Origin of the sequence: Fundidesulfovibrio magnetotacticus, assembly GCF_013019105.1 — a bacterium.
Classification (GTDB): domain Bacteria; phylum Desulfobacterota; class Desulfovibrionia; order Desulfovibrionales; family Desulfovibrionaceae; genus Fundidesulfovibrio; species Fundidesulfovibrio magnetotacticus.
In genome coordinates, this window is sequence record NZ_BLTE01000005.1 from 1 (window position 1) to 209,317 (window position 209,317).

At 68.0% G+C, this 209,317-nt stretch carries 180 protein-coding genes and 1 tRNA gene; 81 read left to right on the forward strand and 100 right to left on the reverse strand.

The features are described from left to right. Window positions 1-222: 222 nt before the first annotated feature. Window positions 223-540 carry a lipid A-modifier LpxR family protein gene (locus NNJEOMEG_RS06690; protein WP_235956870.1) on the forward strand — a complete coding sequence of 106 codons (318 nt, stop codon included), beginning with the start codon at window positions 223-225 and terminating at the stop codon, window positions 538-540. A 186-nt stretch (window positions 541-726) separates the two neighbouring features. Here the strand turns inward: NNJEOMEG_RS06690 and NNJEOMEG_RS06695 are convergent, their stop codons facing one another. The 7 genes from NNJEOMEG_RS06695 to NNJEOMEG_RS06725 form a co-directional block, all read right to left on the reverse strand. After that, the gene (locus tag NNJEOMEG_RS06695) at window positions 727-9,351 is read right to left on the reverse strand and encodes a glycoside hydrolase family 94 protein (protein WP_217270491.1); all 8,625 of its coding nucleotides are present in this window, start codon (window positions 9,349-9,351) and stop codon (window positions 727-729) included. Between the two features lie 254 nt (window positions 9,352-9,605). Next, entirely contained in the window at window positions 9,606-10,664 is a 1,059-nt protein-coding gene (locus tag NNJEOMEG_RS06700; protein ID WP_173082617.1) for an OmpA family protein, read from the reverse strand. 68 nt (window positions 10,665-10,732) lie between these two features. After that, window positions 10,733-11,818 carry a sigma-54-dependent transcriptional regulator gene (locus tag NNJEOMEG_RS06705; RefSeq protein WP_173082620.1) on the reverse strand — a complete coding sequence of 362 codons (1,086 nt, stop codon included), beginning with the start codon at window positions 11,816-11,818 and terminating at the stop codon, window positions 10,733-10,735. A 145-nt stretch (window positions 11,819-11,963) separates the two neighbouring features. After that, window positions 11,964-13,199 (reverse strand): PAS domain-containing sensor histidine kinase, encoded by a 1,236-nt coding sequence (locus tag NNJEOMEG_RS06710; RefSeq protein WP_173082622.1) that lies wholly within the window; start codon window positions 13,197-13,199, stop codon window positions 11,964-11,966. Between the two features lie 120 nt (window positions 13,200-13,319). Further along, window positions 13,320-15,080 carry a PAS domain-containing sensor histidine kinase gene (locus NNJEOMEG_RS06715; protein WP_173082624.1) on the reverse strand — a complete coding sequence of 587 codons (1,761 nt, stop codon included), beginning with the start codon at window positions 15,078-15,080 and terminating at the stop codon, window positions 13,320-13,322. Then, window positions 15,077-18,115, reverse strand: a complete 3,039-nt coding sequence (locus NNJEOMEG_RS06720) for a chemotaxis protein CheB (RefSeq protein WP_173082626.1) — start codon at window positions 18,113-18,115, stop codon at window positions 15,077-15,079. Before NNJEOMEG_RS06720 ends, NNJEOMEG_RS06715 begins: the two co-directional genes overlap by 4 nt. 284 nt (window positions 18,116-18,399) lie before the next feature. Next, window positions 18,400-18,476: transfer RNA gene (locus tag NNJEOMEG_RS06725), tRNA-Arg, on the reverse strand. Between the two features lie 135 nt (window positions 18,477-18,611). Between NNJEOMEG_RS06725 and NNJEOMEG_RS06730 the strand changes: the two genes are divergently transcribed. From NNJEOMEG_RS06730 to NNJEOMEG_RS06765, 9 genes are all read left to right on the forward strand, one after another. Then, complete coding sequence (locus tag NNJEOMEG_RS06730; protein WP_173082628.1) at window positions 18,612-19,394, forward strand: 3',5'-cyclic-nucleotide phosphodiesterase; 783 nt, start codon at window positions 18,612-18,614, stop codon at window positions 19,392-19,394. A gap of 102 nt (window positions 19,395-19,496) precedes the next feature. Then, a complete protein-coding gene (locus tag NNJEOMEG_RS06735; RefSeq protein WP_173082630.1) occupies window positions 19,497-20,714 on the forward strand; it encodes a bifunctional folylpolyglutamate synthase/dihydrofolate synthase in 1,218 nt (405 codons plus the stop codon). Window positions 20,715-20,757: 43 nt separating this feature from the next. Next, entirely contained in the window at window positions 20,758-22,170 is a 1,413-nt protein-coding gene (gene selA / locus NNJEOMEG_RS06740) for an L-seryl-tRNA(Sec) selenium transferase (RefSeq protein WP_173082632.1), read from the forward strand. 9 nt (window positions 22,171-22,179) lie between these two features. Further along, a complete protein-coding gene (locus NNJEOMEG_RS06745; RefSeq protein ID WP_173082634.1) occupies window positions 22,180-23,571 on the forward strand; it encodes an aminopeptidase in 1,392 nt (463 codons plus the stop codon). A 289-nt stretch (window positions 23,572-23,860) separates the two neighbouring features. Further along, window positions 23,861-23,986: a hypothetical protein gene (locus NNJEOMEG_RS20930; RefSeq protein ID WP_268885681.1), complete on the forward strand. Its 126-nt coding sequence runs from the start codon at window positions 23,861-23,863 to the stop codon at window positions 23,984-23,986. Continuing rightward, on the forward strand, window positions 23,983-24,360 hold the full coding sequence (locus NNJEOMEG_RS06750; protein WP_173082636.1) for a hypothetical protein: 378 nt from the start codon (window positions 23,983-23,985) through the stop codon (window positions 24,358-24,360). Before NNJEOMEG_RS20930 ends, NNJEOMEG_RS06750 begins: the two co-directional genes overlap by 4 nt. Before the next feature lie 46 nt (window positions 24,361-24,406). Then, window positions 24,407-26,314: a selenocysteine-specific translation elongation factor gene (selB, locus tag NNJEOMEG_RS06755; RefSeq protein WP_173082637.1), complete on the forward strand. Its 1,908-nt coding sequence runs from the start codon at window positions 24,407-24,409 to the stop codon at window positions 26,312-26,314. Window positions 26,315-26,409: 95 nt separating this feature from the next. Further along, entirely contained in the window at window positions 26,410-26,916 is a 507-nt protein-coding gene (locus tag NNJEOMEG_RS06760) for a hypothetical protein (protein ID WP_173082638.1), read from the forward strand. 228 nt (window positions 26,917-27,144) lie between these two features. After that, window positions 27,145-27,663, forward strand: a complete 519-nt coding sequence (locus NNJEOMEG_RS06765; protein ID WP_173082639.1) for a hypothetical protein — start codon at window positions 27,145-27,147, stop codon at window positions 27,661-27,663. A gap of 452 nt (window positions 27,664-28,115) precedes the next feature. Here NNJEOMEG_RS06765 and NNJEOMEG_RS06770 read toward each other — a convergent pair whose 3' ends face one another. Further along, entirely contained in the window at window positions 28,116-28,436 is a 321-nt protein-coding gene (locus NNJEOMEG_RS06770) for a hypothetical protein (protein WP_173082640.1), read from the reverse strand. Window positions 28,437-28,735: 299 nt separating this feature from the next. Between NNJEOMEG_RS06770 and NNJEOMEG_RS06775 the strand changes: the two genes are divergently transcribed. From NNJEOMEG_RS06775 to NNJEOMEG_RS06785, 3 genes are all read left to right on the forward strand, one after another. Then, window positions 28,736-29,065: a hypothetical protein gene (locus tag NNJEOMEG_RS06775; protein ID WP_173082641.1), complete on the forward strand. Its 330-nt coding sequence runs from the start codon at window positions 28,736-28,738 to the stop codon at window positions 29,063-29,065. Between the two features lie 139 nt (window positions 29,066-29,204). After that, window positions 29,205-29,684: a cytochrome c3 family protein gene (locus tag NNJEOMEG_RS06780; RefSeq protein WP_173082642.1), complete on the forward strand. Its 480-nt coding sequence runs from the start codon at window positions 29,205-29,207 to the stop codon at window positions 29,682-29,684. Beyond that, complete coding sequence (locus NNJEOMEG_RS06785; protein ID WP_173082644.1) at window positions 29,677-31,269, forward strand: ammonia-forming cytochrome c nitrite reductase subunit c552; 1,593 nt, start codon at window positions 29,677-29,679, stop codon at window positions 31,267-31,269. Before NNJEOMEG_RS06780 ends, NNJEOMEG_RS06785 begins: the two co-directional genes overlap by 8 nt. Window positions 31,270-31,733: 464 nt before the next feature. Here the strand turns inward: NNJEOMEG_RS06785 and NNJEOMEG_RS06790 are convergent, their stop codons facing one another. Further along, window positions 31,734-31,874, reverse strand: coding sequence for a hypothetical protein (locus NNJEOMEG_RS06790; RefSeq protein ID WP_173082646.1), 141 nt, complete (start codon window positions 31,872-31,874; stop codon window positions 31,734-31,736). 117 nt (window positions 31,875-31,991) lie between these two features. Here NNJEOMEG_RS06790 and cbiR point away from each other — a divergent pair, with 117 nt between their 5' ends. From cbiR to NNJEOMEG_RS06810, 4 genes are read left to right on the forward strand one after another with little or no spacing between them, the layout of a single operon-like run. After that, on the forward strand, window positions 31,992-32,729 hold the full coding sequence (gene cbiR / locus NNJEOMEG_RS06795; protein WP_173082648.1) for a cobamide remodeling phosphodiesterase CbiR: 738 nt from the start codon (window positions 31,992-31,994) through the stop codon (window positions 32,727-32,729). Then, the gene (locus NNJEOMEG_RS06800) at window positions 32,726-33,232 is read left to right on the forward strand and encodes a bifunctional adenosylcobinamide kinase/adenosylcobinamide-phosphate guanylyltransferase (RefSeq protein ID WP_173082650.1); all 507 of its coding nucleotides are present in this window, start codon (window positions 32,726-32,728) and stop codon (window positions 33,230-33,232) included. The genes cbiR and NNJEOMEG_RS06800 overlap by 4 nt, the downstream gene beginning before the upstream one ends. Before the next feature lie 10 nt (window positions 33,233-33,242). Further along, window positions 33,243-34,292 (forward strand): DHH family phosphoesterase, encoded by a 1,050-nt coding sequence (locus NNJEOMEG_RS06805; protein WP_173082652.1) that lies wholly within the window; start codon window positions 33,243-33,245, stop codon window positions 34,290-34,292. Beyond that, window positions 34,289-35,302 (forward strand): HD-GYP domain-containing protein, encoded by a 1,014-nt coding sequence (locus NNJEOMEG_RS06810; protein ID WP_173082654.1) that lies wholly within the window; start codon window positions 34,289-34,291, stop codon window positions 35,300-35,302. Before NNJEOMEG_RS06805 ends, NNJEOMEG_RS06810 begins: the two co-directional genes overlap by 4 nt. Before the next feature lie 414 nt (window positions 35,303-35,716). Here the strand turns inward: NNJEOMEG_RS06810 and NNJEOMEG_RS06815 are convergent, their stop codons facing one another. The 5 genes from NNJEOMEG_RS06815 to NNJEOMEG_RS06835 form a co-directional block, all read right to left on the reverse strand. Further along, window positions 35,717-37,072: a protein kinase domain-containing protein gene (locus NNJEOMEG_RS06815; RefSeq protein ID WP_173082657.1), complete on the reverse strand. Its 1,356-nt coding sequence runs from the start codon at window positions 37,070-37,072 to the stop codon at window positions 35,717-35,719. Between the two features lie 3 nt (window positions 37,073-37,075). Beyond that, window positions 37,076-37,816, reverse strand: coding sequence for a metallophosphoesterase family protein (locus NNJEOMEG_RS06820; RefSeq protein WP_173082659.1), 741 nt, complete (start codon window positions 37,814-37,816; stop codon window positions 37,076-37,078). 24 nt (window positions 37,817-37,840) lie between these two features. Further along, window positions 37,841-38,233, reverse strand: a complete 393-nt coding sequence (locus NNJEOMEG_RS06825) for a response regulator (protein WP_173082661.1) — start codon at window positions 38,231-38,233, stop codon at window positions 37,841-37,843. Between the two features lie 247 nt (window positions 38,234-38,480). Beyond that, window positions 38,481-38,825 (reverse strand): DVU0772 family protein, encoded by a 345-nt coding sequence (locus tag NNJEOMEG_RS06830; protein WP_173082663.1) that lies wholly within the window; start codon window positions 38,823-38,825, stop codon window positions 38,481-38,483. Between the two features lie 67 nt (window positions 38,826-38,892). Continuing rightward, the gene (locus tag NNJEOMEG_RS06835) at window positions 38,893-39,600 is read right to left on the reverse strand and encodes a DVU0298 family protein (protein WP_173082665.1); all 708 of its coding nucleotides are present in this window, start codon (window positions 39,598-39,600) and stop codon (window positions 38,893-38,895) included. Between the two features lie 225 nt (window positions 39,601-39,825). Between NNJEOMEG_RS06835 and NNJEOMEG_RS06840 the strand changes: the two genes are divergently transcribed. From NNJEOMEG_RS06840 to NNJEOMEG_RS06855, 4 genes are read left to right on the forward strand one after another with little or no spacing between them, the layout of a single operon-like run. Continuing rightward, window positions 39,826-40,311: a lytic transglycosylase domain-containing protein gene (locus NNJEOMEG_RS06840; RefSeq protein WP_173082667.1), complete on the forward strand. Its 486-nt coding sequence runs from the start codon at window positions 39,826-39,828 to the stop codon at window positions 40,309-40,311. Next, complete coding sequence (locus tag NNJEOMEG_RS06845; protein WP_173082669.1) at window positions 40,308-40,775, forward strand: thermonuclease family protein; 468 nt, start codon at window positions 40,308-40,310, stop codon at window positions 40,773-40,775. The genes NNJEOMEG_RS06840 and NNJEOMEG_RS06845 overlap by 4 nt, the downstream gene beginning before the upstream one ends. A gap of 58 nt (window positions 40,776-40,833) precedes the next feature. Next, on the forward strand, window positions 40,834-41,088 hold the full coding sequence (locus NNJEOMEG_RS06850; protein ID WP_173082671.1) for a hypothetical protein: 255 nt from the start codon (window positions 40,834-40,836) through the stop codon (window positions 41,086-41,088). A 5-nt stretch (window positions 41,089-41,093) separates the two neighbouring features. Beyond that, window positions 41,094-41,345 carry a hypothetical protein gene (locus tag NNJEOMEG_RS06855; RefSeq protein WP_173082673.1) on the forward strand — a complete coding sequence of 84 codons (252 nt, stop codon included), beginning with the start codon at window positions 41,094-41,096 and terminating at the stop codon, window positions 41,343-41,345. A 63-nt stretch (window positions 41,346-41,408) separates the two neighbouring features. On the opposite strand, the gene NNJEOMEG_RS06860 is transcribed toward NNJEOMEG_RS06855, so the two are convergent. Next, window positions 41,409-41,696 (reverse strand): hypothetical protein, encoded by a 288-nt coding sequence (locus NNJEOMEG_RS06860; RefSeq protein WP_173082675.1) that lies wholly within the window; start codon window positions 41,694-41,696, stop codon window positions 41,409-41,411. A 344-nt stretch (window positions 41,697-42,040) separates the two neighbouring features. Here NNJEOMEG_RS06860 and NNJEOMEG_RS06865 point away from each other — a divergent pair, with 344 nt between their 5' ends. Continuing rightward, on the forward strand, window positions 42,041-42,922 hold the full coding sequence (locus NNJEOMEG_RS06865; protein ID WP_173082677.1) for a GGDEF domain-containing protein: 882 nt from the start codon (window positions 42,041-42,043) through the stop codon (window positions 42,920-42,922). Here the strand turns inward: NNJEOMEG_RS06865 and NNJEOMEG_RS06870 are convergent. From NNJEOMEG_RS06870 to mraZ, 16 genes are read right to left on the reverse strand one after another with little or no spacing between them, the layout of a single operon-like run. Further along, window positions 42,909-44,582, reverse strand: coding sequence for a radical SAM protein (locus NNJEOMEG_RS06870; RefSeq protein WP_173082679.1), 1,674 nt, complete (start codon window positions 44,580-44,582; stop codon window positions 42,909-42,911). The two genes, NNJEOMEG_RS06865 and NNJEOMEG_RS06870, sit on opposite strands and share 14 nt — an antisense overlap. A gap of 37 nt (window positions 44,583-44,619) precedes the next feature. Then, a complete protein-coding gene (gene ftsZ / locus NNJEOMEG_RS06875) occupies window positions 44,620-45,975 on the reverse strand; it encodes a cell division protein FtsZ (RefSeq protein WP_173082681.1) in 1,356 nt (451 codons plus the stop codon). Between the two features lie 60 nt (window positions 45,976-46,035). Beyond that, window positions 46,036-47,268, reverse strand: coding sequence for a cell division protein FtsA (gene ftsA / locus NNJEOMEG_RS06880; protein ID WP_173082684.1), 1,233 nt, complete (start codon window positions 47,266-47,268; stop codon window positions 46,036-46,038). Window positions 47,269-47,291: 23 nt separating this feature from the next. Next, entirely contained in the window at window positions 47,292-48,236 is a 945-nt protein-coding gene (locus NNJEOMEG_RS06885) for a cell division protein FtsQ/DivIB (RefSeq protein WP_173082686.1), read from the reverse strand. Then, a complete protein-coding gene (gene murB / locus NNJEOMEG_RS06890; RefSeq protein ID WP_173082688.1) occupies window positions 48,233-49,123 on the reverse strand; it encodes a UDP-N-acetylmuramate dehydrogenase in 891 nt (296 codons plus the stop codon). The genes NNJEOMEG_RS06885 and murB overlap by 4 nt, the downstream gene beginning before the upstream one ends. After that, on the reverse strand, window positions 49,113-50,492 hold the full coding sequence (gene murC / locus NNJEOMEG_RS06895) for a UDP-N-acetylmuramate--L-alanine ligase (RefSeq protein ID WP_173082968.1): 1,380 nt from the start codon (window positions 50,490-50,492) through the stop codon (window positions 49,113-49,115). Before murC ends, murB begins: the two co-directional genes overlap by 11 nt. 50 nt (window positions 50,493-50,542) lie before the next feature. After that, window positions 50,543-51,607, reverse strand: a complete 1,065-nt coding sequence (gene murG, locus NNJEOMEG_RS06900) for an undecaprenyldiphospho-muramoylpentapeptide beta-N-acetylglucosaminyltransferase (RefSeq protein ID WP_173082690.1) — start codon at window positions 51,605-51,607, stop codon at window positions 50,543-50,545. Then, window positions 51,604-52,743 carry a putative lipid II flippase FtsW gene (ftsW, locus tag NNJEOMEG_RS06905; protein ID WP_173082693.1) on the reverse strand — a complete coding sequence of 380 codons (1,140 nt, stop codon included), beginning with the start codon at window positions 52,741-52,743 and terminating at the stop codon, window positions 51,604-51,606. The genes murG and ftsW overlap by 4 nt, the downstream gene beginning before the upstream one ends. After that, window positions 52,740-54,056, reverse strand: coding sequence for a UDP-N-acetylmuramoyl-L-alanine--D-glutamate ligase (murD, locus tag NNJEOMEG_RS06910; RefSeq protein WP_173082695.1), 1,317 nt, complete (start codon window positions 54,054-54,056; stop codon window positions 52,740-52,742). Before murD ends, ftsW begins: the two co-directional genes overlap by 4 nt. A 5-nt stretch (window positions 54,057-54,061) precedes the next feature. Beyond that, complete coding sequence (gene mraY / locus NNJEOMEG_RS06915) at window positions 54,062-55,138, reverse strand: phospho-N-acetylmuramoyl-pentapeptide-transferase (protein ID WP_173082697.1); 1,077 nt, start codon at window positions 55,136-55,138, stop codon at window positions 54,062-54,064. Beyond that, window positions 55,135-56,532: a UDP-N-acetylmuramoyl-tripeptide--D-alanyl-D-alanine ligase gene (locus tag NNJEOMEG_RS06920; protein WP_173082699.1), complete on the reverse strand. Its 1,398-nt coding sequence runs from the start codon at window positions 56,530-56,532 to the stop codon at window positions 55,135-55,137. The genes mraY and NNJEOMEG_RS06920 overlap by 4 nt, the downstream gene beginning before the upstream one ends. Beyond that, entirely contained in the window at window positions 56,529-57,971 is a 1,443-nt protein-coding gene (locus NNJEOMEG_RS06925; RefSeq protein ID WP_173082700.1) for a UDP-N-acetylmuramoyl-L-alanyl-D-glutamate--2,6-diaminopimelate ligase, read from the reverse strand. The genes NNJEOMEG_RS06920 and NNJEOMEG_RS06925 overlap by 4 nt, the downstream gene beginning before the upstream one ends. 14 nt (window positions 57,972-57,985) lie before the next feature. After that, a complete protein-coding gene (locus NNJEOMEG_RS06930) occupies window positions 57,986-59,968 on the reverse strand; it encodes a penicillin-binding transpeptidase domain-containing protein (RefSeq protein WP_173082702.1) in 1,983 nt (660 codons plus the stop codon). Continuing rightward, the gene (locus tag NNJEOMEG_RS20550; RefSeq protein WP_173082705.1) at window positions 59,965-60,417 is read right to left on the reverse strand and encodes a hypothetical protein; all 453 of its coding nucleotides are present in this window, start codon (window positions 60,415-60,417) and stop codon (window positions 59,965-59,967) included. Before NNJEOMEG_RS20550 ends, NNJEOMEG_RS06930 begins: the two co-directional genes overlap by 4 nt. Then, window positions 60,414-61,421, reverse strand: a complete 1,008-nt coding sequence (gene rsmH / locus NNJEOMEG_RS06940) for a 16S rRNA (cytosine(1402)-N(4))-methyltransferase RsmH (RefSeq protein WP_173082707.1) — start codon at window positions 61,419-61,421, stop codon at window positions 60,414-60,416. Before rsmH ends, NNJEOMEG_RS20550 begins: the two co-directional genes overlap by 4 nt. A 9-nt stretch (window positions 61,422-61,430) precedes the next feature. Next, the gene (gene mraZ / locus NNJEOMEG_RS06945; protein WP_173082709.1) at window positions 61,431-61,886 is read right to left on the reverse strand and encodes a division/cell wall cluster transcriptional repressor MraZ; all 456 of its coding nucleotides are present in this window, start codon (window positions 61,884-61,886) and stop codon (window positions 61,431-61,433) included. Between the two features lie 314 nt (window positions 61,887-62,200). Here mraZ and NNJEOMEG_RS06950 point away from each other — a divergent pair, with 314 nt between their 5' ends. Beyond that, the gene (locus NNJEOMEG_RS06950) at window positions 62,201-63,217 is read left to right on the forward strand and encodes an HD-GYP domain-containing protein (RefSeq protein ID WP_173082711.1); all 1,017 of its coding nucleotides are present in this window, start codon (window positions 62,201-62,203) and stop codon (window positions 63,215-63,217) included. A 308-nt stretch (window positions 63,218-63,525) separates the two neighbouring features. Here the strand turns inward: NNJEOMEG_RS06950 and NNJEOMEG_RS06955 are convergent, their stop codons facing one another. Continuing rightward, on the reverse strand, window positions 63,526-64,002 hold the full coding sequence (locus tag NNJEOMEG_RS06955; RefSeq protein ID WP_173082720.1) for a CBS domain-containing protein: 477 nt from the start codon (window positions 64,000-64,002) through the stop codon (window positions 63,526-63,528). A 95-nt stretch (window positions 64,003-64,097) separates the two neighbouring features. Here NNJEOMEG_RS06955 and NNJEOMEG_RS06960 point away from each other — a divergent pair, with 95 nt between their 5' ends. Both NNJEOMEG_RS06960 and NNJEOMEG_RS06965 read left to right on the forward strand, forming a co-directional pair. Then, window positions 64,098-64,571, forward strand: a complete 474-nt coding sequence (locus NNJEOMEG_RS06960) for a chemotaxis protein CheD (RefSeq protein ID WP_235956862.1) — start codon at window positions 64,098-64,100, stop codon at window positions 64,569-64,571. Next, on the forward strand, window positions 64,568-65,416 hold the full coding sequence (locus tag NNJEOMEG_RS06965) for an HDOD domain-containing protein (protein WP_173082722.1): 849 nt from the start codon (window positions 64,568-64,570) through the stop codon (window positions 65,414-65,416). The genes NNJEOMEG_RS06960 and NNJEOMEG_RS06965 overlap by 4 nt, the downstream gene beginning before the upstream one ends. Before the next feature lie 72 nt (window positions 65,417-65,488). Here the strand turns inward: NNJEOMEG_RS06965 and NNJEOMEG_RS06970 are convergent, their stop codons facing one another. Beyond that, window positions 65,489-66,745 (reverse strand): HD domain-containing protein, encoded by a 1,257-nt coding sequence (locus NNJEOMEG_RS06970; protein WP_173082724.1) that lies wholly within the window; start codon window positions 66,743-66,745, stop codon window positions 65,489-65,491. A gap of 185 nt (window positions 66,746-66,930) precedes the next feature. Here NNJEOMEG_RS06970 and rplM point away from each other — a divergent pair, with 185 nt between their 5' ends. After that, entirely contained in the window at window positions 66,931-67,356 is a 426-nt protein-coding gene (gene rplM, locus NNJEOMEG_RS06975) for a 50S ribosomal protein L13 (protein WP_173082726.1), read from the forward strand. A gap of 15 nt (window positions 67,357-67,371) precedes the next feature. Continuing rightward, the gene (gene rpsI, locus NNJEOMEG_RS06980) at window positions 67,372-67,764 is read left to right on the forward strand and encodes a 30S ribosomal protein S9 (RefSeq protein WP_173082728.1); all 393 of its coding nucleotides are present in this window, start codon (window positions 67,372-67,374) and stop codon (window positions 67,762-67,764) included. A gap of 184 nt (window positions 67,765-67,948) precedes the next feature. Here rpsI and NNJEOMEG_RS06985 read toward each other — a convergent pair whose 3' ends face one another. Beyond that, window positions 67,949-68,656: a substrate-binding periplasmic protein gene (locus NNJEOMEG_RS06985; RefSeq protein ID WP_173082730.1), complete on the reverse strand. Its 708-nt coding sequence runs from the start codon at window positions 68,654-68,656 to the stop codon at window positions 67,949-67,951. A 97-nt stretch (window positions 68,657-68,753) separates the two neighbouring features. After that, window positions 68,754-69,473, reverse strand: a complete 720-nt coding sequence (locus tag NNJEOMEG_RS06990) for a substrate-binding periplasmic protein (RefSeq protein WP_173082732.1) — start codon at window positions 69,471-69,473, stop codon at window positions 68,754-68,756. Window positions 69,474-69,647: 174 nt separating this feature from the next. On the opposite strand from NNJEOMEG_RS06990, the gene NNJEOMEG_RS06995 reads away from it, so the two are divergent. Then, window positions 69,648-70,871: an ABC transporter permease gene (locus NNJEOMEG_RS06995; protein ID WP_173082734.1), complete on the forward strand. Its 1,224-nt coding sequence runs from the start codon at window positions 69,648-69,650 to the stop codon at window positions 70,869-70,871. A gap of 54 nt (window positions 70,872-70,925) precedes the next feature. Here the strand turns inward: NNJEOMEG_RS06995 and NNJEOMEG_RS07000 are convergent, their stop codons facing one another. The 5 genes from NNJEOMEG_RS07000 to NNJEOMEG_RS07020 form a co-directional block, all read right to left on the reverse strand. Next, window positions 70,926-71,615, reverse strand: a complete 690-nt coding sequence (locus NNJEOMEG_RS07000) for a hypothetical protein (RefSeq protein WP_173082736.1) — start codon at window positions 71,613-71,615, stop codon at window positions 70,926-70,928. 20 nt (window positions 71,616-71,635) lie between these two features. Beyond that, on the reverse strand, window positions 71,636-72,862 hold the full coding sequence (locus tag NNJEOMEG_RS07005) for an HD-GYP domain-containing protein (protein WP_173082738.1): 1,227 nt from the start codon (window positions 72,860-72,862) through the stop codon (window positions 71,636-71,638). 363 nt (window positions 72,863-73,225) lie between these two features. Beyond that, window positions 73,226-73,630 carry a 3D domain-containing protein gene (locus NNJEOMEG_RS07010; RefSeq protein ID WP_217270492.1) on the reverse strand — a complete coding sequence of 135 codons (405 nt, stop codon included), beginning with the start codon at window positions 73,628-73,630 and terminating at the stop codon, window positions 73,226-73,228. Between the two features lie 239 nt (window positions 73,631-73,869). Further along, window positions 73,870-74,883: an AmmeMemoRadiSam system radical SAM enzyme gene (gene amrS / locus NNJEOMEG_RS07015; protein WP_173082740.1), complete on the reverse strand. Its 1,014-nt coding sequence runs from the start codon at window positions 74,881-74,883 to the stop codon at window positions 73,870-73,872. A gap of 61 nt (window positions 74,884-74,944) precedes the next feature. Beyond that, window positions 74,945-75,280 (reverse strand): hypothetical protein, encoded by a 336-nt coding sequence (locus NNJEOMEG_RS07020; RefSeq protein WP_173082742.1) that lies wholly within the window; start codon window positions 75,278-75,280, stop codon window positions 74,945-74,947. A gap of 71 nt (window positions 75,281-75,351) precedes the next feature. Between NNJEOMEG_RS07020 and purM the strand changes: the two genes are divergently transcribed. Continuing rightward, the gene (gene purM, locus NNJEOMEG_RS07025; protein WP_173082744.1) at window positions 75,352-76,407 is read left to right on the forward strand and encodes a phosphoribosylformylglycinamidine cyclo-ligase; all 1,056 of its coding nucleotides are present in this window, start codon (window positions 75,352-75,354) and stop codon (window positions 76,405-76,407) included. Window positions 76,408-76,571: 164 nt separating this feature from the next. Here the strand turns inward: purM and NNJEOMEG_RS07030 are convergent, their stop codons facing one another. After that, the gene (locus NNJEOMEG_RS07030) at window positions 76,572-77,852 is read right to left on the reverse strand and encodes a radical SAM family protein (RefSeq protein ID WP_173082747.1); all 1,281 of its coding nucleotides are present in this window, start codon (window positions 77,850-77,852) and stop codon (window positions 76,572-76,574) included. A gap of 189 nt (window positions 77,853-78,041) precedes the next feature. On the opposite strand from NNJEOMEG_RS07030, the gene NNJEOMEG_RS07035 reads away from it, so the two are divergent. Beyond that, complete coding sequence (locus NNJEOMEG_RS07035; protein ID WP_173082756.1) at window positions 78,042-79,793, forward strand: diguanylate cyclase; 1,752 nt, start codon at window positions 78,042-78,044, stop codon at window positions 79,791-79,793. A gap of 68 nt (window positions 79,794-79,861) precedes the next feature. Beyond that, a complete protein-coding gene (locus NNJEOMEG_RS07040) occupies window positions 79,862-80,317 on the forward strand; it encodes a hypothetical protein (RefSeq protein WP_173082758.1) in 456 nt (151 codons plus the stop codon). 389 nt (window positions 80,318-80,706) lie between these two features. On the opposite strand, the gene NNJEOMEG_RS07045 is transcribed toward NNJEOMEG_RS07040, so the two are convergent. After that, window positions 80,707-80,883 (reverse strand): hypothetical protein, encoded by a 177-nt coding sequence (locus tag NNJEOMEG_RS07045; protein WP_173082760.1) that lies wholly within the window; start codon window positions 80,881-80,883, stop codon window positions 80,707-80,709. A 502-nt stretch (window positions 80,884-81,385) separates the two neighbouring features. Here NNJEOMEG_RS07045 and NNJEOMEG_RS07050 point away from each other — a divergent pair. Continuing rightward, window positions 81,386-81,769, forward strand: a complete 384-nt coding sequence (locus NNJEOMEG_RS07050) for a DUF423 domain-containing protein (protein WP_173082762.1) — start codon at window positions 81,386-81,388, stop codon at window positions 81,767-81,769. A gap of 190 nt (window positions 81,770-81,959) precedes the next feature. Here the strand turns inward: NNJEOMEG_RS07050 and htpG are convergent, their stop codons facing one another. The 4 genes from htpG to NNJEOMEG_RS07070 all read right to left on the reverse strand — a co-directional run bounded on the left by htpG (window position 81,960) and on the right by NNJEOMEG_RS07070 (window position 84,930). After that, the gene (gene htpG, locus NNJEOMEG_RS07055; protein WP_173082763.1) at window positions 81,960-83,876 is read right to left on the reverse strand and encodes a molecular chaperone HtpG; all 1,917 of its coding nucleotides are present in this window, start codon (window positions 83,874-83,876) and stop codon (window positions 81,960-81,962) included. A gap of 75 nt (window positions 83,877-83,951) precedes the next feature. Further along, a complete protein-coding gene (locus tag NNJEOMEG_RS07060; RefSeq protein ID WP_173082764.1) occupies window positions 83,952-84,185 on the reverse strand; it encodes an FmdB family zinc ribbon protein in 234 nt (77 codons plus the stop codon). Beyond that, on the reverse strand, window positions 84,172-84,528 hold the full coding sequence (locus NNJEOMEG_RS07065; RefSeq protein WP_173082765.1) for a hypothetical protein: 357 nt from the start codon (window positions 84,526-84,528) through the stop codon (window positions 84,172-84,174). The genes NNJEOMEG_RS07060 and NNJEOMEG_RS07065 overlap by 14 nt, the downstream gene beginning before the upstream one ends. Before the next feature lie 9 nt (window positions 84,529-84,537). Continuing rightward, the gene (locus tag NNJEOMEG_RS07070; protein WP_173082766.1) at window positions 84,538-84,930 is read right to left on the reverse strand and encodes a hypothetical protein; all 393 of its coding nucleotides are present in this window, start codon (window positions 84,928-84,930) and stop codon (window positions 84,538-84,540) included. Window positions 84,931-85,166: 236 nt separating this feature from the next. Between NNJEOMEG_RS07070 and NNJEOMEG_RS07075 the strand changes: the two genes are divergently transcribed. The 4 genes from NNJEOMEG_RS07075 to NNJEOMEG_RS07090 all read left to right on the forward strand — a co-directional run bounded on the left by NNJEOMEG_RS07075 (window position 85,167) and on the right by NNJEOMEG_RS07090 (window position 87,731). Beyond that, entirely contained in the window at window positions 85,167-85,583 is a 417-nt protein-coding gene (locus NNJEOMEG_RS07075; RefSeq protein WP_173082767.1) for an Hsp20/alpha crystallin family protein, read from the forward strand. A gap of 15 nt (window positions 85,584-85,598) precedes the next feature. Further along, complete coding sequence (locus NNJEOMEG_RS07080; protein ID WP_173082768.1) at window positions 85,599-85,967, forward strand: Hsp20/alpha crystallin family protein; 369 nt, start codon at window positions 85,599-85,601, stop codon at window positions 85,965-85,967. 351 nt (window positions 85,968-86,318) lie between these two features. Further along, window positions 86,319-87,167: a bifunctional methylenetetrahydrofolate dehydrogenase/methenyltetrahydrofolate cyclohydrolase FolD gene (folD, locus tag NNJEOMEG_RS07085; RefSeq protein ID WP_173082769.1), complete on the forward strand. Its 849-nt coding sequence runs from the start codon at window positions 86,319-86,321 to the stop codon at window positions 87,165-87,167. Window positions 87,168-87,197: 30 nt separating this feature from the next. Continuing rightward, the gene (locus NNJEOMEG_RS07090; protein ID WP_173082770.1) at window positions 87,198-87,731 is read left to right on the forward strand and encodes a YbhB/YbcL family Raf kinase inhibitor-like protein; all 534 of its coding nucleotides are present in this window, start codon (window positions 87,198-87,200) and stop codon (window positions 87,729-87,731) included. Window positions 87,732-87,983: 252 nt separating this feature from the next. On the opposite strand, the gene NNJEOMEG_RS07095 is transcribed toward NNJEOMEG_RS07090, so the two are convergent. The 4 genes from NNJEOMEG_RS07095 to NNJEOMEG_RS07110 all read right to left on the reverse strand — a co-directional run bounded on the left by NNJEOMEG_RS07095 (window position 87,984) and on the right by NNJEOMEG_RS07110 (window position 93,638). After that, complete coding sequence (locus NNJEOMEG_RS07095; protein ID WP_173082772.1) at window positions 87,984-88,697, reverse strand: cytochrome b5 domain-containing protein; 714 nt, start codon at window positions 88,695-88,697, stop codon at window positions 87,984-87,986. A gap of 203 nt (window positions 88,698-88,900) precedes the next feature. Then, window positions 88,901-90,856 (reverse strand): hypothetical protein, encoded by a 1,956-nt coding sequence (locus tag NNJEOMEG_RS07100; protein WP_173082774.1) that lies wholly within the window; start codon window positions 90,854-90,856, stop codon window positions 88,901-88,903. A 265-nt stretch (window positions 90,857-91,121) separates the two neighbouring features. After that, a complete protein-coding gene (locus tag NNJEOMEG_RS07105; RefSeq protein WP_173082775.1) occupies window positions 91,122-91,631 on the reverse strand; it encodes a chemotaxis protein CheW in 510 nt (169 codons plus the stop codon). Between the two features lie 21 nt (window positions 91,632-91,652). After that, window positions 91,653-93,638, reverse strand: a complete 1,986-nt coding sequence (locus tag NNJEOMEG_RS07110; protein ID WP_235956863.1) for a HAMP domain-containing methyl-accepting chemotaxis protein — start codon at window positions 93,636-93,638, stop codon at window positions 91,653-91,655. A 295-nt stretch (window positions 93,639-93,933) separates the two neighbouring features. On the opposite strand from NNJEOMEG_RS07110, the gene NNJEOMEG_RS07120 reads away from it, so the two are divergent. The 4 genes from NNJEOMEG_RS07120 to NNJEOMEG_RS07135 all read left to right on the forward strand — a co-directional run bounded on the left by NNJEOMEG_RS07120 (window position 93,934) and on the right by NNJEOMEG_RS07135 (window position 99,559). Continuing rightward, complete coding sequence (locus tag NNJEOMEG_RS07120; RefSeq protein ID WP_173082778.1) at window positions 93,934-95,223, forward strand: hemolysin family protein; 1,290 nt, start codon at window positions 93,934-93,936, stop codon at window positions 95,221-95,223. A 105-nt stretch (window positions 95,224-95,328) separates the two neighbouring features. Further along, window positions 95,329-97,053 (forward strand): 30S ribosomal protein S1, encoded by a 1,725-nt coding sequence (locus NNJEOMEG_RS07125; RefSeq protein ID WP_173082780.1) that lies wholly within the window; start codon window positions 95,329-95,331, stop codon window positions 97,051-97,053. Further along, a complete protein-coding gene (gene sppA, locus NNJEOMEG_RS07130; protein WP_173082782.1) occupies window positions 97,040-97,969 on the forward strand; it encodes a signal peptide peptidase SppA in 930 nt (309 codons plus the stop codon). The genes NNJEOMEG_RS07125 and sppA overlap by 14 nt, the downstream gene beginning before the upstream one ends. Before the next feature lie 282 nt (window positions 97,970-98,251). After that, on the forward strand, window positions 98,252-99,559 hold the full coding sequence (locus NNJEOMEG_RS07135) for a diguanylate cyclase (protein WP_173082789.1): 1,308 nt from the start codon (window positions 98,252-98,254) through the stop codon (window positions 99,557-99,559). A 63-nt stretch (window positions 99,560-99,622) separates the two neighbouring features. On the opposite strand, the gene NNJEOMEG_RS07140 is transcribed toward NNJEOMEG_RS07135, so the two are convergent. The 10 genes from NNJEOMEG_RS07140 to NNJEOMEG_RS07185 form a co-directional block, all read right to left on the reverse strand. After that, window positions 99,623-100,561 carry a UbiA family prenyltransferase gene (locus tag NNJEOMEG_RS07140; RefSeq protein ID WP_173082791.1) on the reverse strand — a complete coding sequence of 313 codons (939 nt, stop codon included), beginning with the start codon at window positions 100,559-100,561 and terminating at the stop codon, window positions 99,623-99,625. A gap of 16 nt (window positions 100,562-100,577) precedes the next feature. Further along, window positions 100,578-101,534 carry a cytochrome d ubiquinol oxidase subunit II gene (locus NNJEOMEG_RS07145; protein ID WP_173082793.1) on the reverse strand — a complete coding sequence of 319 codons (957 nt, stop codon included), beginning with the start codon at window positions 101,532-101,534 and terminating at the stop codon, window positions 100,578-100,580. Between the two features lie 2 nt (window positions 101,535-101,536). Continuing rightward, window positions 101,537-102,916 carry a cytochrome ubiquinol oxidase subunit I gene (locus NNJEOMEG_RS07150; protein WP_173082795.1) on the reverse strand — a complete coding sequence of 460 codons (1,380 nt, stop codon included), beginning with the start codon at window positions 102,914-102,916 and terminating at the stop codon, window positions 101,537-101,539. Then, entirely contained in the window at window positions 102,913-103,506 is a 594-nt protein-coding gene (locus NNJEOMEG_RS07155; protein WP_173082797.1) for a class I SAM-dependent methyltransferase, read from the reverse strand. Before NNJEOMEG_RS07155 ends, NNJEOMEG_RS07150 begins: the two co-directional genes overlap by 4 nt. 94 nt (window positions 103,507-103,600) lie before the next feature. Then, on the reverse strand, window positions 103,601-103,918 hold the full coding sequence (locus NNJEOMEG_RS07160) for a sensor histidine kinase (protein WP_173082799.1): 318 nt from the start codon (window positions 103,916-103,918) through the stop codon (window positions 103,601-103,603). Beyond that, window positions 103,864-105,801, reverse strand: a complete 1,938-nt coding sequence (locus tag NNJEOMEG_RS07165; RefSeq protein WP_173082801.1) for a PAS domain S-box protein — start codon at window positions 105,799-105,801, stop codon at window positions 103,864-103,866. Before NNJEOMEG_RS07165 ends, NNJEOMEG_RS07160 begins: the two co-directional genes overlap by 55 nt. A gap of 369 nt (window positions 105,802-106,170) precedes the next feature. Continuing rightward, window positions 106,171-106,869 carry a bifunctional demethylmenaquinone methyltransferase/2-methoxy-6-polyprenyl-1,4-benzoquinol methylase UbiE gene (ubiE, locus tag NNJEOMEG_RS07170; protein WP_173082803.1) on the reverse strand — a complete coding sequence of 233 codons (699 nt, stop codon included), beginning with the start codon at window positions 106,867-106,869 and terminating at the stop codon, window positions 106,171-106,173. 244 nt (window positions 106,870-107,113) lie between these two features. After that, the gene (rimO, locus tag NNJEOMEG_RS07175) at window positions 107,114-108,415 is read right to left on the reverse strand and encodes a 30S ribosomal protein S12 methylthiotransferase RimO (protein WP_173082805.1); all 1,302 of its coding nucleotides are present in this window, start codon (window positions 108,413-108,415) and stop codon (window positions 107,114-107,116) included. After that, window positions 108,412-110,502, reverse strand: coding sequence for a hypothetical protein (locus NNJEOMEG_RS20935; protein WP_173082807.1), 2,091 nt, complete (start codon window positions 110,500-110,502; stop codon window positions 108,412-108,414). Before NNJEOMEG_RS20935 ends, rimO begins: the two co-directional genes overlap by 4 nt. A gap of 82 nt (window positions 110,503-110,584) precedes the next feature. After that, window positions 110,585-110,977 (reverse strand): hypothetical protein, encoded by a 393-nt coding sequence (locus NNJEOMEG_RS07185; RefSeq protein WP_173082809.1) that lies wholly within the window; start codon window positions 110,975-110,977, stop codon window positions 110,585-110,587. A 336-nt stretch (window positions 110,978-111,313) separates the two neighbouring features. Between NNJEOMEG_RS07185 and NNJEOMEG_RS07190 the strand changes: the two genes are divergently transcribed. From NNJEOMEG_RS07190 to NNJEOMEG_RS07225, 8 genes are all read left to right on the forward strand, one after another. Next, on the forward strand, window positions 111,314-112,252 hold the full coding sequence (locus NNJEOMEG_RS07190) for a M23 family metallopeptidase (RefSeq protein ID WP_173082811.1): 939 nt from the start codon (window positions 111,314-111,316) through the stop codon (window positions 112,250-112,252). A 1-nt stretch (window position 112,253) separates the two neighbouring features. Further along, complete coding sequence (locus NNJEOMEG_RS07195) at window positions 112,254-112,688, forward strand: hypothetical protein (RefSeq protein WP_173082813.1); 435 nt, start codon at window positions 112,254-112,256, stop codon at window positions 112,686-112,688. Between the two features lie 208 nt (window positions 112,689-112,896). Further along, window positions 112,897-113,340 (forward strand): hypothetical protein, encoded by a 444-nt coding sequence (locus NNJEOMEG_RS07200; protein WP_173082815.1) that lies wholly within the window; start codon window positions 112,897-112,899, stop codon window positions 113,338-113,340. A 117-nt stretch (window positions 113,341-113,457) separates the two neighbouring features. After that, on the forward strand, window positions 113,458-115,830 hold the full coding sequence (locus NNJEOMEG_RS07205) for a mechanosensitive ion channel family protein (protein ID WP_173082817.1): 2,373 nt from the start codon (window positions 113,458-113,460) through the stop codon (window positions 115,828-115,830). A gap of 70 nt (window positions 115,831-115,900) precedes the next feature. Next, window positions 115,901-117,094: a two-component system sensor histidine kinase NtrB gene (locus NNJEOMEG_RS07210; protein ID WP_173082819.1), complete on the forward strand. Its 1,194-nt coding sequence runs from the start codon at window positions 115,901-115,903 to the stop codon at window positions 117,092-117,094. Further along, window positions 117,095-118,207, forward strand: coding sequence for an XTP/dITP diphosphatase (locus tag NNJEOMEG_RS21095; protein ID WP_173082821.1), 1,113 nt, complete (start codon window positions 117,095-117,097; stop codon window positions 118,205-118,207). Between the two features lie 86 nt (window positions 118,208-118,293). Next, window positions 118,294-120,117, forward strand: a complete 1,824-nt coding sequence (gene glmS, locus NNJEOMEG_RS07220) for a glutamine--fructose-6-phosphate transaminase (isomerizing) (RefSeq protein ID WP_173082823.1) — start codon at window positions 118,294-118,296, stop codon at window positions 120,115-120,117. A 2-nt stretch (window positions 120,118-120,119) separates the two neighbouring features. After that, entirely contained in the window at window positions 120,120-121,601 is a 1,482-nt protein-coding gene (locus NNJEOMEG_RS07225; RefSeq protein ID WP_173082825.1) for an N-acetylmuramoyl-L-alanine amidase, read from the forward strand. Window positions 121,602-121,617: 16 nt separating this feature from the next. Here NNJEOMEG_RS07225 and NNJEOMEG_RS07230 read toward each other — a convergent pair whose 3' ends face one another. After that, window positions 121,618-122,853, reverse strand: coding sequence for an MFS transporter (locus NNJEOMEG_RS07230; RefSeq protein ID WP_173082827.1), 1,236 nt, complete (start codon window positions 122,851-122,853; stop codon window positions 121,618-121,620). Between the two features lie 4 nt (window positions 122,854-122,857). Continuing rightward, window positions 122,858-123,232, reverse strand: coding sequence for a winged helix-turn-helix transcriptional regulator (locus tag NNJEOMEG_RS07235; protein WP_173082829.1), 375 nt, complete (start codon window positions 123,230-123,232; stop codon window positions 122,858-122,860). 139 nt (window positions 123,233-123,371) lie between these two features. On the opposite strand from NNJEOMEG_RS07235, the gene NNJEOMEG_RS07240 reads away from it, so the two are divergent. Further along, window positions 123,372-124,157, forward strand: coding sequence for a nitroreductase family protein (locus tag NNJEOMEG_RS07240; RefSeq protein ID WP_173082831.1), 786 nt, complete (start codon window positions 123,372-123,374; stop codon window positions 124,155-124,157). 158 nt (window positions 124,158-124,315) lie between these two features. Here NNJEOMEG_RS07240 and NNJEOMEG_RS07245 read toward each other — a convergent pair whose 3' ends face one another. Beyond that, window positions 124,316-125,521 (reverse strand): serine hydrolase domain-containing protein, encoded by a 1,206-nt coding sequence (locus tag NNJEOMEG_RS07245; RefSeq protein WP_173082833.1) that lies wholly within the window; start codon window positions 125,519-125,521, stop codon window positions 124,316-124,318. Window positions 125,522-125,788: 267 nt separating this feature from the next. Beyond that, window positions 125,789-126,394 (reverse strand): MerR family transcriptional regulator, encoded by a 606-nt coding sequence (locus tag NNJEOMEG_RS07250; RefSeq protein WP_173082836.1) that lies wholly within the window; start codon window positions 126,392-126,394, stop codon window positions 125,789-125,791. A gap of 165 nt (window positions 126,395-126,559) precedes the next feature. Between NNJEOMEG_RS07250 and NNJEOMEG_RS07255 the strand changes: the two genes are divergently transcribed. Together NNJEOMEG_RS07255 and NNJEOMEG_RS07260 are read left to right on the forward strand one after the other, a co-directional pair. Beyond that, window positions 126,560-128,383: a bifunctional lysophospholipid acyltransferase family protein/GNAT family N-acetyltransferase gene (locus NNJEOMEG_RS07255; RefSeq protein ID WP_173082838.1), complete on the forward strand. Its 1,824-nt coding sequence runs from the start codon at window positions 126,560-126,562 to the stop codon at window positions 128,381-128,383. 295 nt (window positions 128,384-128,678) lie between these two features. Further along, complete coding sequence (locus tag NNJEOMEG_RS07260; RefSeq protein WP_173082840.1) at window positions 128,679-130,235, forward strand: sigma 54-interacting transcriptional regulator; 1,557 nt, start codon at window positions 128,679-128,681, stop codon at window positions 130,233-130,235. Window positions 130,236-130,346: 111 nt separating this feature from the next. On the opposite strand, the gene NNJEOMEG_RS07265 is transcribed toward NNJEOMEG_RS07260, so the two are convergent. The 3 genes from NNJEOMEG_RS07265 to NNJEOMEG_RS07275 form a co-directional block, all read right to left on the reverse strand. Next, window positions 130,347-130,793, reverse strand: coding sequence for a DMT family transporter (locus NNJEOMEG_RS07265; RefSeq protein ID WP_235956866.1), 447 nt, complete (start codon window positions 130,791-130,793; stop codon window positions 130,347-130,349). Between the two features lie 319 nt (window positions 130,794-131,112). Continuing rightward, window positions 131,113-131,604, reverse strand: coding sequence for an amphi-Trp domain-containing protein (locus NNJEOMEG_RS07270; protein WP_268885682.1), 492 nt, complete (start codon window positions 131,602-131,604; stop codon window positions 131,113-131,115). A gap of 52 nt (window positions 131,605-131,656) precedes the next feature. Beyond that, entirely contained in the window at window positions 131,657-131,959 is a 303-nt protein-coding gene (locus NNJEOMEG_RS07275; protein ID WP_173082846.1) for a hypothetical protein, read from the reverse strand. Window positions 131,960-132,084: 125 nt separating this feature from the next. On the opposite strand from NNJEOMEG_RS07275, the gene NNJEOMEG_RS07280 reads away from it, so the two are divergent. Continuing rightward, window positions 132,085-132,315, forward strand: a complete 231-nt coding sequence (locus tag NNJEOMEG_RS07280; RefSeq protein ID WP_173082848.1) for a hypothetical protein — start codon at window positions 132,085-132,087, stop codon at window positions 132,313-132,315. Between the two features lie 213 nt (window positions 132,316-132,528). Here the strand turns inward: NNJEOMEG_RS07280 and NNJEOMEG_RS07285 are convergent, their stop codons facing one another. After that, a complete protein-coding gene (locus NNJEOMEG_RS07285) occupies window positions 132,529-135,441 on the reverse strand; it encodes an insulinase family protein (protein ID WP_173082850.1) in 2,913 nt (970 codons plus the stop codon). Between the two features lie 304 nt (window positions 135,442-135,745). Here NNJEOMEG_RS07285 and NNJEOMEG_RS07290 point away from each other — a divergent pair, with 304 nt between their 5' ends. The 5 genes from NNJEOMEG_RS07290 to NNJEOMEG_RS07310 all read left to right on the forward strand — a co-directional run bounded on the left by NNJEOMEG_RS07290 (window position 135,746) and on the right by NNJEOMEG_RS07310 (window position 140,239). Next, a complete protein-coding gene (locus NNJEOMEG_RS07290) occupies window positions 135,746-136,777 on the forward strand; it encodes an OmpA family protein (RefSeq protein WP_173082852.1) in 1,032 nt (343 codons plus the stop codon). Between the two features lie 237 nt (window positions 136,778-137,014). Beyond that, window positions 137,015-137,818 carry a LysM peptidoglycan-binding domain-containing protein gene (locus NNJEOMEG_RS07295; protein WP_173082855.1) on the forward strand — a complete coding sequence of 268 codons (804 nt, stop codon included), beginning with the start codon at window positions 137,015-137,017 and terminating at the stop codon, window positions 137,816-137,818. A 373-nt stretch (window positions 137,819-138,191) separates the two neighbouring features. Then, on the forward strand, window positions 138,192-138,836 hold the full coding sequence (locus NNJEOMEG_RS07300; RefSeq protein ID WP_173082857.1) for a peroxiredoxin: 645 nt from the start codon (window positions 138,192-138,194) through the stop codon (window positions 138,834-138,836). 250 nt (window positions 138,837-139,086) lie between these two features. After that, window positions 139,087-139,665 carry a TetR/AcrR family transcriptional regulator gene (locus tag NNJEOMEG_RS07305; RefSeq protein WP_173082859.1) on the forward strand — a complete coding sequence of 193 codons (579 nt, stop codon included), beginning with the start codon at window positions 139,087-139,089 and terminating at the stop codon, window positions 139,663-139,665. Between the two features lie 58 nt (window positions 139,666-139,723). Continuing rightward, window positions 139,724-140,239: a carboxymuconolactone decarboxylase family protein gene (locus NNJEOMEG_RS07310; protein WP_173082861.1), complete on the forward strand. Its 516-nt coding sequence runs from the start codon at window positions 139,724-139,726 to the stop codon at window positions 140,237-140,239. A gap of 84 nt (window positions 140,240-140,323) precedes the next feature. Here NNJEOMEG_RS07310 and NNJEOMEG_RS07315 read toward each other — a convergent pair whose 3' ends face one another. Next, window positions 140,324-141,505: an NAD(P)/FAD-dependent oxidoreductase gene (locus tag NNJEOMEG_RS07315; RefSeq protein WP_173082863.1), complete on the reverse strand. Its 1,182-nt coding sequence runs from the start codon at window positions 141,503-141,505 to the stop codon at window positions 140,324-140,326. Between the two features lie 87 nt (window positions 141,506-141,592). On the opposite strand from NNJEOMEG_RS07315, the gene NNJEOMEG_RS07320 reads away from it, so the two are divergent. Both NNJEOMEG_RS07320 and NNJEOMEG_RS07325 read left to right on the forward strand, forming a co-directional pair. Then, a complete protein-coding gene (locus NNJEOMEG_RS07320) occupies window positions 141,593-142,261 on the forward strand; it encodes an HAD family hydrolase (protein ID WP_173082865.1) in 669 nt (222 codons plus the stop codon). 94 nt (window positions 142,262-142,355) lie between these two features. Next, entirely contained in the window at window positions 142,356-144,896 is a 2,541-nt protein-coding gene (locus tag NNJEOMEG_RS07325) for an ATP-binding protein (RefSeq protein ID WP_173082867.1), read from the forward strand. 113 nt (window positions 144,897-145,009) lie between these two features. Here the strand turns inward: NNJEOMEG_RS07325 and NNJEOMEG_RS07330 are convergent, their stop codons facing one another. Continuing rightward, entirely contained in the window at window positions 145,010-147,391 is a 2,382-nt protein-coding gene (locus NNJEOMEG_RS07330) for a methyl-accepting chemotaxis protein (RefSeq protein WP_173082869.1), read from the reverse strand. 111 nt (window positions 147,392-147,502) lie between these two features. Between NNJEOMEG_RS07330 and NNJEOMEG_RS07335 the strand changes: the two genes are divergently transcribed. Beyond that, the gene (locus NNJEOMEG_RS07335; RefSeq protein ID WP_173082871.1) at window positions 147,503-148,243 is read left to right on the forward strand and encodes a M48 family metallopeptidase; all 741 of its coding nucleotides are present in this window, start codon (window positions 147,503-147,505) and stop codon (window positions 148,241-148,243) included. Window positions 148,244-148,312: 69 nt separating this feature from the next. Then, a complete protein-coding gene (gene glgB / locus NNJEOMEG_RS07340) occupies window positions 148,313-150,226 on the forward strand; it encodes a 1,4-alpha-glucan branching protein GlgB (protein WP_173082873.1) in 1,914 nt (637 codons plus the stop codon). A gap of 425 nt (window positions 150,227-150,651) precedes the next feature. On the opposite strand, the gene NNJEOMEG_RS07345 is transcribed toward glgB, so the two are convergent. The 3 genes from NNJEOMEG_RS07345 to NNJEOMEG_RS07355 form a co-directional block, all read right to left on the reverse strand. Next, window positions 150,652-151,119, reverse strand: coding sequence for an RT0821/Lpp0805 family surface protein (locus NNJEOMEG_RS07345; protein ID WP_173082875.1), 468 nt, complete (start codon window positions 151,117-151,119; stop codon window positions 150,652-150,654). A 158-nt stretch (window positions 151,120-151,277) separates the two neighbouring features. Further along, window positions 151,278-152,156, reverse strand: coding sequence for a DUF2156 domain-containing protein (locus NNJEOMEG_RS07350; protein ID WP_173082877.1), 879 nt, complete (start codon window positions 152,154-152,156; stop codon window positions 151,278-151,280). Further along, on the reverse strand, window positions 152,140-153,519 hold the full coding sequence (locus tag NNJEOMEG_RS07355) for an MATE family efflux transporter (protein ID WP_235956867.1): 1,380 nt from the start codon (window positions 153,517-153,519) through the stop codon (window positions 152,140-152,142). Before NNJEOMEG_RS07355 ends, NNJEOMEG_RS07350 begins: the two co-directional genes overlap by 17 nt. A 114-nt stretch (window positions 153,520-153,633) precedes the next feature. On the opposite strand from NNJEOMEG_RS07355, the gene NNJEOMEG_RS07360 reads away from it, so the two are divergent. From NNJEOMEG_RS07360 to NNJEOMEG_RS07440, 17 genes are all read left to right on the forward strand, one after another. Further along, window positions 153,634-154,011, forward strand: coding sequence for a winged helix-turn-helix domain-containing protein (locus NNJEOMEG_RS07360; RefSeq protein ID WP_173082879.1), 378 nt, complete (start codon window positions 153,634-153,636; stop codon window positions 154,009-154,011). Then, window positions 153,998-155,623: an FmdE family protein gene (locus NNJEOMEG_RS07365; RefSeq protein WP_371865483.1), complete on the forward strand. Its 1,626-nt coding sequence runs from the start codon at window positions 153,998-154,000 to the stop codon at window positions 155,621-155,623. The genes NNJEOMEG_RS07360 and NNJEOMEG_RS07365 overlap by 14 nt, the downstream gene beginning before the upstream one ends. A gap of 266 nt (window positions 155,624-155,889) precedes the next feature. Next, complete coding sequence (locus NNJEOMEG_RS07370; RefSeq protein ID WP_173082881.1) at window positions 155,890-157,347, forward strand: PP2C family protein-serine/threonine phosphatase; 1,458 nt, start codon at window positions 155,890-155,892, stop codon at window positions 157,345-157,347. Between the two features lie 21 nt (window positions 157,348-157,368). Further along, window positions 157,369-158,451: an acyltransferase family protein gene (locus tag NNJEOMEG_RS07375; RefSeq protein WP_173082883.1), complete on the forward strand. Its 1,083-nt coding sequence runs from the start codon at window positions 157,369-157,371 to the stop codon at window positions 158,449-158,451. A gap of 9 nt (window positions 158,452-158,460) precedes the next feature. Continuing rightward, entirely contained in the window at window positions 158,461-159,864 is a 1,404-nt protein-coding gene (locus NNJEOMEG_RS07380) for an L-serine ammonia-lyase (RefSeq protein ID WP_235956868.1), read from the forward strand. Window positions 159,865-159,995: 131 nt separating this feature from the next. Further along, entirely contained in the window at window positions 159,996-160,907 is a 912-nt protein-coding gene (locus NNJEOMEG_RS07385; RefSeq protein WP_173082885.1) for a DUF429 domain-containing protein, read from the forward strand. Between the two features lie 94 nt (window positions 160,908-161,001). Continuing rightward, on the forward strand, window positions 161,002-162,042 hold the full coding sequence (locus NNJEOMEG_RS07390) for an ABC transporter substrate-binding protein (protein WP_173082887.1): 1,041 nt from the start codon (window positions 161,002-161,004) through the stop codon (window positions 162,040-162,042). Beyond that, on the forward strand, window positions 162,039-164,177 hold the full coding sequence (locus NNJEOMEG_RS07395) for an ATP-binding protein (RefSeq protein ID WP_173082889.1): 2,139 nt from the start codon (window positions 162,039-162,041) through the stop codon (window positions 164,175-164,177). The genes NNJEOMEG_RS07390 and NNJEOMEG_RS07395 overlap by 4 nt, the downstream gene beginning before the upstream one ends. A gap of 104 nt (window positions 164,178-164,281) precedes the next feature. Beyond that, a complete protein-coding gene (locus NNJEOMEG_RS07400; protein WP_173082891.1) occupies window positions 164,282-165,211 on the forward strand; it encodes a YkgJ family cysteine cluster protein in 930 nt (309 codons plus the stop codon). An 18-nt stretch (window positions 165,212-165,229) separates the two neighbouring features. After that, window positions 165,230-166,753, forward strand: coding sequence for a 4-alpha-glucanotransferase (malQ, locus tag NNJEOMEG_RS07405; protein ID WP_173082893.1), 1,524 nt, complete (start codon window positions 165,230-165,232; stop codon window positions 166,751-166,753). 6 nt (window positions 166,754-166,759) lie between these two features. Then, window positions 166,760-168,322: an AlbA family DNA-binding domain-containing protein gene (locus NNJEOMEG_RS07410; protein ID WP_173082895.1), complete on the forward strand. Its 1,563-nt coding sequence runs from the start codon at window positions 166,760-166,762 to the stop codon at window positions 168,320-168,322. Between the two features lie 117 nt (window positions 168,323-168,439). Continuing rightward, window positions 168,440-169,705 (forward strand): EAL and HDOD domain-containing protein, encoded by a 1,266-nt coding sequence (locus NNJEOMEG_RS07415; RefSeq protein WP_173082897.1) that lies wholly within the window; start codon window positions 168,440-168,442, stop codon window positions 169,703-169,705. 15 nt (window positions 169,706-169,720) lie between these two features. Further along, entirely contained in the window at window positions 169,721-170,071 is a 351-nt protein-coding gene (locus tag NNJEOMEG_RS07420; RefSeq protein WP_173082900.1) for a hypothetical protein, read from the forward strand. Between the two features lie 9 nt (window positions 170,072-170,080). Further along, the gene (locus tag NNJEOMEG_RS07425) at window positions 170,081-170,410 is read left to right on the forward strand and encodes a hypothetical protein (RefSeq protein ID WP_173082902.1); all 330 of its coding nucleotides are present in this window, start codon (window positions 170,081-170,083) and stop codon (window positions 170,408-170,410) included. Between the two features lie 68 nt (window positions 170,411-170,478). After that, window positions 170,479-171,654 carry a GNAT family N-acetyltransferase gene (locus NNJEOMEG_RS07430; protein WP_173082904.1) on the forward strand — a complete coding sequence of 392 codons (1,176 nt, stop codon included), beginning with the start codon at window positions 170,479-170,481 and terminating at the stop codon, window positions 171,652-171,654. Then, on the forward strand, window positions 171,651-172,541 hold the full coding sequence (locus NNJEOMEG_RS07435) for a tetratricopeptide repeat protein (RefSeq protein ID WP_173082906.1): 891 nt from the start codon (window positions 171,651-171,653) through the stop codon (window positions 172,539-172,541). Before NNJEOMEG_RS07430 ends, NNJEOMEG_RS07435 begins: the two co-directional genes overlap by 4 nt. 194 nt (window positions 172,542-172,735) lie before the next feature. Beyond that, window positions 172,736-174,517 (forward strand): HAMP domain-containing methyl-accepting chemotaxis protein, encoded by a 1,782-nt coding sequence (locus tag NNJEOMEG_RS07440; RefSeq protein ID WP_173082908.1) that lies wholly within the window; start codon window positions 172,736-172,738, stop codon window positions 174,515-174,517. A gap of 177 nt (window positions 174,518-174,694) precedes the next feature. Here the strand turns inward: NNJEOMEG_RS07440 and NNJEOMEG_RS07445 are convergent, their stop codons facing one another. From NNJEOMEG_RS07445 to NNJEOMEG_RS07475, 7 genes are all read right to left on the reverse strand, one after another. Further along, the gene (locus NNJEOMEG_RS07445; protein WP_173082910.1) at window positions 174,695-176,809 is read right to left on the reverse strand and encodes a methyl-accepting chemotaxis protein; all 2,115 of its coding nucleotides are present in this window, start codon (window positions 176,807-176,809) and stop codon (window positions 174,695-174,697) included. Window positions 176,810-177,322: 513 nt separating this feature from the next. Continuing rightward, the gene (locus tag NNJEOMEG_RS07450) at window positions 177,323-177,697 is read right to left on the reverse strand and encodes a 4Fe-4S dicluster domain-containing protein (RefSeq protein ID WP_173082912.1); all 375 of its coding nucleotides are present in this window, start codon (window positions 177,695-177,697) and stop codon (window positions 177,323-177,325) included. A gap of 15 nt (window positions 177,698-177,712) precedes the next feature. Further along, window positions 177,713-178,786: a hydrogenase large subunit gene (locus NNJEOMEG_RS07455; protein WP_173082914.1), complete on the reverse strand. Its 1,074-nt coding sequence runs from the start codon at window positions 178,784-178,786 to the stop codon at window positions 177,713-177,715. Window positions 178,787-178,789: 3 nt separating this feature from the next. Continuing rightward, window positions 178,790-179,176 (reverse strand): NADH-quinone oxidoreductase subunit C, encoded by a 387-nt coding sequence (locus NNJEOMEG_RS07460; RefSeq protein ID WP_173082916.1) that lies wholly within the window; start codon window positions 179,174-179,176, stop codon window positions 178,790-178,792. 22 nt (window positions 179,177-179,198) lie between these two features. Further along, window positions 179,199-179,642 carry an NADH-quinone oxidoreductase subunit B family protein gene (locus NNJEOMEG_RS07465; RefSeq protein WP_173082982.1) on the reverse strand — a complete coding sequence of 148 codons (444 nt, stop codon included), beginning with the start codon at window positions 179,640-179,642 and terminating at the stop codon, window positions 179,199-179,201. Between the two features lie 21 nt (window positions 179,643-179,663). Further along, window positions 179,664-180,512, reverse strand: coding sequence for a respiratory chain complex I subunit 1 family protein (locus tag NNJEOMEG_RS07470; protein ID WP_173082918.1), 849 nt, complete (start codon window positions 180,510-180,512; stop codon window positions 179,664-179,666). Then, on the reverse strand, window positions 180,512-182,458 hold the full coding sequence (locus tag NNJEOMEG_RS07475; RefSeq protein WP_173082920.1) for an NADH-quinone oxidoreductase subunit 5 family protein: 1,947 nt from the start codon (window positions 182,456-182,458) through the stop codon (window positions 180,512-180,514). Before NNJEOMEG_RS07475 ends, NNJEOMEG_RS07470 begins: the two co-directional genes overlap by 1 nt. Before the next feature lie 456 nt (window positions 182,459-182,914). Between NNJEOMEG_RS07475 and NNJEOMEG_RS07480 the strand changes: the two genes are divergently transcribed. Then, window positions 182,915-183,502: a hypothetical protein gene (locus tag NNJEOMEG_RS07480; protein ID WP_173082922.1), complete on the forward strand. Its 588-nt coding sequence runs from the start codon at window positions 182,915-182,917 to the stop codon at window positions 183,500-183,502. 80 nt (window positions 183,503-183,582) lie between these two features. Here the strand turns inward: NNJEOMEG_RS07480 and motA are convergent, their stop codons facing one another. Then, the gene (gene motA / locus NNJEOMEG_RS07485; RefSeq protein ID WP_173082924.1) at window positions 183,583-184,434 is read right to left on the reverse strand and encodes a flagellar motor stator protein MotA; all 852 of its coding nucleotides are present in this window, start codon (window positions 184,432-184,434) and stop codon (window positions 183,583-183,585) included. 393 nt (window positions 184,435-184,827) lie between these two features. On the opposite strand from motA, the gene groES reads away from it, so the two are divergent. Then, window positions 184,828-185,118 (forward strand): co-chaperone GroES, encoded by a 291-nt coding sequence (gene groES, locus NNJEOMEG_RS07490; RefSeq protein ID WP_173082926.1) that lies wholly within the window; start codon window positions 184,828-184,830, stop codon window positions 185,116-185,118. Window positions 185,119-185,161: 43 nt separating this feature from the next. After that, the gene (groL, locus tag NNJEOMEG_RS07495) at window positions 185,162-186,802 is read left to right on the forward strand and encodes a chaperonin GroEL (protein ID WP_173082928.1); all 1,641 of its coding nucleotides are present in this window, start codon (window positions 185,162-185,164) and stop codon (window positions 186,800-186,802) included. A gap of 325 nt (window positions 186,803-187,127) precedes the next feature. On the opposite strand, the gene NNJEOMEG_RS07500 is transcribed toward groL, so the two are convergent. From NNJEOMEG_RS07500 to NNJEOMEG_RS07590, 19 genes are all read right to left on the reverse strand, one after another. After that, window positions 187,128-187,427 (reverse strand): hypothetical protein, encoded by a 300-nt coding sequence (locus NNJEOMEG_RS07500; RefSeq protein ID WP_173082930.1) that lies wholly within the window; start codon window positions 187,425-187,427, stop codon window positions 187,128-187,130. A 364-nt stretch (window positions 187,428-187,791) separates the two neighbouring features. Next, the gene (locus NNJEOMEG_RS07505; protein WP_173082932.1) at window positions 187,792-188,256 is read right to left on the reverse strand and encodes a DUF3795 domain-containing protein; all 465 of its coding nucleotides are present in this window, start codon (window positions 188,254-188,256) and stop codon (window positions 187,792-187,794) included. 106 nt (window positions 188,257-188,362) lie between these two features. Further along, entirely contained in the window at window positions 188,363-189,085 is a 723-nt protein-coding gene (locus NNJEOMEG_RS07510; RefSeq protein WP_173082934.1) for an OmpA/MotB family protein, read from the reverse strand. 125 nt (window positions 189,086-189,210) lie between these two features. Further along, a complete protein-coding gene (locus NNJEOMEG_RS07515) occupies window positions 189,211-189,855 on the reverse strand; it encodes a potassium channel family protein (protein ID WP_173082936.1) in 645 nt (214 codons plus the stop codon). Between the two features lie 19 nt (window positions 189,856-189,874). After that, complete coding sequence (locus tag NNJEOMEG_RS07520) at window positions 189,875-191,668, reverse strand: LIC_10190 family membrane protein (protein ID WP_173082938.1); 1,794 nt, start codon at window positions 191,666-191,668, stop codon at window positions 189,875-189,877. A 3-nt stretch (window positions 191,669-191,671) separates the two neighbouring features. Further along, window positions 191,672-193,057 (reverse strand): hypothetical protein, encoded by a 1,386-nt coding sequence (locus NNJEOMEG_RS07525; protein ID WP_173082940.1) that lies wholly within the window; start codon window positions 193,055-193,057, stop codon window positions 191,672-191,674. A gap of 25 nt (window positions 193,058-193,082) precedes the next feature. Then, the gene (locus NNJEOMEG_RS07530) at window positions 193,083-194,126 is read right to left on the reverse strand and encodes an efflux RND transporter periplasmic adaptor subunit (protein ID WP_173082942.1); all 1,044 of its coding nucleotides are present in this window, start codon (window positions 194,124-194,126) and stop codon (window positions 193,083-193,085) included. A 146-nt stretch (window positions 194,127-194,272) separates the two neighbouring features. Then, a complete protein-coding gene (locus tag NNJEOMEG_RS07535; RefSeq protein ID WP_173082944.1) occupies window positions 194,273-196,426 on the reverse strand; it encodes an ATP-binding response regulator in 2,154 nt (717 codons plus the stop codon). Then, window positions 196,416-198,215 (reverse strand): HAMP domain-containing protein, encoded by a 1,800-nt coding sequence (locus NNJEOMEG_RS07540; protein WP_173082946.1) that lies wholly within the window; start codon window positions 198,213-198,215, stop codon window positions 196,416-196,418. The genes NNJEOMEG_RS07535 and NNJEOMEG_RS07540 overlap by 11 nt, the downstream gene beginning before the upstream one ends. Before the next feature lie 21 nt (window positions 198,216-198,236). Continuing rightward, a complete protein-coding gene (locus NNJEOMEG_RS07545) occupies window positions 198,237-199,835 on the reverse strand; it encodes a tetratricopeptide repeat protein (protein WP_173082948.1) in 1,599 nt (532 codons plus the stop codon). A 17-nt stretch (window positions 199,836-199,852) separates the two neighbouring features. Continuing rightward, complete coding sequence (locus NNJEOMEG_RS07550; RefSeq protein ID WP_173082950.1) at window positions 199,853-200,806, reverse strand: type II secretion system F family protein; 954 nt, start codon at window positions 200,804-200,806, stop codon at window positions 199,853-199,855. A 3-nt stretch (window positions 200,807-200,809) separates the two neighbouring features. Next, window positions 200,810-201,778 carry a type II secretion system F family protein gene (locus tag NNJEOMEG_RS07555; protein ID WP_173082952.1) on the reverse strand — a complete coding sequence of 323 codons (969 nt, stop codon included), beginning with the start codon at window positions 201,776-201,778 and terminating at the stop codon, window positions 200,810-200,812. Between the two features lie 4 nt (window positions 201,779-201,782). Further along, window positions 201,783-203,153, reverse strand: coding sequence for a TadA family conjugal transfer-associated ATPase (locus NNJEOMEG_RS07560; protein WP_173082954.1), 1,371 nt, complete (start codon window positions 203,151-203,153; stop codon window positions 201,783-201,785). Window positions 203,154-203,159: 6 nt separating this feature from the next. Next, window positions 203,160-204,320 (reverse strand): CpaE/TadZ family protein, encoded by a 1,161-nt coding sequence (locus NNJEOMEG_RS07565; RefSeq protein ID WP_173082956.1) that lies wholly within the window; start codon window positions 204,318-204,320, stop codon window positions 203,160-203,162. Between the two features lie 3 nt (window positions 204,321-204,323). Beyond that, a complete protein-coding gene (locus NNJEOMEG_RS07570; protein ID WP_173082958.1) occupies window positions 204,324-205,484 on the reverse strand; it encodes a CpaE/TadZ family protein in 1,161 nt (386 codons plus the stop codon). A 34-nt stretch (window positions 205,485-205,518) separates the two neighbouring features. Beyond that, window positions 205,519-205,824, reverse strand: a complete 306-nt coding sequence (locus tag NNJEOMEG_RS07575; RefSeq protein WP_173082960.1) for a hypothetical protein — start codon at window positions 205,822-205,824, stop codon at window positions 205,519-205,521. 22 nt (window positions 205,825-205,846) lie between these two features. After that, complete coding sequence (locus tag NNJEOMEG_RS07580; RefSeq protein WP_173082962.1) at window positions 205,847-207,400, reverse strand: type II and III secretion system protein family protein; 1,554 nt, start codon at window positions 207,398-207,400, stop codon at window positions 205,847-205,849. Further along, window positions 207,397-208,269, reverse strand: coding sequence for a Flp pilus assembly protein CpaB (gene cpaB / locus NNJEOMEG_RS07585; RefSeq protein ID WP_173082964.1), 873 nt, complete (start codon window positions 208,267-208,269; stop codon window positions 207,397-207,399). The genes NNJEOMEG_RS07580 and cpaB overlap by 4 nt, the downstream gene beginning before the upstream one ends. 279 nt (window positions 208,270-208,548) lie before the next feature. Beyond that, window positions 208,549-209,055, reverse strand: coding sequence for an A24 family peptidase (locus NNJEOMEG_RS07590; protein ID WP_235956869.1), 507 nt, complete (start codon window positions 209,053-209,055; stop codon window positions 208,549-208,551). Window positions 209,056-209,317 lie beyond the last annotated feature (262 nt).

Here is a 209,317-nt window from a genome sequence, read left to right on the forward strand (position 1 = left end):
TTGTCTTGGTTGCAGAGGAGCAATGCCGCGCAATCATGCCCATCGCAGTCGTCTGTGAGGGGTAATAGCCGAAAACGACCTTTTGCAACGGGCTGTTAAACCTCTGAATCTTACTGCGCAACTGACCATTCGACCAGCTTGTGTCCATCTTGGCTTCAATAAACAAAAGTCGGACACGTCCGCTTCGGGTACCGGCTGCCCTGGGATTTCGGGACCTCGCTCATACAGCCCGGCGGCGGCGTGAGCGCGCCCGCAAGCCCGTCCGATCCGCGCCTGCGACAGGGCATCGACTTCGGCGTGCATGTTTTCGTTGGCGCCGAGGGCAAGGCGGTGGCCAGGAACATATTCCTGGACGGCAACACCTGGCAGAGCAGCCCGAGCGTGACGAAAAAGCCTTTCGTGGCCGATCTCATGGCGGGGGTGGGGCTGGTGCTGGGCCGGGCCAAGCTGACCTACACACACGTGTACAGGACGCAGGAGTTCGAGAAACAGCCCGGGCCGCAAATGCTCGGATCTGTGAGCCTGGCCGTTACGTTCTAGTCTGACGCTTCTAGGCTCGGCAGGAACTTCAGTACCAGATTAGACTGTTTTGAGGCGGACTGGCTCGCGTGGCTGTGCGGACGGCCCCGAAAGCCCCGCTCAAGACCAGGGTGCGCGCGCGGGCCGCTCCCTGCCAAATGATGGCCGCAGCGGCACACTGGAGTGTTGCTGCGGCCGTCATTCACTTCAGGCCATCTCCACTTCGACGTGGTGGTCCTGATGGTCGTCGACAAGGGGAATCCGACCGGACATCTGCTCCATGCGTGCAGGCCCGGAATCCTCTGTCACTGCGCCGTCAACAGTGACGCGAATCACGCGGGCCGCTTTTCCGCCCACACGCCGTACCGTGATATGGTAGAATGTCTCACGGAAACGGTAGTGCATTTTGTACGAATCCCAATGGTCCGGCATGCACGGCGCTATGCGCAGGGTGTCCACTTCCAGATGCAGCCCGAGCAGCGTCTCCACGCTCAGGCGGTACATCCAGCCCGAGGCCCCGGTGTACCATGTCCAGCCGCCCCGGCTGGTGTGCGGGGCAGCGCCGTAAATATCCGCGCACATGACGTACGGCTCAACCTTATAGCGCTCGATGTCCTCCGCAGTGCTGCCGTGATTGACGGGGCTCAGCATGTCGAACAGCTCCCAGGCCCGCTTCTTGTCGCCCATCATGGCGAAGGCGGTGGTCGCCCAGATGGCGGCGTGGGTGTACTGGCCGCCGTTCTCGCGCACGCCAGGCACGTAACCCTTGATGTAGCCGGGTTCGATGTCGGATTTGTCGAAGGGCGGCGCGAGCAACTGAATGAGTTTCGCGTCGTGCCGCACCAGTCGTTCATCCACTGCGTCCATGGCTTGGCGGGCGCGCTGGGGATCGCCTCCACCTGAAATGACCGCCCAGCTCTGGCTGATCGAATCTATCTGGCACTCTTCGTTCTCAGCAGAGCCCAGTGGCGTGCCGTCGTCGAAGTAGGCCCGGCGGTACCAGTTTCCATCCCAGGCGTTTGCCTCGATGTTGGTGCGCAGGAGGGATGCATGCCTGCTGAATGTTTCGGCAAATATCTCGTCGCCCCTGTCGCGGGCCAGTCCTGTGAACAGTTGAAGATTCTCGTAGAGGAACCAGGCCAGCCAGACACTCTCGCCCTTGCCCTCGTGACCAACGAGGTTCATGCCGTCGTTCCAGTCGCCGCAGCCCATCAGGGGCAGATGGTGGTCGCCGAAGCGCAATCCGTGCCGAAGCGCCCGCACGCAGTGTTCATAGAGGCTTGCCGCCTCTGTCGAGCGTTGCGGTTGGTCGAAGTAGGCTTCTTCCTTGGGGTCGAGCTCGCGGCCTTCCAGGAAGTGCACCTGTTCGTCGAGCACCCCCGTGTCGCCGGTGGCCAGCACGTAGCGGCAGGTTACGTAGGCGAGCCACAGATAGTCGTCGGAGAAATGCGTCCGAACGCCCTGGCCGCCTGGCGGGTGCCACCAGTGCTGCACGTCTCCCTGGAGGAACTGGCGCTCCGCGCATCGGATCAGCTGCTCCCGGGCGAGCCACGGCGTGGCGTGGACAAGCGCCATGGTGTCCTGCAACTGGTCCCGGAAGCCGTAGGCCCCGCCGGACTGGTAGTAGCCGCTGCGTCCCCAGAGCCTGCACGAGAGCGTCTGGTAGACCAGCCAGCCGTTGGCCATCACGTTCAGCGCCGCATCTGGCGTCTCCACGTGCACCGCCCCCAGCGTACGGTTCCAGTGGCTCCAGACGTCCTCCAGGGCCTGGCGCGCGCCGGCAGGTCCGGAGAAGCGCTGGATGAAGTGCTGGGCCTCGTCCGTGTGGCGCGCCGCTCCGAAGATGAACACGATCTCGCGCTCCTGGCCTTCGGCCAACTCGATGCGGGCCTGAATGGCGGCGCAGGGGTCGAGGCTTGCGCCGGTCTTTCCCGACAGCCGCCTGCGGTTCATGGCCGCCGGGTTGTTCAGCGACCCGTTGCGGCCTATGAATTCGGTCCTGCTTCCGGTCATGGAGCGCGAGAGCTCGCTGACATGGGCGAAGACGACCCGGTGGGCGCATTCACGGCCATAGGCGTTGCGGGCGAACATGGCCCCGCTGTGCGGGTCTGTTTCGGTGACCACGTGCATCATGTTGGCGTGTCGCCATTCGCCGAGGACCAGTTCCCAGTATCCGGTCAGCGACAACCGGCGAGAACGCTTGGAGTGGTTGCGCACCTTGACCACCACGAACTTCACCGGAGCGTCCATGGCCACGTATGTATGCATCTCAGAGGAGATGCCGGATTCGTAATGTTCGAAGACGCTGTAGCCGAACCCGTGCCTGCACACGTAGCCGGACCGGCCACGGGCTGGCAGGGGGCTTGGCGACCAGAACGCGCCGGTAGTTTCGTCGCGGATGTAGAACGCTTCAGCGCTCGTGTCGGAGAGCGGATCGTTGTGCCAGGTGGTCAGGCGGAACTCGTGGGCGTTTTCCACCCAGGTGTATGCGCTCCCGCTTTCGCTGACCACCGTGCCGATGTGCGGGCTGGCGATGACGTTGGCCCATGGAGCGGGCGTCGTCTGGCCGGGCTCCATGGTGATGACGTACTCGCGTCCGTCCGGCGTGAAGCCGCCCAGGCCGTTGCAGAAGATGCGCTCGCGCGCGTGCAGCGGGTGGACGGGGTCGAGGGGCCGTCGGAGCGTGGGATCAAGCCTCTTCGGCACCCGATCTGCCAGGACGCGGCGTTCCACCTGTTCGGACAGGGATTCCGTGGAATCTGTCAGCACGACGCGGGCCACGGTCTGGAACAGGACGCGGTCCTCTTCCGAGAGCTCCTCCGCCCGGCGCACGAAGACCCCGCCCGGTTTGTCGACAACCTGCGCCTCCGGTCCCGCATTGATGAACCCCATGATCTGGTCCTGCAGAACAGCGCGGTAACTTGTGAAATCCTCGTTCAGGATGATCAGGTCCGAACTCAGGCCTTTCATTCGCCAATAGGCGTGGGCTTGAAGCACTTCCTTGACCAGCCCGATGCGGTTCAGGTCGCTTATGCGCAGAAGGACGATGGGCAGGTCGCCGGAGATGGCGAAGCGCCACAACCCGGCTTGGCCGAGCTGGTTTCGCGCGATGACGCTCGGGGCGGCGCGGCGTGTGGCGCTGCCGTATATGACGGAAGTCGCCAGGCGGCCAAAGATCTGCGCGTCGGCCTCGGTCGCGCCCAGGTGACGCAGCACCTCCTGACTCTGAAACCAGGCCATTTCAAACGCGCGCTCCACGAAGTGCCGGTCGGCATACTTTTCGAGCACCGTCAGGGCCGCGTCGCGCGTGTCGGCCACGCCGGAAATGATCTGCACGCTGGCCGATTCGTCGGGAGCCAGGGTGATGATGCGCCGGATCGCCACGATAGGATCAAGCACGGACCCGCCGGTGTTGGAGAGCATTACCGGTGAGCCGTCATCCAGCGCCGCCGGATTGGCGGCGCTGCGGCCCCGCCCGATGAACCTGGCGCGGTCGGTCTCGAAGGACGGCTCCCCTGCGGTCGCGCCGGGCGCCGCCAACAGGTGGAACATGAGCGGCAGGTGCTCTCCCGGCGTGCGGGGACGCCGGGTGCAGAGGATCGCCTGGCGGTCGGGCAGGATCTCGGTCTGTACGAACAGGTTGCTGAAGGCGCGATGGGACAGGTCCGCATTGAGCGGAGCCAGCACGACCTCGGCGTAGCTGGTCACCTCGATGCTGCGGGTGCGCGAGGACATGTTCGTGAGCGTGACGCGGCGGATTTCCACATCATCTTCCGGCGAAACGCTGATCTCGGTGTGCGTTTCGATGGCCTGGTCGCGCCTGCGGTATTCGGCCCGCCCCTGCACGAAGGTCGCCTCGTAGTGATCGGCCTTGCGCAGCGTCGGCTGATGCGCGGTGGACCAGTAGCGGCCCGTGTCGATATCGCGAAGGTAGATGAAAGCGCCCCAGCAATCTGAGGTGGCGTCCTCGCGCCAGCGGGTGACGGCCAGATCGTGCCAGCGGCTGTAGCCTCCGCCTGCGCTGGTTGTCATCACGTGGTATCTGCCGTTGGACAGCAGGTGCACTTCGGGCATCGGCGTGTTGGGGTCTGTGAAAACGCGCATGATCGCGTCCGCTTCCGTTGCGGTCGGGCGCGCGGCGGCGCTCACTTCCGCTGCGTGCGGGTGAAGCGTCGCCCCCTTCTTGGGCACGCGCTCCTGCAACAGCAAATCCGTGGCCCGCACCTGGGGGGAGGCCATGAAGCGTCGTTGCATGGGTTGGCCCAGCAGGACATGCTCGAAGGCCAGGAGGCTCATGCCCTGATGGTGCGCCATGAACGCGCGCACCACTGCGTGGCTCTTGCCGCGCAGCACGCGCGACGGCGTGTAGTCCACGGCCTCGTAGAAGCCATACGCGCCCTGGAATTCGCTGGTCGCCAGCGTTTGAAGGTTGCGGCAGGCCTCTCTCGGCAGGACCATGAGGGCCAGTGCGCTGGCGTAGGGTGCGATCACCAGATCGTCACCCAGGCCGCGCTTGAAGCCAAGCCCGGGGACGCCGAAGGCCCGGTACTGATAGACGTGGAGCACGTCCGTGGCGTTGTAGCAGGATTCGGAAATTCCCCAGGGCACGCCGCGCTGGCGGCCATATTCGATCTGGCGGGACACGGCGGCCTTACAGGTCTGCTCCAGCAGGGTGTTCTCGTAACTGGGCATGACGAGCTGCGGCATGAGGTACTCGAACATGGAGCCGCTCCAGGAGATAAGGCTCACGTCGCGGCCATGGCTGGTGAGAAGTCTCCCCAGCGAGAACCAGTGTTTCTGCGGGATCTGCCCCTGCGCGATGAGCAGGAAGCTGGTCAGGCGCGCCTCCGAGGCGAGCAGGTCGTAGCAGGAGGGGTCGCGGCGGCGTTCGCCCACGTCGTAGCCGATGGTCAGCAGGTCGCGCGACGTGTCGTAGAGAAATTCGAAATCCATGGCGGACAGTTCCCGGCAACGCTCCATCAGGTCGTCGATGATCGCCAGGCGCTCCAGCGCGGCTGCACGCTGTGATGCAAGCCCGGCTGGCCGCGTGGGGTCGATCACACCCAGGGCCAGCTCCGCCAGTCCTGGAATGTCGCCCGCCGTCTGCGGATCAGCAATCAGCGTCCTGATGTCGTCCTCAATCGTGTGGGCCTGTTGGACGAACGCGTTCGCCCAGTAGTGCAGTTCGTCATCGAGTGCGGTGGGTGGCAGCGATGAAGCAAGCCCCTCGCCATGGCGGCGAATTTCGGCCAGGGCGATGTAGGCAGCGGCCAGCGTTCGCGGCAGGCCGTCGCGCGTGAGTGCTTGCAGGGTGTCCTGAAGCAGCCTGATCTTCTTCGCGAGCTCGGGGATGCGTGAGGAAGGCGCGTATTCGGACAGCACTTGTACGGTATCCTGAAGTCCGTGGAACGCGCGCGGGGAGAGCACAGGGTGGTCTTTCAGTCCGGCAAGACCCGCTTGCAACGTAAGCAGGCTGCCCGCCAGGTTGCCGCTGTCCACCGAGGAGACATACTGCGGACGAAGCGGCGTCAGCGTGCGGGTGTCGTACCAGTTGTAGAAATGGCCGCGATAGCGCTCCAGCTGCTCCATGGTGGACATGGTGTTGCCCGCCAGCCGCAACAATTCTCCGGCGGGGATATAGCCGAAATCGTAGGCGGCCAGAGCAGACAGCAGGGACATGCCCATGTTCGTGGGCGAGGTGCGCGAGGCGATGACCGCAGAGGGATACTCCTGGAAGTTGTCGGGCGGGAGCCAGTTGTCCTGCGGCCCCACGAACTCGGCGAAGAAACGCCACGTTCTCCTGGCGGACGCCCGCAGGAATGTCCTCTGTTCCTCGTTCAGTTCCTGCGCAGGCGGCAGGAGAGGGGTGCTGATCCACCAGCCCACGGCGGGAGAGAGCAGCCACAGCAGCAGCACCGGCGCGCAGAAGATCAAGCCTGCAGGGTGGATGGTCCATACCGCGAAGCCCAACGCCGATGCCAGAACCGGTCCGGCCCACATCTCAACACAGAACGCAGCCAGGGTCCGGCGCGCGTTGCGCCGGGCATAGCTGGGCATGTGCCACAGCAGCAAACCCCGCCGGGTGAACAGCATGCGCAGACCCGAGCGCAGGATCGCGTCCACGCAGATGAGCGCGTCGTACGGCAGGAAGGCGAGCGTCAGCAGGGCGAGCGTCAAGGGACGACCGGCCGCTCTTCCTGAGAGCGCCGTGTGCACCAGCCAGTTGCGGTCGTCCGGCTTGCGGACGAGTACGATACCGGCCCGCAACAGGTCAGGCAGGAACACCACGCCCGCCACCAGCAGGGTCCAGAACCACGGCGATCCCGGCACGAGCAGCCAGCCGCCCGCCAGCATGGCCAACAGCGACGGCGGCACAAGGCTGCGCCGGATGTTGTCGAAAATTTTCCAGACCGACAAGGCGGTGAGCGGATTGGGCTGCCGTCTTGATTTTGTTCCATCCGGCCCCGGCGGACCCAGCACGCTCGGGAGCAGCCATCCGGTGAGCTGCCAGTCGCCACGAATCCACCTGTGGCGTCGGCTCGTCTCGATGGCGTAACTGGCGGGATGCTCCTCGATGAGGTCCACATCGGTCACCAGGGCGGAGCGGGCATAGCCGCTTTCCAGCAGGTCGTGGCTGAGGATGAGGTTCTCGGGAAAGCGGCCATCAACGGCCTGGCGGAAGGCGTCCACATCATAGATGCCCTTGCCGATGAACGATCCTTCCCCGAAGAGGTCCTGATAGACGTCGGACACTTCGCGCGAATAGGGGTCGATGCCGGACTCGCCCGCGAACAACTTTGTGAACAGCGAATGCCCAGCGCTGGTCAGGCTGATGGAAGCGCGGGGTTGCAGGATGGCGTACCCGTCGACGATGCGCCCCTTCGCGGCGTCGTACACCGGCCTGTTGAGAGGATGGGCGATGTTGCCGATGAGCGTGCGCGCCGTGTCGCGCGGCAGTTGCGTGTCGGTGTCCAGGGTGATGACGTATTTGATCGAGCCAAGCACGCCCAAGTCTCCAACGATCTCGGAAAATGCGGCGACGTCGCCGCCGCGCAGCACGGAGTTGAACTGCTCCAGCTTGCCGCGCTTGCGCTCAAAGCCCATCCAGATCTGTTCGTACGGATTCCAGACCCGTGGCCGGTGGAACAGGTAAAAGACGCAGGGGCGGTCGTCCCGGTAGGTCTCGTTGAGCGCCTGCACTGCCGCGCGGGCGTGCGCCAGCAGCTCTTCATCCCCGGGGAGGGTGCGCTCGGGGGCGTCTCGGTAATCCGACAGCAAGGCGAAGAACAGGTTGCGGTCGCGGTTGCCGAGGTAGCGGATCTCCAGGGCTTCGAGGAGCTCATCGATTTCCTGGGGCGTGCTGAGCAGGGTGGGTACTATCACCATGGTGCGGTGCGCAGATGGGATGCCCTTTGAAAAGTCCATGCGCGGCAATCCGCGCGGGGGCAGGAAGAGCGTGACTAGCAGGTTCACCAGGGAGACGGCCAATGTGGAGACGCCGAACACGCTGGCCACCGCCAGCAGCCAGTATCTCCAGTCAGCCGGGCCGAGTACGGACACGGAGAGGAACAAGGTGGAGGCAGCCAAAGCCATGAGCACCAGGATGGAGCCGAGGTAGACGGCAAGCCGGAGCTGTTGGCCCGTCGCGCGAAGGCGCGATTTCAAGGTGGGCCGGAAGCCGACCGCGCTTTCCAGCACGTGGTGGCCCTTGTCGATCAGGTAGTACCCGACGTGCGCGGTTCGATCCCCGGTTCCAAACGCCTGGGCAGCGGCCTTGGCGAGACCGATCGTTTCGCGCGCCACCTCCGGTTCGCTCCTGGTGCTGCCCTTGGCCACTTCCTCAATCACGTGGCGGTACCGGTCGCGGGTGGAAAAATCCTGGAGGGCGTGCATCCCTGCCGGATCCTCGCGCAGCATCCGCTCGACCACGCTTTGCGCCTCGACGTAATCGCGCCAGTCCATCGCGCCGATGAAGCGCAGGCTGCCGATGCTGTTGGCGATGGCGATCTGGTTGGCCGCAGCCGTCCGTCCGGCGGCTTCCGACAACTGGGTCGCCGTGACTCCCTGTTCTCGCAGCTTCTGCTCGACCCAGGTCTGCACGAAGGCCATGGCGGAGCCCTGGGCCTGAAGCCGGGCATAGAACTCTTCCACGAACGGAGCGGTCAGGGGGACATCTGCATTGGCGAACTTGGCCAGCTGCTGGATAAGCTGTTTCGGTTCCAACTCGGCGGTGGCGAGCATGCGGTCCGCCCAGAGGATGGCCGCGTCGCGCTCTTCACGCCTGCGAGCAATGCGAACGCCGACTCGCCGGATATTTTCCAGCAACGCAAGTTGCAGCATGATGGGGAACGCCCAGAGTTCATCCAGCTTGAGCGGCTCCACGGTCTGATAGGCCGCGATGAACTGGTGGGCGTTGTCGCTATCGACGCGGCCATCCATGTGCGAAATAAGCTCCAGGGCCAGGGCGTAGATGCGCGGGAAGCCAGACGATGCGCCTTCGGCCAGCTGCGGCAGCTGCCTGCTGTATCCGCGTGGGAGATGGCGGCGGGCCATGACGATCTGCTGTTCAATGAGATAGAAGTTGTCCAGCAGCCAGGCTTCCGCAGGGACGAGTCGTTGCCCCTGCGTCGTGGACGCCGTAACAACGTCATAGGCCGCCAGCAGGACGTGGGCGTTGTCCGACAGCCGTGGCAGCAGCTTGTCGGGCCCAGGCTTCTGGGCGATTCGATGCTGGACGGCTAGCATGACGGCGTGGCGCTCCAGTTGCTTTATACTGAACAATTCCGAGCGCAGCAGCTCAGTATCCTGGTCGCCCCGTAGCGCGGTACGCATGCGTGCCGTGAGTGCAAACGCGTTGATTACTATGGCAGTATCCTCGCAATAATGAGCAAAACATAATGTTCTTCAATAAATGACATCCTCTGCCTGTCTCGTGGAAAGTTGTACCTGGCAACAAAGAAAATTGTCACAATGGCATATTGCACCGGGCTCATCGGTTCATGCTTGAAAGTTTCGAGATTCATATCCCCAAAACTCCAGGCAGGGATGGTTGGTCCCTGCCAGGCTGGAATCAGAGTTGTTGCGGGTTATTGAACGGGCTTGAACTTGATCTCCACACGGCGGTTCAGCTTGCGGCCTTCAGCTGTGGCGTTGTCGGCGCGCGGCTGTGCCTCACCGTATCCGATGGCCGTGATGCGGCCCGCATCGACGCCCTTCTTCACGAAGTAGGACTTCACCGAGTTGGCGCGGCGGTTGGACAAGGCCTGGTTGTAGCTGTCCGAGCCGACGGAGTCGGTGTGTCCTTCCAGGACGACGCCCATGTTGGACTTGGACATGCTCATGGCGACGCCTTCGTCGAGAACCGGGATGAATTCCGGCTTGATGTTGTACTTGTCGAAGTCGAAGTAGATGGAGCGGAAGACCACTGTCTCGCTGCCCATGTCGGACTGCTCCTGGTACAGGCCGCATTTCATGAAGGTCAGGCGCGCGGCCTGGTTGCGAAGGAACTCTTCGCCATTCACGAAGCACGAGCACCTGGACAGGGCCGCGATTTGCTTCAGGACGCTCTCACCGTGCTTGCTGTCGGCGAAGCTGACCACCATAAAGCACAGCCTGTCGCCGTATTTGGCCTGAAGGCGCTTGGCTTCGACAACGGCATCGATGCCCAGGTTTTCGTCGCCGTCCGAGAACAGGACGACTGCGGTCCTGCCGGGCAGGTTGCCGAGCACCTTGTCGAGTTCCTGCAGGCCGGGGCCCATGGGGGTGACGCGGCCATAGGTCTCGTAATCGATGCTGATGGGGTCAATGGCGTTGGCCACGGCTGTCCGGCTATACGGGGACATGCCTGCGTACTTCCTGAACGGGGCGAAGGTGTACACGCCGCTTTTGTAGCCCAGGTCCGGGACGAGATTGTTGAACTCCACCATGGCGGACTTGGCCAGGACAATCTTGGACTGTCCGCCAAGATCGACGATGCGCACGCCTTTGTAGAAGAACTTCATCGAGCTGGAGTGGTCCAGGAAGAGGATGAAGTTGTCGACTGACGGCACAAGCTTTGCGGCAGCGGCAGGAATCGCCGAGATCAGCAAGGCAATGGCCAGCAGCGCAGGAATGATGCGCATTTTTATTGTGTTGGTATTGGTCATATAGTCCCCTTGGCTCACGGGTGATGCGTTGTGAGAAGCACTGCTGACGCTGTAGTCGTTGACTAAAACTACACGGTTAAAACACGTTGGCGTTGCACACCCATCCCTTCTCTCCGGTCTGCACGACCTCGACATAGGACCAGCCACCGCCTGTGTCGTTGAACAGGACCCTCAATTCCTGGCCCAATGCGAGCTTCTTCAGTTCGGCACAGTATGTGCCCTGGCAATTGCGCAGGGGGAGGCCGGTAAATCCGGCGGTTACCGTGCTGGAGTTGGACCGCGCCATCGCCGGAACGAAGTACAGGCCCGACCATGGCCTCAAGGTCCCTGTTGCTGGCGCACACGAAGCGGAAATCGCTGTGCACCTCGTGGTGTTCGCCGAGGGGGCGATACCTGTGGGTTTCCAGGACGCGCAGCAGGAGTTTCTGCGTTTCGAGGTCGAGTTCGCTTATCTCATCCAGGAAGAGGGTGCCGCCGTGCGCCTGCTGGATAAGTCCCTGGTTTGCGGACACCGCGCTGGTGAACGACCCCTTCTTGTGCCCGAAGAGTTCGCTTCCGGCGATGGTGGGCTGGAGAGACGCGCAGTCCACGATCACGAACGGTCCGTTCGATACGGAACAGTTCTCGTGCAAAGCCCTGACGAAGAGGTCCTTGCCGACGCCCGTTTCTCCGTAGAACAGCACGCGCACGTTGCTTCGAGCCGCCCTGGACATCTCCTGGATGCATTGCAGCAGTTGGGGGCTCGACCCCACAATCCGGCTGCGCTTTACGGGCAGGGTGTCGCCCTTTTTCTCGCGGAACGCCACGGCTTGGCGGATGGAGAGCTGAAGATCCTTTGGTGAGAACGGCTTCTCGACGTAGTCCCAGGCTCCGTTGCGAATGGCCAGTTCCGCTCCGTTGGGATTGCCCGCGTTGGTGATGATGATCACCAAGGGGTTTGAGGGCAGTTGCGTGAACCGTACAAGATACTCCAGGCCGTTGCCGTCGGGGAGGAAGACGTCCAGAAATACGAGGTCGATGGGGATTGATTCGGCTATCTTGACTCCCCGGGCCAGGGAGGGCTCGGCGTACACCGTGTGTCCTTCCGCGCCAATGATGTCTGAAAGCACCATGCGGGTAATCTCGTCATCGTCAACGATAAGAATCCTGGCCATGCAGCGTCCTTGTCTTAAACCGGGCGGGGATCTGAAATCCCTTGCAGCCATTGAGTCGTCTTGAGGCGAGTGGGCCTCGCCGTGCTTGTCGGGTCATGGATCCTTTCCCGGCGCGCTCTCCGGAGCGGCAGTGCCGTCACACAGCTTATTGGATGCCTGCGGAGCTCGCGCACGAGGGGAGATGGATCGTGAGGACCGTCTCGCCTGATTCCTCCGAAGTGCGCATTGTGAGCGTGCCGCCCTGCGCCTCGATCATCATTTTCGCCGAGTAGGTGCCGAGCCCCGTCCCGTAGGGCTTGCCCGCCGTGCTGTACTTGTCGAAGAACCGATCCCGTATGGACGCGGGAACCACGCCCTGATTGCGTATCTCGATGTGGCGGTCCTTGTCCGATGCCAGGTTCACGGTCACCATGCTCCCCTTGGGAGAAGCCTCCACCGCATTTTTCATAAGGTTGAACAGGGAGGCGCGTAAGAGTTCCTCCTGTCCGAAGCATGCGAATCGCACATTCTCAGGAGGCGGAGCGCCGTTCAGAAGCACCTGCATGGAGGTGTTCCGGTGCTGCTTCATGTTGCGCAGGTTCTGGATAATCTCAAGAATCACAGGGAGGCAATTGAAGGTCTTCGGATTGGCCTTGTACTGTCCTGTTTCGATCCTGTGCATGTCCAGCGAACGGTCCAGTGTGTCCAGCATCTGTAGGCCAGCGTTGTTCAGCAGTAACAGAAGCTGGCGTTGCTGGTCGTTCAACCCGTCACCCTCAAGCAACAGCATGGCGACGTTCACGGCGTTGCACGCGGGCGAGCGCAGGTCGTGCTGGATGATGCCCTCGATGTCCGCCTGGAGCTGTTCGGCATGTTTGCGGGCGGAGATGTCGCTTATGACGGTACGGTACACCGTGGCTTTGCCTTCCTCGGTGGCCGGGACGGCATCTATCTTTGCCCAGAAGTGCGTCGCATCCGCCTTCATCATGCGCAGTTCGCATCCCTGGGGCATGCCGGTGGAGGCGAGCAGCTTGTGGTGCTTGTAGTAGATGTCCTGGTCCTCTTTGTGGATGAACCGGCTGAGGGGCTGGTTGGCGAGCGTTCCCCGCGGCACGCCCAGCATGGTCGCGAAGGTGACGTTGGTTTCAAGGAGCATCCCTTTGCCGCTTAGCGTCACGTATCCGATGGGCGCCAGATCGTAGAGATCGAAATATTTAGCGCGCAGGGTTTCAAGTTCCATCTGCGTCCGCCGAAGTTCCTCGTTCTGCATCTCCAGTTCGATCTGGTGCACGCGCAATTCGTGCATCATCTGGAGCATTTCCTCTGGAGTCATCGCCTCGTCGGTTTTAATTTTGCGTGTGTTAAGCTGCATCTCCGCACGCTTGCGCAGGTTGTCTGTCATCGTACGTCTCCTGGTGCAGCCAATTCATGTTGCACTGTAAAAGTCTACTGCGGGATGCCTTGGTTCCATGAAGGAGGCTTGCAGTGCCAAGATCTGCCGGGAAGGCCCGGCGGGGAGTGATTATGATTCTGCATGCGTTTCTGCCGCCGCCGTCCAGGCATCCGTCTGATCCGGCGAAAACGGGATGCGCATGATGAAGCGTGTTCCAATTCCGGGTTGCGACTGCACATCGAAGCTGCCGCCGTGCTTGGTGACGATGATGAAATACGAAACCGCGAGCCCCAGTCCGGTGCCTTCCCCGACACCCTTGGTGGTGAAGAAGGGCTCGAAGGCCCTTTTGCGCACGGCGTCGGTCATGCCGATGCCGTTGTCTTCTACCTCGATGCGCAGGAGGCCGCCGTCGAGGGCGGTCCGCAGCGTGATGGTCGGCTTGCTCGTGATCGCGTCCTGATTCACGAGGGCCTGAGCCGCGTTCTTGAGCAGGTTCAGGGCGACTTGCTCTATCTCGGCGCAGGTGCAGTACACCTCCGGGAGGTCCTGAGCGTATTCGCGAACGATGGTGATGGTTTTGAAGTCGTATTTTTTCTTCAGGTCATAGTCGAAGCGTGACAACTCCACGGCCTTGTCCAGCAAGGCGTTTATGTCCGCAGCCTGCTGCGGTACGTCGCCCTTGCGGCAGAACTCCAGCATGTTGGAGACGATCTGGGCGGCTCTCGCGCCAGACTGGTTGATGGCCTCCATGAACTCGGGAATCTGTCGTTTATTCAAGTAGGCCTGGATGCTGTCCATGGAGCATCCGCTCGCTTCGGCAGCGATCCTGTTGGCCGGGACATCCGGCTGGAGGTGGGAGATAACCACCTGCGCGCTCTGGAGAATGCCGCTCAGGGGGTTGTTGATCTCATGGGCCATGCCTGCGGCGAGGCCGCCCACGGACATCATCTTCTCGGACTGCACCATCATCTCATCGATTTGAACCCGCCGGGTTACGTCGTCCACTCGGACCACCGCCCCCACAATGTCCTCAGTGACCAGGGGGTAGATCATCACGTCCTGGTAACTCCTGACGCCGTTGCGGATGAACACCTCGCGTTTCGTGTTCTGGGGGGTCCTGTCCCGCAATGCGGCCCTGATGGTGTCCATCTGGGGGAGCAGCCTGGGGAACGCGTCCTCCAGAGGGCGGCCAAGGGCCAACCGTGCGGGTGTGCCGGTTGCTTCTTCCGCAGCCCTGTTCCAGTGCGTCACCACGCACTGGAGATCGATCCCGATCATGGCTGATGGCATGGAATTCAGGATGTTGGCGAGGTATTCCTGCGCCTTGACCGTCTCCTGCTCCGCCTGTTTGCGCGCGGAGATGTCGCTCACCATGGTAAGGTGCACGAATTCCCCGTCTGCCTCCTGGGCGGATTTCGTTTCGATCTGCGCCCAGAATGAAATCCCTTCCTGGTTCACCAGCCGCAGTTCGCATCCGCGCTGGGTGCACGAGTGCGGCTCGCCTGATGCGACGAGATGCTTGCGGTGCCTGTAATAATGATCCTGGTCTTCTTTGAAGATGAACCGGCTGATCGGCTGGTTGACAAGCAGGCTGCGGTGCACCCCCAGCATGGAGGCGACGGTGGTGTTGGCTTCGAGGATCAGGCCCTGTTCGTTGAGCGTGACATAGCCGATGGGGGCCATGTCGTAGAGGTCGAAATAGCGGGCGCGCACGGCTTCCAGGTCTTCCTGGGACTGGCGCAACGCTTCGTTCTGCATTTCAAGTTCTATCTGATGCACGAGAAGCTCATGGAGCTTCTCCTGCATCTCTTCGGGAGACAGCTTCGGTCCCCTCGGGGCTTTGCCCGCCCGGGCAAGCTCTTCGGCTCGTTGGCGCAGTGAGGCGTTCATGGGTCACCTCGTACAAGGCCGGCCCGCTCGGTGGTCGCAATGGCGTAGATTCGCCCGGCATTGTCGAGCATTGCCGTAGCGGTCAGCCATACGTCGATAAACTGTCCGTCCTTGTTCTTTCGTTTGGTGGCGTAGGGAGCCTGGGCTTCGTTCTTGACTACCTTCAGGAGATTGTCCAACTCCTGGTCGCGCAACTCGGGGGGGAGCATGTCACGGATGTTCATGGAAAGTGCCTCGGCCTCGCTCCAGCCGAAGAGCTTCTGCGCCGAAACATTCCAGGCCTTGATGCGCCCGTCCAAGTCGATCATGAGGATGGCGTCCTGGGCATCGCGGACAACGATGGCCAGCCGGAGCTGCTCGTTGGCCATTTTCAGCATCTCCTGCGCCTGTTTCGTTTCAGTGATGTCGAAAAAAGTGATCACCGCCCCCTCGATCACGTTGTCCAGAGTGCGATAGGGACGGATGCGCATGGTGTACCACTTGCCTTCCGTCGTCTCCACTTCGATCGCTCTCGGGGTCAGGGTGTCCAGAACCGCCTGAGCGTCTGCGGCCAGGCTGTCGTAGCCGATCAGGTTGGACACGATGTGGCGCACGGGCCGCCCCACGTCCGAGAGGATCATGTTTATGATCTGGGTGGCCGCAGGGGTGAACCGGAGGATGCGCAACTGATGATCCACGAAGACGGTGGCGATGCCCGTGCCTGCCAGCAGGTTGTTCATGTCATTGTTGGCCTGCGACAGATCCGCAACTTTTGTCTGCAATTCCGCGTTGACCGTTGCGAGCTCCTCGTTGACTGATTGCAGCTCTTCTTTGGATGTCTCCAGCTCCTCGTTGGATGATTGCAGCTCCTCGTTGATGGACTGCATCTCTTCGTTGGAGGACTTGAGCTCCTCGTTGGATGTCTCCAGCTCCTCATTGGTGGTCTGGAGATACTCCTCCTTGGCCCGGAGTTCCTGCTTGAGTGCCGTAATGCGCGCATCGACGTTCGCATCCGTGCCGCCTTCAACCCAGACAGGTTCCAGGATGGCTCCCGGCGCACCTGTGGTGTCCGCACCTGGGATTTCCTCCAGGATGACCAGGAACAAGGTGTCCTCGGGGGCCGAGGCGAGCTGCGTCGGTACCGGGCTGACGACGAGGTTGGCCAAGGTGTAGTGGCCGTTGGTTTTGATTCGCAGACCCTCGCAGCGGACGGCCGCCTTGGTCACCGAGGCTTTGTGCAGGGCCGTGGTCAGGTCGCGCCGCAAGCCTTCCCTGGCCATCTTCAGGATGTTGTTGACGCCTGCTTCGCCTGGAGCAGGCTCCAGGTACATGCCTGTGCGGCCGTGAAGATACAATATGGCTCCCTGTGCGTTCACCAGTACGCCTACCAGCGGGACATGGGTGAGGAGCGCCTGTTCGGTCAGTTCGCGCAGCGGCAGCTTCCCTGCTGCGGGCGTCTTGCCGACAGCTTGATTGGCTTTGCCCTCCAACGACGGGAACGGAAGATAGTAGCCCGGAACCGTCCGTCGAGCGCCGTGGATGTCGTCCTTGCGCTGGTACAGCTTCAGCTTGCGCTCCAACGTGGAGAACAAGTCCCCGAATTCCCCCACGGTCTCCGAAGTGCCCAGGAAGATGAAACCACCCGGGTTCAGCGCGTAATGGAAGATGGGGATGAGCCTCTTCTGCAGCTCCCCTCCCATGTAGATCATGAGGTTGCGGCAGCTGATGAGGTCGAGCTTGGAGAAGGGCGGGTCGCGGATCAGATCGTGCTCGGAAAACACAAGCATGTCCCGGATGCCTTTGTGGATACGGTACATTCTGCCGTCGGACTCGGCCACGAAAAAGCGCCCAAGCCGCTCTGGCGAGATGTCGGCGGCGATGCTGGCCGGATACAGCCCGGTGCGGGCCGTGGCGATGGCCATGCTGTCGATGTCCGTGGCGAAAATCTGTACGTTGAAGCTCTGCTTCAGCATCTCCAGGCGCTCCTGCAGGAGGATGGCCAGGGAATAGGCTTCCTCCCCGGTGGAGCATCCCGTCGACCAGATGCGGATGCTGGCCCCGGTCTGTTTGCCTGCGAAAAGCTTGGGGATGATGTGCTCCTCAAGGGCCTTGAAGGCCTCCGGGTCGCGGAAGAAACTGGTCACTCCGATGAGCAGATCCTTGAAGAGCGCTTCCACTTCAAGTGGATTATGCTGGAGGTATTTGACGTAATCGTTCAGCGTTTCAATCTGGTGGACAGCCATGCGCCGATCAATGCGGCGATGGATGGTGCTTGGCTTGTACATGGAAAAGTCGTGGCCTGTCTGGACCCGCAACAGAACGAAGATCTTCTTGATCGCGCTCTCTGCCTTGTGGAGCGGGGCGGCTCCGGGCCGTGGTGGCTTGCCGAAGGCATGGGCCACATAGGAAATTATCTGGGCGGGCATCTCGGCTGGCGGCAGTTCGAAATCCACCAAGCCCGTGGCGATGGCGTTGCGCGGCATGCCGTCGTATTCCGTGGACTCCGGATTCTGGGCCATGACCATTCCGCCCTCACCCTTGATGGCGCGCACCCCCTGTGTGCCGTCGCTGCCCGTGCCGGAGAGCACCACGCCGATGGCCCGTTCGTGCTGGTCCTGGGCCAGGGAGCGGAAGAAGAAGTCGATGGGCAGACGCTGCCCGCGAGGGGCTGCGGGAGCCAGCAACTGGAGCGTTCCGTTCAGGAAGGCCATGTCGTGATTGGGCGGGATGATGTAGGTGCAGTTGGGCCTGACCTCCATCCCGTCCTCGACCTCGAAGACCTGCATGCGTGTGTAACGCCGGACGAGGTCCGTGAGGATGCTGTTGTGGTCCGGGGCCAGGTGCTGCACCAGGACGAAGGCCATGCCGGGGTCGGCGTCTGCGGGCATGCCGGAAAAAAACGCCTCGAAGGCTGCCAGCCCCCCGGCGGAGGCTCCGATGCCGACTATCGGGAATGATGACTTGGGTTTGGCCACCAACGCAGTATCATGCGAATCTGCGAGAACGACATTTTCTTTGCTTGTAGTTTGAATTTTCTGATCCCGTCTCTTACTCATGAATATATCTCCAAATCAGATTCATGTATTGATGATTGCACACGAAGTCGGCGTGCTGCCTAGGAATTGTAATTATTTTATATTCTCACGCCTGTCGGGGTTTTACAACATAAAAATTGCGAGATGTCGCGAGCACAGAGGTAGCCCCTGACCTGCTCCGCGCGTCTGCCAAATGTTATCCAGAATTTCCTCGTATTTTCGGATGGTTGGCCACAATGTTATCCAGCCCGGTTATCCAACAAGAAAAAGGGGCCAGGCCCACAGACCTAACCCCTTGAATTTACTGGCGCGCCAGGGAGGACTCGAACCCCCGGCCGGCTGCTTAGAAGGCAGCTGCTCTATCCACCTGAGCTACTGGCGCGCGACCCGACTTTCTAATCCCATGGCACGCCCGCGGTCAAGCCGCACGGCCAGCGCGGACGCTTCGGCGCGGACGCCCTTGACAGACGCCCCGCCTAACGGCCAGAGGAAGCAAGGCGATCAACCAGGAGGGATCATGAAGCTGTGCGTGCTCGGCTGCTCAGGCTCGGACCTGCCAGGACACCACCTCACGTCCTTTCTCGTCGACGGACGCATCCTTCTGGACGCGGGCTCCGTCACCTCCAGCCTGTCCCTGGACGAACAGGCCGCCATCACCGACATCTTCGTCAGCCACGCCCATCTGGACCACATCAAGGACATCCTCTTCCTGGCCGACAACCTCATCGAATTCTTCGGCCACCACACAAGGCCGCCCGTGAACATCCGGGGGCTCCCCGAGGTGCTCGACGCCATCGCCACGCACCTGCTCAACGACACCATCTGGCCGGACTTCACCGTCATCCCGGCCAACTCCCCGGTGCTCACCTACCAGCCCATGCCCGCGGCCTCCCACGTGAGCGTGGGCGGGCTCACCATCGCCAACCACCCCGTGAACCACGCCAAGCACGCCAGCGGCTTCGTGCTCTGGGGGCCGGGCGAGAAGGAAATCCTGGCCTACACCGGCGACACCGGACCCTGCGACGCCTGGTGGCACTGGCTCTCCAACTTCCACCGCCCCGTGCGCAACGTCATCACCGAGGCCAGCTTCCCCAACCACCTGGAAGAGCTGGCCAACATCTCCAAGCACCTCACCCCGAGGCTCCTGCGCCGCGAGTTGGAAAAGCTTCCCTACAAGCCAAGGGTCTACATCTACCACATGAAGTCCCCCTTCTCGGAGCAGATCCAGGCCGAACTGCTCGAATCCCTGGACGGCTTCTCCTACCACCTCATGCGCGAGGAAGAGACCTTCGAATTCTAGACCGCCGCCCGCCGCGCGGCACGGAGCCCGCCCCTGACCTCCCCACGCTTCCGCGACTTCCAGGGCTTCCAGGACCACCTGGACGCACTGGGCCTCTTCCACATGGACATGGGCCTGCACCGCGTACGCGCCGCCCTGGACGCGCTGGGACTGCTCAACCCGCCCTGCGCCGCCGCCAAGGTGCTGGGCACCAACGGCAAGGGCTCCACCTCCACCTTCCTGGCCGCGAGCCTCACGGCCTCGGGCGCACGCACGGGGCTCTACACCTCGCCCCACTTCCTCTCGCCCCGCGAGCGCATCCTGGTCGACGCCGCCCCCCTGCCGGACCAGGCCTGGATCGACGCCGCCCACGCCGTGCTGGAGGTCTCCGCCGACAGGGGCGACGCCTTCCGGCTCACCTACTTCGAACTGCTCACGGTGATGGCCGCCTGGCTCTTCCGCGAGGCCGGGTGCCGCGCCGCCGTCTTCGAGGCGGGCCTGGGGGGCGCCCACGACGCCACCACCGCCCTCCCCGCGCACCTGAGCGTCTACACCCCCATTGGCATGGATCACGCCGCCGTGCTGGGCCCCTCCGTGGAGTCCATCGCCTCGGACAAGGCCGGGGCCATGCGCCCGGGAGTCCCCGTGGTCTGCGGCATCCAGCCCCCCGAGGCCCTGGCCGTGCTCGCCTCGGCCGCCGCCCGCGCGGGCGCGCCGTTCCACCACGCGGCCCATGTCGCCGCCCTTCACGGCGCGAGCTGGCCCTCGCGACCGGCCATGCCCGGCCCCCACCAGCAGGACAACTGGCTCCTCGCCCTGGCCGCCCGGCAACTCCTGGCCGAGGCCGCGCCGGGTCTGGTCCCCGTTGCCGACCCCGAGGCACTGGAGCAGGCCGCGCGCCAGGCCTTCATCCCCGGACGCTTCCAGCGCGTCCCGGCCGAGCCGCCCCTGCCCGCGCTCATCCTGGACGGCGCGCACAACGCCCCGGGCCTGGAGTGCCTGGCCCGCGCCCTGGCCTACGCGGGCGTGGTCCCCTCCGCCATGGTCTTCTCCTGCCTGGCCGACAAGGACCTGGAGACCATGCTCCCCCTGGCCCGGGCGCTCACGCCCGGGGCGATCCTCGTGCCCGGTTTCGAGGCCTGCGGACGCGCCCCGGACCCGGAAGCCCTGGCCCGCGTCCTGGGACCGCGCGCCCGCCCCGTGCGCGACGCCGCCCAGGCCCTGGAGCTGCTGCACGGCCAGGAGGGGACCGTGCTCGTGTGCGGCTCGCTCTACCTGCTGGCCGAGGTCTTCCGCTGCCAACCCGCGTGGATGGCCGCTCCGCATTGCCTTCGGCCGTGATGTGGGCTAGTTCCGGGCATCCCGACGCAAGGAAGAAGCCAGCGTGAGCGCACTCTACCGTCTTCTGCCCTCCATGGACCGGGTGCTCGCGCACCTGGAGGCCCTGCCCGAGCCCCTCGACGCCCCCCGCGCCCTGGTGCGCGAGGCCGTCCAGGCCTTCCTGGACGCCACGCGCGAGGAAATCCGCCAGGGCCTGATCGAACGCGAGGACGCCCTCGCCTGGGAGACGCTCTCCCGGCGCATCGAGTGCTTCGCGCGCTCTTTCGTGCGCCCGCGCTTCCGCCGGGTGCTCAACGCCACGGGCGTGGTGGTGCACACCAACCTGGGGCGTTCCGTGCTGGCCGACGCCGCCACCGGGGCCGTGGCCCTGGCCTGCCGCCACTACTCCAACCTGGAGTTCGACCTCTCCACCGGCGGGCGCGGCAGCCGCCACAGCCTGGTGGAAGGCCTGCTCACGCGGCTCACCGGAGCCGAGTCGGCCATGGTGGTGAACAACAACGCCGCCGCCGTGCTCCTGGTGCTGGAGAGCCTCTGCAAGGGCCGGGAGGTGGTGGTTTCGCGCGGGCAGCTGGTGGAGATCGGGGGCTCGTTCCGTGTGCCGGAGGTCATGGCCAAGTCCGGAGCCGTGCTGCGCGAGGTGGGGGCCACCAACCGCACCCACCTGCGCGACTACGAAGCCGCCATCACGCCGGAGACCGCGGCGCTCCTGCGCGTGCACACCTCCAATTTCCGCATCATCGGCTTCACCAAGGAGGTCTCCCTGGAGGAGCTGGCCGCCCTGGGCGCGCGCCACGGCCTGCCCGTCATCGAGGACCTGGGCAGCGGCACCCTGGACGACTTCGGATCGGCGGGCCTGCACGGCGAGCCCACCGTGGCCCAGGTGGTGGCCGCCGGTGCCGACGTGGTCACCTTCTCGGGCGACAAGGTGCTCGGCGGCCCCCAGGCCGGGATCATCGTGGGCCGCAAGCGGTATCTGGACGTGCTGCGCCGCAACCAGCTTGGCCGGGCGCTGCGCATCGACAAGATGACCCTGGCCGCCCTGGAGGCCACCCTGCGCCTCTACCTGGACCCCGAACGCGCCCGCCGCGAAATACCCACCCTGGCCATGATCCGCGCCACGCCCCAGGAGCTCAAGGCCAAGGCCCAGGCCCTGGCCCGGGCCGTGCGCCGCCGCGCCGGGGGGCACTTCGAGGCCTGCGTGCGCCCCGGGGCCTCGCGCGTGGGCGGCGGGGCCTTCCCGGAGCGCGACTTGCCTACTTTTCTGGTCTGCTTATCTCCCAAGAACCCGGGCCTCGCCCCGGACACCCTGCGCGCCGCGCTCCTCGACACCGACCCGCCCCTGACGGGCCGCGTGGAGGACGGCGCCTTTTGCATGGACCCGCGCACCCTGCGCCCCGACGAATTCGACCTGGCGGCCCGCGCCCTGGCCCTGGCCGCCGTGCAAGCATCTCTTTAAGGAGCCGTCATGAATCCCCTGGAGCACGAATCCAAGAACTGCTGGGAGGTCTATTCCTCCGAGTCCGACCGCGCCGCCATGGACGCCCTGGCCGGGCGCTACGTGCGCTTCCTCACCGAGTGCAAGACCGAACGCGAGACCATCGCCTACGTGCGCCGCCGCCTCCTGGAGGCCGGGTTCATCGAAAGCCCGGACGGCAGCTTCTCCGGCGAGGCCTGCTTCAAGGTCTCCCACGGCAAGACGGCCTTCATCGCCCGCAAGGGCCGCCGCCCCCTCTCCGAGGGCTTCCGCCTGCTGGGCGCCCACGCCGACACCCCCCGCCTGGACCTCAAGCAGCACCCCCTCTACGAGGACTGCAACGTCTCCCAGGCCAAGACCCATTACTACGGCGGCATCCGCAAATACCAGTGGCTGGCCCGCCCCCTGGCCCTGCACGGCGTGGTGGCCAAGACCGACGGCAGCGTGGTGGAGGTGACCATCGGCGAGAACCCCGAGGACCCGGTGTTCACCATCCCCGACCTCCTGCCGCACCTGGCCTACAAGCAGGTGGAGCAGAAGGTCTCCGACGCCTTCGAGGCCGAGAAGCTGAACATCATCATGGGCCACGCCCCCGCGCCCAAGGACGACGACGCCAAGGAGAACGGGGCCAAGGCCTCGGTGAAGAAGAAGGTGCTGGCCCTGCTCCACGAACGCTACGCCATCACCGAGAGCGACCTCTACTCGGCCGAACTCCAGGCCGTGCCCGCCGGTCCGGCGCGTTTCGTGGGCCTGGACGGCTCGCTCATCGGCGGCTTCGGCCACGACGACCGCCTCTGCGTGTTCGCGGGCCTGGAGGCGCTGCTGGCGGCCGAGGCCCCGGAGCACGCCCAGATCGTGCTCTTCTGGGACAAGGAGGAGATCGGCTCCGAGGGCTCCACCAGCGCGGGCTCCATGTTCTTCGAGTACGCCCTGGAAGACCTCATCGCCGCCTGGGAGCCGGGCGCGCGCCTCTCGCGCGTGATGGAGGCCGGCAAGGCCGTGTCCGCCGACGTGAACGCCGCCCTGGACCCGGACTACCAGGAGGTGCACGAAAAACTCAACGCCTGCCTGCTGGGCCACGGCCCCACGTTCAACAAGTTCACGGGCCATCGCGGCAAGGTGGGGGCATCCGACGCCCACCCCGAGTACGTGGCCTGGATCCGGGGCGTCATGGACGCGGCCGGCGTGCCCTGGCAGATGGCCGAACTGGGCAAGGTGGACCTGGGCGGCGGCGGCACGGTGGCCAAGTTCCTGGCCGCCTACTGCATGGACATCATCGACTTCGGCCCGCCCGTGCTCTCCATGCACAGCCCCTTCGAGCTGTGTTCCAAGGCCGACCTGCACGCCACCATGCTGGCCTACAAGGCGTTCCTGGCGAGTTGAACCCCGGCGGGGTATGCTGTATGATCGAAGCCAGAGAACTCCTCAGGATCGCCAAGGCCCGCATGAAAGACGCCCAGGTGCTTTTGGACGGCGGGCGTTACTCGGGCGCTGCCTACATCTGCGGCTACGCCCTGGAACTGACGCTCAAGCACCGCATCTGCATGACCCTGAAATGGAAAGGCTACCCGGACTCGAACAAGGAGTTCGACCAGTACAAGAGCTTCCGGACTACGATCTTGACGTGCTGCTCCATCTCTCTGGAAAGGAAGAATCCGTCCGGGACGCGTATATGCGCGAATGGTCCCTGGCCAAAAACTGGAGCCCGGATACTCGCTACAGGATCGTCGGGAGCATCAACCGGTCGGATGCCACGGAACGCGTGGCGGCCATCAAGACCCTCATGGAGGTGCTATGAACCTCTTCGCCCAAAAAATCGGCAAGGTCGTCTCGGAGATTCCCAAGGAAAGACACTACGACATGGTCGCCCTGCTGTTGCGCGCGGAATCCGCCGGGCTCTGGGACCTTCTGGTCTACGCGCCGTGGGCAAGCAAGAACATCGTGGGCGGAATAGATCACATGATTGCGAGCCTCTCCAAGCACCTTACCAAGGAAGAGATGCGTAAAATCTCCGGAATCGTTGTCCTGGACAAGAACGACCCCGCCATGAAGAGCCTGCGCGATTGCTCCCGGCCGGACCTGCCGGTGGTGGAACTGCGCGGCTGCGACGTGGCCGGAAACGAAATCCGAGAGGGCTACGTCTTCCACCCCCTCCTGGACGCGGACAGATGACCTTCGCCCCCCCGGCCTCCGGCCGTCGCGCCTCGGGAGCGCTCCCATGGCCCTGATCCTCGGAACCGCCGGGCACATCGACCACGGCAAGACCACCCTGGTCAAAGCCCTCACGGGCACGGACTGCGACCGCCTGGCCGAAGAGAAGAAGCGCGGCATCACCATCGAGCTGGGCTTCGCCTTCCTGGAGCTGCCCGGGGTGCGCCTGGGCGTGGTGGACGTGCCCGGCCACGAGCGCTTCGTCAAAAACATGGTGGCCGGGGCAGCGGGCATCGACTTCGTGGTGCTGGTGATCGCCGCCGACGAGGGCGTCATGCCCCAGACCCGCGAGCACCTGGAAATCTGCACGCTCCTGGGCATCCGCCACGGCGTGGTGGCCCTCACCAAGGTGGACATGGTGGACGAGGACTGGCTGGGCCTCGTCACCGAGGACGTGCGCGCCTTCCTCGCCGGCAGCTTCCTGGCCGAGGCCCCCATGGTGCCCGTGTCTGCCCACACCGGGCAGGGCCTGGACGAACTGCGCGCAGAGCTCGCACGCCTGGCCGCCGAGTTCCCCGGCAAGCGCCGCTCCGACCTGGCCCGCCTGCCCATCGACCGCGTGTTCACCATGAAGGGCCACGGCACGGTGGTCACGGGCACGCTCATCTCCGGCAGGCTCAGGACCGGCGACGACGTGCTGCTTTACCCCTCCATGCGCCCCACCAAGGTGCGCTCGCTCCAGGTGCACGGCCTGCCCGCCGAGGAGGGCCAGGCCGGACAACGCACCGCCGTGAACGTCATGGGCCTGGAGGTGGACGACGTGGAACGCGGCGAGGTGCTGGCCCACCCTGGCACACTCTTCCCCTCCCTGGCCTGGAACCTGGAGGTCACCTGCCTGGCCTCGTCTCCCAGGGCGCTCAAGCACAGGGGCGAGGTGCACTTCCACCACGGCACGCGCGAGGTGATGGCCCGCCTCTATTTCCTGGACCGCGACAAGCTCGAGCCCGGACAGACCGCCCTGTGCCAGGCGCGCTTCGAGTCGCCCCTGGCGGGCGTGAGCGGCGACCGCTGCGTCATGCGCTCGTTCTCTCCGCTGCGCACCGTGGCGGGCGCCACCATCCTCTCGCCCCTGGGCGGGCGCATCAAGCGAAACGGCCCCGAACTGGCCGACCTTGCCGCCCTGCCCGAGGCCTCCGCCGAGGAACTCACGCGGCTTCACCTGAAGCTGCGCGGCCGCGAAGGCGCGAGCTTCCCAGCGCTCATGACCCTCACCGGCCTGGAGAGCCGCGAGTTGGAGCGCGTGCTCCAGGCCTTCTCCGGCAAGGGCCAGGCCTGCCTCTACGACCGCGAGGCCCGCATGTGGCTCTCCGGCGAGGTGCTGGAGTCTTTGGCCGCCGGGCTTCTGGAGCACGTGGCCGCCTACCACCGCCGCGAGCCCCTCAAGCAGGGCGTCTCGCGCGGCGAGCTGGCTTCGGCCTGGGGGCGCGAGCTGCCCCCCAAGCTGGTGCACTTCCTGGTGGAGCGCCTGCTCAAGGCGGGCAAGCTCAGCCAGGACCAGGAGTCCCTGCGCCTGCCCGGCCACTCCGTGAGCCTGGGCGCGGGCCAGGCCGATCTGCGCGAGCGCCTGCTGGCCCTCTACGAGGCCGGAGGCATCACCCCGCCCAACTACAAGGACGTGCTGGAGACCCTGGGCGCGTCGGCCAAGGAGGCCCTGCCCGTCTACAAGCTCCTGAGCGAGCAGAACCTCGTGCGCCGCATCAACGAGGACCTCTACTTCGCCGTGAGCGCCCTGGACGGCCTCAAGGCCAAGGTGGCCGAGTACTTCGCCACCCACGCCGATCTTGGCCCCCAGGACTTCCGGGAACTCACGGGGCTCACGCGCAAGTTCGCCATTCCGCTGCTCGAATTCCTGGACAAGGAGAAGGTTACCGTGCGCGTGGGCGACAAGCGCCTGCCGCGCGTGCGCCAGGGGTGAGCCCGACGCGACCCCGCCGGGGCTTGCTTTTTTCCCCCAGGCGGCTACACCCTCACAGGCCCCGACGGGGCAACACCAGAGAAGGAGTCCACACGATGGCCCGCAAAGCCGCGCTCACCGCGCTCACCCTGATCCTTGCCCTCGCCCTGGCCGTTCCGGCCCTCGCCCAGAAAAAGGACAAGACCCCCGCCCCCCTGGACGGCGCTCCCTCGGCCAAGGCCGCCGGGGCGAACCTCAAGGTCACGGACTTCGGCGCGCGCTGGACCGCCATGACCGACCGCGAACGCAACCACTTCATCGAGGGCATGGTCACCTCCATCCGCTTCCTGTGCACCAACACGATCTACGGCGCCGACCCCAAGCAGATGGACATGAAGGACGCCGAGAAGCGCGTGGTCGAATGCATCGCCTCGAACTTCCCCTACATGCCCCACGACATCAAGGCCGCCATGACGGCCATCTACCAGGACAAGGCGAACAACTCCCTGCCCTACGACATCGTCTACGGCTTCGCCCTCTTCAAGGTGAAGGGCGACTCCTACGAAGAAAATCTGGCCAAGGTCCGCCAGCTCTATGACAAGCGCGCCAAGGGCGGCAACTAGACTGCCCGGCGCGGGCCTTTCCAAGGCCGCCCCCCCTGGCGGGGGGCGGCCTTCTCGCGTGCGCGCTCCCGGCAGCGGGGCCGGGGAGCGCGACGCCCAGCCCGGCGCGACCTCGTGCACTCCGGCGCGGCGGCCCCTGGTCCAGAAGCGGGACGGCGCGCGGCGCGGCGTCCCCGGGCGGGCCGTTTGGCGCGGAATCGCCTTGTCCGCCTGCGCGCGGAGGGTCTTGTGAGCGCGCTCAGCCTGCGCGTGGGGCAGTCCCTGGGCATCCGCCCGGAGGTGGAAGGCCCCGCCCCGGTGCTGGCCGGCGGGACCTTCGAGGTGTTCTTCTTCTACGCCGACCTCACCGAAGAAGAGGTCCGGGCCTTCACCTCGGCCCCCCTGGCCTGCGGGGTGTACGTGGAGGACGCCATACCCGTGCTCGTGCTGGACATCGAAGGTTTCGGCGGTCTGGAAGTGGCCTTCAACCTCTTCGCCGAGCCCGAGGAAAAACGCAGAGCCTTCCTGGAAACCGTCCCGGCGCGCCACGAGGCGATCATCGTGCTCTGCGACCACCCCGACCCCGTGGTGCGGGCCGTGCGCCAGGTGCGCGCAGGTCCGATGGCCATCACGGAGATCAAGCGCGCCCTCTTCGACCAGCTGAGCCTCTACCGCGACATGACCCACTGCTTCCAGGCCATGTCGCGCCTCTTCGCCTCGGTGGACCCCGAGGAGATCCGCGGCCGCACCCTCATGCGCCCGGCCTGAGCCAGCGTCCATCCCCCCGCCCGATCCCTCCCGGCCGACCCGCGCGTCCGGCGATCCGCCGTCCTCTTGAGTCTCCGCGAAACGGCTCGCGCCCTTGAGAAGCGCCGCGCAGCCACACGGAAGGGCACCTCCCGGCGACCCGCGCCCGGAGCCCGCCCGCGCCACGGGCCAAGCGCGCCGCAGCCTCATGGAGCGGACGCTTCGCGTGATCAACTAGCCAGGGGAGGATATGACGGACCGGCCCCGGAAGTGAGCCGCCGCACGGAACGACGAGGGCGTCCGGCAGTAAACGCCGACCGCCCGGGGGAATAAAAGGGCCGGGGCGATCCCCCGGCCCCTATGCGGACGAATGCCGCGCCCTCACGAACCGCCCATGCGGTTCGTCACTGCGGACAGCCAGGACCATTCGTTTTGGCGTGGAAAAACAGCGTTTGCCTTCCCACCTCGCGACTCTAGTTGCCGCTGCCGTAGGCCCGCTGCTGCTCGGCCAGGGCCTCGCGCATGGAATCGAGCTCCACCTTGCGCTCCACGGCCTCGTTCAACAGGGCCTCGTGCTTGGCCTTGTACTCGGACGAGGCCTTGTCCATGGGGCCGTTCTCCAGTTCGCGCAGCTTTTTCATCACGCTGGCGTACGCCTGACGCTCCAGGCGGATGATCTTCTCGATCTGTTCCGGAGGCATGGTGGTGTATTCGTGCTTGTCCGCCAGGGCGGGGGCGCTGGACAGGAGGATCGCGGCAAGGGTCGCCGCCAGGAGATATGCTTTGCTGCGCATGGTCGCCTCGCTTCGTTGTGATGGCCCGGAGGTAACAGAAAACCCGCCGCCGGGCCAACCGCTTTTCTCGGCGTTGTGCCAAGGGTATTCACGAAATGCCGTGAAACCGCAAACCGTTGTGGGACGACTCAACCGACAGGGCAGGCCGGGCGCGGGGATCTCCCAGGCACAAGCTTTGCTTTCCGCCAGAAAACATGAGCGATACCCTCCTTTTCGTCCCTCAGTATTGCCACGCCCCCCTCTGGTGGGTATTGTGCAGAAACCATTCACTCGGCCTTGCCGCGCGACATGGAGGAACCATGACCAAGTTTTTGTGTTGCATACTGACCGCCCTGGCGCTGACCGGGGCCTGCCTTGCGCCCGCGTCCGCGCAAGGCAGGCTCACCAGCGCGCAACTGGAGGAGTTGCGCGCCAAGGTGGAATTCCAGCGCGACAGCTACCACCGCTACGATACGGCGGAGCAGGAAGCCATGGCCCAGGGCTCGCCCGAACGGGCCGCGGTGTTCCACCAGGCCAAGCAGAAGGCTTACGACGCTTACGTCGGCCTGAACGCCGAATACCAGAAGGCCCAGATGGAAAGGCGCGAGCAGCAACGCCGCGATGCCGCCCAGAAGCCCCCTGAACGCTGATTCGCTTCGCCATCGCACGGCGCGCCTTCCGGCTTTTTTTTGATCTGGATCACATTTTTCCTCGCGCTTTCTGCTAAATTAGGCATTCACTAGCCACCAACTCCCGGTCGTCCGGGATATGAACGCAGGAGGGATGCCCATGAGCAATGCGCCGCCGAATCGAACGTCTCCCACCAACTGGTTCGCCGTGGCCTCGGTCCTGGCCGTGCTCCTCGTGGCGGGAGCGGCAGGGGCCTGGAGCATGCAGGCCACCGACCAGGCCGCGTTCTGCGCCAGTTGCCACACCATGGACACCTCCTTCTGGACCTTCGGCAAGTCCGGCCACGCCAAGCTGGCCTGCAACGACTGCCACGCCCCCCAGAACCTCGCCGCCAAGATCCCCTTCAAGGCGCAGGCCGGTTCCGCGGACGTCTGGGCCACGGTGAGCAAGAACATCCCGGACGTGATCCACGCCAGCAAGATGCACAAGGACGTGATCCAGGCCAACTGCGTGCGCTGCCACGCCCCCACCATCCAGACCGTGGCCATGGACGCCAAGCCCTACTGCGTGGACTGCCACCGCAGCGTCCCGCACAAGTCCCGCACCCCCATCTCCACAAGGAAGGTCGCCGATGGCTAGGAACAAACTCTTCTTCACCCTGCTCGCGGCCGTGGGCCTCTGCATGTTCCTGGCCGCCTGCGGCCAGCAGACCGAAGGCCCCGTGGCCCCCGTCTACAAAACAGGCCTCAAAAGCGACGAAACCAGCAACAAGGCCTTCGAGAAACAGTTCCCCGCCCAGTGGCTCACCTACCAGCGCAACAACCTGGACAACCTCCAGCAGATGACCGACTACGGCGGCCCCGTGCCCTGGAACAAGAACGACAACGTCAACCCGCCGCCGAAGGGCAACCCCAAGGCCGCGCAGCCCTACCTGAAGAACCTCTGGCTGGGCTACCCCTTCAGCTTCGAATACAAGAAGGCCCGCGGCCACACCTACGCCATCCAGGACATCCTCGACACCGACCGTCTCAACCGCTACTCCGACAAGGCGGGCCTGCCCGCCACCTGCTGGAACTGCAAGACCACAAAGATGTCCACCTGGCACCGCGAATACGGCGACAAGGTGTGGTCCATGGAATTCCACGACTTCCGCACCAAGCAGGACGAGAAGGACAACAGTATCGGCTGCTCTTATTGTCACGACCCCGCCGACATGAAGCTGCGCATCGACTCCGTGCCCCTCAAGGAAGCCCTCCAGAAGGTCGGCTTCGACCTGGCCAAGGCCTCGCGCAACGACATGCGTTCCCTGGTCTGCGCCCAGTGCCACGTGGAATACTACTTCCAGGCCCCCAAGTACGGCCCCGCCGCCAAGCCCGTGTTCCCCTGGACCAACGGCGCCACCCCCGACAAGCCCTTCGGCGGCGTGGACCCTGAAAGCATCTACCAGTACTACAAGGACCACGGCGTCGTGGAGATGAAGACCATGGAAGGCTGGTTCGCCGACTGGGTCCACCCCGTCTCCAAGACCCCCATGCTCAAGGCCCAGCACCCCGAGTTCGAGCACTTCATCAACGGCCCCCACGGCGCCGCCGGTGTGGCCTGCGCCGACTGCCACATGGCCTACACCCGCTCCGTGGACCCGGACAAGAAAAAGACCTCGAACCACCAGTGGACCTCGCCGCTTCTGAACATCGAGGGCACCTGCAAGCAGTGCCACCAGGACAAGACCCCCGAATACCTCAAGGAGCGCGTGCTCTTCACCCAGCGCAAGGTCTACGACCAGCTCCTCAAGGCCCAGGACCTCTCCGTGCGCGCCCACGAGGCCGTTCGCCTGGCCGACGCCTGGAAGGGCGAGAAGAACCCCGACTACGACGCCCTCATGCTCCAGGCCCGCGAGAACGTGCGCCACGGCCAGTGGATGTGGGACTACGTCTCCGCCGAAAACTCCGTGGGCTTCCACAACCCCGTGAAGACCATGGACACCCTGGCCCGCTCCCAGGAGTACAGCGCCGGCGCCGCCCTGCTGGCCATGCAGGCCACCAACTACGGCATCGGCAAGAACCTGGAAGGCGACATCCGCAAGCTCGTGCCCCCCATCCTGGAGTGGAGCCGCGAAATGCAGATGGACCCCGAGAACCTCAAGAAGTACGTCTGGACCACCTACCTGACCCCGCTGCCCAAGTCCGGCAAGGTGTGGGACGGCAACAAGAAGCTGACCCAGTAGGGACTGCGGCCTGAACGCGAACCGGCCCCCCCGCGCGCCGCGCGGGGGGGCCGTCTTCTTTGGCGTGCTCGGAGCCCTATCCGGAATGGAGCCGGTAAACTGGGCGCGGCGAGGCCACGCCTGGACACCCGGACGGCTTCCTGCCATGTTGCCAATCCGTCTGCCGGGTTGCCGGGCCTCGGGATCGTGCGGCCCTGGGAACGCCCCATGAGGAGGCGCGGCCGGGTCCTAAGGCGTCTTGACCTTGGGTTACGCCGGATTGGCCCCCTCCCGGCAAAGGCCCCACCGGCTCCGGGCCGCCGCGAGAGCGGCCCCCGCGCCATCTCGCGCCACGGGCTCAAGGCTGCCCCTGGCGTCGAATCCAGGGTAGAGAGTCAAGAAAAATACCGGCGCGACGGCCGGGCGCGAAGAGTCGGGGGTAAGTCTCCGGCCGGTCCCGGACGGGACGGCCGGAATCGGCTTGGCTAGGGCAGCAGTCGGAAGAAGCGTTCGTAGGCCCGGCACATCTTGTGGGCCACGGGGGCGGAGACGCCGAAGTCCTTGAGGCGGCAGTAGACGTGCAAGGGATTGAAGACGTGCTGGAAAGCGTTTCTGATGCGGGTCACGTTCAGACCTCCGAAAAGACTGACTCGGAATGGACGCGAAACGGTCGCCAATCTGCCATGCAGCGAACGTGGAAGCTCTAGCAGGCACTCCCTGGAAAGGCAAGTGAAGGAAAGCACATGACCCCCTCCCAGCGCCCCCTGGCGGCCACCAGCTGGCTGGCCCCCACCACGCTGCGCCGCAACCTGGAGCGTATCGCCGCCTGGGACCTGCCCATCCACCAGGCCGCCCTGCTCTTCTACCAGCACGCCCCCAGCCTGGCCTACGCCCCCTCGGAGTTCCATGTGCGGGGTCTGGAAACCCATGTCCACCTGCCCACGGACCTCCCCTGGGAACAAGGCCCCGGACCCTGCTGGGATCTCTGCGCGCGCCTCATGGACCTGGCCGCGCCCCTGGCCCCCTGGGCCGGGGTGCTCCACCCGCCGGGCGATCCGGCGCTCCTGGAAGACTTCGCCGCCCGCTGGCGCAAGGCCTCCCCGGGCTGGCGGCTCCTGGTGGAGAACATCCCCTCCGACGGCCTGGAGGCGCACTGGCCCGTCATCGAGGCCCTGGACCTCTCCCTGTGCCTGGACAACGGGCACCTCATGGCCTTCGGGCAGCACCACCTGCTCCAGCGCCCGGGGCTGGCCCGCCGAGTGGAGCTGCTGCACTGCTACGCGCCCGGCCCCGAGGCAGGGCGTCACCGCCATCTGGGCCTGCAACTGCTCACCCCGGAGCAGCGCGCCCTTCTCGGGGAAATCCTGGACCTGCTTGATCCCAACACGACGATTCTCTTCGAGGTTTTCACCGAGGAGGACTTGCGCGCGAGCCTCGAAACGTTCTACGCTCTGGATGCGGAGCGGAGGCCGCGCGGATGATCCTCTTGGTGCTGGGCGGCGAGAAATCGGGCAAATCCGGCCTGGCCTACGAAAGGTTCCGGGAGGCCCCCGGCCCAGGAACCGTGCTGGCAATGGGCCTGGCCCGCGACGAGGCCTTCCGCCGCCAGATCCTGGCTCACCGCCTGGAGCGCGACCCGGCCTTCCCCGTGACCGAACCCGGGGCGGAGTTGCCCTCCGCGCTGGAGGCCCAACGCACCGGGGGACGCAAAGTGCTGGTGGACAGCCTGGACTTCTGGCTCTTCACCTGCATGGAGGACGGGCGCATCCGCACGGGGGAACTCCTGGAGGCCCTGGAAGGCTACCGCGCCCCCGACGCCCCGCTCTGCGCGCTCGTGAGTTGCGAGGTGGGCCTGGGGCCCATCGCGCCCTCCTCCCTGGCCAGGCGTTTCGCCAGGGAACAGGGCGCGCTCAACCAGGCCCTTGCGGCCCTGGCCCAGGAAGCCCTTCTGGTGGTTGCCGGGTTGCCCCTGCGCCTCAAGTAGCGAGGAGAACATGGCCTTTTTCCGGGTGCTCGGCGAAAAGCTCGCCGCCCTCACGAGCCTCATCCATCCCGGCGAACGCTGGCTGATCCTCATCAGCGCCGACCCCGACGCCCTGGGCTGCGCCATGGCCCTGCGCAAGATCATCGCGCGCCACGGCGGACAGGCCGACATCGGACACACCAACGAGATCTCCCGCCCGGACAACCTGGCCATGGTGCGCACCCTGCGCATCCCCCTGATCCGCCTCGCGCCGGACACCATCGCCCGCTACCAGCGCTTCGCCATGGTGGACTCCCAGCCCCACCACAGCACCGACTTCCCCCCCGTGGACCTGGACATCCTCCTGGACCACCACCCCGTGGACCCCGCGCGCCCGCCCCGCGCCCGTTACGTGGAAATCCCCACCGGCTACGGGGCCTGCTCCAGCCTGCTCACCGAATACCTCTACAACCTGGGCGTGAAACCCGGCAAACTCCTGGCCACCGCCCTGCTCTACGGCATCAAGACCGACACCGGCTCCTTCGAGCGCGCCTTCTCCGACGTGGACGTGAAAGCCTTCAGCTGGCTCTCCAAATTCTCCGACAAGCTCCTCCTGCGCCGCATCGTCCATGCCGAGTTCCACCGGAGCTGGCTGGCCTACTTCTCGCGAGCCTTCGAGCGCATGCGCCCCGTGGGCAAGGACGGGCTCCACGCCTATGTGGGCCCCGTGGAAAACCCCGACGTGCTCGTGGTGCTGGCCGACTTCTTCCTGCGCGTGCACGGCCTCTCCTGGATCGCCATCGCCGGGGCCTACGCCTCGCGCCTGGTGGTGGTGATGCGCTCCGACGGCCTGCGCCGCGACATCGGGGCCAAAGCCCGGACCTGGTTCGGAGACTACGGCTGCGCCGGCGGACACATGATGGCCGCCCGCGCCGAAATCGAACTGGACCGACTGGCCGGATTCGACCCCGAAGCCTTCCTCTGGAGCCGGCTCACCGGACGCCCCCTGGAACCGGACCTCCCCCCCGCCGAAGGACAGGCCTGCCCCGTCAACCCGGCCCACCGGCCAGGAAAGCCGTGACCGTCCACCACCCGCCCCAACAGACGACCGCACAAGCAGGCAAGGTCTCCCAGCGCAAGGAAGACTACTTCCCAATCCACCCCAGGACCATCCTGCCGGGCACAGCCGGCCCCTTCGACCTCTACCTCAAACGCGGCGACTGGTTCGTGCTCTACGCCAAAGCGGGCGAACGCTTCACCGTGGAGCCCAAGCTCAAGGAACTCCTGGAAGTCACCGAATTCTTCATACGCGTGGACCAGCGCTTCAGCTACGAATCCTACCTGGCCAAGAACCTGGGCAACATGCTCCTCAACGAGAACCTGCCCCTGGAAGAACGCTCCAAACTTTTCTACCAGATCTCCGCCGGGATGCTCAAACAGAGCTTCCAGAGCAAACTCCCCAGGGGCCTCGACGAAAAAACCTACGCCGCCATGCAGACCCTCGTGAAACGAGGCATCGCCCTGCTCTCCAAAGAAGAATCCCTGCGCAGCCTCTCGGAATTCCTCTCCCACAAATACCACACCTACAGCCACTCGCTGAACACCATGGTGCTCACCATCGCCCTGCTCCAGTCCCTGCCCGGCATGGAACAGAACGTCCTCTTCGAAGCCGGACTCGGCGCGGCACTCCACGACATCGGCAAGACCCAAATCCCCGACGAAGTGATCAACAAGCACGGCCCGCTCAATCAGGCCGAATGGGAACTCATGAAGACACACCCCGTGCGCGCCCTGGGCATCTGCGCCGCCATGCCCATCAGCCACGTGGCCACCAACGCCATCCTCTTCCACCACGAACGCTTCGACGGCGGCGGCTACCCCGGCGGCATCGCGGGCGAATCCATCCCCATCTACGCCCGGGTCCTGGCCCTCTGCGACGTCTACGACGCCCTCACCTCCGAACGCCCCTACGCCAAAGCCCTCACCCCCTACAAAGCCCTGGCTATCATGCAGGATGACATGGTCGGCGCCTTCGACCCCGCACTGTTCAAAAGACTGGTCTACGTGCTGGGCAACGCCCGCATCGTCTAGACGGCGAGTGGGCCAGCAGACGAAAGAATAAAACGGAGGGGACGACTTGGCCGAGGGCAAGAAGCCTCCAGCGGCCAGGGCTTCACCCCGGCACACCAGAGAGGGCGCTGCCCTAAGACCCGCCAAAGAGGACGCCGCTCTCCCTGGTCTCACCCACCAGGGCTCCGCCCCGGACCCCGGCGATTGCTTCGCGTCGGCGGGAGGGGCGGCAGGGCCGGGCGTCCGGGGTCTGTCCGCCCCCTCTCACACAGGCCTGCCCGGTGAAACCCGCGAAGCAACTTGGGATTCCAAAGGGCGTAGCCCTTTGGCCGCCGGAGGCTCTTCCTCCGACCGACTTACCCCCCACGAACCCTTCACCTCCCGACGTCCCGACGTCCCGACGCACCGTGCGTCTCACGGAGACCCCCTGCCCGCCTACCGGCTCTGCGCCATGCGAACGGCGCGCACGTGTCGGGGGCAGGTGGTGTCGGCCCAGGAGAGCGCGCCCAGTTCCAAGTCGGCGAACCAAGCCTGCGTGAAGGTGCGTCGGTCCGCGCTCCAGAGCAGGCGCTGGGCCGGGTCGAAGGGGGGCGTTTCGCAGTGTTCGGCGAAGCGGGCGGGCGGCGTGAGCAGGGAGGCCAGTTCCTGGGCGGTGGGCAGTCGCCAGCCGTCGCGTCCGGCGTAGCTGGTCTGGTGCAGATGCCGGGCGTAGGCATGGGCTTCGTGCCAGTCCTGGGCGTAGGGGCTGCCGCCGGTCTGCCAGTCCAGGCCGGTGGCGGCGTCGTGGACCACGCCGCCTTGGCGCTCCAGTTGCGGGACGGGGGCGGGTTCTGGCCGCCAGAGATGGTCAAGGCCAAGAAGTTCCCGGGCGTGGCGGCCCGAAATCCTGAGGGGAGCGCGCGTTTGCGGCGCGGTCGCGCCGGGTGCGTGGCGCGGAGGCGGAACAGCGTGTGCGGCCATGCGGCAGGCGCGTTCCAGCCTGCGCCGCCAGGCCTGGACGAGCACGCGCAGTTCTGCGGCTGCGGCTGCGGCGTCGCGGTGCCGTTCGGCCGGGTCGGGCGCGAGGATGCGCAGGAAGAAGTCGTCCCAGGCGTGGTCCAGGTCGGGCGAGAATTCGGAGGGCTTCGGCCCCTGGCTGTCCGGGAGCAGGCCCGTGAGCATGCGGTGCAGGGTGACGCCCAGTGAGTAGAGGTCGGCGCGGGGACCGGCGGAATCCGGATCATCCTCCTGTTCCGGCGCTGCGTAGTAGGGGGACCCCACCTTGAGACCGGGCAGGGCGCTGAAGGGCGCGCCGCGCGTGCGCGAGAGGCCGAAGTCGGTGATCTTGACCTGATCCTCGCCGGAGATGAGCAGGTTGAAGGGCTTGATGTCGCGGTGCACGAGCCCGGCGTGGTGGAGCCGGGCCAGTCCTTCGAGGGTCTGGAGGGCGTAGCCGGTGGCGCGGGGCAGCGGGAGGGCGCGGGTGGGCTCTTCCACGCGGTCGGACTCTCCGAGGACCTGGCCCAGGTCTCGGCAGAAGTAGTCCATGAGGAAGTAGGGCCTGCCCTTGCTGCGTCCGAAACCACGCACGGCGGCGATGTTGGGGTGGTCGAGCCCGGCCAGGGCCACGGCTTCGGCCACGAAGCGGCGTTCGATCTCGCGGCGTCCCCAGAGGCTTTCGAGGAAGGGCCTGGGCGCAAGGAGTTTCAGGGCATGGATGCGCCCCGTGACGGGCTCCTCCACCTTGTAGACCGCGCCCATGCCGCCCCGGCCGAGCAGCCCGCGGATGCGGTAGCGCCCGATGCGGCGCACGGTTCAGTCCGGGTCGGCCAGGAACAGGGCGAATGCCCGTGGCTGGCCGGAATCGAGGATTTTGCGGGCCGCGCGGGCGGCGTCGTACTCCACGCTGTGCACGGTGAGGGTGCTCGCTTCGGTGTCGAAGAGGCAGTATTTGGCGCGGGGATCGCCGTCGCGGGGCTGTCCCACGGACCCGGCGTTGACCAGATGACGCCAGGAGGGATCGAGCGGATAGGAACCCTGCGCGATGCGCTGGTTGCGCAGGCCGTCCGGGGCCAGGCTCACCAGGCGCAGCTGATGGGTATGGCCGATGAAACAGACGGTTTCGGGCAGTTGGGCCATCACCTCGCCCACGTGGGCTGAGGAGGCCTGGAAGAGATAGGTGTCCACCTCGTCGGGGGGCAGGCCGTGCACGAAGCGGCAGCCCTCCAGGCTCAGATGGATCGGCAGGGAGGCAACCCAACGGAGATTGTCCGGGGAAAGGCGCGCCCCGGCCCAGCGCACGGCGTCCCAGGCGAGGGGGTTGAAGCGCCGACGGGTTTTGGGGTCGGCCACGCCCATTTCGTGGTTGCCCCGCACGGCCAGGGCCTGCCGGGCGCGCACCAGGGAGACCACGGCGTCGGGATCGGCCCCGTAGCCCACCAGATCGCCCAGGCAGATCACCGGGGAGTCTGGCGGGGCCAGCCTCCCGGCGTCCTCCAGCACGGCTTCCAGGGCTTCGAGGTTGGCGTGGATGTCGGAAAGTACGATGAGGACCATGGGCGTACGGCGTATCGAGCGGCGTTATTTCTCCGTTGAGGCCAGGGCGCACTCCGCGAGAGACTCGCGGATTTTGGCGTCGAGGTCGGCAGGGTCCACCGGTTTGGAGACGAACCGGCGGCAGTTGATGGCCCGGGCGCGTTCCAGGGTGGGCTGGTCGTTGCAGGCCGAGACGAAGACCACGGGCACCTGTCGCCCCAGGCGGATGCGCCGTGCCGCCTCGATGCCGTCGAAGCTGCCATCGAGCATGATGTCCATGAGCACGAGGTCCGGGGCCAGTTCCTCCGCCATGCGCACTGCATCGGGACCCGAGTGGGCCACTCCCAGCAGCGTATATCCCAGGCGTTTCACTTTGTTGGAGAGGTCGAGGGCGATGATGCGCTCGTCCTCGACGATGAGAATCCCACTGCCGCCCATCCAGCACCTCCGGAGCGATGCGGTCCTGGTATACGGCGGGACCGTTGTGATTCCATAACATCCCGCGGGCGGCGTCAGCAACGAAAAAGGCCGACAGAGTCGGCCCAAGGCTGTATTATGCCCCCTCGGAGGGGATTATCGGTGGTCTCCCGCGCTCAGAAGGGCCTTCCGGGCCGCGCCTACGCCCCCAGGGCTTACGGCGCGCCCAAGGCCGGATCACCGGCCCTGGGCACGTAGCATGCGTGTCTCAATTGCTCATCTGAGCCCTGAGCCAATCCTTGATCTCCGGCGTGGGGGCGTAAACCCCCTTGTTGAAACCCACCTCGTCCATGAAGCCCTTCTTGAGCTCATCGGGAAGGGAGAGCACTGCCAGCTCCCGCGCCTCGTCGCACGTCCTGCGGATGAGCGAGAGCGTGGGCTCGGGTTCCCAGGTGTTGACCACGAAATACGTGGTGGAGTCGCTGCGGTGGCGCACGGGCTTGAAGTCGTTCAGCCAGCAGTTGTTGCCCCACTCCAGGTAGAGGGTCACGGCCGCTTCGGGGGTCATTTCCCAGTCCACGTCGTATTCCTTGAATTCCTTGAGCTGGCCCATCTGATTCTCCTTCAGGAGGTGGTTTTCGTTGGTCGACCCTTTTCTAATAATCATTCGGAGAATGTGGTCAAGGATTTTTCAGGCATTCCCGCGCAACTTGCCCCACCGTGGTTTCCCGGAGAGTTCCGCCCCAAACCAGGGAGACGCTTGCGGCGTCCCTCGCGGCGGAATCCAGGGCCTGGGTGATGCGTGGGGCGTCTTGTCCGGCATCCGGGAGCAGGCGTCCCAGGGCCAGGGCGGCCCAGGCCCGGCTCGGGGCGTCCTCCTCGGCCAGGCCCCGCAGCAGGCCCTCCAGCCCGGCCATGGCCAGTTCCGGGCGCGCCTTGGCCAGGATGGCCAGCCCGGCGTAGACGCCCCGGCGCAGGGGGGCGTGGTCGATGTAGGTGTCGCCGGTCTTGCGATCGCTCTCTATGAGATAGGAGGCCAGCACGCGGTGGAATTCCCTGGCCAGGTCGGGCTGTGCGGCCAGAATCTCCCCGAACGTTTCGGGGATGCCCCAGGCGATGTTGCCCGACTCCTCGTTGAGCCGCCACATGAGCTGACGCATGAGCTGGCGGGCGTCCTCGGGTCGCTGGTCGAAGAGACGCGCGGCGGTGCGTCCGAAGGCCGTCGCGGCGCGCGCCGCGAGCACCGGGTCAGGGTCCAGGAGGAATGCGTAGAGCGGCCCCACGAGGCTCTTGGGCGGATGCGTTTCGAGGTTCGCCAGCCCCGAGGGCCAGGGCTCAGCGGCCAGCGCTTCACGAACGGTCTGGCGCAGTGCGCGCAGTTTTCCCACGATGATGCTCCTTGCGTGACGGCCCGGGGTGTCTTCCCGGGCCGTTTTCGGGCGATTCAGGCGGTTACGGCGGTTCAGCCGCCGTTCGTCCACATGCCCCTATACCCCCATGTACCCTTTTCAAAAAGCTTTTTCCACGTATCATGCGTCTCGTCGTCTTCGCGGCAGACCCTGGAAGAACGCACGATCCGCGAAGCGTGACGCAACCTGGAAGAGGAGCACCTCATGGATCATGCCCGGCGCATCGCCGAAACCGCCCGTAAACACGGGCTGCCCGAAACCCTCGTGGAAGCCGTGGTCAATGTCGAATCCGGCGGGGACACCTGGGCCATCCGCTACGAACCGCGCTTTTTCGAACGCTACCTGCGCGACAACCCAGGCGTTCGGGCCAAGGCCCCCTGCTCCCTGGAGACCGAGCGCCGCGCCCAGGCAACGTCCTGGGGACTGATGCAGGTGATGGGGGCCACGGCGCGCGCCATGGGGTTCGACGGCCCGTTCCTCTCGGCCCTCGGCGACCCGGACCAGGGACTGGAGGTCGGCTGCGCCTGCCTGGCCCGCCAGCGGGACCGCCACCTTGCAGCCCACGGCTGGCAAGGCGTGGCCGCCGCCTACAACGCGGGCGGCGTGCGGCGCGAACCCGACGGACGCTTCGCCAACCAGGACTACGTGGACAAGATCGCCCGTCGACTCGGCGGGAGGTGGCCTTCATGAAGACGCGCCTGGCGGCTGTCTTCCTGTTGTCAGTGGTCGCGGCCCAGGCATGGGCCTTTTCCGGACGCGTCTCCAACGTGCACGACGGCGACACCATCACCGTGGACGGCACGCGCGTGCGCCTCTACGGCATCGACGCCCCCGAACTCGCCCAGCCCGGCGGTCACGCCTCGCGGGACTTCCTGGCCTCGCTGGTCGAGGGGCGCTCCGTGGAGGTGAAGGTGGTGGACACCGACGCTTACGGAAGGAAGGTGGGGCTCGTTCGCGCACCCGGCGCCGACGACGTGAACGCCGCCATGGTCAAGGCCGGACATGCCTGGGTCTACCGGAAGTATTGCCAGAACTGCTACGCCATGCTGCTTGCCGAAAAGCTCGCCCGCTACCGCTCCCTGGGCCTGTGGGACGAGCCCGGCAAACCCGTGCCGCCGTGGGTCTGGCGCAAACGACACGGGAGAACCCGATGACTCATACGATCGACGACAGGCGCACTCGCGCCAACAGACCCTCCCGGGTGGAAAGGCCGTGAGCGAGCGCCTCAAACCCCTCATCAAGGAGGCCCTGCGCGAGGCCCAGGAGGAAGGACTCCTGCGCCCTGGCTGCTGTTCCTCCTGCGATCTGGCCCCGGGCGAACACGCCCGGCATCACATGCACCTGCGGGACGCCTTTTCCCTGCGCAGCCGGGTGATCAACACCCTGGCGACCACTCTGGCGGGCGGCGGGCTGGCGTGGCTGGGGCTGGCCGTCTGGGAGAAGCTGGCGCGCCAGCTGCCCCGGTAGCATCCATGCCTCCCGCGAGGAAGCCGCCCCGCAAGGGCGTTCCCGGATGCAGGCGCGCGGTGAAACTCCTGGACGAGAAGGTGATGGATGTCCTGGAGAGCCTGCTGGACGCCGACGACGACAAGGTGCGGCTTGCGGCCGCCAAGGAGATCAAGGAAATCGCCCGCCAGGTTCCCGACGAGGAGCCGGACGCGCAGGCCCGTCAGCCCGGACGGGTGTTCCTGGTCACCGGCATCGACCGCAAGCCCGGAGAGTAAAACAGGCCGGGGGGCGAAAGCCCCCCGTTTTCCTTATGTCCCGACGATGCCGCCCGTTTTCGGCTACCAGCCCCTGTAATAGCCTCTGTGGTGGCGGTGGTAATACCTGGGAGGAGGAGGCGGCGGGGGCGTGTAGGCCTGCCAGCTCCCGTTGGCGTAACCCCGGGCGTAGCCCTGGGCGTACCCCGCCCCGTAACCGTAGGCGGGCGGCGGAGGCGGCGGCGGGGCCGGGACGTAGCTGGACGGCCCGCCCAGTGAAAGGGTGACTCCCCACGAAGGACCGTACGAGTAGGCGCACGCCTGGCTGGAAAAGACCAGCACCACTGCGGCGGCAAGCATCAGGTGTCTCATGGCGAAACCTCCTGGCCGGCTATTTCAGAGATCATGCCACACGAAAATTAAATTATATCAGCATTCTATCAAAACGACACCTTTTTCCGGTTACGTTTCCTGCACTCCATGAACGTTTTTTGCGCTCGGCTGCCGACAACGCCACCGCGTACGCCATCGACGTACAGACCCATAGCCTGCCATAAACGGGCGCGCTCCACTTCCCTTATTAGGCTTCCCTTCGTTCCACGCGCGGTCCCTGCCCTGCTGTGCCAGTCTGACGACAAGCCGCCTCGCTTGACAGGTCAGGGTCCAGACAGTACTCGTCATCCTGATTTCGATTTTCATTATCAAATAGGTGTAGCATGTCTCCCCAGCTGAAGCTCTTCCTGCTGCTGGCCCCGGTTTCGGTGTTGCCATCCCTGGCAGCCATGGCCTTGCTGGAGTCGGGCCGTGAGCGTCAGGCTCTTGCCGTGTTGGCGGTTCATGCCGCCCTTGGGTTGGGCCTGCTGCCCTTTTTCGCGCGCTTTGCCCTTCACGTCAGCGTATTCAAGGAGTTGGCCAAGGTCTGCGACTTCGCGGCAAGCCTGCGCAGAGGAATCTTTCCCGAACCTTTCGTCCTGCCCGTGGAACAGGAGGACGAAAACCTGCTCTTGCGTCTGAAGCGCTCCCTCAACTGGATGCTCCATTCCCTGGACAGCCGGGAGAAGTCCCTCCTCGGGCGTCTGGCCGAGACCGACCAGGCCCGCCGGGACATGGAAGACGCCAGCCGCAAGGACCCCCTTACGGGCCTTGGCAACCGCCGTCACTTCGAGCAGGTGCTGGCCGGGCTCCCCCCCGTGAACGGCTGCAACGGGGCATCGCACCGCCTGTTGCTCCTGGACTGCGACAAGTTCAAGAGCGTCAACGACACCTACGGGCATCTGGCGGGGGACGAGGTTCTGCGTGCGCTGGCCGACATCATGCAGGAATGCCTGCGCTCCGACCGCGACTGGGCCTTCCGGCTGGGCGGGGACGAATTCGCCGCCATCCTCGCATGTTCCGGCGAGCAGGCGCGCCTTGTGGCAGAACGCATCCGCGAGCGCTTCAAGATGGCCAACGGAAGGGGGTGCACCCTCTCCATGGGAATCACATCCTGCCTGCCCGCACCGGGACGCCCGGCCAACTGGAACACCGTGATCTCCCGGGCCGACGCGGCCGTCTACGAAGCCAAGGGGACCGGGGGCGACGCCGTCAGGGAACGTTGAGGGACTCGTCGTCCGGCGTCCGCTCCGGCTCGCCGCACGCGCCGCAACGTGCGCAGGGGCCTTCCGGACAGCGAGGCGACGGCCGCCCCGTGACGTAGCGCTCCCACTCGGCGCGCAGCACGGCGCGTTCCACGCCCACGTCCACGCACTCCCAGGGGAACGCCTCGTCGGGGGCGCGCTCCCGGTCCAGCACCGACGAAACGTCGCCGCCCCAGGCGTCCAGGGCCTTTCGCCAGCCGCGTTCCCCGGCCATGATGGAAAGTTCCGCCAAATCCTCCCCTCCACGGGCCAACAGCCCCTGGAGCCGGGCCCAGAACGGCCGCTCGCCCTCCAGGCGGACCCCTTTCAGGGGCTTCACCACGGACTCCATCCAGGTCCAGCGTTCCTCCAGCGCGGCCTCGCCGGCCATGGGCGCCCACTGCATGGGCGTGAAGGGCTTGGGCACCAGGGGGTTCACGCCCAGGGTCATATGGCCGATGCCCTTTTTGCCGGAACCCACGCGACCCGCGCGGCAGACCTCGGCCAGGAAGCGCGACAGCTCCTCGTAATCGGCGTCCTCCTCGCCCGGCCAGCCCATGATCAGGTAGCTCTTCAGGTGGTTCACGCCCCGCGCGGCGGCCAGGGACACGGCGCGCAGGAAGGCCTCCTCGTCCAGGTGCTTGTTGGCCTTGCGCCGGATGCGCGCGCTGGGGCCTTCCAGGGCCAGGGTCAGGGTGCGCAGGCCCGCATTGCGCAGGATGTCCAGGAGCTCTTCCGTAACGCCCGAAGCGCGCACCGAGGAGAGCGTGAACTTGATTTTCACGGAAGCCAGCCAGCGCAGGAACTCCCGGAGGTCCGGCCAGTCCGTGAGGGCCGTGCCCACAAGGCCGACCTTCCTGGGCCTGGCCTCGGCCACGGCGGCGCGAAGGTCCTCGACGCGGGCGTGCCTGGGGGGGCGGTAGACGAACCCTGCGGCGCAGAAGCGGCAGGCGTGGGGGCAGCCCCTGTTCACCTCCAGGAGCATGGCGTCCTTGAACTCCGCCTCGTTGGAGACGAACACCGAGCAGGCGGGGTCTTCCAGAACGCGCCCGGAGGCGGGCCAGACGCGGCGTACAGGGGTGGCGCTGCGTCCGGTAACGTAGACGCCCGGGCGCGTGGCCATCCATTCCAGCGTCTCGGCCTTGGAGGCCCCGTCCAGGACAAGCCTGGCCGCGCCTTCCAGCAGGTCCTGAAGGCCCGCCTCGGCCTCGCCGACGAACCAGGCGTCCAGAATCGGAGCCAGGGGTGCAGGATTCAAAAAGGCCAGCGGCCCGCCTCCCAGGAGGATGGGGAAGTCGGGCCGCCGGCTCGCGAGGAGAGGGACGCCGCAGGAGTCGAGCGCCTGCGCCAGAACCGCGCCGTCGAGCTCGAAGGCCAGGGAGAAGGCCGCCAGCGGGAACGCGTCCAGGGGGAGGGACGTGTCCTGCGACCTTGGAACCTCTTTCTTCGCGGAAAGAAAGAAGCGTTCCACCCGTAGCCACGGGCTTCGCGAAGCCAGCCGGTAGACCGCCTGCCAGCCCAGGGCGGCGTAAGCCGCCCGCGAAGGGCCGGGATAGGCCAGGGCCACCGGGAGCCGCCCGCCGGGATCAGGCAGGACGGGCTTTTGGCTGCCGAAGTAGACGGTGCGCGACGTGGCGATCATTCCTTCACGGCGTCACTGCACGGGGACAAACAGCCTCCTAGTCCGCCTGCATGCGGATGAAGGCCGGGACCTCGAACTCGTCCTCGTCGAAGACGAAGTCCTCGCTCCCGGGCTGATGGGTCTTGTATTGGGCGATGCCGGCCGGATCGGGCGAACCCTTACGGCCCCGGCGCAGGTAGGCCGGTATGGTCAGGTCGTTGTGGTGGGTGGCCATGATGCGCTCGGTGCGCGGGCTGGCCACGTGGGCCTTGGGGGCCTCGCGCAGGGGCTCCTGGATGGGCTCCAGTTCGCGCACGGCGTCGCGAAGGACCTCGCGCGCGGACTCGCGCTGCACCTCCGCGGCGCGCAAAGGCTCGGTGTGCGCCGCAGCCGCCTGGGAGACGGCCGGGTGCACGCTCACCTTGGCCGACTGGGACTTGAGCCTGCTCAGCTCCTCGGCGCTCTCGATGCCCGTGGCGATGACCGTGATGCGGATCTCGTCGCCTGCGTTCTCGTCGAACACGGTGCCGAAGAACACCTTGGCCTCGTCGCTCACGGCCTCGGTGATGGTGGAGGCGGCCTCGTCCACTTCCTCGATGGTCAGGTCGGGCGAGCAGGTGATGTTCATGAGCACGCCCTTGGCCCCGTCGATGGTCACGTCCTCCAGCAGCGGGCTGGTGATGGCCTTCTGGGCGGCTTCCTTGGCGCGGTTTTCGCCCCGGGCGACGCCGAAGCCCATCATGGCCATGCCCATCTCGCTCATCACGGCCTTCACGTCGGCGAAGTCCAGGTTGATCAGGCCGGGCACCATGATCAGGTCGGAGATGCCCTTCACGGCGTAGAAGAGGATCTCGTCGGCCTTCTTGAGCATCTCCATGAAGGTGGCCTTCTTGGAGGCGAGGGTGAGCAGCCTGTCGTTGGGAATGGTGATGATGGAGTCCACCTGCTCGCGCAGCGCGGCGATGCCCTTCTCGGCGGCCAGCAGGCGCTTGCGGCCCTCGAAGTAGAAGGGCTTGGTGACCACGCCTACGGTGAGGGCCCCGGCCTCCTTGGCCGCCTGGGCGATCACCGGGGCCGCGCCCGTGCCCGTTCCGCCGCCCATGCCGGCGGTGACGAACACCATGTCGGCGTCCGAGATGGTCTTGCGGATCTGGTCGATGGACTCCAGCGCCGCGTCGCGCCCGCAGTCCGGGTTGGCGCCCGCGCCCAGGCCCTTGGTGAGCTTGTCGCCCAGCTGGATCTTGAACTCGGCCTTGGACTTGTGCAAGGCCTGGATGTCCGTGTTGGCGGTGATGAACGTCACGCCGCGCAACGCCGAACAAATCATGTTGTTCACCGCGTTGCCGCCGCCTCCTCCGACGCCGACAACCTTGATGCGTGCATTCGATTCCATGTCGATGTCATAGATTTCCATGTCCCCTCCTCCTTGAGACGCAAAAAGTTCCCCCTGAATGAACGTCGCCACGTTCGCCCCCTACTTCACATCCACGAACCACTTCCGCATGCGGCCCAGGATGCGGTTGAACACTTTCTCGTCGGAGCGGATGCGGAAGCGCTTGTCCGTGCCTTCCTTTTCCGCGCCGTACATCAGAAGCCCCACGGCCGTGGCGTACATCGGGCTGTTCACCACGTCCTTGAGCCCGCCCACGCGCATGGGATAGCCCACGCGGGTCGGCAGGTTGAAAATCTGCTCCCCGAGTTCCTGGATGCCCTCTATGAGGGCCGTCCCGCCCGTGAGAACCACGCCCGCCGCGATGGAATTCTTGAGCCCGCTCTTGATGAGCTCCTGGTCCACGAGGCCCAGCATCTCCTCGATGCGGGGCTCGCAGATCTCCGAGAGCACCTGACGCGACAGACGCCTGGGCTCGCGGCCGCCCACGCTGATCACCTCGATCACCTCGTCCTTGCGCACGAGGTCCGAGAGGGCGCAGCCGTACTTGATCTTGATCTTTTCCGCGCTGGCCATGGGCGTGCGCAGGCCGAAGGCGATGTCGTTGGTGAGGTTGTTGCCCCCCAGCGCCAGCACCGAGGTGTGCTTGATGGAATCGTTGGAGAACACGGCCAGGTCCGTGGTGCCGCCGCCCAGGTCCACCAGGGCAACGCCGATCTCGCGTTCCTCCTCGGTGAGCACGGCCTTGGCCGAGGCCAGGGCCTCCAGCACGATGTCGGCCACGTCCAGGCCCGCGCGGTGGCAGCTGCGGATGATGTTCTGCGCGCTGGTGACCGCGCCGGTGACGATGTGCACCTTCACTTCCAGGCGCACGCCCGCCATGCCCAGCGGGTCGGCGATGCCGCGCTGGTCGTCCACGATATATTCCTGGGGCAGGATGTGGATCACCTCGCGGTCCAGCGGGATGGCCACGGCCTTTGCCGCGTCCAGCACGCGCTCCACGTCCTTCTGGGTGACCTCCCCGCCCTTCACGGCGATAACGCCGTGGGAGTTGAACCCCTTGATGTGGCTCCCGGCGATGCCCGCGTAGACCGTGCGGATCTCGCATCCGGCCATGAGTTCCGCCTCCTCCAGGGCGCGCTTGATGGAGGCGACGGTCTGTTCGATGTTCACCACCACGCCCTTGCGCAGTCCCGTGGACGGGGCGGTGCCGATGCCCACCACGTCCACGCCCTCGGGCGAGAGTTCGCCCACCACGGCGCAAATCTTGGTGGTGCCGATGTCGAGTCCGACGATGAGATCGTTAGGCTTGGCCATGGCCGGTTTTCCCCCTATCCCTCTTATGAAGCTTGCCCATGCTTCTCCACCCAGACCTTCTGGTTCTGGGCCGAGATGATGGCGGCCTGGTCCAGCTCGCCCCGCTTTGCGAGGTTCTCCCAGACCAGACCCATGTGGGCCAGGTTGTTCTTCCAGTCGTCCACGCCCACGCAGAGGACGACGCTGCGGTCCATGAGGCGCACCTCCATGCCGTGCCGCCAGGAGAGCCTGATCCAGGCCACCTGATCCAGACCGAACGGCGTGCGCTTGTCCGCGATGGCGCGACGCAGTTCCTCCAGCACGCCGAGATGGCGCTCCATGCCCGATTCCACTTCCACCTGGGGCAGCGAGACGAACTTGTCCGCTTTCACCTTGTCGATGATCCGACCCTCCACGTCCGCGTAGCAGAGGGTCTCCTCGTACTGAACGATGTAGCTGGGCTCGCGCTCCACGATGCGGATCTTCAGCGCGCCCGGCAGCACACGGGTCACCTGGGCGGATTCGATCCACGGGTTGCCCATGAGCTGGGCCTCCACGTTCTCCATGTTCACGGCCAGCAGGTTCGTGCCTGGGGCGATCTCGGCCTGGCTCAGCACGTCCTCGCGGGCCATGCGGTTGAGCCCCGTGATTTCAAGCTCCCGGATGGCGAAATAGTCGATGGTGGTGAGCCAGCGGTAGCCGGCCAAAAGGCCTACCGAAACCGCCACCAGGGCCACGCAGGCCAGCACCAGGGTCAACAGCCGCTTCAGGAGGCCGCCCAGCGCCGTGAACCCGGCCAGGGCCTCCCCGGCCGTGGCCCGGGAGCGGTTCACCTTGGCCTTGGCCAGGGGAAGCCTGCTCTCGCGGTTGCCGGTGCGCGAGGCCGTCACCTTGGCGCGGGAGTCGCGGCCGCCGCCGTAGGAGTGGGCGTTGCGGCTCTTGCCCTGGCCCAGGCCCAGGCGCGAAACGTGTCTGGCAGGCATGCTCATGCGAGCACCTTCACTTCCAGTTCGAGTTCCACGCCGAAGCGTTCCCACACGGAGGCGCGCGCCCGGTTGATAAGTTCCAGCGCCGCCGTGGCCGAACCCCTGCCTTCGTTCACCAGGAAATTCGCATGCATGGGCGAAAAACACATGCCGCCCAGGCTCTTGCCCTTAAAGCCCAACTCGTCGAGCATGCGCCCTGCGCTCTCGCCCTCGGGATTCTTGAACACGCAGCCGCAGGTGGCCGCGCTCACGGGCTGGCTGGCCTTCTTGCGCGCCAGGGTGGCGTCCGTGGCTAGGCGCACGTCCTGGGCCCGGGCTGGAGCGAGCGACAACTCGGCGGCCAGGGCCAGCCAGAACGCCCCCTGGTCCAGGCCTTCGGGCCAGAACGCGCGATACCCCGCGCGCCAACCCCCAGGCTCGATCCAGCGCGCCCCGCGCGCGGCGTCCCAAACCAGCACGCGCGCCAGCAGCGCGGCGGTCTCCGAGCCGTAGCTCCCGGCGTTCATGGCCACCGCGCCGCCCACCGTGCCAGGGATTCCCGCAAGGGGCTCCAGGCCGGAGTAGCCTTCGCGCGCCGCCCAGTTCACGAGCCTGGGCAGCATGAGCCCGCCCCAGGCGCGCACCCTCACGCGGCCGTCCTCATCCTGCCCCACGGCCAGCGGCTCGCCCTCGGGGAGGGTCACTACGCAGAGGTCCAGGTCCTGGTCGTGCGCCAGCAGGTTGGAACCCCAGCCCAGGGCCAGGGGACGTCCCCCGGACCCGGCCAAGGCCTGCTCGAGCCCCTCCCAGTCCTCGGGACGGGCCATGGCCAGCTCGGCCGCGGCGCGTCCGCCCAGGCGCAGGGTGGTGCGCTCCGCGAAGCGAGGTCCGGGCAGGAGCCTAAGCGCCATGGCCCCCCTCCAGATAGTCCACGCCCACCTTCCAGACGCTGCCCGCGCCCATGGTCACCAGCAGGTCGCCGGGACGCAGGAGCACGCGCAGGGTGGTCAGGGCGGTTTCGAAGTCGGGCACGTAGGTCACCTTGGTCTTGGACACCTGGCGGATGCCCTGGGCCAGGCTCTGGCCCGAGACGCCCGGGATGGGCTTCTCTGAGGCCGGGTAGATCTCGGTGAGCACCAGCTCCTCGGCGTCCTCGAAGGTCTTGCAGAAGTCCCCGAAGAGTGCCTGGGTGCGGGTGAAGCGGTGGGGCTGGAAGAGCACCACGAGGCGGCGGTCCGGGTAGCAGGCGCGCGCGGTGGACAGCGTGGCCTTGATCTCGGCCGGGTGGTGTCCGTAGTCGTCGATGACGAGCACGCCGTCCTTTTCGCCCTTTTTCTCGAAGCGGCGTCCCACGCCCGCGAAGGCGGCCAGGGCGCGCAGCACGGCCTCCTTGGGCAGACCTGCCTCGATGGCCACGCCGATGGCGGCCAGGGCGTTCTGCACGTTGTGGCGGCCCGGGTGGTTCAGGGTCACGTCGGCCCAATGCGCGCCGTCGAAGGTGACCTCGAAGCGCGGCCTGGGGCCCTGGTCCATGATGCGGGCCTTGAGGCGCGCCTTGGGCTCGCCGACGCCGTAGGAGAGCACCGGGCGGTTGATGCGCGGGAGGATGCGGCGCACGCCCGGGTCGTCCAGGCAGACCACGTTGACCCCGTAGAAGGGGATCTTGTTGCAGAAACGGATGAAGCTTTCGTCGATCTCGGCCTGTCCGCCCTTGTAGAAGTCCAGGTGGTCGGCGTCCACGTTGGTGACGATGGTCATCACCGGGGAGAGGCAGAGGAAGGAGCCGTCGGACTCGTCGGCTTCCGCGATGAGGTATTCGCCCTCTCCCAGGCGGGCGTTGGCCCCCATGGCGTTGAGGCGGCCGCCGATGATCACGGTGGGGTCGAGCCCGGCCTCGGAGAAGATGGTGGCCAGAAGCGAGGTGGTGGTGGTCTTGCCGTGGGTTCCGGCCACGGCCACGCCGGAGCGCAGGCGCATGAGCTCGGCCAGCATCTCGGCCCGGGGGATCACCGGCATGCCGCGCAGCCTCGCCTCCTCCACCTCGGGGTTGGACTCCTGGATGGCGGTGGACTTCACCAGAACGTCGGCATGCCCCAGGTTCTCGCGGCCGTGGCCGATGGAGATGTCCGCCCCCAGGCGCTTGAGGCGCTTCACGGTGTCGGAGAGCGACATGTCCGAGCCCGTGACCTGGTAGCCCAGGTTCAAAAGCACCTCGGCGATGCCGGACATGCCCGAACCGCCGATGCCCACCATGTGGATGCGCTTCACCTGGGTGCGCATGCCGCGCGCGGGATAGAGACTCTGTTCCTGATCGCCCATCGTGTGTTCCGTCATGCGGCCAGCCGGGAGAGCTCCATGGCGATGTCCCGGGCGGCGTGAGGTTTGGCCTGGGTGCGCGCGGCGCGGCCCATGGCTCGGCATTTTTCGGGATCGCCCAGGATGGAGAGCACGGCGGCCTCCAGCGTCTGGGTGTTCAAGTCCTTTTCCTTGAGCACCACGGCCGCCCCCACGCGCTCCAGGTAGGAGGCGTTGACGGCCTGGTGGTCGTGCGTGGCGTGGGGGAAGGGCACAAGCACCGAGGGCAGGCCCATGCAGGCCACCTCGGCCAGGGTGGAGGCCCCGGCGCGGCCGATCACCAGATCGGCCCAGGCGTAAGCCTCGGGCATGTCCTGGATGAAGGGCTCCACCGTGACCCGCTCCTGCCCCCGGTAAAGATTGCGCACGGACTCGTAATCCGACGCGCCGGTCTGATGGCGCAGCTCGAAGCCCTGCGACGCCAGACGGGGCCAGGCCGTCACCACCACCCGGTTGACGGCCCTGGCCCCCTGGCTGCCGCCCAGGACGAGGATGCGGCTTGGCACCACCCGCGCCGCTTCCGTCCCGATCGCCCCTGCGATCCCGGGCCGCACGGGGTTGCCCGTGAGGAGAACCTTGCCCGGGGGAAATGCGCCCGATTCGTCCGGATACGAGACCATCACCCGCCGGACCACCCGGCCCAGCAGGCGGTTGGTCGCGCCGGGAACGCTGTTCTGTTCGTGCACGGCCGTGGGGATGCGCTGCATCCAGGCCGCCAGCACCGGGCAGAAGCCCGCGTAGCCGCCGAACCCCGCCGCTACCTGGGGGCGGAATTCGCGCACCACGGCCAGGGCCGTGAGCAGGCTGCCGCCCATGCGCAGGGCTGCGGGCACGGCGCTCAGGCCCTTGCCCAGCACGCCGCGCACGGCCAGCCCCCGGAAGTCCACGCCCGCCTCCCTGGCCAGCCTGCCTTCGGGGCCTTCACCGCCCACGAAAAGGCATTCCAGGCCCGGGTGCATGGCCCTGAGCTCCTCGATCACGGCCAGGGCGGGGAAGATGTGCCCGCCCGTGCCTCCGGTGGCCACAAGCACGCGCTTCATGTGGGCCGCCTCCTGGAGAGGTTCAGCAGGATGCCCACGCAGAGGAAGGCGCACACCAGCGAGGAGCCGCCGTAGGAGAGGAAGGGCATGGCCACGCCCTTGGGCGGCACGCAGCCCATGACCACGGCCAGGTTGAGCAGGAAGCCGATGCCCAGCACCAGGGCCATGCCATAGGCCGTGAAGCGGTCGCGCAGGTCGTCCTGGGCCAGGGCGATGCGGAAGGAGCGCCACATGAGCACCCCGATCAGCGAGAGGATCACCGAAACGCCGATGAAGCCCAGCTCCTCCCCGGCCACGGCCATGATAAAGTCCGTATGGGCCTCGGGCAGGTAGAAGAGCTTCTGCTTGCCGGAGCCGAAGCCCACCCCCGTGATCTGGCCCGATCCGAACGCGAAGAACGACTGCACCAGCTGGTAGCCCGTACCCTGCGGGTCCTGGAAGGGGTCGAGGAAGGCGAACCAGCGCTTGAAGCGGTAGGGCGAGTTGATCACCAGGAGCACGCACGCGGCGGCGCCGAAGAGGCCCGAAATGAACAGGTAGACGAAACGGGTTCCGCCCACGAGGCTCATCAGGAAGAAGAGCATGCCCATGAACACCGCGCCGCCGAAGTCCGGCTGCACCAGCATCACCACGCCCAGAAGCCCCGTGACCACCACCGGAGGGATGAAGCCCACGGAGAACGACTTCACCAGAGCCTGCTTGCTGGAATAGAAGTAGGCCAGGTAAAAAACGAGCACGATCTTGGCCAGCTCCATGGGCTGGAGCAGCACGGGGCCGAGGTGCATCCAGCGGCGCGCGCCGCCTGCCTTCACGGAGAAGGGAGGGATGAGCGTCATGGCCAGCAATACCAGCACCAGGGCCAGCCACACGTACACCGGGCCGTAGAGGATTCGCCGGGGCATCCAGGCCATCACGAACATCAGGGCCACGCCCACGGCGTAGAAGATCGCCTGCTTCTTGAAGAAGAGGTATTTGCTGCCCGCCATGCGCTCGGCCATGATCCCCGAGGCCGAAAGCACCATGACCACGCCCAGCCCGGCCAGGAGCACGGCCACGGAGGCCAGCCACCAGTCGAAACCCGGTTTCACGGCCTGCCCCGGCATGGGGGCTTCCTGGATCACGGCCACGCGGCTCATTGCCGGGCCTCCCGCTCGTCGGGCAGCGACTCGAAGATGCGCTGGAAGTGCTCGCCGCGCGCCTTGTAGCCCGAATACTGGTCGAAGCTTGCCGTGGCCGGGGAGAGCAGGATCACGTCGCCCGGGGCGGCCTCGCGGTAGAGCCTGGTCACGGCCTTATCCAGGTCTTCCGCCCAGAACAGGGGGACCTTGCCAGCCCACGCGCCCTCGAACACCTCACGGCTGGCCCCGAAGAGGCCCACGGCGGCGATGCGCGTCCCAAAATGCGGCTCCAGGATGGAGAGGTCGCCGCCCTTGAACACCCCTCCAGCCAGCAGCCGCACCGGGCGCTCGAAGCTTTCCACGGCGGCGCGCATGGCTTCCACCGTGGTGGCCTTGGAGTCGTCCACGAAGAGCACGCCGCCCTTCTCGCCCACGGTCTCGATGCGGTGGCCCAGGGGCCGGAAGGAGGCCACGCCCCGGCGCACCTCGTCGTCGGTGACGCCCAGGGCCTTGCAGGCCAGCCAGGCGGCTTCCATGTTGGACCGGTTGTGCGCGCCGGGGAGGTTGTTCTCCGGAAAACGGTTGCTGGCGGTGAAGTAGACCTTGCGCGCGCCGGTGAAGGAGCGCTTTTCCAGCTCCGCGCGCATCTCCAGGGGCAGGATGGCCAGGCCCTTGGCGTCCATGCGCGCGAAGCACTGGAGCTTGGCCTGGAGGTATTCCTCCATGTCGGCGTGGAAATCCAGATGATTGCCCGAGAAGTTCAGGAGCACGGCCACCGTGGGCTTGAAGCTCTTCACATTCTGGAGCTGGAAGCTCGAGACCTCCAGCACCGCCACGTCGCAGGGCTCTCCCGAGAGCACGTGGTCCGAGAGCGGCGTGCCGATGTTGCCGCCCACGAACACCCTGCGGCCCGCGCTCTCCAGGATGTGCCCGATGAGCGAGGTGGTGGTGGTCTTGCCGTTGGTGCCGGTCACGGCCAGGATGGGGGCGTCGCAGAACCAGGAGGCCAGCTCCAGCTCCGAGAGCACCTGCGCGTCCGGGCAGGCTTTCAGGAACTCGACCAGCTTGGCCACGGGCACGCCCGGCGAGAGTACCACCATCTGCGCGCCCCTGAACTGTTCCTTCTTGTGCGCGCCCAGAAGCACCGTGACGCCCGAGGCTTCCAGTTCGGCCAGCACTTCGGGGGCGAGGGCTTCGGGGTTGCGGTCCAGCAGGCGCACGCCCGCGCCCAGGTAGGCCAGCAGACGCGCGGCGGCCACGCCCGAAACGGCGGCGCCCACCACCACGGCCTCGTGTCCGGCCAGCTGTCCCTTGTGCAGAAGCGCGCGCATGCCCGTCACCTCAGCTTCAGCGTGCTCAAGGCCACGAAGGCCAGGAGGATGGAGAGGATCCAGAACCGGATGATGATCTTGGACTCCGGGATGCCCTTAAGCTCGAAATGATGGTGCAGCGGGGCCATCTTGAAGATGCGCTTGCCCCCCGAAAACTTGAAGTAGCTCACTTGGAGGATCACCGAGAGGGTCTCCAACACGAAGACGCCGCCGACGATGAGCAGGATGAGCTCCTGCTTGCAGGCCACGGCCACGAAACCAAGCGCCCCGCCCAGGGAGAGAGAGCCCACGTCGCCCATGAACACCTGGGCCGGGTAGGCGTTGAACCACAGGAAACCGAGCCCCGCGCCCACGAGGGCCGCGCAGAACACCGTGACCTCGCCCACTCCCGAGACGGGCATCACCTGGAGGTAGCGCGCCATCTGCGCGTGGCCCGCCACGTAGACGAAGAGCGCGAACATGCCCGCCGCCACCACCGTGGGGCCGATGGCCAGCCCGTCCAGGCCGTCGGTGAGGTTCACGCCGTTGGACGCCCCCACGATCACCAGCAGGGCGAAGGGCAGGTAGAGGATGCCCAGGTCGGGCTGGAAGTTTTTGAAGAAGGGCACGGCAAGGCGCGTGGAGAAGTCCGGGTCCAGCATGAGGATGCCCACGGCCACGGCGGCGATGGCCACCTGTCCCGCCATCTTGGCGCGCGCCGAGAGCCCCTTGTTGTGCTTGCGCACAACCTTCAGGTAGTCGTCCCAGAAGCCGATGGACCCGAAGCCCACGAACACCAGGAGGGTCATCCACACGTATTCGTTGGTCAGATCGGCCCAGAGCAGCACCGAGACCACGATGGAGAGCATCATGAGCAGGCCGCCCATGGTGGGCGTGCCCGCCTTGCACTGGTGGGCCTTCACGTCCTCGTGGATGGTCTGGCCGCACTTGAGCCTTGTCAGCCACGCGATGACCTTGGGGCCGAACACGATGGCGATCACCAGGGCCGTTGTGAAGGCGTAGATGGAGCGGAACGTGATGTAGCGGAAGACGTTCAGCACCGTGAGCTGGGCCGCGAAGGGCACGAGCAGATGGTAGATCACCGGCGGCCCTCCTCATGGTCCGACAGGAAGCGTTCCAGAAATTCCTCCATGCGCTGGGAGCGCGAACCCTTGAAGAGCACCACCCCGCCCGTGGAGGAGGCCTGCGCGGCCAGCTCCGCGATCTCCGAAGGCTCGCGAACTTCCGCGAAGCTGCCCGCGAAGCCGGAACGCTCCAACCCCAGGCGCACCAATGCCGCGCTGGGGCCCTTGAACCGCACCACGTCGCAACCGCTTGCCGCGATCACGCGGCCCAGCTCCTCGTGGGCCTGGTCGCGCTCTTTGCCCAGTTCGCCCATCTCGCCCAGCACCAGGGCCAGGGGACCCGCGCCGCAAAGCGCCCGGGCCGCCCCGATGGCGGCGGTCATGGACAGGGGATTGGCGTTGTAAGTGTCGTCGATCACCACGCAGGTCCCGGTGTCGCGCACGGCGAAGCGGCCCTTGGGGAACTCCGCCCGGGCCAGGCCCTCGCGGATCTGTTCGCCTGTCGCGCCCAGGGCGCGCGCGGCGGCCGCCGCCGCCAGGACGTTCTCGGCCAGGTGCGCGCCCTGGCAGGAGAGGGACACTTCCAGGGGGCTGCCCTCCAGCATCAGGGAGTAGACGCCCATGCCGTTGGCGGAGCAGCCCTTGTACGTGCAGAAATTCTCGGCCGAGGGGTCGCGGGTGGACATGGCCTTCACGCGGGGGTTGGCCTTTTTCGCCTCGGCCCACAATTCGGGGTAGTCCTTGTTGGCCAGAGCCGTGCCCGATTCGCCCACGAAGCCCAGGAGCGCGGCCTTGGCGCGGGCCACGCCGCGCAGGTCTCCCAGGCCCTCCAGGTGGGCGGGGCCGACGTTGTGCACCACGGCCAGGTCCGGCTCGCAGATTCCGGCCAGTTCTTCCATGTCGCCCACGCGGCTGATGCCCAGCTCCAGCACCCAGGTGCGGTGCTCCGCGCCAGCGGCCAGCATGGAGAGGGGCAGGCCCAGCTGGTTGTTGAAATTCCCGGGATTCTTGATGGAAGGCCCCATCACGGTCGTGATGGAGGCCAGCATCTCCTTGGCCGTGGTCTTGCCCGCCGAACCCGAGAGCGCGGCCACCACGGGGCGCACGCGCCTGCGCCAGTGCCGCGCCAGCAGGCCCATGGCCCGCTGCACGTCCTCCACCACCAACACGGGGGCCTTGCCGCTCAGCCCGGGCAGTTCGCGCGCGGCCAGCACGGCCGAAGCGCCCTGCTCCACGGCGCGGACTGCGAAATCGTGACCGTCTGCGCGGCTGCCCGGCAGGCAGCAGAAGAGCGCGCCAGGTCCGGCCGCGCGGCTGTCCTGGGTGGCGGACTCCACCAGGACCTCCGCGAAGGCGCGGATGTCGCCCCTGGCCTGACAGGCGGCCATGGTCTCGGAGACGGACATTCTCATGCCAGAAGCTCCCCGGCCACGAGGGCGTCGCTGAAGGGAAGCTTCTCGTCCCCTATCTGCTGGTAGGGCTCGTGCCCCTTGCCTGCCAGGAGCGCCGCGCCGCCCTTGCCCGCGGCTTCCAGGGCCAGGGCGATGGCCTTGCGGCGGTCCGGCTCCACGATCACCCGGGCGGCTCCTGACAGGCCGGGTCGGGCGTCCTCGATAATGGCCAGGGGGTCTTCGTGGCGGGGGTTGTCCGAGGTGAGCACGGCCACGTCGGCGTGGCGGGCCACGGCCTGGGCCATGAGCGGACGCTTGGAGCGGTCGCGGTTGCCGCCGCAGCCGAAGAGGGCCACCACGCGGGTGAAATCCAGGACCTTGAGGGCCGTGAGCACGTTCTCCAGGGCGTCGGGGGTGTGGGCGTAGTCCACGAAGACGTGCACGCCCTGGCCGTTGGGCACGCGCTCAAGGCGTCCCGGCGCGCCGTTGCAGTCGGCCAGGCCGGACATGGCCGAGTCTGGCAGGCCCAGGCAGAGGCCCAGGGCCTGTGCGGCCAGCAGGTTGGAGGCGTTGAAGGCCCCGATGAGCGGCGAGGCGAAGCTCCAGCTGCGGCCCTCCAGCTCCATGGACAGCTCCATTCCCTCGCCCGAGGAGCGCAGCACCCGGCCCGAGAGCACGCGCCCGCCTGCGGCCTGCCCCGTGAGCGTGAAGCCCAGGGCCTGGGGGAACTCCCCGGCCAGCCTGCGGCCGGAGGCGTCGTCCAGGTTCAGGGCCGCGCCGGAGGGGTCGCGCAGGTAGCGGGTGAAGAAGCGGCGCTTGGCCTGGAAGTAGGCTTCCATGTCGCCGTGGTAATCCAGGTGATCCTGGGTGACGTTGGTCAGGGCGGCGGCGTCGAAGGTGAGGCCCTCCACGCGGCCCTGGTCCAGGGCATGGCTGGAGACCTCCATGGCCGCGCCCTGAACCCCGTCCCTGGCCATCTCCGCCAGGAGGGCGTGGAGCGTCAGGCAGTCGGGCGTGGTGTGGCTGGCCACCTGGGAGTGGCCGGGCCAGCGGTATTCCACGGTGCCCAGCACCCCGGCCCTGAGCCCGGCGCGGGCGAACAGGTGTTCCACCAGATAGGTGACGGTGGTCTTGCCGTTGGTGCCCGTGACGCCCGCCAGCCGGAAGGGAAGCCTCTCCGTGCCGTGGCGCGCGGCGGCCAGCAGCCCCAGAGCGCGGGGCACGTCGTCCACGACCGCCAGCCTGGCGGCGCTGCCCGCCGGGAGCTGGGCGCTGGGCGAGGCCACGATCCATGCCGCTCCGCGCTCCAGGGCCATGGGGATGAAGGACTCGCCGTCCACCGAGACGCCCCGCACGGCCACGAACGCGCCGCCCGGCGTGACGCGGCGGGAGTCCGCCTGCACGTCCAGGCCCGCTGCGGCCAGGGCGAGGAGTTCTTCGAAGGAGTGGTTGCGTACCATGGCGGTGTCCGGGATCAGGAGGCCTTGGCCAGCCAGATGGTGAAGGGTTCCTTGTTCACGGCGTCCCAGTGCGCGCCCGGGGCCGGATTCTGCTTGCCCACCACGAGCCCGGAGCCCTTGAGGGTGGGCACGACGCCCTTCCCGGCCAGGATCTCGGCGGCCTTGCGCAGGGGCATGCCCACGAGATTTGGCACTTCCGCGCCGTCCACGGCGATGTTCATGGGCGGGAAGGCCACGCCCAGCGCCTCGGCCACGTCGGACGCGCGCACGGGGGCCGGGGCCGGACCTTTGTCGGCCTGCTGCATCTTCACGGATTCGGGGAGCCGTCCCAGGTAGGAGAGGCTTTTCAGGGCCACCTCGCGCATGGCGGGCGCGGCGACCACGCCGCCGTAGTGGTTGGGCTCGGGCTCGTCAACCATCACCAGCACCATGTATTCCGGGTCCACGGCCGGGACGAAGCCCACGAAGTTGGCCAGGTACTTGTCGCCGTAACCGCCCCGGGCGCGGGCCTTCTGGGCGGTGCCGGTCTTGCCGCCCAGCTCCAGCCCGTCGATGTGCGCCTTGACGCCCGTGCCCTTCTCGGCTTCCACCACGTCGCGCATCATGAGCTGCACGGTCTTGGCCACCTGAGGATCGAAAACGCGGGTCTCTGGCCAGAAGGAGCTGTCCTGGGGCGGATCCATCACGAGGCGCAGGGGCTTCTTCACGCCGTTGTTGGCGATGACGTGGAAGGCCTGGGCCAGCTGCACGGGGGTGACGCCGATGCCCTGCCCGAAGGAGCAGGTGGCCAGATCGAGCTTGCTCCAGGCCGAGACGGGCCGCATGAGACCCTTTGCCTCGCCGGGCAGGGGCAGCCCGGTGGGCTGGCCGAAGCCCACGCGGTCGAAGTAGGCGTGGAGCTTGTGCGCGCCCAGGTCCAGGCCGATCTTGGCGGCCCCGATGTTGGAGGACCAGCGCAGGATCTTGTCCACGCTGATCACGTCGTAGGGGTGGGTGTCGCGGATGGTGGCGATGTTGTAGAAGTTCCACTGCCCTTTTTCGCAGTTGTACTGCGTCTCGGGGCGGATCACCTTCTCCTGGAGCGCGGCGGCGATGAGGATGGGCTTCATGGTGGAGCCCGGTTCCAGCACGTCCAGGGCCAGGCGGTTGCGTCCGGCCTTGGGGTCGGGGTTGTCGCCGCCGTTGGGGTTGAAGAAGGGGTAGTTGGCCCAGGCCAGGATCTCGGCGCTCTTGACGTGCACCACGATGCAGATGCCCGCCTTGCCCCGGTTCTCGGTGACGGCCTTGGCCAGGGCCTCCTCGGCGAAGAACTGGATCTGGGAGTCGATGGTCAGGCGGATTTCCGCGCCGTCGGCGTTGGCCATCTCGCGGCCCTGGGCGTCCAGGTAGAGCCTGCGGCCCGAGGCGTCGCGCTGCACCACGTACTTGGCCTTCTTGCCGGCCAGGTACGCCTCGAAGTGCTTCTCCAGGCCCTCAAGGCCCTGGTCGTCGTAGCCCACGAAGCCCAGGAGCTGCCCGGCCATCTGCTTGTTGGGGTAGGAGCGCCCGAACTCCGGGGCCACGTGGACGCCGGGGATGTTCAGGGCGCGCACCTGTGCGGCAACGCGGTCGTTCACGCGGCGGTCCAGGTAGACGAAGCTGCCGCGTCCGTGGAGCTTGCGGGTTAGGTCCTTCAGGGGCTCGCCCAGAACCTTGGAGAGGGCCTGGGCCGCCTCGTCGGGGTTCTTCACGTCCTTGGGATTGGCGTAGACCGAGGCGAACTCCACCGACTTGGCCAGGAGCTGGCCGTTGCGGTCCACGATGGCCCCGCGCCGCCCGCGATCGGTCTCCAGGGCGAGGTGCTGCCTGAGGGCCTGTTCGGCCAGGCGCGGCCCCTGCACGATCTGGAGGTGCGCCGCCCGGACCCAGAGGCTGGCCCAGAACAGGAAAAAGACGCCGCACACCACGATGAGGCGGATGCGGCTGTAGTCCCTGATCTGTTTCTGTCCCCGGCTCATGACGGATTCTTCCCGGCCTTGGGGGCCTCGTCGGCCACCTTTTCAGTTTTCTTCTTCTTGCTGACGTCGCCCTTCTTGCGGGGCTTCTGCTCCTGGTCGGGGGCCTTTTCCTTCTTCGGCTTTTCCGGGATGGGCGCGGCCTTGATCACCGGGGAGGGCAGCTCCTCCCCCGAGGCCGAAAGCCGCCTGATCTGCCCCGGCCGTGCCTGGGAGAGGCCGTACTGTCCGGCCAGCACGCGCAGGCGCTCGGGGGTGAGCAGGGTGTTGCGCTCCACCTCCAGCTTCGAGATGAGGGCCTCCTGGGAGTCGATCTCGGTCTGGAGGCGCTTGAGCCCGTAGGCCATGTCCACGCGCTCGATGTTCACCCAGGTAAGGCCAAGGCCCAGCGACAGCAGGGTGAACAGCGAGAAACCCAGCGAGAGCGCCCATTCCTTGCTCACGCCTTTCACGGGTTGTCCCTCTCGGCGCCGTCCGGGCCGAAGCCTTCGAGGGGCGCTCCCTCGGGGGCCAGGCGTTGGGCCACGCGCAGCTTGGCGCTGCGCGCGCGGTGGTTGGCGGCGGCCTCGGCCTCGGAAGGGCCCAGGGGCTTCTTGGTCAGGATGCGCAGCCTTGGGACGTGCCCGCAGGTGCAGAAAGGCTGCCGGGGCGGGCACAGGCACCCGGAAGCCTCGCGCCGGAAGGCCGTCTTCACCAGACGGTCCTCCAGGGAGTGGAAGGAGATGACGGCCACGCGGCCGCCGGGGGAGAGATGATCCACGATCCTGTCCAGAAAGTCCTCGAGCTCTTGCAGTTCCTCGTTCACCGCCATGCGCAGGGCCTGGAAGGTCCTGGTGGCGGGGTGGTTGCGCGCGGTGGCCCGCCATTTGGGCGGATAGGCCCGCTCCACGACGCGGGCCAGCTCCAGGGTCGAATCGAAGGGCTTCGTCTCGCGCTCGCGGGTGATGGCCCGGGCGATGCGTCCTGCCTGCGGCTCCTCGCCGTAGTCGCGGATGAGGTCGCGCAGGCGCTCGAAGCTCCAGTTGTTCACGATGTTGGCCGCCGGCTCCAGGCCGTCGGCCACGCTCATGCGCATATCCAGCGGCCCGTCGGCCAGAAAGCTGAACCCGCGCTCGGCCTCGTCGAGCTGGGGCGAGGAGACGCCCACGTCGGCCAGGGCGGCGTCCACGGAGTCCCAGCCCAGCTCTTCCAGGGCGGCGGGAAACTCCGAGAAGCGCATGCGCCGGGCCTGCACCCTGCCGGGGAAGTCCGCCAGGTTGGCCAGGGCGCGCTCCACGGCTGTGGGGTCGCGGTCCAGACCCAGGATCTCCAGCTCGCCCCCGGCCTTTTCCAGCATGGCGCGGCTGTGGCCGCCCAGGCCCAGGGTGGCGTCGAGCACGCGCATGCCGGGCCGAATGCCCAGCATGTCGCACACTTCCCCGTGCAGGACCGGGAGGTGGCGCGGATCGAAGCGCACGGCGGCCCCCTAGAGCCTTAGCTCGAAGCCGGACGCGGCCAGGTCGGCCATGTCGGCGTCGAAGGTTTCCTCGGTTTCGCGGCGGCGGGCCTCGAAAGTTTCCTTGTCCCAGAGCTCGAACTTGGTGGCCACGCCCGCCAGGACGCAGTCCTTGTCGAGCTTGGCGTAGCTGCGCAGGTAGGGCGGGATGAGGATGCGGCCCTGCTTGTCCAGCACCACTTCCACGGCCCCCGAGATGAGGAAGCGCTGGAGGTTGCGGATGCGCTTGTCCAGCACGTTGATGCCCTGAAAGCTCTTTTCGATGCGCTCCCATTCGGGCATGGGGTAGCCCACCACGCAGCCGTCGAAATTGGTGAGCATGAGCTTGCCTTCCGGAGACGACGCGAGCACCTCCTCCCGGAACTCCGGGGGGAGCATGAGGCGACCCTTGGGGTCGAGGTTTCGCTCACTGTGTCCTCGGAACATGACCCGACCTCACACAACTCACCACTTCTTACCACTGTTTCCCACAGCCTCTCGAACAATCCCACTCCAATGTCAAGAGGAAAGGGGAACTGCTCGAATCCTTAGGAGAAAAAATGTGGGAGCAGGTGGGAGAAAAATGACAGCCAGACAGGGCTGCCGGGCCTCCGGTGGAAGACGGACGCGGGCCGGGAGCCTTTTCGATGCGGGATCATGGAAAAAACCTTACCGCCCCTTGCCAGAGGGGCGTGGTGCGGATAACGTAGATTTGAAGCCGGGGATTTTTGCGCGGCGAGGCCTCAACCCCCCTACGGATCATGAGCGAGAAGCGCCAGCTTGAATCCATTGAGGATCTGGAAGAGGAATACTACCAGATCAGCCCCGACATCCTCCAAAGCTTCAACAAGTTCAGACCCCCCCTGAACATCTTCAAGCTCAAGGAAGACGTCGTGCGGCTGCTCCCCTACTACCGCGTGGGCGAGCGTCTTTCCAAGGAGCAGGGAGAGGAACTGGAGACCCTGGTGCAGGACGGACTGATCTTCGTCTCGCGCGCCGACCACCCGGTCTACGTGAAGCACATCTCCTTCCAGCTCGACCTTGTGCTCATGGACCGCCACCTCACCGAGTCCGAGACCGCCGACATCTTCCAGGCCGCCCTGACCCGGCGCATGGAGGAATTCCTCGACCAGCCCGTGAAGGCCGTGGCCGACAAGATCCAGGCCGACCTCATGGTGTTCACCGAATACCTCTGGCAGGACTTCAACAGGGGCAAGGCCCTCTCGCGGCGCGTGCACTCCAGGCACTCCCTGGCCTGCCACTCGGTGAACTGCGGCATGGTGGGCATGCAGGTGTTCCTCCAGACCCTGCCCGAGGAGTACCGCCAGGGCCCCAAAAACCGCCAGGCCTTCGACCGCGTCTGCCTGGGCCTCTTCCTGCACGACGTGGGCATGTCGAAAATCCCGGCCTTCCTGCGCGACAAAACCCAGACCCTCTCCTCCGAGGAGCGCCAGAAGCTCCTGAAGCACCCGCTGATCGGCGCGGAGATGCTGGCCAAGCTGGACCTCAAGTTCCCCGAGGTGGAACAGTGCGTGCTGGAACACCACGAACGTGTGGGAGGAAGCGGCTACCCCCGCAAGATCGCTGGGGCCGATATCTCCGACATGGGCCTGCTCTGCGCCGTGGTGGATTCCTATTGCGCCATGATCACGGAGCGCCCCTACGCCAAGGCCATGGACCCCAAGGCGGCCGCGGGCTCCCTGGGCGCGGACCCCAAGTACGATCCCCGCTACTCCAAGCAGCTCGTCCAGTATCTGATGAACACCCGACAGATGTAGGGCGCCCAGGGCCGCATGGCCCGGGCTGGCGCCGGGGTGAGGGGGGGAATGTCCGCGTCCGGACCGGGCCGCGGACGCCCGGGAGCGTTCCGCCGCGGCCACGACGCGGTCAAAGCGTCGGCTCCGGCCGTCGGGCTGGGCCGGAGCGAAGGGCCCGCGCGGCCCCAGCTTGATGACAAACCCCGAAACGGGGTTTGTGGGAGCCGCTTACGGGCGGCAAAGCCGCCCTGCTTCAGGCTGCGCTTCGCGCAGGGCTGCTGAAAAAGCCCCAAAGCCGACTTATTTCAGCAGCCACGGGCCTCCCGGCCCTACTCCATCTCCTCCCAACGCATCTGAAGGAAGAGGTCCTCGGCGGCGATCACGCCCAGCACCTTGCCGCCCTCCATCACCACGGCCCAGCGCCGCCGGGAGGTGAGCATGGCCTCCAGCACCGTGAGCAGGGGGTCCTGGGGCTTCACCACGGGCACGTCGCGCTCCACCACGTCCCCCGCGACGCGTGCGTAGCACTTGCGGCAGGTCGTACGGAACTTGCTCTCGAAGGCCGTGCCCTCCTTGAGCTTCAGCGAGTCCTCCAGTGCGCACTGCTCCAGGTAGAGCAGCAGCCACCAGGCCGTGATCACGCCGCGAAATCCGCCGTCCTCGGAGAGGATCACCGCGCAGGCCCTGTCGGGCTGCTCCTTCATGGCGGAGCGCAGGGCCACGGCCACCTCGCGCAGGCTGTCGCCGTCCTTCGCCGTCACCATGTCGGTGCGCATCACGTCCCAGGCCCTGTCTCTCAGCAGCATGCTTCACTCCCCCGCGACCCTTTACCGGCCGCCCGTTTTACCGTATTCTTATATGGATGGGCCTTGCTTGAAAAGGCCCTCCGCGAGGCTTCACCGTGCTCAAACGCATCGTCGTCGGCATTTCCGACATGAAAATCTCCGCCAGGGCCTCCGAGGTGCTGGTGACGCACTCCCTGGGCTCCTGCCTGGGCCTGGCGGCCTGGGACGCCGGGGCCCGCGTGGGCGGACTGATCCACTGCCTGCTCCCCAAGGCCACGGGACCGGACGTGAAGAACCCCAACATGTACGTGAACGTGGGTGTCCCGGCCATGATCCGCAAGATGCTCTCCAAGGGGTGCACCAAGGAGGGCCTCGTGTTCAGGGCCGCCGGATGCGCCCGGATGCTGGGCATCCAGAACCAGTTCGACACCGGCTCCCAGAACCTGGCCATGCTCGAAGCCCTCTTCGCCAAGAACGGCGTCAAGCTCGCCGCAAAGGACGTGGGCGGCTCCATCCCCAGGACCATGTACCTCTGCATGGATACCGGCCAGGTGACCATCACCTCCCAAGGCAAGGAGTGGCTCTTATGAGCGTGCGCGAGGAAATCATCGCCCAGGCCATGAACCTGCCCCAGATGCCCGCACCGGTGGTGCGCGTGATGAACTACCTCTCGCGCCCCGACGCCGACCTCAACGAACTGGCCAAGCTCATCGAATACGATCCGGGCCTCACGGTGAACGTCCTGCGCATGGCCAACTCCAGCTTCTTCGGCGGGGGCGTCCAGGTGAGCACCGTGCGCGACGCCCTCTTCCGCCTGGGCACGCGCCGCGTGGTGCAGCTGGTGATCGCCTCCGGCGTGGCCCCCAACGCCCGCTCCGCCGTGGTCGGCTACGGCCTGGAAGAGGGCGAACTGTTGCGCCAGGCCATCGCCGTGGGCGTGGCCGCCGAGCTCCTGGCCGCCGAGCTCGACCTGCGCGCCCCGGACCACACCTTCACCTCCGGGCTCTTGTGCAACATCGGCAAGAAGGTGCTGGGCGGCTTCCTGGAGGTGGACGCCGGCCCCATACTGGCCATGGCCGCGCGGGAACACGTGCCCTTCGAGCAGGCCGAACGCGAGGTGCTTGGCATCGACCACGCGGAGCTGGGCGCGGAGCTTCTCAGCCGCTGGAGCCTGCCCCCGTCCATCGTGGAGTGCGTGCGCTGGCACCTGGACCCGTGCAGCGCCCCCGGATCGGACCAGGCCCTTGACCTGGTGCACGTGGGCTTCGTGCTGGCCACCATGGCCGGCATCGGCCAGGGGCTGGACGGGCTCAACTACATGGTCTGCCAGAAAAGCTTCGAGCGGCTGAACGTGACCCCCCTGGCCATGGCCCGGACAATGGAAAAGCTCCTGGAGGCCCTGGCGGAGATCGAGGAAATCCTCTCCAGCGTGTAGCGCGGGAACGGCGCGCGAGGGCGCGGCGTGCGCCCCCCCGGCAGGGCGGGGAGCAAGACGTTCAGGAAGGGATCAGTCGAAGTCGGCCAGGAGCGCGCCCACGTGCACGGTGTCGAAGAGCACCGTGGAGGCGTACTTGCCCCGGATGCGCCAGATGCCCTGCTGGAGCTGGTCCGAGGCGATGCCGTTGCGCAGGGCGGTGTAGGCCTCCAGGTAGGCGGCCAGGGAGTCGCAGACCTTCAGGAGCTCGCCGTCCTTGGGGTCGAAGCGGTCCTCGTTGCACTCGGCGTGGAGCTTTGAGGGAGTGACGCGCTGCACGGCCCCGTCCAGCAGGGCGCAGTCCGCGAATTCCGAGCCGATCTCCAGGCCCAGGAAGAAGGAGAGCCGCTCCACCAGCTCGCCGTAGCCGCCCCGGCGCAGGGGCGCGAGGATCACCCGCTCCAGCTCGCGCTCCTCGTATTCCTTGATGAGCGCCCCGATGGGCTCCACGGACTGCTTCACCGGGGAGATGATGTCGCGGGTGAGCAGTTCCGGCAGGTCGTGGAAGAGCCCGCCGAAGAAGTTGTTCTGGGCCCTGGCCTTGCAGGCCCCCACCGAGAGCGAGAAAAACCAGGCGTAACAGGCCACGATGTACAGGTGCCCCAGCACGCTGGTCTCGGGGATGCGCGGTGTCTGGGACCAGCGCTTCTGGAACCGGAGCTGGCCGCACACCTGGGCGAAGTGCCCCACGGGCGTGCGCCCGCCGCCGAAAAGGCCCTCGATGAGCTGGTCCACGCCATGGAGGTCCTTGTGGCGCTCCAGGCCCTTGCGGAAGGAGTCCTCGATGTCCATGAGTTCCGTGTCGTGGGGATTCATGGACTTGATGAGGTTGAACTCCCAGCCCGAGGCGTAGAGGTGGGCGGCGGCCAGGATGCGCCTGTCGAGGCCCTCCTCGCCGGGGACGCGCAGGCTGGCCTGGAGGCGCTCCCAGAAGGGCTCGCCCAGGGGGCGCACCCGGGGCTCCAGCTCCACGAGCACCCAGTCCGTGAGCTGGCGGTAGTGGGCGGGGTTCTCTTTGATCTTATAGAAGATGGGCGGCTTGATGTCGGTGATCACCAGGCGGTAGAGGTAATCGAAGATGCCGCCCTCCACGATGCGCGCGCCCAGGCGGATGCGCTCCCGCGGGTCCATGTCCCGGGTGTTGAGCGTGAAGAGCACCCAGGCCACCATCATCTTGTGGGCCTGCTTGTCCACCTCCATGAGTTCGGCCGGGCGGAGCTTGTCGTTCCAGCGTTTCATGGAGGAGCCGGAGAACACGAGCTGGAGGAGGCTTTTGCGCACGCTGGACATGGCGCAACCCTAGCCCCCCCGGGGGCAAAGCTCAAGGGGGGAAGGGGCCGCCAGCGCCGTGGCGGCCCTGGCCGGGGCGCGGCGGATTGAAGGGCATCTCCGGAAAAATCGCGCGCGGGTGTTGACAGGAGTCTCTCCAGCCCGTAAAGGACACCTCTTCCCGATCGCATGGAGGACTTCTCGTCATGAAGACATACAGCCCGAGCAGCAAGGATATCACCCGCGACTGGGTGATCGTGGACGCCTCGGAAAAGATCCTGGGCCGCCTGGCCAGCCAGATCGCCCAGCGTCTGCGCGGCAAGCACAAACCCGAGTTCGTTCCCCATATGGACGGGGGCGATTTCGTAGTGGTGGTCAACGCCGACAAGGTGAAGGTCACCGGCCGCAAGCTCGACCAGAAAATGTACTATCGCCACAGCGGCTGGATCGGCGGCCTGAAGGAAACCGTGTTGAAAGACATGATGTCCTCCAAGCCCGACCAGGTGCTGATCAAGGCCGTGAAGGGCATGCTGCCCAAGAACCGCCTGGGCCGCCAGATGCTCAAGAAGCTCAAGGTGTACGCCGGGGCCGAGCATCCCCACGCCGCCCAGCAGCCCAAGCCCCTGGCCTAACACACGGAGCACGCCATGAGCACCGACTTCTTCTACGGCACCGGACGGCGCAAGACCGCCATCGCCCGCACCCGCATCAAACCCGGCACCGGGCAGATCCTGATCAACGGCCGCCCCGCCGACGAATACTTCCCCCGCCCCGCGCTGCAGGGAATCATCCGTCAGCCCTTCGCCCTCACCAGGACCCAGGGCCGCTTCGACGTGAACGCCACCCTGGACGGCGGCGGCATCTCGGGCCAGGCCGAGGCCCTGCGCCACGGCATCTCCCGCGCTCTGCTGCAGGCCGATCCCGAGCTGCGCCCCATGCTCAAGAAGGCCGGTCTGCTCACCCGCGACGCCAGGGCCAAGGAACGTAAGAAGTACGGCCAGCGCGCCGCCCGCGCCCGCTTCCAGTACTCCAAGCGTTAGGCCTCCGGACGCATTCGCCAGACAAGGGCCGTTCCCGTGGGAACGGCCCTTTTTCGCGTTGCGTTCGTCCGGCGCGGCTGACCGTCTCATCGGCAGCACGACCAGGTTCGCAACGCTGTCGTTTCGGACCGTCCTGCCTCGGACGCCGCCCAACGTGCGGCACGCGCCGCGCGGGGCGCGCGAATCACTCCCCGGCGGGCTCCGCCAAGAACCGCTCGCGCGTGCCGTCCTGCTTCAGGGAACGCAACGCCTCGGCCAGCCTGGGGACCAGGGCCTCGTGGCGGCGGTTGAGATAGACGTACATCTCGCGGCGCTCCAGCACCTCGGCGCGCACGGCGGAACGCGGGATGCCCAGTTCGTCCAGGAGGAGGCCGCCCCCGAGGCGCTGGTAAATCACCGCGTCCACGCGTCCGGCGGCCAGCAGCCTGAAGAGTTCCCTGGGCCTGGCCACGCCCACGGCCTCAAGCCCCTTCAGGCGTTCCTCGATGATCTTCCAGCCCACCAGGTAGCCCACCCGGCACCCGGCAAGCCCTTTCCATCCCGTCACGTGCAGGCCCGGTTCCATGGTGAAGACCGTGAACTCCCACGTGACGGTGCTCTCAGGCACGCGCACCAGGTTGGTGTAGGTCCGGTCCACGCCCTCCACGCGGTTGGCGTCGCCGTCGATGGTCCCGGCGTTGGCCTCCGTGATGGAACGCTCGCTGGGCAGGGTGACGAAACGAGCCTCCACGCCCGCCCGCGCGAAGGCCTCTCGCAGGAGCCGGTCCACCATGCCCAGCCCGTCCTGCCGGAAAAGGGGCGGATCGTCCCGCGCGCCCAGAACCAGCGCCGCCCCCTCACCCCGCACGGCGCAGGGCGCGAACCAGAGGGCCGGCAGAAGGGCGAGGACCATGACGGACGCTTTGCAGGGCATGGCAGAGGTATGCCACGCGCGGGAACCCACGGCAACCGCGAACGCAACGCGGCCGGGAAGGATGTGCGTGAGGCAGCTAGGGGGCGGGCCGTTCTCCGGCCAGGAGGGCGGCGTGGCGGCCGTCGGCCTTCATGGCGCGCAGCGCCTGTGCCAGGGGCTCCGCGAGGGCCTCGTGGCGTCGGTTGAGATAAAGGTACATGGGGCGCACGGCCAGGGGCGGCTCCAGGGGGCGCACGCCCTGCAGGCCCAGGGTGTTCACGTAGTGCTCGCCCCCGAGGCGGTGGTAGATCACCACGTCCACCCGGCCCCCTGCCAGCAGGCGGAAGAGTTCCTCCGCCGTGGCCACCTTGGTGACGGATGCCGCGCGCAGGTTCTCCTCCACGATCTTCCAGCCCACGATGTGCCCCACGGAAAGGCGCTCCAGGTCCGCCCAGCTTTCCACGCGCACGTTCGACGACGCGGCGAAGGCCATGAACTCGTAGTTCATGTTGCTCTCGGACACGCGCACCAGGTTGGAATAGGTGGCCTCCAATCCGGCCACGCGGTTGTTGTCGCCGTCAAGCATGCCCGCATCGGCCTCGCGCAGGGAGCGCTCGCTGGGCAGGGTGACGAAGCGCGCCTCCAGCCCCGCGCGGCGGAAGGCCTCGTCGAGAATCCGGTCCAACCGCCCGTTTCCGTCGGGCTGGGAGATGGGAGGCGCGGAGGTGGCCCCGATCCGCAAGGTCTCGGCGGAGGTCTGACCCGGGAACGCGAGCAGGGCCAGGAGCAGCAACTGGAAGCGCAGAATCAGGGCCAATCCCCCCTCGGGAAGGAGAGCACGCCGGGGCGGGGAATGTATCTCATACATAATAGGTATATTTTGGCACCTTTCCGCGTGAAATTCAAGCGCGAGCGGGGCAATTGCCGAAGGGGCCGCAGGGCGCTATAGACCCTTCATGCAATCCCCCCGCCCCGATCCACGGAGCCCCGGATGCTCCTGAGCCTGCGCATCGCGCTCCAGGCGCTGGCCACCCACAAGCTGCGCACGGCGCTGGCCATGCTGGGAGTGTTCCTGGGGGCGCTGGCCCTTACGGGGGTTCGCCACGTCTCCCTGGCCATGATGCGCCAGGCCGAGATCGAGGTGGAGAAGCTCGGCCCAAACCTCTTCGCGGTGATGGCCGGCCAGGTGCGCTTCACCCGCGACGGCGGGGCGCGCACCGCCGGAGGCGCGGCCACCTTCCAGTTCGAGGATTCCCTGGCGCTCATGCGCTCGCTGCCCGGGGTGATGAAGGGCGTGCCCGTGGTGCTGCGCACCATGCCCATCCGCGCGGGCAACACCAAGGTGGCCTGCCAGATGGTGGCCACCTGGCCGGACTACCCCCAGGTGCGCAGCTTCCAGCCCGACAGAGGCCGCTTCTTCACCTGGGAAGAGGAGCGCGAAAAGGCCAAGGTGGTGGTGCTTGGCCTGAAGATCGCCCAGCGCCTCTTCGGAGACCCCGAGAAGGCCCTGGGCCAGACTGTCACGGTCTACCGGGCCGGGCTCACGGTGGTGGGCGTCATGGAGGAGAAGGGCTCGGACATCTCCGGCACGGACCAGGACGAGCAGGTCTTCGTGCCCGTCTCCACCTACATGCGGCGCATGGCCAACCAGACGTGGGTGACGGGAGTGTTCATGCAGATGGCCGACGGCACGGACTTCGCGCGCATCAAGCGCGAGGCCCAGTCGTTCATGCGCCAGCGCCACAACATCACGGGCGGCAAACGCGACGACTTCTCGGTGCTCACGGCCGAGGACACCATGCAGCTCAAGCAGCAGGCCCTGGACCTGGTGGCCGTGCTGGGGCTCATCAGTTCCAGCCTGTCCTTCGCGGTGGGGGGGCTGGGCATCCTTTCCATCATGATCCTCCTGGTGCGCGCCAGGAGGCTGGAGATCGGCGTGCGCCGGGCCATGGGCGCCAGGCGGCGCGACATCATCCGTCAGTTCCTGCTGGAATCGGGCGTGATGAGCATGGCCGGGGGCGCGGCCGGGGTGGCGGCTGCCATGGGGCTGCTCACGGTGGTGTACGCCCTCGGCAACTTCCCCTACGTCTACGACGCCTGGCTCATCGCGCAGGCCCTGGCGGGCTCGGCCCTGCTGGGCTTCGTGGCCGGGGCCTATCCGGCCTGGCAGGCCGCCAACGTGGAGGTGCTCCACGTGCTGCGCGACCGCCAGTAGCAAGACTTCGCCAGCGCCCAGGGCCAGCGCCGGTCGTCCCTTTCGCGGGACGGCCTATCCCGTCGGCTTCAGGGCCTCCACGCGCCAGCGCTCGAACCCCCTCTCGCACACCAGCCGGGCCGTGTGCAGCCCGAAGGCCTCCATGAGCCCCCGCGAGAGCGACTGCAAGCCGAAGAGCGTGGGCTTTTCCGGGGCCGCGCGGCCGAAGGCGCGCACCACCAGGTTGAGCTTTCCCTGGGTGTCGATCTCCAGGCCGCGCCAGCGCTTGAAGGAGGCCAGGGCCAGCCCAGCGTCGGCCACGAACTCCACGCTGGGCAGGGCATGCCCCTGGCGCAGCATGTGGGCGCTCATGCGGAAGCGCTCGTCGAGGTCCGCGCCCTGGGGACCGGGAGCCACATCCATGAGCAGGGCCTGCACGTACCAGTCCAGGGCCGCCTCGAAAAGCGGCGTGTAGGTGGCGCGCACGGGCGCGGCGGTTTCCTTGGAGAAGAAGGGCTTGCGGAACTGCGGATGCACGGACTCCGCCAGCAGGGCGTGGGCCATCTCGTGCAGCCAGCGCCCGAAAGGCGGCTCCGCCCGGGCCGACTCCCTTGGCCAGAGCACCACGTGCTTGCGCCGCGCGGCGTCGGTGACCACCTCGAAGGCCTCGTGCATGTATTCCTCTTCCACGGGCCAGACGAAGCGGCCCAGGAGGTCGTCCATTATGGCCCTGCGCTGCGCGGCGGTGAGTTTGTCCGGTTTCATGAGCCCTCCTTGCGGGCTGGTCACCCCGCGAGATGGTCGCGCACGTTGACGCCTTGGGGGCGATGGTCCACCAGCGCGGCCACCTCGGTGGGCTTCGCCGGGGCGGGGCCTTCCTTGCCGGAGAGGTCGAGCACGGCCGGATGGATGGGCTTGAAGTCCTGGTCGAAGACCACGGTGACCTTGGGGCGCAGGGGCGCGTGGGGGTTGGATTCGCTCACCACGGCGTGGTCGCCGCTGGTAAGGCGCACGAGGCTGCCGCAGGGGTAGACCCCCAGGCACTTGATGAAGCGTTCCAGGAGGCTGGTCTCGAATTCGCGGCCGCGCATGGCGAAGAGCACGCTCAGCGCCTTGTCCGGAAGGATGCGCGCCCGGTAGGGCCTGTCCTGGGTGAGGGCCGCGAAAACGTCCACCATGGCCAGGATGCGCCCGAAGAAGCTCTGCTGGGCGCCTTTGATGCCCCGGGGGTAGCCGGAGCCATCCTGGCGTTCGTGGTGCTCGGCGATGGCGCGCAGCAGGTGCTGGGGCAGGGACGCCGCCGAGAGCGCGGAACAACTCTCCACGGGGTGGCGTTTCACGCGGGCGTACTCCTCATCGGAGAGCCTGCCCTGTTTTTCCAGCACGTCGCGGGGCGTGAGGGCCTTGCCCACGTCGTGAAGCAGGCCCGCCAGGGCCAGCTCGCCCACCTGGCGGCGGTCGAGGCCCAGGTAGTCGCCGAAGGCGGCGGCCAGCACGCTCACCCCCACGCCGTGGAGCACCTGATAGCCCCCCGATTCCGAGAGCATGCCCAGGCAGACCAGGGCGTCGCGGTTGCGGGCCACGCTCTGGGCCACCTCGCGGGAGGCGTCCTGGCAGGCCTGGCAGTCTGGGGACGTGCCCGAGGCCACGGCGTCCATGGCCTCCCGCAGGGAGGTCAGGGAGCCAGCGTGGGCCGCGTGGGCGGCGGCCAGTTCATCGGCCAGGGGCACGCTCTTGTTGGAGCGCGACCCGGCGGTCTCCAGGAGCGCCTCGGCCAGGGCGCGTTCCACCTCCGCGCGGTCGTAGACGCGCACGTCCTGGCGTCCCTGGCGGCTCTTCTCCGTCTCGATGAAGGCCTCGGCGAAGCCCTCGGAGCGGATGCGCCCGATGTGCTCCTCCGAGGTCACGGGGCCTTCCTCGGCGTAGAGGTAGGGATGGTCCATCCAGGAGAGCCCGGCGTCCACCACGTACATGCCGATCTGGAGATCGAAGACGCGGACCTTTTTGAGCATGCGAACCGTCGCCGGAGGGGCTATCGGCCGTTCCGGCCCCCCGGATCGGGCCGAAACGCGGCGGATGGGCCGCCGCTTGGGGGACAATCCCCACGGAAGAATACATCACGGTTGGAATTTCTGGCAAGAGGCCAGGGCGACCCGGCCGGGACGTCGGCCGCGCGCCCTGGCGCCCGTCCGAGCCCGACGCGCTCAACAGGATGCCGCCACCTGCAGGCTTCGGGCGGAGCGCGCTTCATGCGCGGGCTAGGCCCGTGCCGGTCGCGCGCGGACCGGCCCCGGTCCGTCAGGCGGAAAGGGCCGCGGGGAGGCGTGCTGTTCGGCCGGGAACCGTCGTGGAAGGATGGACAGCAGGGAGGCGGGCTAGTCGGCCTGGGCCTGGCGGAGGTGGTCCCAGGAGATGGTCAGGGTGCGCCGTCCCCACTGGCGCGCTCCGGCGGCGTCGCGCCCGAAGTAGATGTCGATGGTCTTCTCGTGGCGGGCGTGCATGAGGTCCATGACCTTGTATTCGCCGTCGAGGCCGTCGATGCGCACGGTCTGGTCCAGGGCGAGCCCGTGCAGGTCGATGAGGTCGGGCGAGACGGCGATGGCGTTCAGCTCGGGAGTGAGCAGCTCGCCGTTGGCGGCGCGCGGGAGTCCCTTGCGGGACTTTCCCACGCTCTGGGCCGTGTAGGCCATGGCGGTGACGGTGAGGGACTTTTCGCCCCGTGCGGGCAGGGCGAAAAGCTTGGTGGGGGAGCAAGACAGGGTGGCGGCGTCTTGCTCCACCAGGCAAGCGGGCTTCTTGGCGCATCCGGAGGAGAATGCCACGCCCAGAAGCAGGGCTACGAGAGCCCATGAAAAAGAACTGGAGGAGGACCGTTTCCGGGTCTTGCCAGCGGGCTTGGCAAGGCCTGAATCAATACGCATGAGAATCCCCTAGCAGCCCCCCAGGACCACGGCAAGCGCGGCCAAAAAAGATGGACAACATTTCATCTTCCGAACCACCTGCCCCCCGGCTACAGCCCTCAGTCGAAGCGGCCCGCCAGGGGCCTTCCGCACCCGGGGCAGACCCCTCCCGGCGGCGCGCCGGAGGGCAGCGCGAAGCCCCTGCGCTCCACGGCCACGGCCCCGCAACCGGGGCAGAGCGTGGCATTGTGGGCGTTGCCCGGCAGGTTGCCCACGTAGACGTGTTCCAGCCCCGCGTCCTTGCCGATCTTCCAGGCCGTCTCCAGGGTGGACTCGGGCGTTGGGGGGCGGTCCGTCAGCCGGAAATCCGGGTGGAAGCGCGAGAGGTGCCAGGGGGTGTGCGCCCCGGCCTGCTCCACGATGAACCGGGCCATCTCGGAGAGCTCCCCCGGGGAATCGTTGAGCCCCGGGATCACCAGCGTGGTCAGTTCGATCCACCAGCCCAGTTCGCGCATGCGCCGGATGTTGCGCTTCACGGGTTCGAGCTTCGCCTCGCAGACCTGCTCGTAGAACGCCGGGGTGAAGGCCTTGAGGTCCACGTTGGCGGCGTCCACGAGGGGGGCCAGCGCGTCCAGGCATTCGGGGCTCATGAAGCCGTTGGTGACCATGATGTTGGCCAGCCCGGCCGCCTTGGCCCGGCGCGCCGCGGCGGCCATGAGTTCGAAGAAGACCGTGGGCTCCGAGTAGGTGTAGGAGACGCTGCGGCAGCCCGAATCCAGGGCCGCCTGCACCAGGCCCTCCGGGTCGGCCTTGCGGCCCTCCACGGGGCTGCCCTGGCGGGGCGGCTGGGAGAGCGAGGCGTTCTGGCAGAACGAGCAGCCAAGGTTGCAGCCCATGGTCCCGAAGGAGAAGGTGAGGCTGCCCGGCAGGAAGTGGTAGAGGGGCTTTTTCTCCACCGGGTCCACGTTGAGGGCCGCCACGCGGTCCCAGACCAGGGTGAAGAGCGCTCCGTCCCTGTTGACGCGCACGCCGCAGCGGCCGCGCGCGCCGGGGTCGATCAGGCAGAAGTGGCAGCACAGGCGGCACTGCGCGCGCCCCTCGCCAAGGGGCTTCCAGAGGCTTGCGGGATGCATGGTCCACCTCCATTGGGCGGGGCAGACCCGCCGGGCCGCGCCGCTCGGGCGCGGCGACCTGTTACGGCCCGCGCCTGCCGCCGGGCTGGACGGGGAGCACCACCGGGGGCTGGGGAGGCCTTGGCCCCTGGTTCACCTGAGGCACCACGTAGATGGGCCCCATGTCCGGCATCTGCTGCGGCTGCTTGGGTTTGCGCTCGATGACCATCTCGTTGTCGCCGCGCTCGTTTTGTCCGGCGCGCAGCGTTCCCTGCGGGTCCTGGTTCTGGAAATCCCTGGTGGAGAGGGTGTTGTCCTTGCGCTCGCCCTGCGCCCGGACCGCTCCGGGCACCGCCAGCGCCGCCAGCGCCGCCAGCGCGACCGCGGCGACCAACGCGCGTTTCCATGAATCGCCCATCCTCCACCTCCTTGAATTTGGAGCCCGGAAGGCATAAGCTGCCCCCAACCAATCGAAGGAGCCCTTCCCCCATGACTGACCGCGCCGATGCCTATCGCCGCGCCGGGGTGGACATCACCGCCGCCGGGCGGCTGGTTGACCGCATCAAACCCCTGGCCCAGGCCACGTTCAACAAGGGTGTCATCACCGACATAGGCGGTTTCGGCGGCCTTTTCAAACTCGATCTGCAGTCCTACGAGGAGCCGGTGCTCGTTTCCTCCACGGACGGCGTGGGCACCAAGCTCCTGCTTGCCTTCGAGTTCGACGGCCACTCCACCGTGGGCATCGACCTGGTGGCCATGAGCGTCAACGACATCCTGGTGCAGGGCGCGAAACCCCTGTTCTTCCTCGACTACTTCGCCACCGGCAAGCTCGACGTGGACACCGCCGAACGCGTGATAAAGGGCGTGGCCCACGGCTGCTCCGAGGCCGGATGCGCCCTCCTGGGCGGCGAGACCGCCGAAATGCCCGATTTCTACCCCCCCGGCCACTACGACCTGGCCGGGTTCTGCGTGGGCATCGTGGACAACACGAAAATCGTGGACGGCTCGTCCATCGGCATCGGCGACAGCGTCATCGGCATCAAGTCGTCCGGGCCGCACTCCAACGGCTATTCGCTCATCCGCAAGATCCTTGCCGAGTCCGGCCTGCGCCCCAACGACCTGCTGCCCGGGGCCTCCCAGACCGTGGCCGAGGCCCTGCTGGCCCCCACGCGCATCTACGTGAAGAGCGTCCTGAACCTCCTGCGCGATTTCCCCATCAAGGGCATGGTGCACGTGACGGGCGGCGGCTTCTACGAGAACATCCCGCGCATCCTGCCCCGGGGCGTGGCCGCGCGCGTCTCCATGAACAGCTGGCCCATGCCCCCCGTGTTCCGCTGGCTCAAGGACGCGGGCAAGCTCACCTGGCCCGAGATGCTCACCACCTTCAACTGCGGCGTGGGCTTCGTGCTCGTGGTGGGCAAAGACATCCTGGAAGACGTGATGAACCGCCTGAACGCCCTGCACGAACAGGCCTGGGTGATCGGCGAGATCGAGCGCCTGCCCCAGGACGGCGAGCGCGTCCAGGTGAGCCTCGCCGAGGAATGATCGCCGGACCGCTCCGACGCCCGAACCATCGAAAAGCCCCCGCCGAAGCGGGGGCTTTTTCGTGCCGGGCCTGCCGCGCGGCCGGTCCGCCGCCGACCAGGCGGGATGTCCGGGCCTGACCGGGGCGGGCCTGACGCCATGACCGGGGTCTGCGCCCCGGCCCCTCACTCCCCGGCCGGTTCACCCAGGAAGGGGTTGAAATAGCCGTACTTGAGCCACGCGCAGCGCTTGCGCAGGCGCTTCATGAAGTTGCCAAGGCCCATGCTCGCCCCGAAGCCCGCGCCGCTTGCGCGCACGATGTCCGCGTAGAGGTCCGGGTCCAGGTTGAGGTTGCGCAGCTGCACGAAGTCCGCCCGGGTGGACTCGATGAGCCCGCCCAGGGCCTCCAGCTCCTCTTCAGTGTCCGAGACGCCGGGGTGGTAGAGGAAGTTGAGGCTCACGTGGAGGCCCGCCTCCTTGGCCCGCGCCACGGTCTCGGCCACCTGGGCGAAGCCGTAGCCCTGGGGCCGCGTGTAGGCCTCGTAGAGTGGGGCTCGCGCGCTCACGAGGCTCACGCGCATGGAGTCGAACCCGGCGCGGGCAAGTTCTTCCACCGTGCCGGGCAGGCTGCCGTTGGTGTTCACGTTCACGGTGCCCCGGCCGCCCTTGGCCCGGTAGAGCGCGGCGGATTCCGCCAGGAGCGCCGCCTCGGTGAGGGGCTCGCCCTCGCAACCCTGGCCGAAGCTCAGCACGGGCCGGGCCTCGCGCTCGGAGTGGGCCAGCATCACCTCCAGCACCTCGCCGGGCGTGGGCCGGAAGGCGATGCGGTTCTGCGTGGAGGGAAAACCGCTGCCCTCCTCCTGGAGGCTCAGGCACCCCACGCAGCGGGCGTTGCAGGCCCGCGAGGTGGGCAGCGGGGCCTCGAAGCGGCCCAGGGCCAGGTTGCGCGCGGCCGGGCAGCAGAACGTCAGGGCGCAGCCCGCCAGATGGCTCACCAGCCGGTTCTTGGGAAAACGCGCCATGAGCGCCCTGGCCCCGGCCGTGATGCGCTTCTTGGGGATGCCCGCGAACACCTGGCGCTGGTCCTGGTCCACCCGCTTGGCGCAGACGTAGAGCCGTTCGCCCACGATGCCCACGGCCCCGTAGGCGAAGAGCGGCAGCACGGGCGCGCCCTCGCGCCGCACGTAGGCCGCCGTGCCGGAAAGGGTATGGCCCGGGCTCACGAAGGCGGCCACGGCCAGTTCTTCGAGCTCCTCCACCGCGCCCGTCTCGGCATCGAACCCCAGGGCGGAGCGCCCCGGCAGCAGGAAGAGTTCGCTCTCGGGAGGCAAGGGGATGAGTTCGTCGGGCCTGGGCAGGCCCATCTGGTCGCCCCGGCGCACGAGCATCTCCAGGTCGGGGTGGTCGTAGATGCTGCCGTCAGGCGTCGCGTAGAGGAGCTTTGGGTGGAGTTTCTCGGTTGCCATGCCCCGTTGTGTAGCCCGAACCGCGCCGGATGAGAAGCCGTCGCGGCGGCACGCGGCGCTTGCGCCGACCCCGACTCGACGCTAATGTCACCAATATATCGACTGGCCCGTTATGATTGCACAACAAATGGTCAATCTCGCGCCCCGACTCCGACATTCCATGGCGTACCTCACATCCGGAGGCTTTGCATGACGCTTCGCCCGGCCGGGACCGCCCGCCTCTTCTTGCCGCTCTTGCTCGCGCTGCTGGCCCTTTCCCTTCCTGCCGCGCCCGCCCAGGCCAACGCCCCCAAGGTGTTCCGCCTGCTCTTCATCAATTCCTACCACCGGGGCTACTCCTGGAGCGACGGCATCGAACAGGGCCTGCGAGAGCGTCTTGCCGCATCCGGCCAGCCGGTGGAAATCTCCTACGAATACCTGGACAGCCGCCGCTTCGCCTACGGCAGCCAGATGGAGCACATGGCCCGGGCCATGGAGATCAAGTACCGCTCCTACCCGCCCGACGTGGTGGTGGTCTCCGACAACGCCGCCTTCGACTTCGCCAAACAGTACCGGGACCGCCTCTTTCCGGGCATTCCCCTGGTGTTCTGCGGCTACAACAACTTCCGGCCCGACGTGATCCAGGGCATGGCCAACGTGACGGGCGTCAACGAGGAGGTGAGCGTCCCCGGGGCGGTGGAGCTGGGCCTCGCGGTGCAACCCGGCACGCGCTCGCTGGCCTTCGTGGTCTCCACCGGCGAGGCCAGCAGCGCCCGCATCGCCGAGATCGCCGAGGCCTTGGTGTTTCCGGCCCTGCGCGAGCGCTTCCAGGTCACGGTGCTCAAGGACGCCTCCCTGGAGGCCATCCGCGTCGGCCTGGCCGCCCTGCCCCGCGAGACCCTTGTGTTCCTTTGCGGCCAGACCAGCGACCAGGGCGCGGGCCGCGCCCTGAGCCCCCCCGAGAACGGTCGTCTCGTGAGCGAGGTGAGCCCCTTCCCGGTGTACACCTTCTGGGACTTCCATCTGGGAACCGGCGTGATCGGCGGGCGTATCCTCACCGGACCGGACCAGGGGCGTGCCGCCGCCGAGCTGGTGCTGATGGTGCTGGCGGGAACGCCCGCCGGGTCCATCCCCGTGATGATGCGCTCGCCCACCACGCCCATCTTCGACTACCACGTCATGGAGCGCTTCGGGGTGAGCCCGGCCTCGCTGCCCCCGGGCAGCGAGGTGCTCAACCGCCCCTTTTCGCTCTGGCACACCTACCGCCTGCAGATCATGGGGGTGGCGCTACTGGTGTTGGTGGAGACGGTGCTCATCCTGCTCCTGCTGCGGGCCATGCGCGGGCGTCGCCGGGCCCTGGCCGCCCTGCAGGACGAACGTTCCCTGCTGGAGGACCGCGTGCGCCAGCGCACCGAGGAGCTCAAGAACGCCAACGAGGAACTGGCCCAGCTGAGCTTCCGCGACAGCCTGACGCGCCTGGCCAACCGCCGTCGCTTCGACGAGGCCCTGGAAACCGAATGCCTGCGCCATCGCCGCTCGGGCAAGCCGCTCTCGCTGATCCTTTTGGACATCGACCGCTTCAAGGACTTCAACGACCGCTACGGGCACATCCAGGGCGACGAATGCCTGCGCCGCATCGGAGACTTCATGGGCCGCGCCGCCGCCCGCGCCGCCGACCTCACGGCCCGCTACGGCGGGGAGGAGTTCGCGGTGATCCTGCCCGAGACGGGGCAGGACGGCGCAACGGCGCTGGCCGAACGCATCCGCCTGGGCATCGAGGCCCTGGGGATGCCCCACGAGGCCTCGGACGTGGCCGGGCACGTCACCGCCAGCCTGGGCGTGGCCACCCTGCCCTCCGGCGAACAGGCCTCGCCCCTGGAGCTGGTGCGCCTGGCCGACCGGCAACTCTACCTGGCCAAATCCCAGGGCCGCAACCGGGTTTGCGCCGTCAAGACCGGCTGAGACCCCCTCCGGGGCAACGCCTCGGCCCCCACCTGAGAGGGCGCTGCCTGCGGCCTCACCCGGGAAGCGTGGAACTGGACGCCGACCAAAGCACGAAGCTTGAGAAGGACATGGCCGACAAGGCGGCGCGGTACAAGGACGCGCCCATCGTCTCAGATCACATCCCTGGCGGGGAACTTGACCGGAAAGCGCCGGAACCCGACGTCAAGCAGCACATCCAGGGATACATCACGAAGGAGGACCTCAAGAATCAGGGGGAATTGTTCTACAAGGGCTATACCAACGAAGGGAAGCCCTCGGACGAGGAGATGTGGCATGCGCCCCCGGCGCAGAAGCTTGGAAGGATCGCCGATTCCATTGCAAAATACCCTGGTGGCGAGGGCTTGAACGATCTCGGAAAGATCGGGAAAAAGCTCTACAATGGAGAACCGTTGAGTGACGCAGAAAAATGGCAGGCCACCTACCACACAGGGAGGGTAGCTGCGGGCCTCGCGGGAGCATACATATATAAGCGTATGCGCTGACCTGGAACGCGTTCAGCTGCATTTTCCACAAACCTGCTGTCATGGTCTTCACGATGACTTTAGCCGGAAACCATGAGAGCAGCATACATCGACGAATCAACGCAGAATGGAGCCACTCGAGAACATATCGAACCACAACGACTGACTAACTGCACACATACGCTGGGAGAAGTGTAAAATGATATATAATCACCATGCACATCACGAACACAACAATATTTTTAACATAGTTAAGCGCTGCCACGCACTTCGCCCTTTTAACCACGAACAAGAAAACCTAAAAACATAAACAAGAATAATATTTATGAACACAAACTCCATAGCCGCAAGCCTCAACGTCGATCTCATAAAATGATACACGCCACCCCCAATAATATGGCTACAACAAATTAACGTCCAACCTTCCCCGCAACGCACGCATACAAGTCCTTGAAAAAGAAGCGCCCTGTATGAAACGCATGGATGCCCACGTAGAGCATCGACACGATGCACAGCGAGCACACCACGGGGCCAACCACCTGCCAGGAGCAGGCCTTCGCGAAGGCCGCCTTGATCCGGTCGATCATGGCTTGCGCCACCTCCTTCCGATTCGTCCGACGTGTCGGGCCACAAGGGGACGCCTGGACAGCCGCCCCTGCAAGCACGCCCCTGGAGATGCGCTCTCCCGGGCACACGCGCTTTCCCCCGGAGACACAGCGAGCCGCACATTCTCGCCGCCAACACTACGTCCCTTAAATACGCGCCACAAGATACACGGTCAACCTGGACAACCCCACTGCACGGGGGGGGCGAGCCGCACGCGGAAGGACACCGGCCGACTGAACGCCCCGGCGCAACGCTCATCCTCGCCCACAAGGCTTCCCGCCGCAGCGACGGCAAGACCTTCCTGCTCACGAGTGACGCCCTGGGCGACGTGGAACTGGCCCCGCACCGCACGCGCCATGCAGGCGCTCACCTGCGCTTCGGATGCCCGGCGGATGGCCTTCCCTCACACCTTCAGCTTGTCAGAATGATTCCTATTGACTACCTTACAGCCACAGAGATGAGATTCATCCGAGGGAGGTGGGCATGTCCCGCGTGTTCGTGTTTCTGGGCGCCGTGTACTCGGCGCTTTCGGTGGCGTTGGGGGCCGTGGGCTCCCACGCGCTCAAGTCCCGGCTGGCCGTGGAGGCGCTCGCCACGTGGGAGATCGGGGTCCGTTACCAGATGTACCACGGGCTGGGCCTGATGGTGGTGGGCCTGCTGATGACCCGGTGGCCCGGGAAGCTCTTGACGGCGGGCGGCTGGCTGCTGGCGGCGGGCACGCTGGCCTTTTCGGGCACGCTCTACGAGCTGTGCCTCACGGGCGACCGCCTCTTCGTGCCCATCACGCCCACGGGCGGGACCATGCTCGTGCTGGGCTGGTTGTGCGTGGCCGCGGCCGTGTTCGCCCACCGCTCCCCGGCCCGCTGACCGCGCCCCGCGCGGAGCAAAAGAAAGCGCCCCGCCGGGTTCCGGCATCGAGCCGGTCCGGCGGGGCGATCGAGGTCGTCGCGCTGGTGTTGCGCCCTCAAGGTCCGTCCTTACGGACTGTCAAGGCAAGCATCCAAAACCACTGATGTTCATGTTGAAAAACATCAACATGTTTTTCAACATCGCGCCACTAGGCCGCGCCGCCCTTCTTCAGCCCCGCGTACCAGCCGCTGGCCTGTTCGAGGATCGCGTTGACGCGCGCAACCATCTTGTGGGGATCGGCCAGGTAGCCCTCCAGGAGCAGGGCCGACTCGTAGAGCTGTTCTGCCGCCTGGGCGATGAAGGGGTCGGCCGGGTCGGCGGCCTGGATGTCCAGGAGGTTGCGGATCAGGGGATGGTCCGGGTTGATCTCCATGATCTTTTCGGGAACGGACTCGTCCTTTTGCATCAGGCGCATGAGCCGCTGCATCTGGGAGCTCATCTGGCCGTCGGCCGAGACGAGGCAGGAGGCGCTGGACTTCAAACGCTCGGTGGCGCGAACGTCCTTGACGCGCGGCCCCAGCACCTCCTTGATGCGCGCGACCAGGGCCTCGAAGCCGCTCTTCTGCTCGGCGGTGAGGGGCGCGGTTTCCGGTCCGGCGGGCGCGGCGTCGTCGAAGCTGGCCAGGTCCTGGGCCTGGGCCTGTTCGGCGGACTTGAAGGCGAACTCCTTGTAGCTGCCGATGGACTCCAGCACGAACTCGTCCACGGGCTCGTAGAGGAAGAGCACCTCGATGCCCTTGCGCCGGAACTGCTCCAGCAGGGGGTTCAGCTCCAGGGCCTCGCGGCTGGGGCCGGAGAGGTAGTAGACGGTCTTCTGGCCGTCCCTGGCGCGGGAGATGTAGTCGTCCAGGCCGGTGAGCCTGCCGGGGGCGTCCAGGCTGGAGGCGTCGAAGCGCAGGAGCTCGCCGTAGGCCTCGCGGTTGAGGAAATCGGAGTAGCCCAGCTTGAAGATCTTGCCGTGCTCCTTCCAGAGGGCGGCGTAGGCGTCGGGGTCGGCCTTGGCCTTCTTGCGCAGGCGCGAGAGGATCTCCTTGGTGACGGCGTGGGCGATGCGCCTGAGCACCGCGTTCTCCTGGAGCGTCTCGCGGGAGATGTTCAGGGGCAGGTCCTCGGAGTCCACCACGCCCCGGCAGAAGCGCAGGTATTCGGGGAGCAGCTCCTTGGCGTCCTTGGCGATGAGCACGCGGCGTACGTAGAGGTCCAGACCGCGCTCCAGCTTCTGGATGCCCAGGTGCTCGTCGGCCTTGGCGGGCACGAAGACCAGGGAGGAGAACTGCACCGGGGCGTCCACGTTCATGTGGATGGTTTCCAGGGGGTCTTCGGGGTCGTGCGTGAGGAAGGTATAGAATTCCTTGTACTGCTCGGACTTCACCTGGCTCTTGGGCTCGCGCCAGATGGCGGGCACGGTGTTCACGCGCTCGCCGTCCACCAGGATGGGGAAGGCGATGAAGTGGGAATGGCGGTTGATCACGTCCTTGAGCACGTCGGGATCGGCGAACTCCTTGGCGTCGTCCTTGAGGTGCACCTCGATGGCCGTGCCGCGCGGGACTTCCCCTTCGGCGGGGAAGAGCTCATAGCCGCCCAGGCCGTCGGAGACCCACACCCAGGACTGCTCCGAGGGATCGGCGGCGCGGGAGGTGAGCACCACCTTGCGCGCGGCCATGAACACCGAATAGAAACCCACGCCGAAACGGCCGATGATGGAGCTGGCCTTGGAGGCGTCGTCGCCCAGGGCCTTGAGGAAGCCCTCAGAGCCGGAGTGGGCGATGGAGCCGATGTTCTCCACCAGGTCGGCCTCGTTCATGCCGATGCCGGTGTCGGTGATGGTCAGGACGGCGTTGTCCTTGTCGGTGACGATGCGGATGTCCAGGGGCAGGTCGGGATCGGCGGGGGCCAAGCCCCGGCTCTGCTCGAAGCGCAGCTTCTCCAGGGCGTCTGAGGCGTTGGAGATGAGCTCGCGCACGAAGATTTCGCGGTTGGTGTAGACGGAATGCGTGATGATATCGAGAAGCTTGACGATGTCAGCCTTGAATTCGCGCTGCCGCGTCTTGGCGCTGTCGGACATGGACGGACTCCTTTGGCGTCTTGATGGGGTGTGCGTTGAACGATCATCCGGCCGGACCGGCCGGGGCTAGGGGGCTCAGGAGAAGCCGCCCCCGCCTCCGCATCCGCCGCCGCCCAGGCCTGTGGGGAAGGGGCCGGAGGCGGGGTTGTCCGCGATGGACTTGCCCGTGTTGGGGCAGTTCACGGCGGAAAGGATGCGGGCCACCTGGGCGGACTGGCAGGCCGGACAGGCCGGGGCCTGACCCTGGGCGCTGACGAGTTCCTCGAAACGGCAGCCGCAGGCGGCGCACTGGTATTCATAGAGTGGCATGGTTCGCTCCTTTGGGCATCGGTCGGTCAAATAGCTTAAACAGCGTGGGGTTTCTGTCAAGACGGGGCGGAGCGGAGACGTGTGGGAGCGGGCGGGACTCCCCGCCGCGCGAGCCGCCCCGGGGCGCTGGGACGGCCGGGGATTTCGCCTGGGCGTGCATGTGGCGCTCCGCCAATTCCGCCCCATGGCGCAGGTAGCGGTAGAGCTCCGCGAAGGCCCCGAACTCGCTCCCCAGGTGCGGCATCACCAGACGGCGCAGCACGCCGGGAAGGCGCTCCAGGTAGTGCTCCATGAGGTGCATGGTCCGGTCGTAGAGATGATCGCGGGACTTGAGCAGGGCCACGGCCCGCTGCTAGTCGCGCTGCTTGATGTAGCCGGAGAGGCGCGCCTCCCGCTCCTTGAGGAAGGGCTTGAAACTGGCCAGGGCGTCGCGCGCGCCTTCCCAGCGCGCGAGCGATTCGGGCTCGGCGGGAGCGGGGCCGTGGTCCAGCAGCCGGTCCCAGTCCAGGCCGCCGGGGTGGCCCTCCACGGCGGCCTGCCATGCGGGCCGCCGTTGCAGGTAGTCCAGCAGGGGCTCGAACGCGACGATGCAGGGGTCGTCGAGAGGCGTTCGCGCCCCGAGTTCGGGTTGCGCCACCGCGCCGCCGGGACCGGAAAGCGGGGCCTCTCCCGCGAGCGTGGGGTCGATTCCCCAGGGGGCTTGCGCCCCGGCCTGGCACGTCTGGGCATACGTCGGCATGGTCATGGATGGTTCCTCCTACGGTCGATTGCGGACCTGCCGAAGGTCCGATGACCGTGCATTGTATGCAGGAGGAAACGAATTGCACCCCACATAGCGCTATGTGGGCGACCCGTAAAAATTTTCCGCCGTCGCGCCCCCTCCGGCCCAGCCCGTGCACCAGGGCGACCCTCGACCTTCTTGACGCCAGGACGCCCGTGATTATGGTAAACTTCGAAAACGATCCCTCAGGAGGTTTCCTTATGGTCATCGACTTCAGTCCCCTCTTCGGGCAGCAGACGCCCCTCGACCGGATCTTCGAGGCCTTCTGGTCGCCCTCCATGGCCATCTCGCAGAGGCCCTACGCCTACCCGCCCGTGAACATCTCCGAGACGCCCGACGCCATCACCGTGCGCTGCGAACTGCCCGGCATGGACATCTCCGAGATCGACCTGACGCTCACCGAGTCCAGCCTGGCCATCAAGGGCGAGCGCAAGTCCGCCAAGGGCAAGTACTACCGCCAGGAGCGCCCCACCGGCGCGTTCCAGCGCGTGGTCAACGTGAGCGCACCCATCGACCGCGAGAAGGTCGCCGCGCGCATGAAGGACGGCCTGCTGGAAATCACCCTGCCCAAGAGCGAAGCCAGCAAGCCCCGCAAGATCTCCATCGACATCGCCTAGGACGGAGGACGCGCCATGAGCGAGAACCAGAGAAACGAGGAAAGGGGCCTGCCCCGCGTCAAGCCCGCCACCGACATCGTGGAGACCGAGGACGGCTTCTACATCTACATGGATATGCCCGGCGTCTCCAAGGAGGCCCTGGTCATCGACCTGAACGAGGACGAGATCAAGGTGTCGGGCCGCACGGCCTACCCCGCCTCCGAAGCCGAGGAGAAGCTTATCCACGTGGAGTTCGGCAACGGCGAATACTACCGGGGCTTCACCCTCTCCCACATCGTGGACAAGCACCGCATCAACGCGGTGCTCAAGAACGGCGTGCTGGAACTGCACCTGCCCAAGGCCGAAAAGGCCCAGCCCCGCAAGATCGAGATCCAGATGGGCTGATCGGGCGGCAGAGCCTCCAGCGCCCCAGAAACGCCCCAACCGATGCCCCCCGGAGCGATCCGGGGGGCATCGACCTCTCCGGGCCGCCGTGCGCCGTGGCGCAAGGGCCGGGGTATCCGCGCCTCGCGCGTGCCCGACGCGAAGCGTCCGAAAAGGGCGGCGCGCCAGGCGTTCGCCCCGGCTGCCGAGCGGGCTTTCCCCTTGCCCCGCTTCCCGGAAAAAGGTAGCGATGCGAAGGGTTCAGTGTCGGCCCGCCCTGTTTGCAATGCCGGGGTACATGGCCTATCCTGTCGGCCCAACGCGCCGGGGCATCGTCTCCGCGCGAAACGCCTTTCCCAACGGGGTTTCACCATGCTGCTTCTCGACGGCAAGGCCACGGCCCAGGCCCTGCGCCAGGAACTCGCCCAGGAAACCGCGCGGCTGGCCGAACAGTACGGACGCACGCCCCACCTGGCCGTGGTGCTGGTGGGCGACGATCCGGCCTCCCAGATCTACGTGCGCAACAAGGAAAAGGCCTGCGCCGACGCGGGCATTCGCTCCACCGCCCACCGCGTGGAGGCCGAGATCGGCCAGGCGGCCCTGGAGTCGCTGGTGTCTGGCCTCAACGCCGACCCGGACATCGACGGCATCCTCGTGCAGGCCCCCCTGCCCAGGGGCCTGAACCTCCTGGACGTGCAGTCCCTGGTGGACCCGGCCAAGGACGTTGACGGCTTCCACCCCGTGAGCGTGGGCCGCCTCTCCATCGGCCTGCCCAGCCTTCCTCCCTGCACCCCGGCGGGCGTCATGTTCCTCCTGGAGAAATACGGCATCCCCTGCTCCGGCAGGAAGGCCGTGGTGGTGGGGCGCTCCAACATCGTGGGCAAGCCCATGGCCCTCATGCTCACCAAGGCCGACGCCACGGTGACCGTGTGCCACTCCCGCACCAGGAACCTGGCCGACGAGTGCCGCCAAGCCGACATCCTGGTGGCGGCCATCGGCCGGGCGAAGATGATCACGGCGGACATGGTCAAGCCCGGAGCCGTGGTGATGGACGTGGGCATGAACCGCGACGAATCCGGCCTGTGCGGCGACGTGGACTTCGCCTCGGTGAAGGAGGTGGCCTCGGCCATCACCCCCGTGCCCGGCGGCATCGGCCCAATGACCATCGCCATGCTGCTCAAGAACACCGTCCAGGCGTACCTGTGGCGCATGGGGGCGTGACGGCCCCCGGAACACCCTGGAGACCTGCACATGAAGGGCTTTGCGCGCGCGGCCTTCCTGGCCGCCTTGTTCCTCTTCCTCGCGGGCGCGGAGGCCCGGGCTTCCGCGCTCTCGGTCTCGAGCCCGGCCTTCAAGGACGGCGAACGCATGCCCCGTCAGTCCGGATGCGAGGGGGGCGACCGCTCCCCGCCCCTGCAGGTGGTGGGCGTGCCCGGCGAGGCCAAGTCCCTGGCCATCCTCATGACCGAGCAGGACTCGCCCAGGGGGCAGCAGCCCTTGTGGATCGCCTACAACCTGGCCCCCACCTACATCTCCATCGCCGAGAACCAGCCCAGGACCCGCCAGCTCAAGGGCGGCGGCATGCAGATCGCCCTGGGCAACGCCAAGCCCGGCTACACCGGGCCCTGCCCCCCGGCCGGGGTCACGCGGCGCTACCTCATCGAGGTGTTCGCCCTGGACTCCCTGCTGGACCTGCCCGAGAACGCCACCAAGCAGGATTTCCTCCTGGCCGTGGAGGGCCACATCCTGGTCCGGGGGTGGATCACGGGCCGCTATAAGAAGTAACGGCCGTTTCGGGAACGAACCGGATCGCCGCCAGCGCCCGGCGCGCTCGATGATGGGCCGCCGCCCCCCCCCGCGCGCAACGCGACAAAACGCCGCCCCGGCCTGCATCAAGGCCGGGGCGGCGGTTCGTTTGAGGGCAGGGCCGCCGCCGGGTTCTCATTCGAGCTGAGAACGGCCTTGCCGCTCCGTGGCTGCTGATAAAGTCGGCTTTGCGGCTTTTTCAGCGGCCCCGCGCGACGTGGGGGGCGAGCCCTAGTCGTGCAGGGGGAAGGTGAGCGTGGCCCCGATGAAGCCCAGAACGCCCATCACCGGCAGCATGGAGAACGTGAGCAGCGCCAGGCCCGAGCCGGTGGAAAGGGCCGCCGGATCGAACCCGAACCAGACCGCGCAGGCCACGAACTGCACCCACAGCACGGGCGAAAGGTACAGCTTGATCCGCACCGGCCGCACCAGGGTGCAGCCGTAGTTGTATTTCCAGGTGGCCAGGCCCGTCGCCAGGGCCACGGGCGTGAACACGGCGCCCGCGAGGTTCATGGCGTGCACGCCCGACTCCAGGAACGCCCCCCCGAAGAGCTTGAAGAGCACCAGAAAGAACACGGCCCCGGTGGCGAAGCCGATGGGAAAGTGCACGGTCATGGGGTGGGGGTGGCGGCGCAGGAAGGGGCTCTTGCGCAAGAGCCAGGGCAGCTCGGCGTCGCGGTCCTGGGCGTGGGGCACGGCGCACTCCGGGGCCACCACGCCCACCAGGGGGTAGCGCTCCAGGCGGTCGTTGCCGTGGGGCGCGTGGGGCAGCTCCGCAGAGAGGTCGGCCCCGGCGTCGTGGCGGTTCATGTGGCGTCCGGCCTTCCAGAGCTTCGAGGCGGTGATGTCGTACACCTTGCCGCCCTGGGCCACGTAGGCGGGGCGGCCCTCCTTGCCGTCGAAGCGCGCCAGCTCCTCAAGGGTGAAGGTCTTCGTCTCGGCCATGCGGGTCTCCTTGCGCCGCGCGGCGGCGTCATTCGTTGGCATTTGGGTGTACATGCCGGGCCGTCCCCTGTCGAGGACGCCCGCGACGAACGGCCAGCGCCTGCCGGACATCCCCGCGAGCGACGCCTGCCTGCCGAAGACGCCCGCGACGGACGGCCCCCGCACTTGCCCCATAAGGGGAACTTTGCGCCGGGAGGCCCGGCTCAGGGCGCGGGGCCGGGCTCGAACACGGCCACCGGCCCCCAGTGGGCCACGGTGCGCAGCACCTCGCGCCAGCCCGCCCCCTGGATGCAGGCCAGGGCCTCGTCGTGCTCCATGACCACCACCAGGTCGAAGCGCCGGGCCAGTTCGCGCAGGCGTCCGCAGTCGCGGATGTCGAAGAATTCCCCGTCCAGGCGCGCCACCGGGTTTTCCCGGCCCGTCACCACCCAGCGGTGCGCGCCGAAGAAAAGCGGCGGATAGACCCAGCTGTCAGGCCCGGCCACCAGGAGAATCCGCCGGTCCGGGAAGGTGCCGCGCTTGAGGTATTCCAGGAAGACGAAGGAGTTGAAGTGCTCGTCGTACACGCCCCGGCGGCCGCCCTCGCGGCGTTGCAGGGCCTTGGCCCAGTCCGTCGGCGCGCCGCCCAGGTCCGTGTGGTCCAGCAGGGGCTTTTCCTGGTTGAGGAGCAGCACCGAACACAACACGGCCAGGCTCGCGCCCAGCACGATGCAGCGCGGCCGACGAGCGGCCCACCACCAGCGGGCGGCCCAGGCAAGGGGCAGCGCCGAGCAGGCGAACACTAGCGAGAAGAAGCGGCCGTTGTAGCCCATCCAGGCGATGGTCGCGGAGAGGCACAGGGCCGTGCCCGCCAGGGCCCAGGAGACCGTGCGCACGAAACGCTCACGACTGAAAAGCCCTGCCAGCGCGCATCCGGCCGCCAGGAGCGCCACGGGGCCGAACCAGCCCACGTCCTCGCTCCACCAGGCCCCGGGGCCGTAGCCCGGGGCGAAGCCCATGGCAGCGCCCGGCCCAAGGTCCCCGCCCAGGAGCGCCCGGTGCGCCTGCCTCAGGAGGTTCGTCCACCACGTCCCGGGCAGGTCCGGCAGTTGGAGGGCGTAGCGGACGAGGTTGGACGCGAGGCCCGCGAGGCCGTCCAGGTTGCGGTGGGCCGAAACGTAGGGCTCCGGGCCGAAAGGGTCTCCGAAGCGCAGGAGGCAGACGATCTGGGTGACCAGGGCCAGACAGGCCCCGGCCAGCGTCAGGCCGAGGCCTGCCAGCACGCCCCGGGGCGAGGCCCGCCATGCGCCCAGCGCCAGGGAGGCCAGTTCGCGCCTGTGGAACAGCAACAGCGAGCCCCCCAGGCACAGCACGAAGAAGGCGAAATAGGTCTTCACCGAGAGCCCGTAGACCACGCACGCGGCCAGGAAGGCCGCATCCGCCGCGCGGCCGCGGCGCAGGAGCGCCGAGAGGCCCAGCAGGCAGGCGCAGGCCATGGCCGCCGCCCCGATGTCGTTCTTGGTGGACGTGGCCTGGAGCGCCAGGAGCTTGAGCGACGCCGTGACCAGCGCCACCGCCAGGGCCATGGGCCTGGGGCCACGCTCCCGGGCCAGGGCGTAGGCCGAAAGGATCACGCAGCACCAGGCCGCCCAGGCGAAGACGGCCACGCCCGCGTCCGTGCCCAGGCGCAGGAAGAAGAAGTGCAGAAGGTCGAACCCTGGGCTGAAGGCCAGTTGGCGGAACGTGTTGTAGTTGACCGGGAAGAGCGTGTTCTCCTGCATCATCAGGAGCACCCGGGCCAGGTTGTAGGTCATGGAGTCCCAGTTGGCGGGCGGCGCGGCCAGGGCCTGGACGAGCAGCGCCAGGGCCGCCGCGCCCAGGCACCAGGCCAGGGGTTCCCGGGCGAGGGCGGCTCCCGCGTGGCGCAGTTCCGGCAGAAAGCGTCTTTGTCCGGCGTAGGCGCTGTAACAGGCGAAGCCCAGCACGCCAGCGTCCAGCAGGTGATGGAGGCGCGCGAGGCCCGCCGCGAAAAGGGCGATGGACACAAGCCCCAGGGAGGCCAGGGAAAGGGCCAGGGACCGGGCCATGGCATCGGCCACGGTGAGTTCCCCATCCTGAAGGCGGTACCAGGAGGCCGCGAGGAGCCAAAGCTCGGCGAGGGCGAGAAGAGACTGGAGCATGGCCACGCGACTCATAGCCGCTGGCCGCTTCGCGGTCCAGCCTCGGGGTCGGAAGCGCGCGCGGCGGGCGGGTTACGGGCGTCCCCCTCCCAGCCGGACGCCTTCCGCCGCGAGGCGGCTGGCGTGGACCGCCCTGGGAGGGGCAAGCCGCCCTGCCCAAGGCCCCGCCACGCGGGGGACCTCGGGGGAAGCCGCAAGGAGCCAATCCCCCGCCCGCACGGGCGGGCCCCCGTGGAGCCCGCCCGGAGCGAAAGCCCTCCCGGGCTCAGGCCTGGGTTTCTCCGGCGGCCATATCCCCCAGCTCCTTGATGGAGAGCACCTCGGAGGTTCCGAGGACCTTGGAGATTTCCAGGATCAGGATGAACCTGCCGCCCGACTTGCCGATGCCGCGCAGGAAGTCCGTGGCCACGCCCGTGCCCATGCTGGGAGGGGGTGCGATGGCGTCCGGCTCCAGTTCCAGCACCTCCTTCACCGAGTCCGCGATGGCCCCCAGCACCGTGATGGAATCCCCCGTGGGGATTTCCACGATGATGATGCGCGTGTGCACCGTCTGTTCGCCCGCCTCCATGCCGAAGCGCAGGCGCAGGTCCACCACGGGCACGGCCGCGCCGCGCACGTTCACCACCCCGCGCACGGCCTCGGGGGCCTGCGGGATGCGGGTGATCTCCGTCATGTCCAGGATTTCGCGGACGCAGGCGATGTCCAGGGCAAACATGTCCCGGCCCAGGGTGAAGGTCAGGTAGCGATGGCTCGTGGCGTGCAATGTGTCGCTCATGTGGTTGCTCCTTGCCCTCGCCTAGAACCGTTCGAAGTCCTTGTTGTCAAGGTCGTCGCCCATGGCCAGGGCCACGCCCTGGCCCTTCTTCTTGGGGGCTGACCCGGCGGCACGCTGGGGCTTGGCGGACCTTGCCTGGGGGAGCATGCGCCGGGTCCCGGAGACGTCCTCGTCCACCTGGAAGAAGGCGATGACGCTCTGAAGCTGCTCGGCCTGGCCGGAAAGCTCCTCGGCGGTGGAGGCCATCTCCTCGGCGGCGGAGGCGTTCTGCTGCACCACCTGGTCGAGCTGCTGCAGGGCCTTGTTCACCTGGGTCGCGCCGGAGTTCTGCTCGGCGCTGGCGGCGCTGATCTCCTGCACAAGTTCGGCGGTCTTCTGGATGTCGGGCACGAGCCGGTTGAGCAGCTCGCCGGTGCTCTCGGTGACGGCCGTGGAGCTGCCCGAGAGGGTGTTGATCTCGGCTGCGGCCTGCTGGCTGCGCTCGGCCAGCTTGCGCACCTCGGCGGCAACCACCGCGAAGCCTTTGCCGTGTTCGCCCGCGCGGGCGGCCTCGATGGCGGCGTTCAGGGCCAGCAGGTCGGTCTGCCGGGCGATCTCCTCGATGATGGAGATCTTCCGGGCGATGTCCTTCATGGCCGTCACGGTCTGGGACATGGCCCCGCCGGACTCCTTGGCGTCCTGGGCGGCCTTGGCGGCGATGGCCTCTGTCTGGCGGGCGTTGTCGGCGTTCTGGCTGATGGACGAGGACATCTCCTCCATGGACGCGGAGGATTCCTCCAGCGCGGCGGCCTGCTCGGTGGTGGCCTGGGACAGGCTCTGGGCCGCCGAGGAAAGCTCCTCGCTGCCCGAGGCCACGTTCTGCGCTCCGGCCTGCACCTCCACCACCACGCCGGTGATGCGGCTGACCATGGTGGCGAAGGCGTTGAGCAGTTCGTCCTCCGCGCTGCGCGGCTTCACGTCCACGCGCAGGTCGCCCTGGGAGAGCTTGGCGGAGAGCGCGGTGATGCCCTTTTCGGCCTCCACCAGCGCGGCGATGGAGCGCATGAGGTCGTCGTGGTCGGAACGCGGCCTCACGTCCACGCCCAGGTCGCCCACCGAGAGCTTGCGGGCCAGCTCGGCCACGCCCTTCTCGGCTTCCACGAGGGCCTTGAACGACAACAGCAGCGTGTCCGCCGGGGAGCGAGGCTCAACATTCACCGTCAGGTCGCCCGAGGCCACCCTGGAGGCCATGTCGGCCACGCCGCGCTCGGCCTCGGCCACGCCACGCAGGGAGTTGGCCAGCGCGCCGATCTCGTTTTTGAGGTCGATGTCCAGTTTGGCGCTCAGGTCGCCCAGGGAGAGCTTGTCGGCAAAGGCCACGCTCTTGGACAGCGGCACGGTGATGGAGCGAGGGATGAAATAGCCCAGGGCCATTGCGACGACAAAGGAAACAGCGAGCATGATCACGGACGTGAGCCAGGCGCGCTCGTAGGCGGTGATGCCGCTGGCCGCCTCGGCGGCGGAGCCCTTGTCGTTGATGGCGATGGCGCGGTTCACGGCGTCCAGCGCGCCGTTGAAGGAGGCGCGCATGCCCGTGGACTGCATCTTGAGCGCATCCTCGTTCCTGCCAGCCTTGTTCAGTTCGGCCACTGTCTTCTGCAGGGCGAGGTACTCGGTGAAGTATTTCTTGAAGTCGTCGTAGATTTTGCGTTCCTCGTCGCTGGAGATCAGTTTTTCATAGACCGCGCGGGCCGCATCCAGCTTCTCCAGTGAGCCCTTGACCCGCTCCTCCTGCTGCTGTCGGAGTTCCTGCGTTTCGGCGATCCCGGCCAGAAGCTGGACCCTGCGGACATCGTTGAGCCGGGCGTTGATCTCGCCCAGGATCTTGACGCTGGGCAGCCAGTTGGTGGCCACCTCGTTGATGTTCAGGCTCATGGCGCGCATGGAATAAATATTCGCCACGCCCAGGATCACGATAAGCGCCGTGCACGCGCCAAACGCCAGCGCAAGTTTCAATGTAAGCCGCATGCCCCCCTCCGACGTTGTAAGTTACGCCCGCGATGCCGCGTCCAGGCCCCCCGACGTTCCGCATTGACGCGTATCCTCCTTGCCCCTCAGGAAGCGACCTCTCCCGCAGAGTGACGGAGAATATCATCACCAATCATATACGACTCAAACGGTCAGGTCCAGAGTTATGATCAACATTGCGCGGACTGGCTGAAAGCAACGGCCAACACCAAGAGATTACCTGTTAGGAATCACCCTGCACGAACAGTCTTCCATTGCGGTTGCCCCGACGGGCGTCGAGCCCTATACGTCCCACATGCTCGACCTCATTGCCGACATCGCCCTGGTGCTGGGGCTGATCCTTCTGGGCGGCTGCTTCGCCGCCGCCGAACTGGCCGTGCTCACGGCCCGGCCCCACCGCCTGGAACAGATGGCCTCCCGGGGGTCGCGCGGGGCGCGCGCGGCCCTGGACCTGGGGCGCAGGCCCCAGAACTTTCTGGCCGCGCTCCAGATCGGCGTGACGCTTCTGACCATCCTTTCGGGCGCGCTGGGCGAGGCCTCCCTGGCCGGACACGCGCGCTCCCTGCTGGCGGGCATTCCCGCGCTCGCGCCCCACGCCGAGGCCCTGGGCTTCGCCCTGGTGGTGGCCGGCGTCACCTACGTGTCGCTCATTGCGGGTGAGCTGGTCCCCAAGCGTCTGGCCATCGCCAACCCGGAGGCCCTCGCGGTGGCCGTGGCCCGGCCCATGGCCATCCTGCTGCGCCTCGCCGCGCCCTTCGTCTGGGTGCTCTCGGCCTCCACCCACCTGGTGCTGCGGCTATTTCCCCAGAGCGACGGCGGGCACGACGGCGTGAGCGAGGACGAGCTGCGCCTGCTGGTGCGCCAGGCCGCCGCATCGGGCGTGCTCGAGCGCGACGAGGGGGCCATGGCCGAGCGCGCCCTGCTCCTGGACGACCGCCCCGTGGCGGCCGTCATGACCCACCGCGCGCGCATCGTGGCCCTGGACCTGGACCACCCGGAGCGCATCCAGGCCACCATCCGGGCCACGCCCTTCAACCGCTTTCCCGTGATGCGCGGCGGCCTGGACAACCTGCTGGGCGTGGCCGAGGCAAAGGACCTGCTCTGCGTGGACTACGCCGCCAACCCCCAGACGGTGCGCGGCCTGCTCCAGCACCCGCCCCACGTGCTGGAGACCACCACGGTCTCCAACCTGCTGGTGCAGCTGCGCGAGGCGGGGCAGGCCATGGCCTTGGTGGTGGACGAGTTCGGGGCCGTGCAGGGGCTGGCCACGCTCACCGACGTGCTGGCGGCCATCGTGGGGGGGCTCGCGCCGCCCTCGCGCGGCGAACAGCGCATCGCCGTGCGCCAGGACGGCTCGCTGCTGGTGGACGGGCTCACTCCGGCCTCCGAACTCTTCGAGCTGCTGGGCCGGGACGTGCCCCCCGGAGAATTCCAGACCGTGGCCGGGTTCGTGCTCTTCCGGCTGGGCCGCATCCCGGCCGTGGCCGAGGCCTTCGAGCACGAGGGACACCGCTTCGAGGTGGTGGACCTGGACGGCCTGAGGATTGACCGCGTGCTTGTCCAAAAACTCCCAATCCCCGGTTGAAACGCGTCCCCAAGGCGTTATTAGCGGTTGTCACCCAACGCCATTTCGGGTACGGGTCTGAATCCTTTTTTGCGAGGGAATATCCTGTTGGAGGTCAACCAAGTCATGATCAACGCCGAACATCCCAAATCAACCAGCAACCAGGACATGGAAGTCAACTTCGAGGCCGCTCTCGAAGATTACCTGAACGAAGACTTCGGGGATCTCGAGGAAGGCGTCATCACCAAGGGTGTGGTGGTGCGCGTGGGCAAGGAGCACATCCTCGTGGATGTGAACTTCAAGTCCGAGGGCCAGATCCCGGTGTCGGAATTCACCGACGCCGAAGGCAACGTCACGGTGGGCGTGGGCGAAGAAATCGACGTCTACGTGGTGGGCAAGAACGAATCCGAGGGGACCATCCACCTCTCCCGCGACCGCGCCAAGCGGATGCAGCTCTTCGACAAGCTGGAAGACCTCCAAGACAAGGACGACATCATCTCCGGCCGCATCCAGCGGCGCATCAAGGGCGGCTACACCGTGGACCTGGGCGGCGTCGAAGCCTTCCTGCCCGGCTCCCACGTGGACCTGCGCCCCGTGCCCGACATGGACGCGCTGGTCGGCAAGGAATTCGAGTTCCGTGTCCTCAAGATCAACCGCCGGCGCTCCAACGTCATCGTGTCGCGCCGCGTGCTGCTGGAAGAACGCCGCGAATCCCTGCGCCGCGACCTGCTGACCACCCTCGAAGAGGGCCAGACCGTCACCGGCCGCGTGAAGAACATCACCGAGTACGGAGTGTTCGTGGACCTGGGCGGCCTGGACGGCCTCATGCACATCACCGACATGTCCTGGAAGCGCGTGAAGCATCCCAAGGAGATGGTCGGACTGGGCGACGAGCTTGAACTGAAGGTGCTCTCCTTCGACAAGGACAAGCAGAAGGTCTCCCTGGGCATGAAGCAGCTCACGCCCGACCCCTGGCAGAACATCGCCGACAAGTACCCCGTGGGCAGCCGCATGTCCGGCAAGGTCACCAACCTGGTGGACTACGGCGCCTTCGTGGAACTGGAAGCCGGCGTCGAGGGCCTGGTGCACATCTCCGAGATGAGCTGGACCCGCAAGCTGCGCCACCCCTCCCAGATGGTCCACCTGGGCGACGAGGTCGAGGTGGTCGTGCTGGGCGTCGACCAGGACAAGAAGCGCATCAGCCTCGGCATGAAGCAGGTGAAGCCCAACCCCTGGGATCTGGTGGCCGACCGCTACCCCGAGGGCGCGGTGCTGGAAGGCACGGTGAAGAACATCACCGAGTTCGGCATCTTCATCGGCATCGAGGACGGCATCGACGGCCTCATCCACGTCTCCGACATCTCCTGGACCAAGAAGGTCCGCCATCCCGGCGAGATGTTCAAAGTGGGCGACGTGGTGCGCGCCAAAGTGCTCACCGTGGACAAGCAGAACGAGAAGTTCACCCTGGGCATCAAGCAACTGGCCGACGACCCCTGGCACGACGTGCCCGCCCGCTACCCCGTGGGCGCCACCGTGAAGGGCACCGTGACCAACATCACCGACTTCGGCCTGTTCGTTGAAGTGGAAGAGGGCATCGAAGGCCTGGTCCACGTCTCCGAAATCAGCCGCAAGAAGGTGAAGACCCCGGCCGAACTCTACAAAGAGAACGACCAGATCGAAGCCCGCGTCATCCACGTCTCGGCCGACGAGCGCCGCCTGGGCCTCTCCATCAAGGCCATCAAGGACGAGGACGACAAGCGCAAGGCCAAGGAATACCGCTCCTCCGGCCCCGAAGTGGGCGTCGGCCTGGGCGACCTCCTGCGCCAGAAGCAAGAGGATGCCCAGCAGTAACGAACCGACCGCGAAGACGGGGCTGCGCGGGAAGCATCCCGTGCTCTTCGTCTTCGCGCTTCTTCTAGCGGCCATGGCCCTCTCGGTGGGGGCCATGGCCTTTTTTCCGGCCGACGGACAAGACGACGATGACTTTCCGCTCTCCTGGTTCGACTCCGAAAAGCTCGGCGTGGTCCAGATCGAAGGGACCATCGAGAGTTCCCGGCGCGTGGTGGCCTTCGTGCGCAAGCTGCGCGACGACAAGGCCGTCAAGGGCGTGCTCCTGCGCGTGGACTCCGGCGGCGGCGGCTTCGGCCCCTCCCAGGAGATCCACCGCGCCGTGCGCGACCTGGCCCGCCACAAGCCCGTGGTGGCCTCCTTCGGCTCCGTGGCCGCCAGCGGCGGCTACTACGTCGCCTGCCCCGCCAAGGTGATCTACGCCCTCCCCGGCTCCATCACCGGCTCCATCGGCGTGCGCAGCATGTTCCCCAACGTGCGCGAGGCCACGGACCGCCTGGGCCTGGCCTTCCACAGCTTCACCACGGGAACGCTCAAGGACGCGGGCTCCCCCTTCCGGGACATGACCGCCGAAGACAAGGCCTACCTCCAGGAACTCATCACCGACCTGCGCGACATCTTCGTGGCCGACGTGGCCCAGTCCCGCAACCTGGACCCCGCCGCCGTCAACGCCCTCCAGGGCAAGGCAATGACCGCCGCCAACGCCCTCACCCTGGGGCTCGTGGACAAGATGGGCTCCGCCGAGGACGCCCTGGAAGAACTCAGGACGCTCTCGGGCATCACCCGCCGCAAGCCCGGCATCGTGCGCGGCCCACGCAAGGAGCAGTCGCGCATGGAGGAGTTCTTCGGCCAACTTGGCCAAGCCTTCGTGCGCGGCATGGTCCAGGAGCGCCAGGACGTGCGGATCCGCGCCGAATAACCGCCGCCGCCCCCGACTACCCCCCCGGCGCGAGCCGCCTCCGGGATCGCCTCCAGCCGCGCACCTGCCGGACCTGGCACACCACACACAGGCCGCCCCCCCATTCCCGGGTGCGGGACAAGGCCCGGACTGCAAGCTCCCCCGTTTCCGACCATCAAAGGCACTGCCGATGCGCCGCGGGCGCGCATCTGACAACCTTCGATACAGCTCACTGGCCCTTGACTCCCCGCCAATATCTGATATCCATTCAAAAACTTTTTCTTTTCCGTAGGTTCCGCATCAATGACCGGGCTTTCGCTGCACTCGCTCAAGGTACTCATCGTGGAAGACGACGCGCCCTCGCGCGTCGCCCTGACGCTAGTGCTCGAGAACCGCGTGGCCCGCATCTTCCAGGCCGACAACGGCCAATGCGGCCTGGACATCTGGCGCGAGCACGCCCCCCACGTGATCGTCACCGACCTGCGCATGCCCTGCCTGGACGGCCTGGGCATGATCCGGGAAATCCGCGGCAACGGCGGCGACCCCTTCGTCATCGTGGCCTCCGCTTTCGGCGCGGAAGAGTCCTACCTGGACGCCATCGAACTGGGGGTGAATCTCTTCATCAAGAAGCCCTACAACGCCGAGGACATCTTCGCCGGGCTCGAACGCGCCGCCAGGACCCTCTCCAAGCGCGGCCGCGACGCCTACCGGCAGGCCATGGCGGGGGGCCTGCTCTCCCACGTGCCCAACTGCCATCTGCTCACCGACGGAGAGCGCATCTTCTACTTCAACGACCCCCAGGCCATCCTCCCCCGCTCGGCCCAGGAAGGGCAGGACCTGGGCGCGTGGCTGCGCGCGAACTTCACCCTGGCCCTGCGCCACGGCATGGCCCAGTCCTCATTGCCCCAGGGCATCGGCGCATGGCTCGAGCGCCACACCGGGCGCGAGTTCATCCTGGCGGGCATCGGCCAGGAGCGCGGCGGCAAGCCCGCGCGCTTCCTCCTGCGCCTGGACCGCGTGCGCATGGACGGCGGCGACCTCCACCTGCTCACCTTCACCGACATCTCGCGCATCGAGCACGAACGGGTTCGCTTCTTCCAACTGGCCGGACGCGACCACCTCACCGGCGTGGGCAACCGCCAGGCCTTCGAGGCGGAGTTGGCCAAGGAGATCGGCCGGGCCAAGCGCTACGGTTCGGAGCTGTGCCTGCTCATGCTGGACATCGACGACTTCAAGGCCGTCAACGACAACTTCGGCCACCAGACCGGAGACACCGTGCTGGTGGCCCTGGCCCGGACGGTCTGCGCCGGGGTGCGCGTCACCGACGTGGTGTGCCGCTACGGGGGCGAGGAATTCATGGTGATCATGCCCCAGACCACGCTCCAGGGGGCCTTCACCTGCGGGCGCAAGCTGGCCAAAACCCTGGCCTGCCAGGATTTCGGCGTGGGCAGGCCCGTCACCGCGAGCCTGGGCGTGGCCCAGTTCAACCCCTCGGAGAGCGCCGAGGCCCTGGTGCGCCGGGTGGACATGGCCCTCTACGAGGCCAAAAAGGCCGGGAAGAACCGCGTCACCGTGGCCGGAGACGCCGCCTGCACCTTACAGGATTCCTGATATCCCCCGGGAACGACAGCACTCGCCCCTGCCCCGCAACGCCGCGTCCGCACGGGCGCAACGCTAGCGCAGGGCCAGACCGGCCAGAAGCGTGGCCAGAAGCGCCACGGGGAACCAACTGGACCGGTTGAAGAGCAGCGAGGCCGACTCCCGCGACTGTTCCCTCGCCAGGCCCAGGGCGGGCAGCACCAGCAGCCAGGCCGCCGTCCCCACGCCCAGGGCGGCCAGCCACCAGGGCATGCCCATGGGGGAGAGCCACAGCACCAGGCCCGCCAGGGCCGTGGAAGCCGAAAGCGTCCACACGCTCACCCGCGCGGCGCGCTCCAGCCCAAGGCTCACGCAGAGGGTGCGCGCCCCCTGGGCGCGGTCCAGTTCCAGGTCGAACCAGTCGGCCGGGATGTTCTGGCCGCCGATCTCCCAGCAGAAGGTCATGACGAAGATCGCAACGGGAATCCAGAGCGGCGCGTGCGGGGCCACGGCCAGCACGGCCGCCGCGCCCCCCAGGGACTTGACCACCCCGTTCACCAGGGCGCGCAGGTGCGTCACCTTGAGCAGGCCGCAATAGACCACCTCCAGCGCCACGCCGACCAGCAACAGCCACGCGCACGCCGGGTTGAGCGCCCACGCCCCGGCCAGTGCGGCCACGGCCCAGATGCCCGTCCAGGCCAGGCCCTGCCTCCAGGTGAGCAGGCCCATGGCCAGGGGATGGCGGGCGAAGGCCGCGTCCAGATAGCCCGAGGTGTCGGGCGGTCCGGCCAGATGGTTGGCGCGGTCGGTGCGGTAGTCGGCCAGGTCGTTGACGGCGTAGACGGCGGTGTAGCCTGCGAACACCGTGATGAGCCCCAGCAGGCTCGTGCCCGGGGGCGGAAAGGCGCCCAGGCAGGCCAGCGCGGCGGCGACCGGCATGGCCATGTCCATGAGCCCGTGGGGCGTGCGCGAGAGCGCGAGAAACGGCTTGAGACGCGTGAAGACCCCGGCGGCGGGGGCCGAAGGCAAAGGCATGGAGGCTCCTTGGGCCTTAGTGGTGCAACTCGTGGTCCTGGTAGGCCCCCTGGCCCCGGAAGACCCTGTACTGGTAGATGGTGTAGACGACGATCACGGGGGTGACCACGGCGAAGCCGATGAGCATGATGCGCAGCGATCCGGCGGCGGCCGAGGCCGAAAGCGGCGTGAGGCCCGGCGGGGCGAACTCCGGGCGCATGGCCCAGAGCCAGCCCACCAGGAAGAGCAGCACGCCGGTCCACGTCCAGCCCCAGAACGGGCCGATCCCCGAGGCCCGCACGGCGCGCAGCAGGCACCAAAGGCCCGCCGCCCACACCGCCATGCCCGCCAGCCCCGAAACCGGGACAACGAAGGCCATGGTCAGCTGCAGGGCCACCGCGCCCAGGGCCAGCCGGAGCACGTCGTCGGGCTTGGCGAGGTGGGCGAGCGAGGCCCTGGAAAGCCAGGCCGCGCCCAGCAGCGAGACCACGCAGGCCATGGCCCCCGCCCCGGCGACGGCCCCCAGACCCAGCCAGGCGAAGGGTTTGAGGAAGCGCACATGCCCTTCCATGGGCAGTCCCTGCATCACCGCGCCCAGCATGGCCCCCTCGGCCAGGGCCACCAGGAGACTGCCGTAGCCGAACAGGTTGGACCAGAAGCGCTTGTTTGCCCCCTCCGCGTGGTATTCCAGGCCGATGCCCCGGGCCATGAGCCCCAGGAGCAGCAACCCGGCGGGCAGGTAGAGCGACGACAGGAGCATCCCGTAAGCCTTGGGGAAGGCCCCGAAAAGCACGCCGCCCGCCACCACGAGCCAGGTCTGGTTGGCGTGCCAGACGCCCTCGATGGAGGCCATCATGGAGGCGCGGGCGTCCTCGTCGGGCTCGCGCAGGCAGAGGATGCCCACGCCCAGGTCGAATCCGTCCAGGATCACCGTCGCGGCCAGGGCCAGGGCCAGGAGCCAGAGCCAGAGTTCGGCGTAGAGGGCGTGGTCCATGGTCAGGCTCCCTTGCGCGCGGCCGCGGGCGGTTGCAGCGTGAGGTCCGGCCCCTTGGCCAGGATCTTGCCGAAGAACCAAAGGGCCATGAGCGGCAGGATGGTGTAGACCGCTCCGTACATGGCCAGGGAGGTCCACACGGCCTCGGCAGGCAGGATGGACGCCCCGTCGGAGGTGCGCAGCAGGCCATGGATCACCCAGGGCTGGCGGCCCACCTCGCGGGTGGCCCAGCCCATCTCCGTGGCCACGTAGCCCAGGGGGGCCATGGCCATCCAGGCCCCCAGCAGCAGCTTGCGGCGCGGCGCGCCGTCCGGCGCGAGCAGCCCCTTGCGCCAGGCCCAGACCGTGACCAGGGCCAGGGCCACCATGGCGAAGCCGATGCCCACCATGGCCCTGAAGGCATAGAAGGGGATGACGATGGGCGGCCGGTCCTCCTTGGGGAAGTCCTTGAGCCCGGGCACTGTCCCGGTGGGCGTGTGGGTGATGAGCAGCGAGAGCACGTAGGGCACGCGGATCTCGAAGGCGTTGCGCTCGTTCTCGGGGTCGGGCCAGGCGACGATGTTCCAGGACGCGCCCTCTCCCGGCTTGTTGGTCTCCCAATGGGACTCGATGGCCGCCACCTTGGCGGGCTGGAGCTTGCCGATGTGCACGCCGGAGGTGTCGCCCACAAGGGCCTGGAGGGGGGCCACGACCAGTACCATGGCGGCGGCCAGACTGAAGGAGCGCAGGAAGAAGGCCGTGTGGCGTCCGCGCCAGATGTAGAAGGCGCTTACGCCGCCCGCCAGGAAGAGGCTGGTCTGGAGGCAGGCCAGCCACATGTGGCTGAAGGAGATCACGGTGTCGGGGTTGAACACGGCGGCCCAGAAGTCTTCCAACTGGAACACGCCGTCCACGAAGCGGCCCCCGGCCGGGGTCTGCATCCAGGAGTTGGCGGCCATGATCCAGAAGGCCGAGAGCGAGGCCGCGAAGCACACGAGCACCGTGGAGAGGAAGTGCGCCCAGGGGCCCACGCGCTTCCAGCCGAAGAGCATGATGGAGAGGAACGCCGACTCCAGCATGAAGGCCATGGCCCCCTCGAAGGAGAGCACCTGCCCGAAGAAGTTGCCCGCCGCCACGGAGAAGGGCGCCCAGTTGGTGCCGAACTGGAACTCCAGGGGGATGCCGCTGACCACGCCCACCGCGAAGCCCACGGCGAAGATGCGAGCCCAGAAACGGCAATGGCGGTAGTAGTCCGGGTCGCCGGTCCCGAGCCAGAGCGCCTCCAGGGCCACCAGGAACACCGAGAGGCCGATGGTGGTGAGCGGCCAGAGGATGTGGAACATGGTCGTGGCCGCGAACTGAAGGCGGGAGAGGAACACCGGGTCGGACAGGGCGTCGGTCATGCGTCCTCCTTTTTGACGGCCACGCCGAGCATGGTCAGGCGCGATTCGTGGTAGCCCGGCAGGAGCGCAAGGCCCAGCCGGTCCAGCTCCGCCTTGAACTCGGGGGCGCGGAAGCGGTCGTGGACGGGGTGGGCCACCACGTGCCGCCAGAAGGGGCTGGCGTAGAGGTCGGGAAAAATCTCCTCGATGTAGAAGGCCCCGCCCGGACGCAGCACGCGGGCCACTTCGCCCAGGCCGGCGCGCCAGTCTTCCAAGTGGTGGACGATGCCGAAGTTCACCACGGCGTCGAAGCTGGCGTCTTCCCAGGGCAGGCGTTGGGCGTCGCCCTCCACCACGGTGGCGATGGTGCCCGCCAGGCGCTTGCGGGCCAGGCGCAGCATGTCCGGGTCCGGGTCCAGGGCCGTGAGGGAGCGGGGCCGGAAGTGATCCAGGATGAGCCTGGCCCCGGCGCCGTTGCCGCAGCCGATCTCCAGCACGTCGGAGCCTTGAGTGGGCCTGCGCATGCCCAGCCACTGCCGGACCTGCCGGGCCTGGAGGAAGCGGCGCACGGGGGAGTTGCAGAAGAAGCGTTCCGGCCAGTTGACGAACATAGGCGATATCCGAAGGTTAGGGGTGCTGAGGGTCCCACCTTCCATGACCCGCCCGGGGGGTGGTGTCAAGGCCGGAGAAGGCGCGCCGCCGCTTTCAGCGCGGGGGAAACGACACCGTGAAGCGCGTTCCCTGCCCCGTTTCGACCTTCAGCGTCCCGCGCAGCTGCTCCACCAGGGCCTGCACCAGGGTGAACCCCAGGGTGCGCGCGCCCCGGATGTCGAAGTCGTGCTCCAGGCCCCTGCCGTTGTCCTCCACCACGAGCCGGGCGAGCCCTTCGCGAATGGAGAGGCGCACGGCCAACTCGCCGGACGCGGTTTCCGGGAAGGCGTGCTTGCAGGCGTTGGTGACCAGCTCGCTCAGCAGCAGCCCGCAGGGGATGGCCGCGTCGATGCCCAGAAACGTGGGCTCCACCTCCAGGCGCAGGACGAGGGGCGTGTCGTCGCGCGCGTGTCGCGGGTCAGCTCGCCCGCCAGGATTTCCACGTAGCTGGCCATGTCGATGCCCGAGAGGTCGCCGGAGCGGTAGAGCTGTTCGTGCACCAGGGCCATGGAGCGGATGCGCCCGCTGACGTTGCGGGCCATCTCTGCGGCCCCCGGGGCGTCGAAGCCCTCGAACTGGAGGTTCACCAGGCTCGTCACCAGTTGGAGGTTGTTCTTCACGCGATGGTGCACCTCACGCAGCAGCAGTTCCTTTTCTTCCAGGTTGCGCACCAGTTCCCGGCGCGATTGCCGCTGCGCGGTGACGTCGCGGAAGATGCCCTGGGCGATGCGGCGCTTGCCGGTGTCGGCCACGGTGGCGGAAAGCTCCACGGGAATGCGCCTGCCTGATGCCGTCTCCACCTCGGCGTCGGGCAGATCCACGGAGCCTTGCTCCACGAAATCCCGGAACGCCGCGCGGTATTGTCCGGCCCTGTCCGTGGGATGCAGCCGGGCCTGGGGCAGTCCGATCAGCTCCTTCCGGGAGCGTTCAAAAAGTCGTTCCGCCGCAATGTTGCAGTCCACCACGAGGCCGGTTTCCGCGTCGGCCCAGACGATGGCGTCGGTGTTGTTCTCGAAGATGAGGCGGAATTCGGCCTCGCGCTCGGCCAGGGCCGACCTGGTGTGCTCCAGGGCCGTGAGATCGGTGCCGATGCCGATCAGGTAGGATTCGCCCTCCAGCTCCAGCGAAACGGCGGTGAGGTAGAAGGGCCTGGACGTGCCGTCCTTCATCACAAGTCGCGTTTCCAGCTCGGCCGCACCCTGGGAACGCACGAGCTTCCAGGCGTCCTCCGCCTTGGCCAGCTCATCCGGCAGGCCCCGGAACCAGTCCTCCAGGCGCATGTCCGCGAGTTCCCCGGGGCCGTAGCCCGTGGCCTCCTCCGTCCGGCTGTTCCAGTAGAACAGGCGTCCGTCGCTGGAATAGAGGTATAAAAGTCCCGGCACGCTGTTGACGAGCGCATCGCTGAAGGCCTTCTCCTGGCGAAGGGCTTCCTCGGCGCGGCGTCGTTCGGTGATGTCGATGAACATTCCGAAGACACCCCCGAACGCCCCGGCCTCGCCCATGAGGGCGGTGGCCGACACCAGGAACCACAGCCCGGTCCCGTCGGGGCGGCGCAGGCGCAACTCGTAGCGGTCGTTGACCCCCCGGGCGCGCTCCCGCATTTTCGCGCGGGCCAACGGCAGGTCTTCCGGGAAAACGAAATCGAAGTAGCTTCTGCCGAGCATGTCCTCGGCCGCGACCCCCAGCAGCCCGGCCATCTTGCCGTTCACATGCACGGTGCGCAGGTCCGCGTCGAGCTGCCAGATGCCCTCCCCCGCTGTCTCCACCAGCATGGCCAGACGCCTCTCGCTGGCGCGCAGGGCATCCTCCATGCGCCTGCGCTCCGTGACGTCGCGCACCACGGCCAGAGCATGCCACTCGCCGTCCATGTCCACGGCGGCCACGGTGAGCTCCACGGAGAGCGCCCCGCCGTCCCTGCGCCGGGCCTCCAGCTCCAGAACGCGGCCCAGGGCCGGCCCCTGGCCCGTCTCCCGGAAGCGGACCGCATGCTCCAGGTAGCGCCCCACGGACTCGGACGGCGCGAGCAGCCCATGCACGTCGCGCCCGAGCACCTCGTCCGCGCGCCAGCCGAACATGCGCTCGGCCGCCTTGTTCCAGCAGGTCGCGCGTCCCGAGGCATCCATCATCACGATGGCGTCCAGGGCGTTGGCGGTGACGGCCTCCAGCCTCTTGGCGGCCAGGGCGTGCCGGGCCGCCTCCCGCCGGGATTCCGCAAGTTCCTCTTCAAGTCGTCGAACCTGAGACTCCAAATCCACGCAACATCCTACAAAACCGTCCACCTGTTCCATATCGATTGCCATTGCCCTGCTTCTGAGTTGACCGGAAGCGCACAACTCACTGCTTCACTCCATATGGTTTTGTACATTGGAACAATTCTATTCTGGAGGGCGATCCGGCGCAACACCAATGAACGACGCCCACAAGCCCTGACGGACAACAACTCGAAACGCCTGAACATAATTTTGCGAGAAGCCCGGCGTTTTCGCTACAACGACCGGGACCCCATGGCGCAAAAGGCAGGGCATCGCGTCACGCGCCAAGGGCGCATGCACGCGTCGTTGTGACAAATCGATGGGTCAGCTGACGACGTGGTTTGTCTGCGGGGACGGCCGTTGAGCGCGACGCTACGCGGGGCGCACGCCCGAGTGGATGCGCGCGATGCCCCCCGTGAGGGGCGTCTGGTCCACGTCGGCGAACCCCGCGTCGCGGATCTCGGCGGCGAAGGTCTGGTGGTCCGGGAAGGCGTGCACCGATTCCATGAGGTAGGAGTAGGCGTAGTCCGTGCGTGAGAGCCAGTTGCCGAAGGGGGGCAGCACGCGGTCGAAATAGAAGCGGTAAAGGCCGCGCAACAGGGCGTTGTCGGGCAGGGAGAACTCCAGCACCAGGAGACGCCCGCCGGGCTTGAGCACCCGGAAGAACTCGCCCAGGGCAGCGGCGCGCTCCTGCACGTTGCGAATGCCGAAGGCGATGGTCACGGCGTCCACGCTGGCGTCGCGCAGGGGCAGGCGGCGGGCGTCCCCGGCGGCCAGACGCACCCGGCCGCGCGGCTCGCGCCGGGCCAGCTTGGCGTGGCCAACGCGCAGCATGGCCGGGGTGAAGTCGATGCCCACCACCCGGGACAGGGGGCGCTGGCGCACGATCTCCAGGGACACCTCGGCCGTGCCCGCCGCCACGTCGGCCACCGTGATGGGCCGGTCCGCGGGAAGCATCCGGGCCAGACGCTTGCGCCAGAGCACGTCGATGCGCAGCGAGAGCACGCTGTTTTGCATGTCGTAGCCGCCCGCAATGGTGTCGAACATTCGCCGCACTTCGAAATCGCGCATGGAAGAGGCCTCCAGCAGAGAGGTGACGAAGGCGGAAGATGCCTCCGGCGGCCAGAGAGGAAACTTTTTGAAAAAAGTTTCCTCTCTGGACTCTCCTTCAAAAACTTTCAAGGAGCTTCGCGTCCCCCGCCGCAACGGTTGCGGCGAAACCCGCGAAGCAATTGCCGGGTCCAGGGGGGGCTCCCCCCTGGCGGGTGCGGGGCAGCGCCCTGCCGGGGTCCGGGGCGGAGCCCCGGGGTGGCCGTCAGCCTGCCAGGGCCACCAGGTCGTAGGTCTTGGTGTCGTCCACGGTGGCGCGCACCATGGCCCCGGGTTTCACGCCGGGGCCGGAGACGTAGGTGACGCCGTCGATCTCCGGGGCCTGGAACCAGGCGCGTCCCACGTGCAGTCCGGGCCATTCGGGGTGCGGGGCGTCCACGAGCACGTCCAGTTCCCGCCCCTGAAATCCTTCCAGCCACTCCTCGGAGATCTCGGCCTGGGCGGCCATGACGGCATCCCGGCGGGCCTGGCGGGTCTTCATGCCCACCTGGCGCGGCATTTTCGCGGCGGGCGTGCCCTCCTCGGCCTGGAAGGCGAACACGCCCAGGTGGGTGAAGCGCGTCTCGCGCACGAAGCGAAGGAGGTATTCGAAGTGGGTGCGCGTCTCGCCCGGATAGCCCACGATGAGGCTCGTGCGGATGGCCGCCTCGGGGAAGCGGTCGCGCACGAGGTCCACCACGCGTCGCGGGTCTTTGGCGAAGGGTCGGCCCATGGACTGGAGCACGTCCGGGTGGGCGTGCTGGAGCGGGATGTCGAAATAGGGGAGCAGCGGCGGCCCGGCGTCCTTGAGGAAGTCCAGGAGCCCCGGCGTGAGGCCTGCCGGGTAGAGGTAGAGCAGGCGCAGCCGGGCGAGGCCCTTGAGGGGCAGGAGGGTCTTCAGCAGTCCGCGCAGTCCGGGCTCGTAGCCCAGGTCGCGCCCGTAGGCCGTGAGGTCCTGGGCCACGAGGATCAGCTCGCTGCGCCCCGAGTCCAGCAGATGGCGGGCCTCGTCCGCCAGATCCCGGACCGGGCGGCTTTTGAGCGGCCCCCGGATGGAGGGGATGGTGCAGAAGCGGCAGGCGTGGCGGCAGCCCTCGCTGATCTTGAGGTAGGCGTAGCTCGGGGGGCTGGTGAGCAGCCGCTTCGGCGCGACGGAGGGGGCGCGGCTCAGGGCGTTGGCGATGCGCGAGGGCCAGTCGGGGATTTCGTGGGTGGAAAGCCAGAGGTCCACCTCGGGGAGCGAGTCCCTGAGCTCCTGCCCGTAGCGGCTGACGAGGCACCCGGCAACGGCCAGGAGCGGCTTGGGGTCGAGCCCGCGCAGGGCCTGGGCCGCGTCGAGGATTTCGGCCACGGACTCCTCCACGGCGGGGCGGATGAAGCCGCAGGTGTTCACGAGCACGAGGCGGGCGTCCTCGGGGCGGTCCACGGGCCTGGCGGGTCCGGGCAGTCCGCCCAGGAGCAGCTCGGTGTCCGTGAGGTTCTTGGGACAGCCAAGGGAAATGGTATGGACGGCAATGGGGTCTTTCATCGGGGCACCACCCTGAAGATGAGGGGCATGGTGGGGGCGAACCACAGCCTGGCGTTGCCGCGCACGGTGAAGCGCACGAGCGCCTCCTCGCCATCGGTCTCGAAGGAGACGCTGGCCGGGAGGGCGTGGAGGTCCTTGTCGTTGTCCTGGGGCGTGCCGGGAAAATCGCCCAGGCGGCGCAGTGTCCGGACCGGGTCGCCGACGTCCACTTCCAGGAGGTTTTCCGGGCCGAAGGAGGCCACCTTGGGGTGGAACCCCACGTGCACCACGGCGGGCCCGGGCGGCTTGCGCAGGGAGAAGGTCACGTGGCCGGAGGCGGCCTTTTCGTTCTTGGTCATGGAAAAGAAACCGCCGAAGCTCTGGTTCACGTCGAGTCCGTCGATGGAAGCCACCTGGAGGGTAAGGCCCTCGGCGGCCACGGGCCGGTCGGTAGGCACGGGGTATTCCACCACGGCTCCGGGCAGGGGGCGATAGACAGCGTAGAGCGGATCGGGAACGCTTTCGAGCGCGTAGTGGAGGTTGATGACGCTGTGCACCTGCTCGTCGCGGAAGGTGTCGCCCAGGATGATGCCCCCGAAGCGACGGCCGACGATGTCGCGGTGCAGGGGGGAGCCCGCGAAGCGCCAGTAGCCCACGCGCTCGAAAAACTGTGTCTCGATGGCGTCGAAGGCCGCGAGCCTCGGGGTGAACTCCCGGGGAAGCAACAGGGGCGCGGCCTCGGCGTTGATGAGCCACGGGGGGCCGTCTGGCCGGGCGATCTCCCGGGCCAGGGCCGAGAGGTCGGGCCTGGCGGGCGTGGCGCGCGCGGCCGGGTCGTCGAAGCCCCGGGAGGCGGGCAGGCAGAGCGCCGCCAGCAACGCGGCCGCCGCGCCCCGGGCCAGCCCCTCGCGGCCGATGGCGGCGGCGGCCACGCCCAGGCGCAGGTAGAGTAGCGGCAGGAAGCCCCAGAAGTAGTTGTCGGCAGCACCCCAGGTCATCATCAGGCGCAGGATGAAGGGGACCTGCACCAGGAGCAGCCAGTCGAGAGCGTGGAAGCGCCGCCTTGCCAGGCCAGCGAGCAGGCAGGCGGCCCAGGCGGCAAGGGGCGCTGCGTGGTTGATCCCGAACCGGACGAGGCGCGGCACGGCGCTCTCCCAGTTGGTGATGCCCGGATCGGCCGCCAGGCTGGCGGGATACTTGAGCGTGTGGATCAGGAAGGCCCCGCCGGTGCCCCACTGCATGGCCAGGGCCGCCACGCCCAGGAGCGCGCCCGCCGCGCAGGCCGTGAAGAGGCAGCGCCGCCAGAGGGAGCGGTCCCAGATGCAGAGCGTGACCAGGGCCAGGAACACGGGCAGGGTCTGCTGCTTGGTGAGCATGGCCGCGCCCAGGAGCAGCGCGGCGGCCCAAGGCCTGTCCCCCGCGTCGCGGGCGGTGAAGCGCATGGCCCCGGCGTAGGCCAGCATCCAGGCCAGCCAGTCCGGCCGGAGGATCACCCCGGCCAGAGCCATCTGGACCGAGGCGAAAGCCAGTACGGCGAAGGCCAGGGGCACGGCCCAGGAGCCCGTCTCGCGCCGCCCCCAGAGCGTGACGACGGCGAAGGCTCCGGCGTAGGGCAACGCCGTGAGGAGCATGCCGGAAAGCGCGGGATCGCCCAACAGGCGCGTGAGCCCGGCCCCCAGCACGAAAAAGAGCGGCGTGTAGAGGGTGGTGAGGAAGGGATACGTCCCCGGCGGCGGATAGATGGACTGGCCGTGGGCCGCCAGCCAGATCTTGAGCACCTCGCGTCCGCTGATGAGGGGCGAGACCACCCAGGTCCAGGGGGTCCAGGCGAAGTCCAGGGCGAGGTTCCACAGGGCGGCCAGGAGAGCGGCGCCCAGGCCGCCGAGGGCGACCGCGCGGGTGAAGGCCCGCGGCCCGTCCAGGGGGGCGCGCGCCAGGGCGAACCAGGCCAGGGACAACGCCGCCAGGGGCCAGCCCAGCCAGGGCGCGGACGCGACAGCGCCCGGCCAGGACAGGGCCAGAAGCGCGCCGGCGGCGAACCCGGCGAAGGTGTCGAAGGGGAGCGGACACGCGCCGCGCGCGGGTCCGGCGTTGGCGGATGCCGACATGCGGCAGGGGTAAACGCTTTCGTGCGCGTTGGCAATCGAGGCGGGGCCGGGCGGAAGGCCGCCCGGCCCGTGCGGCGGGGTATCAGGCGCGGTCGGTCAGCTCCAGGTAGCGCATCAGGTCGCCCTCGCGGGCCCTGCCCTGGCGCACGCGCTCCTTGAGGTGGCTCAGGCGGGCTCTGCGGGCCGCGCCGGGAAAGAGGCCGGCTCCGCCGTCGCCGTCGAAGGCCAGCACGTGCTCGCAAAAATACGGGTCCAACTCCATGCGCTCGACAATTTCCCGGTAGTGCTCCAGCGCCCCAACCGCCTCGAGCATGCGGCGGCGGAGCCCGAGGTGGGCCATGGCGGTTCGCGCCAGGGAGTGGAGTTGTTCCGCGTCCAAATCCATCGCTCCATGGTGGGCGTGGAGCTTGACGCGCCTGGGATCGGTGACGGGCTTGAACTGGGACAACTCGGCACGGCAGTGAGGGCAATGCATGATTCTTTTCCTTCTGTTTGGGTTCCGGGTGATTCCGGACAGCCACGGAGAATATCAGGATTTGCATTTCGCGCAGCCCACATAGCGCTATGTGGGAAGAAATCCGCCGAGTCAGTCATTTTTCCGAAAGGTTGCCGCCCCCACCGGGCATCCATCGCGCATTCCCGGAACTCCTCAAGGGACTCGAGCCAGGGCGACCGAAGACGCCAGCATTGATCAGCGCGAAGAAATATTTTATATTTTTTCCCACATAGCGCTATGTGGGCTGCGAATTTCATTCTCCTGGATATACTGCCCTGAAATCTAGCGGCTGAGCCGCACTCAGGAGGAACGAAAATGGGCACGGAGAATCAGGATCTGAACGGTAGTGGCGCCTGGAACCTGGCCAATGCCTGGAAGCTGGGCGATCTGTTGGGCGGCGTCGCCGACCAGGAGCGCCAGGAGCAATTCGCCGGGAATGTGGTTCGGTTCATGGACGCCGGGGGCAGCCCGTCAGGCGAAGGAGCTCAAGGACAAGGGGGCGCGCTCCCTGATGCGCGCCCGGAAACGGCTCATGGACTTCTTTCCTTCGTGAAGGCCGGGGCGGCAGGCGGGGAGACGGCGCAGCAGGCCGACGCCACGCCGCCCGGGGCGGCTTCCGGCCAGAAAGCCGCCGGGGAGCCTGCCGCCGGGCAGGGCCAGGAGGTGCGTGGACGCGTGAGCGGTGAAGTGCGCGGAAGCGCGGACCCCAGCGTGCTGAATCGGGAAGACTGGGAACGCCTGAAGGGGCTCGACTACCGGACCCAGGAAGTGCTGCGCCAGCAGAAGGAGCGGGAGAACTGGGAGAGGCTGAAGGGGCTCGATCCCGAGACGCAGAAGATGATTCATGGGCCCGTGTTGCCGGTTGGCGGATCGTCAATGGTGATTACCAGTCCGTACGGGAATCGCACGGACCCGAAGAGAGGGTTTCACCATGGGATCGACATCCGCAACAAACTCGGCGACCCTGTATACGCAAGCCGTCCAGGGACAGTCGTTAACGTCCTCCCTGACAGCATGGGGAACAATCAAATTGTTGTGGACCATGGGGACTACAAGTACGGAGCCTATGTTCATTCCAAACCATCCGTTAGCGTCAACGACAAGGTGAACCCTGGGGACGTACTGGGAACAACAGATATATCTGGAACTTCAAAAGGGCCGCACTTGCACTTTAGTCTATTCACACACAACAGAAGGGATGCATCCTATGATCCTCGCACATTATTCGAAAATAATCAGTATACCTACAAGTAGCTTGTTCATCCTCCTTGCCGTCTCCATGCTCCTGTTGTCCGTTCCAAACAGGTGCCTTGCCGGAGAGCCCGAGGAACTCAAGGAGATCGCCCTGCGGATCAAGGCGATGGTCGAAAAGGAGGACACCAAGGGGCTCGTCGCCTCCATCGCGGACACCATCTGGTTCGTGGACGACCCGCTCAGCCGAAAGCAGGTCGCCAGGCTGCTCGCCAACAAGAAGAGCTGGCTCTACAAGCACCTCTTCGTGGGTGACGAATCCATCAGAAGCTACCTCCTCAAGGCGGACGACATCACCATCGAGTTTCACCGGCTGTCCGAGAAGGCCTGGAGCATCAGCTACGTCTCTCAAAAAACCTACACACGTTCCGTGCCAGGCCTCACCTTCATGAAAAACGGCAAAGGATGGCTCCTGGTGAGTTTATTTTCAAACGGATGACCAGCTTCGCGTTGTCCGGCGAGCCTCCTGCCGCATGGAGAAAGATGAGGCAGCGCTTTCCCCGCACACCGGCGGCAACCGGCCGCGCGGACCGTCCCGGCCCGCATGGCCACATCCAGCTGCATGCAGCGGCTTATTCCATGGACGACCGCGACGCCGGGAACGGCAAGCACGTCGATCCGGTCAAAAGACTGCCGAGGAGGCAGGCATGCCTTGTCATCGAAGAACAGTGCTGATTTGTTGCCTTGGGCTCGCGCTGTCGCTCCCGATCCAAAGCAGGGCCCAGGAATGCGGCAACCCCCTCGTCGCCGGTGAGGCGGTGAAGCGACTGATCATCGACATGGATGTCGAGAAACTGAAGGCATACTTTGCCGAGGGGTTCTGCCTCGTTGACAATTGCCGTGACCAGACCGAGGCGGCGGCCATGCTGACGGATGCTTCGAGCTGGTTGTACAGGGGATTGTTCGTGGGTGAAGGATCATGGAAATCGAGATTCGAGAGATCGACTTCACTCGTGATACATCATCGACAAGTGGGGAGCAGGTTTCATTCGCTGACGTTTGAATGCGACGACGATCCATCCGGCCCACCGATCATCGACATCCAATGCATCGACGGGAGATGGATCATCAGCACTTTGAGCAACCTGTAGCGCGCGCGCCTCCGGGGTTCCCAAGCGCCCCGGCTTTGGCTAGGAGGATGCCAGACCGCGCGGCCGTCCGCTCCGGGGCCGCTTCAGGCCCGGCCGGTCCGCCATTCGGAGGCTCCCATGCACGCATCCCACCCGACGATTCGCCGCTTCGCCGCCCTGGTCCTGGCCCTGGCCCTCCTGGCCTGGACAGCTCCCGGCCGCGCCCAGGACAAGCAGCCCCAGCAACAGCCGCAGGCCCAGGCCCAGCCGCAGGACAAGCCGCAGGACAAGCCCGCGCCCCAGGAGCAGCCCGACAGCTGGAAGCTGGTGCTCCAGCGCAACTACGAGGAGCTGCAATACCAGATCGACTATGTGGATGGCGTGTCCCAGAAGCTGCCGGGCATGGTCTCGCGCACCCGGCAGGACCTCTCGGCCCTGCGCAAGAAGCTCGACGAGCTCATGGTGCTCACCAAGGTTTCGGGGTCCAGCCCCGTGGAACTGCGCGCAGTGCTGGCGGGACTGGACATCCTCAAGGCCAAGGTGGAGGCCGTGGCCCAGCCCTTTTCCAAGGCCGACGTGGACCTGAAGAACTTCCAGGAGCGCATGGCCGAGCTGGAGGGCGAGTTCGCACGCCAGCACGCCACCGGCCCCCAGGAGGACGCCCAGAAGACCCTCAACGAATTCCTGGGCGACCTGCGCAAGCTCAAGGGCAAGCTCGGCCGCGTGAAAACCGTGCTCGACCAGGGCCTTTCCCCCACCCGCGACATCCAGACCGGCATCGGCAGGCTCTCCCAGGCCATCAACGACCGCATCCCTCGCGCCTGGAAGGACTACTACCTCAACCAGGGCAAGGGTTTCCTCACCGCCGGGGCCTGGGCCGAGGCCGCCCAGCGCGTGCAGGACCTCCCCCGCCTGGCCGCCACCTACCTGAGCCTCTTCAACTCCGGCGACGCCCGCCTGCTGGACGTGCTGCCGCGCCTGGGCGGCCTGGCCGCCGTGCTCTGCCTGGGGGCCTTCCTGGCCCTGCGCAAGGCCAGGGACCGCTTCCCGGACCTGCCGCCCGCGCGCCGCATGCTCTTCCTCTCCTGGTTCGCCCTGGGAGTGGCCACGCTGTGGGCCACGTCCGGCCCGGCCTTCGTGATGGTGCGCGCCGAGGCCTCGGCCATCGCCGAGATCCTGCTTTCGCGCGGCCTGCTGGGCTTCTCGCGCCTGCTGGGCGGCCTGGGCGCCGCGCCCGGGGCGCGCCGGGGCGACGGGCTGGGCACGGCCTGGACCCTCTTCGTGCTGGCCTGCCTCTTCCAGCTGCCCTGGCTGCCGGAGGCCCCGCGCGGGGCGCTCTGGGTGCTGGCGCTGCTGGCGGCCGGCTGGATCACGGCGCGCACGTCCCCTGCCGAGGCCCCGAGTCTGGGGGCGCGCATGGCCCGGGCGGGCGGCTGGCTCTATCCCCTGCTCTGCCTGCCCGCGCTCCTGGGCTGGGTGAACATGACGCTGCTGGCCGCCATGGGCTGGTTCCTCCTGCTGGCCTTCCTGCAGGCCGGGGTGGGGCTGCACGCCCTGCTCTCCCGCGCCGCCTCGGAGCCCCGGGAAGAGCCCTCCGCCGAGTGCGCGCGGCTGCTGCTTTCCGGGCTGGCCCTGCCGGCCGTGGCGCTGGCCATGGCCGGTTGCTGGATGTTCTGGCTCTCCATGTCCATGGGCGGCACGAGCGTGTTCCTGGCCCTGGTGGGCCAGGACGTGGGCGAGGAGGGCTTCAGCCTGGATCTGGCCGGGGCCGCCGGGCTCTTCGCCGGATTCTTCCTGGCCCGGGCCTTCACCCGGGTGGCCCACCGCCTGGTCACGGACCTGCCCCGGCGCTATCCGGGCCTGGAGCTGGGCGTGGTGAACCTTCTGGAGACCATCGCCACCTATCTGATCTGGGGCGTCTACGCCCTGGCGGCCCTGCGCACGGTGGGGGCCGGGTTCACGAGCCTGGCCGTGGTGGCGGGCGGCCTCTCGGTGGGCGTGGGCTTCGGGCTGCAGAACATCATCAACAACTTCATCTCCGGGCTCATCCTGCTCTTCGGGCGCGCGGTGCAGGCCGGGGACGTGCTCCAGATCGGAGAGACCTGGGGCGTGGTGAAACGCGTGAACATCCGCAACACCGTGGTGCAGACCTTCGACAACGCCACGCTCTTCGTGCCCAACTCGGAACTCATCGCCCAGAAGATCCTCAACTGGTCCCACAACGACCGGCGCATCCGCCGCCACCTGGACGTGGGCGTGGCCTACGGCTCGGACACGGCCCAGGTGCAGGAGCTCCTGGCCCGGGCGGCCTCCGCCGCGCCCGGAGTGCTGGCCTCGCCCGCGCCCTCGGCGCAGCTCAAGGCCTTCGGGGCGCAGGGCATGGTCTTTCGGATCACCTTCTGGGTGGACGACCTGGACAACGCCGGCAAGGCCCTCTCGCGCACGCACATGGAGGTGGAGCGCATCCTGCGCGAACACGGAGTGGCCATCACCCCGCCCGTGGGCGCGTGAGGCCCGCTTTCCCGCCCGCCGGGTCGGCTTTTCCGTTTGACTCCCAAGACGAAGTGGGTAGAAAAAAGCCATGAGCGACCCTCCTGCCGAAAGGCCCGACAACGCCTGCGCGCTGGACCTTGCCCAGGAACGCAACCTCCTCTCCTCGGTGATCGACCAGATCCCCGACGACATCGTCATTCTCGACGCCCAGGCCCGCGTGGTGGACTTGAACCGCGCCGCGCTGGACCGCCTGGGAGGCGACCGGGAAGACTTCCAGGGGCGCTCCTGCTGGGAGTCGCTCTCCGGCTTCAAGGGCATCTGCGAGCCCGCCGCCGACGTGGAGCAGTGGGAGATGGTGCGCAAGGGCGGCAGGAGCGAGCAGGTGCACACCGTGGTGGACCACGAGGGCCAGCTGCGCTACTTCCGGGTGTACCTCTATCCCGTGATGGCCTCCTCCGGGGCGCTTTCCCACGTGGTGGTGCTGCGCCGCGACATCACCCAGGCCACGTCCATCGAGCGCCGCCTGCGCCAGTCGGAGAAGCTGGCCGCCGTGGGCGAACTCTCCACCTACGTGGCCCACGAAATCCGCAACCCGCTCTTCGCCATCGCCGGGTTCGCCAACTCGCTTTTGCGCTCGGGCGCGCTGGACGAGAAGGCCCGGGCCAAGGTGTCCATCATCCTGGAGGAATCGGGCCGCCTGGACAAGATCCTCAAGAGCCTGCTCAATTTCTCGCGCCCCACCCAGGGCATGGAGGGGCGCTTCGACGCCTCCCAGGTGTCCTCCCAGACCATGGAGCTCATGGGCCTGGGCATGCAGAAGCAGGGCATCGAGGCCACGGTGGACGCCGCCCCGGGGCTGCCCCTGGCCAAAGGCGACCCGGAACTCGTGAAGCAGTGCATCATCAACATGGTCAAGAACTCCGTGGAGGCCATGCCCGAGGGCGGCACGCTGGTGCTGCGCTGCTACGGGCGGGCCGACCGCGTGGTCATCGAACTGGAAGACTCGGGGCGGGGCATCCCCCCGGAAAACCTGGACCAGGTGTTCAACCCGTTCTTCTCCACCAAGGACCAGGGCGCCGGGCTGGGCCTGGCCATGACCAAGAAAATCCTGGACGAAATCGGCGGCGCCGTGGAGCTGGAAAGCGAAGTGGGCAAGGGCACCGTGGTGCGTCTGGTGCTGCCGCCGGTCACCGCCGCCGAGGACGTGGACGTTCAGGCGCACGCGGCCCCGCGCCACGACGGACTCTGGCGCGCCGGGGCCAACAACAAAGAGGAGGCATAGGTGTCGCAGGTCGTTCTGGCCACCCGCAACCAGGGCAAGGTCAAGGAGCTTCAGGCGCTCATGGAGGGTACCGGCATCGCGGTGCTGGGGCTCGACCAGTTCCCCCAGGTGGGCGAGATCGAGGAAACGGGTTCCACCTTCGAGGAAAACGCCCGCATCAAGGCCAAGACCGTGAGCGAGGCCACGGGGCTCATCGCCCTGGCCGACGACTCGGGCCTGGAAGTGGAAGCGCTGGACGCTGCCCCCGGGGTGCGCTCGGCGCGCTACGCGGGCGAAAAGGCCACCGACGCCGAAAACAACGCCAAGCTCCTGGAGGCCATGGCCGACGTGCCCAACGACAAGCGCGCCTGCCGCTTCATCTCCTGCGTGGCCGTGCACGCCCCCGACGGGCACGAACTGGTGTTCCACGGCGTGTGGCGCGGCAACCTGGCCCGGGAGCCCCGGGGCGAAAACGGCTTCGGCTACGACCCCCTCTTCGTGGACCTGGAACTCAAGCAGACCGCCGCCGAAATGGCCCCCGAGCAGAAGAACTGGCGCAGCCACCGGGGCCGCGCCGTGCGCGAACTGGTGAAGTACCTGCCGGGCTTCGTGGAGAAGGTGGCCCTGGAATCCGCCCTTACCCCCGAGGAGCGCGACCTCAAGGACCGCCTGGCAGGAGTGAAGGGCTGGCTGCGCGTGCTGTGCTGGGTGATGATGATTGTGGTGCCGCTCGTCTGCGCGGCCATCGTCTCGCGCAACCTGCGCTACATGGAGGCCCTCAAGCAGGCCAATGAGGTCTCGCGCGAGCTGGCCGCCGAAGTGGCCAAAGGGCTCACGGCAGAGAACGTGCTGGCCCTGGTGGTGGGCGCGGTCATGTTCTGGGCGGGCCTTTCGCTCTACCGGCGCAAGCGCGGCTCGGTGATGTTCGCCAAGATCGCCTGGTTCCTGGCCCCGCTGGCCAGCGGCCTCCAGTATTGCTTCATCTATTTCCTCAACTTTCCCGACGAGGTGCACGCCATGGCCACGGGACAGGTGCTGGCCAACGCCCTGCCCGCGCTGGCCGCGGCCTCCACGGCCATCTTTTACCTGAACCTCTCCCAGCGGGTGCGCGCCACCTACTTCCTGGACCGCTGACCGGGAACGCCCCGCCTTGACAGGGCCAGACATTCCTGGGACTGCCGTTTCCGGAACTTGTCAAAAACCGACAGCAAGGAACTACCATGTGCGGCATCATCGGCTATAGCGGGCACCGGCCCGCGGTCCCCGTGGTGATGGAAGGGCTGGGACGCCTGGAATACAGGGGCTACGACTCGGCCGGCGTGGCCTACGTGCAGCGCGGGCAGCTCATTGTGCTGCGCGCCGAAGGCAAACTCTCCAACCTGGCCCGCAAGCTGGAGGAAACGCCGTCGCTCACCGCCACATCCGGCATGGGACACACCCGCTGGGCCACCCACGGCCTGCCCGTGGAGCGCAACGCCCACCCCCACCAGGACCAGCAGGGCAGCGTGGCCCTGGTGCACAACGGCATCATCGAGAACTACCAGGAGCTGCGCGAGGAGCTTGAAGCCCAGGGCGTCGCCTTCTCCTCCGAGACCGACACCGAGGTGCTGGCCCAGCTCCTGGGGCGCTGCCTGGCCGAGACCGGCAGCCTGGACAAGGCCCTCTCCATGGCCCTGGGCCGCGTGGACGGCTCCTACGCCGTGTGCGTGGTCTCGCGCGACCACCCGGGCGTGCTCTACGCCGCGCGCAAGTCCTCCCCCCTGGTGATGGGCGTGGGCGTGGGCGAGAACTTCCTGGCCTCGGACATCCCGGCCTTCCTGCCCTACACCCGCGACGTGGTCTTCCTGGAAGACGGCGAGATGGCCCGCATCGACGCCAACTCCTGGCAGGTGCTCGACGTGGCCACGCTGGCCCCCGTGACCAAGGAGATCAAGCACATCACCTGGGACGTGCAGGCGGCCCAGAAGGGCGGCTACAAGCACTTCATGCTCAAGGAGATCTTCGAGCAGCCCCGCGTGATCACAGACTGCCTCGCCGGACGCGTGGACCGCAGGACCGGGCGCGCCAACCTCTCCGAACTCGACGGCCTTGCGCCCCCCGAACGCCTGACCATCCTGGCCTGCGGCACCAGCTACCACGCCGGACTCTGGGGCATGTACCTTCTGGAGAGCTGGGCGCGCATCCCCACACGCGTGGAGATCGCCTCCGAATACCGCTACCGCGACCCCATCGTCGGCCCCGGCGACACGGTGCTGGCCATCTCCCAGTCCGGCGAGACGGCCGACACCCTGGCGGGCATGCGCCTGGCGCGCGAGCGCGGGGCCACGGTGATCGGGCTTTGCAACGTGGTGGGCTCCACGGTCTCGCGCGAGTCCGACCGGGTGGTCTACACCCAGGCCGGTCCCGAAATGAGCGTGGCCTCCACCAAGGCCATGTGCTCGCAGCTTACGCTGCTCACGCTGCTGGCCCTGCACTGGGGGCAGCAGAAGGGCGTGCTGCCCGCCGAGGCCACGGCCCACTGCGTGAAGACCATGGAGAGCCTGCCCGGCATCCTGGAGGCCGAGCTGCCGCGCATGCGCTCGCGCGCGGGCGAACTCTCCCGGGCCTACTCCGACGCCACCAGCTTCCTCTACCTGGGCCGGGGCCAGTGCTTCCCCCTGGCCCTGGAGGGCGCGCTCAAGCTCAAGGAGATCAGCTACATCCACGCCGAAGGCTACGCCTCGGGCGAGATGAAGCACGGGCCCATCGCCCTCATCGACCCCAAGTTCCCCACCTTCGCCCTGGCCCCGCGCGACGAACTCTTCCCCAAGGTGAAATCCAACCTGGAAGAGGTGCGCGCCCGGGGCGGCAAGGTGATCGCCCTCACCCGGGCGGGCTCCGGGCTCCAGGCCGATCACGAGTGGGAATGCCCCGAGGTCTGGGGGCCGCTCTCCACCTTCCTGCTGCTCCCGGCGCTCCAGCTCTTCGCCTACGAGATGGCCGACTACCTGGGCAAGGACGTGGACCAGCCCCGCAACCTGGCCAAGAGCGTCACCGTGGAGTAGCCGTGGCGCGACCGTTCGTGCGCCTTTTCCTTCTGATCCTCGCTTCGGTCCTGGCGCTGGCCCCGGGCGTCCTCCCGGACGCCCGGGCCGCCCAGACGAAGGATGCCGCCAAGGCCGCTCCGCCCGCCAAGGCCCCTTCGGCCGTGAAGGCCCCGACCGCCAAGAACGGGGACGGCAAGCAGGCCAAGGCCCCCCGGAACGGGGCCGTCAGGCCCGACAAGCCCAAGGAAACCGCCTCCGGCCCGGCCCCGAAGAAGCAGAGCAAGGTGCGCGTCACCGATGTGCAGGTCTATTCCGGGCAGGACTACTCGCGCATCGTGGCCGTGCTCTCGGGCGAGGTCCCCTTCCGCTGGCAGCTCCTGCCGCCGGACCCGGCCTCGGGCGGCGTGCGCCACCTCTACGTCGACCTCGACGGCGTGGTGATCCCCCCCGGCACGCGCAGCCGCTTCGACGTGAAGGGCGACGTGGCCCGCAAGGCCCGCCTGGGCTACTTCAAGCCCGATGTGGCCCGGCTGGTGGTGGAGGTGGAGAACCTCAAAAGCCAGAACGTCTTCGTGCTGGAGAACCCCTTCCGGGTGATCGTGGACGTGCAGGGCGAGGCCTCCAAGACCCCCGCGAAGTCCCCCGGCAAGAGCGCGCCCGGGAAAGCCCCTTCGGACAAGACCCCCGAGGGAAAGGCCCGGCCCGGCAAGCTCCCTGCCCCCAAGGCCGAGGCCGACGAGCCCCCCGCCTCGCCCGGCGTGAACCTGGCCACCCCGGCGCGCAAGAAGATGGCCCGCCAGCTGGTGGAACAGCTGGGGCTCACGGTGCGCACCGTCATGGTGGACGCGGGCCACGGCGGGCGCGATTCGGGCGCGCGCGGCCCCGGCAGGCTCTGGGAAAAAGACGTGAACCTGCGCGCCGCGAAGCTCCTGGCCAGGCATCTGGAACGCATGGGCTTCGAGGTGCTCATGACCCGCACCCAGGACAAGTACGTGCCCTTGGAAGTGCGCACGGCCATGGCCAACGCCCGCAAGGCCGACCTCTTCATCTCCCTGCACTGCAACGCCCACGGCGACCCGGGCTCCACGGGCATGGAGACCTATTCGCTCAACCTCGCCTCCACCCCGGCCGAGGTGCGCGTGGCCGCGCGGGAGAACTCCGTGGACTCCAAGCGCATCTCGGACATGCAGAAGCTCCTGGACGAGCTGATGCACGCCTCCAAACTCACCGAATCGCGCGATTTCGCGCGCAGCGCCCACCAGGCCGCCCTGGCCCAGGCGCGCAAGAGCATCGACCTGCGCGACAGGGGCGTGCACGAGGCCCCCTTCTACGTGCTCCTGGGGGCCAAGATGCCCGCCATTCTGGTGGAGATGGGCTACATCACCAACCCCGCCGAGGCCGCCAAGCTCCGGGAAGACAAATACCTCGACGGCCTGACCCAGGGCATCGCCCAGGGCGTGAAGGCCTACAAGGAACGCATCGAGCGCTTCGCCGCCAACTGATCCCGGATAAGGGTTCCTACAGGCGCAAGAGCCCCCTGCCGGCCACGGCGCTCACCGCCAGGCAGGTCAGGCCGCAGGCCGTCACGGCGGCGGGCGCGCCCAGCAACTGGGCCAGGCTCCCGGCCAGCAGCGCCCCGAAGGGGGCCATGCCCAGGAACATCATGGAATAGAGGGCCATCACCCGGCCGCGCAACCGGTCCGGGCTCAGGAGCTGGAGGATGGTGTTGCACGAGGCCATGCTGGCGATGGTGCAGTAGCCCACGGGCACGAGCAGCGCCGCCGAGAGCGCGAAACTCTCCGAGTTGGCGAAGAGGGCCAGGCTCGCGCCCAGGCCGGTCATGCCGAAATAGGCGAAGCGCCCCACCCCGCGCCCTCGGCCCCGCGCCGCGAGGGTGAGCGCCGCCGCCAGGCTCCCCGCCCCCGCCGAGGCCATGAGCAGGCCCAGGTTCCCGGGGCCTCCTCCCAGCACGTCGCGGGCGAACACGGGCATGAGCACCACGTAGGAGACGCCCGTCACGCTGGCCGCAGTCACCAGGCAGAGCACGAGACGCACCCGGGCCTCGCCCCAAGCGAAGGCCAGGCCCTCGCGCAGCCGCTCCCACACCGAACCGCCCGCCTCGGGGGCCGGTTTGCGCCGCGAGGTCATGCGGAGCAGGCAGGCGATCACGGCCAGGAAGCTCAGGGCGTTCAGGGTGAAGCACCACCCCTCGCCCACCGCCGCCAGCAGGAACCCCGCCACCGACGGCCCCACGATGCGCGCCGTGTTGAACAGCGACGAGTTGAGCGCGATGGCGTTGTGCAGGTCCTCGAGCCCCACCAGCTCCACCATGAAGGACTGGCGCGTGGGCACGTCCACGGCGTTCACCGTGCCCAGGAAAAAGGCCAGGCAGAGCACCTGCCACACCTCGGCCCGCCCGGAGAAGGCAAGCCAGGCCATCAGTCCGGCCTGGACCATGGAGGCCGCCTGGGTCCACACCAGCAGCGCGCGCCGGTCGAAGCGGTCGGCCGCCACGCCGCCCAGCAGCGAGAAGAGGAACACCGGAAACTGCCCCGCAAAGCCCACCAGCCCCAGGGACAGGCTGGAGCCCGTGAGCCGGTAGACCAGCCACCCCTGGGCCACCTGCTGCATCCAGGTACCCACCAGGGAGATCAGCTGCCCGGTGAAGAAGAGCCGGTAGTCGCGGTGTCGCAGGGAGCGCGAAAGCGTGCGCCACACCGCGCCCCTGCCCTGCTCTGGGAGTCCGGCCGCCATGGCGTCAGTCCGGACGCCCCGGCTGGTCCTGGGCCTCCACGTCCCTGGCCCAGGCCGAGAGGCTCTCCAGGATGGGCAGGAGCCCCCGGCCGCGCTCGGTGAGGGAATAGTCCACGCGCGGGGGCAGCGTGGGGTAGGCCTCGCGCAGCACCAGGCCGTCGGACTCCAGCTCGCGCAGCTGCTGGGTGAGCATCTTCTGGGTCACGGCGGGCAGGAGCCTGCGCAGCTCGCCGAAGCGCAGCGTGCCGCGCGTGCCCAGGCCCCAGAGGATCAGGGGCTTCCACTTGCCGCCGATCATCATGAGCGCCAGCTCCACGGAGCAGAAGTAGTCCCGGCCGTTGCGCGAGCGCGGGGTGCAGGGGGCGTGTTCTCGGGTCATGGGCGAACCTCGGCGGCGCGGACACCGGATGGGAACCGAGGCACGTGAATGTGCCTGCTTGCGCGCTTTGTCAAGCCGGGTACATTGGCGGCCAGACACACACCGCGCCCCCCGACGGGGACGCCCAAGCGAGGACCCCATGACGCTCATCACCGTGGACCAGGCCCTGTGCGCGCGCGACGGCATCTGCCGCGACGTCTGCCCCGTGGGCTGCATCGACATGGACCGGGCCAGCGGCCTGCCCCAGGAGACACCCGACCCCGCCTGCATCGCCTGCGGGCACTGCGTGGCCGCCTGTCCCCACGGGGCGCTCTCCAACTCCCAGGTGGACGCCGCCGCCTGCCTGCGCCAACCCACCGACCTCCCCGGCGAGGCATCCCTGCGCTCGCTCCTGCTGGCCCGGCGCTCCGTGCGCGCCTACCGTCGCAAGCCCGTGGAGCGCTCCCTGCTGGCGGAGCTCCTGGAAACGGCCCGGCGCGCCCCCACGGCCTCCAACTCCCAGCACGTCCACTGGATCGCCTGCGCGGACAAGGACCGCGTGCACGAGATGGCCCAACTGGGCGCGCGCTGGATGCGCGCCGTCGGCCTGCGCCCCAGGCTCGTGGAACTCTGGGACAAGGGACGCGACGTGGTGATGCGCGGCGCGCCCGCCTTCGTGGGCGCGTGGACCCCGGCCGACTACCCATGGGGGGCCGTGGACAGCTCCATCGCCCTCACCTACCTGGAACTGCACGCGGCCACGGCAGGGCTCGGGGCCTGCTGGGCGGGCCTGCTCACGGCGGCGGCGCGCCAGCAGCCGGAGCTGCGCGCCCTCCTGGGACTCCAGGACGGCCAGACACTGCACGGCGGGCTCATGCTGGGCTGGCCGCGCCACGCCTACCGCCTCGTGCCGCCGCGCCGCGAGGCCCGCGTCGCCTGGGTCTAGCGTTGCGGTCTCACAATCCGCCCACACGGATTGGCAAGGCAAGCACCCAAAACTATTGGTTTTGATTATGAACAACAGGTTCTTGTCTTTCAAATCGTGAAACCAGCCGCACCCTCATGACAGCCGGTCCGTCCGCCCCGCAGCGGGCGCGACCGGCCTCAGCGGCCGTACACCGCCCGCACCAGCTCCCAGGGGAACTCCCCGTCCATGCCGTCGGGGGTGGTGTTGGTCAGGACCACCAGGCTCAGGCCCGAGGCCCTGTCCACCAGGAAGAAGGCTCCGTACGCGCCGCTCCAGCGCCACGTCCCCCTGGCGCTCGGGCTCCCCGCCGCCGCCGGGTCCAACAGCACGGCCGCCCCGTACCCGAAGCCCCAGCCGGGGCCGGGGCCTCCCTGGCCCGGTTCCAGGCGGTTCTGCGTCATCGACCGGGCCGCCTTGGTCCCCAGCGCCGCGCCGCCCGCGCGCACGACCTCCAAAAACGCCAGGTAGTCCGACGCCGTGCCGCACATCCCCGCCCCGCCAGAGGGGTACGCCCCCGGATCGGTGATGCGCGAGGGCGCGAAGCGCGCGCCCGAGGCCCCGAACGCCACCACCTGCGGATCGTCCATGCGTCTGAGCACGCCCCCTTCCCGCACGTAGGGCACGGCCAGGCGCTCCGGGTCCGAGACCAGGAACCCCGTGTCCAGCATGTTGAGCGGTCCCGTGACCAGCCGGGCCGTCAATTCCGGCAGGGGCGCGCCACCGGCCTGCTCCGCCACGGCCCCCAGCACGTCCACGGCCAGGGAATAACTCCACGCCCCGCCCGGCGCACCCGCCAGCGGGACCGACGCCAGACGCCGCAGATTCTCCTCCAGGGTGATGCCCGGACGGTCCAGCCCGTCGGACACTCCGGCCCGGGCGTACGTTCCGCCCGGAGGCTGGAGGAAGCCGTACGTAAGCCCCGCCGTGTGCGTGAGCAACTGCCCAACCGTGATCACCGCGCCACCGCCGCCGGGAAGCTCCGGCGCAAACCAGGGAAGCCAGCGCGTCACCGGGTCCTCCAGGGAGAGCGCCCCGCGCTCCGCCAGGGCCAGGACCACGGCGCTCGTCACGGGCTTGCTCAACGAGGCCAGGCGGAACACCGCGTCCGGACGCATGGCGCGGCGCGCCTCCCGGTCCGACCAGCCCCAGGCCCCGGCATGGACCACCCGGCCGTGACGCGCCACCAGCACCACCGCCCCGACAAGGCGCTCCTCCTCCACGGCCCGGCGCAACACCGCGTCCACGCGCTCGCGGAGAGGGGCGGACAGGCCGGGCGTCGTGACGAGCAACCACGGCAGGAAGCAAAGAAGGAAAGACAGGATGCGACGCGCACGCAGCGTCATGGCGCTTCTCCTCGCTGGGACGTTGAACGCCTCCGGCGGCTGGAGAGGGCGCTGCCCTCTCCAGACCTCACCCGCCAGGGCTCCGCCCTGGACCTGCTGGGGGGATGATCCCCCCAGACCCCGCAATTGCTTCGCGGGCTTCACCGGGTATGCCGTCGTGTCCCGGTGAAGCCCGCGAAGCAAAAAGGGATTCCATAAGGCCCTTGCCCTTTGGGCGCCGGAGGCATCTTCTCGGATCGCCTTGCACTCTGCCAGAACTTGTCGGCATCAAACTTTTACGCCCTTGATCTTTTCGAGCAGATGCTTCTCCATCTGCCGCGAGTCTTTGCGCAGGCGCACCAGTTCGGCTTCGAGCACCTTGAACTTGGCAGCGTGGTTTTCGTTTTCCGCCCGCAGGGTCACGATTTCCCGTCGGGCCTCTTCCAGATCATCGCGCAGGGTTCGTGCGGCCGGGTCTTCCAGGGCAGGGGCCGTGGCGGCCGGGACACCCTGCGCGCCGAGCCAGGCCGACAGGCGCTGTCCCATGGCTTCGGCCATGGCCGTGCCGATGCGCAGGGCGAGTTGTTCCACGTCGGGCTGCTGGACTGGCGCGGGCCGCACGATGACGGCTTGCGCCTGCCTATCCGGGGAGTCCGTCGCGGCGAAACGCCGGGCCAGTTCGTCGCGGACCTCGGGAACTGCCAGTCCCGACCCGAGCAACTCCGCGATGGCGCGGAACACGTCCAGGGCTTCCGGCTCGAAGCGTCGTCCGCGACCTTGGCCCCGGCCGGGCAGGAAGTCGCCGAAGCGGTTCTTCCAGTAGTGCAGGGTGGACTCGGGCACGTCCAGGCTTTTGGCGATGGCGGCAATGGAATGGAGCGGCGTTTCGGGCATGTGGTCCTCCGGCGATCCTTGGTGCGTAGGGCGCGGGAGCGCCTTTCGTCAACATCGCCGCCCGGGCTTGACCGGTTCGGCGCGAAGGGTCACGGAATCTCCACGGCTCCGCAACACGCCGGGGGTACCTGGGGTCAACCACCGCTCCAACCAGGAGGAGACCCCATGGAACCCGGAACACCCGCACGCCGCGCCGATTTTCTCGCCCTTGACGGGGCGGTCAAGAACCCTTTCGCCCGCACGGTGCTCAAGGCTGTTGGCGGTCCTCTGCGCCGCGCTTTGGCCCTGGACCGCTTGGCCAAGGCCTACGAGTCCGTCCCCCGGGGCGGCACGCCCGTGGAGTTCCTGCGCGGCGTCATCGACGCTTTCGGCTTCCGCTACCGCGTGAGCGGGGAGGAACTGGCGCGCATTCCGTCAACTGGCCCCGTGGTGGTTGTGGCCAACCATCCCTTCGGCGGCATGGAGGGCGTGATCCTCACGGAAATGCTCGCGGGAGTGCGCCCGGACGTGAAGGTGATGGCCAATTACCTGCTCGGTCGCATCGAGGAGTTGCGCGACCTGTTCATCCTGGTGGACCCTTTCGGTGCGTCGGGGGCCTGGGCGCGCAACGTCGCGCCCTTGCGCCAGAGCGTGGCCTGGCTGCGCGGCGGCGGCTGCCTGGGGGTGTTCCCGGCGGGCGAGGTGGCCCATTTCCGCATGGACGAGCGCCGCGTGGCCGATCCGGCCTGGAGCCCTTCCGTCGCGCGCATGGTGCGCGCCTGCGGAGCCACTGTGGTGCCCGTTCATTTCGCCGGGGCCAACGGCCCCATGTTCCATCTGGCGGGGTTGGTGCATCCGAGGCTTCGCACCATGCTGCTGGGCCGCGAGTTCGTGAACAAGGCCCGCAAGGAGGTGGAGGTGCGCATCGGCCGCCCGGTGCCGCCGCAGGCATTGGAAGGGCTCACCGACGAGCAGGCCGCCGGGCATCTGCGCCTGTGCGCCGAGGTGATGGGCCGCACGAGGCCGCGCGCGCTGCCCGCGCGCTTTCCCCTGCGGGGCGTGCGCCGCCAGGAGGCCCTGGCCCCGGCGCAGGACCCGGAGCTTATGGAGCGAGAGCTGGAGAGGCTCCCGGCTGAATGCCTGCTTCTGGAGTCCGGGGGAATGCGCGCCTACGAGGCGCGCGCCGCTCAGATTCCGCTGATCCTGCGCGAGATCGGACGCCTGCGCGAAATGACGTTCCGCAAGGTCGGCGAGGGCACGGGCAAATCCTGCGATCTGGACGGCTTCGACGGACACTATTCCCACGTTTTCCTCTGGAGCGTCTCCGCCCGCGAGGTGGTCGGGGCCTACCGTCTTGGCCGCTCGGACGAGATTCTTGCCACGCGGGGCCGGTCCGGTCTCTATGTGGACACGCTCTTCAAGCTCAAGCCCGGCTTCCTCACGCGGCTGGGGCCTGCCCTGGAGATGGGCCGCTCCTTCGTGCGCCCGGAACACCAGAAGAGCTACAACGCCCTGCTGCTGCTGTGGCGCGGCATCGGCACGGTGGTGGCGCGCGAGCCCCGCTACCGGACGCTCTTCGGCCCCGTGTCCATCACCAACGACTACCAGGCCGCTTCGCGCCAGCTCATGGCGGACTTCTTCGAGGCGCGCGGCGGGGAGGGCTCGGGCCTCTCGCGGCTGGTGAAGCCGCGCACGCCCCTGCGCGGGGCGGCGTGGCTCAAGCGCGCGGCGCGCTCCCTGGTGGCCGACGTGGACCGCCTTTCGGAGCTTGTGAGCTCCATGGAAGCGGACCGCAAGGGCATCCCGGTGCTCCTGCGGCAGTACCTGAAGCTGGGGGGCAAGCTCCTGGCCTTCAACGTGGACCGTGAATTCAGCGACGCCCTGGACGGGCTGATCGTGGTGGACCTCCTGGAAACGGAGCGCCGCCAGCTGGAGCGCTACCTGGGGCGCGACGGCCTGGCTGGCTTCCTGGCGCACCACGGGGCCGAGGGGGGCCTTCGCAGCGCCTGATTGACGAAATCGTCAAACAAGCCCACACGGCCCCGGCGTTCGCGCGTCGGGGCCGTCTTTTTTTGCGCTTTCACAAGGAGGCGGCAGGACGTCGGAGCGCCTTCCAACTCGTTGCAATCACGATCTCTTTACGAAGGATTCCGAAAAGACGCCCGTCACGGTCAGTTCCGAAAAGCGCTTTTTCCGAAACTGGCCCGCGTCTTCGGGGTTGCCACCATACATTATTGTAGTTAGTGTTCGGCCGGACGGGACATTTGCCGTAAACCTCCCAACCGAGCCTCTTTCCAGGTCACCCATGAAAAGCATCAGCCAGCTTGAACTAAAAGTTCTTTACGAAATTTCGCAAATCATCGGCCAGGCCCTGGACCTCGACCAGATCCTTGGCGACGTGCTGCGCATCCTCTCCGAAACCCTTGAGATGAAACGCGCCACCGTGACCCTCCTCGACGAGGAGACCTCGCTCCTGGCCATCCGCGCCTCCCACGGCCTCTCCGCCGAAGAGAAGAAGCGCGGCGTCTACAAGCTCGACGAAGGCGTCACCGGGCGCATCTTCCAGACCGGCAAGCCCTTCGTGGTCCCGGACATCGCCAAGGAACCCCTCTTCCTGGACCGCACCCGCTCGCGCGCCCTGGAGCGCGGCCGCATCGCCTTCCTGGGCGTGCCCATCATGCTCAAGGGCCTGGCCGTGGGCGCGCTCACCGTGGACCGCCTCTTCGGCGACGACGTCTCATACGACGAGGACGTGCGCCTGCTCTCCATCGTAACCGCGCTCATCGGCCAGTTCGTGCACCTGGGCAAGCAGGTGCGCGCCCGCGAGGAGCACCTGCGCCGCGAGAACCTGACGCTTCGCTTCAAGCTCTCCAAGACCTACCACCGCTTCTTCATCGTGGGCCAGAGCCAGCCCATGGTGCGCGTGCACCAGATGATCGAGAAGGTGGCCCCCACCCGGGCCACGGTGCTCCTGCTGGGCGAGTCCGGCACGGGCAAGACCCTCACCGCGCGCATGATCCACGAGCTCTCCGACCGCGCCAAGTATCCCTTCATCAAGGTGAACTGCGCGGCCATCCCGGAAAACCTCCTGGAAAGCGAACTATTCGGCTACGAGAAGGGGGCCTTCACCGGCGCGGTGGCCCCCAAACCCGGCCGCTTCGAGGAAGCCGACAAGGGCACCATCTTCCTGGACGAAATCGGGGAACTCTCGGCAGGAACCCAGGCCAAGCTCCTGCGCTTCCTCCAGGAGCGCGAGTTCGAACGCCTGGGCGGCGGCAAGACGCGAAAGGTGGACGTGCGCATCATCGCCGCCACCAACCGCGACCTGGCCGACGCCGCCGCCATGGGCGAATTCCGCGAGGACCTCTACTACCGCCTGAACGTCTTCCCCGTGCTGGTGCCCAGCCTGCGCGAGCGCCGCGAGGACATCCCGGCGCTTTTGAACCACTTCCTGGACAAGCTCTCGCGCGAGTACGGGCGCAGGCTCTCCTTCTCGCCCCGCGCCCTGGACGCCCTGGTGAAGTACGACTGGCCCGGCAACGTGCGCGAGATGGAAAACCTCGTGGAGCGCCTCTCCATCATGGTGGAGGACGAGCGCATCGACCTGGCCGACATCCCGCCCTACTTCTTCGCCTCCGGCAAGCCCCAGGCCGCCCTGCCCGCCGAGGGCGCGGGCAGCCTCAAGGACATGGAAAAGCGCGAGGTGATGGCCGCCCTGGAGCGCCACGGCTGGGTGCAGTCACGCGCGGCCCGGGAACTGGGGCTCACGCTGCGCCAGATGGGCTACCGCATCAAGAAGTTCGGCCTGGAGCGCCTGGTGGACGAACGCCGGGGCCGCGAGCACGGCCTGGAAACCCACTGAGGCCGCAAGGGGCCGACCCCAGCCCGGATCCCACAGCCCGGATCCCGCGGCCGGACCGGCGGCCGGACCCGCGCGGGGCCGCCGCGCCCGGGGCAGGAAACCAGACACCCCTCAGAAGGACTTGATCATCCAGGCCCCCAGGCCCAGGAGCACCACGCCCGCGATGCGCGCCGGGCTCGCCGCGTGCTCGGGGAAGCCCAGCAGTCCGTGGTGGTCCAGGAGCACCGAGGCCACGAGCTGTCCGGCCAACATGAAGGCCGTCATGGTGGCCGCGCCCAGGCGCGGCCCCAGGTAGATGGTGGTGGCCACGAAGAAGGCCCCCAGCGCCCCGCCGATCCACAGCCAGGGCGGCGTGCGGGCCAGGTCGCCCGGGGAGGGCCACGTCAGGCGCTGGGCCAGGCACCAGCCCAGCAGGCAGAGCGTGCCCACCAGGAAGGAGACGAACGCCGCCTGGGCGGGATCGGACAGGCGGCCGCGCAGGAGCACGTTCACCCCGGCCTGGACCGGAATGAGCGCCCCGGCGGCCACGGCCAGGACGAGAAGGGGGAGTTTTTCCACGGCGAACCTCCTGGTTCTTGCCCCCGGGGAGCGCGGCCGGAGGGCTAACAAGACGCCGGGTCTTGCGCCGGGCGGCCCGCACGGCCTGTGGCGGCCACGCCACATGCCTCGCAGGCGCGCCTGGACGGACGTTCCGTTCCCGGACGCAGGCGGCCAGCCCGGGGCGCAGCCAGCAGAAAGACCGCCTTGCGGCCGTGCCTCAATGCCGAACGTCTCGTGCTGCGTCCTCAAAGGCCGCCCATGCGGACAGCCAAAGCAAGTGGCGAAAAGCATCGGTTTTCATTTTGAAAACATCTTCATGTTTTTCAAAACCGCCACACTAGTGCTTGCGGGGTTTCTTTTCGCGCTTCTCCTTGTCCTTGCCCTTGTCCTTGCCCTTGCCCGCGCCCTTCTCTCCTTCGTTCTCGTCGCACTGCTCCGGCGCGGAGACATCCGGCTCGGACCGCGTATCCTCCGCAGCGACCGGTTCGGCACAGGGCGCCTGCTCGCAGACGGAGGCCTCCCGAGGTTCCTGCCCGGCCTCGTCTTCAACGCAGGGGGACGGCTCCACCGCGCTGATGCGAAAATCCGGCAGGGGGGCGGCCTCTTCCGGCTCCCGCCATTTCACGGAGAGATCGAGCCGCTGCCGCCCTTTTTTGACGGCGGCCTCAACTTCGAATTCCAAGGCGCTGCCCGGCTTGAGGGTCAAAAATTCCTCTCCCCTGTGCAGGCAGACGACGCCCGCGCGCAGTCCGGTCGCCAGTTCTTCGAGCAGCACGGCCAGGTCCGAGGGGGCCAGCGTTCCTTCCAGCGAGAGACTTTTCGTGCTCATGAGGGCTCCGGGTGGATGCGCCGCTCGGGGCGGCGGCTAGACGGTTGAAAGCTTAGTCGGCCGATTGCGGGCCTTGGTCCGGGCAGGGCGGCCACGGTGCGTCGTCCGCGCCCGAGACGCCCGAACCGCGCGCCTCGATGCGCGGCTTGTCCCGAGCCTCGCGGCGCAGTTCCTCCATTTTTCGCTCGACCTTCTTCACGAACTTGTCCAGGGCCTTGTTCACGGCCGTATCCACGTCGAGGCGCTTGTCCATTCCCCTGGCTTCCGCCTTCAGGGCCTCGATGCGTTCAGCCAGGTCGGCGTGGACGTTGAAGATCATGCGTTTGATCTCGCGATCACACTTGAAAATGGACATTCCGTACCCTCAAATCCGTACAGATTTTGTACGCATATCGTCCAAACCCACAGGGCCGTCAACCACCTTCGGAGGCTTCTTGACGCGCACGCCCCGCCCGGGCATTCCAGCCCTCGGAGGACGCCATGAAAGAAAACCTCGACCTCGTCTTCAAGGGACTACTGCTGGCCCTTCTGGCGGCGTTCGTGTGGGTATGGTCCGAGACGCGCTCCGTGGGCCGCTACGCCTACTTCCGCGACGGAGATCTGGAATTCGTGCTCGATACGTCCACGGGCATGCTCTATCAGGGCGGCTACGCCATGAACCACCTCACCGGCCAGGAAGGGCCCGTGCGCAAGGACCCCATGCGCCCCTGACGGCGGGTTGGGCGCACTGAACCCGACGGTCTTACGGCCCCGCACCGCGAGGGGGAACGACGCGGGCCCGGCCGACTGGCCCGGAGGCCCGAACCGGCCGCCCAGCCCCGGCTTCCGAAGCACGCGGCAACGGCGCGCGGCCCGGACTCCAGAGCCCGGGCCGCGCGGCGCGCCATCCGGCGCCGGACCCTCCGGCCCGGCTCCGCGTCGCGGCTACATGGCCCGGGTGATCTCCAGAGCGCCCACGGCCTCCGAGGCCCCACGCAGGGCCTCCTCTCCGCCCAGCACCACCACCGGCGCGCCGTCCATGGCCCTGGTCATCACGCGGCCCGCCTCGCGCAGGTGGTCCAGCGTGGTCTCCATCACCTCGCGGCGCACCCGGGCGCGGGTCTCCTCGCCGTCGCGCGCCCAGTGGCGCGCCATGGCCACGTGGCCCTGGGCGTCGGGGAGCAGCACGGCGTCGAAATCCCCCACGGCCCCGATCACGGCGCGCTCCAGCTCTTCGGGGCCGATGTCGAGCTTCGCCAGGAAGTCGCCCGCCTCCGCGAAGGCCTCCAGCGTTTTGGCGATGTTGGGGTCGCGGTAGGAGACCATGGAGAGCGTGCCGGACCAGCGGTCGAAGGAGCTGAAGGCCCCGTAGGCCCCGCCGCGCACGCGCACGCGCTCCCAGAGGTAGGCGTTGCGAAGGTAGCGGCAGGCCACGAGCATGGAGCCGTGGAAGTCGTAGTCCCCGGGGGCGAGCAGGCGGCCCTGGGCCACGTAGTTCACCTGCACCGGCGCGGCCAGGCCCTCGCGGGCGGGCAGCTCCAGGGCGGGCCACGCCGCCTGCGTGGCGGGGGCGCCCTGGGGCAGGTCCGCCAGGAGGGCCATCAGGCGCGGCCGGAAGCCCTCGAAGGCCTTGGCGTCCAGGGTGACGTTGGCCTCCAGGCCCGCGCGGGTGAGCACGCACTCGCGCAGCCGGTGCAGCCCGGCGTTGAGGACGGGCCAGTGTTCGTCGAAGGCCTCGGCCCAGCGGCGAAGGCCCTGGATGGCCTTGAGCCCCGCGAGGCGCTCCTCGGCCAGGGCCGCCCGGTGGAAACGCGCCTTGAGGCGGCGCGAGGCGTAGACGTGCCCCGAAGGCGCGAGCCTGCGTTCCGAGCGGGCCTTGGCCTCCAGGAGCATCTCGCGGAAGCGGGCCTTGTCGTCGAAATTGGCCTGGAGGAGGGCGTCGGAGAGGATGCCCAGGAAGTCGCCCGCGCGCTCCGGCGTGGCCTTGCCCGCCACGATCAGCCGCGCCGAGGCCGCCCCGGGGCCGCCCGCCCGGACGGAGGACAGGGCCACCTCGCGCCCCAGGCCGCCGGTCTTGCGCGCCGCCCGGTTGAGGAAGCGGGCGAAGTCCTCCTTGCGGGTGCCCATCTCCAGGAGCGCGCGCCCGAAGAGGGGCGTGAGCGGCAGAAGCTCCGGGTCCACGCCGGAGAGGTCGAAGCCCAGCTCCAGGTAGACCACGCCGTTGGTGGGCAGGTCGTGGAAGAAGACGCCTGGTTCGGGCCAGTCGCCGGGGATGCGCTTGTTCTCGCGGGGCAGGTCGGCCAGGTGCAGCTTGGGGATGCGGGCCAGGTCCTCCGGGGCGTCGGGCGTCTCCTGGAAGTGGGCGATGCGCCGGGCCAGATCCCGGGCCTGCTCCATGCCCTCGGGCGTGAGGGCGGCCAGCGCCGCGTCCAGGCGCGCGCGCTCCTCGTCCAGGAGGCGGCGCTCCATGCCGGGGTCGGGCAGCAGGAGCACGTGGACCCGGTGGGGATTGTTCAGCAAGTGTTCGTCCAGCAGGCTTTCCAGGAGGCCTTCGCCCTTGGCAAGGCTGGCCTTGAGGGCGTCCAGGGGCGCCTGGAAGCGGATCGGGGCCAGGGGGTCGCCGTCGTGCAGCCAGGTGACGAGCGCGCGCAGCATGAGCGAGAGCCCGCGCGGGAAGGACCCCGTGTTGTTCTCGCGCAGCCTGAACTCGATGGTGTTCAGGGCCGCCTCAACGTCGTCGGGATCGATGCCCTTGGCGCGGATGTCCTTGAGGGTGTCCAGCACGAGCTGCTGGGCCTCCTCCAGGCGGGCGGGCTCCACGCCCTTGAGGCCGATGGAGAAGGTCATCTGGCGCAGTTCGGTCTCCAGACCGCCTCCCGCCAGGTCCTCGCCCAGGCCCGAAGCGATGAGCGCCCGGCGCAGGGGCGAGCCCGGCAGGCCGATGAGCACGTGCTCCAGCACCGCCAGGGCAAGGGTGCGCTCCACGTCGGAGGCCTCCGGGAGGAGCCAGTTGACGGTGAAGTAGGCCTTGGGTTCGCGGCCCTCCTCGGCGGGGGCGCAGGCGTAGCGTTCCTCCACGCGGCGGGGCGCGTCGAAGGGCTTCTGGAGGGCCACGGCCGAATCGGGTTCGATGGGCTGGAAGTCCTTCAGGTATTCTTCAAGGATGAGCAGGCGGCGTTCGGGGTCGTCGTCGCCGTAGAAGTAGAAGCGCGCGTTGGAGGGATGGTAGTATTTGGCGTGGAAGTCCTTGAACTGGCTGTAGGTGAGCCGGGGGATCACGGCGGGATCGCCGCCGGAATCGACGCCGTAGGTCGTCCCGGGGAAGAGCGCCCGCTGGGAGTGCTCGCCCAGGAGGCTCTCGGGCGAGGAGTAGGCCCCCTTCATCTCGTTGTAGACCACTCCCTTGAAGACGAATCCGCCCTCGTGGGGGTGGAAGTGCCAGCCCTCCTGCCCGAAGACCTCCTCGGGGATGCGCGGGTGGAAGACGGCGTCCAGGTAGACGTCCACGAGGTTGTAAAAGTCGGCCAGGTTGGCGCTGGCCACGGGGTAGCAGGTCTTGTCGGGGTAGGTGAAGGCGTTCAGGAACGTCTGGAGCGAGCTTTTGAGCAGCTCCACGAAGGGTTCCTTCACGGGATACCTGCGCGAGCCGCAGAGCACGGAGTGCTCCAGAATGTGGGGCAGGCCCGTGGAGTCGGTCGGCGGCGTACGCAGCGTGACGCCGAAGACCTTGTTCTCGTCGGCGCAGGAGATCGAGAGCAGTTCGGCCCCGGTGGGACCGTGGCGGTAGAGGCGGGCCGTGAGGGCGTATTCCTCGACGGCGGTTTCCGAGACGAGCGTGAAACCGTGGGTGGCGGTCATGCGGGACTCCCTTCGATGGCGATGCCCCCTCCTACCCCAGCGGGGGGCATTCGCCAAGCCTCGAGAAGCCCCGTTACGGCCCTCCCCGGGCGAACTTCGCCCAAACCCTTGCAAAGACGGCCATAATGACCTATGGATCGGGCCGTAGGCGAAAACGCTTGCCCAGCAGGCGTTTTTGCGGCTATTGAAACGTGAGGAAAACACGCGTTTACGGAGGCGGGCTCCGAAAAGCGCGTGCCCATTGGCTCAGAGGGTGGCTCTCTCTAAAGAACCAATTAATTTGATTCGGAAGGAGGACTTAGGCATGAGAAAAATGCGCATCATCGTGGCCATGCTCATCATGGCCCTGGTCGCCACGGCCATGCCGGCCGCGGCCAAGAAGATGGTTCCCAAGGTCGACAACTTCATCCTGTTCGTGGACCATTCCAGCTCCATGGCCTTCTCCTACAAGGGGCAGCGCTATGTGCAGTTCGGCGGCGTCTCCAAGATCCAGATGGCCAAGTCCACCGCCGTGGAACTCAACAAGATGATCCCCGCCCTGTCCTACAAGGCCGGCGTCTACACCTTCGCCCCCTACAAGCAGTACGCTGGCATGGCTCCTTACGACAAGGCCGCCGTGGACAAGGGCATCGCCCCCATCAGCACCGACTACGACACCTACGGCCGCATGACCCCCATGGGCATTGGCCTGCAGGACCTCGACAAGGTCGTGGGCGGCCTCTCCGGCAAGACCGCCGTCATCATCTTCTCTGACGGCGACTCCAACCGCGGCATCGACCCCGTTGCCGTGGCCAAGCAGATGCAGGCCAAGTACGGCGACAAGATCTGCTTCAGCGTGGTGAGCTTCGCCGACAACAAGAACGGCGAGCGCATCAACAAGGAAATCGCTGCCCTGTCCAAGTGCGGCTGCTTCGCCCTGGGTGAAGAGCTGCTCCGCAACCAGGCCGCCCGCGAAACCTTCCTGAAGTGCGCCCTGTACGACTTCATCGACGACGAAGTGGTGATCTTCCGCTCCATCTACTTCGACTTCGACAAGTACAACATCAAGAAGGAATTCATCCCCGTTCTTGACGAAGGCGTCGCCATCATCAAGTCCAAGCCGAACCTGGCCGTCATCCTGGAAGGCCACACCGACTCCATCGGCACCGAGAAGTACAACATGGGCCTCTCGATCCGCCGCGCCAACTCCGTGAAGGCCTACTTCGTGAAGAAGGGCATCGACGCCGGCCGCATCACCGCCGTGGGCTTCGGCAAGATGAACCCCCGCTACGACAACAAGACCGCCGAAGGCCGCAAGATGAACCGCCGCGTGGAGATCAAGTTCAAGTCGAACTAGTCCCCAAACGGTAGTCTCGGACGACCACCCGGGGCGGGGCCGAAAGGCCCCGCCCTTCCTTTTTGACGCCCCCCCCACAACGAAGGTGTCTGAGCCCGACGAGAACGCACGTACCGCCTCCCTTGCGTACACCTTCCTTTTTGACGCCAGCGCGGTTGCCCTCCGGCGCTTCATGCCGTATCAGGTTGCCCAGCCTGCCTGCGGGCAGGCCCACGACCGATTCCGGAGGTTCCCAGCATGGTGAAAACCCTCATCCCCGCCTTGGCCCTCTGCCTCGCCCTTACCGGGTGCGGCCTCTTGGGCGACTCCAAACCCGAGCCCGCGCCCGTTGCGGAAGTGAAGCCCCAGCCCGACCCGCCGCCGCCCCCGCCGCCGCCCCCGCCCCTTACCCACAAGGTCGGCAAGGGGGAAAGCGTCGCCAGCCTGGCCAAGAAGTACGGCGTCTCCGCCAAAGAACTCATGGAGACCAACAAACTGGCCAACGCCAAGGCGCTCAAGGCCGGCATGACCCTCACCATTCCCGGCAAGACCGCCGAGCCAGCCAAGCCCAAACCCGTGGCCGAAAAACCCGCGCCCCCGGAGAAGGAAGTCAAGGAACCCAAGGGTAAGGGCTCCAAGTCCGATCCCTATGGCGTGGAATCGGCCCTCGCCCCCGAGAAGGGCAAGAAAAAACCCTCCAAGGTCGACGACGACGCCACCTACGAAAAGATCAAAGTCGAATTCCACGAGTACGCCCGCAAGTGGCTGGAGAAATCCGCCGCACTCTCCCAGTCCAACAAGGACCGCAAGGACGTGAAGATGGAAGACGGCCGCTATGTGGCCAGCTACTCCATCATCCTCGTCAACACCATGCAGACAGAAGTGAAGCGCGTGGAATACGACCACACGCCCTATGTGGGCCACATCACCTACCAGATCGAGGTTCACCGCTCCTTCGGCGCCACGCCCCAGGCGGCCGCCGGCGCCAAGGAGGACGAGGTGAAACAGGAATCCATGCGCGAGATCTTCAGCTACTCCGGACAGAAGCGCGCCTGGAGATGACGCGCGGCCGACAGCCGCGACCGACGTGACTCAAGGTCCGTCCGGCACAGCCGGGCGGACCTTTTCCTTTTGGGGGCACCGTACAGGCCAGCGTCAAGGTTTGCGGAATAAAGTCTCAGCGGGCCAGGAGGCTGCGGATTCTTGCCTTGCGCTCAGCACCCATTAATGGATGGAACCGTGTCGCCGATCCGTCGGCAGATGGCAGCGGGATCGACCTCCCCGATGGCGAAAAACTGTTAGGCGCTCGTTTTGACGAGAGATTTTTGATTCTGGCTTGACACGAAGATTTTTGATGCAATTCTCTGGGAACAGTGTAAAGTCCACTGAGTTTCGGAATCATTCTTACATCACTGCCTGTCATCACGGAGGGTTCATGTCGCACCATCACCAACACCATCACGGCGAAGAAGGCTGCTGCCAGACCACTGCCCGCGTGGGCAAGCCCGTTGAAAACTTCACCCTGGAAACCTTCGACCCCGAAGAAGGCTTCTTCGGAGAAGTGAGCCTGGAGAAGATCCGCGAATCCAAAAAGTGGACCATCCTCTTCTTCTATCCGGCGGACTTCACCTTCGTCTGCCCCACCGAACTGGCCGACCTGGCCAGCAAGCACGAGGCCCTCAAGGCTCTCGGCTGCGAGGTGGTGGCCATCTCCACGGACACCAAGTTCGCCCACATGGCCTGGCATGGCAGCGAGAAGCTCATGGCCGGAGTGCGCTACAAGATGGCCGCCGACCCCACGGGCAAGGTCTCCCGCTACTTCGGCGTCTACGACGAGGCCACCGGACTGGCCTTGCGCGGAACCTTCATCATCAACCCCGACGGCGTGCTCGTGGGCTCCGAGGTGAACTTCTACAACGTGGGCCGTAACGCCGAGGAACTCGGCCGCAAGATGGACGCCAACCTCTACTTGTCCACCCATCCCGGCGAGGCCTGCCCCGCACGCTGGTCCCCCGGCGCCAAGACGCTTACGCCCTCCGAGAAGCTGGTGGGCAAGGTCTACGAAGCACTCAACAGCTAGACACGTCACCTCACGAAGCGCGGGCGTCTCCCATCCGCCCGCTCCTCGCCGCTCCTCCCCGGGACAGCGCCCCGGGGAGGGGCTTTCACCTCCTGCCCATACAGTGTCACGCACCCGCCTGCGGCAGTCCCCCGACCTGGCTCACGGCCTCAAGGCCTCCACCGTGCCCGGCTTGAACCGACCGACGTTCCCCGTCGAACGGTATTTTTGCTCCTTGACCAAGCTAGACGACCGGTCTATTATCGTCGCCATGCAAAAGGACGCACGCCGCGCCATCTTGGAAGCCGCCGCGCCGCTCATTCACCGGCAGGGCTTCAACAACACGGGTCTCAAAGAGATTCTGGACGCGGCCCGCGTTCCAAAGGGCTCGTTCTACTTCTACTTCAAGTCCAAGGAAGACTTCGGCATCGCTCTGGTGGACCACATTGCCCAGGGTCTGAAAGAAGACGCGCTCGCCTTCCTAGAGGCCAACCCACGGCCGCCGCTGGAACAGCTTCGGCTCTTCATGGAACACCGGCGCGACCAGAGGATTCAGGCAGACTGCGAGGCCGGATGCCCCATCGGCAACCTGGCCTTGGAGATGAGCGACCTCTCCCCGGCCATGCGCGGGCGCATCCGGCAGGCGTTGGACGGCGTCACGCGCTTCTACGCAACGTTTCTGCGCCAGGCCCAGGAGCGCGGGGAACTCGATCCGGCCCTGGACGCGGACGCCACGGCCGCCTTCATCCTGGACGCAATGGAGGGAGCGCTCCTGCGCATGAAGGTGGAAAAGAGCGCCGAACCACTGGACCGCTGCAGGGCTTTCGTTTTCTCGAAACTTCTGGCGTGATGATTTATTGGATCAACAACTAGCCGACCGGTCTACTAGTGCCGGTCCAGGAGGCTCCATGTTCCTGCTCGAAACCGTCGATCCCGAAAAGGCCCAGGGCAAGGTGGCCGAGGCTTACTCCATTTTCAAGAACTTCGGGGCGCCAATCCCCCTGCGCCTGCTTTCCGCCAGCCCGGACCTGCAGGAACGCCAGACGGCCATGATCGGCTACTTCATGGGCCACCCCAGGCTCTCGCCCGGGCTTCTGGCCTCCATCCGATTCGCCATCGCATCCAAGACCGGCCACCTGGCCTGCGAGGCCCTGAACCGGGACATCCTCGGCCGCATGGGGGTCAACGAGCAGGAGATCGCCGGGCTGCCCACCGGCGCGGCCGAAACGCCCCTGGAAGAGAGCGAAGAGGCGCTCTTCCGCTTCGTGCTGCGCTCCTTCGACGACCCGGCCTCGGCCAACGCCCGGGACATCCAGGCCCTGCGCGCCCTGGGCTGGCAGGATGCGGACATCCTCGACGCCATGTTCCACGCGGCCGGGATGCTCGCCTCGTCGGTGCTCTTCAAGACCTTCGTGCGCGCCTAGAACGTCACGGCCAACGCCCGCCGCGGCCATGGGGCGCGGCGGGGCACGGCGGCCGGAAGCCCGCAGGGCGCGCCAGACGTTGCCTCAGCGCCAGGGTCCGTGACAGTCCAGAGGTTTGCACAGGCGGAACGAGCGCATGCCGTGCACCATCTCCTGGAGTTTCGTGCCGCCGCCGCCCAGGAAGAGCCTCACCGGCCCCAGGATGCCCAAGCGCGTGAGCCAGTAGAGCGCGGTGCGCAGGCGCTTGGACCAGACAAGCTCGGGGAAGATCTCCCGCTCCAGATCCGCCTGATAGGCCGCCCCGGGCTCACCCGCGCCGCGCAGACCGCCCAGGCAGGCCCGTGCGGCCATCTCGCCGGTGCGCAGGGCATAATGAATGCCCTCGCCGAAGAAGGGCTCCACCAGCCCCCCGGCGTCTCCGGCCAGGAGGGCGCGTCCCGCGAGGGGGCGCTCCAGCCAGTTGCCGTAGGGCAGCGGATGGCCCTTCACGTTCTGGCGCAAGGCCTGGGGCACGTTCAAAAAATCCAGGAAGTCCGTGAAGCAACGGCTGATCATCCCGGCCGGACGCCCTCGGTAGAGCCCGCAGATGCCCAGCACCACAACGTCGCGGTGCGGGAAGCTCCAGCAATAGCCCGCGTCGATGAATCCGGAGGCGATGGTCGGGAAATCGGCGGCGACGTCCTCGTGCAGGCCGGGGATTCCGGCCAGCGCGGACCGGTCCAGGTAGAGTTCCAGACCCATGCCCTGTTCCCGACCGAAGCGGGCCTCGTCGATGCCGCAGCAACGGCGTACCGTGCTGTTGGCCCCGTCCGCGCCCACGAGATGCCGCGCGGTCCAGGCCGAGCCGTCCGAAGCGCCGACAACGCCCGAAACAGGGTCGGCCGAAACCACGCCCAGGCCCTGGAGCACCTCCGCACCGGCGGCCGCCGCCCGGTCCAGGCACCAGGCGTCGAAGACGCGCCGGTCCACGAAGTGGAAGGGATAGACGAGCTGCCCCTCGGAGAGCACGGTCTCCCGGTGGCGGATGCGGTAGCGCGAACTCTTGTGGTTGATCACGCCCAGGGCTTCCAACTGGGCCGCCGTGGTTCCGAAAACGCGCTCGATGGTCTTGAGCGTCTTCCACGTGAGCAGCCCCGCGCAAAGCTTGGGGCGCGGAAACCGGGCCTTGTCCAGCACGGCCACGCGCGCGCCGGCCCCGGCCAGCACGGTCGCCGCCGCCGCTCCGGCCGGTCCGCCTCCCGCGACGATCACGTCTCGATCCGCCATGTGCCCCCCTCCTGCCCAGGTCTAGCCCCCGGAACCCTTGCGCGCCGGGGGTCCACCTGATAACCCCTCCCAGTCCCGGAGGCAACGATGCGCACTCCAGCACGCCTCGCGGCCGTCGTCTTCGACTTCGACGGCACGCTGGCCCGCCCCGCCCTGGATTTCCCCCTCATGAAGCGCCGCGTGGGGCTTCTGGCCGAAGGCTTCCTGCCCGGCGTCCACGAGCCAGGCCCCCTGCCGGCGCTGGAGTGGATCGACGCCCTGGCCGCGCGCCTGGAGGCCCGCCGCGCCCGGGACTTCCGCGCCCAGGCCCTGGCCCTCATCGCGGACATGGAGCGCGAGGCCGCCGCGAGCACTTCCCTCTTCGATTTCGTGCGCCCGGCCCTGGACCGTCTGCGCGGGCGGGGCGTCGCTCTGGCCGTGGTCACGCGCAACAGCCGAGACTCCGTGAACACCGTGTTTCCGGACGCCGGCCGCTACCTCGGCGCGGTGCTGGCCCGCGAGGACGTGCGCGCCGTCAAACCCCACCCCGAACACGTGCTGGCCGCGCTGCGCGCCCTGGACCGAGCCCCCGGCGAGGCCCTCATGGTGGGCGACCACCCCCAGGACGTGCAGGTCGCGCGCGCGGCAGGGACCCTCAGCGCCGCCGTGTCCAGCGGCGACACCGCGCCCGAGCGCCTGGCGCGGGCCGGGCCGGACTTCCTGGAAGCCGACGCGGGGCTCCTCCTGGAGCGCCTGGAGAACCTGGGCTGGCTCTGAGGCGGACGGCAATCCATTCGGCGCAAATTCAAACAGTTGACTTTTGCGTCGCCCTGTCGTGTTGATGTAGAATGTTCATCCACAGGGGGAGGCCGTGACCTACCACTTCGCGGACCTGGTGGACGCCGCCGCGCTGAGCGAATTGCTCGAAAGCCTCAAGGACGCTTCGGGGCTGACGAGCATTGTGCTGGACGACCGGGGAGGCATCGTGGCCTCGGCAGGCTGGAACTCCCAGTGCACCGCCGTGCACCACCCGGGGGCGCCCTCCATATCGCTCGTCTGCCGACGCGGCACGGCGGCCGGGGAGCTGCCTCACGGACCCTGCGCGGACGATTACACGCTCTTCAAGTGCTTCATGGGCTATTGCGACGCCTCGGCCCCCATCCAGGTGGAAGGCGTTCCCATCGCCACCATCCACCTGGGCCAATTCTTCGTGGCCCCCCCCGACCTGGCGCGCCTGCGCGAGAGGGCCAGACGCCTCGACCTGCCCGTGGAACTCTGCCTGGAATTGGCCTCGCAAGCGCCCGTGATCCCCCTGGACCGCGTGGGCCCCATCCTGGACTTCTACGCCAAGCTGGGCGCGACCCTGGCCGACCAGGGACTCAAACGCATGCGCCTCACCGCCGCCGAGGCGGCCCTGGCCTCGGAGCAGGGACGCTACCGCCGTTTCCTGGCCTCGGTGACCAACTACTCCTACACCGTTCGCATGGACAACGGCCGCATCGCCTCCGTGACCCACAGCCCGGGGTGCGAATCCGTCACCGGCTGCTCCCCGAGGGACTTCGAGCACGATCCCCTGCTCTGGGCCCGCCTCGTGCACGAGAAAGACCGCCAGAAGGTGATCCGCTTCTTCGAGACCATCATGGCCGGGGACACCGCGCCCCCCCTGGAACACCGGATACGCCGCAAGAACGGCGAGACGCGCTGGATCCGCAACACCCCCGTGGTGCTGCACGGCCCGGAAGGCGTGGAGTCCTTCGAGGGGCTCGTGCAGGACGTGACCGAGCGCAAGCTCATGGAGGCCGAACTCCAGGACGCCAGACGGCGCGCCGAGGAGGCCAGCCGCGCCAAGAGCGACTTCCTGGCCAACATGAGCCACGAAATCCGCACCCCCATGAACGCCATCCTGGGCCTGACCCAGCTCGCCTTGCGCCGCGTTCCCGAAGGCGAAACGCGCGGCCTCCTGGAAGGCGTGGTCGAGGCCGGGGCCTCGCTCCTGGCCATTCTGGGCGACATTCTGGACTTCTCCAAGATCGAGGCCGGGCGCATGGAACTTTGCCTGGAAGACTTCAACCCTTCCGAACTGCTGGCTCGCGCGGCCCAGGCCATCTCCCCCCAGGCGCGGCGCAAGGACCTGGACCTCTGCCTGGAGCTCTCCCCGGAGTTGCCCGGCCTGGTGCGAGCCGACCCCCTGCGTCTGCGCCAGGTGGCGGACAACCTCCTGAACAACGCCGTGAAGTTCACGTCCCGGGGCCACGTGCGCCTGCGCGCCTGGCCCGAGGACAGCAGGGGAATTCTCTGCTTCGAGGTGTCGGACACGGGCATCGGCATCCCTCCCGGCAAGCTGGAGGCCATCTTCGAGACCTTCACCCAGGCGGACTCCAGCACCACGCGTCGCTTCGGCGGCACGGGCCTGGGCCTGGCCATCTGCCGCAAGCTCCTGGACATGATGGGCGGCAGCATCCGCGCCGGGGGTGAGCCCGGCCGAGGGGCCGTGTTCCTCGTTCGCGTACCTGTGGCAGAGGCCCGGGGCAGCGCCGCCATCCCTGCTCCGGCCGCCTGCCCCGACCCCCAAACGCCCCCTGGCGAACCCGCCAGGCCCGGCCTGCGCCTGCTGCTGGCCGAGGACGAGCGCACCAACCGCATCTTCGCCCGCACCTTCCTGGAAGAGGAGGGCCACAGCGTGATCGAGGCCCACAACGGCGCCCAGGCCCTGGAACTCCTGGCGCAAGGGGGCTTCGACCTGGTGCTCATGGACGTCTCCATGCCCGTGATGGACGGCCTGGAAGCCACGCGCGTGATCCGCTCGGGACGCGCGCCCGGCGCGCCTGCCGACCTGCCCGTGGTGGGGCTCACGGCCCATGCCGTGAAGGGTGACCGAGAACGCTTCCTTGCGGCGGGCATGGACGCCTGCCTCGTGAAGCCACTGGACCTGGAGGAACTGCGCGGCGTGCTGGACGCCTACCGCGCGGACCGGCCGGAAGCCCGGCCCAAGGAGCAAGAGGCCCAGGCCGAGCGCACGCCCGAGCACGTCCCCCCCCGCGCCGCGCACGGGGACGCGCTCAACCGTTCCTGGCTGGCACGCTTGTTCAGGGGCAAGGAGCGCACCCTGGCCACGCTTCTGGACATCTTCCTGCGCGATGCCCCAGGGCGCACAGCCAGGCTGCGTCAGGCATGGGGGGCGGGCAACGCCCAGGAGGTGGCCGAAGAGGCCCATTCCATCAAAGGGTCGGCGGCCGTGGTGGGGGCGGTGCGGCTCAAGGCCGCGGCCGAGGAGCTGGAGCTTGCCGCCCGGTCAGGCAGGCTCGGACCGGCCCGGGAGCTGCTGGAGGCGCTGGAGACGGAGTGCCGGGCCGTGCTTGAAGCCATCGAGGCTGGGGTGCCCGAGGCCCGCGCCGCCGAGAGCGAAACCTGAGCGTCCCGAGGGGAGGGCCGCGCCGGTTCTGAGCACCCGCCGGGCAGTTCCGGCGTCCACCCTGGCGTCCACCGGGGCGCTCAGGGCTGATGCGCCTTCCCTGGCCCCGGGGTCTAGTCCTTCATGCCCCTGATGAGTTCTTCCAGGCTGGCGGCCTGCCGGTCTACGTCTTCCAGGGCGCTGGAGGCCTCCTCCATGCCCCGCGCCGTGCTGGAGGAGATGTCCTCGATCTCGGCCACGGCGCGGCTGGCCTGGGCGCTGGCCCCCGCCTGCCCCCCGGCGGCCTCGGCGATGGCCTTGGCCTGGTTCGCCGCGCCCTGCACGATGGCCACGATGCGCTCCAGCGACGCCCCCGAGGACTGGGCCAGGCGCGTGGACTCCACGATCTCGCGGGCCGCCTGCTCGGTGGCCTTGAGGGTCTGGGCCGCACCGCCCCGGATGGAGTCCAGGGTGGCGCCCACTTCGTGGGTGGCCTGCATGGTCTTTTCGGCCAGCTTGCGCACCTCGTCGGCCACCACGGCGAAGCCGCGCCCGGCGTCTCCGGCGCGTGCGGCCTCGATGGCGGCGTTGAGGGCCAGCAGGTTGGTCTGGTCGGCTATGTCTCCGATCACCTGGAGCACCTTGCCCACGTTGTCGGCCTGCACGCCCAGTTCGCGCATCTTCTCCTGAAGGTCCAGCACCTGGGCCTGGGCAGCGGCGATGGCCTGCACGGCGGTCTGCACGAGGCCCGCGCCCTCCTGGGCCGCGCCCTTGGCGTCCTCGGCGCTTAGGGCGGCTTCGCCCGCCAGGTCGGCCATGTGGTGGGCCGAGTCGGTCATGGCCGAGACCGCGCCCACGGTTTCGGTGGCGCGCGCGTTCTGGTGTGTCGCGCCTTCGGCGGCCTGGGCGATGCGCTCGGCCAGGCGGCGCATGGCCTGGTTCAGTTCCCGGGCGATGTCCTGGGAGGACTCCACGGCCAGGGCCAGTGCGTCGTTGCGTTTCTGCAGTTCGGATTCGTGGCGCTTGATGTCCGTGATGTCGGAGAGCACGCCCACCACGCCGAGGACGTTGCCGTCCAGGTCGTGCAGCAGGTCCGAGTCCACGAGGGCCACGCGGTGGTTGCCCTTGCGCGTGACGAACTCGATCTCCGCCTTGTAGACGCAGACGTTGTTCTTCAGGCATTTGCTCATCACGGTTTCTTTGGTAGCGTCGTTGCGAACCAACTCGGCCACGGTGAGGCCCAGCCAGTCCTCCGGCTCGCCCTGCACCTCGATGAAGTCGAGCAGTTCGCGGTTGGTGAAGGTGACCCGGGCCTCGTTGTCCGCGACCAGGAGCGGCACCTTGAAGGATCTCTGGAGCCCCTGAGCGTAGCCCAGGCGACCGCGTTGCTCCTTGACCATCACGGCCAGGTCGTTCTCCAGTTCGGCCAGCTCCCCGGTGGCGCGGCCCTGGGGCCTGGCGTCCAGGTCGCCCTGGGCCACGCGGCGGGCGAAGGCGCGGATGGCGTCCAGCTGGCGCACGATGCCGCGCGAGATGAACGTGACCAGAAGCCCCGCCACGGCCAGGGCCGAAAGAGAAAGGCCCAGGGCCCGCAGCTTGCGCGACTGGTAGTCGGCGATGCGCTTTTCGAGCAGCGCGTCCAACTCGGCGGAGCACACGGTCCACAGCCGGATGCTCTCGGCCATGGCCCGCTCGCCCAGGGCGCGGATCTCGGCGGGCTTGGCGGGTTTGCCCTCCGAAAGGGCCTCCAGGGCCTGGGCCAGGGCCGAAGCGGCCTCGGAATAGGCCTTGAGGCGCGCGGGCACGGCGCGTTGGAGCGAATCGCTGCGGCCGTAGAAGTTCTCGTCCTCCTTGAGCGCCGTGTTCAGGCTGGCCTCGATGCGCTCCTGGTCTGCCTCGCGCAGCATGGCCGCCTGCACGGCCAGGAGCTTGCGCTCGGCCAGCCCCAACTCGGGAAGCGCAGCCAGCTCAGCCCCCTGGCGCACGGCCCTGGCGGTGCGGTCCAGGGTCTGGGGCAGGGCCAGAAGCACGGCGTCCATGACGTAGTAGCTGTCCAGGTCCGGGTCGAGGATCAGGTTGGAGATGTCTCCCGCGTGGGCGATCATCACGCGCACGTCGGCCGTCAGGGCGTCCAGGGCCTCGGGTGCGGGCGTGTTGCCGCGCAGGGCGCGCCAGGCGGACTCCACCCTGGGCGGGGCCTGCTTTTCGCGGCCCCGCTTGGCCAGCTCCGCCGGGGTGAAGAGCAGGGCTTCGCCGTGCAGGGACATGGCCTTGCCCAGGTCCGCGAAGGCCTGGTCCACGGCGGCCGGTCTCGTCCCCCCGTCGGGCAGGCTTTCCAGCAGGCGGATCATGGGGCGCAGCACGGCGTTGCCCTTGATTTCCATGCTGGCGAAGTCGATGTCCTTGTCGAGACCGCGAACGGTGAAGAAGGTGAGCAGGGCTATGGGCAAGGCGAACATCAGGCTGCTTCCGGCCAGCTTGACCGAAATGCGCGCTGCGGAGAAGGGGTACGGCATGGGGGTACTCCGGGTGGGGCAAGAATCATTGACAATGCTGTCAATTGGCTGTTTCAGCATACGGCAAGCCCCTTTTGACAGCAAGTCCAACATATGATCAGGAATCCCTCCGTGAACGCCTCCAGGACAATCCCGCCTTCCGGGCTTCCGCCCCTGCCGGACTACCGCGTGCGCGTCTCGGCCCGGGCCAGGCAGGTGCGTCTGGTGGTCACCCCGCGCGACGGGCTGGTGGTGAGCGTGCCCGTGGGATTCGACGCCGCACTCGTGCCGGAGATCGTTGCGCAGCGGCTGGAGTGGGTGACGCGCACTCTCGAGCGGGTGGCGCTCCAGCGCGCGGAGGCCCTGCTGCCCCCGGCCGGGGTGTCGCTTCGCGCCGTGGGGCGCGAGCTGACCGTGCGCTACCGCCCGGGACCGGACGGGAGCGGCTCGGTGCGGGTGCGCGCCGCTGGGCCTGTCAGCCTGGAGGTTTCGGGCGCGCTTGCCGACCGCGAACTGGTGGCCCGCGCGCTCAGGACCTGGCTCAAACGCGAGGCCGCCCGGGAGCTACCCCCGCGCCTGGACGCCCTCTCGGCCCGCCTGGACCTGCCCCACGCCGGGTGCGTGGTGCGCCTGCAGCGCTCCCGCTGGGGCAGCTGCTCGGCCAGGGGGACCATCTCGCTCAACGCCCGGCTCCTCTTCCTGCCACCGGAACTCTCCGACTACGTGCTGGCCCACGAACTGGCCCACACCCTGCACCTGGACCACTCCCCCGCCTACTGGCGCGCCCTGGAGGAGCGCCTGCCCGGCGCGCGCGGGCTCGACCGCCAACTGCGCCACGCCGGACGCTTCGTGCCCGCCTGGTCGCGCCCCTGAGGCCGCCCCCTTTCCCTCCCCGTCCATTTGGCCTATGATCGGGCGATCGCCAGACACCCAGGAGCCCCCATGACCCCCAACGTCCTCCACGGCGTGAGCCTGCTGACCGACCACGACATCTACCTCTTCAAGGAGGGCACCCACTTCCGCCTTTACGAGAAGCTGGGCTCCCACACCATGACCGTGGACGGCATGGAGGGCACGCTCTTCGCCGTGTGGGCCCCCAACGCCCGCAAGGTCTCCGTGATCGGCGACTTCAACGGCTGGGACCGCAAGGCCCATCCCATGAGCGCCCGCCTGGACGGCTCCGGCATCTGGGAATGCTTCGCGCCCGGCGTGGGCCAGGGCACGGTGTACAAATACCACATCACCTCGCGCCATCACGGCCGCCACCTGGAAAAGGGCGACCCCTTCGCCTTCGCCTGGGAGGTGCCGCCGCGCTCGGCCTCGGTGGTCTGGAAGCTCGACCACCAGTGGAAGGACGCCGCCTGGATGGCCGGAAGGGCCGACGCCAGCTCCCTGGACGCGCCCATGTCCGTCTACGAGATGCACCTGGGCTCCTGGAAGCGCCATCCCGACACCTGGGACTCCCTCTCCTACCAGGAGATGGCCCGCCAGCTTCCGGGCTACCTCACGGACATGGGCTTCACCCACGTGGAGTTCCTGCCCGTGATGGAGCACCCCTTCTACGCCTCCTGGGGCTACCAGACCCTGGGCTACTTCGCCCCCAGCAGCCGCTACGGCACGCCCCAGGACTTCATGGACCTGGTGGACGCCCTCCACGCGGCGGGCATCGGCGTGATCCTGGACTGGGTGCCCTCCCACTTCCCCACCGACGGCCACGGCCTGGCCCTCTTCGACGGCACGCACCTCTACGAGCACGAGGACCCGCGCCAGGGCTACCACCCCGACTGGAAGAGCGGCATCTTCAACTACGGCCGCCACGAGGTGCGCGCCTTCGTGATCTCCTCAGCCCTCTTCTGGCTCGACCGCTACCACGCCGACGGCCTGCGCGTGGACGCAGTGGCCTCCATGCTCTACCTCGACTACTCCCGCAAGGAGGGCGAGTGGGTGCCCAACTGCTTCGGCGGCAAGGAGAACCTGGAGGCCATCGACCTCTTGCGCCGCCTCAACGAGGCCGCCTACACGAGCTTCCCCGGCATCCAGACCATCGCGGAGGAATCCACCGACTGGCCCCTGGTCTCCCGCCCCCCCTACATCGGCGGCCTGGGCTTTGGCATGAAGTGGAACATGGGCTGGATGCACGACACCCTGAACTACTTCACCAAGGACCCGGTCTTCCGCAAATACCACCACGGCGCGCTCTCGTTCTCCATCTGGTACGCCTTCAACGAGAACTTCGTGCTGCCGCTCTCCCACGACGAGGTGGTGCACGGGAAGGGCTCGCTGTTGCGCAAGATGCCTGGCGACGACTGGCAGAAATTCGCGGGCCTGCGCCTGCTCTTCGGCTACATGTGGACGCACCCGGGCAAGAAGCTCCTCTTCCAGGGCGGCGAGGTGGCCCAGTGGAGCGAGTGGAACCACGACGCCCAGGTGGACTGGGCGCTCCTGGGTGATCCCGCCCACGCCGGAATGCGCGACTGGATCAGGGACCTGAACGCCCTCTACCGGGAATGCCCGGCCCTGCACCAGACCGACTTCCACCACAAGGGCTTCGAATGGGTGGACTTCCACGACGCCGAGGCCAGCGTGCTGTCCTTCCTGCGCTTCGGCAAGGACCCCTCCGAGATGCTCCTGGCCTGCTTCAACTTCACGCCCATCCCCCGCGAGGGCTACCGCGTGGGCGTGCCCCGGGGCGGGGTCTGGCGCGAGGTGCTCAACTCCGACTCGCGGCACTACTTCGGCTCCGGCATGGGCAACGCCGGGGCCGTGACGGCCCAGGACGAGGAGAGCCACGCCCGGACGCACACGCTCACCCTCACCCTGCCGCCCCTTGGCGTGGTGGTCTTCCGTCCGGAGTAGGATGCGACAGGCGTCCGCCCTGCCCCACCGGGCCGCTGGCCGCACGAACCGGGAGGCGGCCCGCGTCGCCGACACCGGGGCCGGTCACCTGATCGACCGGAAACGCACGCAAAACCGGCCCGGGGCTCCAAAGCCGCCGGGCCGGTTCTTTTGCGTGGCGAGCCCCGCCCCTCGTGGGGGGGGGCCGTGCGGGCGCGGTATCACTCCGTGCGGGATGACCGCGCCACGCGAAGACCCCGCCCGAGTCGCTTCCTCACGCTTTGTCCGCACGGATGTTCAAAGCAAACGGCCAAAATCCTTTCATTGCTCAACATCGCGCCTCTCGTGTGGCATGTCGAGAAACAAGAACCTGTTTTTCAAAATTCAAATCAATGGTTTTGTCTGCTTGTCTCGACAACCCGCATGGACGGATTTGAGTCCCACCATCAGTTGTTGATGCGCCAGGTGCCGTCCGCCTGACGGCAGGCCGTGCCGCGCACGGTCTCCTTGCGGCCGTCGATGATCACGGTCTGGGTGTATTCGCGGCAGGGCGCGCCCTGGTCGTAGTAGGTGCGCACGGGCTGCATGGTGGACTCGCGCCCGGTGTTGGGGTTGCGCCAGGTGGTGGCGCGGTAGTCGCGGTTGTTCTCCAGGGCGCTCGCGGCCTGGCGGCGGTCGTAGTCGTCCCAGACGCTGCCCAGGTAGCCGCCCACCGCGCCGCCGATGATGGCCCCGGCCAGGGTGCCCATCACGCGTCCGGCCGGGTCGTTGCCGCCGATGGCCCCGCCCGCGATGGCCCCGCCCGCCGCGCCCGCCACGATGCCCACGTCGCGCTTGCGGATGGTCTGGTCGTCGGCGCAGGCAGAAAGGGCCAGCACCGTCAAAAGAGTCAGGGCGATTGCACGATATGTCATGATTTTCTCCTCATGGCGCGAGTGGCGTGTTCCGCGCCCGGTTGTCCTTTCCCCGGCGCACCAGACGCGGCGCGCCTTGCCGGGTTCGTCCCCGCCGGGGCGGGAACACGGTTGCACAAACCCTGCCGGTCAGGGCCGCGTCGGTCCGGCCTTGCCGCTCAGGCCAGCACGCGCACGGCCCGCTTCTCCAGGAAGAGCGCCGGATTGTAGGAGAGCTTGGCCTTGCGCAGGCCCTCGTCTCCCAGATCCTGCTCGCGGTTCACGTGGGTGAAGCCCTGGCCCTGGTGCTCCAGGAACATCTGGTTCACGGCCTGGTAGACGCCCTTGAAGCCGTTGCTCCCCTTCTCGAAATGGATCACCAGCATGGAGTCGTCCAGGGCCTCGGCCACGGTGTAGGCGATCATGCGCCCCTCCACGCGGACGGCCCCGCCCAGCAGGTTGGGCAGGCGGTCCCAGTCCTTCACCACCCGGGCGATGGCCCGGTTCTCGGCGGCCAGGGTGGCGTCGCACTCGGCCTCGCGCCAGACGCACCACTCCATCTGCATCTGGAGCACCTCCTCGATGCAGTCGGCCGTGAGGGGATGGTATTCGTAGGCGTAGTTCTTGGTGAACTGGTTGAGAAGGTTCTTCTTTTTATGGAAGCGGTTGCCCGAGAGGGCCGAGAGTTCCGAGACCAGATAGACGTAGTCCCAGTGCTCGCGGGCCTCGCTCACCTCCACGCGCCCGGGAAGGGCCTCGCTCCAGATGTCGGCCAGGCGCGCGGGCACGCGGATGAACGAACCGCCCCCGTTCAGGGTGGGGCAGCGCGACCAGTCCACGGTCTCCCACGGCCCCACGGGCGCCCAGTACACGGTCTCGGGCCTGGTCTGGCGCAGCCAGACGTGGGAGTCCCCGAAGCTCCACTCCAGGCCGTACTCCTCGCACCAGCCCCAGAGGTTGGCGAAGGAGTAGTCCGAGACCTTCTGGGGGCAGCGCGCCAGGCGCGCCAGGTATTCGTCGCGCCCGCCCAGCGCAAGGGGTTCAAAGGCTCTTTTCACGCTCCGTCCTTGGCTTGATCATGGAAAAACGCGCCCAGTCCCTGAAGCGGTACACCGCCAGCAGGGCCAGGGCCTGGAACACCTGGGAGACCAGCATGGAGAGCCACACGCCCTCCGCCGTGCCCCACGCCCGCCATCCCAGCCACCACGCCACGGGCAGGCGCACGCCCCAGATGGACGCCCCGAACACGATGAGATTGTACACCGTGGCCCCGGCCCCGGTCAAAGCGCCCGCCAGGATCATCCCGGTGCAGGTGAAGGGCACGGCCAGCAGGTTGTAAACCAGGTAGAGACGCGCCTCGGCCGCCACGCCCGCGTCCGGGGCGAAGACCGCCGAGATGGAGGGCAGGAAGGGCCACAGGCACAGGGCCATGAGGCTCATGGCCGCCACCCCCAGCCCCAGCACCCTAAAGCCCATGCGCCGGGCCTCGGCCGGGTTGCCCTGGCCCAGGGCGTGCCCCACGAGGATGGAGGCCGACATGTTGAAGGCGAAGGCGGGCAGGAAGATGCCGGACTCCACGCGCGAACCCGCCGCGAAGGCCGCCAGGGCCTCCACGCCCCCCGAGGGCAGCCCGCCCGCGATGGCCAGGAGCACCGTGTACCCCGAATGCCACACCACCTGCATGAGCCCCGAAGGCCAGGCCACGCGGAAGACGTAGCGCCAGGCCACCCGCGTCCAGCGCCAGGGCGCGAGCATCGACCGCGAGAGGATGCCCGCGCGGCGCAGCCACACCAGGTTGCAGCACAGCCCCAGGGTCATGGAGCCCACCGTGGCCCAGGCCACTCCGGCAACGCCCAGGGCGGGCAGGCCCCACAGGCCCAGGCCCAGACCGTAGTCCAGCACGGCGTTGACCGCGCACCCCACGCCCACCGCCAGAAGCGGGGCCATGACGATCTTGTGGGAGCGCAACACCGCGTTGGACACCAGGAAAAGGTAGTTCACCGGCAGGAGCCAAAGGAAGATGCCCAGGATCTCCCGCGTGGGGGCCAGCATCTCCCCCGGCACGTTGAGGAGCTTCAGGAACGGACCCTCAAGGCCGAAGCCCGCCGCGAACACCGCCACGCCCAGGCCCAGGCCCGAGAAGAGGCACAGCCCCGCGTAGCGTGCCGCGCGCAGCGCCCGCCCCGCCCCCAGGGACTGCGTGAGCGCCGCCACCGAGCCGTTGGACACCGCGATGGCCACCGTGAGGAAAAGAAACATCGCCTGGCTCACCAGGCCCATGGCCGCCTGGGCCTCGCGCCCGATGCGCGCGCACACGGCCACGTCCGCCACCCCGATAAGGAACTGGAAGACCATCATCAGGAGTTGCGGCCAGGTGAGCGCCCAGATGGAGCGGTAGGGCCTTGCGAGATCGACGTTCACGGTCGAGCGGGGGTACGCCGCGCCGCGAAATCGGTCAACAGGGATTGCCCGGGGCCTTCAATTCTGTTAGCTGAAGCACACATATGTTAGAAACGGCATAGAAGGGGACTGCTCATGGACAAGGTGAATCCCACGCTGCGCCTGCACCTCTGGCTGGAAACCCCGGGGGGGATGCTCCTTGGCCTGGGGCGCGCGGAGCTGCTGCTGCGCATCCACGAGACGGGCTCGCTCAACCAGGCGGCCAAGGCCATGGGCATGTCCTACCGGGCGGCCTGGGGGCGGCTCAAGGCCACGGAGGAGATCGTGGGCGGAGGCCTGGTGGAGAAGACGCGCGGCCAGCGCGGCTTCGCCCTCTCGGAGTTGGGCCGCGAGCTGGCCCTGGCCTTCCAGCGCTGGCACGCCGACGTGGAGGCCTACGCCCTGAAACGCGCGGAGGAGACCTTCCCCTGGCCGGTCAAGCCCTTCTCGGAGGTGGATCATGCTCATGGATAGGACGTACTGCGGGCTTTCGCGCGAGGACTACCTCCAGCGCATCGTGGATTTCCACAATTACGCCGCGCCCGGGGTGGTCGTGGGCGGCATGATGGTGGACGCCGCGCGCCGCCACCTGCCCGAAGGCACGCTCTTCGAGGCCCTCTGCGAGACCGGGGCCTGCCTGCCCGACGCCGTGCAGCTCTTCACCCCCTGCACCCTGGGCAACGGCTGGCTGCGCGTGAAGGACCTGGGACGCTACGCCCTGACCCTCTACGACAAATACACCGGCAAAGGCTTCCGCGCCCACCTGGACCCCGCCGCCTTCGCCTCCTGGCCGGAAATCGCGGGCTGGTTCCTCAAGACCAAGCCCAAGAAGGACCAGGACTCCGACCGGCTCCGGGAAGATATCTTCGAGGCGGGCGAGTCCCTGCTCACCCTGCGCGAGGCCCAGGTGACCCCCGAATTCCTGGGCAAGCGCCCCAAGGGCGCCATCGCCGTGTGCCCGCGCTGCGCCGAGGCCTACCCGGCCATGCACGGCCCGGTCTGCCTGGGCTGCGCCGGGCAGTCCCCCCTGGCCAGGACCAAGGCCCGGCCGCGCCTCACCCCCGTGCCCGTGGAGCAGGCCGTGGGCCGCCAGGCCCTGCACGACATGACCCTGGTGGAGCCCGGACGCTCCAAGGGCGCGGCCTTCGTCAAGGGCCAGACCCTGGACGCGGGCGACCTCTGCCGCCTTCAGCGCATGGGGCGCTTCCACGTCTACGTGCAGGACGCCGCCTCCGGCGACGAGGCCTTCGTGCACGAGGACGACGCCGCCACCGCCCTGGCCGGGGCCGTGTGCGACTCCTCCGGCATCGAGCCCGCCGGAGCCCCCCGCGAAGGCAAGATCACCCTGCTGGCCTCCCGCGACGGCCTCCTCCACATCGACGTGGAACGTCTGGCCGCCCTGAACTCCCTGGCCGACGTGGCCCTCTCCCTGCGCCACGACGCAAGCCTCGTGAAAGCCGGAGAGCCCGTGGGCGGCGTGCGCGCCATCCCCCTCTACATCGACCGCGAACTCCTGGAAGACGCCCTGGGCCTGGCCGCCGGGGAACCCCTGGCCAGCGTGCGCCCCCTGCGCAAGGCGCGCGCCGGGGCGCTCATCACCGGCACCGAGGTGTTCACCGGGCTCATCGAGGACAAGTTCGCCCCCGTGCTGGCCGCCAAACTGGCCCCCCTGGGTTCCCAACTGGCCGAGACCCGCTTCGCCCCCGACGACGCCGCATCCATCGCCCGGGGCGTGCGCGAGCTGCTCGACGCGGGGTGCGATTTCCTCTTCACCACCGCGGGCATGAGCGTGGACCCCGGCGACGTGACCCTCCAGGGCCTGCTGGACGCCGGGCTCGAAGACCACATCTTCGGCATGCCCGTGCTCCCCGGCAACATGACCCTGGTGGGGCGCATCGGCCACGTCCCCGTCATGGGCGTCCCGGCCTGCGCGCTCTTCCACAAGACCACCAGCCTGGACCTCCTGCTCCCCCGGGTGCTGGCGGGCGTGCCCGTCACGCGCGCGCTCCTGGCGCGCATGGGGCACGGCGGCTTCTGCATGGACTGCAAGCGCTGCACCTTCCCCCACTGCCCCTTCGGCAAGTAGCGGACGGACAACGCGCGGCGGCGGACGCGGGCGGGACGCCGGACCGGAGGCGGCGTTGCGCGCGCGAGGACAGGCGCGAACAGCCGGTCCTTCCCCGCACGTCAACGGGATGCGAACGGCACGCGCCGGGGCAGTTTCGTGTTTCCACCCGGACGGGTATGGGATAACCTCGGGCCATGAACAAGTCGTTCCCCCTGCGCCTCTGCGCGGGATACCTCCTGGGGTCGGTGCTCCTGGCCATCTACGGCGGCCGGGTCTGACCCTTCATGGACTCGCTGCCCCCCGTGCACCTGGGGGCCATCGTCCTCGCCGCGTCCGCCGTGGTCCTGCTGGCCAGGGTCCCCCTGGAGAAGGCCCTGGTGGAAGGAGCGGACATCTTCGGCCAGCCGCGCAGCCAGTTCCTGCTGGACCTCGCCCTGGGCCTCGCCGCCGGGGGGCTGGCCGGGCTCTTCAACACCCTGGCCCTGGGCTTTCCTCCCTTCAGCGGCTTCAAGCTCTTCGTGGGCATGGGCGCGCTGGCCTTCCTGCTGGCCCTGGATTCTGCCATCACCCGCCAGCGCCTGATCATCGACCGCGCCTGCACCAAGAACTGGCGCACCCCGCCCGAGTCCGTGCACCCCATGGCCCGCAAGCTGGCCCTGGTGGCCGTGAGCTCCGCCGTCTTCGTGGCCGCGCTCATCACCCTCATCCTGGCCAACGGCGTGGACTGGCTGGCCATGCACGCCGCCGATCCGGCCGCCCTGGCCCAGGCCAAACGCTCGGTGACCCTGGAAGTGGTGTACGTCACGGGCGTGCTGGTGGCGGGCGTGGGCTTTCTGATCGTGCGCTACGCCGAGAACCTGCGCAGGCTCCTGGCCGAGCAGACCGGCGTGCTGGAATCCGTGAGCAAGGGCGACCTCTCCCGGCGCATCCCCGTGGCCACGGCCGACGAATTCGGGGTGATCGCCGCGCGCACCAACGCCATGATCGAAGGCCTCAAACACCGCACGGAACTCATGAACGCCCTGGAGCAGGCCAAGGCCGTGCAACGCAGCCTCCTGCCCGGGCAGATCCCCGTGCGCGAGGGCCTGGACATGGCCGCCACGGCCTCCTACTCCGGCCAGACCGGCGGCGACTACTACGACTTCCTCGAACTGGCGGGCGACTCCCTGGCCGTGGTGGTGGCCGACGTCTCGGGCCACGGAGTGGACTCGGCCCTGCTCATGGCCTCGGCCCGGGGCTTTCTGCGCCAGGGCGCGCTGTGCCTCTCCGACACTTCGCGCATCGTCACCACCCTCAACCGCCACCTCTCCCGCGACGTGGCGGGCAGCGGCCACTTCATCACGCTCTTCATGCTGGTCATCGACCCACGCGCCAAGACCGTGGAATGGGTCCGCGCCGGGCACGACCCCGCCATCCTCTACGACCCCGCCCAGGACGCCTTCTCCGAACTAGCCGGGCGCGGCCTGCCCCTGGCCGTGGACCAGGAGAGCGCCTACCTCCCCGGACGCCTCAAGCAGTGGCCCGCCGGACAGATCGCCGTGCTGGGCACCGACGGCCTCTGGGAGGGATTCGCCCCCGACGGCTCCATGTACGGGAAGGACCGCCTGCGCCAGGTGGTGCGCGACAACGCCCAGGCCACGGCCCAGGAGATCCTCGACGCCGTGGTGGCCGACTGGAAGGACTTCCTGGGCGCGGCGCCGCCCCAGGACGACCTCACCCTGGCCGTGATCCGTTTTCTCTAAACCCCATCCGACGAGGCCTCCGTGAAGCGTGAGATTCCCCAGCTGCACTTCATCCGCGCCGCCGCCATGGTCGGCATCTTCGTCCACCACCTCTTCCAGGGCATCGGCCCTCTGCGCGACGCCTACGCGGGCACCATCCTGGGCCACTTCTTCGTGGATCTGGCCCTGGGCGTGGCCGTGTTCAACGTGATGACCAGCTTCCTCCTGGCCCTGCCCTACGTGGGCGAGAACCCCGCGCCCATCCCCCGCCTGCGCGACTTCGTTCCCAAGCGCCTGGCCAGGCTCTGCCCCCACTACTACCTGGCCGTGCTCCTGGTGGTGCTGGGCAACGCCGTGGTCTACCGCATCACCTCCCCCGGCGACTGGCTGCCCCCGGCCCTCTGGCACCTGCTCTTCCTGGACCCGCTGCGCACCCAGTCCTTCATGTCCAACACGGCGGCCTACTGGTGGCTGGGCCTGCTCTTCCAGTTCACCCTGGCCTGGCCGCTGATCCTCACGGTCACGCGGCGCTACGGCCTGGAGCGCGTCACGGTGGCGGCCACCCTCGCGCTGTGGACGCTCACGGAGTTCGTCAAGCTCTGGGGCAAGGCCTCGCCCGACGGCCTGGGCGGCACGCTGGCCTTCCTCTCCTCGTTCAACCTGCCCTCGCGCCTGCCCGAGTTCCTCATGGGCATGTGGATGGCCCAGCTCTGGAAGCAGGACCCCGACCGCCCCTTCCTGGCCGACGCCAAACTGGGCGGCCTGATCTTCAGCGCCTGCGCCTACTGCCTCGCCGCCCCCTGGGTCGGACTGCCCACGCCCTGGTTCGCGGGCATCGCCTGGACCCTGGCCCTCTTCCTGGCCCTCTTCTCGCTGCCCCAGGCCGCCCGCTGGGGCGAAAGGCCCGGCGTGCTCTGGCTCTCGGGGGCCTCCTACGCCATCTACCTGGTCCATCAGCCGGTGCTCAGCTACCTGGACGTGGCCGCGGCCTCCTTCGCGCCGTGGTGGAAGTTCATCGTGCTCGGCCTGCTGGGCTGGATCCTCTCGGTCAAGGAGGCCCGCTGGCTCGACGAGGCGGCGGCCTGGGTCTCCGCCAGGCTCCCCGACGCAAAGAAGAAGAAATAGAGGTTTCCCATGCCCCTGCGCCCCCTGCCCGGCGACGCCCGGCCCATGTGCCCCGTCACCACGTCCGTGTTCGAGCTTCTGAAGGTCGGCCCGGGGCCGTCGAGTTCCCACACCATCGGCCCCATGACCGCCGCCGCGGACTTCATGGAGCAGGCCGCACGCCTACCGGCCGACCGGCTGGCCCTGGCGCGCGGCCTGAAGGTGACGCTCCAGGGTTCCCTGGCCGCCACCGGGCGCGGCCACGGAACCCTGCGCGCCGTGCTGGCCGGGCTTTTGGGCAACCGCCCCGAGACCTGCCCGCCGGACATCCTGGACGCCATGGCCGCCTTCGCGGCCGGAGAGCTGAAACTCGGGGCCATCACGCTGCCCGTCTCCGAGGACTGCGTGGTCTTCGACCTGCTCACCCTGCCCAAGCACCACCCGAACACCCTGGTGTTCCGGCTCCTGGACGCGGACGGCAACGCCCTGCTGGAGCGCGAGGCCTGGTCCGTGGGCGGCGGCTTCGTGGAGTGGGAGGGCGACACGCCCCCCGAGCGACAGGCCCCGCCCCACCCCTACGAAACCATGGCCGACCTGCGCGCCCTGGCCGCCTCCACGGGGCTTTCGCTCCCCGAGATCCTCCTGGCCAACGAGGCGGCGCTCACCGGGCGCACGCCCCAGGAGATCGCTTCGGGCCTGGAGCGCATCATGCGCGCCATGGAGGACGCCGTGGAGCGCGGCCTGGAGGCCTCGGGCGTGCTGCCCGGCCCCCTGGGCCTGCACCGCAAGGCCAAGGCCCTCTTCGAGCGCTACCGCCAGGACCCCCAGCAGCAGGACCGCCCCATCCTGGCCCTGTGCGCCTGCGCCTTCGCCGCCGCCGAGGAGAACGCCTCGGGCCACACCATCGTCACGGCCCCCACGGCGGGGGCCTCGGGCGTGCTGCCCGCCGTGCTCTACGTCACCAAGAACCTGCGGCCCACGGCGGGCGTGTTCCGCAAGGACCAGCGCGAGGCCCTGCTGGCCGCCGCCCTGGTGGGCATGCTGGCCAAACACAACGCCTCCGTGAGCGGGGCCGAGGTGGGCTGCCAGGGCGAGGTGGGCGTGGCCTCGGCCATGGCCGCCGCCTACCTGGCCCAGGTGCACGGCCACTCGCCCGCCGTGGTGGAGAACGCCGCCGAGACGGCCCTGGAGCACCACCTGGGCCTCACCTGCGACCCGGTGCAGGGCTACGTGCAGATCCCCTGCATCGAGCGCAACGCCATGGGCGCGGTGAAGGCCTACGCCGCCTACCAGATCGCCGCCGCCGAGACCCCGGGCCACCACATGGTGGGCCTGGACCAGGCCATGCGCGCCATGGCCGAGACCGGGCGCGACATGTGCGCCAAATACAAGGAGACCGCCCAGGGCGGACTGGCCGCCAGCGTGCGCTGCTAGAAGCGTTGCAAGGGGGCTTCTTGAAACGCGTGTGAGGATGGGACGCGCTCACGCAAGCGCCGTCCGGCGGAGGGCTCCTGGGCGGCGTCATGCCGCTGGGCCAGCCGTTTCCCCAGGGCGGGAGGGGAACCATGCGCATCCACGGAATAGACTTCACCAGCACCCCGGCCCGGGCCAAGCCCCTGGTCTGCGCCGACGCGTGCCTGGAGGGCGGCGTGCTCGCGGTGGAGTCCCTGACCGTGTTCGAGGGGCCGGGCGATCGGGCCTTCGAGGCACTGGCCGCGCACCTGCTCTCCGGGGGGACTGCCGTGGCCGGGTTCGATTTCCCCTTCTCCCTCTCGCGCAAGGTCCTCGTCGGCCCGCACCCCCTCTTCCCGGACATGTCCTGGCCCGCGCCCTGGGAGCCCTTCGCGCGCAGGCTCGCGGACCTCTCACGGGAGGACTTCGCGGCCCTCCTGGAGGCCTACAAGGCCCCCCGGCCCAAGGGCGACAAGCAGCACAAACGCCTGGCCGACGAGGCCGCCCGCGCCCAAAGCCCCCAGACGCTCCACTACACCCCCGTGGCCCGCATGTTCCACGCCGGGGCCGCCCTCTTCCTGAAGCACGGCTTCGACGTGGCCCCACAGCGCCGCACGGACTGCCCCCTCACCGCCGTGGAGGCCTACCCGGGCCTCTTCGTGCGCGAGATGGCAGGCAAGGCCCCCTACAAGGCCGAGGCTGCCGACCGCGCCAACAACAGGCCCGAACCCGCCCGGGCACGCCACGAGGCCCGCGCGCGCATCCTCGACGCCCTGGAGGGTCCGGCCTGCCGCGCCCGCTACGGCCTGCGGACGGTCCTGGCCCCGCGCGTGCGCGAACGCGCCCTGGAGGACGCCACCGGCGACACCCTGGACTCCGCGCTCTGCGCCCTCCAGGCCGCCTGGGCCTGGGAGCGCCGTTCCCAGGGCTGGGGCATGCCCGGCCCCGAACGGGTGGACCCCGCCATGCTGGCCTTCGAGGGCTGGATCGCCGATCCGGCCTGCATCGCCCCGGCCCGGCCCTGACGCCCGGGCGTGGCGCGCCGCTTTACATTCACCCCGCCGGGCGTATACTCAATAAAGCATCAGGTATTCCGCCATCGCAGCACAAGGAGCAGCCATGTCTCCCAACGGGCGGTCCTCCACCGTCCCGGCGCTCGTACTGGCCGGACTTCTTCTGTGCCTCGCCGCACCCTCACCGGCCCAGACGCCCAGGGCGGAGACGCCTTTGCGCGTCTTCGTGGTGCAAAGCTACAACCAGGAATACGTCTGGACCCGGACCATCAACGAGGGCCTGCGCGAAGCCCTGCGCGGGCTCGACGTGGTCATCGAATTCTTCTACCTGGACGCCAAGCGCAAGCCCGACCCCGACAACCTCCGGCGTGTGGCCCGGGAAGCCCTGGCCCGCATCGAGGCGCGGCGGCCCCAGGTGGTGGTGGCCGTGGACGACCCTGCCCAGGCCTACCTGGTGGAGCCCTTCCTGAAGGGCCGCGCCTCGCCGCAGGTGATCTTCTGCGGGGTCAACGCGCCCCTGGCGCTCTACGGCTACCCGGCGGCCAACGTCTCCGGCGTGCGGGAGCGCTGGCACTTCCGCGAGGGCTTCGCCTTCCTGCGCCAGCTCTTCCCGGACGTCGGCTCCGTGGCCCTGCTCCTGGACGAATCCGAATCGGCGGGTTTCGTCCTGGACGACCTGCGCGAGGACCAGCGCCTTAACGGCCCCTTCGCCGTGCGCCTGGCCGCCGTGGAACAGGTGGCGACCTTCCAGGCCTGGAGACGCAAGGTGTTGGAACTCCAGGAGCGCGCCGACGCCCTTGCCCTGGGCCTCTACCACTCGCTCGTGGACGAGGAGACGGGCCTGGTGGTCCCGCCTGAGCAGGTGGCCGCCTGGAACGACACGGTTGTGCGCAAGCCCACCCTGGGCTTCACCGACTTCTCCCGCGACCACGGACACCTGGCGGGCGTGCTGGAATCCGGGCACGAGCAGGGTTTCCTGGCCGGCGGCATGGTGCGGGAGATCCTCACGACCAGGGTGGCCGCCGGAACGCTCCCCGTGCGCATCAACGACCAGGGCATCGTCTTCCTGAACCTGCGCACCGCCGAGCGGCTGGGCCTGAAAATCCCCTACGAATTCATCGAGGCTGGCGAGGTGGTGGTGCGATGAAGGGGCTGCGTGGCGCGCTCACCCGCCGCCTTGCCTCGGACCGCCAGTTCCTGGCCGTCCTGCTTGCCGTGTTCGCCGGGGCCGTGGTCAGCACAGCCCTGGCCTACTCCCACACGCGCAAGACGGTGGAAGCGCTGGCCCGCACCCAGTTTCTCCAGAGCCTGGACTTCTTGGACCACGAAGTGGACGTGCAGGTGCGCGGAATGATCTTCCAGACCCGCCTGGTGAGCCAGGAGCCCGTGCTCCTGCTGGCCCTGGAAGAAAGCTACCTGGGCGGCTCGGCCCGGGCGGCCGCCCGGCGCAAACTGGAAAGCCTGGTGGAGGACGGCGTTTTCGAACGCTTCTACCTGATGAACATGAAAGGCGCGATCGTCCTGGCCTCCAACCCCGCCCTGGCCGGGACCCTGGACGTGTCCGACCGGCGCTACTACCGCGAAGCACGCGAGGGCCGCCCCGCCCTGGAGACGGTGGAGACCTCCCGGGTGACCGCACGGCCCATTCTTGTCGCCTCGCAACCCGTGCGCGCGGCCGACGGCTCCGTGCGCGGCGTCGTGGTGGCCATCCGGGACACCGCCGCCTTCGCCCGGGACATCCTGGCCCTGCCGCATCTGGGGGGGCTCGGCGTCGGCTTCATCCTTGGCAAGCACGGCAGCGTGCTGGCCGCACCGCCTCAGGGCGATCAGCCAACCTTCCAGCCGGACCCCTTCGTCCCCCTGATCGTCCACGGGGCGGACTCGAACCAATTGGTGCGTTTCGATCGACAGGGCGTCACGCGCATCTGCCTGGCCAAGATCAACCGCATCACGGGCTGGATCCTGGCCGTGGAAGCCGACGATGCCCTGGTGCTCTCCCCGGTGAACCACCTGGCCGCCGTGAACGTGGGCGTGGCCCTGGGCACGCTTGCCCTGGTTGCGCTTGCCCTCGGGGCGCTGCGCAAAGTGCTGGCCAACCTGCGCCGCTCCGAGGAGCGTTTCTCCATGCTCTTTCGCCTCTCGCCCGAGGCAGCGCTGCTCCTGGACGCCAACGACCTCTCCGTGCTCGCCGTCAACGAGGCCTACACCCGCCTCACGGGCTACGCGCCCTCCGAGGTGCTGGGGCGCTCCATTCCCCAGATCCAACCGGAGATCGACCGCGCCCGGCTGGATGCCTTCCACGCCGACGTGCTGCGCGGGGGACGCGTCGTGGACCGCGAGTTCGAGGGACGCCGCAACGACGGGCAAACCTTCAGGGTCTCCGTCTCCGGCCAGATCATCGAGAGCGAGTCCGGCCTGTGGCTCATGATTCTCCTGCACGACGTCACCCAGGCCCGCAAAATCCAGGAGATGATGATCCAGACCGAAAAGATGCTCTCCGTGGGCGGCATCGCGGCGGGCATCGCCCACGAGATCAACAACCCTCTGGGCATCGTGGTCCAGGCCTCCCAGAACCTCGTGCAGCGCACCCGCCCGGACCACCCGAAGAACATTGAGGCCGCCCGCGAGGTGGGCGTGGACATGGGCCTCGTGGCCCGCTACTTCCAGGCCCGCCAGCTTGACGTGTTCGTCCAGGACATCCAGGGCGCCGCCTTGCGCGCCGCGAGCATCATCCGCCACATGCTGGACTTCAGCCGCAGCAGCGAGTCGCGCCGCAAACCCTGCGACCTGGCCGCCATCCTGGAAAAGGCCCTCTCCCTGGCCGCCAACGACTACGACCTCAAGAAAAGCTACGACTTCAAGCGCATCACCATAGACAGGGACTTTGAACCCAACCTCCCCTCCGTGCCCTGCACCGAAACCGAGATAGAGCAGGTGTTCCTGAACATCCTGCGCAACGCCGCCCAGGCCATGGCCGAAGCCCCGCCCCGCCCGGAAGGGCCGCGCATTGGCCTGCGCCTGCGAGCCTTGTCCGGCCGCGTCCAGGCCGTTTTCGAGGACAACGGCCCGGGCATGAGCCCCGAAGCGCGCCGCCGCGCCTTTGAGCCCTTCTACACCACCAAGGCCCCGGGCGTGGGCACGGGGCTCGGCCTCTCGGTCTCCTACTTCATCGTGGTCAAGGGCCACGGAGGGCGCATGACCCTGGACTCCGCGCAAGGCCGGGGCGCGCGCTTCACCCTGGAGCTGCCCCTGGGCGACGCCCCCCTGGACCCCGCCGCCTGACCCGCACCCCGCTGTTGACGCACGGGCCTTCCCCGTCCACAATGCGCGCGCCGGTCCGCATGGCCCGGCAGCGTGCTCACCCGAACCCAAAGGCGTCGCCCCGCATGGCATCCAAGCATTTCCAGTGCACCCGCTGCGGCCGCTGCTGCCGCGCCAGCATCCCCCTGGGCCTGGCGGAGGCCCTGGACCACGACGAGTCCTTCCTCCTGGCTCTGGTCTTCTCCATGGAGACCTGGAACCTGGACGACTTCGCCGCCAACCGCCCGGTCCTGCCCATCACCCACGAGGATCTCTTCACCACCCTGGCCTTCCGCAAGGACAAGCTGGCCATGGACGCCAGCCGCGATCTGGTGTTCCGCGTGGGACGCGCACCCTCGGGCACGCAACGCCTGGCCACCTTCGTCACCGTGGGGGCCGCCGCCCTGGGCGACTTCCATGCGGGCCAGGCCCGCTGCCCCTCCCTGGCCCCGGACGACACCTGCTCCATCTACGATCGCCGCCCCCTGGGCTGCCGCGTCTTCCCCCTGGACCCCCTCTTCCCGGAAATGCTCCAGCACGTGCCCCTTGCGGGCCTGGAGACGCGCCTGCCCTGCGACTTCTCCCCCCAGGCCCCCGAAATCTGGCGCGAAGGCAGCCTGACCGATCCCGAAGCGCTGGCCCTGCTCGCCAGACGCCAGGAGACCATCCGGCGCGACTCCCTCTTCCTGCCCTACTACCGCGTGGCCGCCGAGGCCTTCCGGCCCATGCCCACGCTCCCCGAGATCCTCAAGAGCCTCGGGGGCAACGGACGCCTGGACCTGCCCTTCGCGCCCGCCCTGGTCTATCTCACGGCCGCCGGGGCCATCAGCCCCGAGCGCGCCGAGCGCTGCCTGGAACGCCAGACCGCACTGGCCCGCAAGGCCGTGGAACAGGCGCTGGCCCGCAAGGACAAGGCAGAGCGCGCACGCACCGCCGTGCTGCGCAACTGCCTGTCCCTCATGGAAAGCTTCACGGGCCGCATCGCCCAGGCCGCCGACACCGCCCCCAAGGGCTGAACTCACCGGGAGAACGCCATGCACAGACGCGGCGCGGGAATCCTTCTGCATGTCACGAGCCTGCCCTCGCCCTACGGCGTCGGCGACATGGGACCGGGCACCCTGGATTTCCTCGATTTCCTCGTGGAGGCCGGACAGTCCGTCTGGCAGATCCTGCCCCTCACCCCAACCTCCAGCTTCATCGGGGATTCGCCCTATTCGTCGGACTCGGCCTTCGCGGGCAACCCCCTGCTCCTGAGCCCTGAGCTCCTCGTGAGGGACGGCTGGCTCGACCGGGACGACCTGGGCAGCATGCCCCGCCACGATCCAGCCCGGGCCGACTTCCCCCAGGCCGCGGCCTTCAAGGAACGCCTGCTCGACCTGGCCTTCGAGCGCGCCGCCGCCTCCCTGGAGCGGCGCCCGGAGTTCGCCCGCTTCCGCGCCGAACAGGCCTCCTGGCTGGACGACTACTGCCTCTTCAAGGCCCTCAAGCACGCCCTGGGAGGCCTCTCCTGGACACGCTGGCCCGCCCCCCTGCGCGACCGCGACCCCGAAGCCCTGGCCGGACGCCGCCAGGCCCTGGACCGGCGGGTGCTCAAGGAAGCCTTCGTCCAGCACCTCTTCCACGACCAATGGAGCGCCCTCAAGGCCGAGGCCGCCCGGCGCGACATCCTCGTGGTGGGCGACGCGCCCATCTACGTCACCCAGGACAGCGCCGACGTCTGGGCCAACCCGGAACTCTTCAAGCTCGGCCCGGACCGCGAACCCCTCTTCGTGGCGGGCGTGCCCCCCGACTACTTCTCCGAGACCGGCCAGCGCTGGGGCAACCCCGTCTACGACTGGGACGCCCACCTGGCCTCGGGTTTCGCCTGGTGGATCAAACGCCTCGCCCACAACTTCCGCCTCTTCGACTTCGTGCGCCTGGACCATTTCCGGGGCTTCGCGGGCTACTGGGAAATTCCCGCCGAGGAGAAGACCGCCGTCAAGGGCCGCTGGGTCGATGCCCCGGGCCAGGCCTTTTTCAAGTCCCTGCTGGCCCACTTCCCCGTGCTGCCCATCCTGGCCGAGGACCTGGGCGTGATCACCCCCGACGTGCGCGAACTGCGCGACGCCATGGGCTTCCCCGGCATGAAGGTGCTCCAGTTCGCCTTCGGCCCCGACGTGGGCGAAAACCGGGACGCTCCCCACCACCACGTGGAGAACTGCGTGGCCTACACCGGCACCCACGACAACAACACCGCCCGGGGCTGGTTCCTGCACGACGCCGGAGAGATCGGGAGGCAGTCGCTGCAGGAGTACGTCGGGCGCTCCCTGGCCCCCGCCGAGGCCCCCTGGGAGCTCCTGCGCCTGGCCTCCATGAGCGTGGCCCGCCTGTCCGTGGCCCCTCTCCAGGACGCCCTGGGCCTGGACGCCTCCGCGCGCATGAACACCCCCTCGGTGGCCAGGGGCAACTGGGCCTGGCGCGTCACCACGGAGCAGTTCTCCCCCGCGCTGGCCCAGCGGCTGGCCGGGCTGGCCGCTCTCCACGGGCGCTCGCGCCGTGCGGCCCCACGGCAGGGCTAGCCCCGCGTGTCCCCCGGCAAAGCACGCCTTCTGACCCTGGCGGCCCTGGTCCTGGTGGTCTCCGCGGGCGTCCTGGCCGCCCTGGAGTACGACAAGCTGCGCCGCGAGTTCTCCGAGCAGGTCACCCTCTCCGAGAGCCGCGCCGTGCGCGACGCCCTGGGAATGTTCCTGGCCCCGCCCCTGGCGGCGCTCCAGGCCACGGGCAAGCTCCTGGCCCAGTCGGGCGGGGGCCGCACGCCCGCCGAGGCCCTGCTCGTGACGCGCACGGCCCTTGCCGACGAACCGGGCCTGGCCTGCGCCGTCCTCACCGACGCCTCTGGCGTGCTGGCCATGGCCTGCCGCGACGGCCAGGATGCCCTGACCTTCCTGCGCCCGGCCACCGGCCTGGCAGGAGGCGTGTGGGAGCGCACGCGCCCGGGCGGCGCGGCCATCCCCGCCGCGTCGGCAGCGGACATGAAGGCCCTGGGCGATCTCCTGGCCGAGGCAGCCTCGACCCAGGCCCCCGGGCATCCCGCATGGCCCGCCTGGACCTGGGCCCACCGCCTGCCCGGGCTGCCCGGCCACGCCCTTTCGGCCTTGGTCCCGGCCGGGGCCGGCGGCGACGCGTCCCTGCTGGCCTTCAGCTTCTCGCTGGATTCTCTGCGCGCCGCTCTGGACCAGGCCCTGCCTGAAGGGGCGCGCGCCCTGCTCTTCACCTCCGGCGGGCAGGCCCTGCGCGCCTCCCTGGGCACGGGCGCGACCGGACCGGACGGCGAGGCCCTCTTCGCAGGACCGGAAGCCCTGGACGATCCCCTTCTGCAATCGGCCCTGACCGCCTGGATCGCGGCGGGTAAACCCTCCGGCGAGGCCTTCGCCTTCACGCGCGACGGCGAGGAGTGGTGGGCCGCCGTGAACGCCCTGCGCGACGACGATGTGCGCACCCTGGCGGGAATGGCCCTGCCCCGCCGGGCGCTCTTCGAGCTGCTCTTCCGAGGCAACCGCGCGCCCCTCTACGCCGGGGCGGGGCTGGCCATGGCCGTGCTCCTTCTGGCATCCCTGGCCGTGGCCGCGCGGGGCCGCAAGCGGCGCGCCCAGGCCTTTTTCGAGGCCGAGGCAGAGGTGGAAGCCCTCCTGGCAGCCGGGGAGTCCGAAACCCTTGAGTTCAAGTCCACCCTGCGCTTCAATCTCGCGGCGGGGCGCCCCGGCAAGGAGATCGAAATGGCCTCCATGAAGGCCATCACGGCCTTCATGAATTCCTCGGGAGGGGTGCTCGCCGTGGGCGTGGACGACCAGGGCGAACCCCTGGGCCTGGAACCGGACGGCTTCGAGAACGAGGACCACCTCCTGCGCCATTTCACCTCGCTCTTCGCCCAGCACGTGGGCATTGAGTTCCTGGGGCTGGCGGCTTTCGGCATGCGCTCCTGCCGGGGCAGGCGCATCCTCCTGGTGCGCTGCGCGCCTTCGCGCGAGCCCGTGATCCTTAAGGGCGGCAAGGAGGAGGAATTCTACCTGCGCGCCGGTCCCTCCAGCCGCAAGCTCTCCCTTTCAGACGTGCTGCGCCACGTGGCGAAGGGCCGCAGGGAGCTCTGATGCGCCGACCCCGGGCCCCCGCGCGCCGTCGCTTTCCCCGCCGGACGGCCCCCGGCAAATGGACAGGGCGGCCCGCCTGCGATACCTAGCGAGGAACACCCGGAGGCGCCGCGCCCAATGCCCCTTGCCGAGTCTGCCCCCACGCTCTACGTGGACACTTTTTTCGCACGCCAGCCCGTGTTCCGGGCGGACACCTCCGTGTTCGGCTACGAACTGCTCTACCGCAGCGGCAGCGAGGACGACACCGGAGACTATTCCGACGAGGACGCGGCCTCCCTGCTGGTGCTCTCCTCGGCGCTGGCCTCGCCCGCTGGGGCGGGCAAGCCCGACCGCAAGGCGATCGTGCATTTTTCGGAGCGCTCGCTCCTCACGGACCTGCACGCAGCCCTGCCGCCCGAGAGCACCGCGCTGATCATCAAGCCGCGCCGCCACGCCGGGGAGGGCTATCTCCAGACCCTGCGCAAGGCCCGCTCGCGCGGGTTCACCCTGATGCTGGACTCCCTCGAACCGGACGCCTGCGACCCCGCCCTCCTGGAGCTGGCCCGGGTGGTCTGCCTGGACCTGGCCGGACAGACGCCCCAGCGGCTGGCCGACGCCGCGCGCGCCCTCAAGACGCCCGGACGCCAACTCCTGGCCCGTGGCGTGGAAGACGACCAGGGCCTGCGCCGGGCCAAGGACCTGGGCTTCGACCTCTTCCAGGGCTTCTTCTTCGCCAGGCCCGTCATCGTGCCGGGCCGCAAGCTCCCGACGGGACGCCTGGCCCGCCTCTCCATCCACAAGACCCTGGGCAAGGGGGAGGACGCGCTGGAGGAGCTGGCCCGGGTCATCGAATCCGACGTGTCGGTGAGCTATCGCCTGCTCACGTTCATCAACTCCGCGTCCTTCTCGGCGCGCCAGAAGGTCAGCTCCATCCGCCACGCCCTGAATCTGTTGGGCTGGCGCAAGGTGCGCGGCTGGCTCCTGATGGTGGTGCTCTCCGAGCTTTTGCCCAAGGGCAAGCCCTCGGAGCTGCCCTACCTCTCCACCATCCGGGCGCGTTTCCTGGAGCGCGCCTCGTCCGGCCTGGCCCCCGGGGGAGTGACTCCGGACACGCTCTTCCTCATGGGCCTTTTTTCCCTGCTGGAGCCCATGCTGGACACCCCCATGCCGGAACTGGTGGACCAACTCCCCCTGGACGACGCCGTGAAGGACGCCCTGAGCGGCAAGCACAACGGCTTCACCCCCTGGCTTCACCTGGCGCGCTGTTTCGAGACGGGCGACTGGTCCCGACTCGACGAACTCACGACCCGGCTGTCCCTGGACCCCGTGAAAGTGGCCAGCTCCTACTGCGAGGCTTTGGTGTGGGCCAAAGCCCTGGAGGAGCAGGCCTCCGAAACCCCCTAACCCCCCGGAGGCATCATGCGAAAGTTCGTCGTACCGCTTCTCCTGGTCCTGGCCCTGGCCGGTCAGGCCCTGGCCGCGGAGAAGCGCATCGTGTTCATCAACTCGGTCAACCAGCAGATAAAGGGCATCTTCCTGGCCCCCGCTGGCTCCGGCCAGTGGGGCCCCAACCTCCTGGACAAGTGGAAGCTCAAGAACGGCCGCAAGGTGGACATCGCCGTGCCCCACGACAGGGGCAACTGCCAGTGGGACCTCAAGTACGTGGTCCGCGACAAGCTGGCCTACACCGTCAAGGACATCGACATCTGCAAGGCCGTGGAAATCGAACTGTTCCTGGACAAGGGACAGGCCTGGGCCAACATCAAATAGGAGATCACCATGCGCGCGATCCTCGTTTCGCTTCTCGCCGCGGCGTCCCTGATCCTCTTGGCCGGCTGCAAAAACCCTCCCAAGATGTCCCTGGACGAGTTCCAGGAGTTCTGCAACGACGAGTTCGGCTATGCCGAGGACTGCGACTCGGGCCCCATCTGCTCCGGCTACGCCCAGGCGGTCTCCCGCCAGTTCCAGGGCGTCAAGGACTGCGTGGCCGCATGCAACGCCCAGGACAAGGCCTATTGGATGGAAAACGTCATGACCGACTGCGCCGCCGTGGTGGGCAACGCCACCGACTGGTGCGACCAGTACTGCCGCCGCAAGTACCAGCAATAAGCGACGCCGCGTTCCGGGGTAGGTCCGTACCCGCCCGCCCCGGAACACCCCGCCTTTCCGGAGCCTTCATGACACAGCCCGCCCAGAGCCTCACGGCCTCCTTCCGGCGCTCCATGCGCGACTTCGACCCCCTCCTCTGGAACGCCCTGACGCAGGACGCCCCGCCCTTTATGCGCCACGAATGGCTGGACCTCCTGGAGCGCAGCGGGGCCGTGAGCCTCCAGAACGGCTGGATGCCCCTGCACTGCGCCGTCTCGGCGGGCGACGCCCTGGTGGCGGCCGCGCCCCTCTATCTCAAGGGGCACGGACTGGGCGAATTCGTCTACGACCAGCTCTGGGCCGGACTGGCCGCGCGCGTGAACCAGCCCTATTACCCCAAGCTGCTGGCGGCCAGCCCCTTCACCCCCGTGGCGGGCTACCGCTTCCTCTCCCTGCCCGGCATGGAGCGCAACGGCCTGATACGGGGCATGCTCGGGGCCATGGAACGCCTGGCCCGGGAGAACGGCTTCACGGGCGTGCACGCCCTCTTCCTGGACGACGCCTTCGCGGACGTCCTGGAAGCCCAGGGTCTGCCCCTCTGGGAACACCAGGGCTTCCTCTGGGAAAACGAGAACTACCGCGACTTCCAGGACTTCCTGGAACGCTTCCGGGCCGGCCAGCGCAAGAACATCCGGCGCGAGCGCCAGCGCCTGCTCGATTCCGGCGTGCGCGTGGAGATCGTGCCCGCCGGACAGGCCCCGGCCCCCTGGTTTCGCCTCATGCACCGCTATTACGACGCCACCAACGACAAATTCGGGGAGTTCGGCTGCAAATACCTGCCCCAGGCCTTCTTCGATGGTCTGGCGGACCCCGCGCTGCACGATTTCCTGGTCTTCTCGGCGGCCTTTCTCCCGGGCGACCCCGAGCCCGTCGGTCTGGCCCTGCTGGCCCACGGCGGCGGCGGGCTCTACGGCCGCTACTGGGGAGCGCGCGAGGAGGTCCCTTTCCTGCACTTCGAGCTGTGCTACTACGCCCCCATCGAATGGGCCATCGAACGCGGCCTCGCCTTCTTCGACCCCGGCATGGGCGGCGAACACAAGCCGCGCAGGGGCTTCGCCTCGCGCATCACCCGCAGCGCCCACCGCTTCCTGGACCCCGTGATGGCCGGACTCTTCGAGGTCAACATCGCCCAGGTGAACCGCCTCACTCGCGAGTACGCCGACGACCTGGCCTCCATGGCCCGGTTCAAGGAGCGCCCGAGGTGAGGCGAGCGCTGGCCCTCTGCCTGGCCCTGGCCCTGCTGGCGGTCCCTTGCGCCGCGCACGCCCAGACCCGGGACATCCTCGTGCCGCTCTTCGACTCCCAGGAGTGGCAGGCCCGGGGCGACCTGGAGGCCGCGCGCAAGGCCGCCTCCGAGGCGCTCGCCCAGGACCCCGGCAGCGGTTTCGCCCAGGTGCGCCTGGCCCAGATCGACGCGGCCTCCGGCAACCTGGCCCAGGCCCTGCAGACCCTTGATGCGCTGCTGGCGCGCGAACCCGGCAACCTGCTGGCCCGCAACTGGCAGGGCTTCGTCCTGCTGGCCATGGAACGTCCCCTGGCCGCCGGAGCGGCCTTCCGCGAAACACTGGCGAAAGACCCGGCCAACGGCTGGGGACTCCTGGGCCGGGCCAGCGCCCTGCTGGCCCAGGGCCAGGACCGCGAGGCCCAGCCCCTGCTGGCCAAGGCCCAGGAGACCGCGCTGTCCCTGGAAGACTCCCAGCTCCACGCGGCCCTGGGACAGACCTTCCTGGGCCTGGGCCTGCCTGCCAACGCGCGCATGGAACTTGAACTGGCCCTGGAGCTTTCCCCCCGTTCCGTCACGTCCCTGGAGTTGGCGGGCAAGGCCTACATGGCCCTGGGACAGGAGCATCTGGCCCTCAATGCCTGGCGACAGGCTCTGGGACTGGACCCGGCCAACGCCGCGTGCCGCGCCCTGCTGGTGCAGGCCCTCGGACGCCAGGCGGCCCGCCTGGAGGCGCGGGGCAATGCCCCTGAGGCCCGTCAGGCCTGGCTGGCCGTGCTCGGCTACGACCCTGCCAACGCCCAGGCCCGTGATCGCCTTCGCGCCAAAGCCTCGGCCGTCCTCCCTGGCGTAGCTCCATCCGCCCCTTGACCCTGTTCGGCAGTGCCTCCTCCACGTTTCACAGAATTGTTCTTGATACTCTCTTTTTTTTCTGTACAATAGATTCTCCATGAAAGATGTCGAATAGAAGCCTCACGGCTTTCACGAAGCATTCCTCGCAAACTCTACCCACCCGCGCCGCCTAGCAGTCTCCGGGGGCCAGCGCGCCAGCCCGGAGGTGTCGCATGAAATTGTCCAAGAAGCTCTCCGCCTCATTCGCTCTGATCCTGCTGCTCACGGCCGGGCTGGGAGGGTACTCCATCTACGCCATGGCGGACCTCGCCCAGGACACCCGGGACATCACCGGCAACTGGCTTCCCAGCATCCAGGCCCTGGCTGGCATCGAGGGGAACATCAACATGTTCCGCCGCATCGAGATGGGCCACGCCCTCACGGAGGACCAAGCCCAGATGCGCGCCTACGAGAAGCGCCTGGACGACACCCTGGCCAAACTCAACAAAGCCCTCGCAGACTACGAAAAGCTCATCAGCAGCCCGGAAGAGCGCGGCGTGTTCACTCGCTTCCAGGCCGACCTGAAGAACTACATGGGCCTGCACGACAAACTGATCGAGTTCTCCAAACGCAACCAGACCCGCGAGGCGCAGGCCATCATCGCTGGGGACTCCTCCAAAGTGATGGCCGTCCTCGAGGAGCACCTGCACCAGCTGGAGCTTATCAACGCCAAGGGGGCCGACGACGCGCGGAAGGAAACCGAGGCAACCTACAGCCTGGGCCGCTCCATCGTCATCACGCTCCTGGCCCTGGCCGTCCTCCTGGGCTGCGTCGTGGCCGTGGCGCTCATCCGCAACGTGCTCTCCCAGCTCGGGGAGGACCCGGGCTACCTGCAAAGCGTCTCGACCGAGGTGGCCGCAGGCAACCTGGACGTGCGCTTCAAGCCCGTGCGGGGCCAGGGAGGCGTCTACGGCGTGCTCGTAAAGATGGTGGACACCCTCAAGGCCAAGATCGCCGAGGCCGACGCCAAGAGCGCCGAAGCGGCCCGGGAGTCCCAGGCCGCCAGGGAGGCCACTGCCCTGGCCGAAGAGGCCACCCGCAAGGCCGAACGCGCCAAGGCCGAGGGCATGCTTCAGGCGGCCACCCAGCTTGAGGGCGTGGTGGAAGTTGTCACCAGCGCCTCCGAGGAGCTTTCGGCCCAGATCGAACAGTCCAGCCGGGGCTCCGAGGAACAGTCGCACCGCGTGGGCGAGACGGCCACTGCCATGGAGGAGATGAACGCCACCGTCCTGGAAGTTGCCCGCAACGCCTCCCAGGCCGCCGAAACCTCCACCCGGGCCCGCGACAGGGCCGAGTCCGGGGCCAAGGTGGTGGGACGCGTCATCACTTTCATCGGGCAAGTGAAGCAAAACGCCGACCAGTCCCGCGAGGACATGGGATCGTTGGGACGCCAGGCAGAGGGCATCGGGCAGATCCTGGGCGTGATCTCCGACATCGCGGATCAGACCAACCTGCTGGCCCTCAACGCCGCCATCGAGGCCGCCCGCGCGGGCGAGGCCGGGCGCGGATTCGCCGTGGTGGCCGACGAGGTGCGCAAGCTGGCGGAAAAGACCATGACCGCCACCAAGGACGTGGGCGACGCCATCCGCGACATCCAGCAGGGCGCAAAGAAAAACCAGGACAACACCGAGCAGGCCGTGCACGCCATCGAGGAGGCCACGGGCCTGGCGGCCCAGTCCGGCGAGGCCCTGGCCGAGATCGTCCGGCTGGTGGAGCTGGCGGCGGACCAGGTGCGCTCCATCGCCACGGCATCGGAACAGCAGTCTGCGGCCAGCGAGGAGATCAACCGCTCCATCGAGGACGTGAACCGCATCTCCACCGAGACGGCCGACGCCATGCGCCAGTCGGCCCAGGCAGTGGGCGAACTGGCCAACCAGAGCCTCGTGCTCAAGAACCTCATCGAGAACATGAAGGGCGAGGGCGGCGGCCACGGCGGGCGACGCGCCCTGGCCTGACGGGCGCACGCCCTGGCGGCGCGCGGCAGGCAACGACAACGCGACCGGGGGCGGCCGTTGCGCCAGTATACGGCTCTCGCCAACCCCGTCCGCGAGGGTTGTCATCAAGCAAAGGCCGGGAGACGAGCAACGTCTCCCGGCCTCTCTGCTTGCCGTAAAATCCGGGGTCGCGCGGCGCTAGCTGGCCCGCAGCTCCCCGATGAGTCCGCGCAACGTCCTGGACTGGGCCGCCAGACCGGACACGGCCTGGGCCGAGTGGTCCATGGCCTGGGCGGTCTCCATGGAGATGCGGTTCACGTCTTCGAGGGAACGGTTGATCTCCTCGCTGGAGGCCGATTGCTCTTCCGAGGCCGTGGCGATGGAGCTGACCTGCATCGAGGCCTCGTCCACCAGGGACACGATGGCCTCCAGGGCCTTGCCGGAAAGGTCGGCCTGCGCCGTGGCGCTCTCGATGCGCGCAACGGCGCTTTCCACGTTGCGGATGGTGTCCGCCGCGCCCTGCTGGATGCCGCCGACGGAACTTGCCACTTCCTTGGTGGCCTGCATGGTCTTCTCGGCCAGCTTGCGCACCTCGTCGGCGACCACCGCGAAGCCCCTGCCCGCCTCGCCCGCGCGGGCGGCTTCGATGGCGGCGTTGAGTGCCAGGAGGTTGGTCTGGTCGGCGATGTCGGAGATCACGGAGAGGATGCGCCCCACGTCGCGGGCGCTCCCCTCCAGCTCGCCCATGGCGCGCTTGAGTTCCAGGGACTGGTCCCTGGCCTGGGTGATCCCGACCATGGCCTCGCGCACCACCTTCGCGCCGTTCAGGGCCTCCTGGCGGGCCTTGTCCGAAGTGGCGGCGGCTGCCGAGGCGCTGCGCGCCACCTCCAGCACCGTGGCGTTCATCTGTTCCATGGCCGTGGCCGTCTCGGCCATGCGGGCGGACTGCAGCGAGGCCCCGCCGCTGGCCTGCTCCACCTCCGAGGCCAGCTGCTCCGACGACGTGGTGACGGCCAGCACCACGCCCTCCAGCTTGTCGGCGGCCATGGCCATGCCCTCGCTCTTGGCGCGTTCGGCCCTGGCAGTGGCCTCCTGCGCCTCCAGGGCCGCCTCGCGGGCGTGCTCCGCCTCGCGGGAGGCCTCCTGCATGGCCTTCTCGGCCTTGTCGATCATGGCCCGGATGGTCTCCAGCATGGACCCCAACGCGCGACGCAGGGCGGCCACCTCGTCGCCGCCCTTGGCATCAATGGACACGCCGAGGTCCCCAGAGGCCACGTGCTGGGCGAAGTCCACAGCCCCCAGGAGCGGGCCGGTGATGCTGCGGAACACCAACCACCCCAGCAGCAGGCTCACCAGGGCCACGCCCAGGGCCGCTCCCAGGTTCAGGAAGAAGGCGCCGCGGGCCTTTTCGAGAACGCCCGTGCAGCGCTCCGTCAAACTGGACGACCAGGCGTCCTCCACGGCCTTGAGCGCGTCGATGCGCACCGTGGAGGCTTTGAACCACGCCTGGGGGTCGCCCTCCAGGGCGGGCTTGGCCTGGTTGGCGAAGGCCTTGGCCCGGAAGGCATCCACCTCCTTGGCTGGCCCTTCAGTACGCGAGGCGAGGAGGCTGGTCGCCTGGTCGCCGCCCAGGGTGGCGAAGGAGCCCAGGTGGGCATCCTGCACGCCCAAGCGCGAGAGCCAGTCCTTGTAGAGTTCGGGGGTGAAGCGACCGGCGGAGAAGGCTCCGTTGAGCAGGGCGCGTTCCTGCCCGGCGGCCTCCTTGCCGCGCAGAAGCTCCACGTAGGCGGCCGCGGGGCGCGTCATGCCGCTGCCTGCGGCCAGGGTGAGTATGACCGAGCAGCCGCCCAGGACCTTGTCGATGGACTGGGTATAGGACCCGATGGCCTCGCGGGCTTCCAGGCGTTTGGCGTCCACGCTGGCGCGCTGGCCGTCCAGCCCCGAGAGCACGGGTTCCAGGGCCGCCAGGGCCTTGGCCATGGACGGTTGCTTCGCGGCCTCGGCAGAACGGGTCAGCGTATCCCGGAGTTGCGACACGGCGGCATTCGAGGCTCCGCGCTGGGCGTTGAGCTCAGGCCCGAAGCGTTCGCCCTTGCTGGCCAGGAAGCCGGATGACAGGCCCCGCTCCTTCTGGAGTTCGTGCGCCAACCCGCCCAGGCGCACCATCACGTCCACCGCCTCCATCATGACGGAGGCGCTCTTCCAGCCCTCGTATTTGTCCAGGCTGGCTATGCCAGAATAGATGAAAAAGGCGGTCAGAGGGAGAACAAGCAGAAGCCCGAGTTTGTAACGAATCTTCAGATTGGCGAACATCCCCACACCCTTCCTGTACTTTATCCCCGGGCCGAAACAACACGGCCCCCACTGCGGAGTTGGTAGACCACAATCCGCCGTCTGACAATGGGGCTTCGGCCGTAGAGGACTCTGCTGCCGAAACTGTATTTTTGCCATTATTGCCCGGATTTGGTGACCGTTTGATCAACATTTTCACTCAGTCTAGCTGTCTGATCCGGCACTTCCGACCTCCTGAACTCCCCTGCACCGCATGATCGGCCTTCCTTTGCGGGAAGGGGCATCGCGAGAGCGAGAGACGTCCGGCGTTCGGAATCCTGCGAAACGGCGAGGCATCCATCTCCGAGAGGGACTCCCAGCCAGAACCCAGACAGCTTGCATGAACTGCCAACACTCCGAATTTGCATCTAAAATTCATGGATGCCACTCGAAAGGAAGTCCAGTCCAGCGTTGCGGGACGCATCCGCTACGTCACAAAAAACGCCGGCCCGGAAATCCGGGCCGGCGCGCCGTGCGTTCAGGCTTCGGAAGGCCTTATTCGGCCTTGGCCTTGGCTTTCTTCTCCTTGGGCTCCTTGGGCTTGCCCTTGTAGATGAGCAGGTCCTTGGCGCCCGCGGGGGGCTTGGTGGCCGGGGCCATGGTCATGCACTGGGTGGGGCAGGCCTCCACGCAGTTGGAGCAGTACACGCAGGCGAAGGTGTCGCAGGTCCAGACGCGGCCCTTGATGTCCACCTCGATGCACTGGCTGGGGCACTTCTTGGCGCAGGTGCCGCAGAAGATGCACTCGTCCACGTTGATGTCCAGCGTGCCCCTGAAGCTCGGGAAGGTCTCCCGCTTGGTGAAGGGGTAGAGCCGGGTGGAGCTTTTCCCCAGCAGGTTCTGAAGGACGTTCTTGGTCATCTCCAACATGATGCGGCTCCTCTCTTAGCGCTCCGTGCAAGAGATGCACGGGTCGATGGACAGCACGATGACGGGCACGTCCGACAGTTCGCAACCGGGCAGCATGGCCAGCAGCGGCGGGATGTTGGCGAAGGTTGGAGTGCGGATGCGCACGCGCTCCAGGTTCTTCGTACCGTTGCCCTTGATGTAGTAGTAGAGTTCGCCGCGGGGCTGCTCCACGCGGTGCCACACCTCGCCCTCGGGCTTGCCCTTCACCTTGCAGGCCAGCTCGCCCTCGGGGAGTTTGGCCAGGGCCTGGCGCACCAGGTCGCAGGCGGCGTAGACTTCGCGGAAGCGCACCTTGGAGCGGGCGTAGGAGTCGCCGTCGTATTCCACCACGGGCTCGAAATCGAGCTGTCCGTAGGCGGCGTAGCCGGTCTGGCGGGCGTCCTGGGCCCAGCCGGAGGCGCGCAGGCAGGGGCCGACCGCGCCCAGCTGGTGGGCCTGCTCCTTGGTGAGCACGCCCTTGCCGCAGCAGCGGCGCTTCACGGTGTAGTCGTCGAGCAGGGTCTTTTCCAGGGCCCGGACTTCCTTCTCGATGAGGTCGATCTCAGAGAGGATCCAGGTCTTCTGGTCGTTGGTGATGTCGCGGCGCACGCCGCCCACGATGTTGGTGGAGATCACCACGCGGTTGCCGGCGGTGGCTTCCATGATGTCCATGGAGCGCTCGCGGATGCGCCACAGCTGCATGAAGAGCGACTCGAAGCCGAAGCCGTCGGCGAAGAGGCCCAGCCAGAGCAGGTGGGAGTGGATGCGGTGCACCTCGCCCCACATCACGCGCAGGAAGTGGGCGCGCTGGGGCACTTCGAGGTTCATGAGCTTTTCGACGGCCTCGCAGTAGTTGAGCGAGTGGATGCACGAGCAGATGCCGCACACGCGCTCAACGATGTTGACCATCTGGTTGTAGTCGCGGATTTCGGTGAGCTTTTCCAGGCCGCGGTGCACGTAGCCCAGGTTGGGCAGGGCCTCGACGACGGTTTCCTCTTCCACCACCAGCTTCAGGTGGATGGGCTCGGGCAGCACCGGGTGCTGAGGACCGAACGGCAGGATGGTGCGCATGGTCTAGGCCTCCTCTTTGCCCTTTTCTTTCTTGACATAGGTGAAGGTGCAGAAGGGGCTCTTCACCACCTCGGGCTCCAGGTAGAGGGTGCATCCGAAGTCGATGAGGATGTTCTGGAAGTTCACCCCGAACTGGTCCTTGATCTCGTTTTCGTAGAGCAGGGCGGGGAAGTACACGCCCGAGATCGAGGGCACGGGCTCCAGCCTGGGCACGGTGAGGCGCAGGTGGGAGAGTTCGAGGTCCTTGTCGAAGTGGTAGAGCAGGTCGAAGGCGTCGTCCTTCTTGAGCTCCACCACGGACACGCCCACGAGGCGCAGGCCCTCGTCGAAGCGCTTCTGGCATTCGGGGATCAGGGTGTCCACCGAGACGGCCTGTTCATTGGCAAACATGTGAGATACCTCGCTTCGGTGGTTAACCGGCGGCTTCCAGCAGCGCCTTGACCTTTTCCAGGGCAAGCACCACGCCGTCGATGATGGCCTCGGGCTTGGGCGGGCAGCCCCGGACGTACACGTCCACGGGGATGACTTTGTCCACGCCGCCCACCACGTTGTAGGCCTCGCGGAACACGCCGCCGGAGAGCCCGCACGCGCCCATGGCGATGACGGCCTTGGGCGAGGGCATCTGGTCGTAGATGTTTTTGAGCACGTGCTTGTTGCGGTGGTTCACCGTGCCGGTGACCAGCAGCACGTCGGCGTGCTTGGGATCGCCGATGTTGATGATGCCGAAGCGCTCCACGTCGTAGATGGGCGTGAGGCAGGCCAGCACCTCGATGTCGCAGCCGTTGCAGGACCCGCAGTCGAAGTGCACGATCCAGGGGGACTTGAGCCTTCCCTTGTTGATCCAGTCTTTGAGCATGCCCATGATTTCCTCCCGGGGTTAGCCGGCGTACAGCCAGAGCAGGTTGAGCACCGACAGGGCCAGACCCCAGCCCCAGACCGTCTTGAGCATCCACTTGTAGTTCATGCGGGCGGTCACGTTGTCGATGAGAAGCTCGGCGAAGTAGGTCACGGCCAGCAGGATGACGCATCCCCAGAAGCTGGTGGTCCAGAACAGGGCGCACAGCCCCAGGACGAAGATCACGTCGTACCAGTGGGCGATCTCGATCATGGCCAGCTGCGGCCCGGAATACTCCGTGAGCACGCCGCGCACGATTTCCTGGTGCGCGTGGTGGCAGGCGGAGATGTCGAAGGGCGATTTGCGCAGCTTGATGGTCAGGGCGTAGCCCAGCACGATGAACATCAGCGGCAGCTGATAGAGCAGCGGCTTGGAGAGCCCGAAGGCGTCGGACACCTTGAAGCTGCCCGTGACCATTGCGATGGCCACGAACACCAGGATGATCAGGGGTTCATAGGTGAGCATGGTCACCAGTTCGCGCTGCGCGCCGATCTGGGCGTAGGGCGAATGGGTGGAAAGCGCGCCCATGACGAAGAACACCGCGCCGATGGTCATCACGAAGAAGATGAGCAGCAGGTCGGAGCCCATGAAGAACAGGAACACCGTCAGGGCGGAGCTGATGAGGTAGACCCACACGGAGAGGATCTGCCAGGGGTTCATGGTCATGGGCGATTTGCCCAGGAGCTTGAACACGTCGTAGAAGGGCTGGAGGATCGGGGGGCCGTAGCGCGACTGGAGCCGGGCGGTGATCTTGCGGTCCAGGCCGGCGATGAGGCCGCCCACGATCGGGGCCAGGATCACGGCGACGGTGGCGAGCAGGAGCTTACCCATTAGATGACCCCTCCCAGCAAGAGGCCCAGCATCACCGCGAGGAGGACGCAGGCCACCATGTTGATGGGCCCGGACAGGCGCTCCTCGCCGAACAGCCAGGTCAGGTAGAAGTTTCCGGCCGAGTAACCCACGGAGGCGCCGCCGGTGCTCGTGAAGGCGTTGTCGTCAGCCTTGGTCTGGGCGCCGCAGAGGTAGGGGCCCACGTAGCTGGCGGGGTCGGCCTTCCGGGCGGCCTTCCAGGCGAAGTAGAAGCCCACGCCCAGGATCAGGAACAGGGGGTAGATGTAGAACACGCCCTGGGCGCTCACGAAGTTGAAGGCGTCCAGCACGTAGCCGGCGGCCTTGTGGGAGCTTCTCACCGCGGGTTCGATGAGCCCGCCGTAGAGGAAGGGCACGAAGAGCGAGAGCAGCACCGCGCCCCAGGCCAGCAGCACCAGAGGAGCGCGCACCACGGAAGCCTGCGGTTCGGGGGCCACGCCCTTGGGGTACGGGGTGGAGAGCAGGATGCCTGCCCAACGCGCCCAGAACATCACGGTGAGGCCCGAACCCAGGGCCAGCATGATGGTCACGGGCATGTAGCGCATGGCGGCCGCGCTTTCGATGGCCATCCACTTGCCCAGCAGCACGCCGAAGGGGGGCAGCAGCATGGTGAGCACGCCCACCAGGGCCACGATGGTGGTCTTGGGCATGACCATGTAGAGCCCGCGCATGTCTTCGATGTCGCGCGAGCCGATCTTCTGCTCGATGGTTCCCACGCAGAGGAACATGAGGGCCTTGCTCACGGCGTGGAAGATGATGATCACGATGGCGGCGGTGATGGCCTGCGGGTTGTTGATGCCCGCGCAGGCGATGATCAGGCCCAGGTTGGCGATGGTGGAGTAGGCCAGCACCTTCTTGCCGTTGGACTGTCCCACGGCCAGGGCCGAGGCCGTCAGGAAGGTGAAGGCGCCGAACATGGCCAGCATGCCCGAGAGCATGGTGCCCGCGTAGGCGGGGGCCAGGCGCAGCACCAGGTAGACGCCGGCCTTGACCATGGTGGAGGAGTGCAGCAGGGCCGAGACGGGCGTGGGGGCGACCATGGCGCCGCACAGCCAGCTCTGGAAGGGCACCTGGGCGCTCTTGGTGATGCCCGCGTAGCACAGCATGAACATCGGGATCAGCGCGGCGGCTCCGGCGGCGGAGAAGCCGGGCTTGAGAAGCTCGGAGAGGTACAGGGGGTTGCCGGCCTTCTGCATGAAGATCAGGGCGAAGACGAAGGCCACGCCGCCGGTCATGTTCATCCACAGGGCGCGGGTGGCGTTCTTCACGCTGGTCTCGTCGCCGTCGTGGGCGATGAGCATGAAGGAGCAGAAGGTGGTCACTTCCCAGAAGAAGTAGAGCCAGAGGAGGTTGTTGGCCAGCACGAGCCCGTTCATGGCCCCCAGGAAGGCCACCAGGAAGAAGAAGAACCTGGGCTGCTTGGTCTTGGGCAGGTGCAGATGCTCCTCATGCTCGGGCATGTAGCCAAGGGCGTACACGCAGATGAGCGAGCCCACGATGGAGATCACCAGCACCATGATCAGCGACAGCTTGTCGGCGAACATGGCCGGCGCGGCCGCGGGGGCCGAGTGGTCCATCATGAAGAATTCGAGGTAGACGAGGCCGATGATCTGGGCCGCGGTCAGAAGAGACACCAGAGGGCTCTTGAGCTTGGTCATGGCCATGACCAGGATGACCACGAGCAGGGCGAAGTCCAAAAGCATGATCAGCCCGTCGAGCCCCACGCCTATCAGGCTTTTGGGGGAGAACTCGAACGAGCCCTGCCCGACCATGGCCAGGGATGCCGCGGCAAGGATCACCGCGGAACCGATCACGATCAGGCTTCTGGAGCCCTTGTCCCGAAGCAGCAACAGGGCGATTGCTGCCAGGAACGGGAGCACCACGGTCGTGAAAACCAAGATGTCCATATTCACCTCACGTTAGGTTGTGTCGAGTCAATTGCCTCTCCTCGAGCTCATCTGTCTGGAGCGGACACACCTCCCTTGTGCGTGTTGAAAGTACACCGGCCCCCCCGGCCGGCAGGCAGTGAAATCTTTGTCTCAGAGCTTAACTGGCAGTCTTAAGGAATTGAAATTCCTTGGTCAAGCGGCGTCGAAAAACGCACGAGCCCGCCCCGGGCCAGAATCCACGCCCATCCAGCCCCTGGGCCCCTTCATGAGCGGTCGTTTTCTTTCGGTGAACGGTATGATCCAGCCGGTCAACGGGCGGACCAAAACGGCGATACTGCGGAAAACCACCGAAAAACCCTTGGCTACCAGCAAGATAGGAATTGCCCCCCCCTTTGCCTGCCGTTGCAAAATGCGCTATGAGCCCCTACCGGCCCATGCCGGATTCCGCCCCGGCACGGTCCGGCGGGAGGCGTGATGGACGACAACGACTACCGGGTTACCTTCCGCATCGAGGTGGACGAGACCATCGTTCTGGAGCTGGCCGTATGGTTGCGCCGCGCCAACCAGTTGGGACGCGTCCACCTGCGCGACCTGGGCGACCCCAAGATGGCCCAGGGACGCCCGCCCTTCCCCCGCATCGAGGACATCTCCTCCACGGGCATGTGCCTGTCGTTCAAGTCGTCGCAACTGGTGGAGGTTGAGAAGTTCGCGGGCGTGGCCGTGCTGGTCTACTTCAAGCTCGTGGACCCCACCGACATGATGGGCGACCCCCTGAGCTTCATGGCGGGCTTCGAGGTGAAACACGCCCAGCACCACGGCGACCGCACCTTCCTGGGCCTCAAGCTGCGCTGGGACGGCGTGCCCGACCAGAACGACAAGGCCCTCTATTTCGCCGACGCCGCCAAGTACGGCATCGCCGACCTCACCAAATGGTGCGACGAGATGAACCGCAAGGTCTGCGGCATGGAGCACATGCCCCCCCAGGGCCTGCGGCTCGACAGGCTCCTGCGCGAAGTGGAGGCCGCCCGCAAGCCCCTGGGCCAGGCCTGCCCCACGCGCTGACCCCGCCGTCTCGAAACGCCAAGACCCCGGAACCTGGGTTCCGGGGTCTTGGCGTTTCCGGGGCAAGGGGGCGCGGGCCGCTAGCCCTTCTTCATGCCCTCTTCCAGCTCTTCCATGGAAGGCTGCACGTTGGAGGGGATGGCCCGGCGGGCATACTCCACGGCCAGGATGGGGGCCAGCCCTATGGAATAGCCCATGAGCGCGCTCTTCACCACCTTGAGCCGTGCGGCCTTGGCCTCGGCCTGGTGTTCCAGGTTGGTGGCCATGGGGCCGATGAAGCCGTAGCACATGAGCACGCCCAGGAACGTGCCCACCAGGGCCGCGCCGATGTGGTTGCCCAGCACTTCGGGGGGCTGGTTGATGTCGCCCATGGTGATGACGATGCCCAGCACCGCGGCCACGATGCCCAGGCCCGGCAGGGCGTCGGCGATCTTGGTGACGGCGCTGCCCGCCAGGGTGTCGTGGTGTTTGCGGGTGGAGATGTCGGTGTCCATGATCGCTTCGTAGTGGTGCTGCTCGATGTTGCCCGCGATGACGATCTTCAGGTTGTCGCAGATGAAGTTGAGCACGGTCTTGTTCTTGGAGACGTTGCCGAAGCGGCGGAACACGTCGGAATCGGTCGGGCGGTTCACGTGGGCGTCCAGGGCCACCGCGCCGGAGCGCCGGGCCATCTGGAAGAGTTCGTACATGAGCGAGAGCAGCTCCATGTAGAAGTCCTTGGAGTCCTCCTTGGCCGTGAACACCTGGGGCAGGTGCTTGAACACGTCCTTTACCACGCTCATGGGCGAGGCGATGAGGAAGGAACCCAGGGCCGCCCCGCCGATGGTCAGGAACTCGTAGGGCTGAAAAAGCACGAAGAGCTTGCCGTGGGAGAGCACGTAGCCCCCGATCACGGAACCCAGCACGACGACGAAACCGATGATGGCGTTCATAAGCCCCGCCCCTCCAGGCGAGTGGTGCGTGACGGCGCGAGGCCACGTTGCCCGGCGGGAGGTGTCCGCCGGACGGCCGTCAGGGACAAATCGGCCGGTTTCCTACATCCCTGGAAGACGGATCAAAGTCAAGCGCGCGTGTCCTGGCGCGGATTCGTCGAGGCGACCGCCCAGGCGGCGCTGGCACGCCCCGAAGCCGCGAGCGGGAGCCGACTCGGCGCCGCCCTGCCCTGCCTGGGCAAAAAAAATCATGCTTTTTTCGATTTCCCCCTCTTCCCTGGTTGGCTTTTCGGATTATTGTCCGTATCACGCTTCCGGCGTTAGCACTCACCACCGGCGAGTGCTAGCACGCCGAATCCAGCACAAACCATCTCGTTGAAGGAGCATACCCACATGAAGCTGAAGCCGTTGAACGACCGCGTTCTGGTGAAGCGCCTCGAAGAAGAAATGGTGACCAAGGGCGGCATCATCATCCCCGACTCCGCCAAGGAAAAGCCCATGCGCGGCGAGGTGATCGCCGTGGGTCCCGGCAAGGTCGGCGACGACGGCAAGCGCTGCAAGCCCGCCGTGGAGAAGGGCGACAAGGTCCTCTTCAACAAGTACGCCGGCACCGAGATCAAGATCGAGGGCGAAGAACACCTCATGATGCGCGAGGACGACATCCTCGCCGTCATCGAAGACTAGTTTTCCCCCTCAACCCACATTTCCCTCAAGGAGAGACACACACATGTCCGCCAAAGAGATCCTCTACGACGCCCAGGCCCGCGAAAAGCTGAAGAAAGGCGTGGACAAGCTCGCCAACGCCGTGAAGGTCACTCTCGGCCCCAAGGGCCGTAACGTGGTCATCGAGAAGAGCTTCGGCTCCCCCGTCATCACCAAGGACGGCGTGACCGTGGCCAAGGAGATCGAACTCTCCGACAAGTTCGAGAACATGGGCGCGCAGATGGTCAAGGAAGTCGCCTCCAAGACCTCCGACGTGGCCGGCGACGGCACCACCACCGCCACCATCCTGGCCCAGGCCGTGTTCCAGGAAGGCGTGAAGCTCGTGGCCGCCGGGCGCAACCCCATGGCCATCAAGCGCGGCATCGACAAGGCCGTCGAAGCCATGGTCGCCGAGCTGGGCGTGCTTGCCAAGCCCACCCGCGACCAGAAGGAGATCGCCCAGGTCGGCACCATCTCCGCCAACTCCGACGCCACCATCGGCAACATCATCGCCGAGGCCATGAACAAGGTCGGCAAGGAAGGCGTGATCACCGTCGAGGAGGCCAAGGGCCTGGAGACCACCCTGGACGTGGTGGAAGGCATGCAGTTCGACCGCGGCTACCTCTCCCCCTACTTCGTCACCGACCCCGAGAAGATGGTCTGCGAGCTCGACGACCCCTTCATCCTGATCAACGAGAAGAAGGTCTCCTCCATGAAGGACCTCCTCCCCGTGCTGGAGCAGGTGGCCAAGATGGCCAAGCCCCTGCTGATCGTGGCTGAAGACGTCGAGGGCGAGGCCCTGGCCACCCTGGTGGTCAACAAGCTGCGCGGCACCCTGCAGGTCTGCGCCGTGAAGGCCCCCGGCTTCGGCGACCGCCGCAAGGCCATGCTCCAGGACATCGCCATCCTCACCGGCGGCCAGGCCGTCTCCGAAGACCTGGGCATCAAGCTCGAGAACATCGGGCTGGCCGACCTGGGCCGCGCCAAGCGCGTGGTGATCGACAAGGAAAACACCACCATCATCGACGGCGCCGGCAAGGCCGAGGACATCAAGGCCCGCGTGAAGCAGATCCGCGCCCAGATCGAGGAGACCACCTCCTCCTACGACCGCGAGAAGCTCCAGGAGCGCCTGGCCAAGATCGTGGGCGGCGTCGCCGTGATCAACGTCGGTGCGGCCACCGAGACCGAGATGAAGGAGAAGAAGGCCCGCGTCGAGGACGCCCTGAACGCCACCCGCGCTGCCGTTGAAGAAGGCATCGTCCCCGGCGGCGGCGTGGCCCTGGTGCGCTGCCTGAAGGCCCTGGACAAGGTGAAGGCCGTCGACGACGACGAGACCGCCGGCATCGAGATCGTGAAGCGCGCCTGCGAGGCGCCCCTGCGCCAGATCTCCGGCAACGCCGGCTTCGAAGGCTCCATCGTGGTGGCCAAGGTGGCCGACGGCAAGGACGGCTTCGGCTTCAACGCCGCCACCGGCGACTACGAAGACCTGATCAAGGCCGGCGTCATCGACCCCAAGAAGGTCACCCGCATCGCCCTGCAGAACGCCGCCTCGGTCTCAGGCCTGCTGCTCACCACCGAGTGCGCCATCGCCGAGAAGCCCGAGCCCAAGAAGGACATGCCCGCCATGCCCGGCGGCGGCATGGGCGGCATGGGCGGCATGTACTAGGCCCACGCCTGGAACAAGCCAACCAACGCTGAATGACGAGGCCCCGGACCGCAAGGTTCGGGGCCTTTTTGCATCGCCCCCCGCGTGCCATCACGGGCTGCGCATGCGGGGTGACCACTGTGTTGTCCGGATCAATTGCGGGACGGTTGCATTCGCAAACTACCGAAACGTTTGTCGCGAGACGGCGAACAGCTTTGTCTGATCATCAGTTCGTCATCCCGGCGTGGCGCACCGATGACTCCGCGAAGATTTCACGCAACTCTGAAGCCTTGTGCCCCCTCCAGCATGACGCGCTCCACCGACCACTTCACCACACCGACTGTCTTCATTTGTTTGGATAGAGCCACGCATTCAAAAGACCAAAAAAGAAGAACACTCCAGCAAGAATTCGTTGATGATAATGAGCCGCAACAACAAACAACGCAAAACAACCACTCACAACGACGAACCACACCGCGCGCTTGAAAAACATCGGGTATTTGACGGCAATGCCAGCCATGCCAAAGTATGCGACACCGCTCAACAGCTTAAAAACCACGAACACCACGAAAGATATAATCGCCAGCGAAAGGCACAGCCCGACAAGAAAAAGCGGGTTGTCCGTCAAGGAAATCGTAATATTCACAACAATTCTCCCATTACACGTTCAACAAATCACTGCATTGAAACGCCTACTAACCACACGCCATGACAACTGAGCCATTCCCCACATCCTGAGGAGAGCATCGCCTGCAAGCCGCGTTCGCGATTCGACACATTGGCCGCCAAACGCGTCTTCCAGGCCGGACGCTTTCAATCACACCGTCTCCGCCCCGAACCCACCGGGAAAACCACTCCCCGACAACCTTCACACGTCCCAAACCGCGTTCGGTCGCGACTCCGCGACAAACAGTGCGGAGGCCGTAACGTCCACTCTGATGCCGAACGTAGGAAGTTGCAGAATCAGAGCAGTGCGATGGATATCAGCTGAAGACGCCGAATCCCCGCCCCTACCCGGGATACCTGGGCTCGCCCTCCTGCTCCTCAAGAAAGCGCTCCACGCCCACGGCCTTCATCCGGCCGTTCTTGGCCAGCCACGCCGCGCGCAGCTTTTCCATGCCCGCGAACTGCGCCGCGCAGGGGTAGTCGGCGCACTGGAAACAGAAGTCCACGCCGCGTTCCTTCACGCAGTCCCTGGCCAGGCAGTTGGAGAGCGGGCAGCGCGTGCCCTCCTCCCGGCATCCCGGACAGGCGGGGCGCGAAAGCTCCTCCAGCACGGCCTCGAAGCGGGGGTAGTCCGCCAGCACGGGAACCTCTTGCGCGCGCATCCGCGCGAGCCGTCCATAGCCCCCCATGAGCTCCCGCAGCCGACCGGCCAGTTCCCCGATCTCGCCATGCCGGAACACGGCGCAGCGTGCGCAGTCCAGTCCGCAGGGCGCGAGCAGGAGCGCGCGCGGCGTAGGGCGGTCGTTCATGGTTCTTCCCTCCTTGCCCGCCCCGCTCCACAGCCGGGAGCTTCACCGCCAGGGCCGGGACGCGTCCCGCGCGGCGGATCGGGCGTTGCCCCGACGTCTGCCCGGCCTACGGGGCCTTCTGGCCAGGGGGCGGGGTTTGCGCTGGGGCCGGAGCCGTGAGGCGCATGCACTCCTGGTCCGTCACCAGGATCTGCACGCGGCGGTTCTTGGCCTTGCCCGCCTCGGTGTGGTTGTCGGCCACGGGGTCGTACTCGGAGCGACCGGCCGCGAAGAAGCGCGTGGACGCGATGCCGCCCTTGCCCGAGAGGTAGCGGACCACGGAACAGGCCCGGCCCGTGGAAAGCTCCCAGTTGGAGGGGTAGATGTCGGTCTGGATGGGCACGGAGTCCGTGTGGCCCACGATGGTGAAGGGGCGGTTCTCGATGCGCGCCAGGGCGCGGGCGGTCTTGGCCAGCACCTCCTCGCCCTCCTTGGTGATCACGGCGCTGCCCGAGGGGAAGAGCACCTGCTCGAGGAAACGGATCTCCAGGCGCGTGCCCTCGCGCTCGATGCAGATCTCCTGCGAGCGCACCTGGGGCTCCAGGGTGCGCACAAGCTCGTCGTAGGCGTGGTCCATCTGGCGGGCGCTCTCCAGGGCCGAGGCCGCCTGCGCGGGGTCCGGCGCGGGGGCGTCGGGCTGGCGGGGCGCGCCCAGCACGTCCAGGGCCCACTGCCGGGCGGCCTCCTGGGCGGGGCGCACGTCGAAAAGCTCGGTGGCGATGAACAACGTGGCCAGCACCGGAATGAGCGCCATGAGGGTGAAGGCGATCTTCCTGCTTCGCGTGGGCATGGGGCACCTCCGGGATGCGCGGGCCGGGGGATCGGCCTCCGGTCCGGTCTTGCGCGCACCCTAGGGCCAACGCGGGAGCGCTGTAAAGCGGCAATGGCGTTGCGAAAGTCCGTCGCGGTTAGGCTCTACTGCTGGTCGCCCACGTCGCGGCCTTGCTGGAAAAGCTTATTGAGGAGGTAGGCCACCACCAGGGCGAAGTAGAACTGCCCGAACACCGCCTGTGAGACGCACAAGCGCTGTGCAAGGGTGGACACGGGAGCGGCGTCGCCGTAGCCCACGGTGGTCATGGTGGAGAAGCTCAGGTAGATGAGGCTGTCCATCAGCCGTTCCGGCCTGGCGGGCAGCAGGAAGGAGCCCGGCGCGGCGTTCTCCACCAGCGTGTAGAGCAGTGCGAAGAAGTAGCCCACGAGCATGTAGCAGTTCACCAGCGCGAACACCTCCCGCCTGGAGACCTCCCGGGAGGTGAGCACGAAGGCGATGGTGGAGCTGACCCCGTAGGCCAGGCAGATGAGCCCCGACACGCAGAACATGGCGGAGAGAAGGACCTGATGGAAGGCGTCGTGCCAGGCCAGCAGGTAGAACACCGTGCTCACGCCCAGCAGAGCCGTCTGGATGGCGTTGCGCGTGGAGGAAAGCAGCGCCACCAGGAACACCACCACGAAGAAGAGCGCGCTCTCCAGACGGTAGGGCAGGTGCCCGCCCAGCACCAACATGCCCGTGAGCAGGAGCATGCTGAGGAACTCGCGGTGGGCCTTGATGAGGTGGATCATGCCGGATCTCCTGGGCGGCTCAAGGGACCGGGGGCCTGCCCATGCCCTCGGGCCAGGCGATGCGCTCGCCCTTGATGCGCCTGGGATAGGGCGTGCAGGGCAGGGGCGCGTTCCAGCACATGTCGGTGTCGAGGGGCGCGAGCACGTCCACCGTGCGATCGCGGCCGCGTGCCGTCACGGTCTCGTAGGCCGGGCGGGGGAACGCGTCGCGCAGGGCGGCGGGCGCGGAGACGTCGGCGCGGAACGTGGTGGGACAGTTGAGCCAGGCGAAGGCCAGGGCCGCCGCAAGGGCCGCCGTCGGCAGCCCCGCCGCGAGGATGCCGCCCGTGGACGCCAGGAGCGCCAGGCACGCTGCCAGGAATCCGGCCTGGAGCACGTCGATGAAGCGGGGGTCCGGCGCGCCCAGGAACCACCAGACGATGGAGGCGGCCATGCCCAGCGCGCAGAGCGTCTCCAGGCGCACGCGCCCGGCCAGGGTCGCCAGGAGGCCCGCCGCCGCGCCCGGTTCCGTCTCCTTGCGCCGAGACGGGGCCGCCAGCGCCAGCGCCGCGCGCAGACCAAGGACGCCAAGCCCCCACCACACGGCCTGCACGCCCGGCTGGCCCCGGTTGGCGTTCCACCACGCGGGGAGCCAGGCCTCCAGCCCCCTGCCCAGCACCTCCGGAGGCGTCCTGCCCGGGGCGCGCGCCCAGGAGAGAATCCAGTTCCAGGTGTGGTTCACCAGGTCTGCGCGGTCCACGGCCCAGGGCACGTCCAGGCGCGCCACGGGCACGGGGTAGAAGAGCCAGCCCGTGGCCAGCACGTTGCGCCCCAGGTAGGCGGCCACGGCGGCCACGGCCGGGAGGAGGCCCCAGGCCAGCAGCCTGCCCCGGAGCACGCCGCCCTTCCAGGCCGCCAGCAGGAAGGGCGCGCCGAAGAACACCACGGCCGGGGCCATGGAAAGCTTCACCGTGAGGGCCGTCACCGAGGCCCACAGGGCCAGCCAGCAGGGCAGTAGGCATCCCGCGCGCCCGAGGTCCGCCAGCCGGGCGGCTGGTGCGCGCAGAAGCTCCAGGGCGGCCAGCAGGGCCAGCAGCTGCGGGGTTTCGTCGTAGCCCAGCGAGGGCATGGCCTCCAGGCAGCGCCAGGCCACGTAGGGCAGCGCGGCGGCGGCGAAGGCTCGCGCGCGGACGGGGCTCGCCTGGTCCAGGGCCGTGAAGGCAAGGTGCGCCACGGCCAGCAGCCGGAAGAACGCGGCCGCGCCCCAGGCCGAGTCGCCGGGAAAGAAGAGCCCGTCGAAGAGCGCGGCGTGCAGGAAGAAGACCGAGTTGAAGCCCAGGCGGTCGTGCAGGTTGGCGATGCCCGTGACCAGGGGGTGCTCGGCGGCCCAGCGCACGGAATGCAGGTGATAGAGCCCCGTGTCGCCAAGCACCGGGCGGCCCAGTGCGGTCTGGGCCACGGCGTCCGCCAGGGCCAGGGCCAGGACGCTCAGCAGCCAGGCCCAGGCGCGGCCCGGCCCGCCGCCCGGAAGGAGCCGGGCAGCCCCCGCGCCGCGTCGGGCCGCCAAGAGGAAGACGAACCCCGCCACGGCCAGTGCGGCAGTGAGCCAGCGCGCGGCCCCTGCCATGGAGCAGACGAAGGATGCCAGGGGCAGAAGCGTCAGCTCGAGGCAGACCCCGGCCAGCAGGAGGCGCGGGATGTCCCAGCCGCCTGCGCGGTCCGGCTCGGGCACGCCCGCCGCGCCGGGCCCCGGAGGGACCAGGCGCGCCACCAGCCCGCCCAGCCCTGCCGCCACGGCAAACTGAAGGAGCGTCAGGGCCAGCGCGCCAGCCATGGTCTAGCTGCCGTCCCCTGCCCCGTCCGGTCCGCCGCGACGCGCTCCGGCCAGGGTCTCGCGCAGAGCCCGGACCACCCGGGGCGTCGCGTCCCGGACCAGGGGGGCCAGCAGGTACAGCCCCGTCGCGCCGAAGAGCGCGATGAGCCACCAGCCGTACGGCAGGGGGTCGAGCTTGAAGACGAAGGGGGTGAAGAGCGTGCTGTACTCCGGGGCGTACCAGCAAAGCACCTCGAAGGCGTAGTTGTTGAACCAGCAGATGGACTGCACGGCCCTGTCGCCGAAGACCACGCCGCTCAGGGCCACCCACACGGAAAAGGCCGTGGCCAGGGCGGTCATGGCGGTCCGCCACGGGGTCGGGTCGGCGGAGCCCCCGCCGGACGCTCCCGGGGCGGCCAGCGCCGTACCCAGGGCCAGCGCCGCCGGAAAGCAGGCAAACAGGAAGAAGCGCGGCCCCCAGCAGAGCCCGCCGTACCAGGCCCACCACTTGGCGTAGACCAGCGCCTCCCCGGCCACGAAAAGAACCATGGCGGTCCACAGGGGCGCGGGGTCGAAGCCCCGCACGGGCCTGGGGCGGAAGAAGAGCCCCGGCACGAAGAACAGCAGGCCCTTGCCGAAGGAGAACAGGATGGAGAGGAGCCCCAGCGCGAAGGGGTAGCTGAAGCCCGGCAGCCCGGAATAGGGCATGAAGGTCTTGATTCCGGCGTTGCCCTCATAGCCCGTGGCCAGGCCGCCGTTGCGCAGCCAGACCTCCGCCGCCATGAGCAGCGCCGCCCCGGCCGGGGCCAGCAAGTGCCGCCAGTCGCGCCGCAGCCAGGCGGCATGCAGGGCGCTAAGCCCCAGCCCAGCCAGCACGGCCGGGGTGTTGGCCGCGCCCAGGACCGCCAGGGCCCACCCGGCCAGGGGGCTGCCCTGGTGGACGAGCACGAGCCCCGCGCAGACCAGCACGGCGGTGAAGACTTCGCCGAAATAATTGTTCACGAGGTTTGTGAACATGGAGCCGCACAGAAGCAGAAGCACCATGTTCAGGGCGGCCTCCTCGCCCAGGGGTCGGCACAGGCGGCGGTGCAGAAAGGCCAGCCCCGCCAGGAAGAGGCCCAGGTTGAAGCGGGTGAAGAGCGCCCCGTCCAGGCCCAGGAACCTGTCCAGCAGCAGGAAGGGGGCGGAGGCCAGGGGCATGAGCGAGGAATAGATCATGCCCGTGGAGCGTCCCTCGTCCAGGAGGGTCAACAGCCAGCGGTAGCGCAGCAGGCCGTCGGAATCGACCTTGTAGTGGACCAGGGCCAGCGACACGGCGGCCGCCAGGGCCAGGAGGCGTCCCGCAGTCAGGCGCGCCGCCGGGGCGATCCCGAGGCGATCCGGGGCGTGTTGGCTCGGAAGGAAGGGCACGAGGTGCGGCGCGGCCGTGTTCCGGTCAGTTCCTGGGGGTGTCGGGGACGGTCACTACGATGTCGCCGCGCATGCCCACCTTGAGCGTCAGCCCTGGGTTGGGCAGCGAAAGCTGCACCTCGAAGTGGGAGGGCAGCTGGGTCTCCTGCTGCTCGGCCGTGACGTTGATCTGGGTGATGACGGCCTCGCGCGCCTCGCCGGGCATGGACTCGAAGGTGACCCGGGCCTTGTCGCCCACGCGCAGCTGGGGGATCTTGCTCTCGTGCACCAGGGCGCGGATGATCAGGGGGTCCAGGGTGCCCAGCTGGAAGAGGCGGGTGAGCTTGTTGAAGACCATGCCGGGCTTCACGTCGGGATTGATCCAGAGGATGTGCCCGTGCCCGGGGGAGGAGATGGCCGTGACGTTCTTGATGGACTGGCTGTCCTTGGACTTGAAGCCGTAGCGCATGCGGGCCATGTCGCGCCGGAATTTGCCGGACTCTTCCTCGAGCTTCAGGGCCTCTTCCAAATACCGCACGCGATAGGTGAGCACGTCAATCTCGCGCACGATCTGGGCCTGCTCCTGGGGGGCCACGGTGCCCCTGGCCACGCGCTCAACGACGCCCTTGAGCTTGTTGCGCCAGGACTCCAGGTCGGTGAGCGCGCGCTGGAGGTCGGCACGGAAGGCCAGTTCGGAGGTGCGGTAGACGCCGCCCTGCTCCGCGATGAGGAAGTCGCGCGGGATGGTGTATTCCATGAGCCATTCGGTGGGCACCACCCTCTGGCCGATCTGCACAAGCACGCGCAACACGGTGATGGGGCCATCGATGTAGGGCGTGCCCCCCCCCATTTCGTCATCGCGAACCTCTTTGCCGGCGTTCTTGGCCTCCTGCTTTCGTTTTTCCTTTTCCGCATTGTAGGCGTCGGCCTGCTCCTTGGTGGCATGGGGGGTGTAGACGTCGTACATGTCGGGCGAGGCGGTCTTGCCCTGGAACGTGATCACGGCCGCCTGCGCCGCAGTCGCGGCGAGGGCCAGGAACGCGGCCGCCAGGGCCAGGTGCGGCAAAGATTCGCGGAAGGGTCGGGGCATGGGGTCTCCGGCTGTCGCGCGGCGGGGGCCGGCGCGGCGGATTGGATTTCCGGCGGCCGGTCCGGCACTCCGTCGGGGAGGCCCGGCCCACGGCGCAACCTGTTACGTTAGTCCAACGGGATGTCGTTGTCCAGAAGGCCCCGGTTTCACTCCTCGGGCCGGACGCGGGGCTCTTCGGGAGCGCCCAGTACCTCCTCGAGGACTCGCTCCAGCTGGCCGGGAGACACGGGCTTGTTGATCACGGCGCGCACGCCCGCCCGGGCCAACTCCTCCGGGGAGGCGCTGTCGCCGTAGCCGCTCACGAGCACAGCCGCAAGACCGGGCCGCAGCGCCGTGGCCGCGCGGGCCAGTTCGAGCCCGCTCATGCCGGGCATGGCCAGGTCGGTGACGAGCAGGTCGCAGCAGGAGGGGTCGGCCTCGATGCGCGCCAAGGCGGCGTTGGGCGCTTCCAGGCCTTCGGCGCTCCAGCCGAGGCCGCGCAGCATCTCCACGCCGATCTCCACCAGGGCGGGCTCGTCGTCCACCACCAGGGCGCGGCCCTTGCGGCCCGAGGGGGCCTTGGGCGCGGGGGCCGCATCCAACGCCGGGCTCTCTGCCACCAGAGGGAAATACACGTCGAAGACGCTGCCCAGCCCCGGCTCGCTGGAGACCGAGATGCACCCCCCGTGGCGGCGCACCACCCCGTGCACCACGGCCAGCCCCATGCCCGTGCCTTCGCCGGGCTTCTTGGTGGTGAAGAAGGGGTCGAAGATGCGCTCCAGCTGCCCGGCCGGGATGCCGTGGCCGTTGTCCTGGACGCGCAGGCGCAGGTAGGGTCCCGGCCCTGGGCAGCCCAGGCGGGAGGATTCGGTCTGGTCCAGGTCCATGTCGTCCAGGCAGATTTCCAGGCGTCCGTGCCCGTGGCCCATGGCGTGGGAGGCGTTGCCGCAGAGGTTCACGAGCACCTGCTCGACCTGGGTGCGCTCGCCCAGGATCACGTCGCGCCGGGCGCGGCGCTTCACGTCGATGGCGATGCTCGCGGGAGTGCTGGCGCGGATGAGCTTCATGAGCTCCTCCACCAGCGGCGTGAGGGCGAGCGGGCGCATGAGGCTGTCCCCGCCCTTGCCGAAGGCCATGATCTGGGCCACCAGGTCGCGGGCGCGGCGGCAGGCGTCCAGGATCTGGCCCAGGCGGCGCTGCTGGCTGCCGCCCGGCTCGGCCTGGGCGGCCATGAGCTCCGAGAAGCCCATGATGATGCCCAGGATGTTGTTGAAATCGTGGGCGATGCCACCGGCCAGGGTGCCCAGGGCCTCCATCTTCTGGGAGTGGCGAAGCTGGGTCTCCATGCGTTTGTGGTCGGTGATGTCGTGGGCCACCAGCACCGTGAGGGGCTGGCCCGCCGCGTCCTCGGGCACGCGCGCCGCCGTGACCAGGAACACGCCGCCAAGGGCCGGCAGGGAGACCTCCGCCGCCTGGCCGGTCTCCACGGCCTGGGGCAGCATGTCGCGCACCGCCTGGCCGCCCTCCGTGCCGAAGAGGGACTCCATGGGCACGCCCACCAGGTCGCGCGGGTGCTTGCGCGAGATGCGCGCCGCGGCCATGTTGATGCGCCGGATGCGGAAGGCGTCGTCCAGGTGCACGATGGCGTCCTGCACGCTGTCGAAGGTGGCCTCCCACTCGCGCTTGGCCACCAGGATGAGGCTGGCGGTGTGGTCGCGCTGGACCATTTCCTCCTGGAGCCTGCGGTTTGCCAGGGCCAGGTCCTGGGTGCGCTCCTCCACCATGGCCTTGAGGCGCTCGTTGAAGGCGCTCTGCTCGCGTTCGGCGCGCCACTTGGCCCCGAGGCTTCGTGCGAACTGGAGGATCTCTTGCGGGTGGAAAGGCTTGCGCAGGTAGAGCAGACGGTCCGCCGGTGGCACGCGCCGGGCGATGTCCTGGGCGTCGAGTTCCGAAAAGGCCGTGACCACCACGATCTGCACCCCGGGGTCCGCCGCGCGGATGCGCTCGGCGGCCCAGATGCCGTCGGGACCGGGCGGCATGCGCACGTCGAGGAAGACCATGGCGTAGGGCCTGCCCTCGGATACGGCCGACTCCACGGCCGCCACGGCATCGACGGCCTGGGAGACCAGGGTCAGCTCGCAGGGGCGCGAATCCTCCCGGCCTTGGCCTTCGGCCCCGAAGAGGCGGCGTTCCAGGTCGTCGAAGCGGCGGTCCGGGCCGTCTTCCGGGTCTCCGGCGAGAATCTCCCGGAACAGCTCCCGGATGGAGGGCTCGTCGTCTGCCACGAGGATGCGGGGCGTCAGGCTGTCTTCACGGGGCATGGTCTTCTCCGTCGGTGGCGTCCAGAGGCAGGAGCAGGTCGATGACCACGCGCCGGGCGGGTTCCTCCGCGCGCACGCGCAGGGCCCCGTCCATGGCGTTCATTGCGTTGGCGCACCAATGGGGGGAGCGCATGCCGTCGGGCGCCTGGCGGTCCATGACCAGGAGCGCCCCTGGGTCCCGCAGGTTCTCCAGGTCCAGGCGCAGCCGGGCGAAGCGGCCACCGCCTGGCCCCACCTCCACGCCGCCCGAGGCGAGGATCCGGGCGCGGCCAGCCTCGGAAGCACCACTCGCGGCCAGAACGAGCAGGGTTTCGACCACCAGGCGCAGGCCCTGGGGGTTGCCGCGCGAGGGAGGAACGCTGTCCAGAGAGGGGTCGGTCGAGAAGTCCAGGTTTCCGTCCAGCTCCGCTGTCAGTCCGGCCGCCGCGTCGAGCAGGGCCTGGGCCGGGTCCAGGGGCTCCACCCGGCGCGAGGCCAGGGCCATGGCGTCGTAGGCCATCAGGATGGCCTCCACCCGGGCGAAAAGCTCGCCCAGGCGCGAAGCGCCCTGGTCGCCCTCCTCCAGGGCCTGACGGGCGCGCTCCAAGCCCATGCCCAGGTAGGCTCCCAGATCGGCGCGACGCCCCGCGTCCGACGGGTCCGCCTCCAGTTCGCGGACGGCGCGGGCGAGGTTCTCCCAGGACACGCCCCGGGCTCCCCGGCGCTGGGTCTCCAGGAGTCCTGGCAGGGGGGCCAGGGCGTTGCGCAGTTCGTGGAGCACCCCCGCCGCCGCCTCGGCCATGCCCAGCCGGAAGGCCTGGTGGGCAAGTTCCCGGTGCAGGGCCTGGATTTCCGCGAGCATGGCGTCGAACTCACGGCTCAGCAGTCCGATCTCGTCGGCACGTGTGGAGCCGGTTCGCGCGCCGAGGTCCCGCTCCTGTCGCACACGGCGCACGTGGCGGGTGAAGCGCTCCAGAGGCGAGCCGATCTGGGCGTCCAGGACCGCAAGGAGAACCAGCAGCAGAAGCGCCCCGGCCAGGATGCCCGAGGCGGCCCCCATGCGCGCCGCGGCCCGGCCGCGCTCGCCCAGGGTCTCGGGCAGGCTCGCCCGCGCCAGCAGCCCGGGGCCGGTCCCGGCAGGCGCGGACAGCAGGGCGTAGGCGTGCACGTAGCCGTCCCTGGCGCTCATCCACGATCGGGCGCCGCCGGCCAGGGCTGCCAGGGCCTCGCGCTCCGGGGGGGCAGCCCGGTCGGGCTCGGCCGGATACAGGGTCAAGGATGCCGGGGCGACCGACGCCGCGCGGTCGCCGCCATCCAGGGCCTGGGCCAGGAGAACCCGCCCCCCCGGCCCGCCGCGAAATGCCGCAAGCAGAGGACGGCCGTCGGCCCACAAAAAGCCCGACGCGACGGACCCCGCGGCGGGTGTCTCCAGGAGCGCGGCAAGGTCCTTCGGAGTGGCCGGGGCCTGGACCTCGCCTGCGGCCGGGATGCCGCGCACCGTGCCCGGAGCGCCCGGGCGGCGCCAGGCAGCGTAGCGGGGGGCGTCGGCCGCCAGGGCCTGGGCCATGCCCTGAACGAAGGCCGCATCCAGCGAGCCCGCGGCCTCCAGGGCGGCCAGCCCGGCGCAGGCCGAGGAGAGCCTGAGCGCCTCGCGCTCCAGGGATTCCACGGCGCGCCCGAGGTTCTCCTGGGCGCGCTCGTTCTCCAACTCGCCGAAGCGCGGATAGACCAGCGCGTCGAACACCGTGCCGTAGACCGCCACGTAGCAGACCAGCACCACCAGAAGCACCAGGACGATGCGCACGCGCACGGCGTTGTCCTCCCGCCGCGCCTACTTGCCCACCACCACGGCCAGGCCCTGGGGGATGGACTCGGCGGCGGGACGGCCCTGGGGCCTGGGCACGCCCTGCTTGTAGCGCACGCGCACCCACACGCCGTCGGCGCGCTCCTCGGCCGTGACGCGCTCCAAAAGCCCCCCCGCGCCGTAGTTGACCACCTGGCCCTGGAACCCCCAGGCCCCCGGGAGAATCAGGGTCAGGCCGTCGGCCGCGGCCTCCAGGCGCGCCTGGGCCGGGTCCACGGGGCCTCCGGCGGCCACCATGAGGCGGATCTCTCCGCCGGATTCCAGGCCCGTGACGTTGGTCACCACGCGCTTCGCGGGCTGGCCCGGGGCCTCGCCCGATGCGCCGGGCTGGACGCCGGGTGCTGCCGGGGGGACCGGGCCGGGCTGCACCTGCTCGATCTGGGGGCGCACGGCCAGGGACGGCAGCTGCCCCGGCTGGGGCTGGACGGCCTGAGGCTGGCCCTGCGCGGGCATCATGGGGACCACCTGGACCTGCCCAGGGACCTGGGCCGGGGCCTGTGCGGGCGGCTGGGCCCCCACGACCATGCCCGGGGGCAGCCCGGCGAACGGGGCCTCCTGGCCAGACCGCGCGGCGCGCACCCCCGGCGAGGCCTGTGACGCCCCGGCCTGGAGCGCCGCCTGGGGCTGGGGCGGGCCGGGGCGCGCGGCCAGCTCGTCGTTCAAGGCGCTCTCCTGAAGCGAGGGACGCGCGCCCTGTGGCTCCGGGCGCTGTGGCACGGGCTTGCCCATGCGTTGAAGATTCTCGGCGGCGGGCTTGTAAAGCCCGGAGGAAAGGGCCAGGGCCTTCTCGAAGCTCTCCTGGGCCTTCTGGGGCTGGCCTGCGTCCAGGAAGCAGCAGCCCAGGTTGTTGTGGGCTGCCGCGTCGCCCTCGGCCAGCCTGAACTGCTCGTAGGCCTCCGGGAAGCGGCCCAGGCGGCAGAGGGCCAGGGCCAGGTTGTTGCGGTGGCGGGGCAGGGGGTCCAGCGTCGCGGCCTGGCGCAGGGCCTCCTCGGCCTGGGCGTGGCGGCCCAGCATGTAGAGGGCCAGCCCCTTGTTGTTGAGGATGGACGCCTCGGGGCCGGCCAGCTCCAGGGCCTTGTCCAGCTCCGGCAAAGCCTCCTCCGCCCGCCCCTGGCGGTTGAGCGAAACGCCCAGGAGCGAACGGGCCAGCACCGAATCATCCCGCAGGGACAGGGAGCGGCGCAGATCCTTCTCGGCCAGGTCGTACCTTCCCAGGCGCAGGGCGGCGTAACCCGCCAGGAGCGCGATCTCGGAGGACTTGGGGTCGGCCTTGGCGGCCGCGTCCAGGGCCTGGAGGGCCTGCTCCCACTGCCCCATGGCCGAAAGCGCCCGGCCGGCCTTGAGCCCGGCCCGGCCCGGGGGCAGGCCCGCGCGCCCGGCCTGGAGGTAGAACTGGGCCGCCGCGTCGGGGCGGCCGTCGCGCAGGGCCTGGTCGCCCTGCTGCTCCAGGCCCTCTGGGCTTCCCGGGGCGTCCGGGCGCGAGGCCTTGCCCGGGAAGGTGCACCCGCCGGCCAGGACGGCCAGCAGGAGGACGGCGGACAGGGCCACGGAAAGACGCACGGACATGGAACCTCCTGGCGGGCTCAGCGCAGCGAGCCGCCCATGACGGTCATCAGGCGGATGACGCCCGGACCCACGATGACGATGAACAGCGGGGGCAAAATGAAGAAGATGAGCGGCAGCAGGAGCTTCACCGGCAGCTTGGCCGCCTTCTCCTCGGCCAGCTGGAAGCGCTTGGTGCGCATGGCGTCGGCGTAGACGCGCAGGGTCTGGGCGATGGACGTGCCGAACAGATCGGACTGGATGAGCAGGGCCGTGAGGCTGTTCACGTCGTCGATGCCGATGCGCCAGGCAAGGTTTTTCAGGGCGTCGCGGCGCGACTTGCCCGCGCGCAACTCCAGGTTGAGCTGCCGGAACTCCTCGCTCATTTCGGGGTAGCCCGCGCGCAGTTCGGAGCTCACGCGGAACACCGCCTGGTCCAGGCCCATGCCCGCCTCCACGCAGACCACCAGAAGGTCCAGGGCGTCGGGCAGGGCGTTGCGGATGGCCTTGCGGCGCTTTGCGCCCGCCATGCGCAGCCAAAGTGTGGGCAGGTAGAGCCCCAGGCCCGGCAGCATGAGATAGGCCAGGGCCTTGATCTGGGCGAGAGCCTCGGCCAGGACGGTGGCGTGGACCAGGGCCGCCATGCCCAGGCCGCCCAGGGCCAGGCCCATCTTGAAACCCCAGAACACCGTGAAGGCCGAGGCTTTGCGGAAGCCCGCGCGGATGAGTTCCACGCGCACCTCGGAGATCTCCTCGGGCTTCTTGGGCGCAAAGAGCTGCCCCACGCGGCCCACGGCGTCCAGAAGCCCGCGCGCGAGGCCCGGCCCCGCCTGCTGGCCGCTCCCCGGCTTCTTCTCGTCCAGGCCGTAGCGGCCCTCGGTGCGGGCCAGCAGACGCTTGCGGCGCTCCCTGCGATCGGCCGCCAGAAACCACAGCCACACCCCGGCCAGGGCGGCCAGGGCGGCCAGGCTCGCGGCGAAGAGGTCGGTTTCCACGGCCTAGACCTTGATCTTGATCATCTGGGTGATGCTGAACACGCCCAGGGCCATCTGGAAGATGGCCCCGTAGAGCAGCGTGCGCCCCAGGCCCGGCTCCAGAAGCGCCCCCATGTAGCCCGGGTTGATCAAGTTGATCACCAGGGCGATGCCCGGGGGCATGCAGCAGAGGATCCAGGCCGCGAAGCGGCCCTCGGCCGAGAGCACGTTCACCCGGCCGCGCAGCTTGAAGCGCTCGCGGATGAGCCGGGAGATGTTCTCCACGATCTCGGCCAGGTTGCCGCCCGTCTCGCTCTGGATCTTGACGGAGACCACGAAGAACATCAGGTCCGGGCTGTTCACGCGCTGGGAGAGGTTGTCCAGGGATTCCTGGACGCTGCCGCCGAAGTTGATCTCCTCCAGGGTCTTGCCGAACTCTTCTCCGATAGGGTCCTCGAACTCTTGCTGGACCATGGTCAGGCCCGTGGGGAAAGTGTGTCCGGCCTTGAGCGCACGAGAGACCAGATCCAGGGCGTCGGGGAGCTGCTCCTCGAAGCGGGCGTTGCGCGCGTTGATGCGCCGGTTGATCCACCACGTGGGCAGCCAGCCCAGAGCGACGCCGAAGAGCGCGGGCACGAGCACCCCCTCGAAAAGCAGCCCGCCCAGGGCCGCGCCCAGCACGGCGATGGTCAGCGAGAGGAGCACGAACACGGAGAGCGGCGCGTTCACCCGGGCCTGGGCCAGCTTGCGGGCCATGCGCCCGGTCCAGCCCAGGCGGGCCAGGCCCTGGTCCAGCCATTCCACCTCGCTCAGGCGCTGCTTCTTGACGAGGATGGCCGGGGCCTCCACGTCGGGGCGCTCCTCCAGGGCCTCCAGGCGCTTGAGGGTGCGTTCCCGACGCTGGGCGCTGTCGCGCCCGAAGAGCACCAGCACCAGCACCCCCAGGTAGACGCAGGCCACCGCGACGGCCAGTGTGACGGGCAGCGGCGGCACGGGCTCACATCTCCAGGAGCACCCGGGGCGCGAAGAGGTTGCCGGGCAGGTTGATGCCCTTGGCGGACAGACGCTCGGAGAACTTGGGGCGGATGCCGCGCGAGAGGAACTGGCCGCGCACCTTGCCCTCAGCGTTCAGGCCCTTCTGCTCGAAGGCGAAGATCTCCTGCATGGTGATGATTTCGCCTTCCATGCCGGTGAGCTCCTGGAAGGAGATCATCTTGCGGCTGCCGTCGGAGAGCCGGGCGATCTGGATGATCACGTCGATGGCGGAGCTGACGTAACGCTTGAGCGAGAGGCTCGAAATGTTCAGCCCGGCCATGGCCACCATGGTCTCCAGGCGCATCAGGGCGTCGCGGGGGGTGTTGGCGTGGATGGTGGCCAGGGAGCCGTCGTGGCCGGTGTTCATGGCCTGGAGCATGTCCAGGGCCTCGCCGCCGCGCACCTCGCCGATGATGATGCGGTCGGGGCGCATGCGCAGGCAGTTCTTCACGAGGTCGCGCTGGGTGATCTCGCCGCGCCCCTCGATGTTGGCGGGGCGTGTTTCCAGGCGCACCACGTGCTCCTGCTTGAGCTGCAGCTCGGCGGCGTCCTCCACGGTGACGATGCGCTCGTGCTCGGGGATGAAGCGCGAGAGGCAGTTGAGCATGGTGGTCTTGCCCGACCCGGTGCCGCCGGAGATGAGAATGTTCAGCCTGGCCATGACGATGCCCTTGAGCAGCTCGCCCAGCTCCGGGGTGAGGGCCTTGAAGGCGATGAGGTCGTCGAGTTCCAGGGGGTCCTTGGAGAATTTGCGGATGGAGAGAGCCGGGCCGTCGATGGCCAGGGGCGGGATGATGGCGTTGACGCGCGAGCCGTCGGGGAGGCGCGCGTCCACCATGGGCGAGGACTCGTCCACCCGGCGACCCACGCGGTTGACGATGCGGTCGATGATCTTCTTGAGGTGGTCGTTGTCCTTGAAGCGCGCCCCGGTCAGCTCCAGGCGGCCCCGGCGCTCCACGTAGATGTGGCTGTAGGCGTTCACCAGGATGTCGTTGACGGTGGAGTCCTTCAGGAAGGGCTCCAGGGGGCCAAGGCCCATGATCTCGTCGTGCACCTCGTCCACGAGGCGCTCGCGCTCGGCCCGGTTGAGGGGCGCGTGGGCGAACTCGTCGCCCAGGAGTCCGTTGACCAGCCTGTTGATCTCGGACTTGAGGGCCGCCGGGTCCAGGGATTCCAGGAGGCTCAGGTCGATGACCTCGATGAGCCGTTCGTGCAGGAGCGTCTTGAGCTCGTAGTACTGGTCGCCCTGGGCGGCGGAGCGCTGAGGGTCGAGTTCGGGCGCGGCCGGGGCCTGGGCCTGGGCCGTGGGCCGGATGAGCTGGCGTCCCCGCATGGCGTCTTACCTCCCGCCGGGCGCGCGGCCGAAGAGCCTGCGGGCCAGTCCCGCCAGGCCGCTCTCGGCGCGCTCGCCGGACATGCCCGAGGCCAGGGCGGCCAGGGCGCGGCTCACTGCCGAGCGCGGGGCCAGGTCGGCCACGGGCCTGCCCAGGTTGATGGCTTCCAGGGTCAGTGCGTAGTCGTTTGGTATCACCTGGAAGCATTTGAGGCCAAGGGCCTTTTCCATGTCCTCCACGGAGAGCTCGCAGTCGGAGAGGTGGCGGTTCACCACCAGGCGCACCTCGCCCTGGGGGCGCACGTAGTCCAGGAAACGGCGGATGTTGCGCACGCAGGCCATGCTCTGCACGCCCACGAGGTAGACGCCGTCGGCCTGGCCCATGACGCGCAGGGTGAGATCGTCGATGTAGATGCCCAGGTCCACGCTGACGTGGTCGTGCCGGGAGCGCAGCTCCGCGAGGATTTCGCAGAGCAGCTCCGGCGAGAGCCCCGCCGGGGCGTCGGCCAGCTGGGCGGGCAGGGCCAGGAGCGAAAGCCCCGAGACGTGGCGCTCGGCGCATTCGGCGGCGGCGCGCGCCTGGAGCGCGCCCTCCCGCGCCAGGATCTCCGCCAGGGACGTGCCCGGGGTGATCCCCAGAAAGAGCGGGCTTTCGCCGTAAGGAAGGTTCATGTCGACCAGCACGGACTCGCGGGGCGCTCCGCCGGGACCAGGACGGGCCAGCTCGCGTGCCGCGCCCACGGCCAGGGTTGTAACGCCCACGCCGCCCTTGGCGCCGATGAAGGCGTGCAGCGCGCCGGAGCGCCCCGAGGACGCGGGCGCGGAGCGCCGGACGCGCCCGGCCATGCGCTCCAGCGCGCCGGGGAGCTTGCGTTCCAGGTCCGCTGCGGGCAGGGCCTCGCGCACGCCCAGGCGCAGGGCGGCCAGGAAGAGTTCCGGGGCGGCCGGGTGGGCGGCCAGGGCCAGCTGCGCGCCGGGGTGCTCCCGGGCGGCCTGCGCCAGCTGGTCCAGGGCTGCCTGGATGTTCTGCCCGGCGGCCACGAACACCACGTCGGGCCGGGCCTCGGCCGGGCGGGCCAGGGGCTGGCCCTCCAGCGCGGCGCGCAACACGGGCAGCACGGCGGGGTCTCCCGCGAGGAGGACGCCGAGGGGGCGCTCCGCGGCCATGCCCTACCCCTTCCCCAGTGCGAAGAGCCCGAAGCGCGCCTTGCGCTCGGGGCGTTGCGGCCCCCCGTCCAGGGAGAGGGCCAGGGCGCGCACGGCCTCCGTGACCGGGGCCTTGGGCGCGGCCTCGGCCAGGGGCAGGCCCTGGTTGATGGCCCCCAGGGTGGCGGGATAGTCGTTGGGCACGAGCCAGGCCCCGGCGATTCCGGCGGCCTCCTCCAGCTGAGCGGGGGTGATCTGGGCCTTCTCCAGGTGGCGGTTCACCACCAGCCGGAAGGCGCGTCCGCGCCGGGAGCGGGCCACGGGGTACTGGGCGGCGAAACGCGCCAGGTTGCGCAGGCAGGCGGTGCTCTGCACGCACACCAGGAGCACGTCGTCGGAGATGTCCATGATGCGCTGGGACACCTCGTCCAGGTAGGCCCCCAGGTCCACCACCACGGTGTCGAAGAGCCTGCGGGCCTGTTCGGCCAGGAAGCCCATCACCTCGGCCCCGGCCAGTTGGATCTCGTCGGGCTGGGCGGGCGGGGGCAGCAGGCGCAGACCCGAGGCGTGCTGGGTCATGAGGCTCAGGAGATAGGTGCCGTCCAGGCGGCCCACGTTCTTCACGGCCTCGCCCCAGTGGTAGCGGCAGTTGAGGTCGAGAAACATCTGGGCCTCGCCGTAGGGCAGGCCCAGGTCCAGGAGGGCGGCGGCGCGCTCCCGGCCCTGGGCGGCGCGCTGGCGCTCCAGGGCCACGTTGACGGCCAGGGTGGTGCCGCCCACGCCGCCTTTGAGGCAGAACACGCTGACGAGCCTGCCGGGCGCGGGACCGCCCGCGCTCGCCAGCCGCTCCTGGGCGAACTGCTCGAACCGGGGGAGCAGGTCGTCCTCGCCCAGGCTCTCGGAGAGGAATTCGAGCACCCCGGCGTGCATGGCCGCCACGATGAGCGCCGCGTCGGAGGTGTCGCCCAGGAGCAGGAGGCCCGTGTCGGGGTTCTCCTGCCGGAAGGCCTCCAGGGCGCGCTCCTCGGCCTCGGGGTCCGGCCCGGCCTGACGCACGCAGAGGTCCGGGGCCTGGGCGTCTTCCGAGGCCAGCACGCGAAGGCCCGCCTGGGCGGCGCACTTTTCGGCCAGGACGCGGGTGACCAGGTTGCGGATGTCCAGAAGGACGGTGGGGGTGGTGTTCATGCCCAAAATGCAGCCCGGCCTCGCCCGGGAGCGCCTACTTGGAGCCGGACTGCCCCTGCCCCGGCGCGATGTTCTTGAGGATTTTCTCGAAGACGCCCTCCCCCTGCTTTTCCTCACCCATCTTTTCGTGGCGGTTGGCGGCCATGGCGGCGGCCTGTCCGTCCATGCCGGTGACGGGTTTGTCGCCTCCGGCCCCGGGGTTGGCGACCTGGCTTTGCATGGTGGACTGCACCGACTCGCCGAACTTCCACTCGGTCTTGGGTTCTTGGTCCGCGCAGGCCGCGAGGGCCAGGAGGGCTGCGGCAAGAAGGGCGGCGCGCAGGGCGGTGTCGGGGCGCATGGGGGCTCCTCGGTTCGGGCGCTTACTTGCCCGCGTCGGAGGGTTGGGGGGGCCTCGGAGCGCCCGATGCCGGGGGATTGGGCAGGGCGTGGCCGAACTCGCCGTCCAGGGTGCGCCCGGCCGGGATGCCCGCCGCGGGGGCGGCCGGTTGAGCGCCCAGGCCCAACTTGGAGCGGTCGATGCCCAGATAGAATTCCAGGTCGTCGGGTTCCTTGAGGCCGCCGTCGGTGGGCAACTTGATGGCCTTGGGGTCGGCCGGCTTGGCGAGCCTGGGGGTGATGATGATCAGCAGCTCCGTCTCGTTCTTCTGGAACTTGCTGCTCTTGAAGAGGCTGCCCAACACGGGCACGTCGCCCACGCCGGGGAACTTGCTGGCCGTGGAGCGGGTGTCCTGGGAGAGCAGGCCCGCGATGGCGAAGCTCTGGCCGTCGCCCAGCTCGATCACGGTGGCGGCGCTGCGCTTCTTGAGGGCCGGAATGACGAAGCTGCCCACCTGCACGGCGTTGGCGGGGTCCAGCTCCGAGACCGAGGGGGCTACCTGGAGGCTGATCTTGTCTCCAGCCAGCACGTGGGGGGTGAAGCGCAATTCCACGCCGTATTTTTTCCACTCGATGCTGATGGTGCCCAGGGCCTGGGGGATGGGCACGGGGATTTCCCCGCCCGCCAGGAACTCGGCCGTCTGGCCGTTCAGGCAGACCAGGGTGGGCTCGGCCAGGATGCGCACGAGGCCGTTGTCCTTGAGGATGTTGATGAAGCCCGTGATGGTGGTGGGAACCCCGTTCACCTTGGTGTTGTAGTTGAACATCCCCTGCACGTTGCTGGTGATGTTCAGGGGGCCTTTCTGCTCGTCGAAGCGCGTGGGGTTGTTCACGCGGTTGTAGGGGTCCGCCACGGTCTGGTTGTTGGTGTTGGTGGTGGTGTAGGTTTTGACGATGTTGGAGAGCAGGGGCACGCTCGTGAGCCCGCCCAGGAAGGTGTAGAGGAAATCGCCCTGGGAGATGGCGTTGAGGTTGAAGCCCAGGTCTTTGGCCAGGGCGCGCGACATCTCGGCCACGCGCACCTCCAGCATCACCTGCTGCACCCCGCCCATCTGGAGCAGGTTGAGCACCTTGCCCGGGGAGTGGGCCTCGGCCAGGGCCAGCAGGCGCTTGAGGTTGGCCTCGCTGCGCACCGTGCCGGACACGGCGATGGAATTGCCCGCCGCGCGCACCACCACGCCGGACTCGTCGGGCATCACGTCGCCCACGAGGCGGCGCAGACGGGCCACGTCGGGGGCCACCTCCACGTCGTAGAGGCCGCGCACCTGGTCGGCCGCGTCCCAGAGGGTGATGTTGGTCACGCCCGAGGCCTTGCCCGCCACGTAGAGCTGGCGCGGCGTGAGAAGCACGAAGTCGGCCACGTTGGGGTCGCCCACGGAGACGCGGGCGATGTCCGCCTGGGTCTTGACCACCACGGACTTGCCCACCGTGAGTTCCAGCCGGGGGGCGTTGGCGGTCTGAGCGGCGTCCAGGTCCGCGGGGGCGGCGCAGGCCAGCAGCGCCAGCGCCAGCGCCAGGAGCAGGGCGGCGCGGTTCACGGCTTGCCTCCCGTCTTGCGGGCGTCCTTGGAGCCCAGGGGGGCCACTTCGCGCTTGGCGCCCCGGATCTCCTCCACCATGGGCTGGGCCTTGGTCTGGTCGGGAGGGGCGTCCTTGGGGGGGTCGGTCTCGCGCAGGCTGGCCAGGTTGCCGCGCAGGCTGGCCCCGGAGGTGAGCACGGTCTCCCGGTCCAGGGGGCCGCGCAGGGCCAGGTGCAGTTCTCCTTGCACGCCGGCCAGGGCCAGTTTCTCGGCCTCGGCCGGGGTGGCCTCCAGCGTGTAGGTTTCGCCCAGCATTTCTTCCTTGCCGCCCTGGGGCCTGTCGGCCTGCGCGCCAACGGCCAGCACGAGCATGTTTTCCAGGATCACTTTGGCGAGCTTCTGTCCCTGCTTGTCGGGGTCGTCCACGGTCATGAGCACGTCCACGCGCGCCCCGGGCAGGATGAGGCCGCCCAGGCCCATGACGCGGTTGCCGCGCACGGCCAGGGCGCGGCGTCCCTCGCCCAGGCGGGTTTCCAGGCCCGAGCCGCTCGACCCGGCGGGGAAGAGCTTGTCCTGGGTGACGGGCTCGTTGACCCCCAGGGGGACCATGACCACGCGGCCCTCCAGGGCGTCCAGGGCGGTGAAGCTGCCGGGGGGGACGCTCTTTTCGAAATAGGGGGCCATGGAGAGGTTGCCCGGGCCGAGGCGCTCGCCACGGGCCAGGGGCTTGGCGGCCACGGCCAGTTGCACCTGGGCGGGAGCGGCCTGTTCCACGGGGGCCTGACGCTTCTTGCCCTGCCCCTGGAGCCAGCTGAACACCAGAAAGCCCGCCGTTAGGGAGAGCACGAGCGCAATGGCTCCGTGCAGAAGAATCCGCGATCTGTTCATCCGGCCCTGTCCATGGAGCGCTTCGCATCAGGACCGATGCGCCCGCTCCGTTGCGGATTTGCCGTCCGCCGTTTCAGGATCATTCCCCGGCACGCGCGATGCTTTCGGAGACCCCTGTTGCGTTTGGGAAGAAACGTTGCACATTCGCAGCAGCTTGGCAAGTGCATACTCCGCCAGAACAGGCCATGCAACGGCATTTCGCGTCGCTTTTCGGGCAATACGGGGGATGCGCTTTCGGGTTCGCGTGGCTCATGAAGAGGCGCCGCTGAAGAGAGCGCTTCAGAACACGGCAATGTATTTGCCGCCGACGGCGCGCCACGCCGCGGCCCCAAGCGTGCCGACGGCAATGGCCACTCCGTAGCACACCTTGGGCGGGTTCTGCATGGAGCCGGTGCGCAGCATGTGCGCCCCCAGGGTGAGCGCCGCCTGCACGCCGCCCGCGAGGGCGGTGAACACCAGCACCGTGAGCACCGCGCCCGGCCCCAGAGCCGCGCCGGACACGGCCATGAGTTTCACGTCGCCCGCGCCCATCACGCCCAGCAGGAAGGGCGGCAGCATGCACCCTCCGGCCAGCAGCAGCCCCGCCCCGCCGACGAACAGCCCTTCCAGCCAGCGCCCCTCCAGGCCCGCCAGGGCCACGTTCAGGGCCACGAAACAGAGCATGGAGGGATAGGTGATGCGGTTGGGAATGCGATAGCTCCTGTAGTCGATCCAGGCGGCCCAGAGCATGGGCACGCACAAGGCCCCCAGGACGAGCCAGGACTGCATGGACTGGGAAACGTGCACGCTTCACCCCCGGTTCGCGCGGGCCGCCGCGCGGTTTGCTCGCGCAGACTACCACCGCGCGGCCCCGGACGCCAGACGCCGCGAAAGCGTATGCCGGGGGAAGCGCGCGGCTCCCCCCGGCATGCGGCATCGCGGCGGCTGAACCGGCCGCCTGCCGGGAACGCTACTGGATGGACCCGGCGATGCGGTTGAAGAGGTTGGTCATGTTGGTGCCCAGCAGGGTCACGGCGGCGATGATCACACCGGCGATCAGCGAGGCCAT

What these genes read in the sequence shown, in the direction of transcription:
- NNJEOMEG_RS06695 (WP_217270491.1), bottom strand. Translation starts at nt 9,351, where the DNA reads ATGCGTACCGCGCTACGGGGCGACCAGGATACTGAGCTGCTGCGCTCG.
- NNJEOMEG_RS06700 (WP_173082617.1), bottom strand. Translation starts at nt 10,664, where the DNA reads ATGACCAATACCAACACAATAAAAATGCGCATCATTCCTGCGCTGCTG.
- NNJEOMEG_RS06705 (WP_173082620.1), bottom strand. Translation starts at nt 11,818, where the DNA reads ATGGCCAGGATTCTTATCGTTGACGATGACGAGATTACCCGCATGGTG.
- NNJEOMEG_RS06710 (WP_173082622.1), bottom strand. Translation starts at nt 13,199, where the DNA reads ATGACAGACAACCTGCGCAAGCGTGCGGAGATGCAGCTTAACACACGC.
- NNJEOMEG_RS06715 (WP_173082624.1), bottom strand. Translation starts at nt 15,080, where the DNA reads ATGAACGCCTCACTGCGCCAACGAGCCGAAGAGCTTGCCCGGGCGGGC.
- NNJEOMEG_RS06720 (WP_173082626.1), bottom strand. Translation starts at nt 18,115, where the DNA reads ATGAGTAAGAGACGGGATCAGAAAATTCAAACTACAAGCAAAGAAAAT.
- NNJEOMEG_RS06730 (WP_173082628.1), top strand. Translation starts at nt 18,612, where the DNA reads ATGAAGCTGTGCGTGCTCGGCTGCTCAGGCTCGGACCTGCCAGGACAC.
- NNJEOMEG_RS06735 (WP_173082630.1), top strand. Translation starts at nt 19,497, where the DNA reads ATGGACATGGGCCTGCACCGCGTACGCGCCGCCCTGGACGCGCTGGGA.
- NNJEOMEG_RS06745 (WP_173082634.1), top strand. Translation starts at nt 22,180, where the DNA reads ATGAATCCCCTGGAGCACGAATCCAAGAACTGCTGGGAGGTCTATTCC.
- NNJEOMEG_RS20930 (WP_268885681.1), top strand. Translation starts at nt 23,861, where the DNA reads ATGCGCGAATGGTCCCTGGCCAAAAACTGGAGCCCGGATACTCGCTAC.
- NNJEOMEG_RS06750 (WP_173082636.1), top strand. Translation starts at nt 23,983, where the DNA reads ATGAACCTCTTCGCCCAAAAAATCGGCAAGGTCGTCTCGGAGATTCCC.
- selB (WP_173082637.1), top strand. Translation starts at nt 24,407, where the DNA reads ATGGCCCTGATCCTCGGAACCGCCGGGCACATCGACCACGGCAAGACC.
- NNJEOMEG_RS06760 (WP_173082638.1), top strand. Translation starts at nt 26,410, where the DNA reads ATGGCCCGCAAAGCCGCGCTCACCGCGCTCACCCTGATCCTTGCCCTC.
- NNJEOMEG_RS06770 (WP_173082640.1), bottom strand. Translation starts at nt 28,436, where the DNA reads ATGCGCAGCAAAGCATATCTCCTGGCGGCGACCCTTGCCGCGATCCTC.
- NNJEOMEG_RS06775 (WP_173082641.1), top strand. Translation starts at nt 28,736, where the DNA reads ATGACCAAGTTTTTGTGTTGCATACTGACCGCCCTGGCGCTGACCGGG.
- NNJEOMEG_RS06780 (WP_173082642.1), top strand. Translation starts at nt 29,205, where the DNA reads ATGAGCAATGCGCCGCCGAATCGAACGTCTCCCACCAACTGGTTCGCC.
- NNJEOMEG_RS06785 (WP_173082644.1), top strand. Translation starts at nt 29,677, where the DNA reads ATGGCTAGGAACAAACTCTTCTTCACCCTGCTCGCGGCCGTGGGCCTC.
- cbiR (WP_173082648.1), top strand. Translation starts at nt 31,992, where the DNA reads ATGACCCCCTCCCAGCGCCCCCTGGCGGCCACCAGCTGGCTGGCCCCC.
- NNJEOMEG_RS06800 (WP_173082650.1), top strand. Translation starts at nt 32,726, where the DNA reads ATGATCCTCTTGGTGCTGGGCGGCGAGAAATCGGGCAAATCCGGCCTG.
- NNJEOMEG_RS06805 (WP_173082652.1), top strand. Translation starts at nt 33,243, where the DNA reads ATGGCCTTTTTCCGGGTGCTCGGCGAAAAGCTCGCCGCCCTCACGAGC.
- NNJEOMEG_RS06820 (WP_173082659.1), bottom strand. Translation starts at nt 37,816, where the DNA reads ATGGTCCTCATCGTACTTTCCGACATCCACGCCAACCTCGAAGCCCTG.
- NNJEOMEG_RS06825 (WP_173082661.1), bottom strand. Translation starts at nt 38,233, where the DNA reads ATGGGCGGCAGTGGGATTCTCATCGTCGAGGACGAGCGCATCATCGCC.
- NNJEOMEG_RS06830 (WP_173082663.1), bottom strand. Translation starts at nt 38,825, where the DNA reads ATGGGCCAGCTCAAGGAATTCAAGGAATACGACGTGGACTGGGAAATG.
- NNJEOMEG_RS06840 (WP_173082667.1), top strand. Translation starts at nt 39,826, where the DNA reads ATGGATCATGCCCGGCGCATCGCCGAAACCGCCCGTAAACACGGGCTG.
- NNJEOMEG_RS06845 (WP_173082669.1), top strand. Translation starts at nt 40,308, where the DNA reads ATGAAGACGCGCCTGGCGGCTGTCTTCCTGTTGTCAGTGGTCGCGGCC.
- NNJEOMEG_RS06855 (WP_173082673.1), top strand. Translation starts at nt 41,094, where the DNA reads ATGCCTCCCGCGAGGAAGCCGCCCCGCAAGGGCGTTCCCGGATGCAGG.
- NNJEOMEG_RS06860 (WP_173082675.1), bottom strand. Translation starts at nt 41,696, where the DNA reads ATGAGACACCTGATGCTTGCCGCCGCAGTGGTGCTGGTCTTTTCCAGC.
- NNJEOMEG_RS06865 (WP_173082677.1), top strand. Translation starts at nt 42,041, where the DNA reads ATGTCTCCCCAGCTGAAGCTCTTCCTGCTGCTGGCCCCGGTTTCGGTG.
- NNJEOMEG_RS06870 (WP_173082679.1), bottom strand. Translation starts at nt 44,582, where the DNA reads ATGATCGCCACGTCGCGCACCGTCTACTTCGGCAGCCAAAAGCCCGTC.
- ftsZ (WP_173082681.1), bottom strand. Translation starts at nt 45,975, where the DNA reads ATGGAAATCTATGACATCGACATGGAATCGAATGCACGCATCAAGGTT.
- ftsA (WP_173082684.1), bottom strand. Translation starts at nt 47,268, where the DNA reads ATGGCCAAGCCTAACGATCTCATCGTCGGACTCGACATCGGCACCACC.
- NNJEOMEG_RS06885 (WP_173082686.1), bottom strand. Translation starts at nt 48,236, where the DNA reads ATGAGCATGCCTGCCAGACACGTTTCGCGCCTGGGCCTGGGCCAGGGC.
- murB (WP_173082688.1), bottom strand. Translation starts at nt 49,123, where the DNA reads ATGGCGCTTAGGCTCCTGCCCGGACCTCGCTTCGCGGAGCGCACCACC.
- murC (WP_173082968.1), bottom strand. Translation starts at nt 50,492, where the DNA reads ATGCGCACCCAGGTGAAGCGCATCCACATGGTGGGCATCGGCGGTTCG.
- murG (WP_173082690.1), bottom strand. Translation starts at nt 51,607, where the DNA reads ATGAAGCGCGTGCTTGTGGCCACCGGAGGCACGGGCGGGCACATCTTC.
- ftsW (WP_173082693.1), bottom strand. Translation starts at nt 52,743, where the DNA reads ATGAGCCGCGTGGCCGTGATCCAGGAAGCCCCCATGCCGGGGCAGGCC.
- murD (WP_173082695.1), bottom strand. Translation starts at nt 54,056, where the DNA reads ATGCGCGCGCTTCTGCACAAGGGACAGCTGGCCGGACACGAGGCCGTG.
- NNJEOMEG_RS06920 (WP_173082699.1), bottom strand. Translation starts at nt 56,532, where the DNA reads ATGAGAATGTCCGTCTCCGAGACCATGGCCGCCTGTCAGGCCAGGGGC.
- NNJEOMEG_RS06925 (WP_173082700.1), bottom strand. Translation starts at nt 57,971, where the DNA reads ATGGTACGCAACCACTCCTTCGAAGAACTCCTCGCCCTGGCCGCAGCG.
- NNJEOMEG_RS06930 (WP_173082702.1), bottom strand. Translation starts at nt 59,968, where the DNA reads ATGAGCCGGGGACAGAAACAGATCAGGGACTACAGCCGCATCCGCCTC.
- mraZ (WP_173082709.1), bottom strand. Translation starts at nt 61,886, where the DNA reads ATGTTCCGAGGACACAGTGAGCGAAACCTCGACCCCAAGGGTCGCCTC.
- NNJEOMEG_RS06950 (WP_173082711.1), top strand. Translation starts at nt 62,201, where the DNA reads ATGAGCGAGAAGCGCCAGCTTGAATCCATTGAGGATCTGGAAGAGGAA.
- NNJEOMEG_RS06955 (WP_173082720.1), bottom strand. Translation starts at nt 64,002, where the DNA reads ATGCTGCTGAGAGACAGGGCCTGGGACGTGATGCGCACCGACATGGTG.
- NNJEOMEG_RS06965 (WP_173082722.1), top strand. Translation starts at nt 64,568, where the DNA reads ATGAGCGTGCGCGAGGAAATCATCGCCCAGGCCATGAACCTGCCCCAG.
- NNJEOMEG_RS06970 (WP_173082724.1), bottom strand. Translation starts at nt 66,745, where the DNA reads ATGTCCAGCGTGCGCAAAAGCCTCCTCCAGCTCGTGTTCTCCGGCTCC.
- rplM (WP_173082726.1), top strand. Translation starts at nt 66,931, where the DNA reads ATGAAGACATACAGCCCGAGCAGCAAGGATATCACCCGCGACTGGGTG.
- rpsI (WP_173082728.1), top strand. Translation starts at nt 67,372, where the DNA reads ATGAGCACCGACTTCTTCTACGGCACCGGACGGCGCAAGACCGCCATC.
- NNJEOMEG_RS06985 (WP_173082730.1), bottom strand. Translation starts at nt 68,656, where the DNA reads ATGGTCCTCGCCCTTCTGCCGGCCCTCTGGTTCGCGCCCTGCGCCGTG.
- NNJEOMEG_RS06995 (WP_173082734.1), top strand. Translation starts at nt 69,648, where the DNA reads ATGCTCCTGAGCCTGCGCATCGCGCTCCAGGCGCTGGCCACCCACAAG.
- NNJEOMEG_RS07000 (WP_173082736.1), bottom strand. Translation starts at nt 71,615, where the DNA reads ATGAAACCGGACAAACTCACCGCCGCGCAGCGCAGGGCCATAATGGAC.
- NNJEOMEG_RS07005 (WP_173082738.1), bottom strand. Translation starts at nt 72,862, where the DNA reads ATGCTCAAAAAGGTCCGCGTCTTCGATCTCCAGATCGGCATGTACGTG.
- amrS (WP_173082740.1), bottom strand. Translation starts at nt 74,883, where the DNA reads ATGCATCCCGCAAGCCTCTGGAAGCCCCTTGGCGAGGGGCGCGCGCAG.
- NNJEOMEG_RS07020 (WP_173082742.1), bottom strand. Translation starts at nt 75,280, where the DNA reads ATGGGCGATTCATGGAAACGCGCGTTGGTCGCCGCGGTCGCGCTGGCG.
- purM (WP_173082744.1), top strand. Translation starts at nt 75,352, where the DNA reads ATGACTGACCGCGCCGATGCCTATCGCCGCGCCGGGGTGGACATCACC.
- NNJEOMEG_RS07030 (WP_173082747.1), bottom strand. Translation starts at nt 77,852, where the DNA reads ATGGCAACCGAGAAACTCCACCCAAAGCTCCTCTACGCGACGCCTGAC.
- NNJEOMEG_RS07035 (WP_173082756.1), top strand. Translation starts at nt 78,042, where the DNA reads ATGACGCTTCGCCCGGCCGGGACCGCCCGCCTCTTCTTGCCGCTCTTG.
- NNJEOMEG_RS07045 (WP_173082760.1), bottom strand. Translation starts at nt 80,883, where the DNA reads ATGATCGACCGGATCAAGGCGGCCTTCGCGAAGGCCTGCTCCTGGCAG.
- NNJEOMEG_RS07050 (WP_173082762.1), top strand. Translation starts at nt 81,386, where the DNA reads ATGTCCCGCGTGTTCGTGTTTCTGGGCGCCGTGTACTCGGCGCTTTCG.
- htpG (WP_173082763.1), bottom strand. Translation starts at nt 83,876, where the DNA reads ATGTCCGACAGCGCCAAGACGCGGCAGCGCGAATTCAAGGCTGACATC.
- NNJEOMEG_RS07060 (WP_173082764.1), bottom strand. Translation starts at nt 84,185, where the DNA reads ATGCCACTCTATGAATACCAGTGCGCCGCCTGCGGCTGCCGTTTCGAG.
- NNJEOMEG_RS07070 (WP_173082766.1), bottom strand. Translation starts at nt 84,930, where the DNA reads ATGACCATGCCGACGTATGCCCAGACGTGCCAGGCCGGGGCGCAAGCC.
- NNJEOMEG_RS07075 (WP_173082767.1), top strand. Translation starts at nt 85,167, where the DNA reads ATGGTCATCGACTTCAGTCCCCTCTTCGGGCAGCAGACGCCCCTCGAC.
- NNJEOMEG_RS07080 (WP_173082768.1), top strand. Translation starts at nt 85,599, where the DNA reads ATGAGCGAGAACCAGAGAAACGAGGAAAGGGGCCTGCCCCGCGTCAAG.
- folD (WP_173082769.1), top strand. Translation starts at nt 86,319, where the DNA reads ATGCTGCTTCTCGACGGCAAGGCCACGGCCCAGGCCCTGCGCCAGGAA.
- NNJEOMEG_RS07090 (WP_173082770.1), top strand. Translation starts at nt 87,198, where the DNA reads ATGAAGGGCTTTGCGCGCGCGGCCTTCCTGGCCGCCTTGTTCCTCTTC.
- NNJEOMEG_RS07095 (WP_173082772.1), bottom strand. Translation starts at nt 88,697, where the DNA reads ATGGCCGAGACGAAGACCTTCACCCTTGAGGAGCTGGCGCGCTTCGAC.
- NNJEOMEG_RS07100 (WP_173082774.1), bottom strand. Translation starts at nt 90,856, where the DNA reads ATGCTCCAGTCTCTTCTCGCCCTCGCCGAGCTTTGGCTCCTCGCGGCC.
- NNJEOMEG_RS07105 (WP_173082775.1), bottom strand. Translation starts at nt 91,631, where the DNA reads ATGAGCGACACATTGCACGCCACGAGCCATCGCTACCTGACCTTCACC.
- NNJEOMEG_RS07110 (WP_235956863.1), bottom strand. Translation starts at nt 93,638, where the DNA reads ATGCGGCTTACATTGAAACTTGCGCTGGCGTTTGGCGCGTGCACGGCG.
- NNJEOMEG_RS07120 (WP_173082778.1), top strand. Translation starts at nt 93,934, where the DNA reads ATGCTCGACCTCATTGCCGACATCGCCCTGGTGCTGGGGCTGATCCTT.
- NNJEOMEG_RS07125 (WP_173082780.1), top strand. Translation starts at nt 95,329, where the DNA reads ATGATCAACGCCGAACATCCCAAATCAACCAGCAACCAGGACATGGAA.
- sppA (WP_173082782.1), top strand. Translation starts at nt 97,040, where the DNA reads ATGCCCAGCAGTAACGAACCGACCGCGAAGACGGGGCTGCGCGGGAAG.
- NNJEOMEG_RS07135 (WP_173082789.1), top strand. Translation starts at nt 98,252, where the DNA reads ATGACCGGGCTTTCGCTGCACTCGCTCAAGGTACTCATCGTGGAAGAC.
- NNJEOMEG_RS07140 (WP_173082791.1), bottom strand. Translation starts at nt 100,561, where the DNA reads ATGCCTTTGCCTTCGGCCCCCGCCGCCGGGGTCTTCACGCGTCTCAAG.
- NNJEOMEG_RS07145 (WP_173082793.1), bottom strand. Translation starts at nt 101,534, where the DNA reads ATGGACCACGCCCTCTACGCCGAACTCTGGCTCTGGCTCCTGGCCCTG.
- NNJEOMEG_RS07150 (WP_173082795.1), bottom strand. Translation starts at nt 102,916, where the DNA reads ATGACCGACGCCCTGTCCGACCCGGTGTTCCTCTCCCGCCTTCAGTTC.
- NNJEOMEG_RS07155 (WP_173082797.1), bottom strand. Translation starts at nt 103,506, where the DNA reads ATGTTCGTCAACTGGCCGGAACGCTTCTTCTGCAACTCCCCCGTGCGC.
- ubiE (WP_173082803.1), bottom strand. Translation starts at nt 106,869, where the DNA reads ATGCGCGATTTCGAAGTGCGGCGAATGTTCGACACCATTGCGGGCGGC.
- rimO (WP_173082805.1), bottom strand. Translation starts at nt 108,415, where the DNA reads ATGAAAGACCCCATTGCCGTCCATACCATTTCCCTTGGCTGTCCCAAG.
- NNJEOMEG_RS20935 (WP_173082807.1), bottom strand. Translation starts at nt 110,502, where the DNA reads ATGTCGGCATCCGCCAACGCCGGACCCGCGCGCGGCGCGTGTCCGCTC.
- NNJEOMEG_RS07185 (WP_173082809.1), bottom strand. Translation starts at nt 110,977, where the DNA reads ATGCATTGCCCTCACTGCCGTGCCGAGTTGTCCCAGTTCAAGCCCGTC.
- NNJEOMEG_RS07190 (WP_173082811.1), top strand. Translation starts at nt 111,314, where the DNA reads ATGGGCACGGAGAATCAGGATCTGAACGGTAGTGGCGCCTGGAACCTG.
- NNJEOMEG_RS07200 (WP_173082815.1), top strand. Translation starts at nt 112,897, where the DNA reads ATGCCTTGTCATCGAAGAACAGTGCTGATTTGTTGCCTTGGGCTCGCG.
- NNJEOMEG_RS07205 (WP_173082817.1), top strand. Translation starts at nt 113,458, where the DNA reads ATGCACGCATCCCACCCGACGATTCGCCGCTTCGCCGCCCTGGTCCTG.
- NNJEOMEG_RS07210 (WP_173082819.1), top strand. Translation starts at nt 115,901, where the DNA reads ATGAGCGACCCTCCTGCCGAAAGGCCCGACAACGCCTGCGCGCTGGAC.
- glmS (WP_173082823.1), top strand. Translation starts at nt 118,294, where the DNA reads ATGTGCGGCATCATCGGCTATAGCGGGCACCGGCCCGCGGTCCCCGTG.
- NNJEOMEG_RS07230 (WP_173082827.1), bottom strand. Translation starts at nt 122,853, where the DNA reads ATGGCGGCCGGACTCCCAGAGCAGGGCAGGGGCGCGGTGTGGCGCACG.
- NNJEOMEG_RS07235 (WP_173082829.1), bottom strand. Translation starts at nt 123,232, where the DNA reads ATGACCCGAGAACACGCCCCCTGCACCCCGCGCTCGCGCAACGGCCGG.
- NNJEOMEG_RS07240 (WP_173082831.1), top strand. Translation starts at nt 123,372, where the DNA reads ATGACGCTCATCACCGTGGACCAGGCCCTGTGCGCGCGCGACGGCATC.
- NNJEOMEG_RS07245 (WP_173082833.1), bottom strand. Translation starts at nt 125,521, where the DNA reads ATGACGCTGCGTGCGCGTCGCATCCTGTCTTTCCTTCTTTGCTTCCTG.
- NNJEOMEG_RS07250 (WP_173082836.1), bottom strand. Translation starts at nt 126,394, where the DNA reads ATGCCCGAAACGCCGCTCCATTCCATTGCCGCCATCGCCAAAAGCCTG.
- NNJEOMEG_RS07255 (WP_173082838.1), top strand. Translation starts at nt 126,560, where the DNA reads ATGGAACCCGGAACACCCGCACGCCGCGCCGATTTTCTCGCCCTTGAC.
- NNJEOMEG_RS07260 (WP_173082840.1), top strand. Translation starts at nt 128,679, where the DNA reads ATGAAAAGCATCAGCCAGCTTGAACTAAAAGTTCTTTACGAAATTTCG.
- NNJEOMEG_RS07270 (WP_268885682.1), bottom strand. Translation starts at nt 131,604, where the DNA reads ATGAGCACGAAAAGTCTCTCGCTGGAAGGAACGCTGGCCCCCTCGGAC.
- NNJEOMEG_RS07275 (WP_173082846.1), bottom strand. Translation starts at nt 131,959, where the DNA reads ATGTCCATTTTCAAGTGTGATCGCGAGATCAAACGCATGATCTTCAAC.
- NNJEOMEG_RS07280 (WP_173082848.1), top strand. Translation starts at nt 132,085, where the DNA reads ATGAAAGAAAACCTCGACCTCGTCTTCAAGGGACTACTGCTGGCCCTT.
- NNJEOMEG_RS07285 (WP_173082850.1), bottom strand. Translation starts at nt 135,441, where the DNA reads ATGACCGCCACCCACGGTTTCACGCTCGTCTCGGAAACCGCCGTCGAG.
- NNJEOMEG_RS07290 (WP_173082852.1), top strand. Translation starts at nt 135,746, where the DNA reads ATGAGAAAAATGCGCATCATCGTGGCCATGCTCATCATGGCCCTGGTC.
- NNJEOMEG_RS07295 (WP_173082855.1), top strand. Translation starts at nt 137,015, where the DNA reads ATGGTGAAAACCCTCATCCCCGCCTTGGCCCTCTGCCTCGCCCTTACC.
- NNJEOMEG_RS07300 (WP_173082857.1), top strand. Translation starts at nt 138,192, where the DNA reads ATGTCGCACCATCACCAACACCATCACGGCGAAGAAGGCTGCTGCCAG.
- NNJEOMEG_RS07305 (WP_173082859.1), top strand. Translation starts at nt 139,087, where the DNA reads ATGCAAAAGGACGCACGCCGCGCCATCTTGGAAGCCGCCGCGCCGCTC.
- NNJEOMEG_RS07310 (WP_173082861.1), top strand. Translation starts at nt 139,724, where the DNA reads ATGTTCCTGCTCGAAACCGTCGATCCCGAAAAGGCCCAGGGCAAGGTG.
- NNJEOMEG_RS07315 (WP_173082863.1), bottom strand. Translation starts at nt 141,505, where the DNA reads ATGGCGGATCGAGACGTGATCGTCGCGGGAGGCGGACCGGCCGGAGCG.
- NNJEOMEG_RS07320 (WP_173082865.1), top strand. Translation starts at nt 141,593, where the DNA reads ATGCGCACTCCAGCACGCCTCGCGGCCGTCGTCTTCGACTTCGACGGC.
- NNJEOMEG_RS07330 (WP_173082869.1), bottom strand. Translation starts at nt 147,391, where the DNA reads ATGCCGTACCCCTTCTCCGCAGCGCGCATTTCGGTCAAGCTGGCCGGA.
- glgB (WP_173082873.1), top strand. Translation starts at nt 148,313, where the DNA reads ATGACCCCCAACGTCCTCCACGGCGTGAGCCTGCTGACCGACCACGAC.
- NNJEOMEG_RS07345 (WP_173082875.1), bottom strand. Translation starts at nt 151,119, where the DNA reads ATGACATATCGTGCAATCGCCCTGACTCTTTTGACGGTGCTGGCCCTT.
- NNJEOMEG_RS07360 (WP_173082879.1), top strand. Translation starts at nt 153,634, where the DNA reads ATGGACAAGGTGAATCCCACGCTGCGCCTGCACCTCTGGCTGGAAACC.
- NNJEOMEG_RS07365 (WP_371865483.1), top strand. Translation starts at nt 153,998, where the DNA reads ATGCTCATGGATAGGACGTACTGCGGGCTTTCGCGCGAGGACTACCTC.
- NNJEOMEG_RS07370 (WP_173082881.1), top strand. Translation starts at nt 155,890, where the DNA reads ATGGACTCGCTGCCCCCCGTGCACCTGGGGGCCATCGTCCTCGCCGCG.
- NNJEOMEG_RS07380 (WP_235956868.1), top strand. Translation starts at nt 158,461, where the DNA reads ATGCCCCTGCGCCCCCTGCCCGGCGACGCCCGGCCCATGTGCCCCGTC.
- NNJEOMEG_RS07385 (WP_173082885.1), top strand. Translation starts at nt 159,996, where the DNA reads ATGCGCATCCACGGAATAGACTTCACCAGCACCCCGGCCCGGGCCAAG.
- NNJEOMEG_RS07390 (WP_173082887.1), top strand. Translation starts at nt 161,002, where the DNA reads ATGTCTCCCAACGGGCGGTCCTCCACCGTCCCGGCGCTCGTACTGGCC.
- NNJEOMEG_RS07395 (WP_173082889.1), top strand. Translation starts at nt 162,039, where the DNA reads ATGAAGGGGCTGCGTGGCGCGCTCACCCGCCGCCTTGCCTCGGACCGC.
- NNJEOMEG_RS07400 (WP_173082891.1), top strand. Translation starts at nt 164,282, where the DNA reads ATGGCATCCAAGCATTTCCAGTGCACCCGCTGCGGCCGCTGCTGCCGC.
- malQ (WP_173082893.1), top strand. Translation starts at nt 165,230, where the DNA reads ATGCACAGACGCGGCGCGGGAATCCTTCTGCATGTCACGAGCCTGCCC.
- NNJEOMEG_RS07415 (WP_173082897.1), top strand. Translation starts at nt 168,440, where the DNA reads ATGCCCCTTGCCGAGTCTGCCCCCACGCTCTACGTGGACACTTTTTTC.
- NNJEOMEG_RS07420 (WP_173082900.1), top strand. Translation starts at nt 169,721, where the DNA reads ATGCGAAAGTTCGTCGTACCGCTTCTCCTGGTCCTGGCCCTGGCCGGT.
- NNJEOMEG_RS07425 (WP_173082902.1), top strand. Translation starts at nt 170,081, where the DNA reads ATGCGCGCGATCCTCGTTTCGCTTCTCGCCGCGGCGTCCCTGATCCTC.
- NNJEOMEG_RS07430 (WP_173082904.1), top strand. Translation starts at nt 170,479, where the DNA reads ATGACACAGCCCGCCCAGAGCCTCACGGCCTCCTTCCGGCGCTCCATG.
- NNJEOMEG_RS07440 (WP_173082908.1), top strand. Translation starts at nt 172,736, where the DNA reads ATGAAATTGTCCAAGAAGCTCTCCGCCTCATTCGCTCTGATCCTGCTG.
- NNJEOMEG_RS07445 (WP_173082910.1), bottom strand. Translation starts at nt 176,809, where the DNA reads ATGTTCGCCAATCTGAAGATTCGTTACAAACTCGGGCTTCTGCTTGTT.
- NNJEOMEG_RS07450 (WP_173082912.1), bottom strand. Translation starts at nt 177,697, where the DNA reads ATGTTGGAGATGACCAAGAACGTCCTTCAGAACCTGCTGGGGAAAAGC.
- NNJEOMEG_RS07455 (WP_173082914.1), bottom strand. Translation starts at nt 178,786, where the DNA reads ATGCGCACCATCCTGCCGTTCGGTCCTCAGCACCCGGTGCTGCCCGAG.
- NNJEOMEG_RS07460 (WP_173082916.1), bottom strand. Translation starts at nt 179,176, where the DNA reads ATGTTTGCCAATGAACAGGCCGTCTCGGTGGACACCCTGATCCCCGAA.
- NNJEOMEG_RS07465 (WP_173082982.1), bottom strand. Translation starts at nt 179,642, where the DNA reads ATGCTCAAAGACTGGATCAACAAGGGAAGGCTCAAGTCCCCCTGGATC.
- NNJEOMEG_RS07470 (WP_173082918.1), bottom strand. Translation starts at nt 180,512, where the DNA reads ATGGGTAAGCTCCTGCTCGCCACCGTCGCCGTGATCCTGGCCCCGATC.
- NNJEOMEG_RS07475 (WP_173082920.1), bottom strand. Translation starts at nt 182,458, where the DNA reads ATGGACATCTTGGTTTTCACGACCGTGGTGCTCCCGTTCCTGGCAGCA.
- NNJEOMEG_RS07480 (WP_173082922.1), top strand. Translation starts at nt 182,915, where the DNA reads ATGGACGACAACGACTACCGGGTTACCTTCCGCATCGAGGTGGACGAG.
- motA (WP_173082924.1), bottom strand. Translation starts at nt 184,434, where the DNA reads ATGAACGCCATCATCGGTTTCGTCGTCGTGCTGGGTTCCGTGATCGGG.
- groES (WP_173082926.1), top strand. Translation starts at nt 184,828, where the DNA reads ATGAAGCTGAAGCCGTTGAACGACCGCGTTCTGGTGAAGCGCCTCGAA.
- groL (WP_173082928.1), top strand. Translation starts at nt 185,162, where the DNA reads ATGTCCGCCAAAGAGATCCTCTACGACGCCCAGGCCCGCGAAAAGCTG.
- NNJEOMEG_RS07505 (WP_173082932.1), bottom strand. Translation starts at nt 188,256, where the DNA reads ATGAACGACCGCCCTACGCCGCGCGCGCTCCTGCTCGCGCCCTGCGGA.
- NNJEOMEG_RS07510 (WP_173082934.1), bottom strand. Translation starts at nt 189,085, where the DNA reads ATGCCCACGCGAAGCAGGAAGATCGCCTTCACCCTCATGGCGCTCATT.
- NNJEOMEG_RS07515 (WP_173082936.1), bottom strand. Translation starts at nt 189,855, where the DNA reads ATGATCCACCTCATCAAGGCCCACCGCGAGTTCCTCAGCATGCTCCTG.
- NNJEOMEG_RS07520 (WP_173082938.1), bottom strand. Translation starts at nt 191,668, where the DNA reads ATGGCTGGCGCGCTGGCCCTGACGCTCCTTCAGTTTGCCGTGGCGGCA.
- NNJEOMEG_RS07530 (WP_173082942.1), bottom strand. Translation starts at nt 194,126, where the DNA reads ATGCCCCGACCCTTCCGCGAATCTTTGCCGCACCTGGCCCTGGCGGCC.
- NNJEOMEG_RS07535 (WP_173082944.1), bottom strand. Translation starts at nt 196,426, where the DNA reads ATGCCCCGTGAAGACAGCCTGACGCCCCGCATCCTCGTGGCAGACGAC.
- NNJEOMEG_RS07545 (WP_173082948.1), bottom strand. Translation starts at nt 199,835, where the DNA reads ATGTCCGTGCGTCTTTCCGTGGCCCTGTCCGCCGTCCTCCTGCTGGCC.
- NNJEOMEG_RS07560 (WP_173082954.1), bottom strand. Translation starts at nt 203,153, where the DNA reads ATGCGGGGACGCCAGCTCATCCGGCCCACGGCCCAGGCCCAGGCCCCG.
- NNJEOMEG_RS07565 (WP_173082956.1), bottom strand. Translation starts at nt 204,320, where the DNA reads ATGGCCGCGGAGCGCCCCCTCGGCGTCCTCCTCGCGGGAGACCCCGCC.
- NNJEOMEG_RS07570 (WP_173082958.1), bottom strand. Translation starts at nt 205,484, where the DNA reads ATGAACACCACCCCCACCGTCCTTCTGGACATCCGCAACCTGGTCACC.
- NNJEOMEG_RS07575 (WP_173082960.1), bottom strand. Translation starts at nt 205,824, where the DNA reads ATGCGCCCCGACACCGCCCTGCGCGCCGCCCTTCTTGCCGCAGCCCTC.
- cpaB (WP_173082964.1), bottom strand. Translation starts at nt 208,269, where the DNA reads ATGAACAGATCGCGGATTCTTCTGCACGGAGCCATTGCGCTCGTGCTC.